The sequence below is a fragment of the Pseudonocardia sp. Ae505_Ps2 genome, assembly GCF_001932425.1.
GTDB lineage: Bacteria > Actinomycetota > Actinomycetes > Mycobacteriales > Pseudonocardiaceae > Pseudonocardia.
Genome location: NZ_MCIP01000001.1, coordinates 2416456 through 2637984 on the forward strand (window position 1 = coordinate 2416456; position 221529 = coordinate 2637984).

A 221529-nucleotide genomic window follows, 5' to 3' on the forward strand; every position below is an offset into this window, starting at 1 on the left:
AGGGCCTGGCCGCGTTCACCGACGACACCCACGCCGCGCTGGGCGACCTCGGCTACGAAGGCGAAGCCGACCGGCTCACCGTGCCCATCAAACTCGCCCCCGGCCGCGGGCAGACGGTCAACCAGCGCACCGTCAACACCCTGCACTCAGCCCTTCGTGCTCTGGCCGAACGCGGAAACGCCCTGCTCAAGACCACCTTCGCCGCGTTGCGGCGAGTCACGCTATGTCCCTGGCGCACCGGCGCGATCACCGCAGCTGCGCTCGTACTACTCCACACCGAGTACGACCGCACGACATGATCAACCCGCTACTGAGAACACCTCAGTGGCAGCGCTCCCGGTATCCTGACGGCTATACGAAACGCGTCGAGGTATCCAACTCTCGGTTTGACCTCGTCGATCGTGGTCGCGCGCGAAAGCCGGACCAGCTCGACAGCCAGCACGGCCGAGACGACGGCCACCGCGACGTAGTCACCGCGCCAGCCCCAGAACTCGGCCGGCCAGACGACCAGCGGAGCGGCGAGAAGTGCGGTGAGCGATGTGGTCGCGGTGACAAGGGTCGCGGCCCGGCCGGCCTCCGCTGCAGTGGTGAAGTGGTCAGCAGCCGCGGCCATGAGCGCTGGGGTCAGTGGCGCGGTCCCGGCACCGGTGAGTAGGCAGAACACGATCAGTGCCTACAGGGTTCCGAGGGTCGCCACCAGGGACGATGCCGCTAGCACTGTCAGTGCGAGCGCGGCCGCGTAGCCACGCGGAACTCGGTCGAGTAGCGGAGCAACGAGGACTCCGACCGTGAGCGCCGCGATGCCTCCGAGTCCTCGTAGTGAGCCAACGACGGCTACATCGCTGGCCACCTGCTCGGCGATGGGGACGAGAAGAGTGCTGAAGATCGTGAACGGGACCAAGCCGACGACCGAGGCCACGAGGGTTGGCCAGATCGTGATCGCCATCCGGAGGTCGCCAGGCATGTCCGCGGCTTCGCTGGGGCCACGCTTCCAGGATCGCTCGATGTTCGGACGTGCTCGTCGCACCAGCCCCCCAGCTCGGAGCGTCAGTATCCACTTGTTGCCACATACTGGCAATAAGTGACGGTTGCGGTGAGGAGCTGCACCCCACCTCGTGAGGCAGCGACTGATTCCGCGGGTCGATCGACCGATGACTCCGCACAGTCCAAGCGGTCGACCCTCTCATGACCACTGCACGCAAGCCGGACCACAGCGGCAAGCTCGTGATCGCCGGCCCGGTCCACATCGACCCACGTCAGCGGCGAGCGTTCGTCGATGCTCACAAGGACCTCATCACCGCGGCCCGAGCCTTCCGCGGATGCCTCGACATCGCCGTCACGCCTGACCCCGTCGACCCCGCCCGGGTGTACCTCTTCGAACTGTGGGAGTCAGACGAGCGACTGCAGGCATGGCGAGCCATGGCGCCCGTGCCGGTCGACGTTCCTCCTGTCGTCCGCGACGAGGTACAGCTGCACCGGATCTCAGCATCCGGGTCGCCGTTCTGAATCCGTGGGCTCGGCCCACTCCCGATGCCGCTCGGAGATCAGCGGAGTGCGACAGAACCGGTGATCTCTTCACCGAGGGGGCGCTCACTGTGTCGCAGGTAAGGGCAGCTTTGGTAGCTCGCTGTCAATCCGGTGCCTGCAGGTCCGCTACGACCCGTTGCACGAAATCGTGCTTGGCCAGGGTGTAAGCCTCGCGATCCTCGCGGTGCTGTGCAGCGGCGCCGGTCTTCAGCCGGGCGTACTCGCGAACGAGATCCTCCGATGCACGGAGTCTGTCTCGGAACACGAGCTGTTGGCACCGCCTGGGCTGATCAACCGTCATGAGATGCAAGTGCGCGAGTCGATGGCTCTCGGACGTGTCGGTACGGACAACGAACCACCGCCAGGGGCGCTGATCCAGCTCTCGTGGAACGACGTGCCAACGCGCCGCCGCAAGAGCGTCCTTGCAGTCGGCGACGGCCTGGGCGGGGTCCACCGAGACGGCCTGCAGATCGATGATCGGCTTCACGGGCAGCCCCGGAACTGCAGTCGACCCCATGTGCTCGATCTGGCCGGCCAGCCGATCGCCCAACAGGCCGTGCAGCTCGTCGATGTACTGCTCAGCCACCACCGGCCAACCCGGGTCCGGCTCGGCGAGATGGACGGGCTCGTTCGCCCACGCTGGTACGGGCTCGTGCTCACCTGTCACCTCTCGACGGTGGCACACGAAGGAGGTCGAGACGAGCACCTGCCGGCGGTTCTGCGCCGGAGGTGTGCCGAAGTTGGAGACCGCCCGACCCGAGCAGGCGATCGGTGCGGGTCCGGCGCGCAGGTCAGAACCGGTCTGGCAGCTCTCTGTAAAACCACCACCCCCTTACGCGCGTGGCACGTACGCGACTCGGTCGCGACCCGGTGGCCTACCGTTGCCCCGTGGAAGAGGTGACCGCCCGTCTCGGTGTTCGTGAAGTCGACCTGACGGACTGGCGGTGGTTGCTGGGAGCGCTGCACGCCCGCTTCGACACTCGTTCGTTCGGCGACGGGGCAGCGTTCATCGATGCGGTTGCGCAGGCCTCCGGTGCGGACGATGACCATCTCAATGTGGACCTGCGTGTCGGACACGTCCGAATCGCGCTGCGCACGACCGACGTGGGCGGGGTCACCCAGCAGGACGTCCTCCTGGCCGAGTCGATCAGTCTCCTCGCCCGTGACCGGGGTCTGGTAGCGCGCCCACAGCGTGTGCAGGTGGTGGAGTTGGCTTTGGACACTCCCGTCGCCGACTCGGTGCGACCGTTCTGGGACGCGGTTCTTTCCGGGCGCGACGGGGGAGGTGACGTTGTCGATCCCGCCCAGGAGTTCCCGTCGTTGTGGTTCCAGGCAACGGACTCGACTGCCCGCGATCGGCAGCGCTTCCATCTCGACGTCACCGTCCCTCCGGAGGTCGCCGAGGAGCGGATCGCTGCGGCGGTGGCGGCGGGTGGACGCGTTGTCGACGACGGTCGTTCTCCGGCCTTCGTCGTGCTCGCAGATCCCGACGACAACGCGGTCTGCATCTGTACCGAACTGGGCCGAGAGTGAGCCTTCCCGCTGGAGCTCCCCGGACCAGGGGGGCTCGGCCCAGCACGGGACGCCGTGCCGAGTACGTACCGGCGTTTCGCCGCTCCCGGGGGATTCCGGGAACGTCGACGATCCCGGTGTCCGCGCGGCAGCGCCGCCGGTGACGGAGGGCACGGGACATTGCGTGTCCGGCCGAACGTCCGGTGCTTCACCCTGCGCTTGCGCGCTACACATCCGGCCCGTTCGCGGCGCCGTGGCTCGGCTATCCGGCCCCGTCCGTGGAGGAGTGCGCTTGCTCCCAGTGTCTGAACGTCGCGTCCTGGCGGACGTGGTCGGCTGTCAAGCCGACCACCACGGCGCCGAGGAGCAAGGACAGGAGCGGAAGGTACGTCGTGAACGCTGCCTGCGAGACGGTCTGGAATCCAGCCAGCCACATCACTCCGGTGTTGCGGAGGACGGTTGTTCGGTTCCGCTGGACGTGTACGCGCGCGAGATCGATCGACCGGCCGTTCAGCGGCTCGCGCCGTCGTAGCGCTCGCACGATGCTCTTCCTATCGTCCTTCGTGCTGGCGGACCGTGCCCGGGGCAGCTCGGTGTCCTTCAGGTACGGCCGCGTGGGCAGCCTCCACGTGAACGCCACCGCAGACAGCCCGAGCAGTACTCCGCCGCAGCACACCAGGATCTGGTAGATCGAAGGTCCCGGTGAAGGGGCCGCGAGAAGCGTGAACAGTGCGGAGGCGACGGTGAGGACAAGGCCGCCGACGCTCCCGGCGCGCCACCGCCGTGTGCGCTTACGTGTCGGGGGTTCGGCGACCGGCCATCGATCCGGCTCCTCGCGGGTGCGATCTGGGATCTCGGACCAGGGAAGAACGGCGGAGAAATCGACATGGTGTTCGGGCTGCTCGGACAGCCGTCGGCGGGGTTCCGGGCGATCGGGATGCCTCCCTGCGGTCACGGCACCGACCCCGGCTGCTTCTGACCGACGAGTTCCGCGTCGCCCCCGACCTCGTTCATCACAGTGGAAGCGATTATGCAGGTGTCCCCTCGGCGGCGAGAGACCATGACCGCGGCCAGCACCGATGGAGACACATGCCAGGAGAGCCTGCCTGCCCCGGTCGCGTGGAACAAGCACGGCTCCGCCCGGACTCGGCACCGCCCGGAAACCCGAGGCAGTGGGGCGGAACCGTCACACGGCCCACGTGATGCTGTGGGGCAGATCGTTGTCGGCGACGTCCCACTGTTCTCGAATCCGGATGACGAGTTCGTCGACTCGGCCCGGCACGATCGTGGACACCCACTGACCGATGCGATCCGTGGTGGCGATGAGTCCGCGCTGCATCTCGGACACCAGCTCAGGCACGGTCGACTTCGAGAACTCGATGTGGGAATCGTCCGGTAGCGGGCCTCGATCATCGGTGTTCATGTCTTCGGTTGCCCACGCGAGGCAGATGTCGTCGCGCAGTGCGACAACGACTTCCGGGGCGTGTCCCATCACCACGGGCCGGCCATGGAGGAGGAGGTCGGTCCAGTCGGCCCAGTCACGGACGTGTGTGCAGCATCCTGGAGCGATGACAGTGCCGGTCGTGTCATCGGTGAGTCGTACGCCTCCCTGGCTCGTCAGATGGCGGGCATCGAGAATGCGGTCCAGGACCGCGCTGGGCTCTGCGAGCTGTGCCACCGTCGGCGGGTGTCGGCGAAGGAGCCTCTGGGCGATCGCCAGTTTGGGAGGCGTGGCCAGCCACGCGATGTTGGCGACGAGAAGCGCGATCTGCTCGTCGGGCTGATTCCCGTCCAAGACGATGTCGGGATAGCTGTCGGTCACCGGCCAAGCCTGGAATCCGTCCGGAACCCCGGCGTAGGCGACGACTTCGGCGCGAACCACGAACGTCCTCCTACGGGCGCGCGACCGGACTCCCGGATGTTGCGGCCTCCGCCGCGTTGCGCGGTGGTCCGCGGAACCGCCAGTTCACCACATACGTGCTGAGTACGCGTCGATGTTTCACCTGCGAGGGATCTACCTCCACGTCGTTCGAGGACAGAGGTGACGTTCAAAGGCGACCACGGTTCCCGTTGGCAGACTCCAGCGTCGGTCCGAGTCCGACTGAGGGCGCACTGCTCCCAGCGACGACGCTCGTCTCGGGCACCAGCGCCGTCGTCGAGCACTCCGGCAGCGAAGGGCCGGTCGTGAGGGGCATGTTCTCCTGCCGTCCGGCAGGCTGGCGCCGTGATCGACCTCAGCCCGTGGCCCGGTCTCAGCGTGACTGCACCACTCGGTGGTGGCCATCGGAACGATGTCTACGAGGTGCGCGGTCGGGACCGCCTGGTCGCGCGGCGCACCAGGCGAACAGCGCCGGCCCTGGATTGGGAACTCGATCTACTGGAGTTCCTGGAACACCACGGGTTCGTCGTGCCGCACACCGTCCCCACAGCGGACGGCCGACGCTCGGCGGGCGGCGTGGTAGTGCAAACCTGGCTGCACGGGCGGGAGCCCCTGGCCAGTGACTGGGCCCTTGTCGCTTCCGAGCTGGAGCGGCTGCACCGACTGACTGCGGGGTGGGCGAACCAGCGCCCCGGCTTCCGGTCGACCCGGGAGCTCCAGCGGGAGTCACGCGGAGGAGACATCGATCTCGAGGCCATGCCCGATCATGTCGCCCACCTTTGCAGGCGGGCCTGGGCCGCCCTCTCGGCCGGCCCGGACTGCGTCGTCCACGGCGACCCCGGCCCGGGCAACGTCCGGGTGAGTGGCGGCTGTGTCGGCTTCCTCGACTGGGACGAATCGCGAGTCGATCACGCCGACCTCGACCTGGCCGAGATCCCCGGAGGGCCACTGCGAGGTCACCGTGCCGCCGTCGCGAGCAACGCGATCGACGCGTGGGAAGCTGCCTGCGGATGGGCCAGTGAACCCGCCTACGCCCGCCGACGCTTCGATCGACTTCGTCAGAAGCTCAGCTAGACCTCCTGGCTCCGTCGCGATCCGACGAATCCGGGACAGAAGCGACGCGACGAGGGCCGGAATCGATCGTCAGCGACCCCGATCCGCTGACGGACATTCCCAGCCCGAACCGGGCTCGACGTTCCGTTGCCATCACCTCGCTGCGATCCGCGGGTTTGGCGGGGGTTGCCAGCTTCTCGAGGCTGGACGGCGACCACTACCGCGAAGCCTGCCGCGCCGCCGACTCGATCCGGCTGACGTACTGCTCCCACCACACACGGTCCCCGGGAGGCAGCGACGACGAACCTTCCTGATGCCCGGTCGCGCCGTCGAAGCCCTCACGGATGACGTCCGCCTGGCCCGCATGGCGGTTGGTCTCTGCGATCATCCGGATGAGGATGTGGTGGAGCGTCACGGTTGCCCGGTCCTCGGGCCAGTGAGGGACACGCCCCGTGTCGTCCAGCGACAGCTCGGTGACGACGTCGTTCGAGTGCGCACAGACGCGGCGGTAGCGCTCGACCACGTCTGCCCGGTTCTCGTCCGCCCGGGCCCACATGTCCTCGTTCTCCCACGGGTCGAACGCGTCGAGGTAGGCGAGATCCCTGGTCGGGCGGTCGAAGGTCTGGGCGAAGTAGGTCAGCTCGCAGCTAGTCAGGTGCTTGACCAGACCGAGGAGATTGGTGCCGGTGTCGGTCGCAGGCCGGCGAGCGGTGTACTCGTCGAGCCCGTCGACCTTCCACACGACGGCATTGCGCGCCTCGTCGAGGTAGCGGACCAGATCGTCCTTCGGGCTGCTCATGCTCGGGATGCTGACAGGGGCCACCGACAGCTTGGCCCGCTGTGCCTCGACCCGGCCAGTTCCGGCCACAGGGTCTCTACCCTCGGACCGTGACCGACGGATTCCGCATCATCTGCGAGATCGAGCCGCCGACCAGGCCCGACCTGACGCACGCCCGCCACCAGATCGGCGTCCTGACTCCGGTGTCGGATGCGTTCCTGATCCCCGACAACCACATCGGTCGGGCCACGGTGTCCAGCATCGCGGTGGCCAACGAGGTCCGGGCGATGGGCGGGGCCGGCATCGCCTGCGTGAACTCCCGTGACCGCAACCTGTTGGGCTTCCGCCGGGATCTCCTGACCGCCGCCGCCTACGGCGTGGACCAGTTCCTGTTCGTCCAGGGGGACAAGCCGTCGGTCGGAGATCGCACCGGCGAGCTGACCGTGCGGACCATGATCGAGGAAGCGCGTGCGGCGACCGGTCAGGATGCGTTCGCGGGGGTCGCGCCCTTCCGGCTCGGTGTGACGGCCGGCCACCGTCGTCGGATGGCGGCCTGGAAGCAGGCGGCCGACTTCGTGTTCGTGCAGGTCGGCTACTCGGTCGAGGCGTTCCTGCAGTGGCGCGAGGCCAACCCGATGGACCTGCCCGTCTATGCCGGTGTGATGGTCCTCGCGAGCGCCGGCATGGCGACCAGGCTGCGGGCGTCGATCCCGGACATCGACATTCCCGACGAGCTCGTCCACCGGGTCTCGGACGACCCGGCCGCGGGGGTCGACGCGGCGTGCGAGCAGATCCGCGCCCTGCGCGACACGGGAGCCTTCGCCGGGGTGCATCTCGTCCCGGTCAGCCGGTTCCGTGAGGTGGCCGCCCGCCTGGAGCGCGAGCGACGGTGACCGGCCGAGCGTGACGATTGCCCCGTCCCGTTCGAGTTCGACGTGCCCGCCGCCCCGTCGTCGCAGCGCGGGCGATGAGTTCCGCCGCCCCCGCCGGTCGACCATCTGAGCCACGTCCACCGAGGAGCCCCCATGTCCCGCACCCGGGTGCACAACCTGTTCGTCTCCCTCGACGGCTACGCCGCCGGCGACCACGTGAGCCTCGACGCCCCGATCGGCGACGCCGGGGCGCTCTTCGCCGGCTTCGACGGGCGGTTCATCCACGGGATCGGCGGTGTGGACGCCCCCGTCACCCCGGACCGCGCCCTGACCAGCACGTGGGCCCAGGGGATCGGCGCCGAGATCATGGGGCGGCGCAAGTTCGGCCCGCAGACCGGCCCCTGGACCGACGACGGCTGGCAGGGCTGGTGGGACGACGAGCCCCCGTTCCGCACCCCGGTGTTCGTCATGACCCACCATCCGCGGCCACCGATCGAGTTCGCGAACGGGACGAGCTTCCACTTCGTCGACGGGTCGGCGCAGGAGGTGCTGACGGTCGCGCGTGCGGCCGCGGGCGAGCTGGACGTCCGGCTCGGCGGGGGACCCTCGACGATCCGCCAGTTCCTCGACGCCGACCTGGTCGACGTCATGCACGTGGTGATCCTGCCGATCGTCCTCGGCCGTGGGGTGTCCCCGTGGGAGGGGCTGACCGGCGTCGAGGACCGGTTCACCGTCGAGTCGGTCGCCTCGCCGAGCGGGCGCATCCACCAGTTCTGGAACCGGAAGGGCTGACACCCATGGGCCTGGTCACCTACGCCATGAGCATGTCCCTCGACGGCTTCGTCGAGGACCCCACGGGCAGCATCGCCTTCGGCGACCCCGACGAGGAGGTGCACCGCCTGTCCAACGACCAGACCCGCGCGACGTCGGTGTTCCTGTTCGGCCGTGGCCTCTACGAGATCATGGAGGACTTCTGGACCGCCCCCGAGCGGGCCGACGGGCATCCGGTGGAGGCGGAGTTCGCCCAGCTCTACACCGCCGTCCCGCGGGTCGTGTTCTCCGACTCGCTGACCTCGGTCGCGCCCGGGTGCCGCCTCGTCCGTCGAGTCGGCGCACTGGACGAGGTGTCCCGGCTGAAGGCGGAGAACGACGGCGAGCTGGCCGTCGGCGGGCCGGGGCTGGCGGCGTCGTTGCTGGAGCTGATCGACGAGTTCCGCCCGCGGGTGGTGCCGGTCGTCCTCGGCGGCGGGAAGCCGTTCCTCCCGCCCGGTGCGGACCTGCGGCTGCGGCTGATCGAGCAGCGTGTGTTCGACGGCGGGACCGTGCACCTGCGCTATGAGCGTGTCCGCTGACCCCGGACCCATCGGTCGCGCAACGCGTCGTCCAGCGCGGTCGTCAGCGCGGCGAACCGGGTCACGACCCGCAGGTCGGCCATGGTGAGGGCGACGTCCCCCGGTCCGATCCGTGCCACCCCGGCACCTTCCCGCAGCGGGCGCGTCTGCGCCAGGACTGCCCTGCGCACCCGGCGGCGGACCGTCGCCGGCGCGTGACCGTTCAGACCGGCCGGTACCGGTAACGCCCCAGGTACACGCAGTACCCGACGATCCCGACGACCAGCAGGACGAGCACCACCCAGACCGGCCCGACCGGCAGCCGCGGCGGGTCGCTGCGGGTGGCGTACACCGCCGTCACCGGGACGACGGTGAGCAGCAGCAGCGTCCCGCCGAAGGTCCGTCCCATGTCCTCGGCGAGCATGTGGCGCAGCCTTCCGACCCGCTGCGGCGCCGTCCAGTAGTCGCGGTGCGGCACCGACACCCGCGCCAGCGACCCGGTCGTGACCAGGCGGTAGAGCCCCGCCCCGATCCCGGCGACGAGCAGCCCGAACAGCGTGCCGAGCGCCAGGAACCCGGCGCGGGTGCCGAACGCGGTCGGCACGCCCGCGGGGTCGAAGTGCAGCGGCACCCCGTCCTCCGGCAGCTCCCCGGCCGCCCACACCAGGGCGAACGCGTAGAACACCGAGCCGGCGAGGAGCGGGAACCAGGGGCGCACCGCTCGGATCATTCCGGGTCGCCGGCCGGTGCGCGCGCCGTGGCGGGGGCCAGCCGGTCGAGCATCGCGGTCAGGGTGCGCCGGGCGCGGTCGACGGGAGCGCCGTGCAGCGCGACCTCCGTGCTGAGCCCCGAGGTCAGGGCGAGCAGCGCGTGCGCGTCGGTGTCCGGATCGGGCGATCCGGCGTCGGCGACGACCCGGACGGCGAGGGCATGGATCTCGTCGTCGCCGTCGGTGAGGATCGCCCGCGCCCGCTCGTCGACCTCGCGGGTGGCGAAGGCGGCGTGGATGCGCAGCGCGTCGCGGGTCCGCGGGTGCTCGCCGAGCAGCTCGTCGAGGATCGTCGCGAGGACGGTCCGATCCCCGCCGCCCACGGCCCGGGCCCTGGCCTCGATCCGTTCCTCCATCTGCCGGTGCGACCGGTCCAGGGCGTGCAACAGCAGCGCGTCCTTGCTGGCGAAGTAGTGCTGCACGCGGCCCATCGAGATCCCGGCCTCGGCCGCGACCGAGCGCAGCGAGACCGCCTCGGTGCCCGACCGCGCGACGAGCGCGAGCACGGCGTCGGCGATCTCGGAGCGTCGGGCGTCGTGGTCGACGGAACGGGGCACCACGCCACTGTAGCAATGCGGTCGCATTGACAAGGCCCGATGGAGCTGTTGCAATGCGACTGCATTGCTACAGGGGGGCATGTGAGGACAGCACAGAACATCGCCGGGATCCTCGGGGTGCTCCTCGGAGCGATCCCGTTGCTGCAGTACCTGATCACCGGCGGGATCGGCCTGTGGACGGTCCCGCTCGGCGACGCACCGGCGCTGCCGTGGGCCTACCCGACGGTCGTGCTCGTGTTCACCGGGGCCGCGGTCGTCGTGCTGGACCGGCGGGAGAAAGCGGGCTGAGCGGATCAGTCCTGCAGCGGCGAGCCGTAGCGCAGCAGGTTGTTGTCCGGGTCGTGGTGCGCGCCCTCGCGCAGCCCGTAGGGGGTGTCGACCGGCGCCACCTCGCGGCCGCCGGCCACGGCCGACCAGCGGGCGTGCAGTGCGTCGGCGTCGTCGACGTGCAGGTAGGCGCAGCCCGCGGTGCGGGCCGGGTCGTGGTCGGGCAGCACCGAGACGTGCAGCTCCACGCCGCCGAGGGCGGCGAAGCCGTAGCCGTCGTCGTAGCGCTCGACGGTGAACCCGAGCGCCCGGTAGTGGTCCAGCCACCGGTCGAGATCGGTGGTGGCGAAGACCGGGGCGACCGAGCGCAGCGTGGACACCGAGGCAGTCTGCCCGCATGCTCGGCATCGTGACCAGTCGCCACGACGAGCTGAACCGGGCACTCGTGCACGGGATGCGTCCGGTCGTCGTCGAGCTCGCCGAGCCCGACCCGGCCTGGCCCGCGGCCTTCGACGCGGCGGCGGCCCGCCTGCGCGCGACGCTGGGGGAGCGTGCGCACCGCATCGAGCACATCGGCTCCACCTCGGTGCCGGGGCTCGCGGCGAAGCCGGTGATCGACGTCGTCGTGGCGCTCGACGACCCCGACGACGAGCCGGCCTACCTGCCCGACCTGCTCGCCGACGGCTACGACCTGCGGGTGCGCGAGCCCGGGCACCGCTGCCTGCGCGGCGCCGTCGGGGACCTGCCCGTGAACCTGCACTGCTACCCGCGGGGCAGCCCGGAGATCACCCGCTACCTGGTGTTCCGCGACCGGCTGCGCACCCACGACGACGAGCGGGCGCGCTACGAGGCGCACAAGCGTGGGCTCGCCGGTCGGGAGTGGGCCGACATGAACCTCTACGCCGACGCCAAGGGCCCGGTCGTCGAGGAGATCATCGGCCGGGCCGGTGGCCCGCCCCGGCCCTGACCCGGTCGGCTCAGCCGCCGGGGCGCTCCGCCCGCTCGGCGAGCATCCGCTCGGTCGCGGCCCGGACCTCGTCGACGCCGATCTCCTCGACGCCGTCGGCGGTCACCGTGATCAGGTTCGGGAAGATCGCGCGGGTGAGGTCGGGACCCGCGGTGGCGGTGTCGTCGTCGGCGGCGTCCCACAGCGCGTTGACCGCGAGCGCGATCGCGCCGGCCCGGTCGACGCCCGGGTCGTGCCGCTTCTTCAGCGACGCCTCGGCGAACTGCGAGCCGGACCCGATGCCGACGTAGCCGGACCGGGCGCGCTTGACGCTGCCGGTCGGGTCGTAGGTGACGATGCGGACCGGGTCGGGGTCGGTCGGGTCGTAGCCGACGAACAGCGGCAGCGCGACGAAGCCCTGCATCGCCGCGCCCAGGTTCTCCCGCACGATGCTCGACAGCCTGCGGATCTTGCCGTCCTGGCTGATCGGGGCGCCCTCGACCTTCTCGTACTGCTCCACCTCGGCCGCGAACATCGTCAGCATCTGCAACGCGTGACCGACCGACCCGGCGAACCCGGCGGCGGAGGTGTCGTCGATGCCGACGACCTTCACCAGGTCCTTCTGCGCGATCAGGTTGCCGGAGGTGGCGCGCCGGTCGCCGGCCAGCAGCACCCCGTCGGCCCAGGTCAGCGCGATGATCGTGGTGCCGTGCGGGACGTCCATGTCGGCGGGGACCCGCTGGGCGGGGTCACGCGGGAGACGTGAGGGCAGCAGCTCGGGGGCGTGCGCACGCAGCTGCTCGAGGAACGAGGGTCCGGTCATGAGGGGGAGCGGGCTCCTTCGCACTGCGGGTCGGGGTCGGGGTCGATCCTTCCTGTCCGCGCCGCCCCGGTCCACCCGCGGTGCAGTGGCACACTCGCGACGGTGAGCGCACGGAGCCGGGCCGAGTCCTTCTGCACACGCCACGGGCTGCGGGTCCCGGTCCTGGAGGCCCCGATGGCCGGGGCCTGCCCGCCGGAGCTGGCGGCCGCGGTGGCCGCGGCGGGCGGTATGGGTGCGGCGGGCGTCGTCAACGACACCCCGGAGGCGATCGCCGACTGGGCTGCCCGCTTCCGCGTCCTCGCCGGGACCGCTCCGTTCCAGCTCAACCTGTGGATCCCCGACTCGCCCACCGACGACGACGTGGGCCTCCAGACCGCCTATCTCGACTCCCTGGGCGGTGCGCCGGCTCCGCCCGGCGGCCCCGGACCGGCGTTCCCCGACCAGCTCGCCGCGGTCCTGGCGGCCCGGCCGGCCGTCGTCTCGACGATCATGGGGCTGTTCACGGCCGAGCAGGTCGCCGCGGTGCACGGTGCGGGCTGCGCCTGGTTCGCGACGGTCACGACCCGCGCCGAGGCCCTCGCTGCGGAGCGGGCGGGGGCCGACGCCGTCGTCGTGCAGGGGATGGAGGCGGGCGGGCACCGTGGCACCACCGACCCCGCCGACGCCGAGACCGTCTCGGTCGGGCTGCTCGCGCTCGTCCTGTGGGTGGCCGACGCCGTCGATGTCCCGGTGGTCGCCGCCGGGGCGATCGGCGACGGCCGGGCCCTGGCCGCCGCGCTCACCCTCGGCGCGAGCGCGGTGCAGGTGGGGACGGCACTGCTGCGCAGTCCCGAGGCCGGGATCGACGACGGCTGGTCCGCCCGGCTCGACGGCCTGGACCCCACCGGTACGACGACCACCCGCGCCTACACCGGCCGGCTGGCCCGCGGCATCGCCACCGACTTCGTCCGGGCCTGGACCGTGCCGGGCGCCCCGGCGCCGGCGCCCTACCCCCACCAGCGACGCCTGGTGGCCCGCTACCGCGCGGGTGAGCCCGGCGCGGTCGACCGGGTGAACCACTGGGCGGGCCAGGCCGCCGGACGCGCGACGACCGACCCCGCGTCCGAGGTGGTCGCCCGGCTGTGGCGCGAGGCGGACCCGCTGCTGCCGTGAGCCCGGCTCAGTCGCGGAAGGGGTCGACCATGTCGTCGAACTCGCCCTTCTTGGCGCCGTCGACGAACGCGGAGATCTCGGCCGGGGTGTAGACGAGGACCGGGCCCTCGGGGTCGCGGGCGTTGCGGACGGCGACCTGGCCGTCGTCGAGGACGGCGAACTCCACGTTCTGCCCCTCGGCGGCCCCGCCGGCCGGGCGACGCCACGTCACCGGGCCGAGATCTGCTGCGCGCGTGCCGTTCGAGTGGGACATGGGGGACCTCCGGATGTGTCCGCGGCGTCCGTTTGACTGCGGAGAGTGTCGAAAGACTGTGGAAGGGATCTTGCATCCGCAAGTGTGATCCGTGACGATGGAACGACTGACACGCTGAGGGGGCCAGAGAAATGCGCCGGTCGACGCACGGATCTGCCGTCGTGTGGGCGTCGTCGTGACCGCCGGACGGACGAACGACGCCGGCTGCCCCGATGTCCTGACGCTGACGTCGGTTCTCGACGGTCGTGCACACAAGGTGACCGACGCGGAACTCTGTGCGCCGCACTCGGTGCGGACCGGCCGCTATGCGGCGCTGTGCGGCCACCTGGTGTCCCCGGCCCCGCTGATCGACGTCGCCGGGGTGCCGTGCGGCCGCTGCGGACAGCTCGACCCGACGCCCCCGGCGGACGAGGCACCGCGGCGGCGCCCCGCCCGCCGGCGCGGCTGGGGTCTGCGCCGGATGCTGCCGGCCTGAGCGTGCGGCGCCGGCGCGGGAGTCGTCAGCGGGCGAGCCGCTCGGGGTCGGTCTGCTCGTGGCGGCGCAGCGGTCCCCGGCTGCGCCGCTCCAGGTAGCGGCGGCCCGAACGGATCAGCTTGGTCAGGGTGTTGGGGCCGCGGCGGCGCTCGACGGCGTCGCCGATCTTGCCCAGGAGCCAGGCCAGCAGCGGTGCACCGACCGCCAGCAGCAGCCACACGCGCAGGTGCCGGGAGAGCAGGGCCCACATATCCGGACCGTCCTTTCACTGGAGGGGCGACGGAGGCGCCGTCGCGAACGCGCCGAGAGTAGTGCGGCCCGCGCGGGTCCGCCCGCTGCGCGGTGACGGCCCGTGACCGACCCGCCACAGGATCGTTGTACGGCGCGAGGGTGGGTCCGGCTGCCCCCGGCCGGGCGCCCGCTTCTGCGAGGAGGTACGCCCGTGCTCGCTCCGGGTTCCAGCGGCGTGGTCGTCGCCGTCGCGTTGGTCGTCGTGGTCGCCGTGCTGGTCAGCCCGGCGGGACGCCGCGCCGCGGTGGCCGCGCTCGGTTCGGTCGGGCGCTGGCCGGCGTTGATCCGCGCCGAGATGCGCGGTGACGCGCCGCTGGTCGACGGGCGTGCCGACTCCGTCGACACCCTCGACTCCCTCGACACCGTGGACGACCGGCACGACGACACCACGCCCGAGATGCCGGCGGTGCGTGCCGAACCGCTGCCGACGACGTCGACGTTCCCGCAGGTGAGACTCCCGGGACGGTGATCACCGCCCGTTGTGGGGGACAGGACTGACGCCGGACCCCCGGACGCGGTAAATTTTCTTTTACCAGCGGGAACCCCCGGCTCTCCCTCGGCGTTGCACACGTGTGAGGGCCTGCCAGAGGTGGGCCCCGCACACGTCCGTCGAGGAGGATCCAGGTGCGCTCCACGAGCAACCCGGCGTTCCGCAACCTGCCTACACAGCAGCAGGGCGGCTACGCCACGTTCGACCGCTCGGGTGGCGGCATGATGGGCGGGGGCGCCGCCATGGCCGGCTCCCAGCCGTCCTACGTCGACCCGACCCAGGCCACGCAGGAGACGGGTCGCCCGATCACGGTCGACGACGTCGTCCAGAAGACCGCGATCAGCGCGGGTCTCGCGCTGGTCGCCGGCATCCTGACCGTGATGTCGGGGCTCTACATCCTGGCCCTGCCGGCGTTCCTCGTCGGCCTGGTCGTCTCGCTGATCGTCATCTTCAAGCAGAAGCCCAGCGCTCCGCTGACGCTGATCTACTCCGGCGCGATGGGTGTCGCCCTCGGCGGCATCACCGGGATGATGCAGCAGAGCCCGGCCCTGCAGGGGATCGGGATCCAGGCCGTCATCGGCACCGCCGGTGTCTTCTTCGGCATGCTGGTCGTCTACAAGACCGGTGCCGTCCGGGTCACGCCGCGCTTCACCAAGTGGATGATGGGCGCCCTGATCGGCGTCGTCGTCCTCATGCTGGCCAACCTGGTCGCGAGCTTCTTCACCGACGGTGGCTTCGGCCTCCGTGACGGCGGCCCGCTGGCCATCCTGTTCAGCATCGTCGTGATCGGTGTGGCGGCGTTCAGCCTGCTGATGGACTTCGACGCCGCGGACAACGCGGTCAAGGCCGGTGTCCCGGCGAAGTACTCCTGGTACCTCGCCTTCGGCCTCATGACCACGATCGTCTGGCTCTACATCGAGATCCTGCGCCTGCTGAGCTACCTGCGCCAGGACTGACCGGTCACCCACGACCCGGCCCGTGAGGGCCGGGTGCGGCCGGAATCGCCCCCTCCGGTCGCGCGCGCCGCGGACACCTCCGGTGTCCGCGGCGTCGTCGTGTCGGGGGTGGCCGGGCGGAGCCGGGAGTCGTAGCGTCGGTGCCGTGCCCGGGAACGACCCGGTCGTCACCGGGATCGCCGTCTTCCTGGCCATCGCCTTCGGCCCCGTGGTGCTGGTGGGGCTGTTGGTGCACCTGTCCCGGCTGGCGCGCCGGGCCGCCGCGCGGCGAGGCCGTCCGACGCCGCGCCCGATCGGGCCGCCACTGGAACGGCTCGTCGCCGACCTGCGCCGGCTCGACCGGCTGCGCCGCGGGCCGCAGCAGGCCACCCGGGTCCGGCGGCTGGCGCTGCTGGCCGCCTACGACGACGTGCTGCTCGACGTCTGCCGGGCCGTCGGCGTCGAGGACCCGCCGCTGCGCGCCCACGTCGAGATGGGTGGTACCCAGGGCGCGCTCGACGCCGACCGGGAGTTCGCCCGGTTGCGTACCGAGGCCGCGATCGAGACCACGGGTGTGCGCATCGACCCGCCCGGCCACGCGGCCTGACCTCGTCGCGCGGACGGGCCGGCCCGCGCGGGTCGGGCCGGCCCGTCCTGAGGACGCCGTGGGATCAGGCGAGGTTCTCGATCACCAGCGCCATGCCCTGGCCGCCGCCGACGCACATCGTCTCCAGCCCGTAGCGGCCGCCGGTGCTGCGCAGACCGTTCATCAGGGTCGTGGTGATCCGGGCGCCGGTCATGCCGAACGGGTGGCCCAGCGCGATCGCGCCGCCGTGCACGTTCAGCTTCGCCTCGTCGATGCCGAGGTCGCGCGCACTGGGCAGGACCTGCGCGGCGAACGCCTCGTTGATCTCGACGAGGTCGATGTCGTCGATCGTGAGGCCCGCGCGACGCAGTGCCTGCTGCGACGCCTCGACCGGGCCGTAGCCCATGATCTCCGGCGAGAGCCCGGTGACGCCGGTGGACACGACCCGTGCGAGCGGAGTGACCCCGAGCCGCTCGGCCTTGGTGTCGGACATGATCACCAGGGCGGCGGCGCCGTCGTTGAGCGGACAGGCGTTGCCCGCGGTGATCCGCCCATCCGGACGGAAGACCGGCTTGAGCTGCGAGATCTTGTCGTAGGTGGTGCCCGGACGCGGGCCGTCGTCGGTGTCGACGACCGTGCCGTCGGGCAGCGTCACCGGGGTGATCTCACGGGCGAAGAAGCCGTCGGCGATGGCCTGCTCGGCGCGGTTCTGCGACTGCACCGCGAAGCGGTCCATGTCCTCGCGCGACACGTCCTTGTACCGGGCCAGGTTCTCCGCCGTCTGCCCCATCGCGATGTAGGCGTCGGGCAGCAGGTTCTGGTCGCGGGGGTCGGTCCAGGTCTCGGCGCCCTTCTCCGCGGTCTCGGCGGTGCGGGCCTCCGCGTCGGCGAACAGCGGGTTGTGCGTGTCCGGCCAGGAGTCCGACGTGCCGCGGGAGAAGCGCGAGACGGTCTCGACGCCGGCGGAGACGAAGACGTCGCCCTCGCCCGCCTTGATCGCGTGCAGCGCCATCCGGGTCGTCTGCAGCGACGACGAGCAGTACCGGGTGATGGTGGTGCCGGGAAGCGAGTCGTAGCCGAGCTGGATCGCGACGATCCGGGCCAGATTGTTGCCCTGCTCCCCGCCGGGCAGGCCGCAGCCGAGCATCAGGTCGTCGATCTCGGCCGGGTCCAGCTGCGGGACCTGGTCGAGGGCGGCGCGGATCATCTGTACGGTCAGGTCGTCCGGGCGCATCCCGGCGAGGGAGCCCTTGTTGGCGCGGCCGATCGGGGACCGGGCCGCGGCGACGATCACGGCTTCGGGCATGGGACGTCCTCCTCCATCGCAGGTACCACTCCCATCGACCCTACTCGCCGGTAACCGATGATCGGGAGACGGCGTGACGAAACCGTCAGGGGTGCGCGGCATGCTCTCGTCCATGACGACGTGGGGAGACTTCCGGCGGGCCGAGCCCGCGTTCGCCGAGCTGTCCGAGCGGATCCTGCGGCGGGGGATCGCGCTCGTGATCGCGACGCTGCGGGCCGACGGGTCACCGCGCGTCTCCGGGATCGAGGTGGTGCTGGACGACGCGGCCGGTGACACCGAGCTCTCCTTCGGATCGATGCCGGGCGCCCGGAAGGGCTCCGACCTGCGGCGGGACCCGCGGTTCGCGCTGCACGCCGCGCCCGCCGACCAGTCCGGCGGAGATCTCGGCGACGGTGACCTGAAGGTGTCGGGCCGGGCGGTGCTGCAGGGCCCGCTCTCCGGGCCGGTCACCGGCGACGCGTTCCGCGTCGACCTGACCGAGGTCGTCTGGACCGGGCTGAACGACGCGCGGAACCGTCTCGTGGTCCGGTGGTGGACCCCGGCAGGCGGGATGCACGAGGTCTCGCGCGAGTGAACGGTGCGAGGATGCATGCATGCGTTACGTCGAGCACGTCGTCGACCTGGTCGGGAACACGCCCCTCGTCCGGCTGGGAGCGACGGCGGAGGGCATCGCCCCGCCGGTCCTGGCCAAGGTCGAGTACCTGAACCCCGGTGGATCGGTGAAGGACCGCATCGCCCTGCGGATGGTCGAGGCCGCCGAGGCCTCCGGTGAGCTGCGTCCCGGCGGCACGATCGTCGAGCCGACCTCGGGCAACACCGGCGTCGGGCTGGCGATGGTCGCCCAGCGCAAGGGCTACCACTGCGTGTTCGTGTGCCCGGACAAGGTCGGGGAGGACAAGCGCAACGTCCTCAAGGCCTACGGCGCCGAGGTCGTGGTGTGCCCGACGGCGGTCGAGCCGGACCACCCGGACTCCTACTACCAGACCTCCGACCGCCTGGTCCGCGAGATCGAGGGCGCCTGGAAGCCCAACCAGTACGCGAACCCGGCCAACCCGGAGTCGCACTACCACTCGACGGGCCCGGAGATCTGGGAGCAGACCGAGGGCCGGATCACGCACTTCGTGGCGGGGATCGGCACCGGTGGCACCATCTCGGGCATCGGGCGGTACCTCAAGGAGAAGTCGAACGGTGCCGTGCGGATCATCGGTGCCGACCCGGAGGGCTCGGTCTACTCCGGCGGGACCGGCCGTCCCTACCTGGTCGAGGGCGTCGGCGAGGACTTCTGGCCGACCACCTACGACCGCGACGTCTGCGACGAGATCGTCGCCGTCTCCGACGGCGACTCCTTCGAGATGACCCGCCGCCTCGCCCGCGAGGAGGCGCTGCTCGTCGGCGGTTCCTGCGGGATGGCGACCGTCGCCGCCCTGCGGGTGGCCGCACCGCTGCCCGCGGACGCGGTGGTCGTCGTGCTGCTGCCCGACGGCGGCCGCGGCTACCTCGGCAAGGTCTTCAACGACCGCTGGATGGCCAGCTACGGCTTCCTCCCCCCGTCGCAGGGCACGACCATCGGCGACGTGCTGCGGCGCAAGGACGGCGCACTGCCCTCGCTGGTGCACGCCCACCCCAACGAGACCGTCGCCGACGCCGCGCTCTACCTGCGCGAGTTCGGCGTCTCCCAGATGCCCGTGGTCAAGGCGGAGCCGCCGGTCATGGCGGCCGAGGTCGCCGGCTCGGTCAGCGAACGCGACCTGCTCGACGCGCTGTTCACCGGGCGGGCCAAGCTCTCGGACCGGCTCGAGGACCACATGTCCCCGCCGCTGCCGACCCTCGGCGCCGGCGAGTCGGTGCAGGACGCGATGGAGGCCTTCGCCAAGGCCGACGCCGCGTTGGTCCTGGAGGACGGCAAGCCCGCGGGCGTCGTCACCCGTTCCGACGTGATCGCCTTCCTCGGCGGCAACGCCTGATCCGGCCCGCACGGGCGCCGGGAGTAGCCTCGGCGCCCATGCAGGGCTTCTCCACGCGCGCGATCCACGCCGGCCAGGTCCCGGACCCGACGACCGGCGCGGTGACGACGTCGATCCACACCAGCTCGACCTACGCCCAGGACGGCGTCGGCGGGACCCGCGGGGGGTACGAGTACTCCCGCAGCGCCAACCCGACCAGGACCGTGCTGCAGGACCAGCTCGCCGCCCTGGAGGGCGGCCGGCACGCGCACGCGTTCGGCTCCGGGATGGGGGCGACGGACACGCTGCTGCGGGTCCTGCTGGGGCCCGGTGACCACCTGGTGATCCCGCACGACGCCTACGGCGGCACCTTCCGCCTGGTCGACAAGGTGCTGTCCGGGTTCGGTGTCGAGCACACCCCGGTCGACCTCGCCGACCACGACGCCCTGCGTGCGGCGCTGCGCCCCACGACGAAGGTCGTGTGGTGCGAGACCCCGACCAACCCGCTGCTCGGCATCGCCGACATCGCGGCGCTGGCCGGGGTGGCGCACGAGGTGGGCGCGCGGCTCGTCGTCGACAACACCTTCGCCTCGCCCTACCTGCAGACGCCGCTGGCGCTGGGCGCCGACGTCGTCGTGCACTCCACGACCAAGTACGTCGGCGGCCACTCCGACGTCGTCGGCGGCGCGCTGGTCACCGACGACGACGCGCTGTCCGAGCAGATCGCGTTCGTCCAGAACTCCACCGGCTCGGTGCCCGGCCCGTTCGACGCCTGGCTGACCCTGCGCGGTGCCAAGACCCTCGCGGTGCGCATGGAGCGCCACTGCGACAACGCCGAGCGCGTCGCCGAGATGCTCTCCGCGCACCCCGCGGTGGCCTCGGTGCTCTACCCGGGCCTGCCCGAGCACCCCGGCCACGAGGTCGCGGCCAAGCAGATGCGCCGGTTCGGCGGGATGGTGTCGTTCCTCGCCGCGGGCGGGCGCGACGCGGCGCTGCGGATCTGCGCGGGCACCCGGCTGTTCACCCTCGCCGAGTCGCTCGGCGGGATCGAGTCGCTGATCGAGCACCCCGGCGAGATGACCCACGCCTCGACCGCGGGGTCGATGCTCGAGGTGCCGGACTCGCTGATCCGGCTCTCGGTCGGCATCGAGGACGCCGACGACCTGCTCGACGACCTGCGGGCCGCACTCGACGCGGTCCGGTAGCGCCGCACGGGCTCAGCTGCGCGACTGCTCCGGCGACGGCGCGGGGGGCTGGACCACCGGCGGCGGCGGGACGACCAGGTCACCCGGGTCCACACAGCCACCGACCAGCGACCACGTGCCGTCGCCGCGGGCCTCGTAGCGGCCCGGGTCGGCGCAGCCCGCGTCGTGCACGGTCGCCACCGCGAGCGCCGCCAGTCCGGCGGCCAGCAGCAGCGGTGCCGTCGTGCGCAGACGCGTCATTCCCGAGTCCCTCCCGACACCGGGCGCGCAGGGGACGTCACGCCCGGTGAGACACCGGCGAGGTTACCCGGGGCGGTGCGAGACTGCCGGTATGGCCGCCCCCGTCATCCCCCCGGTCACCGCCGACGACGTGCTCTCCGCCCGCGAACTGCTCTCCGGTGTCGTGCGCACCACGCCCGTCGCCGGTGCCCGTGCCCTGTCCGACCTGACCGGCTCCCGGGTCGGTCTGAAGTGCGAGAACCTGCAGCGCACCGGGTCGTTCAAGATCCGCGGCGCCTACACGCGCATCGCCCGCCTCTCCGACGACGAGCGCGCGGGCGGTGTCGTCGCGGCGTCGGCCGGCAACCACGCCCAGGGCGTCGCGCTCGCCGCGCGGCTGCTGGGCGTGCGCGCCACCGTGTACATGCCCGAGCGGGCGGCGCTGCCCAAGGTCGACGCGACCCGCGGCTACGGCGCCGAGGTCGTGCTCACCGGCCGCACCGTCGACGAGGCCGTCACGGCCGCCACCGCGGCCGCCGAGCGGTCGGGCGCGGTGTTCGTGCACCCCTTCGACCACCCCGACATCATCGCCGGGCAGGGCACCGTCGGCTGCGAGATCCTCGACCAGGTCCCCGACGTCGGCACGGTGCTGATCTCCGCGGGCGGTGGTGGGCTGCTCGGTGGGACCGCCGCGGTCCTGCGCGCCGCGCGGCCGGACATCCGGATCGTCGGGGTGCAGGCCGCGGGTGCCGCGGCCTGGCCGTCGTCGCTCGCGGCGGGTGCGCCGATGCCGGTCGGCGGGATGCGCACGATGGCCGACGGGATCGCCGTCGGCCGCCCGGGTGACGTCACGTTCGCCCAGGTCAGCGCCCTGATCGACGAGATGGTCACGGTCTCGGAGGACGCGTTGTCCGCGGCGCTGCTGCACTGCCTGGAACGGGCGAAGATGCTCGTCGAGCCTGCCGGGGCCGCGTCCGTCGCCGCCCTGATGGAGCAGCCCGACCGGTGGCCGGGGCCGGTCGTCTGCGTGCTGTCCGGCGGCAACGTCGACCCGCTCGTGCTGCTGCAGGTCATCCGGCACGGCCTGGTCGCCTCGTCCCGCTACCTCACCCTGCACCTGCGGATGCCCGACCGGCCCGGCGCGCTCGCCGAGCTGCTGGCCCGGGTCGGGCGGCTCGGGGCCAACGTCACCGACGTCGCGCACTCGCGGATCAGGGGTGCGCTCGCGGTCGGGGAGGTCGACGTCGAGCTCAGCGTGGAGACGCGTGGGCCCGAGCACCGCGACGCCATCGTCGCCGACCTGCGCGAGGCAGGGCACGCGGTCGCCACGCCGTGACCTGCCCGGACACGCGAACGGGCCCGGCCGACCGGCCGGGCCCGTTCCGCGGGTGGGTGTGGATCAGCCGGTGAAGGCCTCCACCGACACCAGCGTCACCTTCATGGTCCCGCCGTCGGGCAGCTGGTACTCGCGGGTGTCACCCGGCTTCGCACCGAGCAGCGCCGCGCCGAGCGGGGAGTGCGGCGAGATGACCTGCAGGTCGCCGTGGCTGCCCTCCTCGCGGGAGCCGAGCAGGACCCGCTCGGCCTCGTCGTCGTCCTCGTAGCGGATCTCGAGCACGGTGCCGGGGGAGGCCTCGTCGGAGCTGGACGGCGCGGTGCCGACCTGGGCGGTGCGCAGCAGCTCCTGCAGCTGACGGATCCGGGCCTCCTGCTGGCCCTGCTCCTCGCGGGCGGCGTGGTAGCCGCCGTTCTCCTTCAGGTCACCCTCCTCGCGGCGGGCATTGATCTCCGCGGCGATGACGGGCCGGTTCTCGATCAACCCGTCCAGCTCGGCCTTCAGCCGGTCGTAGGCGTCCTGGGTCAGCCAGGTGGCCTGGGTGTCCGTCACCGTCATCAACTCCTCCAGGAAAGCAGGACGTGTCGCCGCCGGGACGCCTGGCGCCCGGCGGGCACACGGGGGTGGCGGCTCCGAGCAGCACGCCCCGAGTAAGGAAAAACACGACCCGCCTGCGGGTCGTGTGGGGCTCACCTTACCACGGAGCGTGCCGCTCGTCGCAGCCTTTCGGTGAACGGGTGCGGGTCCCGGAAAGTTCCCGCGGGAGAAGTATTCGCAGGTAGTGGGGTCGACGACGGCAGGGCAGCCGTACCGTCCCCGCCGGCGGCAACCGCCCGTCGCAGACCGGTCCACCGGCGGGAACAGATGGCGCCGGCGACGGCGTTGCGGATGCCGGTGCCCGTGCTCGGCGCGGTTCCTGTCGGCCCTCTCTGCCAGGATCGTCCCTGAGCACGCCTCGCCGCCCGCCGCCGGCAGACCACCGGCGCGGGACCCGAGTCCGGTGACCGTGGAGGAACCCGCCCCGATGGCTACGCAGTACACCCCGTCCGCCCCGCGCCCGGTCCAGCTGCCGGCGCCCGGCGAGCGTCCCCGGCTGATGACGGTGCACGCCCACCCCGACGACGAGTCCTCGAAGGGCGCGGCGACCACCGCCCGGTACGTCGACGAGGGGCACCAGGTCATGGTCGTGACCTGCACCGGTGGCGAGCGGGGCAGCATCCTGAACCCCGCGATGGAACGGCCGGACGTCCTGGAGAACATGACCGCGGTCCGCAGGGACGAGATGGCCCGCGCCGCCGAGATCCTCGGCGTGCAGCACGTCTGGCTCGGCTTCGTCGACTCCGGCCTGCCCGAGGGCGACCCGAAGCCCCCGCTGCCCGAGGGCTGCTTCGCCCTGGGTGACGTCGAGGAGCAGACCGCGGCACTGGTGAAGGTCATCCGTGAGTTCCGCCCGCACGTCCTCGTCACCTACGACGAGAACGGCGGCTACCCGCACCCGGACCACATCCGCACCCACGTGATCTCGATGGCCGCGTGGGAGGCCGCCGGCGACCCGGCGCGTTTCCCGGAGGCGGGCGCCCCGTGGCAGCCGCTGAAGCTCTACTACGGCCACGGCTTCTCCAAGGCCCGGCTGGAGGCCTTCCACAACGCGATCGTCGAGTCCGGCCAGGAGTCGCCGTACGCGGAGTGGCTGGAGAACTGGACCAGCGACCGGCCCGACCCCGGCACCCGGGTGACCACCAGGGTCCCGTGCTCGGACTGGTTCGGCCGGCGGGACGACGCGTTGCGCGCGCACGCCACCCAGATCGACCCGAACAGCAGGTTCTTCTTCACCCCGCTCGAGGTGCAGGCCCGGGTCTGGCCCACCGAGGACTACGAGCTGGTCCACTCCCTGGTCGACACCGAGATCCCGGAGGACGACCTGTTCGCCGGCATCCCCGTCGAGGTCGGCGGGGAGCGCCGCCGCGCCGGCTGACGGCGCGGGCCCCGCGGGTAGCCTGGCCACCGGACCGTCCCGCAGCTCCGGGACGGTGCCGGTGACCCGGGAACCGGAGTACGGAGGCGCGTGGCGGTGCAGGTCGAGAACGTGACGGCTGTGGTGAACCAGGTCGTGACGGGCCTGCTCGTCCCGATGCAGGACCGTCCCCCGCCGCCCGGGCAGCTGCCGGAGTTCGGCAACGCGGCGCCGGCCGGGCTGGCGATCGTGCTGCTCCTGCTGCTCGCGACGGTCTTCCTCATCCGCAACATGAGCAAGCGCATCACCCGCCTCCCGGAGTCCTTCGACGGCGAGGGGACCGCCGAGGGCGGATCCGACCCGGCCGCGACCGACCGGGGCGAGCCCGGAACGGCCCGCTCCTGAGTCGCCGACCCGCGGGAGCGCGGGTCAGCGCAGCAGGACCAGCCAGATCGCGACGTGGTGGCAGGCCCAGGCCAGGACCGTCGCGGTGTGGAAGAACTCGTGGTAGCCGAACGTCGCGGGCCACGGGTCGGGCCGTCGTAGCGCGTACATGACCGCGCCGACGGTGTAGAGCGCCCCGCCGGCGAGCAGCAGGACGAGTGCGGCGACCCCGCCTCCGGCCAGCAGCCCGGGCAGCACGAACACCGCGACCCACCCGAGCGCGATGTAGATCGGCACTCCCACCCAGGCCGGCGCGGTCGGCCAGGCGAGCTTGAGTGCGACCCCGGCGAGTGCCCCGCCCCAGACGACGGCGAGCACCCAGGTGGCGGTGGCCGCGGGGAGCGCCAGCACCGAGACCGGCGTGTAGGTGCCCGCGATGAACAGGAAGATCATCGAGTGGTCGAGGCGCTTCATCAGCCGTCGCCGGGCCGGGTCGGCCCAGGTGTGCCGGTGGTACAGCGCGTTGATCCCGAACAGGCCGAACGTGGTCAGCGTGTAGACGGCCGTGGCCACGGCCGCGGAGGTCCCGACGAGCGCCCCCGCGACGCTGATCAGTGCGGCGCACGCGAAGACGGAACCGACGAGGCTCCACAGGTGCAACCAGCCCCGCATACGGGGCTTGAGCGGGACGGACGGGGCGATGCTCACGCGCCCCGAGGTTACGGGTCGAGACGGCGGGGGTCCCGTCCGGCGGACGAACGCCACACGCGGGACTAGGCTCCGTGTACGTGGCCCTCCGAGACCTGCTCTACACGGTGTACGAGCGCAGGATCCTGCGTCAGATCGCCGGGACCGAGCGGCCCAGGCACGTGGCGCTCATCCTCGACGGCAACCGCCGCTGGGCGCGGGAGGCCGGCCTGGTCGACCCCGCGGAGGGGCACCGCGCCGGCGCGGCCAAGATCGCGGAGATGCTCGGCTGGTGCTCGGAGGCCGGCGTCGAGGTCGTCACGGTGTTCCTGCTGTCCACCGACAACCTGGACACCCGCTCCCCGGAGGAGCTCAAGGACCTCCTGGAGATCATCGCCGGGGTCGTCGACGACCTCTCCGGTCCGGACACGCCGTGGCGGCTGCGGGTGGTCGGCGCGATGGAGCTGTTGCCGAGCAGCCTGGCCGACCGGCTGACCGCGGCGGTCGCCCGTACCAGCGACCGCGGGGGCATCCAGCTGAACGTCGCCGTCGGCTACGGCGGCCGGCAGGAGATCGCGGACGCCGTCCGCAAGATGCTGCTGACCCAGGCGGAGGCGGGACGGACGATCGAGGAGCTCGCGGAGTCGCTCGACGTCGACCACATCGCGGAGCACCTCTACACCTCCGGTCAGCCTGACCCGGACCTCGTCATCCGGACCAGCGGTGAGCAACGTCTGTCGGGGTTCCTGCTGTGGCAGTCGGCCCATTCGGAGTTCTGGTTCTGCGAGGCCTACTGGCCCGAGTTCCGCCGCGTCGATTTCCTGCGCGCCCTGCGCGACTTCGGCGCGCGACACCGACGTTTCGGCGGATGAACTCGGATCGACCGTGGCTCCCGGTCGACTCACTCGTCATGGCTCTCTCGGAGCCCCCGACGGTCGAGGCCTCGGCCTTGGTGCTGCTGTCGTCGATGTAGGCGTCGCCACCGTGCTCACCCGCGAACGCGAGCGGGCTCAGCGCGCCGTCCTGCTCCGGCTCGGCTGGCTCCACCTGTCGGGCTGCATGATCACCGGTTGTGGAGTCCGACGTTCGCGTTGCGGACGCTCCGCTCCACAACCGGTGATCGTGTCCGGTGTCCGGTGTCCGGTGTCCGGTGTGCGTGGCCCGGTGTCCGGCACCGTCGTGCGCTCTGGAACGTGTCCGGGAGGAGGGCGGCCGGCGAGGCCGCCGGCCCGAGTACGGAGCGTGATCACGTCACTGGTGAATCAGATCGGTATCGGTGGCGTCGACACGACGGGGTGAACACGGCCGCGCGGACGCGGTGAACGGTGACCCGGCGGAATTTCGGTCACTCCGGCGGGTGCCCGGGGTGACACACGAGAATGCCCCGGAGCAGAAGCTCCGGGGCATTCTCAGATCTGCGAGGAGATCAGCCGATCGAGTCGCCGGCGCCGGCCTCCTGGCCGCAGTTGTCGGACTGGTCGGTGACCGAGTCGCCGGACTTCGCCTTGGCGTCGCCCAGGATGCCCAGGGCACCGGTGAGGCCGTTGAGGGCGGAGGCGTCCTCGACCGGGACCTGCACGCCCAGCACGTTGACCGGGATGTTGTTGTTGCAGGCCTGGATCGGCACGTTGAGGTTGTTGCCGTTCAGGCCGGCGATGAGGCCCTTGGCGTCCTTGTCGATGACGTTCTCGGCACCGTGGTGGCCGCCCTTGTGGCCGTGGTCGCCGTCCTTGTCGCCGGCGAAGGCGAGCGGGGACAGGGCGAGCAGGGACGCGGCGGAGGCCGCAACCACGATTCCAGCCTTCTTCAGCACAGTTTTCTCCTGTTGAGTCTCGAGTCCGCCCGAAGCCGGTCTCACGCGTGCCGGCACGCTGACGAGGGGGAGCCCGTACCGACTACCTGAAAAGCTACCGGTGTTATTCCGACGAAACAAATCTCGTGACCCAATCGAGGTACACTTTCACTGACGGTTCCGATACTCCCCAAATAGGTTGTTCTGGCCCCGCGCGTCCGAGCCGTCGCCGTCCGCGGATCGTGCACCCTGCGTGGCCGGATACGTCCGAACGGACGCGTCACCGGCCGCCCTCGCGGTCGTTCGGTTCCGGGCCGCCTACGCTCCGGGGGTGGACCTGCTGCACGCGACGGCGGAGCTCGCGTCGCGGCTGGACCGGCTGCGGCCGGGGGTGCTGGACGGGCCGCCGCCGTACCCGTCGATCGCCCGGCGGGTGGCCGCGGAGCCGCTCCAGGACCCGGCGGCCCTGGTCGTCACGGCCGGACGGCTGCGTGCGGAGGTCGCGGCCGCGGGACTCCCGGCCGACCGTCGCCGGTACCTGGAGGCGCTGCTGGTCGCGCTGCGGTGCCGGGCCCGGCTGCTCGCCGGCGACGACATCGGCTACCTCGAGCAGGTCCGCGACCTGTTCGGGGTGGTCCCGCGTCGTAGCGAGCTGGACGAACTGCACGAGGCGCACCGCAGGCTGGCGGCGGTGCTGCCCGGGCGCGGTCCGCTGGCCGCCCGGATGCGGGACCACCGGGCCGCCGACGTCGTCCCCGCCGACCGGCTGGCCGACGCGGTCGCCGCCGTCGTCGCGGAGCTGCGCGGCCGCACCCGCGACACGCTGGGGCTCCCGGCCGGCGAGCACGCCGACGTCGGCCTCGTCGGCGCGCGTCCCTGGACGGCGTTCACCCGCTACCGCGGCGGGCTGCACAGCCGGGTCTCGGTCGCGACGACCGGCCGGGTGCGCGCCGGGTCGCTGCTGCCGTTGCTCGCCCACGAGGTCTACCCCGGCCACCACCTGCAGTACTGCCGGGTCGAGATCGCGTCGGCGCGGCACCCGGAGCTGGCGCTGCGACTGGTCCACAGCCCGCAGGGGCTCGTCGCGGAGGGTGCGGCGGAGGCCGCCGTCGACGTGGTGCCCGGCCCCGGCTGGGGCCCGGTCGCCGAACGCGTCCTCGCGGGCGTCGGCGTGCGCCTCGACGGCCCGGCCGCCGAGCGGATCGAACGGGAGCTGGACCTGCTCGGCCGGGTCCGGCTCGACGCCGCCCTCATGCGCCACGTCGACGGCGCCGGCCCCGACGCGGTGCTCGCCCACCTGTCCCGATGGCTGCTGGTCGACGACGACCGGGCGCGGCGGATGCTCGACTTCCTCGACCATCCCCAGTGGCGCACCTACCCGGTCACCTACGCCGAGGGCGGCCCGCTCGTGCGCGCCCGGCTCGCCGCGGCCCCGGACGGTCCGGCCGCCGCGCTGGCGGCCCTGCTCGACACCCCGGTCCTGCCGTCGGATCTGGTCACCGACGGTGGCAGCGGACGCGGTCCGGATCGCGGCGGACTACCCTCGGCAGCGGTCGGATTGCTCCGTACGCCGGTCCCTGACTGAGCCGAACGGCTCGCAGCCGAACGAGGTGTCTCTACCCGACTTGACGCCGGACGGTACCGATCACACGATGAACGGCACGTTACGACTGTTCCATCAGGGGTCAACGTCGCGATCCGACGGAGCGTTGCTATTGACCGCACGAGGGTGACCACTAGTAGCGTCCATGTCGACGGGCTGTACCCGATGCGGCCCGTTCGGGAGGCCCTGGAGTGGTGTCACACGCACCCGAGAGGGCCGGCACCCGGCCCTCGCGGGCGTGCCGGCCGGAGGACCGCCATGGTCCCTCCGCGTCGTCGCGGCCCGCACCAGGGCCGGCCGGCCCGACGCAGAGCAGGTGCGGTGCCGCGCCTGCGAGGGAGCACCCGTGACCGATCGTCGTCCCGCCCTCACCGACCCGACCTCCGCACCGCAGGGGTCCGTCGGGGACGCACCGGCAGGTACCACCCGCTGCTACGTGCTTGACACGTCCGTGCTGCTGTCCGACCCGTGGTCGCTGCAGCGCTTCGACGAGCACCAGGTCGTCCTGCCGCTCGTCGTCATCAGTGAGCTGGAGGCCAAGCGTCACCACCCCGAACTGGGCTGGTTCGCCCGGACCGCGCTGCGCCAGCTCGACGAGCTGCGCGTCAGGTACGGCCGTCTCGACGCACCCGTGCCGATCGGCGAGTCCGGCGGCACGCTGCACGTCGAGCTGAACCACTCCGACCCCACGGTCCTGCCGGCCGGGTTCCGCACCGACTCCAACGACTCGCGGATCCTGGCCTGTGCGCTGAACCTGAAGGCGGACCCGTCCGTGCCGCCGGACGTCACGCTGGTCACCAAGGACATGCCGTTGCGGGTCAAGGCCGCCGCGGTCGGTCTGGACGCCGATGAGTACCACGGCCAGGACGTGCTGTTCTCGGGCTGGACCGGCATGACCGACCTGGAGGTGACCGCGGAGGACGTCGACGCGCTGTTCCGCGACGGCGTCATCGATCACGATGAGGCCCGCGACCTGCCCTGCAACACGGGGTTGCGGCTGATCGGGGCGTCGAACGCGCTCGGGCGGGTCACCGCGGACAAGCGGGTCAAGCTGGTGCGCGGGGACCGGGAGGCGTTCGGGCTGCACGGCCGTTCCGCCGAGCAGCGGATCGCGCTGGACCTGCTGCTGGACAACGAGGTCGGGATCGTGTCCCTCGGCGGACGCGCCGGGACGGGCAAGTCGGCGCTCGCGTTGTGCGCGGGCCTGGAGGCGGTGCTGGAGCGACGGCAGCACCGCAAGATCGTGGTCTTCCGGCCGCTCTACGCCGTCGGCGGACAGGATCTCGGCTACCTCCCGGGCAGCGAGGTCGAGAAGATGCAGCCCTGGGCGCAGGCCGTCTTCGACACCCTGGGGGCGATGGTCAGCCAGGACGTGATCGACGAGGTCATCGCCCGCGGCCTGCTGGAGGTCCTGCCGCTGACCCACATCCGCGGCCGGTCGCTGCACGACACGTTCGTGATCGTCGACGAGGCGCAGTCGCTGGAGCGCAACGTGCTGCTCACGGTGCTGTCCCGGCTCGGGACGGCGTCGCGCGTCGTGCTCACCCACGACGTCGCGCAGCGCGACAACCTCCGCGTCGGACGGCACGACGGCGTCAACGCCGTCATCGAGAAGCTGAAGGGCCACCCGCTGTTCGCGCACGTCACGCTGACCCGCAGTGAGCGCTCGCCGATCGCCGCGCTGGTCACCGAGATGCTGGAGGGACCCAACTCCTGACGACGGCACACGGCCCCCGTCGGCAGCCGCCGACGGGGGCCGTGGTGTGTCTCAGTCGAACAGGTCCGGGTCGGTACGCACGACCTCGTCCCACAGCGGCTGGTAGGAGAACCAGCCGGCGTAGGGCGTGCCGGTCTGCTCGGCGGTGAACCGCGCGTTGGCGTGGTCGACGAGCGTCGGCGTCCCCGCGGCCTCGGCCAGCAGCTGGGCCTGGCAGTTGCGCTCGGTCGAGATGAACCACCAGGCGGCCTCGGCGACCGTCTCGCCGACGGAGAAGATCCCGTGGTTCTGGTGGAAGACCATCCGCCGGCCGGTCAGACCGCGGGCCAGGGCCCGGCCCGCCTCCGGGTCGAGCACGACCGCGCCGGCACCCTCGTGGACGACGCCGTGGTTCTCGTAGAGGGCGCAGGCGTCCTGGGTGATGGGGTCCAGCGGCCGGCCCAGCGACGACCACGCCTTGCCGTACACCGAGTGGGCGTGCGCGGCCGCGACGACGTGCGGGTGCGCCTCGTGGACGGCCGAGTGGATGACGAACCCGGCCTGGTTCACCGGGCGGTTCCCGTGCCGGACCGTGCCGTGGTGGTCGACCATGATCAGGTCCGAGACCCGGATGTGCCGGAAGCTCATGCCGAACGGGTTGACCCAGAACATGTCCGGGTCCTCCGGGTCGCGCACGGTGATGTGCCCGGCGACGCCCTCGCCGAAGCCGAAGCGGCCGAAGATCCGGAACGCCCCCGCGAGCTGCTGCTTGCGGTGCAGGCGCTCCTCGGCGGAGGTGGCGAACGTCGGTGGGACCGGCAGACCGCCGGTACCGCCGCCGCCGAGGGCGGCGGTACCGGAGCTGCTGGTGGTGGTGTCCTGCGTGGGGGCGGCCATGACCCGACCGTGCGCCGGATCACGCGCCGGGTCAAGGGGTGGCTCAGAGGCCGTGCGGGGTGCCCTCGGTGAACCCGGCGGTGGTCTGCACCCCGACGACGGAACGCTCGTGCAGCTCGTCGACCGAGCGGGCGCCGGCGTAGGTGCACGCGGAGCGGACGCCCGAGCAGATCTCGTCGAGCACGTCCTCCACACCGGGGCGGTCCGGGTCCAGCCGCTGACGCGAGGACGAGATGCCCTCCTCGAACAGCGCCTTGCGGGCCCGGTCGAACGCGTTGTCGCCCCGGGTGCGTGCGCTGACCGCGCGCTTGGACGCCATCCCGAACGACTCCTTGTACGCGCGGCCGTGCTCGTCGCGCAGCAGGTCTCCGGGGGACTCGTAGGTGCCCGCCAGCCAGGAGCCGATCATCACCGACGCCGCGCCGGCGGCCAGGGCGAGTGCCACGTCGCGCGGGTGGCGCACCCCGCCGTCGGCCCAGATCACGGCGCCGCGCTCGCGGGCCGCGGCGGCGCACTCGGCGACCGCGGAGAACTGTGGGCGCCCCACGCCGGTCATCATCCGGGTCGTGCACATCGCGCCGGGGCCGACTCCGACCTTGACGATGTCGGCGCCCGCCTCGACCAGGTCGGCGACACCCTCGGCGGTGACCACGTTGCCGGCGGCGACCGGGACCGTGGCCCCGGCCTCGTCGACCACACGGCGGACCGCGCCGAGCGCGTCGGCCATCTTCTCCTGGTGGCCGTGCGCGGTGTCGACGACGAGCACGTCCACCCCGGCGTCGAGCAGGGCCTTCGCCTTCACCGCGACGTCGCCGTTGATGCCGATCGCGGCCGCGGTGCGCAGCCGGCCGGCGCCGTCGAGGGCGGGGGAGTAGATCCCGGCGCGGATCGCGCCGAGCGGGGTGTGCAGGCCGGCGAGGCGGCCGTCGCCGTCGAGGCCGAGCGCGACGGCCTTGCGGCGGGTGTCGAGCTGCTCGAACACCTCGCGCGGCTCGGTGCCCAGCGGCAGCGCCAGCGGGTCCGGATCGAGGACGTCGGCGAGGCGGGTGAAGCGGTCCACCCCGGCGCAGTGCGCCTCGGACACGGTGCCGACCGGGCGGCCGCCGTCGTCGACGACCACGACGGCGTCGTGGGCCCGCTTGGGCAGCAGGTTCAGCGCGTCGGCGACCGCGTCGGAGGTGCGCAGCACCAGCGGGGTGTCCCACACCGGGTGCCGGGACTTGATCCAGGACACGATCTCGGCGACGGCATCGGTCGCCACGTCCTGCGGGAGCACGGTCAGCGCGCCGCGCCGGGCGAGCGTCTCGGCCATCCGACGTCCGGCGACGGCGGTCATGTTCGCCGCCACCACGGGCACCGTGGCCCCGGAACGGTCCGGGGCGGTGAGGTCCACGTCGAAGCGGGACGTCACGGTGGAACGGCGTGGGACGAGGAAGACGTCGTCGTAGGTCAGGTCGTGCTCGGGCCGGCGGTCGTCGAGGAAGCGCACGGTATCGAGACTGTACGCCTCCTCGATACACCCGACCGGCTCTCGCGGAGGTTGATCGGTCACTCATAGGGTTCGCCCCGCGCCGGCGGGTGATCGGCGTCCGAGAAAGGCGCGGATGCTCGACCCGAACAATCACCGTGGTTCTTTCGGCGAAGCGTACGTACGCGTGCTTGCCGCCGCCGCCGGGCTCACCGTCTACAAGGACGAGCTCGATCGGGACGGCATCGATCTCGGTGTGCGCATGCCGGCTCCCGGCCCCGGGTTCGCCCGCGCGGTCGAGATGCAGATCAAGACCACGGCGTCGCCGTCGTGGGGGGCCGGTTGCCTGACCTTCAGGGGTCTCGACCGCAAGAGCTTCAACCGGTTGGCCGGGGACCGGTTCCAGGTGGCGCGTTACCTGGTCGTGGTCGTCGTCCCTCGTGACACGGACCGGTTCTCGGACATGTTCACCTCAGGGCTGCTGCTTCGGACGATCGGGTATGTGACGTCGCTCCGCGACCGGACACTCTTCGCCGACGAGCAGGGTAGGGCCGGAACCACGGTCCGGTTGCCGCTGGCCAACGTTCTGACCCCCGATTCGCTCCGTCGACTCGTCGAGCTGGACCCGGTGGTCGCACGGTGACCGACGATCCGAGTGTCGACCAGCTCGCCGACTACCTGCGTGGAACCGGATGGACCGACACCGGGCTGGCATGGAGGGGAGCCGGCATCTGGGCCCTCGATGGTCTGGAAGTGCTGTTGCCAGGGTCCTCCGGGGTCGGGGACTTCCCGCAGCGGGTGTCGGAGCTGCTCCGGACCGTGGCACGGGCCGAGGGGCGCCTTGTCGATGACGTACGACGCGCACTGCGTCATCCCACCGTCGACGAGATCACCGTCCGCCGGAAAAGCACACTGACGATATCCGAGGGCGCATCCGCGCTCCAGGGGCTGCGCAGCTTCGTCCGGGAGTCGGCTCGGGCCGTCTCCGAGGGTCCGCACCTGCGATTCCCGAAGGGGGAGCCCCGACCGGTCCGTGATCTCCTCGATGCGGTCGATCTCGGTCCCGGACCACGGGACCTGCCCGGGTTCTCCTTGTTCTTCGACACTCGGGAACGCCCCGACAGGTCCAGCCATCGGGCCGTGTCGCTGCAGGTGCGTAACGCGGCCCGTGCGCTGGCCGAGACAGTGGGAAACCGCGGCGCCTCGTTCGAGGACGTGGCCCTACAGGGCGTCTCCCTGGAGTGTTGCTCGGCTCTCGCGAGGCTGGCGGGGGAGGACGACGACGCTTTCGAGTTCAGCTTCCGGTGGGCGATACGGACACCGGAGCAGGACCGGCCCGTTGCATCCGCGCGAGTCGAGAAGGTCGGCTTCGCGGCCGGAGCGGGCGAGGGGCTCAGAAAAGGGATGAGACGGCTGTCCAGGTCGGGAGTCAGCGGTCCGGCGACGGCCGCGGGCATGGTGGACGGTCTGCACGACGAGCCGGGATCGGACGACCGGTGGCGAGCGCGACTGTCGGGAGAGGTCGCACCGGCGCACGGTGCCCGGCGGGGCCGCACGATCTGGGTCCGGTTCCCGGACCAGTCCACCTATGAGCGCGTCGTGCGCCGCTACGACCGGTCCCGACCGGTCCAGGTTCGCGGTGAGCTGACCACCAGAGACGGCCGGATCGAGCTGATGGTCGACAACAGCGGGGGCGCGTCGTGACACATTGCGGAATCGGAGGATGTACGTGACCAGGGTGGATTTGAACCAGCGGGAGCGAGCGGTGCTCCTCACGCTGCTCGCCGAGGGGCGGGAGCTGACCAACGCCCAGCTCCAGGAGGCAGGTGGCGTGAGGCTCGACGGTGAACCCCGTCGTCGCCTCAACGAACACGGTCTCGTCGACTCGAGGAAGGTCGGCCGGGGGTTCGTCCACGAGATCAGCGACGCCGGCACCGCCTGGTGCACGCAGGAACTCGGCGCCACGCGCCCGGATCGTGCGGGGTATCTCGGCGGCGCGCTCTACGCGATCCTGCACGGCATCGAGCGGACCGGTATCCCGTTGTCGGAGCTGTTTCCTTACCGACCCGACCCGCAGGCACGCATCCGTGACGCCGTGGCCCGACTCACGGAACCCGGAGGCTGGGTCGGCCTGTCGCGGCTGCGCAAGGAACTCGCCGATCTGTCCCGGGGTGATGTCGACGCCGCGCTCACCGACCTGGCCGTCTCACCCGGCGTCCACCTGCAGTCGGAACCCAACACGAAAGCACTGACCGCGGCGGATCACGAGGCTGCCGTCACCGTCGCCGGAGAACCGCGCCACATGATCATGATCGAGAACGGATGATCGGCGACGACCTCGCCGCCCTCGAAGCAGTGCAGTTCAGCTCTGCGATGACGGCGGAGGACATCTGGAGTCCCGTCGAACAGCACGTCGAGGGCCTGCACGCACCGGCGGCTCGCGCGCTGTGGGCCGCGGTTCCCAAGAGCGCCGCACGACGGGCCAGCCCAGTGGGCATCGTCCTGCAGGGCGAACGTGGTGTCGGGAAGACCCACCTGCTGCGCTGGCTGCGGCAGCGGGTCCAGGAGATCGATGGCTACTTCTTCCTGCTCCGGCTGATGGAGGGGGACGACTTCTGGCGCAACGCTGTCCACGGCATCCTGGACGGGTTCCAGGCGGGATCGGTGGACCAACTGTCACCGCTGCTGCAGCGGCTCGCGACGGCGTGCGGCCTTCCACCCGTCGAGGTGTCGCGAATCGCAGGGACGATTCTCGTGGCACGCGCGGATCTCGACTCCCTGCTCGCCGGCCTGCGCCGGCTCGACGCCCAGGTCTGGAACGACTGCCAGGACACGTTGCGTGCACTCGTCCTCTTCCGGGCCGACCGGCCAGAGGTGCACGAGGTCGGCAACGGTTACCTGAGCAACGACGGGGACGTCGAGGAGGCCGCGCGCGAGGAGTGGGGCTTCCGGCCCGCCCCTGCCCGGTCACGGAAGCTGGTGCTGCGCGACCTGTCCCGGTTACTCGCCCTGACCGGCCCGTCGGTGTTTGCCGTCGACCAGATCGACCCGCTGATCAGCCATTCTGCGTCCACCGCATTCGACGATGCACGAGCTCCGCAGACCACGGCCGCGCAGACGGTGGGCAACGTCGCGGACGGTCTGATGGAGCTGCGGGAACTCACCCGGTGCACCCTGACCGTTGTCGCCTGCCTGCCGACCTCCTGGACGCTGCTCACCGCCGGTGCGGTCGAGTCGGCCAAGGACCGCTTCCGGGTCCTGACCCTGCAGGGCGTCATGCCTGACGACGAGGTGGCCCGTGCAATCGTCGCCGAGCACCTCGGAGGCCTCTACGCCGAGGCAGGCCACGTTCCGCCGTACCCGACCTGGCCGGTGCGACCTGAGGCGTTCGACGGCATCGGTGCCTACACACCACGGCGCCTGCTGCGAACGGTGGAGGAACACGTCCGAGCCTGCCTGGAAGCCGGCCGAGTCAGCGAGCTGTCCGATCTGCAGGATGTCTCCCGCACGGCGTTGCCCGCGGTCGCCGCCGATCCTGAACGGCTGAACGGGCTCGACGCAGAGTTCGAGAAGCTACGGGCGGCTGCCGACGTGTCGGCGCCGTTCGACCCCGAGCAGGAGGACGAGCTGATGCAGCGCCTGCTCGCGGCAGGGCTCCAGGCCTACATCGTCGAGATGGGTGACGGCGGCAACGCCTTCAGCGTCGACACGGTCCGTGCCCGTCGCCCTCCGGTGCATGCCCGGCTCCGGCACACCCTCGACGACAGCACCGAGAACGAGGTGCACTACACCTTTCGGGCCATCGCGCACTCCAATGCGCGCGCGGTCCAGAGCCGGATCACGGCAGCCCGCACGGAAGCCGGAGTTGCCGGCGGGGCGCAGCGACGGGCTCTGGTGCTGCTCCGGAACCGCGACTGGCCACGTGGCCGGATCACGGCGGAGACCGTCGAGCGGCTGGAGGCCCAGGGCGGTGTCGCAGTCCCGCTCGGGGAGGCCGACATCCGGACCCTCACCGCGCTCGAGGCGATGCGTCGCCGTGCCGCTCCCGGGTGGAGAGACTGGCTGCTGACCCGGCGACCGGCGGAGTCCGTCGAGCTCTTCCGTAGATTCCTGCCCGGACCAGGTGCTCCCGCTGTGGAGCCCGGCGGAGTACACGACGCATCGGCCGGGTCCGAAGCCGTCCCCGCCCCACATGCCCAGCAACCGGACGCCGACGAGACCGACCCCCGACCTCGCGCACTCATCGGGACAGGGGCGGACGGGCTGCCGGTCGCGATCCCGGTCGAGGCCCTCCGCAAACACACGGCTGTCTTCGCGGGATCAGGGTCGGGCAAGACCGTGCTGCTGCGGCGCCTGGTCGAAGAATGCGCGCTGCAGGGCGTCTCCTCGATCGTCCTGGACATCAACAACGACCTGTGTCGGCTGGGGGACCCGTGGCCCCGACCGCCGGTCCACTGGTTGCCAGGTGACCAGGAACGGTCGGAGACGTACCTGGACGGGACCGAGGTCGTCATCTGGACTCCGGGACGGAGCCGTGGACGCCCGCTCACACTTCGTCCGCTTCCCGACTTCGCGGCGGTGAGCGATGACGAGGACGAGTTCCGCATGGCCGTCGACTCAGCCGTGTCCAGTCTCGAACCGCATACCGGACTGAGCGGCCGCAAACTCGCCCAGGGCAAAGCCGTGCTGCGCGAAGTGCTGACCTACTTCGTGGAACAGGGAGGGACCTCGCTCGGCGGGCTCGTCGAGCTGTTGGCGGAGCTGCCGGAGGACCTGACCACACTGCGCACCGGCGTCAAGCTGGCCGAGGAGATGTCGGAGGCACTGCGTGCGGCACGGATCAACGACCCGTTGCTCCGTGAGACGGGCGAGCCGCTGGATCCTGGTGTCCTGCTGACCCCGCCGCCGGGGCGCCGGGCTCGGATCTCGGTGATCAGCTTCGTCGGGCTGCCGGTGCCGGAGCAGCGCCAGGCGTTCGTCAACCAACTGCAGATGGCGCTGTTCTCCTGGATCAAGGCGAACCCGGCGGGAGAGCGTCCCCTGGGCGGGTTGCTCGTCATGGACGAAGCCCAGAACTACGCCTCCTCGGGAGCGCACACGGCCTGCACCGCCAGCACCATCGCCCTCGCCTCCCAGGCCCGCAAGTACGGGCTGGGGCTCATCTTCGCGACTCAGGCACCAAAGGGCCTGCACAACCAGGTGTCGGGCAACGCGGCCACCCAGTTCTATGGCTTCCTCAACTCCGCCGCGCAGATCTCCGCCGCCAAGAGCCTGGCCCGCGACAAGGGGGGCACGGTCAACGAGATCTCGCGTCTGGGCACCGGGCAGTTCTACCTCGCCACCGAGGGGCGGCCCTTCGACCTGATGCGCTCACCGCAGTGCCTGAGCCATCACCCTCCCAGCCCGCCGGAGGAGGACGAGGTCGTCCGCCGGGCCGCGGAGGGACGGACGGACTGACGAAGCGGCCGTCATCTGTGTGTGACCCGGCGTCAATGGTGGGGAAACGACGCCGTCCTACCGTCGGGTACATGCCGATGCCGTCGCCGAACCCTCGTGTGCGTGCCGCAGACGTGCGCCGGCTCCGTGACCTCCTGCGCATCGCGGTGGCCGGGGGCGGGCGCCCCGGGGGCCTGCTGCCCGGCGAGGACGAGCTGATGGTGCGCCACGCCGTGCCGCGCGCCGTCGTCCGGGCCGCCCTGGGTCTGCTGGGCGAGGAGGGGCTGCTGCGGCCGGGGCCAACCGGGTACCGGATCGTCGCCCGCCCGCACTACCCCGGACGGGCCGCCGTCACGGGCACGGGCACCCGCCTCCCGCGCTGGCTGGAGCGCACCGGGATCGCCGCGCCCGACGTGCTCGCCGAGTGGCTCGGTGTGCCGGTCGGGGCGCCGTGCCTGCGCACCGAGTGCGTCTCGGCGACGGCCGGCGGCGGCGCGGTGCTGGAGACCCACTACGTGACGACCACGGCCGCGGCGCGGCTGCTCGCAGTGCCCGGGACCGGCCCCTTCGACCAGCAGCTGACCGAGGCAGGGCTGCACCCGGTGTGGGCGGACACCCGCTCCGGCCCGGTGCCCGCCGACCCGGACTCCGCGGCGCTGCTCGGTGTCGCCGCCGGGGCCCCGCTGCTGGGCGCCGAACGCACCCTGACCGGCGGCGACGGTCGGGTCCTCGCCGTCAGTGTGCTGCGTGCCGACCCGACCGGGACGGTGACCGCGGCCCGCGACGGCGCCGGGTCGGCTCAGTCGGACAGCAGCGCCCGCACCGCGTCGAGGGAGTCGGCCTCGGCCGGGGTCTTGTCCGGCCGGTAGCGCAGCACCCGGGCGAAGCGCAGCGCCACACCGCCCGGGTAGCGGGTGCTGCGCTGCGCGCCGTCGAGCGCGATCTCCACGACCAGCTCCGGGCGCAGGTGCACCACCCCCGGCTCCCGGGACGTCTCGTAGTCGGGGAAGGTCGCTGTCTGCCAGGCCAGCAGCTCGTCGGTCATGCCCTTGAACGTCTTGCCGACCATCACCGGCTCCCCGCCGTCCGGGTCGCGGGCGCCGAGATGGATGTTCGACAGCGACCCGGTGCGCCGCCCGTAGCCCCACTCGGCGCCCAGCACCACCAGGTCCAGGGTGTGCACCGGCTTCACCTTCTGCCAGGCCTTGCCGCGCCGACCGGCCGCGTACGGCGCGGCCAGGTCCTTCACGACGACGCCCTCGTGCCCCGCCGTCAGCGCTTCCTCGAGGACCGCGGCCGCCTGCTCCGGCGACGGCCGCCGGACCCCCGGCATCCGCAGCGCGGCGTGGACGTCGGCGGCCAGCAGCCCGGCGAGCGCGTCGAGCCGCACCTCGGTGGGCTCGTCGACGAGATCGCGGCCGTCGAGGTGGAGCAGGTCGAAGAAGAACGGCGACAGCATCACCTCGCCGCCGGACTCCTCGGTCCCGAACCGGCTCATCGTGTCCTGGAACGGGCGGGGGCGGCCGTCGTCGTCGAGGGCGAGGGTCTCGCCGTCGAGCACCGCGGTGTCACACGGCAGCCCACGGACCAGATCCACCATCTCGGGCACGCGAGCGGTGATCTCGCGCAGCGTCCGGGTCCACACCCGCACCTCGTCGCCGTGGCGGTGCACCTGGATGCGGGCGCCGTCGAGCTTGTGCTCGACGGTCACGTCGGCGCCGAGCCCGGCCAGCGCGGCGTCGAGCGAGTCACCGGGGGAGGCGAGCATCGGCCGGACCGGCCTGCCCACCTCCAGCGCCACCCCGGCGAGTGCCTCCTCACCGCCGGTCAGCGCGGTCGCCGCCGTCTCGGGGAGCCGCCCGGACAGCATGAACGCCCGCCGCACCGACGCCGCCGGCACCTCGGCCGCGGCGGCGACGGCGTCGACCATCAGCCCCTCCAGCGCGCCCTGACGCAGCTCGCCGGTGAGGAGGCGGTGCAGGAACCGCTGCTCCTCGGCGGTGGCGGCGCCGTACAGCTCGGTGAGCAGCTCACGGCGCCGGGCCGCCGAGCCCGCCCCCGCGGTGCCGGCCAGCTCGTCGAGGACTGCGTCGACCCGCTCCACCGTCAGCGACGGCCCCGCCGCGGCCGGCACGTCGACGCCCGACAGGGTCCGCCAGCCGGTGCCGATCCGGCCCTGCCGGGGCACTCCGGACAGCCACGCGACGACCGGCACGACCTCGACCGGCGCGGCGGCGCGCAGCAGCCCGGCGAGCGCGGCGGTCTTCTCCTTCCGCGCGCGGGTCGCCCCGACCGCGGCCGAGGTGGTGACGACGTCGGTGAACAGCACCGGGCCAGTGAAGCAGCGACCCCCGACACTCCGCGCGTCGTCGGGTCAGGCGGTGCGCACGACCTGCGGTGCCGGTGCGGGACGCGGGCCGCCCGCGGGCGGCAGGATCGCGCGGCGCCACAGCTCGGCGACCGGGACGACCCCGCGGCAGGTGCCGTCCGGTGCGACGACGACCAGGTCGTCGTAGCCGCGGGCCGGGTCGCCGGCCAGACCGATCTCCATCGCGCGGTGCAGCGGGGTCCGCTCGTCGACGGTCCGCGGCGGGTCCGCCAGCTCGGCCGCCGGCTTCTCGGCCCATAGCGCGTGGCCGAACCTGCCTGCCAGCTGGAGCAGGACGCGGCTGCGGTCGAGGTAGCCGACCGGCCGGTGCGCCCGGTCGACCAGGACGATCCCGGCCGACTCGGGGCGGGCGCGCAGCACCTCGCGGGCGGTGTCGCCGACGGCGTCGTCGGGCAGGGTCACGGCCGGGACGGCGAGCCCGCGCACCGGGGGACCGGCCGGCCGGGGTGTCGCGGGCCGCTCGGGGACCGACGGTGTGATCCCGGGCGGTGTGACCCCGGGCGGCGCGGACCCGGGCGTGAACGGCTGCGGCACCGCGCTCAGCAGGCCGAGCAGCTCCGCACGGGTCGCCGGGTCGGCCTCGGGGACGGCGCGCGCCCCGCCCAGCAGCGGGCCCTGGGCGAGGGCGACGCCGGTCACGAACAACCCGACCAGCCGGCCCGCGTCGTGGACCCCGGTCGCGGCGACCGGCGCCCCGGCCGTGCGGGACACCTCGAGCACCGCGCGGACGGCGGCACCCGTGCCCGCGTCGAGCACCCCGCCGCAGAGGTCGGGCTCCAGCTTCACCACGTCCGGCCGGACGGCGGCCACCACCTCGGGCCCGAACGCGCGCCCGGCCCCGTCGAGCCCGATCCGGAATCCCCACCGCCGCAGCTCGGCCAGTGCCGGGACGAGGTGCTCGGCCGGCGCCGCGGCGGCGATCGGCGGCCCCACCTCCAGCAGCGGGGCCACCGGGTCGGTGGCGTCGCCCAGCATGCCGCGCAGCCGCTCCCGCGCGTGCAGGACGGTGTCCGCGGCGACATCGACCTGGATCGGGACCGTGCCGCCGTGCGCGCGGGCCGACGCGACCGCCGAGACCGCGGTACCCGCGTCGAGCTCGGCGATCCGGCGGGCGTCCCAGCCGCGGTCGCGGGCCACGACGGCCACCGCGTCGTGCTGCCGGCGCGGCACCACCTCGACCCCGGCGACGCGACCGGTGCGCAGATCGTGCACGGGGACGTACGCGAAGCGCTGGTCGGCCATGGTGCGGTCCGTTCGAGTGAAAGTGATCGACTGGTGCTCACACAGTGTCACGTCGATGTGGACCGAACGGGGACCGGAGATGAACAGCGGGTGGACTGACCCGGTGCGCCCGGCCGGTGACCGGGCGCAGCCGGGGTCAGGAGCGCTTTTCGCCGCGGGTCATCGCCAGCACGTCCAGCGCGCGGTCCAGCTCGGCCTCGGTGAGCGTCCCGTTCGCCACGTGCCCGCGCTCGATCACGACCTCGCGGATGGTCCGTCGCTCCTTCAGTGCCTGCTTCGCGATGGCCGCCGCCTCCTCGTAGCCGATCTTCGAGTTCAGCGGGGTGACGATCGACGGCGAGGACTCGGCGTACTCGCGGGTGCGCTCGAGGTCGGCCTCCATCCCGTCGACGACCTTGTCGGCGAGCAGCCGCGCCACGTTCGCGATCAGTCGTGCGGACTCCAGCACGTTGCGCGCCATCACCGGCATCATCACGTTCAGCTCCAGGTTGCCCTGGCTGCCGGAGAAGCCGACGCACGCGTCGTTGCCCATGACCTGGGCGCAGACCATCATCGTGGCCTCGCAGATCACCGGGTTGACCTTGCCCGGCATGATCGAGCTGCCCGGCTGCAGGTCCGGCAGGTGGATCTCGGCCAGCCCGGTCCGCGGTCCGGACGACAGCCAGCGCAGGTCGTTGGCGATCTTGTAGAGCGACACGGCGACGGTGCGCAGCGCGCCGGAGGCCTCGACCAGGCCGTCACGCGAGCCCTGGGCCTCGATGTGGTCGGTGGCCTCGGCGAGCTGCTCCAGACCGGTGGTCTCGCGCAGCTTCGCGACGACGGCGGCGCCGAACCCGTCCGGCGCGTTCAGCCCGGTGCCGACCGCGGTCCCGCCGATCGGCAGGACGGCGAGGCGGGGCAGTGCGTCGCGGACGCGGTCGGCGCCGTAGCCGGCCTGGCTGGCCCAGCCACCCGCCTCCTGGCCGAGGGTGATCGGGACGGCGTCCATCAGGTGGGTGCGGCCGGCCTTCACGACCTCCGACCAGTCCGCGGCGCGGCGGCGCAACGCGGCCTCGAGGTGCTCCAGCGCCGGGACGACCTCGGTCGCCAGCGCCTCGGTGGCGGCGAGGTGGATGGTCGTCGGGAAGACGTCGTTCGACGACTGCGAGGCGTTGACGTGGTCGTTCGGGTGCACGTCCGTACCGGCGCGGGCGGCCAGCGAGGCGATCACCTCGTTGGCGTTCATGTTCGACGACGTGCCGGAGCCCGTCTGGAAGACGTCGACCGGGAAGTGGTCGTCGTGCCCGCCCGCGGCCACCTCGTCGGCGGCCGCGGCGATCGCGCGGGCCCGGTCGTCGTCCAGTACGCCCAGCTCGCCGTTCACCCGGGCCGCGGCCGCCTTGACCAGGCCGAGCGCGCGGATCTGGGCGCGCTCCAGGCCGCGGCCGGAGATCGGGAAGTTCTCCACCGCGCGCTGGGTCTGGGCCCGCCACAGCGCGTCGGCGGGGACCCGGACCTCGCCCATGGTGTCGTGCTCGATGCGGAAGTCCTCGCTCATGGGCGAAGGTCTACTCCTCCGCGACCCGTCCCGCAGTGTTAAGTGAGCCTAACCTCACGGCAGCGGCGGGGCCTCGCCCTCGACGCCGTCGAAGTCGACGGAGGAGAACTCGCGCAGCTTGGTGAGGCGGTGGTAGCCGTCGATCAGCCGCACCGTGCCGGACTTGGACCGCATCACGATCGACTGGGTGGTCGCGCCGCCGCCCCGGTAGTGGACGCCGCGCAGCAGCGGGCCGTCGGTGATGCCGGTGGCGCAGAAGAAGACGTTCTCGCCGCGCACGAGCTCGGCGGTGGTCAGGACCTTGTCGAGGTCGTGGCCCGCGGCGAGGGCCTTCTCCCGCTCGGCGTCGTCGGTGGGCCACAGGCGGCCCTGGATCTCGCCGCCCATGCACTTGAGCGCGGCCGCGGTGATGATCCCCTCCGGGGTGCCGCCGACGCCGTAGAGCATGTCCACGCCCGAGTTGGGACGTGCCGCGGCGATGGCACCGGCGACGTCGCCGTCGGAGATGAAGGAGATCCGGGCGCCGGCCTCGCGGATCTCGGCGACGATCTGCTCGTGCCGCGGACGGTCGAGCACACAGACCGTCACGTCGGCGACGTCGGTCTCCTTGGCCCGCGCGACCCGGCGGATGTTCTCCGCGACCGGCGCGGTGATGTCGATGACGTCGGCCGAGTCCGGGCCGACCGCGATCTTCTCCATGTAGAACACCGCGGACGGGTCGAACATCGCGTCGCGCTCGGCGACGGCGAGCACCGCGAGCGCGTTCGGCATGCCCTTGGCCATCAGCGTGGTGCCGTCGATGGGGTCGACGGCGACGTCGCAGAACGGGCCCTCGCCGTTCCCGACCTCCTCGCCGTTGAACAGCATCGGGGCCTCGTCCTTCTCGCCCTCGCCGATGACGACGACACCGCGCATCGACACCGACGAGATGAGCTGGCGCATGGCGTCGACGGCGGCGCCGTCGCCACCGTTCTTGTCGCCCTTGCCGACCCAGCGGCCCGCGGCCATGGCGGCGGCCTCGGTGACCCGGACCAGCTCCATCGCCAGGTTGCGGTCGGGCGCCTCACGACGGCGGGGGGCGGGGCTGGCGGACTGGCTCACGGATACGTCTCCATTCACGGGCGGCGTGCTCGTCGGCGACGTCCCCTCGCCCGGGTGGTGACCGGCGTACGGGGAGGCGCCCGGCGATCCTCGCACGTGGGGCGCCGGGGGAGCAGTGATGAGCGACCGACGCCATGCCTGGGACGATGGACACGTGAGCGCACGACCTGACCCGGGAACGCCGTCCTCGGAGCGCCCGGAGGCCTCGGGGCCCGGCGGGTCCCCGGCTGCCCCGAACCCGGCGTCCCCTGACCCGGCGTCCCCGGACCCGGCGCCGGGTCCGGTGGCCCCGGACGCGGACGCCGGGCCGGTCCGGGAGCCGGCCGCGGCCGTTTCCCCGGCTGCGGATCCGGCTGCGCACCCCGCTTCGGACCCGGATTCGGCTGCGCCTCCAGCTGCGGCCGCGGACCCGGCTGTGGCCGCGGACCCGGCTGTGGCCGCGGACCCGGCTGCGGCTGCGGGCCCGGCTCCGGCCGCGGACTCGGATCCGGCTCTCGCTGCGGCCCGGGCGGCTCCGGCCGCCGCGCCCGCGGGTGCGGCCCGGGCCGGACGGCCGCAGCCACCGCCGGTGACCCGCCGGATCCCGGAGGCCGGACCGCAGGCGATGCACAAGCCCGGCCGCGGCGACGCGTCGGTGCGCGACCTGATCTGGGCCTGCCTGATCCTCGTCCCGGTCGCGCTGCTGATCTTCTCGGTCGGCGGGTCGTGCTCGTTCTCGCCCGGCGGCCCGGCCGAGGACGCCGCGTCGGGACCCACCGTCGACGCCCCGGCCCGGATCGCCGAGTACGCCCGCGGCTCGACCTTCCCGCTGCGGCTGCCGGACGTGCCGTTCCGGGCCAACTCCACCGATCGGGGCCCGGTCGAGGGCGGCGGCACCGCCGTGCGCATCGGCTTCGTCACCCCCGACGCGGACTTCCTGAGCCTGGTCCAGACCGACGGGTCGGTCGAGGGCGTCCTCGCCACCGAGTCCGGCTCCGCGGGCCGCGGCGACGGACCCCCGACGATGCGCGGCACCGTGCAGGCGGGCGGCCTGACCTGGGAGGTCTACGGCGCCGAGGGCGGCGAGCCCTTCCGGATCGCGACGCTGCCCGGCCGTCCCGAGGTCCGGGTCCTGGTGACCGGCTCGGCGTCGGAGGACCAGTTCCGAACCCTGGCGGAAGCCCTCACCACCGCCCGAGTCTTCCCACCCGGTTCCTGACCCCGGTCTTACACGGGTTCCGGCGTCCCACAGGGGAGCCGATCCCGTGTGCGACGCCGGAATCCCTGTGGGACGTGGTTGTCCACATTGCGGGGAGTTGTCCACAGGGTTCGGTTCGGGGGCGTTGGTGGGGGTGTTGCGGGGCAGGGTCGGGGCATGGACCTTCTGCCTGGTACGACGCCCGTGCGGCGCTCGGAGCTGCTCGCCGCGGGGATGAGCGAGGCCGAGATCCGCCACGCCGTCGGCTCGGGGGCGATCGTGCGGGTCTGCCGCGGGATGTACCGCGGTGCCGTGCCGTCGGGGTCGCCGGTGCTGCGGGGGGACCCCGGTCAACGCTGGGAGGAGCTCGTCGCCGGGCACGAGCGCGCCGTGCGCGGGGTGGTGCGTCGGCTCGAGTCGCCCGCGGTCGTCAGCCACGTCTCCGCCGCGGTCGTGCACGGCACCGAGATCTGGGACGTGCCGCTGGACCGCGTCCACGTCACGCGGTCGGCGCCGACCGGGGCTCGCCGGGGACACGACCTCGTCCTCCACGCGGTGCCCCTCGATCCCGCGGAGACGCTGCGGGTGCGCGGGATCCTGGTGACCGCGCCCGCCCGCACCGTCGCCGACGTGGCCAGGACGGTGCCGTTCGGTCAGGCGGTCGTCGTCGCGGACGGTCTGGCCCGGCGGTACGGGCTCCGGACCGCGGAGCTCCTGACCGCGGCGCGCCCGGAGCGTCGTCGGCGGGGGACGGCGGCCGCGGTGCGCGTCGCGCGGTTCGCCGACGGGCGCGCCGCGAGCCCCGGCGAGTCACGGAGCCGCGTGCTGTTCCACGCGGCCGGGCTCCCGGCCCCCGACCTGCAGCGCGAGGTCCGGGACGCCGGCGGCCGGTGGTGCGCGACCGTCGACTTCTGGTGGGACGGCAGCCCGCCCGTCGTCGGGGAGTTCGACGGCGAGGTGAAGTACGGGCGTCTGCTCCCGCCGGGGAGGACGGCGGGTCAGGTGATCACCGAGGAGAAGATCCGCGAGGACCGGCTCCGTGACCTGGGCCTGCACGTCGTCCGGTGGACCTGGCGCGACCTGGACGCCCCCACCGCCCTCCTGACCCGCCTCCGTACAAGGCTGCAGCCCCGGTGACCTCCCACACCGGATGCGGCGTCCCACACGGGGTCGGAACCCGTGTCGGACGCCGGTTCCCGTGTCGGAGGCTCAGGCGTCGTCGGGGTCGTCGGCGTCGGCGTCGGCCAGCTTCTCCTCGATGCGGGTGCGGGCGCCGGCGAGCTGGGCGTCGCAGCGCTTGGCCAGGGCCTCGCCGCGCTCCCACAGCGCGACGGACTCGTCCAGGCCGAGGCCGCCGACCTCCAGTGCGCGCACGACCTCCATGAGCTCGTCGCGGGCCTGCTCGTAGCCCAGGGTCTCCACTGCCGGTCGGTCGCTCATCGGGTCTCCGGGTCGGGGGTGGTGGTCACGGTGGCGGCGACGGCGCCGTCGGCGACCCGGATCCGCAGGCCGGTGCCGGCGGGCGCGTCGGTGACCGACCGCAGGAGCGGGGGCACGTCGTCGGTGCGGTCGGCGAGCTGCACGATCGCGTAGCCGCGCGCCAGGGTCGCGGTCGGGCCGAGCGCGGCGAGCCGGGCGCCCAGGTGCTCCAGCTCCGACGACGCCCGGTCCAGCCGGCGCAGCACCGCGCGGTGGGCGGCGGCGCGGGCGTCGGCGATCTCGCCCTCCCGGGCGGTGACCATGCGCAGCGGGTCGGTGAGCACCGGCCGCCGTCGTAGGTCGTCGAGGCGGTGCTGCTCGCGGTCGACCCAGCCGTGCAGGGCTCGGCGGGCCCGGTCGCGCAGCCCGGAGATCCGGGCGGTCTCCTCGGCGAGGTCGGGGACCAGGCTGCGTCCGGCCTCGGTCGGGGTGGAGCAGCGCACGTCGGCGACGTGATCGACCAGCGGGGTGTCCGGCTCGTGCCCGATGGCCGAGACGACCGGGGTACGGCAGGCGGCGACGGCACGGCACAGCGTCTCGTCGGAGAAGGGCAGCAGGTCCTCGACGCTGCCGCCGCCGCGGGCGAGCACGATGACCTCGACGTCCGGGTCGCGGTCGAGCGCCCGCAGCGCGCCGACGACCTGCTCCACGGCCAGCCCGCCCTGTACGGCGACGTTCTCGATCCGGAACCGCACCGCGGGCCAGCGCGCGGTGGCGTTGCGGACCACGTCGTGCTCGGCCGCGGAGTCGCGCCCGGTGACCAGACCGATGGTGTGCGGGAGCAGCGGCGGGCGCCGTTTGAGGGACGGGTCGAACAGCCCCTCGGCGGCGAGCAGCCTGCGCAGCCGCTCGATGCGGGCCAGCAGCTCACCGAGACCGACCGCGCGGATCCGGTCGACGCGCAGCGACAGCGTGCCGCGCCCCAGGTAGAACGACGGCTTGCCGTGCACGATCACCCGGCTGCCCTCGGTCACGGCGCCGCCGGCGTCGCGCACCAGCGACGACGGCGCCGTCAGCTGCAGGGAGATGTCGGCGGCCGGGTCACGCAGCGTCAGGAACGTGGTCCCGGAGCGGGCGTTGACCTGGGCGAGCTGGCCCTCGACCCACACCGCGCCGAGCCGGTCGACCCACTCGGCGATCTTGCGGGCGACCGTGCGGACCGGCCACGGGTCCTCCTCGGAGGTCGTGGCGCTCAACGGTTCTCGGACACCGTCGCGATCCGGTTCGTCAGCATCGTGACGTACGGCGGCCGGTTCTCGTGTGCGGTCTCCCAGGCGAGGAGGTCCGTGAGGTCGTCGAGGCTCAGCGTGCGGAGCTTGCCGCGCAGCTGGGGCACGGTCATCGTCGGGTACTCGGGCAGCACGGCCGGCGCGGTCGCGCTCGCCTCGGCCCGGTTCGACGCCGCCGCCGGCCGGGACGACGGGGACCGGTCGATCGGGATGCCGGTGCGGGCGGGTCGCAGCGACGACACGGTGCCGTTGCGGCCGGCCGGGGCGGCGGGCGGCAGCGGCGGGGCGATCGGCTCCGGGTCGGGCAGCGAGATGTCGGCGCCGTCGGCCAGGTCGTCGTCGAAGGTCGCCCAGCTGGGGACGTCGTCGGCGGGACGCAGGGTGCCCAGCGCGCGGTCACCCTTGATGGCCAGCTCGGTGATCCGCTGCTGGACCCGCATGGACACCTGCAACGCCTGGCTGACCGCGGTCACCGGCAGCTCGACGGCGTGCCGCGGCAGCTCTCGGGCCTGCTCGACGGCGGTCACGACGAGGCCGGCGGCGATCCGCACGGGGAACGGCAGCGGAGACATGCACGCCATTGTCCCCTGATCCGCGGTCGCCTGTCGCGCCGGGCGCCCGGTCGGGCCGGTCACGTGCGGCTGCCCGTTCCCGGGGTGGTCCGTACCCTGGGGGCATGTCCGGTTCTGCCAAGCAGGTCCTGCTCGCCAAGCCCCGCGGCTACTGCGCGGGCGTCGACCGTGCCGTCGAGGCGGTGGAGCAGGCACTCGACCAGTACGGCGCCCCCGTGTACGTCCGCAAGGAGATCGTGCACAACAAGCACGTGGTGGAGACGCTGCGCGAGCGCGGCGCGATCTTCGTCGACGAGGCGTCGGAGGTCCCGGAGGGCGCGCACGTCGTGTTCTCCGCGCACGGCGTTTCGCCCGCGGTCCGCGCCGAGGCCTCGGGCCGGAACCTGCAGACCATCGACGCGACCTGCCCGCTGGTGACCAAGGTCCACCAGGAGGCGAAGCGGTTCGCCCGCGAGGACTACGACATCCTGCTCGTCGGGCACGCTGGGCACGAGGAGGTCGAGGGGACCTCTGGTGAGGCGCCCGAGCACATCCAGCTCGTCGAGTCCGCCGCCGACGTCGACTCCGTGACCGTCCGCGACCCGGAGAAGGTCGTGTGGCTCTCGCAGACCACGCTCAGCGTCGACGAGACCATGGACACCGTGCGCGCCCTGCGCGAGCGTTTCCCGAAGCTGCAGAACCCCCCGTCGGACGACATCTGCTACGCCACGCAGAACCGTCAGGTCGCGGTGAAGACGATGGCGCCGCGCTGCGACCTCGTGCTGGTCGTCGGGTCGCGGAACTCGTCGAACTCGGTGCGTCTGGTCGAGGTCGCCCTCGGCGCCGGGGCCGGCGCCTCGTACCTGATCGACTACGCCCGTGAGATCGACGAGTCGTGGCTCGACGGCGTCACGACGGTCGGGATCACCAGCGGCGCGTCGGTGCCGGAGATCCTGGTGCAGGGTGTCGTCGAGTACCTGGCCGAGCGCGGCTTCGGCTCGGTCGAGGAGGTCGACACCGCCGAGGAGACGCTGACCTTCTCGCTGCCCCGTGAGCTGCGCCCGCCGCGTGGCCGGTCGCTGGGCCTGACCCCGGTGAACTGAGCCCGGTGAACTGAGCCCGTCACGCACGACGCAGGCCCCGGACCGACTCGGTCCGGGGCCTGCGTCGTACAGGGGGTGGAGCGGTCAGCCCGCCGCGCGGTCCGCCTGGACCTGCTTCGCCGACACGACCTGCACCTGGTCACCGATCTGCAGGGTGTCGAACCAGAGCTTCGCGTTCTCCGGGGCGAGCCGGACGCAGCCCGCCGACGGGGTGTCGGTGCGGCCCTCGTGGAAGGCGATGCCGCCGTCCTGGAAGAACACCGCCCACGGCATCGGGGCGGGCTCGCCGTTGGTCATCGTGTACTCGCCACTCTTGTGGAGCTGCTCCTTGCGGTACACCCGCAGGGAGTGGCCGATCGGGGTCTCCTTGCCCGGGCCGCCGATGGCGACCGGGACGGGCCCGTGGGTGATCTTCCCGTCGGTGAACAGCCAGGAGCGCTGCGAGTCGAGGTCGACACAGGCGCGGGCCGTGACGGTGCACGGGGTGCCCGCGACGAGCGGCTGGTCCCGGAAGGCCTGGGCGGCCGGGGTCCCGGCGATCGCGGTGCCGACGCCGATCAGCGCGACGGCCGCGGTGACCAGCGCGACGACGATCGCGGGTCGCGTCCTGCGGGGGCTGCGGGTGGTCGACATGGCGCTCCAGTGGTTCCGGCGTGCGTCGGGGGGAGCGGCGGGGTCACGCCGTGCCCCCGATGGGGAAGACGCTCGGGAGGGCAGTGGGTTGCTCCCATTGTCCGGTCCGTCGTCACCCGGGCGGTCTGCGGGGTACGTTCCGGCCGTCCACCTGGGCGGATGCATGCGGAGCGCCGGTTCCGCCGTCAGCGGGTGTCGCGGCGTGTCCGGCCGGTCGCCCCGCGCGTCGACCCGCGGGTGGGCTCGGAGCGGGACGGATCGACACGGGAGGACTCCGCGCGGGAGGAGCCGGAGCGCGCGGACCCGGTGGAGCGTGCCGCCGAACCGGTGCGCGAGATCCCGGTGGAGCGCGCTGCGGAGCCGGTGCGCGAGACCCCGGTGCCGGTGGACCCGGTGCGGGCCGTGTCGCGTCGGGCGGAGCCGGTCGGGGTCGACCCGGTGGCCGACCCGGTGCGGGCAGTGCCGGACGTGCGGGACCGGGCCGCGGTCGCCGTGCCGGGCGTACCCGCACCGCGCGGCGCCCGGGTCCGCCCGCCGGGCCCGTCCGGGTCGTACCCGCCCGGGTCGCGGCCCAGGCGCTGCCGCAGCCGGCCGACCGCGTCGTCCGGGCCGAGCCGCTGGCGCAGCACCCGCAGGCCGGCGACGAGCAGCACGACCAGCGTGGTCACCGCCATCGCCGGGAACGCGTTGATGAGCGGTGCGCCCGCCATGAGCAGGCTCTGCGCCGCGCCGCCACCGGACGGGGCGCCGATGAGCACCGCGACCAGCGGGACGACGACGGCGAGCAGCAGCGGCGGCTGCACGGCCGGCAGGAACAGGCTGCGCCGGCGGACCCAGGACACCGCGAGCACGCAACCGAGCAGGTAGCAGACCTCGAACACCCGGCCGACGGTGCCGATCCGCAGCAGGTCCACCAGGACCCCGAGAGCTGTGGTGCCGACGGCCAGGCCGGTCGCCGCCATCGGCGGGATCCCGAGGACCGGGGGGAGCAGGGACCGCTCGCGCACCGGCCAGCCACCGCGCGCGGGGGCGGACCCCCGGCCGGGCCGGCGGGCCGAAGTCGATCGGGCCGTGGTCACCCGGTCAGCCTAACCCCTCCCGCCACGGTGTCCCGGCCGCCTCGTCGTGTTCCGTGTCGCCGTCGCCGAACGTGCCCGGATGTGCGCCGTCGGGTCGGCCACCGCCGGATCGGGTGCCGTCCGTCCGGTTGTGGTCGGGCCGCCCGAGGTCCTCCAGGGACACCAGCGAGTCCCCGGCGGAGGCGACCAGCTCGGGTGCGGAGACACCGCGCGGGGTCCGGTCGACCGTCGCGGGGGTCTCCAGCTCGGTGTCGGACACCTGCAGCTCGGTGAACTTCCGGGCGCTCACCAGGACCCGGGCCTCCAGCGAGGAGACGGTCCGGTTGTAGCTGTCCACGACCGCGTCGAGGCTGCGGCCGAGCTTCGCGACGTGGGTGCCCATCGTCGCGAGGCGCCCGTGCAGCTCGCGCCCGAGCCGGTGCACCTGGGCGGCGTTGCGGGCCAGCGCCTCCTGCTTCCAGCCGTAGGCGACGGTGCGCAGCAGCGCGACGAGGGTGGTCGGCGTCGAGAGCACGACGTTGCGGCCGAAGGCGTACTCCAGCAGCCCCGGGTCCGAGCGGAGTGCGGCCTCCAGGAACGGGTCGCCGGGCACGAACAGCACCACGAACTCCGGTGTGGGCTCGAACGACTCCCAGTAGGCCTTGGCGGAGAGCTGGTCCACGTGGGTGCGCAGCTGCCGGGCGTGCGCGGCGAGCCGCTCGATGTGCACGTCCGGGTCGGAGGCCTCGACCGCCTGCAGGTAGGCCGCGAACGGCACCTTCGCGTCGACGACGACCTGCTTGCCGCCCGCGAGCCGGACCAGCATGTCCGGGCGGACCCCGCCGTCCTCCCCGGCGGCGGACACCTGGGTGGAGAAGTCGCAGTGCTCGAGCATCCCGGCCATCTCGGCGACCCGCTGCAGCTGCATCTCACCCCACCGGCCCCGCACCTGCGGCGCCCGCAGCGCGTTGACCAGCGCCTTCGTCTCGGTGCCGAGCCTGTCCGAGCTCGCCGCCATCGCCCTGACCTGCTCGCGGAGCCCGGCATAGGCGGACTCGCGTTCCTTCTCCACCGTCCGCAGCTGGCCCTCGACCCGGCCCAGCGCCGCCGAGACCGGGTCGAGCAGCTGCTCGACGGCCTTCGCGCGGGCCGCCTGGTCGCCGTCGGCCCTGGCCGCGAGCGCGGCGGTCGCCTCCTTGATCCGGCTCTCCGCCAGCGCCACGAACGCCTCGTTGTTGCGGGCCAGCGCGTCCTGCGACAGCGCGGCGAAGGAGTCCTTCAGCTCGGCCTCGCGGCGCGTCGTCGCGGCCTCGGCCTGCGCGCGGGCCTCCCGCTCGGCGCGCAGCGCGGCGGTGGCCCCGGCGGCCTCGGACTCGGCGCGCCGGGCCCGGTTCGTCGCGTCGTCGAGCGACTCGTGCAGCTCCTCGACCCGCTCGAGCAGCGCGGTGCGCTCGGCGCGCAGGCCCGCGGCGTCCGCCCGGGTGGTGGCGGCGGTGTTCGCGGCGGCGCGGGCCGCCTCGGCCGCCTCGGCACGGAACCGGGCGGCGGCCACCGACCAGACCACGGCGGCGGCGACCGCCGCACCGAGCATCGATCCGAGGAGCAGGCTGAGGACGTCCACCCCCGCAGCGTGCACCGCACCCCCGACAGTTCCGCGTCGCCGCAGGTCGGCGGCGTGTCCGGAGTCCGGTGTCGCGCACCGGATCGCAGGGGAGGTCTGCGGCCGGACGGGTTGCCCCGGCGAGACGGATGCCACGCGGGGCGAACCGGTTCGCTATGCACACGTCTTCTCCGGTGTCGGACCTTCGGGGGCCGACGGTCCGGGCCGGGGGCCCGGGCGCCGCGAGAGTGAGAGAGGTACCTGTGATGACCACCCGACTCGCCCGCACCATCGGCCGTACGGCCGCCACGACCACCGCCGCCCTGGCTGTCGCCGCCGCGGCAGTGCTCGTCCCGGCCGGGGTCGCCTCGGCCGCACCCGCGACGCCGGCGGGGGACCCGGCGCCCAGCGCCTGCCGGCCGGCGAACCAGCAGGCGACCATCCACCCGGCGCCGGCGAGCGCCGGGCACCGTCACTACTCGGTCGTGCTCAGCGCGGCCCCGGGCACCGCGCCGTGCCTGCTGTCCGGATCGCCGTCGGACCTGGTGTTCAGCCTGAACGGCTCGCCGCGCGCCTCCGAGGTCGCGGTGCCCTACGGCGACCAGACCCGCGCCGTCGAGTTCGGGCCGGGGGAGCCCGTGCAGTTCGACGTGCAGATCCGCAACTCCGCCGGGCCCGCCCCGGCGAACGAGCTGGAGTTCTCGCTGCACGGTCCCGGCGGCGACATCCCGGGCAGCTTCCTGGCCCGGGGACCGATCGGCGTCGACGCCGGGATCCAGGTCGGACCGGTCACCGAGGGCTGACCCGGGGGCACCGGTGCCGGGGCACCCGGCGGCCGCGGTGCGCGATCCGCGGTCGCCGGGGACGGTCTCAGACCGCCTCGTGCTCCAGCAGCCACCGCTTCACGGCCAGGCCGTAGCGGAACCCGCCCAGGGTCCCGTCGCTGCGCAGCACCCGGTGGCACGGGACGAACAGCGCCGCCGCGTTGGACGCGCAGGCGCCGGCCGCGGCACGCACCGCCGCGGGGCGGCCGGTCTTCTCGGCGTAGCCGGTGTAGGTGACCGGTGCCCCCGCGGGCACGGTCCGCAGCACGTCCCACGCCAGCTCCCGGTAGGGGCCGGACCGCTGGCGGACGGGCACGTCGTCGATCGCCGACAGCTCGCCGTCGTGGTAGCGGTCGACCGCCTCGCCGACCGCGCCGAGGTCGCCCTCGACCACGGTCGTCGGGGCCAGTGAGCGGTGCACCAGGGCGAGCAGCTCGTCGACCGAGGCGGTCCAGCCGGAGGCGAGGACGTGGCCGTCGTCGTCGACGACCGCGGTGAACGGCCCGGCCGGGGTGTCCCGTGTGGACCACGTTGCTGTGCTCATGCGCTCCTCCGAGCGGTGGTGGTGGCGGCGGACGTCGCGGCCCGCCAGAGATGGGTGGCGGCGTAGGACCGCCAGGGGGCCCAGGCGCGGGCGCGCGCGGTGAGCGCGGCCCCGTCGCAGGGCAGTCCGAGCGCCTCGGCGCCGCGGCGCACCGCGAGGTCGGAGGCGAGCAGCTCGTCGGGGTCACCCAGGACCCGCATGGCCAGGTAGCCGGCGCTCCAGGGTCCGATCCCGGGCAGCGCGCACAGCTCGGCGCGCAGGTCGTCCGGGTCGCGCCCGGGGTCGAGGGCGAGCGTGCCGTCGGCGAGCGCGGCACACAGCCCGCGCAGCGACGACGCTCGTCGGGCCGGGCCCGCGAGGTCGGCGTCGACGAGGGTTCCCGGCTCGGGGAACAGCAGGTGCGGCCCGCCGTCGTCGCACAGCTCCGCGGGCAGCGGCGTCCCGTGCGTGGCCGCGAGACGGGCCGCGGCGGTGCGGGCGGCGGCGACCGACACCTGCTGGCCCAGCACCGTGCGGACCGCCGTCTCGGCCGGGTCGACGGTGCCCGCCAGCCGGATCCCGGGCGTCGCGGCGACCAGGGGGGCGAGTGCGGCGTCGGCACCCAGCACGGCGTCGACGGCGAGCGGGTCGGCGTCGAGGTCGAGCAATCGGCGCAGCCGGTACACCGCGGGCCCGACGTCCCGCGGGTCGGACGCCCGCAGCGTCGCCACCACGGCGCCGGGCCGCGCGGTCAGGTCCAGTGCGACGGCGGCCGATCCGTGCGGGAGCCACAGCGTGCGGCGGTAGGTGCCGCCGCCGACGGTCTCGACACCGTCGACCGCGCGGGCCGCGAGGTGGTCGAGCAGACCGTGCGGGTCGAACGGGGACCGGTAGGGCAGCCGCAGCACGAGCGCCCCGGGCGGGCCGGGCTCGCGGTTGCGCGTGCGGCGTGCGGCCTCGGCGCGCAGCTGGGAGGGCGGGACGCCGTAGACGGCGCGGACGGTGTCGTTGAACTGCCGGACGCTGCCGAACCCGGCGGCGAACGCGACGTCGGCCAGCCCGAGCGGGGTGGTCTCGACCAGGATGCGGGCGGTGTGCGCGCGCTGCGCGCGGGCCAGGGCCAGCGGCCCGGCACCCACCTCGGAGGTGAGGATCCGGCCGAGCTGGCGGGGCGAGTAGCCCAGCCGCGACGCGAGCCCGGGGACCCCGTCGCGCTCGACGACGCCGTCGGCGATCAGGCGCATGGCCCGCCCCGCGGCGTCGGCACGCAGGTTCCACTCCGGCGAGCCGGGGACGGCGTCGGGCAGGCACCGCCGGCAGGCCCGGTAGCCCGCGGTCTGCGCGGCGGCCGCGGTCCGCAGGAACTCGACGTTGTGCGAGCGCGGAGGCGGTACCGGGCAGGACGGACGGCAGTAGATGCCGGTGGTGCGCACGGCCGTGACGAACTGGCCGTCGAACCGCGCGTCCTTGGCGGCGACGGCGCGGTAGCAGGAGTCGTGGTCGAGCAGCACGGTACCGACGATGCCACTGGGCGGCCGTCGCCACTGGCGGGAATCGGTCACCGGTGTCCGGGGCCGGTCCAGGGCAGGCGCACGACGTCCCCCTCGGTCCCGGTCGTCGGAGCTCGGCCCGGACGGGTGTGGTGCTCGGCCGTCCGGGTGGTGGCAGCCGTTCGACGATGTCCGTGTGTCACCTGTGCGCCGTGCGACGGAGCGTGCCTTACTCCCAACGGAGCTGTATCGACGACCGACGGTGCTCATCCGTGCCGGGTGTCGGCACGAGAGCGCTGCCCACGGTGCGCCCGTCCCGCAGCGGGTACGGGATCATGGTCACCGGCACGGACGAACTGGAGGCGATCATCGCGACCGAGGCCGTCGGGTCCGGCCCCGGGCCCCGCCGCGTCGGTCGGGCGATCGGGGCCCGCACCCGCATCGTCGGGTGGGTCGTGCTGCTGGTGCTGGCCTCGCTGGGCGTCGTCACGCTGCTGACCTGGATGCTGCTGATCGACGAGACCGACCGCCGGATCGACGGGGCGCTGAACTCCGAGATCGCCGAGTTCGCCCGCGTCACCGAGACCGGCATCAACCCGACGACCGGCCGGCCGTACTCCTCGGTCGACGAGATCCTGCGGTCGGTGATCGCCGCGAACGTCGCGCGGCCGAACGAGAAGTTCCTCGGCTATCTCGACGGGCGCTTCCGCTGGGAGTCCCGGCGGACGAGCCCGCGGGTGCTGCTGCGCGAGGACCCGGCGTTCACCGCGCTGGTCGCCGACGTCCGTCGTCCCACCCGCGGGTCCTACGAGAGCTCGGCGGGCGAGGTGCGCTGGTCGGCGTTGCCGGTCGGGCTCGCCGGCGACCCGCAGCGCGGCGTCATCGTGATCGGCTACTTCACCGACCGCGAGCACGACTTCGCCCACGAGGCCGCGCGCTTGATGGGGCTGGTCGGGTTCGGTACGGCGCTGCTGTCCGCGGTCGGGGCGTGGCTGGTGGCCGGGCGCATCCTGCGGCCGCTGCGCGACGTCGCCGCGACCGCGAACACCATCACCGGGCGGGACCTGTCGCGCCGGGTGCCGCAGCGCGCGCAGGCCCGCGACGAGATCGCCGAGCTGGCCATCACGCTGAACGCGATGCTCGACCGGGTGCAGAGCGGTATGGAGTCCCAGCGGCGGTTCGTCGACGACGCCGGCCACGAGCTGCGCACCCCGATCACCATCGTGCGGGGGCACCTCGGGGTGCTCGACCCGCACGACCCCGACGACGTCGTCGAGACCGTCGCCCTGGTCGACGACGAGCTGGAGCGGATGAACCGGCTGGTGTCGGAGATGCTCGCGCTGACCCGGGCCGAGCAGCCGTCGCTGCTCCGGACCGAGCTCGTCGACGTCGGCGCACTGACCCGGGAGCTGTTCGAGAAGCTGACCGGCCTCGCCGACCGGGACTGGCGGCTGGAGGCGGTGGCCGCGGTGCGGTGCCGGATGGACCCGCAGCGGATCACCCAGGCCGTCGTCGCGCTGGCCGACAACGCGACCCGCTTCACCGGCGACGGCGACCGGATCGCGCTCGGCTCGGAGGCGGTCGACGGGCGGGTGCGGATCTGGGTGGCCGACACCGGACCGGGCGTCGCGCCGGAGGACCGGCAGCGGGTGTTCCGGCGCTTCGCGCGCGGCGACGACGCACCCCGCTCCGACGGCGCCGGGCTCGGGCTGTCCATCGTCGAGGCCATCGCGACGACGCACGGCGGTCGCGTGCTGCTCGAGAGCACGCCCGGGCACGGGGCGACCTTCACACTGGACCTGCCGAGGAGCGAGACGTGACCAGCCGGATCCTGGTGGCCGAGGACGAGCCGCGCATCGCGTCCTTGGTGAAGAAGGGCCTGGTCGGGGCCGGGTTCGAGGTCACGGTCGTCGCCGACGGGGCCGGCGTGCACGACCACGCCGTGTCCGGGGGGTTCGACCTGCTGGTGCTCGACATCGGGCTGCCCGGGATGGACGGCTTCGAGGTCCTGCGACGACTGCGGGCGGCCGGCAGCAGCCTCCCGGTGATCATCCTGACCGCGCGCGACAGCGTGCACGACACCGTCGCCGGGCTGACCGGCGGTGCCGACGACTACATGGCCAAACCGTTCCGGTTCGAGGAGCTGGTGGCCCGGATCCGGCTGCGGCTGGAGCGCGCCCGCCCGGTCCCGGACCCGGATCTGCTGACCTTCCACGGACTCGAGCTCGACCCCCGCACCCGGCACGTGAGCGTGCACGGCCGCACCGTCGAGCTGTCCACGCGCGAGTGCGCGCTGGCCGAGACGTTCCTGCGCCACCCGGGCCAGGTGTTGTCCCGCGACCAGCTGCTCCGGCTGGTGTGGGGGCCTGCCGAGTCGGGGGCCTCGTCCAACGTCGTCGACGTCTACGTGCGCTACCTGCGTCGTAAGCTCGGCGCCGGTTGGATCGCGACGGTGCGCGGCGCGGGCTACCGGCTCGAACCGGGCTGAGGAGTCCCGACTACTCTGGTCGTCCGTGTCCCTCACCCTCGGCATCGTCGGCCTGCCCAACGTCGGCAAGTCGACCCTGTTCAACGCGCTGACCCGCAACGACGTGCTCGTCGCGAACTACCCGTTCGCGACGATCGAGCCCAACGTCGGCGTCGTCCCGCTCCCCGACGAGCGCCTGGGGAAGCTGGCCGAGATCTTCTCGTCGGAGAAGATCATCCCGGCGACGGTGTCGTTCGTCGACATCGCCGGCATCGTCAAGGGCGCGTCCGAGGGCGCGGGTCTGGGCAACAAGTTCCTCGCGAACATCCGCGAGTCCGACGCGATCTGCCAGGTCGTCCGCGTCTTCGACGACCCGGACGTGGTGCACGTCGACGGCCGCATCGACGCCGCGAGCGACATCGAGACGATCGCGACCGAGCTGGTCCTGGCCGACCTCCAGACGCTGGAGAAGGCGGTGCCGCGGCTGGAGAAGGAGGCCCGCACGCAGAAGGACCGCAAGCCGGTCCTCGACGCCGCGAACGCCGCCGTCGCGATCCTCAATGAGGGCCGGACGCTGTTCCAGGCCGAGGCCGACACCGAGCTGCTGCGCGAGCTGACGCTGCTCACGACGAAGCCGTTCCTCTACGTCTTCAACGCCGACGAGGCCGTCCTCACCGACGACGCCCGGCGCAAGGAGCTCACCGAGCTGGTCGCCCCCGCCCGGGCCGTGTTCCTCGACGCCAAGGTCGAGGCCGAGCTGCTGGAGCTCGACGACGAGTCCGCTGCCGAGCTCCTGGAGTCGATCGGGCAGGACGAGCCGGGACTGGCCCAGCTGGCCCGCGCCGGGTTCGCCACTCTCGGTCTGCAGACCTACCTGACCGCCGGGCCCAAGGAGTCGCGGGCCTGGACGATCCCGCAGGGGGCCACCGCGCCGCAGGCGGCCGGGGTCATCCACACCGACTTCGAGCGGGGCTTCATCAAGGCCGAGATCGTCTCCTTCGACGACCTGGTCGCCGCGGGGTCGATGAACGCCGCGAAGGCCGCGGGGAAGGTGCGGATGGAGGGGAAGGACTACGTGATGCACGACGGCGACGTGGTCGAGTTCCGCTTCAACGTCTGACCCGGCCCGCCGTCGCCACCGCACTGCGCCCGTGACTCCGCTGCATCCCGACCTCGCCCGAGCCGTACACGCGCGATGGCCCGACCGCGCACCCGCCTGGGTGGAGGCGCTCCCCGTCGAGCTGGCCGAGGTCTGCGCCGCACTCTCGGTCACACCGACCGGCACGACGTTCTCCTCCAGGTCGGCCCACGTGGTGGAGGCGACGACCAGCGCCGGCGCTCGGGTGGTCCTGCGGTCGAGCCCCGACCCGGACGCCGTTCACCAGGCCGCGGTGCTGGAGCAGCTCTCGCGAGCTGGTCTGGCGCCTGCGGTCCATCTCCTGCGGAACACACCCACGAGCACGTGGACCGCACTGGACGCGGTCGAGCCCGGCGCATCGTTCGCCGAGCGGGAGCCGCGGCCGCGGGACCTCGAGGGCGCAGCCACGATGCTGCGCACCCTCGCCGACGAGGACGGCGTGCCCTCGGCGCCGAGCATCGTCCCGTGGCTCCGGGCACGGCTCACCGATCCGGCCGCCGACGTGGTTCTCGACCAGCTCGCCACCGACTCGCCGGCCGGACTGTGCCACGCCGACCTCTCACCGCCCCACGTCCTCCACGGCCGCGGTCGGCCGTGGTTCATCGGCCCGCGCGGGATGAACGGCGAAGCCGCCTACGACGTCGCCGTGCTCGCCCTGAAACTGAGCTACGACGACCTGGAGACGGCACACCTCCTCGGCCGCAGTGTCGCCCGATCCGCCGGTGTCGATGCCGATCGCGCGGCCGCCTGGGTGACGGTGGCCGACGCAGCGGCCGTCTGATCATCCCTTCCAACGTCTGACCCGCCCCGTCTGCGCACCCCCCGCTCATCAGAAGGGGTGACGATCCGGCGCCCACACTGACCGTCGTCGCGCCACCCACGACACTGTGCGCGAGGCCCCGGCGAGCGGGGCCGGTGTGACCGGCTGGGGGAACGACGATGGGCATGGGCCGCTTCGCCGTGGCAGCCGTCGTCGCCGCCGTGTTCGCCACCAGCGCGTGCGCCGCGGCGTCCGGGGCCGAGCCGAGCACCGTCCCGGAACCCGCGGTCGCTCCGGTGTCCGCCCGGTTCGCACCCGCCACCGGTGTGCTGCTCCGCGTCGGTCCGGCGGCGTCCGTGCCGGGCGCGGCGGTGGACGGGGCGCTCACCGAGGCCCGCCGGGCGATGGACCGGGCTGCGGCGGCCGAGGCGCGGGAGGCCGAGCGGAGCAGGGCGACGACCGCCGGTGCCGACTGCGCGGAGCGGGCGATGGCGGCCGGCCGGTTCGACCCGTCGTGCTCCGCCTACCAGGGGTACCTCGACCCGGGTACGTCCGCGGGCCGGGCACCGACCAGCGGCGAGACCCAGATGCAGTACCTGTGCGAGCGGGGCCTGGTGCCCCGGAGCGACTGCTGACCTGCCTTGACCTCCCCGTCGCGGCACGGGCGGCGCCGGTCGCCCGCGGCTACGCTGGCGGAGCGTGAACCTCCTCCAGCGCATGGCCCGGGTCGTCAACACCGTCGTCGCGCCCCTCGCGCGCTCGGGCAGGCTCGGTCCGTTGACGGAGATCAGCTACCACGGACGCCGATCCGGCACGGAGTTCCGGCTCCCCGTGGCCTTCCAGCCCGCCGGCGACGGCGGCGTCATCCGTGTCGAGCTGCCGGACCGGAAGAACTGGTGGCGCAACTTCACCGGCGAGGGCGCACCGCTGCGGGTCCGGGTCGACGGCGAGGAACGGCCGGGCCACGGTGTGGCGGTGCGAGACGGACGACAGGTCCGGGTGGACGTCCGGTTCGACGGGGCCCGGTAGCGACCGATCTTCCGACAGGGCGTCTCATATCGCGACGTCGGAGTGTGTCGTACGCCACTACCGTCGGGACGGCCGTGACGATCACCCGGGATCCGGGTCCGTGACGGTTCCACGCCCGTCTCCGGTGAGGCGGCCCGACCGACACGGGGGAACCACATGGCCGAGCAGGTCCACAGGCTGATCTACCGCAGCCACAGCACCGTGCCTCGCGACCGCCGCGACGAGGTCCTCGCCGAGATCTTCGACGTGGCTCGGTCGAAGAACAAGAAGGCCGGTGTGACCGGTGCGCTGTTGATCTCGGACAACTGGTTCGTCCAGACCCTGGAGGGCGACGAGGCAGTGGTCACCGGGCTGTTCGAGAAGATCGAGGCAGACGACCGGCACACCGACGTGTCGGTCCTCGAGTCGACGACGGTGGACTCCCGGGTGTTCTCCCGCTGGTCGATGGCCCGCATCTCCGCGATCGGGCGCTCGGACATCCCGCTGCACGACGTCGACGGCCGCATCCGGCCCGCGGCGCCGGACCAGCCCGGGCGGGAGCAGCAGGATCTGCTCACCCGGATGCGGAACACCATCGGCGCGGACACGGTCTGACGTCGTTCACTGCAGAGGGATGTCGACCCCCCGCTCGGAGTCGGGGCGCGGGCCGTGGATACGCCGCTCCGCCTCGGTGATCGGGACGTCGTTGATGCTGGCCTCCCGCCGCCGCATGAGCCCCAGCTCGTCGAACTCCCACAGCTCGTTGCCGTAGCTGCGCCACCACTGGCCGTCGGCGTCGCGGGACTCGTACTGGAACCGGACGGCGATGCGGTTGTCGTCGAATGCCCACAGGCTCTTGCGCAGCGCGTAGTCCTGCTCGCGCTGCCACTTCGCGGTCAGCAGCTCGACGATCTCCTGCCGGCCGGTCGCGAAGGTGTCGCGGTTGCGCCACACCGAGTCCGGTGTGTACGCGCCCGCGACGCGCTCCGGGTCGCGGGTGTTCCAGGCGTCCTCGGCGGCCTGCACCTTCTGTCGCGCGGTCTCCGGCGTGAACGGCGGGTAGGGCGGACGGCCTTCGGCCACGGCTGCCTCCTCGGTGGGTCGAGAACCATCGTTCTCGATGCGTTCCGGTAACGTAGGGAACGACCGTTCTCGATGTCAAGGAGGTCATCGGTGCCTGCGGCCATCACCGAGGAACAGGCCCGTCTCGACCGGGACGGCCTGCTGGAGGCGGCGGAGCTGCTGTTCTACGAGCGCGGCATCCGGGCCGTCGGGATGGACCAGGTCAGGTCGGCGTCGGGGCTCCCGCTCAAGCGGATCTACCGGGACTTCGCCACCAAGGAGGACCTCGTCGTCGCGGTGCTCCGTCGGCGCGACGAGCGGTGGCGCGCCGACCTGGCGGCGTACGTGACCCGGGTCGAGGACCCGCGGCAGCGGCTCCTCGCCGCCTTCGACTGGCTGGGGGAGTGGTTCGCCCGGCCGGGGTTCCGCGGCTGCGCCTGGATCAACGCCTACGGCGAGCTCGGCAGTACCTCGGAGCCGGTGCTGCGAGAGGTGCGCAGGCACAAGGAGCTGTTCCACCGGGAACTCGGGGAGTGGGCGTCGGCGGCCGGGGTGGACCCCGTCGAGCCGGTCTGCCTGCTCGCGGAGGGGGCGATGGTGACCGCGGCGATCGGCGGGAGCCCGGAGCCGGCGCGGCAGGCGCGGGCGGCGGTGGCGGCACTGCTGCCCTGACCGACGGTCACTGCGACCAGGCCGCCGTCATCACCGTGGACAGCGGCTCCAGCTCCGCGACCAGCTCGTCGAGCTCCGCGTCGGACAGGACCGCGTACGGCGGTGCGGCGAGCTCGTCGGTCAGCGCCTCCACGCGTGCCTTGACCTCCCGGCCCGGGTCGGTGAGCCACCCGTCGTCGTCGATCAGGCCGCGTCGCCGCAGCCCGGCCATGACCTCGGCCAGCCGGGCCGCCGGCAGGTGGTGCACGCGCCCGAACGTCTCCGGCGGGTGGATGCCCATGTCCAGCGCGGACAGCAGATGGGCCTCGGTGCCCCCGACCCGCTCGGCGAGCAGGGCGGTCACGTGCCCGTCGCCGCGGTGCTCGCGCAGCGTCGTCGCGGACTGCCACAACCGGGTCAGCGGGTCGGCGGGGACCTCCAGGGCGCGCATCCCGGCGTACATCACCCGGCCCTCGACGGGCGCGCCCGTCGAGGCGGTGGTGAGCAGGTCGGCCGCGCGGGCCACGCCGGGGGAGCCGGACATCTCGGCGCCGAGGATCCGGCGCAGCGCCGCGACGCTTCCCCGGCGCCACGCGGCGAAGGACTCCTCCGGCGGGGCCGTCGCCCAGGCGCTCGGGATGTGCCGGGCGGCCTCGCCGTCGGCGAAGCTGTAGAACGCCGCGTGCACGACCTCGGCCGGGACCCGGCCCAGCGGCGCGGCGCGGCTCGCGAAGTAGCCGTCCCAGTAGGTGCGGTGGCCGAGCGCGGCCAGCTCCTCGTTCGGCTCGTCGGCGAGGTAGGTGGCCAGGCAGATCGGCTCGAGCAGCTCGAACATGCGGCGGGCGGTGTGTGCTGCGGACATGACCGGTACGACCGGGCGGGCGTCGGGAACTGAGCGGTCACCCGGGCCCGGGTGGTGAGCACCGGCCGCCGGTGCGGTCGCCCGCGGCGAGGACCGCCCTGCCCGCGTCGCTGCGCGGCCGCCCGGCAGCCCGGCCCCACCGGGCGTGCACGGCGTCGCCCTCGACGGTCACGCCCGCCCCGAGCCCGCGCAGCACCGCGACCGCCGCGCCGTTGTCCGCGGTGGTCTCCGCGACGACCGGTCCGTCGGCGCGTTCCACGAGCATCCGCAGCACGGTGGCACCGACGCCGCGGCCCCGCCACGGCCGGGCCAGCCAGATCCCGGCCTCCTCCCCGCCGTCGACCGGTTCCAGCCGCGCCGCCCCGGCCACCTCCCCGTCGACGACGACCGCCCAGGTCCGTTCGACCGGCCTCGGCGCCGCGACCGACCGCTCCCGGTGGAACGCGACGAACGCCGCGCGCCGCCGCACCGTCCACCCCGGCGGACCGGGCACCGGCGGCATCACCTCGAGCGGGTCCGCCCCGGCGGCCGCCGTGTCACACAACGCCGCCAGCAGGGGCTCGTCGAGGCGCCGCAGTCCGATGTGCACCCGCCCAGGATCGCGGTCGTCCGTCCCGCGCGACACCGGGTTTCCGGCCCGTGACGGCCGGGCGCGGCCGGTCCCCGCCGACCACGACCGTGGCTCCGGCAGCGACGTCGGCTCCCGGAGGACCCGTCCGGGTGTGGATCCACCCCGACAGCGTTACTCCGGACGGACCACGTCGTTGACCATCCTGAGGGCGCTGGCCGCCGCGCGACAGTCTGGTGCGAAGCGCTGTCCAGTCCCGTTCCGGGCCGCCGTTCGGCGATCGATACACACCCGGCAGCCGTTCCCCGCGCGACGAACGGTCGAGTCGCGTCCCGCCGTCCGGCCCATTCCCGCAGGTGGATGCGGTTATCGCGAGGTGTCCACCCGGCGCGGGCGGTGACTCCGGGGGCTAGAGACGCGCGTTCGCCCTCCCCGTTGCGCATCTGTGATTCATGCCACTTCCGAGACGCTTTCCGTAACGATCGGCGAGCTGCTGATTCTGCACGGAGAGTAGCTAAACGACACCTGGTGGATAGCACTCTGTGTAGCTGGTCAGCGGCGAGCGGTCGGTTCGGGCGCAGCGAAACGGACATAACGCTGCCCGAACGAGGGGGTTCTCTCGCTTGAGTGATCAGCCTCCGTACGTTCTGCGGCACCGGTCAGTGACGGAGTGTCAGTACGACGGCCGGATCACATCGCCACAGAAGGAGTGCCATGGACGCCCCCGAGACGACTCCCGCCCGCCGCAACGCCCGGCGGATCGCCGCCGCCGGCGCCCTGTCCGTCCCGCTGGTCCTGGGCTCGGCCGGAATGGCCTTCGCCGGTGACTACGGCGACGGCGGCAAGCACCACGACAAGGGTCGTGACTGCGCGCCGTCCTCGGCGTACCAGAAGGGCGGTCTGCTCGGCCTCGACGCCGCGGTCGACCCGCAGCTGAACGTCGGCGGCATCCTGAACCAGGGTGCGGTCTCCCAGCAGACCACCAAGCTCGACCGGTCCAACTCCGGCATCGTGCAGAGCGGCTGCGGCGCGGGCGACGCCGTGCAGGTCGACGACCTGGTCGGGCTGGGTCTGGACGTCAGCCCGTCGGCCAACATCGGCGGCATCCTGAACTCCGGCCCGGTGGAGCAGTCGACCACCACCGTCGACGACTCCAACAGCGGGATCCTGCAGTCCGGCGGCAAGCACGGCGGTGGCGGGCACGCCTCGCAGCGCGGCGGCCTGATCGACATCGCGGCCACTGTCAACCCGTCGATCAACATCGGCGGCCTGCTGTCCGGCGGTCCGGTGTCGCAGTCGACCACCACGGTCGACCAGAGCAACTCCGGCATCGTGCAGGGCTGAGCGCCGCGGAACACCCGTGAGGCGCGTACCGCCCGGGCCGCTTGACCCGGCCCGGGCGGTACGGCCGACCGGTTCCTCCGAGCGGAGCTCAGAAGTCCCGGCGGACCAGCATCCGCCACGCCCACCCGGCGGCGACCTCGGGTGGGGGCAGCGGATCGCGTTCCAGCCAGCTCGCCGCGACGCCGAGCAGCGTCCAGGTCAGGGCGGCGGCGAACACGTCCAGCGGCATGCCGAACGCGTCCTCGGAGACTCCGAGCCCCACCGTCGTGTCGGCGACGACCGACTGCATCCGCCGGCGCATCCCGGCCGCCGCGTCCGGCGCCGCGGCACCGCCGAGCGCCTGCCGGTACAACGGCGCGTGCTCCGCGAGGTGGTGGAACCAGCGCAGCAGCGCCGCCGGCGGCTCGGGCCCGATGTCGTCGATCGACAGGTCCGACAGATCCGCCCCGGCGTCCGCCGCCCGGTTGGCGAGCGCGTCGGCCAGCAACATCTCCTTGTCGGTGTAGTGCTGGTAGAAGCTGCTGCGGTTCACCGACGCGTGCTCCGCGACGTCCGCGATCGTGATCGACTCGAGGGAACGCTCCCTGGCCAGCGCGAGCAGCGCGTCCTGGAGACGCCGTCGCGTGCGCACCGCCCGGGGATCCACGCTCACCATTCTGCCGAACGGGTGACACCCGGTTGCGGCGACCCGGCATCGCGTCGCCCGCCGGGCGGGATCAGGGACATCCGGCCGCGGTCCAGGCTGCGGAACAGTCCGTGCCGGCGGAGGCGGGCCCGGCGACCACGGTCCCGAACAGGGTGACCACGAGGACGGCCCCGGCCAGCAGCAGGCGGGGCCCGGCGGGACGGGTACGGCGGTGCGGCGCGCTCATGCCGGTCCTCTCGCCGGACAGCGGGTCGATGTTGCGCCGTGCGGACCAGCCTCATCAGGATCGACGATCGCCGGACGGGCGGCGGGAGCGCCCCGGGGCGCTGCTAGGTTCGGCGCCTCCGTCCGTCCGGGAGGCCATGCGTGATCACCGTCCGGGAGCTGGGCCCCCACGACTGGGAGACCTGGCGCGACCTGCGCCTCGCCGCCCTGGCCGAGGCCCCCGACGCGTTCCACAGCCGGCTCACCGACTGGCTCGGCGCGGGCGAGCAGGAATGGCGCGACCGGCTGGCCGCGCCCGGTCGGTACCTGGTGGTCGAGGTCGGCGGCCGACCCGCCGGGCAGGTCGTGGCCGTCCCGCCGGACGACGACGGCGTCGCCGACCTCATCGCCCTGTGGGTCGCCCCGCACGCGCGCGGGGGCGATGCCGCGACCGCGCTCGTCGACGCGGTCCTCGACCGCGCCGCCGGGTGGGGCGCGCGGACGCTGGCGCTGCACGTGGTGGTCGGCAACGACCGCGCCGCGGCGTTCTACCGCCGGCTCGGGTTCGTCGACCGGGGCGTCGTCGAGCGCCCCGACGGCATCAGCGAGACCCGGATGGACCGGCCCGTCGGCCGTCCGGTCCCGCGGTGCTGACCGTCCGGGCCGCGGCGCCCGCCGACGACCCCGAGCTGACCCGGATCGATGCCCTGACCTGGACGGCCGAGGTCAGCCCCGCCCCGCCGCGGCCCGAACCGTTCCTCGACCGGACCCCGGTCGGGGACGTGCTCGTCGCCGACGACGACGGCGCCGTGGTCGGGTACGTGATCGTCGGGCCCGCGCCGCCCGCCGTCCCGGCGCGCGACCACGTCCACTACATCGGGGGGCTGGCGGTGCACCCCGGTCACGCCGGTCGCGGCGTCGGCCGCGCGCTGGTCGCCGCCGCGGTGGCCCGGGCCCGCGACACCGGCGGCCGCAAGGTCACGCTGCGGGTCCTCGGTCCGAACACCCGGGCCCGGGAGCTGTACCGCCGCTGCGGCTTCGTCGAGGAGGGCGTGCTGCGCGCCGAGTTCGTGGTCGACGGGGTCGCCGTCGACGACGTCCTGATGGCCCTGCACCTCGGCCTACCGGACCGCTGAGCTGCGGCGACGCGGAACTGTCGGGGGTCGCTCGTAGCGTCGGAACCATGACCACCGCCCCGCCGTCGCCCCCGGCCTCGCCACCCGTCCCGTCGCGGGTGGTGGCCGCGCTGCGCGCCTCCTGGAGCCACGACACCTGCGACGTCGCGGACGTCAGGGACTGGACGCCGGACCGTCCGTCGCGGGGCCAGTGCGGGGCGACCGCACTGGTCCTGCACGACCTGTTCGGCGGTGACCTGCTGCTCGCCGAGGTGTGGCACGCCGACGGCACGCTGCAGGGCTACCACTGGTGGAACCGGCTGCCCTGCGGCGCCGAGGTGGACCTGACCCGGGACCAGTTCGGCCCGGGCGAGACGGTCCACCCGCCCCGGGTGGTCGTGCGGCCGACAGGCCCGCCGCGGCGTTGCCGCGCGCAGTACGAGCTGCTGCGCCGCCGGGTCCTCGACCGGCTGGACGGCCCGGGGTGAGCGGCCCGGGCTCAGCGGCGGCCGCGGCGCACGGCGTCGGCGAGCGTGCCCAGCAGCTCGTCGGTGGTGGGCCAGGACATGCAGGCGTCGGTCACCGAGCGGCCGCGGATCATGTCCGGGCCCAGCTCCTGGCGTCCCGCCTCCAGGAAGCTCTCCATCATCAGCCCGGTCACGGCGCGCTCGCCGCCCGCGATCCGCTCGGCCAGCTCGGTGACGACGCCGGCCTGCCGCACGTGGTCCTTGCCGCTGTTGCCGTGGCTGGCGTCGACGACGATCCGCTCCGGCAGGCCCGCCGCGCGCAGGGCGTCGGCGGTGGCGGTGACGTCGGAGGCCGAGTAGTTCGGGGTGGCACCGCCGCGGAGGATGACGTGGGTGTCCGGGTTGCCGATGGTGGTGACCAGGCCGGCGAGCCCGTCGGCGTTGACCCCCATGAACACGTGCGACGCCGCGGCCGCCCGCATTCCGTCGATCGCCGCGCGGATGTCGCCGTCGGTGGCGTTCTTGATCCCGACCGGCATCGACAGGCCGCTGACCAGCTGGCGGTGCACCTGGCTCTCCGCGGTGCGGGCACCGATCGAGCCCCAGGTGACCACGTCGGCGATGTACTGCGGGGTGATCGGGTCGAGGAACTCGCAGCCGACCGGCAGCCCGAGCGCGGAGATGTCGAGCAGCAGCGTGCGCGCGGTCCGGAGCCCGCGGTTCACGTCGAAGGTGCCGTCCAGGCCCGGGTCGTTGATCAGGCCCTTCCAGCCGACGGTCGTGCGCGGCTTCTCGAAGTAGGTCCGCATGACCACGCACAGCTCGCCGGACAGCTCCTCGGCACGGGCGGCGAGGCGGTGGGCGTAGTCCAGGGCGGCCTCGGGGTCGTGCACCGAGCACGGCCCGACGACGACGAGCAGCCGGTCGTCGTCGCCGTCGAGGATGTCGGTGACCGCGGCGCGGCCGCGGGTGACGGTCTCGGCGACCCGGGGATCGCAGGGCAGGTCGTGGCGCAGCAGCGCGGGCGAGATCAGCGGGCTGATCCGCTCGATACGGCGGTCGTCGGTCGGGGCGACCTGCAGAGGGGTGGTGCTCGCACTCATCGGAGACGGTGGTCCTTACCCGGCGGACCGCCTCGGATCACCTCGACCGAGCCGGTCTGGAATGCCGGCTCGAGGGGATGGAGGTCAGCGCGCTACGGCACCTGCCAGCCCATCCCGGGCCGGCCGGCGAAACCAGTAGTACGCGTTCAGCACGCCCCGACCGTACCCCACGCGCGGGACCGGCGTGGTACGACCGGCACATGCGGATCGCCCTGGCCCAGATCGTGTCCACCCCGGATCCCGAGGAGAACCTCGCGGAGGTGGAGCGCAACACCCTCGCCGCCGCCGACGCCGGCGCGCAGCTGGTGCTGTTCCCCGAGGCCACCATGTGTTGTTTCGGGGTCCGGCTCGGCCCGGTGGCGCAGCCGCTGGACGGACCGTGGGCGACCCGGGTCCGCGAGCTCGCCGCGGCGGCCGGGACCACCGTCGTCGCGGGGATGTTCACCCCGTCCGGGGACGGCCGGGTCCGCAACACGCTGCTCGCCACCGGCGGCGGTGTCGACACCCACTATGACAAGATCCACATGTTCGACGCGTTCGGCTTCGCCGAGTCCGACACCGTCGAGCCCGGGAACGATCCGGTCGTGGTCGGGGTGGGCGGGGACGATCCGGTCACGGTCGGCCTGTCCACCTGCTACGACGTGCGTTTCCCCGGGCTGTACCAGCGCCTCGCCGACGACGGCGCCACCGTGCTGCTGGTCCCCGCCTCCTGGGGCACTGGCCCGGGCAAGCGTGAGCAGTGGGAGCTGCTCGTGCGGGCCCGTGCGGTGGACACCGGCTCGTTCGTCGTGGCGTGCGATCAGGCCGATCCGACCACGGTCGGCCGCGAACACGGCAAGGCCCCGACCGGGATCGGGTACAGCCTGGTCGCCGGCCCGCGCGGCGAGGTCGTCGACGCGCTCGGCGCCGAGCCCGGGCTGCTCGTGGTCGACGTGGACCCGGCGGAGGCCGCGACCGTCCGCGAGCAGATCCCGGTGTTGGCCAACCGGCGGTTCTGAGCCGCGCCCGGCCGCGTCCGGTGGCTCGGCGGTCGGGCGCCGCGTCGGGGTGCTGCGCCGGGGGGCCTCGCGGTGGGGGAGCGGTGCGTGGCCCGGCCCGGCCGTGGGTGGTTCAGCCGCCGGCGGTGCTGAGACGGTCGGAGATCTGCGCGGCGAGGTCGACGTCCTTCGCGGTCAGTCCGCCCTCGGAGTGCGTCGACAGCCGGAAGGTCAGCGTGGCGTAGCGGATGTCGATGTCGGGGTGGTGGTCGGCGGCCTCGGCGTCCTCGGCGACCCGGTCCACCACCGCGATCGCGGACTCGAAGTCGGGCAGGGTGGCGGTGCGGACGATCGAGTCGCCGTCGCGGTCCCAACCGGGCAGCTTCTGCAGGGCGTCGGCGATCTCGGCGTCGGTCAGCGTCGGGGTGGGCATCGGCCCATCGTGGCGCAGACGGTGCACCCCGTCGCGATGGAGGGTGTCCGGATCGTCCCGGAGCGCTCAGCCGTCGCGGCGGGTCAGGGCGAACACCACGACCCCCGCCCCGGCGACGGCGAAGCCGGCCGCCCGCGCCGTGGTCGCCCACAGCGCCGACGGGTCGGCGGGCACCGCGAGGATCCCGGCCAGGACCTCGTGCCAGTGTCCGGACGGCAGGACCGGCGCGACCGGCTCCCACAGCACGGTCGCCAGCGGAGCGACGGTCAGCGCGGCCAGACCGGTCGCGACGACCCCGGCGGGCCGCCGGACCAGCGCCGACATCGCCAGCAGGAGCATCCCGAGCCCGCACAGCTGCGCGGCGGCCCAGCCGGTGAGCACCACCGCGCGGAGCAGGGTGTCGCCCACCCCGAACGGGCCCGCGCCCAGGGCGAGCCCGCCGCAGACCAGGGCGGAGACGACCGTCGTCGTCGCGGCGAGCAGCGAGGTCACCGCGACCGCGGCGGCCTTGAGCCCGAGCAGCCGTCCCGGGCCGACGGGGGAGAGCCGCAGGGCGTCGAGGGTGCCGCGGGCCCGCTCCGCAGCGAACGCGTCGGCCGCCACGAGCACGACGGGCATCCCGAGCGCGAACGCCGCGGGCTCGGACAGCGCGACCGTCAGGGTCCCGAGCGCGAAGGACAGCCGGCCGTCGTCGGTGGCCAGCGCGATCGTCGCCAGCAGTGGGACGAGCGCCGCCGACGCGAGGACGACCGCCGTGCGCGGACGGAGCAGGGCGAGCTCCAGCTCCGAGCGGAGCAGCCGGCCGAAGGGGGCCGCGGTGGGGCGGCGCGCCGGGCGACCGGTCCTCGGCCCGGAGCGTGGGCGGGGGGAGCCGGCGGACCGCGGCCGTGCCGGTGCCTGCGAGTAGGCCGCCCCGTGGGGGATGACTGCCCTGGCTCCGGTCGTCGCCGGGGAGCCGCCGGTCCGGTCGCGCGGCGCGGGAGCGACCGCCGGGTCGCCCGGGACGGCGCCGGGGGAGCCGTGGGGTGCGGCGGCCCAGTCGTCGCCCGGGCGGGGGTCCGGGGCGCCCCAGGTGTGCTCGGGGCGCACGATCGCGCTCACCGCCCCGCCCCGGACCCGGCGCCCGTCGAGGCCGGTTCCTCGGTGAGCCGGGCGAAGAACTCCTCCAGCCGGGCCGCGGGCCGCGTCACCCCGTGCACGGCGACACCCGCGTGCACCAGCGTCGCGACGACGTCCGGCGTGGCGGGCCCGGCCGGCACGAACACCCGGTCCCGGGTTCCCTGCTCGGCGTCGATGCCCCGGGCCAGCAGGGCCGCGACGGCGCGCTCGCCGTCCGGCGTCGTCACCACCAGCGCCGACGGGCCCGAGTCGACCAGCTCGTCGAGCGGGCCCGCGCACAGCAGCCGCCCGGCCCGGAGCACCGCGACGTGGCTGCAGGTCGCCTCGATCTCCCCGAGCAGGTGCGAGCTGACGATCACCGTCGCGCCCGCGGCGTTCATCTCCGCGATCAGCCGGCGCACCTCCCGGGTGCCGGCCGGGTCGAGCCCGTCGGTCGGCTCGTCGAGGACGACGAGGCGCCGCCGGGTCAGCAGCGGCACGGCCAGCCCGAGGCGGCGGCGCATCCCGGAGGAGTACTCGCCGGCGCGGCGGTCGGCCGCCTCGGCGAGCCCGACCCGGCGCAGCACGGCGTCGACGGCGGCCGGGATCCGCGCCGAGTCCAGCAGCGGTTCGGCGGCCGCGGCCCGCAGCAGGTTCTGCCGACCGGTGCGGTGCGGGTGCAGCGCAGGCGCGTCGACCAGGGCGCCGACGTGCGGCAACACCTCCGACGCGCGGTGCGGCAGTCGCCGTCCGAGCAGCTCGACCTCGCCGTCGCTGGGGGCGAGGAGCCCGAGCAGCATCCGCATCAGCGTCGTCTTGCCCGCGCCGTTGGGGCCGAGCAGCCCGAGGACCGCGCCCATCGGCACATCCAGGTCCACCCCGTCGACCGCGCGCACCGCGCCGAAACCGCGGGACAGACCGATCGCGCGCACCGCCGGTGGGCGCGGCGCCGGGGGCGGCTCGGGAGGGTCGAGGGGAGCGGACGTCGGGTACACGGCACCCAGCGTGACCGCGCGGCGGCGCGAGCGGGCCGTTTTCGCCGAGTTCGGCCACTCCGGCCGGGTGCGGGGCCGGCGATCGGCCGCCCCGGGCGGCTGCGGGACCGGCTGCGAGGATCGACGGCGTGCCGGTGCTGAGCCTGGACCATCACGTGGACGGACCGCCCCGACTCGTCGCGGGGGTGCTGCGCGAGTCGGCCCCGTCGGCCCGCGCGGTCGCGCGGGTGGGAGCCCGGTTCACCGCGCCGTCGGCGCTGCTCGTGGCCGGGGACGAGGTCCGGGTCGCGCTGCCCGGCGGGTTCCTCGCCTGCCGGACACGGATCACCCGCGCCGGCGCCGGTGGGGTGTGGTCGGAGCTGGCGGCGGGTCCCGCCGCGGTGCTGCGGCACTCGACCCGGGTCGTGGCCGCCGCCGGGGGTGGCAGCCATGTCCGCGACGAGCTCACCTGGCAGCCGCCCCTCGGTGTGCTCGGCCGGATCTCCGACCCGGTGCTGCGCCGGTTCGGTGCGCGCCTGCTCCGGGCCCGCCGCGAGGTGCTCGCCGAGCGGGTCGCGGAGCTGGGCCGGGCCGGGGTGGTCGTCGGGGCGGCGATCGTCCGGGACGGCAGGCTGCTCGTCGCCCAGCGTTCCTACCCGGCCGAACTGGCCGGCCGCTGGGAGCTGCCCGGCGGTGGCGTCGAGGACGGCGAGAGCGGGCCCCGGGCCCTGGTCAGGGAGTGCGCCGAGGAGCTGGGTGCGCGGGTGGTGGTCGGGGAGCGGCTGGGCACCGACCTGCCGCTCGGGCGACGTGTGCTGCAGATCCACACCGCCCGGCTGGAGCCCGGCTCCCCGGAGCCGGAGGCCCGCGAGCACCGGGCGCTCCGCTGGGTGGGGCGCCGCGAGGTGGCGACCCTGGGCTGGCTCGACGCCGACCGGGCCGTCGTCGCCGAACTGGTGGAGCTGCTGCGGACCTGATGCGCGGTCCCCGGTGCCGGAACGACGATCACCGCCGGATCCGGTGGAACCGATCCGGGTCGGGCGTCGTCCAAGCCACATGAACCGGAACGCCGCCGCGCCCCTCCCGTCCGTCCTCCCGACCGCTGCGCACCGGGCGGCCCGCCGCTCCCGGGCCGCGCGTGGCGCCGACCCGCTCGCCCGGCTGTTCGCCGCGCAGGACGGCCTGGTCACCCGGGCCCAGGCGCTCGCCCACGGCCTGTCCACCGACCAGGTCGACCGCAGGCTGGCCGCCCGGCGCTGGATCCCCGTGCACCCCCGTGTCTACCGGCACGCCGCCCACCGGCCGAGCGAGCGGTCCCGGGTCCGGGCCGCCGTGCTCTGGGCGGGGGAGGGCGCCGTGCTGACCGGGGCCGCCGCGGCCTGGTGGTGGGGGCTGCTGCCCGGTGCTCCCGCGGTGGTCACGGTCACCGTGCCGCGCCGGCGGGCGCCGCGCTCGCGTGCGGGGGTCCTCGTCCGGCGCCGCGACCTGGACCCGCTCGACGTCACCACCCACGACGGGGTGGTCGTCGCCCGGCCGGCGGCCGCGGTGCTGGACGGTGCGGCCGACCCGGCGGTGCCCGGGGACGCGCTGCTCGACCACGTCCTCGGCACGGGCTCCGTCGGTGTGGCCGAGCTGGTCGAGGCGCACGCGCGCAACCTCGGGGCGCACGGCTCGGGCGTGGTCGGCCGGATGCTGGCCGGGGCGTCGCGCCGGATCGCCGTCCGTGCCCGGCACGGGCTGCGGGCGTTGCTCGCCGCCCGGGGGGTGCGGGCCTGGCGCACCGACGTCACCGTGGCCGGGGTCCTGCTCGACCTCGCGTTCCCCGCGGCCCGGCTGGCCGTCGAGGTGCACGACCCGGTCGACGCCGGAACGGGCGCCGACGGCTGCGGCTCCGCGTGGCGCCGGGCCGTGCTGCGCCGGCACGGGTGGCGGACACTCGTCGTCGAACCGGCGGAACTCCGGTGCCCCGAGGATCTCCTGGCGCGCCTCCACGAGGCCGTCACCGGGCATCCGGCCGGCCCCGGCGGTGCCGCGGGGCGGGCCGCGGGGTGAACGACCGGCGAACCCCACCACACACGGGGTCGTCGGGCCGCCCGGACGACTGTGATTCCGGCCATGTCGGGTCCGGGTGACGGACGCGTCGTCACGGCCCACGGGGTGATCACGAAGGCCGGTCCGGGGTCCGGGCGCACGAAGGCCCGGACCTGTCGGACCACGTCGACCGACCTTCCACCGCGTTACCTCACCGGCGGTGCGCACGCAACCCGGACCGCGACGTCGTCGCAGGTCAGCGGGTCATACGTCCGTTCAGTAGATGCGCGCGATCTTGATCGCGCGCGTGAGTGCCTTGCCGCTCAGATCGTCGGCACCCGCCTTGCGCAACCGCAGCGCGACGACCGGACAGCTCTTGCACCGCTTCGGCTTGGACCGGCAGCACTTCTTCTTGACCTTGCCCATGATGAGGTCAGGCTAACCTGCGCCCGGGGCGTGGTGAAGGACTTGCAGCGGATACCGTTGAGGTGTGACCATCCCTCGTTCCGCCTCGGCCCTCGATGCCCGTTCCTCGATCGAGAGCGACGCCGTCCCCGATCGGGCCGGCCGACCCGAGCTGCGCAACGTCGCGATCGTCGCGCACGTCGACCACGGCAAGACCACGCTCGTGGACGCGATGCTCCGCCAGTCCGGCGCCTTCGCCGAGCGCGCCGAGCTCGTCGACCGGGTCATGGACTCCAACGACCTGGAGCGCGAGAAGGGCATCACCATTCTCGCCAAGCACACGGCGGTGAACTGGCACGGCACGACGATCAACGTCGTCGACACCCCCGGCCACGCGGACTTCGGCGGTGAGGTCGAGCGCGGCCTGTCCATGGTCGACGGCGTGGTGCTGCTCGTCGACGCCTCCGAGGGTCCGCTGCCGCAGACCCGGTTCGTGCTCCGCAAGACCCTGACCGCCGGGCTGCCCGTCATGCTCGTGGTCAACAAGACCGACCGTGGCGACGCACGGATCGCCGAGGTCGTCGACGAGTCCCTCGAGCTGCTGCTGGAGCTGGCCGACGAGCTCGAGCTCGACGAGTCGGTCACCTCGCACCTGCTCGACCTCCCGGTCGTCTACGCCTCCGGCCGCGCGGGCAAGGCCTCCCGGATCCGGCCCGCCGACGGCGAGCTCCCGGACTCCGACGACCTCCAGCCGCTCATCGAGACCCTGCTCGACGTCGTCCCACCGCCCGCCGACGACGTCGACGCCCCGCTGCAGGCCCACGTCACCAACCTCGACGCGTCCAGCTTCCTGGGCCGCATCGCGCTCTGCCGCGTCCGCGCCGGTGTGCTGCGCCGCGGCCAGCAGGTCGCGTGGTGCCGCGAGGACGGCACCACGCCGCGCGTCAAGATCACCGAGCTGCTGCGCACCGAGGCGCTGACCCGCGTCCCCGCCGACGAGGCGCGCGCCGGTGACCTGGTCGCCGTCGCGGGCATCGCCGACGTCACCATCGGCGACACCCTCGCCGACCCGGAGAACCCGGTCGCGCTGCCGCGCATCCACGTCGACGAGCCCGCCATCTCGATGACGATCGGCACCAACACCTCGCCGCTGGCCGGCCGGGACCCGCACCCGGGCAAGAAGCTGACCGCCCGCCTGGTCAAGGGCCGGCTCGACGCCGAGCTGGTCGGCAACGTGTCCATCCGCGTCCTGCCGACGGAGCGCCCCGACGCCTGGGAGGTCCAGGGCCGTGGTGAGCTCGCGCTGGCGATCCTGGTCGAGACCATGCGTCGCGAGGGCTTCGAGCTGACCGTCGGCCGCCCGCAGGTGGTCACCAAGACCATCGACGGCAAGCTCCACGAGCCGTTCGAGCAGCTGTCGGTCGACGTGCCCGAGGACAGCCTCGGCGCCGTCACCCAGCTGCTCGCCGCCCGCAAGGGCGAGATGGGCGACATGGTGCACGGCGACGGCCGGGTCCGGATGGAGTTCCGCGTCCCGTCCCGCGGCCTGATCGGCTTCCGCACCGAGTTCCTGACGATCACCCGCGGCGCGGGCATCGCCAGCCACGTCTTCGACGGCTACGGCCCCTGGGTCGGCGAGATCCGCACCCGGAACAAGGGTTCGCTGATCTCGGACCGTTCCGGGCCCGTCACCCCGTACGCGATCGACCAGCTCGCCGACCGCGGCACGCTGTTCGTCGGCCCGACCACCCTGGTCTACGGCGGCATGGTCGTCGGCGAGTACACCCGCAACGAAGACCTCGAGGTCAACATCACGCGGGAGAAGAAGCTGACCAACATCCGCTCGTCGACCTCCGACGTGCTGGTCAAGCTGATCCCGCCGACGATCCTGAGCCTCGAGCAGTCGCTGGAGTTCTGCGCGACGGACGAGTGCGTCGAGATCACCCCGGAGAACGTCCGGATCCGCAAGATCGAGCTGGACCCGAACCTGCGGGCCCGCGCCCGGTCCCGTGCGAAGGCCGCGGCCAACGCCACGAAGTGACCCGCACGGCTCGTGCGCTGCGGTGTTGCGTATCGGTGAGCAGAGCAAAGCCTCGCCGACACCCGGTACCGCTGCGTATCGGTGAGCAGAGCGCAGGCGCCCGCCGGACCCCGTCCGGCGGGCGCCTCCGCCACGGTGGGGATACTGCGGACGTGAGAGCACGTCGATGCTTCCGGGCGCTCCCGGCGCTCCTGCTGGTCGCCCTGCTGGCGCTGACGGGCTGCGCGGCGGACCCGCAGCCGGCACCTCCGCCGGAGACGAACCGCCCGACCGAGCCGGTCACCGCCCCCACCCGGGTGGTGGTCGGTGTCGACGACCTGGGGCCCGGGTTCAACCCGCACCTGCGGTCGGACCAGTCGCCGGTCACCACGGCGATCGCGTCGATGACCCTGCCGTCGGTGTTCCGGCCCGACGACCGGGGTGTGCCGCAGCTCGACACGACCGTCGCCACGTCCGCGACGGTCACGTCGCAGAGCCCGTTCACCGTCAGCTACGAGCTCAACCGCGATGCCGGGTGGTCCACCGGCGCCCCGATCGCCGCCGAGGACTTCGTCTACCTCTGGCAGCAGATGCGCAGCCAGCCCAACACGATCGGCGCCGCGGGCTACCGCGAGATCACCGACGTGCGCTCGCGCGCCGCGGGCAAGGCCGTCGACGTGGTGTTCCGGGAGCCCTATCCGCACTGGCAGGAGCTGTTCGGCGACCTGCTCCCCGCGCACCTGCTCAAGGACGCGCCGGGCGGCTGGACGGCCCCGTTCGCGGGCGGCGTGCCCGCCTCGGGCGGCCCGTTCCGGCTGATGCAGGTCGACCGTCTCCGCGGTGAGGTGCTGCTCGCCCGCAACGATCCCTACTGGGCGACCGCCGCGGTCGTCGACGAGATCATCCTGCGCCGCATCCCGGCGAACACCCTGCCGACGGCGCTGGAGAGCCAGGGCGTCGACCTCGCCCTGCCCGACGCCCGACCGGAGATCACCCAGGCCATCGAGGTCCTGGCCCGGGGCCCGAAGCCCCCGACGGTGCAGCGCGGGCCGCGACCGGCCGTCGAACAGCTGGAGTTCCGCACCGCCGACGGCCCGCTGGCCGATCCCCGGGTCCGCGAGGGCATCGCGGCGCTGCTGGACCGCGACGCGATCCGGGAGCGCGTCAACCCCGACGCCGTGGCCGTGAACGCCTTCGGCGCCGCCCCGTCGGACCCCGGCTACGTGGCGACCGCGCCGGCCGGTGCACCCGGCAGACCCGACGCTGCCGCGGCTGCGGCCGCGTTCACCGAGGCGGGCTACGTCCGTGGTGAGGACGGCCGGTGGACCCTCGGCGGGCGCCCGCTCAGCGTGGTCATCGGTGCCGGGGCCGAGCGGACCGAGGACGTGAACGTCGCCCGCGTCGTGGCTGAGCAGCTCAAAGCCGGCGGGATCGGCGCCACGATCGTCGCCCCGCCGGCACCGGACCTGCTGACCGACCCGAGCGTCGCTCCGACGACGCCGACCCCCACCAGCACGCCCGCCCCGGGCGCGGGCCCGGTCGGCGGTGGCGCCGCACCGGTCACCACGCCCCCGCCCGCGACGACCACCGTTCCGACGACGTCCGGTGCCCCGGGGTCCGGTGCTCCGGTCGCGGTCGACGTGCTCGTCGCACCCCGGGCCGCCTACGGCGCGATCGGGCCGCGACTGGACTCCGACTACGGCTGCCCCGCGGACGCGGTGTCCGGCGAGCTGCCGGGCGTGGCCTGCTTCCCCGCGCTGCAGCCGTTGCTCGACGAGCTGTTGGTCGCCGACAGCCCGGACCCGGCCGTCGTCGCCGAGGCCGAGCGGGTGCTGTGGCGTCAGCTGCCCGCGCTGCCGCTCTACCAGGCGCAGGGTCTGGTCATCAGCAACCAGCAGACCGACGCGGCCACCCGGGTCACCCCCGGCCCGATCGCGACCGGTCCGATGTCGGGTGCCCGGACCTGGGCCGAGCCGGAGGGCTCGGGCGAGCGCCCGACCGGCGAGGACGACCCGAACTGACACCGTCGGGTGCGCCCGTTCGGGCGCACTCCGCTGCTGCATGGTGACGCCGAGTGGTACGTAAGTACCAACTATGTTTCGGCGTGCATCGAGGGCTGTGCGACGCAACGCTCCGTTGTTACTGTCCGGTTCGGCTGCGAGCCCGTCACGTCGTTCAATGGTCACCGTTTCGCCACGATCGGCGTCGGACCTCGCTGCTGGAGGGCCGCGATTCCTAGCGTGCCTCCCTGACGGGCCCCGGCACACATCCGGTGGTCCGTCGCGTCCCGGACGGGTGCGACAACGGCGTGCACCCACGACATCTCGAGAGGCACGGCAGATGAGGGGAAGAAGGGCGGCCGCTTCGGCCATCGCCCTGACCGCGGTCGTGGGGCTGGTCCTCACGGGTTGCAGCCAGCAGAGCAACACGGGAGGCAGCGGCAACACCGCCGCCGGGTTCGAGGAGACCCCTGACCAGCCGGAGGTGCCCGGCAAGCCGGGCGGCACGTTCCGGCTGGCGATCACCGAGCCGACCGCGATCGACCCGTACAACACCCAGGAGTCCGAGGGCGCCCTCGTGAACCGGGCGCTGTTCACGGGCCTGATCCGGGTCAAGCCGAACGGTGACGTCTACGACGGCGTGGCCTCGAAGTGGACGCCGAACCAGAACTGCACGCAGTGGGTGTTCGACCTCAAGCCGGACCAGAAGTTCTCCAACGGCGAGGCGCTGAACTCCACCTCGTTCAAGCGGGGCTGGGAGCGCACCGCGGCGAAGGCCTCGGCGTCGGAGGTCTCGTACCACCTGGACGAGGTGCAGGGGTACGACCAGATGCAGGCCGGGACCGCCAACGCGCTGTCCGGCGTGGACGCGACCAACCCGAACCAGCTCAAGGTGACGCTGTCCAAGCCCGACTGCGAGTTCGAGCTGCGGACCTACCACCCGGCGCTGAGCCCGGTCCCCTCGACCGCGGGCGCGGCGGACAACAAGACCTACAACGACCTGCCGATCGGCAACGGCCCGTTCAAGATGGACGGCCCCTGGCAGCACGACCGCGGCATCCGGCTGGTCCGCAACGACACCTACACCGCGGGGACCAAGGCGAACCTCGACGCCGTCGAGATCACCATCGTCCCGTCCGGTGAGGGCGGCGGCGTCACCGCCGAGTACAACGGTTTCCAGAACGGCCAGTTCGACTGGGCGCGCATGCCCACCCCCGTCCTGAACCAGGCCAAGTCGACCTACGAGCCCCAGGGCAAGTGGCTGAACAAGAAGACCAACGGCAACAACTACCTGCTGGTCTCGGTCACCACCAAGCCGCTGAACAGTGCGGATGCACGCAAGGCCGTCTCGATGGCGATCGACCGCAACGCGATCGTGCAGGGTGTGCTGCAGAACTCGACCTCGCCGGCCGACGCGCTGATCCCGCCGAACTTCCCGGACGCCTACACCCCCGGTGTCTGCACCGCGTGCACCTACAACCCGGACGAGGCGAAGCGGCTCGCGCAGCAGGCCGGTCTCACCCCCGGCACCGAGGTGAAGCTGCAGTACAACACCGGCGCCGGTCACGAGGAGTGGACCGCGGCGGTCAAGCAGCAGCTCGAGCAGAACCTCGGGTTGAAGGTCACCTACACCGGTGTGCCGTTCCGTGACCTGCTCGACAACGAGCAGCAGCCCGAGGCTTCCGGCCTGTGGCGTGCGGCGTGGAGCGCCGACTACCCGACCCCGGGTAACTATCTGTTCCCGCTGCTCGCCACCCAGTCGATCGGTGCCGCCTCGCCGAGCGAGCCGGCCCAGGGTGACAACCGTGGCCGCTACTCCAACCCGGAGTTCGACAAGCTGCTCGCGCAGGCCGCGCAGACCCAGGACGAGGCCGCCCGCAACGACCTCTACAAGCGGGCCGAGAAGATCGCCATCGGCGACGACCTCGCGCTGATCCCGCTCTGGTTCCGCCAGCAGTCCCGCCTGGTCAACACCGAGAAGTTCGGCAACGTGAACATGGACTTCTCCGAGGACCCGACGTTCGACACGATCACCCTCAAGTGACGTCCCGCTGACGCGGCCCGCGTCCCGGCGACCCCGGGACGCGGGCCGTCGTGCGGCGTTCCCACCACACGAAAGTCCGTGCATCCATGGGCCGATTCATCCTTCGGCGGCTGCTCCAGGGGATCCTGGTCGTCGTCGTCACCGCTTTCCTGATCTTCATCGCGACGTTCTCGCTCGGGGACCCCTTCGCCTCCACCGGGGAGAAGGTCGTCCCGCCGGAGGTCGCCGCGATCAACCGCGCCAAGTTCGGTCTCGACCAGCCGCTGCCGGTCCAGTTCGTGAACTACCTCGGCAACATGGTCACCGGCGACTTCGGCCTCGACTTCGACCAGCGGCGTCCGGTCTCCCAGCTCCTCGCCGAGACCGTCCCCAACACGATCCTGCTCGCCGTCGTCGCGCTGCTGTTCCTCGTCCTGTTCGGGGTGACGGCCGGTGTGATCGCCGCGGTGCGCCGCTACTCGTTCTGGGACGTGTTCGTCACCGTCGTCTCCACCATTGGCATCGGTGTCCCGGTGTTCGTCGTCGCGATCTTCCTGGTCGCGAACGTCTCGGGAGTCGGGCCGTTCCCGCCGGTACCGCGCAGCTTCCTCGAGGAGGTGCCCTGGTACTGGGACGTGATCCTGCCCGCGTTCACCCTCGCGATCATCGAGTCGGCGTTCGTCGCCCGGCTGATGCGGGGGTCGATGTTGGAGGTCCTGCAGGCCGACTACATCCGCACCGCGCGCGCCAAGGGTCTGTCCGAGCGGACGGTCATCGGCAAACACGCCATGCGGACGTCGCTGCTACCCGTCGTCACCTTCGTCGGGCTCACCCTGGGCACCTACATCGGTGGCGCGATCGTCACCGAGACGGTGTTCCAGTACAACGGCGCCGGGTTCCTGCTGGCCCGCGCGATCACGAACAACAACGCGCCGGTCATCATGGCGGTGGTCGTCTACAGCGTGGTGGCCTACGTGCTGCTCTCCATGCTCGTCGACATCCTCTACGCCTACCTCGACCCGCGCATCCGCCTGAGCTGACTGAGTGAGGCGATCCCTCGCATGAACCCACCACCCACCCCCGGCGCGCCGGCCACCGATCCGGCCGCCGCGCTCGGACTGCCCGGCGGCGACCCCGCCGAGGCCGTCACGCCGGTCCCCGACGGCCGCCGCCGTGGACGGTCCAATGGCCAGTTCGCCGAGATCTGGCGGCGCTACCGCCGCAACAAGCTCGCCATGGCCGGGCTGGTCATCGTCGCGTTCGAGATCGTCATGGCGATCATCTCGCCGTTCTCGACGCCCTACGACCCGTTCGAGCAGAACCTGCTCAACACGCTGCAGCCGCCGTCGTCGGCGCACTTCTTCGGCACCGACGTCCTCGGCCGAGACCTGTACTCCGGGATCATCTACGGCGTCCGGCTGGCGATGATCGTCGGTCTGTCCGTGGTCTTCTTCTCCCTCGTCCTCGGGCTGACGCTCGGTGCGCTCGCCGGGTTCAAGGGCGGCGCGTGGGACGCGGTCATCGCCCGGATCATCGACATCTTCCTTGCGTTCCCACCACTGGTGGGTGCCCTGGTGATCGTCCGCGCGGTCGGCGGTGGGACGCTCCCGGTCGTCATCGCACTCGTCGCGCTGGGCTGGATGACGACCGCCCGGCTGATGCGTGGCCAGGTGCTGGCCCTGCGGGAGGCCGAGTACGTCGAGGCGGCCCGCTCGATCGGGGCGGGCACCCGGCGGATCCTGACGCGGCACATCCTGCCCAACGCCGTGGCACCGGTGCTCGTGTACTCGTTCACCTCGATCGGCGTCGTCGTGGTCGCGATGGCGACCCTGTCCTACCTCGGTGTCGGTGTCCCGCCGGACGTCCCGGAGTGGGGCCGGTTGATCTCGCAGGCCTCCCAGTACCTGTCGGTGCCGGGCAAGAGCTTCCTGTGGATCTTCCCGTCCGCCGCCATCGCGATCACCACGCTGGGCTTCGCGTTCGTGGCCGACGGCCTGCGCGACGCCCTCGACCCCAAGCTGCGCGGGAGGAACTGACCCGTGACCGAGAACCGAAGCGAGCACATGCTCGAGGTGCGCGACCTGCGGGTGCACTTCTCCACCGACGCCGGCGTGGTCAAGGCCGTCGACGGCGTCAGCTGGCACGTCGACCGGGGCGAGACCCTGGCGATCGTCGGTGAGTCCGGCTCCGGGAAGTCGGTGTCGGCGATGAGCCTGATGGGCCTCGTCCCGACCCCGCCCGCGACGTTCCCCAGCGGCGAGGTGCTGCTGGAGGGCCGCTCGCTGCTGACGATGTCGGAGTCCGAGCAGCGCAAGCTGCGCGGCAAGGACATCGCGATGATCTTCCAGGATCCGCTGACCGCGCTGAACCCGGTCTACAAGGTGGGCGACCAGATCGCCGAGATGATCCGGGCCCACGACCGGCAGGCGGGCAAGGTGACCGCCCGCCGTCGCGCCGTCGACCTGCTCGGCGAGGTCGGCATCCCGAATCCGGCCACGCGGGCGTCGCAGTACCCGCACGAGTTCTCCGGCGGGATGCGCCAGCGCGCGATGATCGCGATGGCGCTCGCGAACGACCCGAAGGTCCTGCTGGCCGACGAGCCGACCACCGCGCTCGATGTCACCGTGCAGGCCCAGATCATGAACCTGCTCGAGAAGCTCCAGGAGCAGCGTGAGACGGCGATCGTCCTGATCACCCACGACCTGGGCCTGGTTGCGGCGCACGCCGACCGGATCATGGTCATGTACGCGGGCAAGGTCGTCGAGACCGGGACCAACGACGAGATCTTCGCCGAGCCGCGGCACGCCTACACCTACGGGCTGCTGTCGTCGCTGGCGCGGATGGACCAGGCCCGGCCGGAGAAGCTGGAGCCGATCCCCGGGCAGCCGCCGAACCTCGCGCACGTCCCGTCGGGCTGCGCGTTCCACCCGCGCTGCCGGTTCGCCACGTCGTCGTGCGCGGAGAAGACCCCGGAGCTGGTCCAGATCTCCGACCGGCCCGGCCACCTGCACGCCTGCCTGCACCCCGACGAGGTGGGCCAGGCCGCCGCCACGCCGCGGGAGCCGGCCGTCCCGGGATCCGAGGCGCGCGTCGCGGAGACGTCGGACGGCGAGCCGATGCTGCGCACCGCGGGGCTGACCAAGTCCTTCCCGATCCGCTCCGGGGTGCTGTTCCAGCGCACGGTCGGCGTGGTGCAGGCCGTCGACGGCATCGACCTGGAGATCCCCGAGGGGCAGACGCTGTCGCTGGTCGGCGAGTCCGGCTGCGGCAAGTCCACCGCGGCCCGGGCGATCCTGCGGCTGCACGAGCCCACCGCGGGCAGCGTGCACGTCAACGGCCGCGACGTGACCGCGCTCGGACAGGGGGAGCTGCGCTCGGCCCGGGAGGACATGCAGATCGTCTTCCAGGACCCGTACGCGTCGCTGAACCCACGCATGACCGTCCGGTCGATCCTGTCGGAGAAGTACGAGCTCCTCGGCGGTGAGCTCACCGACTCCACGATCCCGGAGCTGCTCGAGACCGTGGGGCTCTCGGCCGAGTACGCCGAGCGCTACCCGCACGAGTTCTCCGGCGGGCAGCGCCAGCGCGTCGGCATCGCCCGAGCGATCGCGCTGAACCCGAAGTTCGTGGTGCTCGACGAGCCGGTCTCGGCCCTGGACGTGTCCATCCAGGCCCAGGTGCTCAACCTCCTCGAGCAGCTGCAGCGCGACTTCGGGCTGACCTACCTGTTCATCGCCCACGACCTGTCGGTGGTACGCCACATCTCCGACCGCGTCGCGGTGATGTACCTGGGCAACGTCGTCGAGGTCGCCGACCGCGACGACCTGTTCGACCGGCCGCAGCACCCCTACACCCAGGCGCTGATCTCGGCGGTTCCCGTCCCGGACCCACAGGTCGAGCGGGTGCGCGAGCGGATCGTGCTGACCGGGGACGTGCCCAACCCGGCCGACCCGCCGTCGGGCTGCCGGTTCCGCACCCGGTGCTGGAAGCACCTGGAGCTGTCCGACACCGACAAGGCGCGTTGCATCGACGAGAAGCCGGTCCTGGAGATCGCGTCCGGGCCGGGGCACCGGGTGGCCTGCCACTTCGCCGAGGAGCGCGCGCTCCTGCGGACCTGACCGAGCGGACCCGCCGGACCAGGGCCCCACGGCCACGACACGCCACCCGGTGCGAAACTGGGTGGCGTGTCGCTGGTTCTGGGGATCGAGACGTCGTGCGACGAGACCGGTGCCGGTCTCGTCCGGGACGGGGTGCTGCTCGGCGAGGGGCTGGCGTCGTCGGCGGACGAGCACGCCCGTTTCGGCGGTGTGGTCCCGGAGGTCGCGGCCCGTGCCCACGTGAGCGCGGTGACCCCGATGGTGCGCGCGGCCGTCGAGGCGGCCGGGGTGTCGCTGTCCGACGTCGACGCCGTCGCCGTCACCGCGGGGCCGGGGCTGTCGCCGGCGCTGCACGTCGGTGTCGCGGCGGCGAAGGCGTACGCGGCGGCCCTGGACGTGCCGCTCTACGGGGTGCACCACCTCGCCGGGCACGCCGCCGTCGACGTCCTGGAGCACGGGCCGCTGCCCGACCGCTGCGTCTGCCTGATCGTGTCCGGCGGGCACACCTCGCTGCTGGCGCTGGGCGACCTGGCCCGCGATCCCGTCGAGCACCTCGGCGACACCGTCGACGACGCCGCGGGGGAGGCCTTCGACAAGGTCGCCCGGCTGCTGGGCCTGCCCTACCCGGGCGGCCCGTCGGTGTCGCGGGCCGCCCTCGACGGCGACCCGGCCGCGATCGCGTTCCCGCGTCCGATGACCGGCCCGCGCGACGCCGCGTTCGGCTTCTCCTTCTCCGGGCTCAAGACCGCCGTGGCCCGGCACGTCGAGGCGGCCCAGGATGCGGGCCGCGCGGTCCCGGTGCCCGACGTCGCCGCGTCGTTCCAGATGGCCGTGGTGGACGTCCTGGTCCGCAAGGCGCTGCGGGCGTGTGCCGAGCGCGGCGCGGACACCCTGCTCATGGTCGGCGGGGTCGCGGCGAACCGGGTGCTGCGCACCGAGATGGAGCGCGCCTGCGCCGCCGCCGGGATCACCCTGCGGGTTCCCGTACCGCGGCTGTGCACCGACAACGGCGCGATGATCGCGGCCCTGGGTGACCTGCTGGTCCGCGACGGCGTCGCGCCCGCGGGGCTGGCCGGGACCGCCGTCCCGACCGTTCCGCTGACCGGCGCGACGATCACGTTTCCCCCGGCGACGGGGGAGGCGGCGGAGTACCCGCTGCCCGTCGTGCCCCACGCCGCGGCGGGGTCGATCATCGCCCCGTAGGCTCCTCGGGTGCCTGCTCGTCGCCTCCTGCTCGTCCACGCCCACCCGGACGACGAGACCCTGACCACCGGCGGGACCATCGCCCGCTACACCGCCGATCCCGACTGCGAGGTCACCGTGGTGACCTGCACCCTCGGTGAGGAGGGCGAGGTGATCGGACCGGAGCTGGCCGAGCTCGCCCCGGACCGCGGTGACCAGCTCGGCGGTTACCGCATCCGCGAGCTCGACGCCGCGCTGGCCGCCCTCGGCGGGCCCCGGCACCGCTGGCTCGGTGGCCCCGGGCGCTGGCGCGACTCCGGCATGGTGCTGGCCGGGCACGGGACCCGCGCGGCGCTGCCGCCGGAGCTGCACCCGCGGGCGTTCGCCGCCCCGGAGCCGTTCGGCACCCAGCTCGCGCAGCTGTTGGAGATCATCGACGAGGTCCGCCCGCAGGTGCTGGTCTCCTACGCCTCCGACGGCAGCTACGGCCACCCCGACCACGTCCGCGCGCACGAGCTGGCCGTCGCCGCCGCCGGGGCGCGCCCGGACGTCGTCGCCAAGCTGTACTTCGCGGTCCGGTCGAGCGCGCTGCTCGACGCCGGGCTCGCCGAGCTGCACTCCGCCCTCGGCGGGGACCCGGACCGCACCGGGCTGCGCTGGCCGGAGCCCGACGAGCACCCCGGCCACGACGTCGGGGCCGTCACGACCCGGGTCGACGTCGACGCCCACGACGACGCACGCGTCGCCGCGATGCGGGCACACGCCACCCAGATCGACGTCCGCAGCGGCGACGGCTGGGTCGCGTTCGCGATGAGCAACGGCATCGTGCAGCCGCTGCTGGGGGTCGAGGAGTACGTGCTCGCCGGTGCGCCGCCCGGCACGATGGAGTCGGACCTGTTCGAGGGGGTCGACGGATGAGCGACGTGACGAGGCTCCCGCTCGCGCTGGTGCTGCTGGTGATCTCGGTGCTGCTGGTGGCCTTCGAGCTGATGTTCCAGATGCTCTACATCGGGCCGGTCCCGGTGCCGCTGGGCACGGTGATCGTGGTCGTCTCGCTGCCGTGGCTGATCCACACCACGGTCACCGAGATCCTCCCGACCCCGGCGGGTGCCGCCGCCCCGCTGGTCGTGTGGTTCGCGGCGGTGCTCGTGCTCGGCTTCTTCGGGCCGGGCGGGGACCTCCTGCTCCCGGTGAACTGGGAGTCGCTGCTGCTGCTCGTCGCCGGCGCCGTGACCGGTGTCGTGTCGTTCCGCAGGGCGCTCGACCGGCTGGCGGACGGCCGCGACCGTAGGGTCAGCTGATGACGATCTCCGACGACGATCTGGTGCGGGTCCTGCGCCCGTTCGTGCGGGCGACCCGGCCGGTGCTCGACGGGCTGCGTGAGTCCGACCCGTTCGGCCTGCGCGCCCGGGTGACGCCCGGCCCGGACCGCGCGGTGGACACGAGCGACGAGGAACGCTCGTTGGCCGACAAGATCCTCGACGCGCTGGCGTCGGTGAAGGTCCCCGGCACCTCGGCCTGGGCGGCGATGGACGTCCCCGCCCGCAGCGACTGGTGGGTCTACCGGGTCGGCCGGTTCACGACGCTGATCGCCGCGATCCCGGGCCTGGGCGGGGCGCTGGCGCGCACCCTGCCGGTGTCCGACGCCGTCGGCGCGGCGGGGGAGGGGTTGCTGCTCGTCGCGATCGCGGGCGAGCACGGGGTGCGCTCGGAGGACCGGCTCGTCGAGCTGCTGGCGTCGGTGCTGTTCCAGCGTGAGCTCGACCTCGCCGCCCGGGAGCTCACCGCGGCCGAGGACGCCGCGGCCGACGCCCGCGCCGAGGAGCTCACCGGTGACCTCGCCGGCGACGGCGGCAAGCGGGCCACGCTCAAGCGTGTGGGCAGCGCCGTCTGGCGCCTCGGACGGGCCCTGTGGGGTGTGGAGGACGAGCTCGACAAGCGTCCGCACGGCCGCTTCTACCACCAGTGGCTCGGGCTGCTGCCGGTCGTCGGCGTCGTCGGGAAGTACCTGGGGGAGTGGTCGGGGCTCAAGCGTGCCGCCAAGCAGGCCCGCGCCTGGCTGCTCGCCCGCGGGTTCGCCTGAGCTCCTGATCCTCCGGTCAGGCAGGCTCCGGGGGAACCAGGTAGTGGTAGCGGTGGTGGTCGGTCCAGCCGGTGCCGCGGTAGAGGGCGAGCGCGGCGGGGTTGTCGTCGGCGACGTCGAGCATCCCGTGCCGCGCACCGTGCGCCGCGCCCCAGGCCAGAGCCTGTCCGGTGAGCCGGGACGCGAGCCCGCCCCGCCGCGCGGCCGGGACAACCCACAGGCGTGACACGTAGACGTGGTCGTCGACGACGGCGGCGCGCACCGACGCGACCGGCGTCCCGTCGGCGTCGGCGAGCGTGCCGAACCCGACCTCGACGGGGTCCGTGCTCGTCCCTTTGCTCTGCTCACCGGGACGCAGCACCTCGGCAGGCGCCCCGGTCAGCACCGCCCACGCGGGCGCGCCGGGCGCGGGTTCCGGCTCGCCCTGCGCGGCCCACCAGTCGGGTCCGGGCGTTGCGGGCCACCGCGGTGCCGGGGCGTCGGACGCGGCGCGGGTGACGAGCACGCTGCAGGTCCCGGGGCCCTCGTCCCGCACCCAGCCCGCTTCGATCACCCGGTTCGACCAGGGCGCCTCCACCGGGGCCTGCACCACCGGGACGATGCCGTGCCGCCCGGCGAACTCCCGCACCCGTTCCAGGGCGCGTTCCACCGGCATCCCCGGGTCCCCGAGTGCGAGCGCGGAGTTCGCCCGCCGGGTCCAGCCGCCAGCCGCGCGCAGCAGCCAGCCGCCCAGCTCCTCGACGACCGGTGCCGGCCAGGCCGTCGCCCGCACGCGTTCCAGCCGGTCCACCGCCGCACGCGACGCCCGCCGGGCCGGGGCGGGCGGCACCTCCCGGACGGCGACGACGGCGTCGCGCCGCACGTGGACCGGCCCCGACCGGGTGTGGACGATGACCGCGTCGGGCCCGTCGGGCTCCAGCTCACCGACCGCGTCGGTCAGTCCGGGGCCCGGCGCGTCCTCCGGCGCGATGCGGTGGCGCAGGGCCACTCGCCGTCCTGCCAGCTCGTCGAGCATGAAGCCGACCACCTCACTCCTGCCCCGCCGGGGGCCGCGGGTTAACCTGCGAGCGTCCCAGTTTGACCGGGCACCCCACCACCACATGATCGCCGGGTGCCCGCTGCTCCGAGTGGAGGACCACCGAAGTGACCTACGTGATCGCCGAACCCTGCGTCGACCTGCTCGACAAGGCGTGTATCGAGGAATGCCCGGTGGACTGCATCTACGAGGGTGGACGGATGCTCTACATCCACCCCGACGAGTGCGTCGACTGCGGTGCGTGCGAGCCGGTCTGCCCGGTCGAGGCCATCTACTACGAGGACGATGTCCCCGACCAGTGGGCCGCCTACACCAAGGCCAATGTGGACTTCTTCGAGGAGCTGGGCTCGCCCGGCGGGGCGTCGAAGCTCGGCAAGGTCGACCGTGACGTGGAGCCGGCCAAGAGCCTGCCCCCGCAGGAACACGACGAGTGAGCAGGCTCGACCTCCCCGACTTCCCGTGGGACTCGCTGACCGGCGCGCGCGAGCGCGCGGCGGCGCACCCCGACGGCATCGTCGACCTGTCGGTCGGCACCCCGGTGGACCCGGTCCCCGGGGTGCTGCGGGAGGCGTTGGCCGGGCCGGCCGCCGCCGAGCCCGGCTACCCGACGACGCACGGCCCGGCGTCGCTGCGTGAGGCGGTCGTCGCCTCGTTGCAGCGGCGCTTCGGCGTGCCCGGGGTCGACCCGGCCGCGGTGGTGCCCACGATCGGCTCGAAGGAGCTGGTCGCCTGGTTGCCGACGCTGCTGGGACTCGGCGCTGGCGACACCGTCGTCATCCCGGAGCTCGCGTACCCGACCTACGAGGTCGGGGCCCGGTTGGCGGGGGCCGAGCACGTCCGTTCCGACGGCCTCACCGCCGCCGGTCCGGCACGGGTCCGGCTGGTCTGGCTGAACTCGCCGTCGAACCCGACCGGCCGGGTCCTGCCGGTCGAGCACCTGCGCAAGGTCGTGACCTGGGCCCGGGAGCGGGGCGCGGTCGTCGCCTCCGACGAGTGCTACCTCGGTCTGCCCGGCGACGCCGAGCCGGCGCCGCGCTCGGTGCTGCACCCCGACGTCTGCGCCGGCGACTCCACCGGCCTGCTGGCGGTTCACTCGCTGTCGAAGGTGTCGAACCTGGCCGGGTACCGCGCCGGGTTCGTCGCCGGGGACCCGGCGCTGGTGTCGGGGCTGCTGGAGGTCCGCAAGCACGCGGGCATGATCGTTCCGCGTCCGGTGCAGGCCGCTCTGGAGGCGGCCGTCTCCGACGACGCGCACGTCGCCGAGCAGGCCGCCCGCTACGACGCCCGTCGCACCCGCCTGCGGGCCGGGCTGGAGAAGGCCGGGCTCACGATCGAGCACTCGCAGGCCGGGCTCTACCTGTGGGCGAGCGCGGACGAGCCGTGCCGCGACACCGTGGACCGGCTCGCCGGTCTGGGGATCCTTGTCGCTCCCGGCGAGTTCTACGGGCCCGCGGGCGCCCGGCACGTCCGGGTGGGGCTGACCGCGCCGGACGAGCGCATCGACGCCGCCGTGGATCGGCTCGGGACCGCCTGAACCCCCGACTGTCGTTGCGATAGGCAAGGACCCGGGAGAGGATCGGCGGATCAGTCACGACGCCGGTGCAGCGATCCGGCAGGCGAAGGAGCCGTCGAATGCAGGCACCGCGTCCCTGCAACCCCGGTGGCGCCGACCCGTCCGCGTCGTCCGGTCCCGGCACGGCCTCCGGGCCGGCCGCGCATCGCGACCCGGGTCCGGGGTCGGGGCGACCGGTCGGGAGGCACCCGGCCGTGCGACCGGCACTGGTCCTGTTCGGGGTGCTCGCCCTCGCGGTGAACCTGCGGGCCGGGCTCGCCGGCTACCCGCCCCTGCTGGAGACCGCCCGCGCCGACCTCGGGATCGGGGCGGGCGCGGCGGGTCTGGTCCAGGCCGGTGCGGTGCTGATGATGTCGGCGGGCTCGTTCGGCGCGGCCGCCGTCGCCACCCGGGTCGGCCGTGAACGGCTACTGGGTGTCGCCGTGGCGACGATCGGGGTCGGCAGCCTGCTGCGGTCGGTGGCGGCACTGCCGGCCCTGGTCGGCGGCTCGGTGCTGGTCGGGCTCGGCATCGGGGTGTCCGGGGTGCTGCTCACCGGGGTCGTGAAGGAGCACCTGGCCGAGCGGGCCGGCGCGGTGACCGGCGCCTACGTCGTCTCGATGATGATCGGCGCGACGGTCGCCTCCGCCGTCGCGGTGCCCCTGGCCGTCGCGCTGGGCGGATGGTCCTTCTCGCTCGCGGTGTGGGCGGTGCCCGCGGTGCTCGCCGTCGCGGTGTGGGCACCGGTGGCGAGCCGGATCGGTCGCGCCCGCCCGGACACCCCGGACGCGCGGGGAACGACCGACGACGGCCCGTCGGTCGCCGAGGAGGTCCGGGTCCGTCACGACCCGTTCGCCCGCCGCATCGCCTGCTACCTGGCGGGCTCGTCGACGATCTTCTACGGCTGGCTGACCTGGCTGTCCCCGTTCTACGAGTCCCAGGGCTGGTCACCGCAGGCAGCGGGGCTCCTTCTCGCGGTGTGGGGCATCGCGCAGATCCCGGCGGCCCTGCTGTTCCCGGCCGCGGCCGAGCGACGACGCCGGTGGCGGTTCTGGGCGGCCCTGACCGTGCTCAGCTCCGCCGCGGGGACGCTCGGGGTGCTGCTCGCCCCCGCGCCGGGTTCACCGTTGCCGTGGCTGTGGGCGGTCCTGATCGGCATCGGGGTCGGCGCGGGGTTCCCGCTGGGCCTGACGGTGATCGCCTGGCGCACGCCGACCCCGGCCCGCAGCGCCGCCGTCAGCGGGTTCGGCCTCGGGATCGGCTACTTCTGCGCCGGGATCGGGCCGCTGGTGATGGGGGTGGTCATCGACGCCGCCGGGTTCCCGCCCGCGATCGGGCTGCTCCTGATCGGTGCCGGGCTGCAGGGCGTCGCGGTGGTCCGGATCGGGGACCGCCCGCGCTGAGCGGTCCGGCTCAGAGGACCTCGGCCTGCTCGGCCAGGTGCTCCCACGCGGCCCACCACTGCTCGCGCAGCGCCTCGGCGCGGGCCCGTTCGCGCTCGACCAGCCGGCCGCCGACGAAGACCTCGTGGGCGTCGGGTCCGGGGCCCAGTTCGTCGAGCAGGGCGCGGATGCGGTGCTCGGCGACGCAGGCGTCCTGGTGGTCTCCCAGGACCTCCTGCAGCCCGGCGGCGGCCTTGAGCATCCGCCGGACCTGGCGGGCGTCCTCGGTGCGGGACCCGTCCTCGTCGCGCATCGCCGGCTCGACGAGCTCACCGGTGTAGCGCAACCGCTTGGTGCGGATCCGCAGGTCGTGCAAGGTCATGTCCGGCGGGTTCGGCCCGGCGCGACGCACCGCCTTCACGAGCTTGCGGGTCTCGGCCCGGACCAGCTCGATCAGCTCGGGGCGGGCGACCTCCGCCGGCGGCTCCGGCAGCGGCGCCGAGACGGCCTCGACCAGCGAGCGACGCAGTGCGGCGTACCGGTCGGAGTCGAGCTCGTCCAGCATCTCGGCGCGGGCACCGACCCGGTCGGCCTCCAGCACCGCGACCAGCCGCTCACCGGCGGCCAGCTCGGCCGGGGGCAGCGTGGACACCTCGCCGCGCAGGCGGTCGATCATCACGTCGAGGTCGCGCACCGGGCCGAGCGCCCGGCCGAGCCGGCCGAGCTCGGCCCGCAGCAGGTCCGCCCAGGTCTGATCGAGCAGGGGGCGGGCGGCCTTGAGCGCCGCCCGCATCCGCCGCACCGAGACCCGCATCTGGTGCAGGTCCTCGATGTCGGACCCGTCGCGTACACCGGGTTCGTGCCGCAGCATCGCGCGCAGCCGCTTGTCCAGGAGCGCACGGACGTGCGCCACCGCCGGGTCCTGCGGCCCGGCGGTCAGCGGCTCACCGAGGTCCGCGGCGCCGTAGAGGTCGTTCCCCGGAGGCTGCGCAGCCCCGTCCGTACCCACCATGTCCCTGCCGTCCTGCTCTTGTGGGTGTTCCGCCGTGAACCGCTGCCGGGCCGTCAGTTGGCGTGCAGCGCGGCGTTGAGGGCGATGCCGTCGCCGGTGCGGGCCAGCACCTCGACGGCGCCGGACACCGAGTTGCGACGCAGCAGCAGCCCGTTGCGGCCGGACAGCTCGCGTGCCGCGGTGGTGCTGCCGTCGGGCAGCGTGACCTTGGTGCCTGCGGTGAGGTAGAGGCCGGCCTCGACCACGCAGTCGTCGCCGAGGGAGATGCCCAGGCCGGCGTTCGCGCCGAGCAGGCAGCGGCGGCCGATCGAGATGACCTCCTTGCCACCCCCGGACAGCGTCCCCATGATCGAGGCACCGCCGCCGACGTCCGAGCCGTCCCCGACGACGACCCCGGCCGAGATCCGGCCCTCGACCATCGACGCGCCGAGGGTGCCGGCGTTGAAGTTGACGAAGCCCTCGTGCATGACGGTCGTGCCCTCGGCCAGGTGCGCGCCGAGCCGGACGCGGTCGGCGTCACCGATCCGCACGCCGGCGGGGATCACGTAGTCGACCATCCGCGGGAACTTGTCGACGTGGGTGACGGTCACCGGACCGCGGCCGCGCAGCTTCGCCCGGGTGAGCTCGAACCCGGGGACCGGGCACGGGCCGTGGTTGGTCCAGACGACGTTGGCGAGCAGCCCGAACTGGCCCTCGAGGTTCACCTGGTGGGGCTGGACGAGGCGGTGGCTGAGCAGGTGCAGTCGGAGGTAGACGTCGGCGGCGTCGGCCGGTGCGTCGGCGAGCGAGCGGATCTCGGTGCGCACGACCTCGGTGCGGACCTCACGCAGCTCGTCGGTCCCGACGAGGGGCTGCAGCTCGGCACCGTTGTCGGACGCGTCCCCGCCCAGCACCGGAGCCGGGTACCAGACGTCGAGGACGGTGCCGTCGGTCGTGACCGTGGCCAGGCCGGTTCCGGAAGCGCCTTCGCGGCGGTACTCGGTGCTCACGGGCCCCGAACCTACCGTCCCGCCGTCGCCCACGGCACGCCGCGGTGGGTGCGCCGGGACACGTCGGCATGATCGGCCGCCCGCACCGCGAGCAGCACCGCGGCGGCCTGCAGGTAGCGGAGCACCGCGGCCGGCGCGAACGGCGGCGGTGGTGGGTCCGGGAGCCGCCCGCACGCCCGGCACCGGGCCTGCAGCACCATCCAGTGCTCGACCGTCGGCGGTGGCGGCGCGGTGCGGAACTGCGCGACCCGCACCTCCCACACGCTGCGCCGCCGCATCGCATCGCGCAGCGCCCGATCCCGGTGGAACGTCTCCGGCGGGCGCGCGCAGCCGTACCGGTCGCCCCACCACTCACCGGGCAGCGGATCGAGGATCACGTCCAGATGCGACGGGAACCGGCGGCCCGCCCCGTCACGCAGGTCACCCGGCGGGTCCTCCATCGGCGGCACTCGCCGGTTTTCCGCGTCCACGACGACCATCCGCAGCCCCGCGACCGCCAGGATCGCCGCCAGCGTGTCCAGCGCCGGCGCGAGCGACCGGCTCTCGATCCGGGCGATGGTCGACGGCGCCAGCCCCGTCCGCTCCGCGAGCTCCCGCTGTGACAGGTCCGCGCTGCGCCGCACCCGCCGGACGAGCCCGGACAGATCGGGCACGACGACGTCGACCGGCGCCGGCGGCGGCTCCTCGGGCAACCGGTCGCCCTCGATGATGTCCATGCACCGACCCTGCGCCCACGAGCCCGGGATGCACCGGTGACCTGCGAACCTGTGGACAACTCGCCCGCTTGTGGACAACCGCCCGTCAGCGGTTCCGGCAACGGGCGACGCAGCGCCCGCGGCCCGGGCGGCCGTCCCGGCGGTGGTCGTCCGTGCCTCGCTTTGCTCTGCTCACCGATACGCAGCGGGCGCCCCGGGGTCGCCCCTGGAGGCGGCCGGAAACCGTTCGCAACGCCGGTCGTGCCCGGCAGCGGCAGGGACGTGCGAGACGCTCGTGGGCCCGTGCTGCGTATCGGTGAGCAGAGCAAAGCGACGACCGAGGAGCCCTCCCCGGCGGCGCGGCGGCGGCCCGGGGCACCGACCCGGCGACGCGCGGGACCGGTCCGGGGCTCCCGGGGGGCGGGCGGGTCGCGGGTGAGGGCTGTCCTGGTGGAGGGCCGTCCTGGTGGGTCGGTAGCGTCGCGCCGGTGACGACGACGCTGCCCGCGCTGGACCTCACGTCCGACCCGGTGACCCTGACCGCTGCGATGGTCGACATCGCCAGTGTGTCCGGGGACGAGCGGCGGCTCGCCGACGCGCTCGAGGTCGCGCTGCGGTCCCAGGCGCCGCATCTGGAGGTGCTGCGGTCCGGTGACGCGGTGCTCGCGCGCACGAACCTGGGGCGTCCGCACCGCGTGCTGCTGGCCGGGCACATCGACACGGTGCCGATCGCGGACAACGTGCCGTCGCGCCGTGCCGACGGGATCGTGCACGGCTGCGGCACCTCGGACATGAAGTCCGGCGACGCGGTGTTCGCGCACCTCGCGGCCACGTTGGCCGCGCCGCGGCACGACCTCACCCTGATCTTCTACGACTGCGAGGAGATCGAGGCGGAGCGCAACGGGCTCGGCCGCATCGAGCGCGAGCACGGGGACTGGCTCGACGCCGACCTCGCGATCCTCGGCGAGCCCACCGACGGTGCGCTCGAGGCCGGTTGCCAGGGCACCCTGCGCGTCGAGCTGCGGACCGCGGGGCGGCGCTCGCACTCGGCGCGCTCGTGGCTGGGGGACAACGCGATCCACCGGGCCGCGGAGATCCTGTCGCGGCTGGCCGCCTACCGGCCGCGGTGGGTGGACATCGACGGCTGCGAGTACCGCGAGGGGCTGCAGGCGGTGCGGATCGGCGGCGGGGTCGCGGGCAACGTCGTCCCCGACGAGTGCGTCGTCACGGTGAACTTCCGGTTCGCCCCGGACCGGTCCGCCGAGCAGGCCGTCGCGCACGTCCGGGAGGTGTTCGACGGGTTCCCGCTCGTAGTGACCGACCTCTCGCCGGGTGCGCTGCCGGGCCTGTCCGCACCGGCGGCCGCGGAGTTCGTCGCCGCGACCGGGGCGGTGCCGCGGGCGAAGTACGGCTGGACCGACGTCTCGCGCTTCGCCGCGCTGGGCATCCCGGCGGTCAACTACGGGCCCGGCGACCCGAACCTCGCCCACACCCGCGAGGAGCACGTCGCCGAGAACGCGATCACCGCCTGCACCGCGGTGCTGCGCCGCTACCTCGCGGGCGACTCCGCCTGATCGGAGCTCGCCTGGTCGGAGCTCGCCTGGTCGGAGACTGTCTGACCGAAGCCCGCCGGACGGCCCGCACCGGGTGACACCGCACCGGGTGACACCGCACCGACGCTGTGCCGACACCGCTGCCGACACTGCTGCCGACACTGCTGGGGTCACCCCGTCGGGCCGCCCGACACCGCCCACGACCCCACCGGCGCGGCCCGGCCGTCGCCGCCCGAATACCGTGATCACCATGGCCGACGAGAACGCCGATCCCCGGACGCTGCACGAGAAGCAGCCCGAGAAGCAGCGAGGCCCGGTGGTGCTGCGCGGCGAACGCAGCATCGAGCCGACCACCACCGACCAGCGGCTGCTCGACTCGCGCGGCCCGGCGGACTGGGTGCACACCGACCCGTGGCGGGTGCTGCGCATTCAGGCCGAGTTCGTCGAGGGGTTCGGGATGCTCGCCGAGCTCCCGCGCGCGGCCACCGTGTTCGGCTCGGCCCGCACGAAGGTCGGCTCCCCGGAGTACGAGCTGGGTCGCGAGCTCGGGGCGCGGCTCGCCGGAGCCGGGTTCGCCGTGATCACCGGGGGCGGTCCGGGCGCGATGGAGGCCGCGAACCGCGGCGCCTCCGAGGCGGGCGGGCTCTCGGTGGGGCTCGGCATCGAGCTGCCGTTCGAGCAGGGCCTGAACCCGTGGGTCGACCTCGGGATCAACTTCCGCTACTTCTTCGCCCGCAAGACGATGTTCGTCAAGTACTCGCAGGCGTTCGTCTGTCTGCCCGGCGGGTTCGGCACGCTCGACGAGCTGTTCGAGGCGCTCGTTCTCGTCCAGACCAAGAAGGTCACCAAGTTCCCGGTCGTACTGCTCGGCAGCGACTACTGGGGCGGCCTCTACGACTGGATCGCCAGGACCGTCCTGGTCGACGGCAAGATCAGCGAGAAGGACCTGGACCTGCTGCACGTCACCGACGACATCGACGACGCCGTCGACGTGGTCAACGAGGCCTACCACGCCTGGGAGGAGACGCACTGATGGCCGGTCCGGAGCCCGGGTTCGCCGTCTGCGTCTACTGCGCCAGCTCCGACGGCGTCGCCCCGCACTACCTCGCCCTCGCCCGCGAGGTCGGCCGTGCCGTCGCCGCCCGCGGCTGGACGCTCGTCTCCGGTGGGGGCCGCAAGTCGATGATGGGCGCGGTCGCGGCCGGCGCCCGGGACGGTGGCGGCCGCACCGTCGGGGTCATCCCGCGGTCCATGGTCGAGCGCGAGTGGGCCGACCACGACAGCGACGAGCTGCTCGTCGTCGAGAGCATGCGCGAGCGCAAGCAGCAGATGGAGGACCGCGCCGACGCGTTCCTCGCACTCCCCGGCGGCATCGGGACCTGCGAGGAGCTGTTCGAGGTCTGGACGGCCGGGACGCTCGGCCTGCACGGCAAACCGGTCGTGCTGCTCGACCCCGACGGCCACTGGGACGGCCTCGTCGAGTGGGTCGCCGGGCTCGTCGACCGCGGGTTCGCCTCGCGGGCCCCGATCGAGCGGCTGCGGCAGGTCCGCGGTGACGACGCCGCCCCGGCCGACCCCGCGGCGCTGGCCGGCGTGGCGCTCGACGAGTGCGCCCGTCCGCTCGTCTGAGCCCATGCCCCTCGCCGCTCGGCTCGCCGCCCGCAAGGACGGCCGTCGCGTCGCCGTCGTCCTGCCCGCCCTGGACGAGGAGGCGACGGTCGGTCCGCTCGTCGCGGGGCTGACCCGGCTGTGCGAGGGCGACCCCCCGCTGGTCGACGACCTCGTCGTCCTCGACTCCGGCAGCACCGACCGCACCGCGGAGCGCGCCGCCGCGGCCGGGGCTCGGGTGCTCGGCCGGGAACGGGCGGTGCCCGGTGTCCCGGTGCTGCCGGGCAAGGGCGAGGCGATGTGGCGTGCCGTGGTCGCTCTGGGGAGCGGGCCACGCCCGGCCGACCTGGTCTGTTTCGTCGACGCCGACCTCGTCGACCCGCACCCCGAGCTCGTCGAACGGCTCCTCGCCCCGCTGCTCACCCGGCCCGGGACCGCGCTGGTCAAGGGCTACCACCGGCGGCCGCTGACCGGCCCCGGCGGCTCCGTAGGCCCCGGCGGCAGCGACGACGCGGGCGGGCACGAGGGCGGCCGTGTCACCGAGCTGCTCGCCCGCCCCCTGCTCGCCGCCCTCCGGCCCGGGCTGCGGCACGTCCGCCAGCCCATCGGCGGTGAGTACGCCGCGACCCGGGAGCTGCTCGACCGGCTCCCGTTCGCGACCGGCTACGGCGTCGACATCGGCCTGCTGCTCGACACCGACTCCGACACCGTCGTCGGCGGGACCGCGGCCATCGCACAGGCCGACCTGGGCGTGCGCCGGCACCGCAACCGTCCGCTGCACGAGCTCGGCCACACCTCCCGGGAGGTCCTCGCCACGGCCCTGTCCCGGTGCGGGGTCGACGACTCCGGTGCCGGCCTTACCGCGTTCCTCCCCGACGACGTCGGCTCCGACGACGCCCGTCCCGGCCACGGCATGGAGACGGGATGGCGCGCCGAAACCCGTCCGCTGCGTCAGGTGGACCGGCCCCCACCAGGGCGGGTGCGCGACGGAGGGTCCGCCGAGCCGGTGGTCGCGCCCGCCGCCCGCGTGGGGTGGGACCCGTCGTCGGACCGGCGTGATGTGATGGCGGCATGGGGACCGCCCTCGCGTACGTGATCGTCCTGGCCGGCGTCGCCGCGCTGGTCTTCGTGTTGGCGGCCGCGGTCTTCGGCCGTGGGGAGGAGCTCGCCCCGCTCGCCCCGGACGCGACGCCCACCCGGCTGCCCGCCCGCGAGGTGTCCGGCGCCGACGTCCGCGACCTGCGTTTCCAGCAGGTGCTGCGCGGATATCGGATGGCCGAGGTGGACTGGGTACTCGACCGGCTGGCCGGCGAGCTGGACCGGGTCCGGTCCGACCGGCACGAGCTCGCCGACCGGGTGGCCCGGTTGGAGGCGACGATCGCGCGGATGCGCGCCGAGGAGGACCCCGGTGACGGGCAACGACAGCAGTGGTGACCGCGGGACCGCAGGCGGGGTCGGCGACCGGGCCCCGGGCGTTCGGCCGGCCGGCGGCGGCCGGGTGGAGCTGACCGTCCCGGTCGACGTCAACGTCCCCGCCGACGTCCTGTGGGAGGTCGTGTCCGACCTCGAGGGCCAGTCGGACTGGATGCTCGGCACCACCGTCGAGATCACCGCGGGCGACGGCCGCTCGGTCGGCACCGAGCTGCGCGCGGTCACCGGGGTCGGGCCGCTCGGCGTCGCCGACACGATGCGGGTCACCGAGTGGACCGAATCGCCCGTGGGGACGACGGGGCAGCGGCGGATCGTCGTGACCCACACCGGCACCGTGATCCGCGGCGACGGCGTGTTCGTCGTCGTCGAGCTCGGCCCGGCCCGGTCGCGGTTCCTGTGGACCGAGCTGCTCGACCTGCCGCTGGGGGCGCTCGGCCGGTTCGGCTGGCCGCTGGTGCGTCCCGCGTTCCGGGCCGGGGTCGCGCACTCGCTGCGGCGGATGGCCGAGGCGACCGAGGACCGCTACCGGGCGGGCCGGTGACCCGATGACGACGCCGGCGATCACGCCTCCCGACGACCGCGGCCGCTGCGACTGGGCGCTCTCGGCTCCCGACTACGTCGCCTACCACGACGACGAGTGGGGCCGGCCCGTCCACGGCACCGCGGCGTGGTTCGAGCGCCTCACCCTGGAGGGCTTCCAGTCCGGCCTGTCCTGGATCGTCGTGCTGCGCAAGCGCCCCGCGTTCCGGGAGGTCTTCGCCGGCTTCGACCCGGAGACCGTCGCCCGCTTCGGCGACGACGACGTGGTCCGCCTGCTCGGCGACGCCCGGATCGTGCGCAACCGGCAGAAGATCGAGGCCACCGTGGCGAACGCGCGCGCCGTGCTCGACATGGCCGACGCCGGCGACGACCTCGGCGCGTTCCTCGCGTCCTACGCACCGGACCCGGCCGCGCACCCGCGTCCGGCGACGCTGTCCGAGGTCCCCGGCTCCACCCGGGAGTCCACGGCGCTGTCGAAGGCACTCAAGAAGCGCGGCTTCCGGTTCGTCGGCCCCACCACCTGTTACGCGCTCATGCAGGCGACCGGTCTGGTCGACGACCACGTCGCGTACTGCTGGCGGGCCGGGGCCCTCCCGGAGGGCCCGCGGGGTACCGGACCGGGGTCGTCGTAGGGTCGCCGGGCCGTTGCGCTGCGTGAACGCCGCGGGTATCGCTCCCGAGCCGTGATCGCCTCGGTTGCACCTCGACGCCGGTGATGAGGGACAATGTGGTCTCACGGGTCGGCGCGCGCCCCGAGCGCGCACCCGGGGAAACGACAGTTGTGGATGTTGACGGAGGACGGACGAATGGCCGCGATGAAGCCCCGCACCGGCGACGGGCCCATGGAAGTCACCAAGGAGGGCCGGGGCATCGTCATGCGCGTCCCGCTCGAGGGTGGCGGGCGTCTCGTCGTCGAGATGACCCCGGACGAGGCCACCGACCTCAGTGAGGCGCTGAAGTCGACCGTCGGCTGACAGTAGACGACACGGACACGACGCGGCGGGGCCGGGAGACCGGCCCCGCCGTCGTCGTCTCCGGGGGTCCCGGCGACGGGCCTCAGGCCACCGACTCGTAGATCTCCAGCGTCCGACGGGCCATCTCGGCCCAGGCGAACTCGGCGACCGCGCGCTCCCGGCCCCGCTCGCCCATCGTCGCGGCCCGCTGCGGGTCCGCGACCAGCGCGTTGACCCCGTCGGCCAGCGCCGCCTCGAACGCGGCGGTGTCGGCCGGGTCGTAGTGCGCGAGCAGGCCGGTCACGCCGTCGTCGACGACCTCCGGGATCCCGCCGACGTCGGAGGCGACCACGGCCGTCCCGCAGGCCATCGCCTCCAGGTTCACGATGCCCAGCGGCTCGTAGACCGAGGGACACGCGAACACCGTCGCCGCCGACAGCAGCTGGCGGACCTCGGTGGTGGCGAGCATCCGCTGGATCCACACGACGCCCTCGCGCGAGGCGGACAGCTCCGCCACCGCCCGCTCGGTCGAGGCCGCGATCTCCTTCGTGTCCGGGGCGCCCGCGCACAGCACGACCTGCGCCGACGGGTCGAACCGGTGCGCCGCCGCGACCAGGTGCCCGAGGCCCTTCTGCCGGGTGATCCGCCCGACGAACACCACCAGCGGCCGGTCCGGGTCGACGCCGTGCGCCAGCAGCGCGTCGCGCGCCGGGTCGGGCGCGTAGAACTGCGTGTCGATGCCGTTGTGCACCACGTGCACCAGCTCCGGGTCGATCGCCGGGTAGGCGTTCAGCACGTCGCGGCGCATGCCGTGCGACACCGCGATGACGGCGTCCGCCGCCTCGTAGGCGGTCCGCTCCACCCACGACGACAGCCGGTACCCGCCGCCGAGCTGCTCGGCCTTCCACGGCCGCAGCGGCTCCAGCGAGTGCGCCGTGACCACGTGCGGGCGCCCGTGCAGCAGGCCGCCGATGTGGCCGGCCATGTTGGCGTACCAGGTGTGGGAGTGCAGCACGTCGCAGCGCTCCAGCTCGGCGGCCATCGACAGGTCCACGCCGAGCGTGGTCAGCGCGGCGTTCGCCCCGTCCGGCAGCGGCGGCGCGGAGTGTGCGCGGGCGTCGGCCGGGGCGTCGCTGCCCGGCTCGGCGAAGCAGTGCACGTCGACGTCGACGAGCTCCCGCAGGGCGGGGACGAGATGTCCCACGTGGACTCCGGCACCGCCGTAGACGGCGGGCGGGTATTCACGGGTGAGAAGGCCGACGCGCACGGGCCGGGACGCTACCGGGGCGCCCGGACGCCGCGCGAGGAGTTCGTGCGCCCGATCCGGTCCGGTCGTGCCCGGGGTCGCGCACGGCGCACACGGCGCGGCCGGACGTATGGCCCCACCACCGAGCGGCCACTAGTGTTCACGCCATGCGACCGACCGCGCCCGGACGTCTTCCCGGCAGGGTTCTCGGCATCGTGCTGGCGGGCGGTGAGGGGAAGCGGCTCTGGCCGCTCACTGCGGACCGCGCCAAACCGGCGGTGCCGTTCGGTGGCAACTACCGGCTCATCGACTTCGTGCTGTCCAACCTCGTGAACTGCGGGATGGACCGGCTGTGCGTGCTGACCCAGTACAAGTCGCACTCGCTTGACCGGCACATCTCGACGACGTGGCGGTTGTCGTCGGTGCTCGACCAGTACATCACCACCGTCCCGGCCCAGCAGCGGCTCGGCCGGCGGTGGTACACCGGCTCGGCGGACGCGATCTTCCAGAGCCTCAACCTGGTCTACGACGACCAGCCCGAGTACATCGCCGTGTTCGGCGCCGACCACGTCTACCGGATGGATCCGGCGCAGATGATCGCCCAGCACGCCGAGTCCGGCGCGGGCGTCACCGTCGCGGGGATCCGGGTGCCGCGGGCCGAGGCGAAGGCCTTCGGCTGCATCGCCTCCGACGAGTCCGGTCGCATCACCGAGTTCCTCGAGAAGCCGTCCGACCCGCCGCACGTGCCCGACGACCCGGACGTCACGTTCGCCTCGATGGGCAACTACGTGTTCACCACCGAGGCCCTGCTCGACGCGCTGAAGGCCGACGCGGCGAACGCCGACTCCGACCACGACATGGGCGGGGACATCATCCCGGCGCTGGTCGCCAAGGGTGAGGCGCACGTCTACGACTTCGCCGACAACGTCGTGCCCGGTGCCACCGAACGGGACGCTGGCTACTGGCGCGACGTCGGGACCATCGACGCCTACTACGACGCGCACACCGACCTCGTCTCGGTGCACCCGATCTTCAACCTCTACAACCAGCGCTGGCCGATCCGCACCGCGGTGCCCGCCCTGCCGCCGGCGAAGTTCGTCGAGGGCGGCATCGCGCAGGACTCGATCGTCGGCGCGGGCACGATCATCTCTGGGGCGATCGTGCGCCGGTCGGTGATCAGCCCGAACGTGTCGGTGTCGGGCGGTGCGGAGGTCTCGGACTCGGTCGTGCTGCCGGGCGCCCGGATCGGCCGGGGCGCGGTGGTGCGGCGGGCGATCCTCGACAAGAACGTCGTCGTCCCCGACGGTGCCCTGATCGGGGTCGACCTGAACCTGGACCGCAGCCGCTACACGGTCTCCAACGGCGGCGTCGTGGTCCTGGGCAAGGGCGTCACCGCCCACTGAGCTACCTGCGGTGTGGATGCCGCGTTCGCTCCGCTCACCTGCGGACCGCGCAGAGCATCCCGTCCGCGACCGGCAGCAGCGCCGACAGCAGGCGCTCATCGTCGCGGACCAGGGCGGCGGTCTCGCGCAGCGCGGCCGTGCCCGGACCGTGCTCGGCGCCGGGCTCGGCGACCCGGCCGCCGTCGAGCACCCCCTCCAGCACGAGCATCCCGCCGGGGCGCAGCAGCCGGATCGCCTCGGCCAGGTAGCCGGGGTACTCGGCCGGGACCGCGTCGGCGACGACGAGGTCGTAGCCGCCGTCGGTCAGCCGCGGCAGCACCTCCAGCGCCATCCCGTTGATCAGCCGGGCCCGCCCCGGCCCGTACCCGGCGGCGAGGAAGGTCCGCCGGGCCGAGCGCTGCAGCTCCGGGTCGACGTCGATGGTCGTCAGCGTCCCGTCACCGGCCATGCCGCGCAGCAGGTACAGCCCGCTCACCCCGGCCCCGGTCCCGATCTCCACCACGGCCCGCGCGGAGATCGTCGCGGCCAGCACCGACAGTGCCGCCCCGCCCGCCGCGGAGATGGGGTGCGCGCCCGCCGCCGTGCCCAGTGCGCGGGCCTCGCCGCACGCGTCGTCCTCGGCGAGGTAGCCATCGGCGTACGCGGCCGCCCCCGCGGGTGTGCTCATGGAACAAGATTATCGCCGGACGATTTCACAGACTTCTCTCAGACGGGTTTCACATCCTCCTCATGGGTGGCAGGCAGGCTGTGCTGCAACGAACGAAGCTTCGCGGCCGATCGACTCCACGACACGGTCGCGACTCACGGAGGTGCCCCGCCCCGATGTCCGCCCCTCGCGCAACCGACGACGCCCCGTTCCGGGACGCCGCCGCCGGTACCCGCCCCGGTGAGGGTGCCGACTGGACCCCGCCCACCTGGGACGAGGTCGTCCGGGAGCACGCCGACCGCGTCTACCGCCTCGCCTACCGCCTGTCCGGCAACCAGCACGACGCCGAGGACCTCACCCAGGAGACGTTCATCCGGGTGTTCCGGTCCCTGGCGTCCTACAAGCCGGGCACCTTCGAGGGCTGGCTGCACCGCATCACCACGAACCTGTTCCTCGACATGGTCCGCCGCCGCGCCCGGCTGCGGATGGAGGGCCTGCCCGAGGACACCGACCGCCTGCCGGGCGGTGGCCCCGAGCCCGAGACCGTCTTCGCGATCAACCACCTCGACCCGCACCTGCAGGCCGCGCTGGACGAGCTGCCCCCGGACTTCCGGGTCGCCGTCGTCCTGTGCGACGTCGAGGGCCTGTCCTACGAGGAGATCGGCGCGACCCTCGGGGTGAAGCTCGGCACCGTCCGCAGCCGCATCCACCGAGGCCGGACCGCGCTGCGGGCGTCGCTGGAGCGGCACCGTGCGGCGGCTGCGGAGGAGCAGCCGGTGGCATCCGACCGTGGTCCGGTGGCAGAGTTGGTGCCGTGACCGAGCGACGGCGTTTCCAGGTCGTCCCCCCGGACTGGGGGGAGACGCATCTGACGCTCGAGGCGGTCGTCGCCTTCGTGGACGACGAGTTGGCCGCCGGTCCGCACGACCGTGCTGCCCGCCACCTCGAGCGCTGCCCCGACTGCGCGGTGGAGGTCGCCGAGCAGCGGCGGGCCCGCACCGCGCTGCGAGCGGCCGACGCCCCCACGCTCCCGCCGTCGCTGATGTCGGCGCTGCGCGCCATCCCGCAGGACACCGAGCTGCCCCCGCCGCCGGCGGGCCTCTCGCTCACCCCGGACGGCCAGCTCGTGTCGGTGCTGCGCCCGGCACCGGTCGAGGGCGACCACGGCCGTCGCGCCAGCCGGTCGCGACGCGTACGCCTGGGCACCGGCGCCGCCGTGTCCGGGCTGGCGCTCGGCGCACTCGCGCTCGGTCTGCCCCCCACCACGACCGGCACCCCGACCGCGCCGACCGTGCCCGGCCCGGGTGCCGCGGCCGTCGCCCGGTTCGCGGCCACCCCGGTGCCCGCCTCGTCGCGGCGGACGGCCGTCCCGGCGGTCAGCACCACGGCGGGCTCGACCGGCGCGTCGCTGTCGCCGACGACCTCGGCCACCCCGACCGGCGACGCCGGCCTCTCCCCGACGCCCTGACCCGTCACCGATACACCGACTTCACCGCCCGCCGGGCAGGCTGTACGGGTGTACTGGGTGGACGCCGTGCCGGCTGATCGATCGTCGGGAGCAGTCTCCCCGGGCTCCGGGGTGACCCGGTGAGCGACGACCGCGGCGCACGCCCGGACGGCGCGGCCGATCCGGACGCGCCCGGCTCCGCCCCGCCGCGACTGCGCCCCCGCCCGCTGGACCGTCCGGCGACCGACCCCGGCGAACGGGCGGCGTTCGGCCGCCCAGACGGCGTCGACAGCTCGTTCGCGCCGCCGTCGTCGCACCTCGGGGCGAACGGGTCGCTGCCGAGCGCGCCCCCGCCGACCGCCGCCGTCGCTCGCGCCTTCGGCCGGCCGGACCGCACATCCGACGGCGAGCCCGCCGGCGGTCTGCAACGCCCGCCCGGTGCGTCGGGCGACGCGCTGCGTGGGGGTGAGCAGAGCGCCGAGCAGGACCCGTTCTGGCCCGGCGGCTCGGCCGGCGACCCGTGGCGCGACCCGGGCACGCCGGTCGTCGCCGCCCCGCCCCCCGGCGACGGCGCCGCCCCCGCGGAGGGCCCTCGCCCCGACGGTCCCCGCCTCAGCGTCCGCGAGGTCCTGTTCGGCAGGCGGGTGCAGCCGCGCGCGCTGGCGCTGCTCGGCGTCCTCGCCCTGCTCGTCGGCGCGGCGGGCGGACTGGTCGGGTACTGGTCCGCGACCGCGGCGGGTGCCCTGACCAGCCCCGGAGCGGTGCTGAGCGCGACCGAGCCGGCTCGTGAACGGCCGCCCGGCTCGGTGTCGGAGGTCGCCTCGCGGGTGCTGCCCGCGGTCGTCTCGTTGGAGGTGACCGTCGGCAACCAGGCGGGCAACGGCTCCGGCGTCGTGATCGACCCCGCGGGCTACGTACTCACCAACGACCACGTCGTCGCGCCCGCCACCGGGCCGGGCCAGGGCACCATCGAGGCCCTGTTCTCCGACGGGTCCCGGGTCCCGGCCACCGTGGTCGGGGCGGACCCGATGACCGACCTCGCGGTGGTCAAGGTGCCCGTCGCGAACCCGACGGTCGCCGCGATCGGCCGCTCCGGCGAGCTCGCCGTCGGCGACGCGGTGATCGCGATCGGGTCGCCGTTCGGCCTGGCCGGCACGGTGACGACCGGGATCGTGTCGGCCGTCGATCGCCCGGTGCGGCTCGACCCGGAGGGCAGCGCGGGCGACGCGGTCATCGACGCGGTGCAGACCGACGCCGCGATCAACCCCGGCAACTCCGGCGGCCCGCTGGTGGACGCGACCGGCGCCGTCGTCGGCATCAACACGGCGATCCGCAGCGCGGACAGCGCCCAGTCCGGCGGGCAGGGCGGCTCGATCGGCCTCGGCTTCGCCATCCCGATCGACGACGCCCGCGCCATCGCCGAGGAGCTCATCCGCACCGGCCGCGTCGCGCACGCCGACCTCGGTGTCAACTCCCGCTCGGTCACCGACGGCGCCACCGACGGCGCCCAGGTGCAGAACGTCGTCGCCGGGGGACCGGCGGCCGCGGCCGGGATCGCCGACGGCGACGTCGTCGTCGACATCGCCGGGCGCCCCATCGCCAGTGCCGACGAGCTGGTCGTCGCCGTCCGCGAGCACTCACCCGGCGAGCAGGTCCCGGTCCGCCTCGTCCGTCAGGGACGACCGCTCACCGTGACCGTGACGCTCGGGCAGCGCTAGTACCCGTACGCTGGCGTCGTGTTCGAGAACATCGGCATGCCGGAGATCCTCGTCCTGGTCGTGGCGGGGCTCTTCATCCTGGGCCCGGAACGGCTGCCCGAGGCGGCGGCCTGGGTCGGTCGCGCGGTCCGGCAGGTCAAGGAGTTCGCGAGCGGCGCCCAGAACCACCTGAAGAAGGAGCTGGGCCCGGAGTTCGACCAGATCCAGCAGCCGCTCAACGACCTGCGCAGCCTGCGCTCGCTCAACCCGCGGACCGCGATCACCCGGAGCCTGTTCTCCGACGACGCCGCCACCCCGCCGGTCAAGCCCAACGGGTTCGCCCCGGGCCCGGGTGCCGGCGCCGCCGGGGCCGCAGCCCTGGGCGGGGCAGCGGCGAGCACCCCGGCCCCGGTCCGTCCGCCGCAGCCACCGCTGGCCGCCGACGAGCGCCCCCCGGTGGACCCGGACGCGACCTGACCCCGGCCCCTCCCTACGACGACGGCGCCGCTCCCCGGCCGGGGTGCGGCGCCGTCGTCGTGGACGGGGTCGGTTCAGCCCAGCAGCGGCGGCCGGCGCAGGTGGTGCGTGGTCGCGCGCTGGTAGGCGTGCGCGGCGGCCAGCACCGTGGCGTCGGCGTGCCGCGGTCCGACGACCTGCAGACCCACCGGCAGACCGGCGGAGGTGAAGCCGCACGGCACCGAGGTCGCGGGCTGCTGGGTCATGTTGAACGGGTAGGTGAACGGCGTCCACGACGTCCAGCGCGGGTCGTGCCAGCCCTCGGGGACCTCCCGGCCGCCCTCGAACGCGGTGATCGGCAGGGTCGGGGTGAGCAGCAGGTCGTACTCGGAGTGGAAGGCGCCCATCAGCGTCCCCAGCTCGTTGCGCACGGCCATCGCGCCCAGGTAGTCCAGCGCCGAGACCCGGGCCCCCTGCTCGGCGATCTCCACCAGCGCCGGGTCCATGGCCTTCCTGGCCTCGGCGCCGATGGGCTCCAGGGACTTCGCGGCGGCGGCGAACCAGAGCGTGTGGAACGGCTCGATCGGGTCGGCGAAACCGGGGTCGGCGTTCTCGACGGTCGCACCGAGCTCACGGGCGAACACCGCGACCGCCTCGGCGACGAGCGCCGCCACCTCCGGGTCGACGTCGACGAACCCGAGAGTGGGGGAGAACGCGATCCGCAGACCCGCCGCGCCGCCGGCGAGCCGCTCGACGGCCGACTCACGGGGCACGTCGAACACCCACGGGTCCCGCGTGTCGGGCTGGGCGACGACGTCGTACAGCAGCGCGGCGTCCTCGACGGTGCGGGTCATCGGGCCGACGTGGGCCAGGGTCCCGAACGCCGAGCCCGGGTAGTGCGCGATGCGGCCGTAGGTGGGCTTGTGCGCGACGGTCCCGGTGAACGCGGCCGGGATGCGGACCGAGCCGCCCGCGTCGGTGCCCAGCGACAGGGGTCCCATCCCCAGCCCGACGGCCGACGCCGAGCCGCCGGACGAGCCGCCGGCCGTCCTCGTCGGGTCCCACGGGTTGGTGGTGACGCCGGTCAGCGGTGAGTCGGTCACGCCCTTCCACGCCAGCTCCGGGGTGGTGTTCTTCCCGATCAGCACCGCACCCGCGGCGCGGACCCTGGCCACCGGCGGGCCGTCGACCTCGAACGGCCCGTCCGGCGACGTCGTCGTCGAGCCGCGGCGGGTCGGCCAGCCGATCGTCAGGAGCATGTCCTTGATCGAGGTGGGCACGCCGTCGAGCGGCCCGACCGGCTCACCGGCCTGCCAGCGCGCCTCGGAGTCCTTGGCCTGCGACAGTGCCGAGTCGGGGTCGACCAGGCAGAACGCGTTCACCGCGCCGTCGTGCGCCTCGATCCGCTCCAGCGCGTCCCGGGTGGCCTGCACCGGCGAGATCTCGCCGCTGCGGTAGCCCGCCAGCAGCTCGGTCGCGCTGAGGTCTGCAGTCGTCACAGCAGTCACACCTTTCCTGCGGATGAGCTCACGTACCCGCGCTCGGGGTCCACCACGTTGCGCAGCTCCCGGCCGTCCCGGAAGCGCGCGAGGTTGTCGGCGAACAGCTCGACGAGCATGTCCTTCCAGCCGACGACGTCACCGGACATGTGCGGGGAGAGCAGCACGTGCTCCATCGCCCACAGCGGCGAGGTCGCGGGCAGCGGCTCGACCTCGAACACGTCCAGCGCCGCGCCGGCGAGCCGCCCGGTCGCGAGCGCGTCGGTCAGGTCGTCCTGCACGACGAGCGCGCCCCGGCCCACATTGACGACCCTGGCCCGCTCGGGCAGCAGGGCGATCGTCCCGGAGTGCAGCATCCCGCGGGTCGCGTCGGTCAGCGGAGCGGCGAGCACCAGGTGGTCGGTGTCGGGCAGCAGGCCGGGCAGCTCGTCGAAGGCGTGCACACCGTCCGCGGCGCGCCGGCCGACCAGCCGCACCCGCATCCCGACCGCACCCAGCAGGTCGGCGACGGCGCGTCCGATCGGCCCGCTCCCGACGACCGTCGCGACCTTCCCGGCGACGGTCTCGGTCTCGCGGTGGCGCCAGGTCCGCTCCCGCTGCAGCGCGAGCGAGCGGGCGGTGTCCTTGGCGAACGCGATCACCGCGCCGAGCACGAACTCGGCGATGGGCCGGTCGAACACGCCGCGGGAGTTCGTCAGCGTCGCGCCCGAGGCGAGCAGGGCGGGGAACGCGACCCGGTCGACGCCGGCGCTGGCGGTGTGGACCCAGCGCAGCGCGGAGGTGTCGGTGGCGTCCCAGACGTCCTTGACGGCGTCGGAGGTGAAGTCCCAGGTGAGCAGCACGTCGCTGCCGGGCAGTGCGGCGGCGAGCCCGTCGGCGTCGGCGGCGAAGCGGAGACGTGCGTCACCGGCGTGGCGCTCGAGGCCGGGCGGGGTCTCCCCGCCGTGCAGCACGGCGACGGTGATCGGGTCCTGACCAGCGGAAACCGGCAACGGGAGATCCTGTCGGTAGGGAGGTCGGGCGGCGTTGACACGCTAAGAAGCGCACCTACGATTGTCAACAATCCGCGTATCGGACAGGGGGATCGGATGACCAAGCTGATCAGGATCGAGCTCGCGAAGCGGGGCGTCGCCTGCACCGCGGCACTGCTGGAGACCGAGGCGCCCCGCACCGCCGCGGCGGTCTGGGAGGCACTGGCCGACGGCCCGCAGGGCGGCGACGCGCAGCACGCCAAGTACGCCCGCAACGAGGTCTACACGATCGTCCCGCGGTTCGGCCCGCGGATCGGGCAGGAGAACCCGACGGTGACCCCCATCCCGGGCGACGTCTGCTACTTCGACTTCCACGGCGGGATGCTCGACAGCGCGTTCAAGGACGACCAGGGCATCGACGCCGCCGAGGGCGGGATCGACCTCGCGATCTTCTACGGGCGCAACAACCTGCTGCTCAACGGCGACGTCGGCTGGGTGCCGGGCAACGTGTTCGCCACCATCGTCGACGGTCTCGACGCGATGGCGACCGCCTGTCACGACGTGTGGCGCGCGGGCAGCGTGGGGGAGCGGCTCGTCTACTCGCGGGCGTCCTGACCCTTGCGGTCACCCCAGCCTCTGTAGGATTGTCGACAACATGAGCACGGTCGGATTCCTCTACCCGGGCTACTCGGCCGAGGACGACTACCCGCGCGCCGAGAAGCTGCTGGCCGATGGCAGCCGGCTCGCCCTCGTCCACACCGAGATGGCCACCGACGCCCACCGCGAGGACGCGCTGCTCGCCATCGGCGGCGACGAGGTCCTCGCCGAGGGGGCACGTCGGGTCGCCGCGGAGGCGGGCCCGCTGGACGCGGTCGTCTGGGCCTGCACCTCGGGGTCGTTCATCTTCGGCCCCGACGGTGCCGCCCGGCAGGTCGCGGCGCTGGAACGGGTGTCGGGCGTGCCGACGTCGAGCACGTCGTTCGCCTTCGTCGACGCCTGTCGACGGCTCGGGATCGGCTCGGTGGCGGTCGGGGCGACCTACCCGCCCGACGTCGCCGGCGCCTTCGTGCACTTCCTGACCCACCACGACATCTCCGTGCACACGCTGTCCGCGCGCGACATCATCACCGCCGCCGAGGTCGGGACGCTGCCGCCGGAGACGGTGCTGGAGTTCGCCGCCGCGGTGGCCTCGGACGCGCCCGGCGCCGACGCGGTGCTGCTGCCCGACACCGCGCTGCACACCGTGGACGTGCTCGACGCGCTGGAGGCGCGGGTGGGCAGGCCGGTGCTGACCGCGAACCAGGTGAGCATCTGGCAGGGCCTGCGCCTGGCCGGGGCCGACATCGACCGTCCCGGCCTGGGGACACTGTTCCGGAGAGGGTGAGTCGTGGGCCTGGACGTCTCGGAGCTCGAGCCGGTGAGCCGGCGCTCCACCGCGGAAATCGTCGCCGACCGGATCCGTGCCGCGATCATGCGCGGCACGTTCGCGCCGGGCACCCAGCTCGGCGAGGTGGACCTCGCGAACCGGCTCGGGGTGAGCCGCGGCCCGCTGCGGGAGGCGATGCAGCGGCTGGTCGCCGAGGGGCTGCTGCGCAGTGAACGCCATCGTGGCCTGTTCGTGCGCGAGCTCGGCCCCGACGACGTCCGCGACGTCTACCTGGCGCGCACCGCCGTCGAGCGGGCCGCGGCGCTGAAGGTGCTGGAGGGCGACCGGGCCGCCGCCGTCGTCGCGCTGGAGATCCCGCTCGGGGTGATGGCCGCCGCGGCCGAGGCGGGTGACGCCGTCGCGCTCGCCGACGCCGACCACGACTTCCACGCCGCGCTCGTCGCCGCCTCGGGGAGCCCGCGGCTGCGCCGGATGACCGAGGGGCTCCTCGTCGAGACGCGGATGTGTCTCGCCGCGTTCCAGCAGACCGCCCCGCCCGCCCGCGCGCTGCTCGCCGAGCACGAACTGCTGCGCGACGCCCTGCGCGACGGCCGCACCGAGCTGCTGCTCGACCGGCTGGCCGCGCACATGGACGACGCCGTCAGCCGGATCCTCGCCGCGATGCCCGGCGCGGCCTGAGTGCACCTGTGAACCGCACCGCCGGACACCCCGGGGACTAGTTCGCATACGTAACATGTCGGGACGTGGTGGGCGTCCTCGAGGGTTTCCTGGTCATCGGCGTCGTCGTGACCGTCGGGTACGTCCTCGGCCGTGGCCGGCTGCTCGGCGACCAGGGCTCGAAGGTCCTCGCCCGCACCGCCTTCTTCGTCGCGACGCCCGCGCTGCTGTTCACGACCCTCAGCCACTCCGACGTCGGTGCCGTGCTGTCCTCGGGACTGGTCGTCACCGCGGTCACCAGCACCGTGGCCTGCCTGCTCTTCGTGCCGGTCGCGCTGCTCCGTCGGCGCCCGGCCGGCGAGGCCGTCGTCGGGTCGATGGCGTCCGGCTACGTCAACGCGGGCAACCTCGGCATCCCGATCGCGACCTACGTGCTCGGCGACTCCGCCGCCGTCGCCCCCGTGCTGCTGTTCCAGCTCGCGATCCTGACCCCGCTGTTCACGACCCTGATGGACGTCCTGCCCGGCGACGGCCGCGGCGAGCGGCCCGGGTGGGTCCGGGTCGCGTTCGCCCCGCTGCGCAACCCGATCGCGATCGCCACCGCCGCCGGGTTGACCGTCTCCGCGACGGGCGTCGTCCTGCCGGAGCCGGTGACCGCCCCGATCGAGCTGCTCGCCGACCTCGCGGTGCCCGCCATGCTGCTCGCGTTCGGCATCTCCCTGTACGGCGCCCGCCGCCCCGGGACGGGGGAGACCGCGGTCTCGGTGTGGATCGCCGTCGCGATCAAGAACGTGGCGCACCCGGTGATCGCCTGGGCCTTCGCCGCGGGGGTGCTCGGCCTGACCGGCCCGGCGCTGCTCGCCGCGGTGGTGCTGGCCGCGCTGCCCACCGCGCAGAACGTCTTCGGCTACGCCGTGCGGTACGACCGCGCCGTCCCGCTGGCCCGCGACGTGGCGCTGGCCTCGACGGTCGTCGCCGTCCCCGTGCTGCTGGTGATCGCCGCCCTGCTGGCCTGACCAGGGCTTTCCTCTTTGCTGCGTCCGAGATGAGGGGTCCTTCGCTCGTCCTTTTGCTCTGCTCACCGATACGCAGCACCGGCCCTGCGCCTGCGCCGGGTGGCGTCACGGCGGGCCGGCCACCCGTGTCGCGCGTGCGCCGAGATGCAGCCCAGCGGGCGGTGGAGATCGACAACTCCCGCTGAGCTGCATCTCGACGCCGCCGACGACGGCTGTCCGCACGCGACGCGGGCCCGTCCGGGACCGCAGCGCCGGGTCGCCCCGGGTGCCTGATGCGTATCGGTGAGCAGAGCAAAGGCGGGCCCGGACGACCCTTGCCCGGACCCACCCACCCGTGTTTCCCTAGGATTGTCGACAACTCGACAACCTGAGACGCACCACCCTCGACGCACCAGGAGCTGCGAACCCATGGCACAGCTGTCCCCGCTGCTCAAGCAGGCCACCCCGGTCCAGGCCGCCCGCGGTGAGGGCGTCTACCTGTACGACACCGACGGGCGCCGCCACCTCGACTTCACCGCCGGAATCGGCGTCACCTCGACCGGGCACTGCCACCCGAGGGTCGTCGCGGCGGCGCAGGAGCAGGTGGCCACGCTGATCCACGGGCAGTACACGACCGTGATGCACCAGCCACTGCTGGCGCTGGTCGAGCGGATGGGCGAGGTGCTCCCCGAGGGCATCGACTCGGTGTTCTTCACCAACTCCGGTTCCGAGGCCGTCGAGGCGTCGGTGCGGCTGGCCCGCCAGGCCACCGGCCGGCAGCTGATCGTCGCGTTCGACGGTGGCTTCCACGGCCGCACCATGGGTGCCGCGGCGCTCACCACCTCCGGGGCGAAGATCCGGGCCGGGATCGGCCCGATGATGGGTGGGGTGGCGTTCGCGCCCTTCCCCTACGCCTACCGCTACGGCTGGTCCGAGGAGCAGGCCGTCGCGTTCGCCCTGTCCGAGCTCGACCGCCAGCTGGCGAGCACCGCGCCGGCGTCCGACGTCGCCGCGTTCATCGTCGAGCCGGTGCTCGGCGAGGGCGGCTACGTCCCGACCCCGCCCGCGTTCCTCCAGGGGCTGCGCGAGCGCGCCGACCGGCACGGCATCCTGCTGATCGCCGACGAGGTCCAGACCGGCTACGGCCGCACCGGGAAGTTCTGGGGGCACCAGCACGCCGAGGGCCTCGTCCCGGACATCATCGTCACCGCCAAGGGGCTCGCGTCCGGCTTCCCGCTCTCGGCCATCGCCGCGCCCAAGGCCCTGATGGAGAAGGCGTGGCCCGGCTCGCAGGGCGGCACCTACGGCGGCAACGCCGTCGCCTGCGCCGCCGCGCTCGCGACCCTCGATGTCGTGCAGGGCGAGGGGCTGGTCGAGAACGCCCGGGTGCAGGGCGAGAAGCTCCTCGCCGGTGTCCGGGACGCCGCGCAGGGGATCGCCGCCATCGGCGACGTCCGCGGCCGCGGACTCATGATCGGCATCGAATTCGTCGACGCCGACGGCAAGCCCGACGGCGCCACCGCCGCGACGGTGCACGCCGCGGCCGCCGCACAGGGCCTGCTGCTGCTGACCTGCGGTGTGTACGGCAACGTCGTCCGGATGATCCCGGCGCTGGTCGTGACCTCCGAGCAGGTCGACGAGGGGCTGGCGCTCTGGACCAAGGCGCTGAACGACGCGCTGTCCTGAGACCCGCCCCGGGGGACGGACGAGGCCCCGCACACCGGTCGGGTGTGCGGGGCCTCGTGGTGTCGGAGGGTGTGCGGGTCAGCGCCCGACGGGGGAGATGTTCAGGCTCATCCCGGCCAGGCCGCGGGCCTTCACGGTCAGCTTCTCCGCGATGGCGTCGAGGGCCTGCGCCGCCGCCGACTCCGGCTTCCCGAGCACGATCGGGGTGCCGGCGTCGCCGCCCTCGCGCAGCGCGACGTCGAGCGGGATCTGACCCAGCAGCGGCACCGTGGTGCCGACCGTGCGGCTCAGCGAGTCCGCGACGGTCTGCCCGCCGCCCGAGCCGAAGATCTCGTTGCGCGAGCCGTCGGGCATCTCCATCCAGGACATGTTCTCCACGACCCCGGCCAGGCGCTGGCGGGTCTGGGTGGAGATCGACCCGGCCCGCTCGGCGACCTCGGCGGCGGCCTGCTGCGGGGTGGTGACGACCAGCAGCTCGGCGTTCGGCACGAGCTGGGCGGTCGAGATGGCGACGTCGCCGGTGCCCGGGGGCAGGTCGAGCAGCAGCACGTCCAGGTCGCCCCAGAACACGTCGGCCAGGAACTGCTGCAGCGCGCGGTGCAGCATCGGACCGCGCCAGACGACGGGGGTGTTGCCGTCGGTGAACATGCCGATCGAGATGACCTTCACGCCGTGCGACTGCGGCGGCATGATCATGTTCTCGATCTTGGTCGGCCGGTCCGCGGCGCCGATCATGCGCGGGATCGAGTGGCCGTAGATGTCGGCGTCGACGACGCCGACCTTCAGCCCGCGCCGTGCCATGGCCGCGGCCAGGTTGACGGTGACCGAGGACTTGCCGACGCCGCCCTTGCCGGACGCCACACAGAAGACGCGGGTCAGCGAGCCGGGCTGGGCGAAGGGGATCACGGGCTCGTCGGCGTCGCCGCGCAGCGAACGACGCAGCTGGGTGCGCTGCTCGTCGCTCATGACGTCGAGCTCGACCTCGACCCGCTCGACGCCGGGGACCTTCGAGACGGCCTCGGTGACGCGGGAGGTGATCGTCTCCCGCATCGGGCAGCCCGCGACGGTCAGGTAGACCCCGACGTGGGCGAGGCCGTCGGCGGAGACGTCGACGCTCTTGACCATCCCCAGCTCGGTGATCGGCTTGTGGATCTCCGGGTCCTCGACGGTGCCGAGGGCGGCGCGCACGGCCTCGACGACGGTGCTGGTGCTGCTGGTGACGGACATGAGCTCCTACGACCTCTTTCCTCTCGCGTCACCCCATGCTACGTGGGCTGTTCCGGGGTATCCGGGTCACCGGCGGTGTCACGCGGCACCTCCGCGCTGACGGGGCGGTCCGGGTGTCTCTAGCATTCTTGCGATGGACGACACGACCGGCACCCCGACGCGCGAGCACCCGGTGCGCCGGCGCGTGGTCCCGACCCCGGCCGAGCTCGCGTCGTGGCGCAGCTTCCTGCGCGCGCACGCCGGCATCACCCGACGGCTCGAGGCCGAGCTGGAGAGCGAGCAGGAGCTCTCCCTGGCCGCCTACGACGTGCTCGTCCAGCTGTCCGAGGCCCCCGACCGCCGGTTGCGGATGACCGAGCTGGCCGACGCCGTGCTGCTCTCGCGTTCCGGGGTGACCCGGCTCGTCGACCGCCTGGAGCGGGTCGGGCTCGTCGCCAGGGCCAAGGTCGCCGACGACGGCCGCGGGGTCACCGCCCGGCTCACCGACACCGGCTACGAGCGCCTGCGCACCGCCGCGGTCACCCACCTGCGCGGAGTCCGCGCGCACTTCGTGGAGCGGCTCGACGCCGAGGACCTCGCCGCGCTCGAGCGCATCATGGGCCGCCTGATCCCCTGAGCGCTCAGCGTTCCTTCTTGCGCATCTTCTTCCGGGCACCCGGCTCGACCGGGGGTTCCTCGCCGCGGCTGCGGGCCACGGCGTCGTCGAGCCGGTCACCCAGCTTCTCCAGCTCACCGCGCAGGTAGTCCCGGCTCGCGGTCTCCCCGACGGCCAGCCGCAGCGCCGCCAGCTCCCGGGCGAGGAACTCGGTGTCGGCCTTCGTCCGCTCGGCACGCCTGCGGTCCTCGTCCAGCGCGATCCGGTCCCGGTCGTCCTGCCGGTTCTGGGCCAGCAGGATCAGCGGTGCGGCGTACGCGGCCTGGGTGGAGAACGCCAGGTTGAGCAGGATGAACGGGTACGGGTCCCACCGGCCCACCCAGGCGAACCCGTTCAGTGCGATCCACACGACGACGATCACCGTCTGGATGGCGAGGAAGCGACCCGTCCCGAGGAACCGGGCGATCCGCTCGGAGAACCGGGCGAACCCGTCCGGGTCCACCTCGAACCGCCGACGCCCGACGCGCGGCTGGTCCAGCCGCCGACCGATCCCCGGCTCAGCCACCGTGCACCTCCCCGTCGCGCGAGCGGCCGTTGCCGCCGTTCGCGGCAGCGGCCAGCGGGCCGCCGTGCACCTCGCCCGGGGCGAGGTCGCGGTCGCGCCAGCCCTGCGGCAGCAGGTGGTCCAGCACGTCGTCGACGGTGACCGCGCCCAGCAGGTGGTCCTCGGCGTCGACGACCGGGCCCGCCACCAGGTTGTAGCTGGCGAAGTAGCGGGTCACCTCGCCGAGCCCCGCGTCGGGGCCCAGCTGCGGCAGGTCGGCGTCGACCATGCCCGCGACCAGCTCGAACGGCGCCGCCCGCAGCAGCTGCTGGGCGTGCACGCAGCCCAGGTAGCGCCCGGTCGGGGTCGCCGTCGGCGGGCGGACGACGAACACCATCGACGCCAGGGCCGGCGGCACCTCCGGGTTGCGCACCCGGGCGAGCGCCTCGGCGACGGTCACGTCCGGCGCCAGGGTGATCGGCTCCGGGGTCATCAGGCCGCCCGCGGTGTCCCACTCATAGCGCATCAGGCGGCGCACGGGTTCGGACTCGTCGGGCTCCATGAGCTCCAGCAGCCGACCGGCCTCGTCGTCGTCGAGCTCGCCGAGCAGGTCCGCCGCGTCGTCCGGGCTCATCGCCTCCAGGACGTCGGCGGCGCGGTCGTCGTCGAGGTAGCCGAGCAGCTCGCGCTGGTCGGACTCGGACAGCTCCTCGAACACGTCGGCGAGCCGCTCGTCGTCCAGGGCGTCGACGACGTGCCGCTGCCGGTCGTCGGGCAGCCGCGACAGCGCCGCGGCGACGTCGGCCGGGCGCATCGAGTCGAACACCGCGAGCAGCCGGTCCGCACCCTGCGCGGCGGCGACGTCCAGCCCGGACACGGCCTCCCAGCCGTACACCTCGACCCGTGGCCTGCGCGCCAGCCGGGTCCGCCGGAACCGCAGCGCGACCTTGGTGATCACCCAGTCCCGGGTCCGGCTCGGCTCGATCGCGACGTCGACCACCGAGCCCTCGGTCCCGTTCTCGCGCACCGTCGCGGGGGAGTTCAGCAGCTGGCCGAGCACCCGGGTCTCGTTGGGGCGCTGGTCGAACGAGCGCAGGCTCACCGAGCCGCTGGCCAGCGTCACCGCGGTCGGGGCGATGTCGGCGACCCGCAGCATCGGCACGAAGATGCTGCGGCGCGCGGACAGGTCCACGACCAGGCCCAGCACCCGCGGCGGATGGCTGTCCACGCGCAGCGACACCACGACGTCGCGGACCTTGCCGATCCGCTCGCCGTCCGGGCCGTAGACGGCCAGGCCGGCCATCCGCGCGACGAACACCCGTACCGAGGCCATGGCGCCGAGACTAGGACCCCCGGCGGTCCCGCGGCCGCCCCGGCCGTGTGACTAGGCTCGCCCGCCGTGAACGACCCGCAGCACGATCCCGGCCGGGACCCCGAACCCCTCCGCTACGACATCGTCGACGTGTTCACCGACCGTCCGTACGCCGGCAACCCGCTGGCCGTCGTCCACGGCGCCGAGGCGCTGTCCACGGCCCGGATGCAGGCCATCGCGCGGGAGTTCAACCTGTCGGAGACCACGTTCCCGCTGGCCCCGACCGGCGACGCCGAGGGCGGCGCGGACTACCGGGTGCGGATCTTCACCCCGCTCGCCGAGCTCCCCTTCGCCGGGCACCCCAGTGTCGGCACCGCCTGGGTGCTGGCCCGCGACGGCGTCATCGGCGAGGGCGACCGCGTGCAGGAGTGCGGCGCCAGGCTGCTGCCGGTGCGGGTCGACGGGACCGGCGCCCGGGTGTGGGGCGGCACGCCGTCGATCGGCGCCGAGCTGGACGCCGTCCGCCTCGCCGCCGCGCTCGGCCTCGGCCCCGACGACGTCGACGGCGCCGCCGTGCCGGGTGTGGCCGGTGCCGGGACCGACTTCGCGATCCTGCTCGTCGTCGCCGGTGCGGTCGCCCGCGCGGTGCCCGACCCCGCGGCGCTGGCCGCCGCGGTCGCCGGCAGCGGCGCGACCGGGGTGCTCGTCGCCGCCGTCGACGCCACCGCCGAGCGGGTGCACGCCCGCATGTTCGGCATCGGGATCGGGGTGCCCGAGGACCCGGCGACGGGCTCGGCCGCCGTCGCGCTCGGGATCTTCCTCGCCGACCGCGGTCTGGTCACCGACGACGGCGAGCACTCCTTCGTCGTGACCCAGGGGGTGGAGATGGGCCGTCCGTCCACGCTCTACGCCGGCGTCCGCACCGAGGGCGGGCGGGCCGTCGGCAGCTGGGTCGGCGGGACCGTCGTCGCGGTGGCCAGGGGCTCCCTGACCCCACCTCCCGAACAGGGGTGACCGACGGGTAACCCCATCTGACCACCGGCGGGTGAGAAACCAATCACCTGCACGGGGCGCCGCGGCCGTCGTCGTGCCAGCATCAGTCCCCAGCCCGAGCGCCCGGGTCGTGACGACGTCGTCGCCGCGACGCGGGCGAGGACGAACTCGACGAGGAGCCCGCCTGTGAGCACCACCCTCCGCGCCCGCCGGTCCTGCCTGGCCGTGCCCGGATCGAGCCAGAAGTTCATCGACAAGGCGCGCACGCTGAACTCCGACCAGGTCTTCCTCGACCTGGAGGACGCCTGTGCCCCGCTGGCCAAGCCCGGTGCGCGGAAGACGATCGTGGAGGCCCTCAACGAGGGCGGCTGGGGCGAGAAGATCCGCGTCGTCCGGGTCAACGACTGGACCACCGAGTGGACCTACCGCGACGTGATCGAGGTCGTCGAGGGCGCGGGCGCGAACCTCGACGCGATCATGCTGCCGAAGGTGCAGACCCCTCAGCAGGTCGTCGCGCTGGACCTGCTGCTCACCCAGATCGAGAAGACGAACGGTCTCGAGGTCGGGAAGATCGGCATCGAGGCGCAGATCGAGAACGCGCTGGGCCTGACGAACGTCAACGCGATCGCCACCGCGTCCCCGCGCGTCGAGACGATCATCTTCGGCCCGGCCGACTTCATGGCCTCGATCAACATGAAGTCCCTGGTCGTCGGCGAGCAGCCCCCCGGCTACGACGTGGGCGACGCCTACCACCACATCCTCATGTCGATCCTGATGGCGGCCCGCGCGCACGACAAGCAGGCCATCGACGGGCCGTACCTGCAGATCAAGGACGTGGACGGATTCCGCCGGGTCGCCGGCCGCTCGGCCGCGCTGGGCTTCGACGGCAAGTGGGTGCTGCACCCCGGCCAGATCGACGCCGCCAACGAGACCTTCTCCCCGGCGCAGAGCGACTACGACCACGCCGAGAACATCCTCGACGCCTACGAGTACTTCACCTCCGAGGCGGGCGGCAAGCGCGGCGCGGCGATGATCGGCGACGAGATGATCGACGAGGCCAGCCGCAAGATGGCGCTGGTCATCTCGGGCAAGGGGCGCGCGGCGGGCATGACCCGCACCGACAAGTGGACCCCGCCGGAGGCGTGAGAGCAGCTTGCGCAACGAACCTCAGCGCTGAGAGCAGCTTGCGCAACGAACCTCAGCGCTGAGGGCCCGACCGCCCGCCGACCGCCGACGCTCACCGAGGAGTAACCAGCATGGCCCGGCTCGCCCAGACCGCCGGTCTGACCGACATCCAGACCGAGATCCTGTCGACCGTCCGCTCGTTCGTGGACAAGGAGATCATCCCGCACGCGACCGCCCTGGAGCACGCGGACACCTACCCGCAGGACATCGTCGACGGGATGAAGGAGATGGGGCTGTTCGGCCTCATGATCCCGGAGGAGTACGGCGGTCTCGGCGAGTCGCTGCTCACCTACGCCCTGGTGGTCGAGGAGATCGCCCGCGGCTGGATGAGCGTCTCCGGTGTGATCAACACCCACTTCATCGTGGCGTACATGCTCCGCCAGCACGGCACGCAGGCGCAGAAGGAGAAGTACCTGCCGAAGATGGCCACGGGGGAGACCCGCGGCTCGTTCTCGATGTCCGAGCCGGACCTGGGCTCCGACGTGGCGGCGATCAAGACCAAGGCCGTGCAGGACGGCGACGAGTACGTCATCGACGGCGCCAAGATGTGGCTGACCAACGGTGGCACGTCGAACCTGACCGCGGTGCTGGTGAGGACCGACGAGGGCGCCGAGCGCCCGCACCAGAACCTCACCACCTTCCTCGTCGAGAAGCCCACCGGCTACGGCGAGGTCGCCCCCGGCCTGGTCGTCCCCGGCAAGATCGACAAGATGGGCTACAAGGGGGTCGACACCACCGAGCTGGTGTTCAAGGGCCACCGGATCTCCGGTGACCAGATCCTCGGCGGGGAGCGCGGCAAGGGCTTCGCGCACATGATGGACGGCGTCGAGGTCGGCCGGGTGAACGTCGCCGCCCGCGCCTGCGGCATCGCGATCCGGGCCTTCGAGCTCGGTGTCTCCTACGCCCAGCAGCGCTCCACCTTCGGCAAGCCGATCGTGGCGCACCAGGCTATCGCGTTCAAGATCGCCGAGATGGCGACCAAGGTCGAGGCCGCGCACCTGATGATGGTCAACGCCGCACGTCTGAAGGACCGCGGTGAGCGCAACGACGTCGAGGCCGGCATGGCCAAGATGCTCGCCTCGGAGTACTGCAAGGAGGTCACCGAGGAGGCGTTCCGCATCCACGGCGGCTACGGCTACTCCAAGGAGTACGAGATCGAGCGCCTCATGCGCGAGGCGCCGTTCCTGCTCATCGGCGAGGGCACCTCGGAGATCCAGAAGACGATCATCTCCCGGGGGCTGCTGCGCGACTACAAGCTGCGCTGACCGCACCCGCGTCCACGGCCCCGTACCCCGTCCCGGGGGTGCGGGGCCGTGTCGTTCGGTCGGTGGGGTGTGACCTGCGGCTCCGCGACTAGTCTTCGGGGCACGTCGCGGTCCGGTCGAACGTTGCACCGACGACGAGACAGGACATCTTCCACGAGGAGCACGCCATGACCAATCCCTTCGGCGGCCAGACTCGTCCGGCTCCGGGCCTGCCGCAGCTGCCCACTCCGCCGACCGGGTGGCCGGTGGGTTCCTACGCCACCTACGAGGAGGCGCAGCGGGCCGTCGACCACCTCGCCGACTCCGACTTCCCGGTCGCCGACGTGACGATCGTCGGCGTCGACCTGATGCTCGTCGAGCGGGTCATCGCCCGCCTGACCTGGGGCCGGGTACTCGCCTCCGGCGCGGCGCAGGGTGCCTGGCTGGGCCTGTTCGTCGGGCTCCTGCTGTTCATGTTCTCCCCGGACGGCAACTTCCTGCCCATCCTCGTCGGCCTGGTGTCCGGCGCGGTGTTCTTCATGGCCTTCGCCGCGGTCAGCTACAGCGCGAGCAAGGGCCGCCGGGACTTCCAGTCCGCCAGCCAGATGGTGGCGGGCCGCTACGACGTCCTGTGCGAGCCGCGCAACGCCGAGCGGGCCCGCGAGATGCTGGCCAAGCTGGCGATGGGCAGCCCCGGCGGGGGTTTCTGACCGGCTCCGGCGCCCGCACGACCCCACGGCCGTCGTCACCCGACCGGGTGGCGACGGCCGTCGTGCGTCGGCGGTCGGACATCTGTTCCCACAGGCCACATTGCCTCCTATAGTTCGCGCGTCGGACATATCGGAGGGGCGCGATGACACAGGTGTCAGGCGGACCGGCGGAGCGCGAGCTCCCGCCGGCGGCGGTGGACGAAGAGGTGCTCCTCGCCGAACAGCGGGCGTGGACCCCGTGGAAGATCGCGGTGTGGGTGGGGATCGCCCTGCTGGGCGGTCTGGCGTGGGTGATGCTCGCGCTGGTCCGCGGGGAGACGGTCAACGCGATCTGGTTCGTGTTCGCCGCGGTGAGCACCTATGCGATCGCGTACCGGTTCTACTCCCGCTACATCGAGAACAGGCTGCTGCGTCCGGACGACCGGCGCGCCACCCCGGCCGAGTACAAGGAGAACGGACAGGACTTCCTGCCGACCGACCGGCGGGTCCTCTACGGCCACCACTTCGCCGCGATCGCCGGTGCCGGTCCGCTCGTCGGCCCGGTCCTGGCCGCGCAGATGGGGTACCTGCCCGGCACGATCTGGATCATCGTCGGGGTCATCGTCGCCGGTGCGGTCCAGGACTACCTGGTGCTGTTCTTCTCGATGCGCCGCGGCGGGCGCTCGCTGGGCCAGATGGCCCGCGAGGAGCTCGGCCGGGTCGGCGGCATCGCCGCGCTGATCGCGACCCTCGCCATCATGATCATCCTGATCGCGGTGCTCACCCTGGTCGTCGTCAACGCCCTCGGCGAGAGCCCCTGGGGCGTCTTCTCGGTCGCGCTGACCATCCCGATCGCCCTGTTCATGGGTGTCTACCTGCGCTTCCTGCGGCCGGGGAAGGTCTCCGAGGTCTCCTGGATCGGCTTCGCGCTGCTGATCGGCGCGATCGTCGCCGGCGGCTGGGTCGCCGAGACCGGCTGGGGCCAGGCACTGTTCACCCTGGACCGCACCACCATCGCCTGGGGCGTGATCATCTACGGCTTCGTGGCCGCGGTGCTCCCGGTCTGGCTGCTGCTCGCCCCGCGCGACTACCTGTCGACGTTCATGAAGATCGGCACGATCGTGCTGCTCGCCGTGGCGATCATCGTCGTCCGCCCGGAGCTGGCCGCGCCCGCGTTCAGCGAGTTCGCCGGCCGCGACGACGGCCCGGTCGTCGCCGGGTCGCTGTTCCCGTTCCTGTTCGTGACGATCGCCTGCGGCGCGCTGTCGGGCTTCCACGCCCTGATCTCCTCGGGGACCAGCCCGAAGCTGATCGAGAAGGAGCGCCAGACCCGCCTGATCGGCTACGGCGGCATGCTCATGGAGTCCTTCGTGGCGATCATGGCGCTGGTCGCGGCGCTGTCGATCGACCGCGGGCTCTACTTCGCGATGAACTCGCCCGCGTCGCTGACGCTCGGGACGGTCGAGGGCGCTGCCGCGTTCGTGAACCAGCTCGGGCTGATGGGCGTCAACATCACCCCCGACCAGCTCGCGACGACCGCGGCCCTGGTCGGCGAGGAGTCCGTCGTCTCGCGCACCGGTGGCGCCCCGACCCTCGCGGTCGGCCTGGCGAACATCATGGCGCAGTTCATCGGCGGGCCGGCGATGATGAGCTTCTGGTACCACTTCGCGATCATGTTCGAGGCGCTGTTCATCCTCACCGCCGTCGACGCGGGCACCCGGGTGGCGCGCTTCATGCTGCAGGACGCCATCGGCACCGTGGTCCCGCGGTTCGCCGACACCTCGTGGAAGCCGGCCGCCTGGATCTGCACCGCGCTGATGGTCGGTGGCTGGGGCGCGATCCTGGTGATGGGGGTGACCGACCCGCTCGGCGGGATCAACACGCTCTTCCCGCTGTTCGGCATCGCGAACCAGCTGCTGGCGGCGATCGCGCTCGCGGTCTGTCTGGCCATCGCGGCGCGGCGCGGGCACGTGCGCTACCTGTGGATCATCGTCGTTCCGCTGGCGTTCGCCGCCGTCGTGACGGTCACGGCGTCGATGTACAAGATCTTCTCCGCGAACCCCAAGATCGGGTACTGGGCACAGCACTTCGCGTTCCGGGAGGCCATCGCGTCCGGGGAGACGAGCTTCGGCACCGCGGGCACCCCGCAGGCGATGGCGGCGGTCGTCCGCAACACCTTCGTGCAGGGCACGCTGTCGATCCTCTTCGTGACGCTCGCGCTCGTCGTGATCGTCGCCGCGGTCCTGGCCGCCTGGAGGTCGATCGCGATGGGCGGCCGCCCGGACAACGAGGACGATCCGGTGCCCTCTCGGCTCTACGCCCCGGCCGGGATCATTGCGACCCCGGCGGAGAAGGAGCTGGAGAAGGAATGGACCGAGGCGGTCGGGACCCCGGCCCGGTCGGGGCACTGACCGTGGCGGCCAGGACGCTCACCCGGCTGCGGGCGCTGCACGACTGGTGGCGTGGAGTGATCGGGGCGGACCTGTACGACCGCTACCTCGACCACCACCGTCGCAGCGGGCACGACCACCCGCCGATGAGCGAGCGGGAGTACTGGCGGGTCCGCACCGCGTACCAGGAGAGCAACCCGCAGGGTCGCTGCTGCTGAGGTGGCGCCGTTCCGACCGGTCCCGTTGCGCCGCACGGGTGGCCGGGCATCCACGTTCGGCCCAGCGCGCCCTCCCGGGTGGGTGTCACACCCCACCGGGGAGGGCGCGTCGGGTTCCGGACTCGGGTCGGTGCGGGCAGGATCAGGCCCCGTGAGCGGCGAGGCGTGGCAGGAGAGCGACCAGATCCGCCCGGCCACGGTGCACCGTGCCTACGGGCGAGGCGCCGCGGGCTACGACGCCTTCGTCGCGACCCTGCCCGGCTACCGCACCCACCTGCGGGTGTCGGCCTCGCGAATGGGGCTGGGCGACGGCCACGGCCTGCGGCTGCTCGACGTCGGCTGCGGTACCGGGGTGTCCACCGAGGCGCTGTTGACCAGCGTCGGGGGTGCCGAGGTGGTCGCGGTCGACGCGTCCGCGGAGATGCTCGCCGTCGCCCGGCGGAAGAACTGGTCGCCCCGGGTGACGTTCGTGCACTCCCGGTTGGAGACCCTCGCCGAGGCCGGTGTCGAGGGCCCGTTCGACGGGATCCTCGCGTCCTTCCTGGTGACCAACCTGCCCGACGCCGAACACGGCCTGCGCCGGCTGCTGAGCCTGCTCGCCCCCGGCGCTCCGCTGGCGGTGCACGACTACGCCGTCAGCGGCCGGAGCCGGATGCGGTGGACGGCGGCGAACTGGACCTGGATGCTCCCGATGGCCTCGCTGCGCTGGGGGGCGGCGGATCTCGCGCGCTACCGGGCCCGGCGGATCGCGACGGCCGGTGGGCCCGAGCAGATGGTGCACCGGATGGAGCGCGCCGGGTTCGACGACGTGCGCGTCCAGACCGTCGGCGGGGTCCAGCAGCACCTCGTGCACACGTTCCTGGGGCGGCGCCCCGACGAGCCCGACGTGGTGGGGGAGCGGAAGGAACGCCGCGCCCGCGGTTCGGCCATCGCCGCGGCCGGGTGGCGGCCGCGGCGGGACGAGCCCGTCCCCGCCCACGGGGACACGACCGGGCCCGTCGACGAGGGCGGCCCCGAGGACCCCGGCTACGCCGAGACGCTCCCGGACCAGGTGCTCGACGGCGACGACGTCGAGCTGGGCGAGGGGGACGCCGCCGTGGTCCCCGTGTCTCCTCCTGGTGCGCCCGCCGGCCCCGCGGGGCGCACCGGCGACGACGACCGGGACGACACCGGCGACGGGCCGGACGACCAGGACCGGGGTGGGTCGGGCGCCCCCGACGGCCCCACCCCCGACGAGGACCCGGACACCCGTCCGCGTGGGCACGGCGTCGCCCGGGCGCTGCGGTACGGGCTGCCGGGATCCCGGCCCGACTCCTCCAGCCCCGGCGCGCGACCCGGCCCCGGCCCCGGCGCGGGACCCGGCCCCGACTCCGCTGGACCCGACTCCGCGGGACCCGACTCCGCGGGACCCGACTCCGCAGGACTCGACTCCGCGGACCCCGGCGCGGCCGGATCCGACCCCGCTGCCGCGGGACCCGGCCCTGGAGAGCCCGACCCCGGTGCCACGGGCCCCCGGCGTCCGACACCCGGTCCTCGTCCGCGCCGCCCGGTCGGGCTCCGCCGCCCCGGCCCCCCGCGGCCGCGCCCCGGCGAGGCGCCCCCGCCCGCCGAGGACGACGAGCCGCCGACCCCGCCGACGGGCACCCGCCGGGTCTGACCGGCGGGCTCCCCGGTCCACGGCCGGCCCGTTCTGCAGCAAGGTCGGCCTGGTCGCACTGCAGGCTGCCGGAGCAGCCGTTGCCGGTGTCGATATCCCAGTCACCGCCGGACTCGCATTGCGCGAGGCGATCCCACGTCGCCGACCGGCGCTCTCCGCCGCGGCGACGTCGTTGGTAGCCGTCTGGGGCTTCTCCGGGCCACGAGGCTGCTCCCCGTCCACCGACCCGGCAGCACCGGTCTCGCTCTGCCCACCGGGGGCAGGCAGAGCGGTCCGGTGTTCCGGAGTCATCCAGCTTCCTGGAACTGCGGTGCAGACGTCGCCGATGTGGCGAATGGTGACGGAGCAGGAGCTGAGTCGGCGTTCTTCTCGTACGCCTCGATGATCTCGACCGGGATACAGCCACGCTCGGCGATCCGGTATCCGTTCTGGCGTGCCCATGAACGGATCGCATTGCTGTGCTGGTGCCGTCCAGTCGATGTCGAGGTTGACACCGTTCGGGCGCGACGCGGCCGGGCAGCGCCACTGGGCGCACGGCGAGCTGCGGGCCGGGCGTCACACCTCGGTGCGCTCGGCGACCGGGCACGCGCCGACGCGACGTACGCCTCGTGCTGCTCGGACGCTGCCGATGACCGTCGCCGCGGTGTTGCCCGCCGGTAGCGTCTGGTGAAACGACGATGCGCCGCCCCAGATTCTGGGGCGGCGCATCACGTACAAAGCCCCGGCGACATGATCACTGAGGTGATCAGGGGCCATCCGGGGCTCTTCGCGGACCACGTTACACGAACGGGCGCCAACGGGAGCAGGGATGAGCGACTGGATCGATGACTGGCTGTCGACGCCCCGGTTCGACGTCTACCTCGCCGACGCCGCCGGCGACCGCGACCTCGCCCTCGCCCGCTACGACTGGAACGCCCGCGCCGCCGCCGCGTTCCACCACGACCTCGGGCACCTCGAAGTCGGACTCCGCAACGCCTACGACCGCGCGCTGCGCGCCGCCGCCCCCGACGGCCCGCACTGGGTGTTCGCCCCGGACCGGCACTTCTCCCCCCTGCTCGAACGCACCAGGCGGGGGAAGGTCTACGACTCCAACGAGACGTCCCGGAAGGTCATCGACGCTGCCGTGCGGTCAGCGCGCCGCGCGACCGGCACGAGCCGCCCCGACCCGGGGAAGGTCATCGCCGAGATCGGCTTCGGGTTCTGGCGGTACCTGTCCGCCCGACGACTGTCCGAGCGGCTGTGGGTGCCGTACCTGCACCACGCGTTCCGACCCGGCACCGGTCGCCCCGCGGTCGACGGCCCGGTCGGTCGGCTCCACGACCTCCGCAACCGGGTCGCGCACAACGAGCCACTGATCCGGCGCAATCTCGACGCCCGCTACGCCGACATCCTCACCGTGGCGGGGTTGTTGTCGGCCGAGCTGCGTGAGCACATCGCCGGTCAGTCCCCGGTCCCAGGGGCGCTCGCGGACCGTCCGTGAAGCCCCCGGGCATGACCTTGGCCAGCGAGCCGGCCCCGCACCATGGAGCCGTCCTGCGACGCGGTCTCGTCACCGCTCGCCGGCTTTCCACCGCCTGATCGCATCACGCATCGCCCACTGCGGGTCCTCGCGCCGCCGCCGCTCCGCAGCCTGGTGTTGATCCATCCGACGTCGACGCTGCTGGCGAAGCTCCGCGAGGTACGCCCGCCCCTCATCGGTCGGCCAGCCGTCTGCATCGACGAGCCCGTACCGGCGCAGCCACCGCAGCGCAGTCCGCGGCTGCGACTCAGGGCCCTGCCCTCCCTCGACGAGGCGGTGCAACGTCGCGTGCTGGAGCGGCGTCAGGTCCACACCCCAGATCCTCGCTCAGCACGTAGCCGCGCTGCTACCGGGGCGCGAACCTCACTGCGATTCCCGCACTCCGGCCCGCCAACGAGGGGACGGCCTCGTCGCCTTCGGCGGGTTAGGGCCGATCGGCGGGGAACAGCGTGGTCTGTTCCGGAACTCCGGCCTCCGGCGTGCCGGTGCGTGACGCGCACTTGCGGCACGTCACGGGATCGCTGGTGGCCAGGAGATCGCCGGCGGCGGCGAAGCCGGACCAGCCCTGGTGGCAGGGGGGCACCGGAAGGGACAGGTCTCCGAGCCAGGTCCGGAACGTGACGGCATGCACGACCCGGGACCGCCCGATGCGCAACTGGTGGTCGGTGAACCGCTCGACCTGCGCGCGGGCGAAGTCCTCAGGATCGACCCGACGCGGGAACAGCTCCAGAGCGATGGTCACCGCGCACCTCCTCCCACCGGCGTCCCGGCCTCACCTCGAAGCCTGACACAGGGGACCGACAGCGACCGTTCAGCACGGGTCGCAGAGTCTGGTCGAGCGGGTTGGGGCGGCTGCTGGCGGTGGCAGGTTGGCCCGCGGTCCCGGCCGGCTCGGCCGCAGGTACGCCGGGTCCCGTGAGAGGGCAGCTACCCGCCAAGAAGATCGGTCGTGCATCGGCGGGCGCGGTCGCAGGATGGGCGTACTCCACTATGGCCGAGCTATGGCCGATAAACGGGCAGAACGGATCAACGTCACGATCTTGCTTGTTCAGTTTCGGAACTTCGCAGGGAGTGCAGCGACCGCACGGTGGCTCCGCGACCGAGTGCGCGCGTGGCCGCCTCCTGAAGCACGGGGCCGTCGAGCATCGGGTCGGTGAGCGGCAGCCCGATCTCCACCGCGTCGGCGCCCGCAGCAGCGCACGCCCGCACATGATCGGTCCACGCCGGGATGACGCCGGTCTACAGCCAGCCGTTGCGGCGGAAGTTGCGGTACAGCAGCCCGCACAGCGTCGCGATGACGAGCAGGACCATCGGGTAACCGAAGTCCCAGTGCAGCTCGGGCATCGAGTCGAAGTTCATGCCGTAGACACCGGCGATCATCGTCGGCACCGAGATCAGGCCCGCGTAGGCGGTGATCTTCCGCATGTCGTTGTTCTGTCGCATGCTGATCTTCGCGAGGACCGCGTCGACCAGGGTGGTCAGCAGCTCGTTGAAGCCCGCCACCTGCTCGGCGACGCCACCGAGGTGGTCGTCGACGTCGCGGAAGTAGGACCGCACGTCGTGCGGGACCAGGGCGCTGTAGCCCTCGGCGAGCTTGCGCATCGGCCCGACCAGCGGCATCACGGCGCGGCGCAGGTCGAGGATCTCGCGCTTCATGACGTAGATCTGCTCGGGGTTCATCGTCGAGCGCGGAGAGAACACCTCGGCCTCGACGGCGTCGATGTCGTCCTCGATCTGCCGGCAGACCTCGATGTAGGAGTCCACGACGTGGTCGGCGATCGCGTGCAGCACCGCGGCCGGGCCGAGGGACAGCTGCTCGGGGTCGTCCTCCAGGCGTCGGCGCACCTCGCGCAGGCCGGTGTGGCGGCCGTGCCGGACGGTCACGACGAAGTCGCGCCCGAGGAACGCCATGACCTCGCCGGTCTCGACGATCTCGTTCGACGTCGTCGGGTCGGCGTGCCCGACGTAGCGGACGGTCTTGAGCACCATGAACAGTGTGTCGTCGTAGCGCTCGAGCTTGGGGCGGTTGTGCGCGTGCACCGCGTCCTCGACGGCGAGCTCGTGCAGCCCGTAGGTCTCGGCGATGCCGGAGATCTGCTCCTCGTCGGGCTCGTGCAGCCCGATCCAGACGAAGCCCTCGCCGCGCTCGCGCACCTCGGCGATGGCCTCGTCGTGTGTCCAGCGGCCGGGGAGCCGGTGGCCGTCGAGGTAGACGCTGCAGTCGACGACGTAGGCGGACAGGGGGACACGCAGCCGGACGGGCGGGCTCGCGGCGGCCCGCGCCGCGGCGCGCTCGGCGCGCCGGGACGGGCGGATGGTGGGGCGCAGCTGGGAGAGCGAGGGCATCACGAGGACCACCTCCGGGCGTGCCGGTGCGGCTCGGGGGACGAGCGGCACCGGATGACGGTGCGACCGCGCAGGGCGGCCGCCGGGCCGGAACTCGCCTCCCGCCGGGATCAGCCCCGGACGTACCTCGGGGCCGTGCGCAGCGGGAGGCGGCACCTACTGCTCGCCGGTGTCTGGGACGCGGACACCGCACTCACCTCCCTGCTGTTCGGCGGACCGTCCTGTGTCTCGTCCGTACGCCGGCCGACGTCACCGTGATGTGACATCCCCGACCGCGCACGTGTGAGCCGGACCGCCCTTCCTCGCGCGGGCCACCGGATAGATTACTCCCGCAACGAATCGACGGCGTGATGGGAGCGTGAACGGTGCAGTTCGGGCGCTACTACGAGGAGTTCGAGGTCGGTGCCGTCTACAAGCACTGGCCCGGCAAGACGGTCACCGAGTACGACGACCACCTGTTCTGCCTCCTCACCATGAACCACCACCCGCTGCACATGGATGCGCACTACGCGGAGGAGACGACCGACTTCGGCAAGAACGTCGTGGTCGGCAACTACATCTACTCGCTGCTGCTGGGCATGTCGGTGCCGGACGTGTCGGGCAAGGCGATCGCGAACCTCGAGGTCGAGTCGCTCAAGCACACGAAGCCGACCTTCCACGGCGACACGATCTACGGCGAGACCGAGGTCCTCGACAAGACCCCGTCGAAGTCCAAGGACGACCGCGGCGTGGTGTACGTCGAGACCCGCGGCTACAAGCAGGACGGCACCGTCGTCTGCACCTTCCGCCGCAAGGTCATGGTGCCGAAGCGGTCCTACGGCGACAGCCGCGGCGGCGAGCAGCCCGGCCGTCCCACGCCGCAGGTCTGACCCGACGGCCGCACCCCGGCGCACCGGCCCCCGACTCCCACCGGAGCGGGGGCCGTCGTGTGTCACCCACACGCATACCGCCGGGGCGGTCGGGCACCCGCCGTGGTGGTCAGGCCCGGGGCAGACAGTCCCAGCCGCCGAGGGTCTCGGTGAGGCCCTCGACGACGGCCAGCGCCGCGTAGCCCGCCCGGTCGACGAACCGGGCGTCGGTGGCGTCGTCGCCGGCCCGCGGCGCACCCGCGTCCGCCGCGAGGGCGCAGACGTAGTCGGCGATCCGGTACGGGCCTCGGAACACCACCCCGGCGAGCCGGCCGGGGACCACCGTCAGACCGGTCTCCTCGGCGAGCTCGCGGACCACCGCGTCGTGCTCGCTCTCGCCGGCCTCGACCCGCCCACCGGGGACCGACCACAGCCCCCGACCAGGCTCGTTGGCCCGGCGGACGAGCAGCAATCGTCCGTCCGGGTCGAACACGATTCCACCCACGCAGGCGACGTGTCGGCTACTGTCGGTCATCCGAAACGACGGTACGCTGCTCGGGTGCCGGTACCGGGGCCAGCCGGCCCTCCGGTACCAATGACATGTCTGTGTGTCCGACACACCGAGAAACGGGTGGGCAGGGAACGTGAAGAAGATCCTGATCCTGGTTGCGGTGGCGCTGGGGATCTTCCTGGTGATCACCAATCCCAATGGTGCAGCCGGTTCGGTCACCAACGTCGGCAACATCCTCTACGACGCCGCGCAGTCCGTCTCGGTGTTCGTCACCAACCTGATCTGAGCCCGTGCTCGCGCCCCGGGAGATCGACGAGTACCTGCTCCCCACGGAGCGGCGCGTCATCCGTGTGCGCCAGCACTGGGCGGTGATGGTCAAGCACATCTGGCAGACCGCGCTGTTCATCATCGTGGTCGTCGGGATCGAGCAGCTGCTCGACCGCCCCGGGACCGACCCGGTCCTGGACGTCGTCGTCGACAACCTGGCGTTCTACCTGGTCGTCGTCGCGGTCCTGCGCTACACGGCGCTGTCGATCCTCTGGTGGATCGAGCGGATCGTGATCACCGACAAGCGGGTGATGATCGCCCAGGGGATCATCGTGCACAACGTCGGCATGATGCCCCTGGGCAAGGTCACCGACCTCACGTTCCAGCGTTCGCTGTCCGGGCGCATGCTCGGCTACGGGACCATGGTCGTCGAGTCCGCGGGGCAGATCCAGGCGCTCAACCGCATCGACTACATGCCGAGGCCCGAGGAGATCTACGAGGCGCTCTCCGAGCTGGTCTTCGGGGAGAAGGGCAAGACCCGCGCGACGGGCATGCTCGCCAAACCACGCTGGCGGCGCTGACCCGCGTGTCCGTCGCGGGATGCGCGCGCGCCGCGCGGCGCTAGTGTCGGTCACGTGTCCGTCATCGACTTGCACGCCCACTCCACCGCGTCCGACGGCACCGACTCCCCGGCCGGGCTGGTCCGGGCGGCCGGCGCCGCGGGGCTCGACGTCGTCGCGATCACCGACCACGACACCACCGGTGGCTGGGCCGACGCGGCAGCGGCGCTCCCGCCGGGGCTCGCGCTGGTGCGCGGCGCGGAGTTCTCCTGCCTGAGCCCGACCGGCCGCACGGGCGAGCCGCGCTGCTCGGTGCACCTGCTGGGCTACCTGTTCGACCCCGAGCACGCCGCGATCGTCGCGGAGCAGGAGCGGCTGCGGGCCGAGCGCGTGCAGCGGCTGGAGACGATGATCGGGCGGATGGCCGCCGACGGGTACCCGGTCGACGTCGAGACCGTGTTCGCGCACCTGCCCGAGGGTGGTAGCGCGGGCCGGCCGCACCTGGCCCGCGCGCTCGTCGCGGCCGGCGTCGTCGGGTCGGTCGACGAGGCCTTCGCCGAGCTGCTGCACAACGACAGCCCCTACTACGTCCCGCGTGCCGACACCCGGGTCGAGACGGCCGTCGAGATGATCGTCGCGGCCGGCGGGGTCGCGGTGTTCGCGCACCCGCTGGCCCGCACGCGTGGTGTGGTCGTGGAGCCGTCGGTGCTCGTCGACCTGATCGGCTGGGGGCTGGGCGGGATCGAGGTCGACCACCCGAACCACGCCTCGGTCGACCGCGAGCTGCTGCGCGGGATCGTCGCCGAGCACGGCCTGCTCGCGACCGGCTCCAGTGACTACCACGGCACCAACAAGACGACCCCGCTCGCGCAGGAGACGACCGACCCGGAGGTCTACGCGGCCCTGACCGAACGGGCCACCGGCGTCCCCGTGCTGCACGGCTGATCCGGCGGCACCGCGTGACGGTGGGTCGCCGGGAGTGAGCGACGGTCGGTGACCGTCCGGGAGTACCGTGGCGCCCATGGCCCGGACCACCGCTCCCGCCACCGGGGCCCCGGACGGTCAGCTCGGCCTGGACCTGCTTGACCCCGGCTTCGGTGCGACCGCACTGCACCGGGTCACCCCGGCCCGGCTCGACACCTGGGACGCCTGCCCGCGCCGCTACCGGATGCTGCACGTCGACCGCCCGGCCCCGTCGCGGGGCGGCGGGTTCGCCCACACCACGCTCGGTGCGGTGGTGCACCTGGCGCTGCGCTCGCTGGCGGCCCTGCCCGTCGATCGGCGCACCCCGGAGCAGGCCGCGGCACTGGTGGACCGGCACTGGACCGGCGAGGGGTTCGCCGACGACGCCCAGGCCGCCCGGTACCGCGAGCGTGCCCGGGACTGGCTGGCCGCCGTCGTCGACGGCCCGGTCGGGCGGGACGAGCCGCTCGCGGTCGAGCGGTGGGTACGGGCCCCCGCCGGGCCGCTGCTGGTCGAGGGCCGGGTCGACCGGATCGACGAGCGCGACGGCGAGGCCGTCGTCGTCGACTTCAAGACCGGGCGCCGGGTGCCGACCGCGGCCGACGCCGCCGCGTCCCGCCAGCTCGCGCTCTACGCCGTCGCCACCGCCTCGGTGTTCCGCCGCCCCTGCCGCACCGTCGAGCTGCACCACGTGCCGACCGGAACCGTCGCCGTGCACACCCACGACCAGGTCTCCCTCGACCGGCACGTCGCCGCGGCCGCAGGGTCCGCCGACGCCGCCGCCGGGGCGACGACCGCGCTGGCCGACGGCGGCGACGCCGACACGCTCTTCCCGGTCCGCACCGGTGCGCACTGCGGGACCTGCGCGGTCCGCCGCCACTGCGCCGCCGGCCGCGCCGCCGTGCCGGAGCCGCGACCGTGGGACCTGCTCGCCCCGTGACCGCCGACCCGCAGTTCCCCGGCCCCCCGCGGCACGGCCGACCCCCGATCCCGCCACGCCCGCCGGGCGCGCCCGCCCCGTACCGTGCCGGGCCGTCGCACGGGCGCCAGCACCCCGGCCCCGACGGCTACGGCCCCCGCCCGCCGGTCCCGCCGTCCGGTCCGCCCCGCAGGCGCGGTGACGTCGGGTCCCCGGCCGGTCCACGCCCCACCGAGGCCCTGCCCGCGTCCCGCCGCGCGCCGCGCCGCGGTCTGTCCTCCGGTCCCGCCGAGCCGCCCCGCGACGACGAGCACCCCGCCGCCCGCGCGCCCGGCCGGCGGGCCGACCGCCGCCGCGCCGAGGAGAACGCACGTCGGGCACGGCGCCGTGCCCCCGGACCCGACGTCGACGGGGCAGGCGCCCGGCTGCTGCGGGGCCTGGCCGGGGTGCTCGCCGGCGGACTCGTGGTGCTCGCGCTCGGGCTGGTCGTCGTGGAGTGGGTGGCCGGGAGCAGCGGGGTCCCCGGCCCCGGGGCCGGTGCGATCGTCGCGCACGCGGGGGCGGCGGCCGTCGCCGTCGTGGGCCAGGTCGTCGCGGACCGGCGGCGCGACCGCACCGGGCTGCTCGCCGCGCTCGGGGTGATCGTGACGGCGTCGCTGGTGCTCGGGCTCGGCTGGTTCCTGTAGGGGAGCGCGGCCGTCCCGACTCAGCCGGCGGGCCCCAGCACGACGATCTCGCTGCCGCGCAGCTCGACCAGCAGCGCGCCCTGGGCGGCGAGCAGCACCGGTCCGGCCACCGGGCCGCGGTCCACCGGCAGGGTCCGGGCGACGACGCCGGTGGCCGGGTCGACGTCGGCGATCCCGCCGGGGACGGGCACGAGCAGCCGGTCGCCGTAGCGGGTGCCCGGGCCGAGGGTGCCCGGCAGGCTCCAGCGCGGCTGGAGGCTGCGGGTGTCCAGCGCGACGGTCGCCCCGCCGGTCCACCAGTAGCGGTTCCGGTCGTCGGCGGTCGTGCGGGCGACGCCGTCGGCCGGGGCGGCGACCGTCGCACCCGCCTCGACCGGGAACTCCCCGATGCCGCGCCCGCCTCCGTCGTAGAGGGCCAGGCGGGGGACGCCCGGCAGCAGGACGGCGACGCGCTCGGACGACGCGGCGATCACCTGCGCGCCGTCGGTCCCGATGACCGACGACGAGTCGAACGCGGGCCGGTCGCCCTCGGTGCGGCTGGGACGCAGCACCGTCAACCGCTCGGACGGCTCACCGGGGCAGCGCTCCAGGATCACGGCGCGGTCCTCGGCGGCGGCGAAGGACCCGAACGTGCACCCCGACCGCGGCTGCGAGCCGGGCTCCTCCAGCGCGCGCACCGTGCCGTACTCGGCGGTGCGGACCAGGTCGGAGCGGAAGGTCTCGACGTAGTCCTGGCCGGTCGCGAGCACCGGGTCCTGGCCGATCAACCGGGTGCCGGGCCGGGCGTCGAGGGTTCTGGCCGGTCCGCGGGCGCCGGAGTCGGGCTGGAGCGTGGAGAGCTCCGAGCAGTACTCGTCGTTGCGGTAGAGCGCGAGCACGCGACCGTCGGCGAACCCGGTGGTGCACAGCGGGAGGTCGCGTTCGTAGCTCCAGCGCTCGGCGCCGGTGCGCGCGTCGCGCCCGGAGACCCGCGACCCCTCGGCGACGGCGACGCCGTCCCCGACCGCCAGCGGCACCGGGGTGTCCGGGCTGGCCGCCCGCCACAGCTCGGTGAACCCGGCCGGGACCGGGCCGACCGGTGGTGGCGGGGCGGGGGCGGTCGCGGCCGTCACCGACTCGGTGTGCGCGGCCGGGCTCTGCACCGCGTAGAGCACCGCGACCCCGGCCAGCAGCAGCACGAGCACCGCGGCGACCAGTCGGTCGCCGCGGTGTCGTCGTTCGGCGGGGATGCCCGGGAGCGGGAGCCGGTCCCGCAGGGGGCGGCCGCGCAGCACGCGTGGTGTCAGCTGGCGGCCGCGTCGGCCCCGTCGGCGGACTCGCCGCCACCGGGTCCGCGCCGCGACCCGCCGCGGCGGCGACGACGGCGCGGCGTGGCCGCCCCGCCCTCGGCCGACGCGCCGGCGTCCGGCCCGTTCTGCGGGGCGCCCTCGGTGGAGCCCGCGGCGGCGGCACCCTCGGCGGTGGTCGAGGCACCCGCCTCGACCGCGACGCCGCCCCGGGTCCGGGAACGGGAGCGGTTGCGCCGCGGGCGGCGACCGCCCTCGTCGCCGTCGCCGTTGCGGCTGGCCTCGCGGCTGCCACCGTCACGGCCACCACCGTCACGGCCGCCACCGTCGCGACGGCTGCCGCGCGGCTTGCGGGCGCCCTGGTGGTCGCCGTCGGAGTCGATGTACTCGGCGTCGAGCCCGGCGCGGGTGCGCGCGGACAGCGGGAGCCGCCCGGACGCCGTCGTCGGGATGTCGAGGTCGGTGAACAGGTGGTCCGAGGTCGAGTAGGTCTCGACCGGCTCGTCGATGCCCAGCGACAGGTCGTCGGAGATCATCTTCCAGCGCGGGGTCTCGTCCCAGTCCACCAGCGTGACCGCGACGCCCTCGCGTCCGGCGCGGCCGGTGCGGCCGATCCGGTGCACGTAGGTCTTGGCGTCCTCGGGGCACTGGTAGTTGATGACGTGCGTGACGCCGCTGACGTCGATGCCACGGGCCGCGACGTCGGTCGCGACCAGCACGTCGACCTTCTCCGCGCGGAACGCGCGCAGTGCCTGCTCGCGAGCGCCCTGGCCGAGGTCACCGTGCACCGCCGCGGCGGCGAAGCCGCGCTCGGCGAGGTCGTCGGCGACGCGCTGGGCGGTCCGCTTGGTCCGGGTGAAGATCATGGTGAGGCCGCGGTCCTTGGCCTGCAGGGCCCGGGTGACCAGCTCGACCTTGTCCATCGCGTGCGCGCGGTAGACCAGCTGCTTGGTCCGCTCGTGGATGGAGCCCTGGTCGGCCTCCTCCGCGCGGATGTGCGTCGGGCGGGTCAGGAACGCCCGCGAGAGCTGCACGATCGGGCCTGGCATGGTCGCCGAGAACAGCATCGTGTGCCGCTCCTCGGGGAGCATGCGCAGGATCCGCTCGACGTCGGGCAGGAAGCCCAGGTCCAGCATCTCGTCGGCCTCGTCCAGGACGAGTGCCTTGACCCGGCCGAGGACCAGGTGGCGCTGCTCGGCGAGGTCGAGCAGCCGGCCCGGGGTGCCGACGATGACGTCGACGCCCTTGCGCAGGGCCTCCAGCTGCGGCTCGTAGGCCCGGCCGCCGTAGATGGCGACGACGCGCACGCCCAGGTTCTTGCCCGCGGCGGCGATGTCCCGGGCGACCTGCACGCACAGCTCGCGGGTCGGGACGACGACGAGCGCCTGCGGGACGTCCTTGGTGCGGTCGGCGGCCTCGCCCTCGGCGGTGGCGGCGGGGCGCTCACCGGGCGGGGTGATCCGCTGCAGCAGCGGGACGCCGAAGCCCAGCGTCTTGCCGGTGCCGGTGCGGGCCTGGCCGATGACGTCCTCGCCGGCGAGTGCCAGCGGGAGGGTGAGCTCCTGGATCGCGAACGTGCGCACGATGTCGTTCTCCGCGAGCGCGGAGACGATCTCGGGCCGTACGCCGAGCTCGGCGAAGGTCGGGGGGAGCTTCTCGCCGCCGGGGTTGGTCACGCCGAGCGGGGTCTCGCTGGGGGTGATGCCGGTGGGCAGGAAGCCCGGGTCGGCCTCGGGGGTGTCGGCGCTGTCGCTTCGGGACAGTGTGATCGCCTCTCTCCGCGCACAGGAGCCGTGGCGTGGCTCGTCGACCGGCCCCGGGCCGTCGGGACGGTCCGGGCGGGAGAGCAGCCGAGGCGCTGCGCGCACCAGTACGGGTGCGGGTCCCGGTGAGACGGGCTCGGCCGGGTCGGCCGCTCGTCCCGTTACCCGGTCCCCGCGCGGTGGGCGCGTCCCCGTGGAGTCCCATGAGCCCGAAATCCGGTGACGCGCTGACCGCATGGTACCCGCCACGGCGCCCGAACACGACGGCGCGGCCGTCGCCGGGTGGGGTGAGTTGCCTCGCGCCGTGGTCGCGACGGCCGTCGCGGGCCGCCCGGCCGGCCGGTAGGGCCCGGTTAGGGTGGCGTCCATGACCACTGGAGGCGACGCGCCGACGGCCGCGACCGTGGAGCTGCTCGGCGTGCTGGCCTACGGCGAGCTGTCGGCGTTCGACCGGCTCGCCGAGGACGCCCGGGCCGCGCCGACGCTGGCCGGCCGCGCGCAGCTGTCGACGATGGCCGCCGCCGAGATCGGCCACTTCCGCCTGATCGAGGACCACCTGGGCCGCAGCGGGATCGCCGTCGCGGACGCGATGGCGCCGTTCGTCGCGCTGATCGACAGCTACCACGCCTCGACCGCCCCGCGGAGCTGGCTGGAGTCGCTGGTCAAGGCCTATCTCGGCGACGGTCTCGGCGCCGACTTCTACCGCGAGGTCGCGGGCTGGGTGGATCCCGGCACCGGCGACCTGGTGCAGCGGGTGCTCGCCGACACCGGGCACTCCGCCTTCGCCGAGCGCGAGGTGCAGGCCGCCTGCGCCGCCAACCCGGCGCAGCGCGACCGGCTGGCCCTGTGGGGCAGGCGGCTGCTCGGCGAGGCCGTCACCCACGCCCAGCGGGTCGTCGCCGAGCGCGACGAGCTGGCCGAGTTCATCGTGCTCGGCTCGGGGGAGAAGGGCGGCGTGGCCGGGCTCATCCGGACGGTGCAGACCGCGCACGGCCGCCGGATGGGCAGGCTCGGACTCTCCTGAGTCCCGGCCCGGTGGTCGGGGTCGCGGCTCGCCGATGCTCCGGCCCGATCTCGACTAGCCTGGCGCGGGCAAGGTGATCAGAAGTGACGGATCGGGAGGACCACCGGTGAAGGTCAAGATCGGCATCGCGGAGACCCCGCGGGAGCTCGTGGTGTCCAGCGACCGCACGCCGGACGAGGTGGCCCAGCTCGTGAGCGGGGCGATGAAGTCCGACGACGGGCTGCTGGACCTCACCGACGACGAGGGCCGTCGCTACGTCGTCCCGGTCGCGCGCATCTCGTACGTGGAGATCGGCCCGTCCGAGGAGCGCCGGGTCGGGTTCGGCCTCAGCGGCTGAGCGCACCCGGGGTCGTCCGGGCCCGGTACCCGTCCGCGGGGCCGGGCCCGACGCGTGTCCGGGGGAGGGGGCCGGTCAGTCGGTCTCCGGCGGGGGCGGCCCGTCCAGGGCGAACGGCGGCCTGCCGGTGCCGGTGATCCGGAACCGGTCCCACACGTCCGGCTCGGACAGCGTGCCGACGGCCGTGTGCCCGGGCGTCCGGACCTCTGCGGTGCCGCCGCGGCTGCCCAGCAGCGCGGTGAGCCGGGGGTGCGCGGCGACCCGGCCCGCCCAGTGCAGCCTGCCGTCGAAGGGCTCGTGCCGGGCGTCGAGGAGCACCTCGACCTCGACCGTCTCCTCGCCCAGCACCAGGGTGGCGGGGCCGCGGTAGCCCTCGTCGCGGTCGTGGTCGTGGTCGGCGCTCACCGGTCCTGCACCGAGCCCTCGTGCACCTGTGGCTCGGGGACCAGCCGCAGGATGTCGGCGGTCGCGGTGGGGGAGTCGAGCCCGGCGACGCCGGCGATCCCGCCCCAGATCAGTGCGGACAGGTAGTTGGTGAGCGCGTCACGGCTCATCGTCCGGCGCTCCAGCCACCACTCGCCCGCGGTCTGGACCATCCCGATGATCCCGTGCGCCCACGCCTCGGCGCCGCCGGAGTCGCGGCCCTGGGCGCGCAGCCGCTCCCCGAACAGCGTGGTCAGCAGGGCGCCGATCTGGCCGCGCACGTCCTGCGCGATCTCGGCGCCCGGCACCGGCTCGGCCGGGTTCGCGACGACGAACCGGTACAGCTGGGGCTCCTCCTCGATCATCCCGAGGTAGGCGTCGATGACGGCGGCGACGTGCTCGATCGGCTCGGCGTCGATCGCCAGCACCGGGTAGATCCGCTGCATCAGCATGTCCGCGGCGTGCTCGCTGACGGCGCGCTGCAGGTCGGCGCGGTCGGCGAAGTGCCGGTAGAGCACCGGCTTGGTGATGCCGGCCGCGCCGGCGATCTGGGCGACCGAGACCCCGGCACCGTGTTCGCGGATCGCGTCGACGGCGGCGGCGACCATCTCGGTCCGCCGTTCCTCCCGTCGGCGGCTGCGCGCATCGGGCTTGACATCCCTCGGGTCCTGGGGCACGTTACCAGTGGTAACTGTTACTGGCGGTAACAGCAAGGGTTCCGGGTGTGGAACCCGCCACCGCAGGCCCCTCGTCAGGAAGGCGCGACCGATGAGCGCTCCCGCCCGGACCGGAAGCAAGGCCCACCTCGCGGACCGCGAGGACACCGCTCGGCGGCTGCTGAAGAGCTCGGTGACGACCTCCTACGACCCCTCGATCGACATCGACTGGGACGCCCCGCTGGTCGAGGGCAGGTACGGCATCGTCCCCGAGCGCGTGTCGCTCTACGGCACGCCGCTGTGGGACGGCCTCACCGAGGAGCAGCGGATCACGCTGTCGGTGCACGAGTTCTGCAGCGTCGCCCGGATCGGGCTGTGGTTCGAGATGATCCTCATGCAGATGCTGCTGCGCTACGCCTACGACCGCGACCCCCGTCGCGCGCACATCCAGTACGCGCTGGTCGAGATCGCCGACGAGTGCCGGCACTCGATGATGTTCGCCAAGGCCACCGAGCGCTATGGCGTGCCGGACTACGCCCCCCGCCGGCTCACCCACGAGCAGGGCCGGCTGATGAAGACCATCGGCACCGGCCTGGCGATGTTCGCCGGCACCCTGTTCGTCGAGGAGATCCTCGACCAGCTCCAGCGCGAGGGGATGCGGGACGAGCGTGTCCAGCCGCTGTCCCGGATGATCAACAAGATCCACGTGACCGAGGAGGCCCGGCACGTCCGCTACGCCCGGGAGGAGCTCCAGCGGATCATGCCGAGGACCAACCGCGCGGAACGTGTCTGGGCCCGCTACCTCACCGCGCGGATCGCGTTCGTCGTCGCCCGCAACCTCATCCATCCCGAGGTCTACCGCAGCATCGGGATCGCCCCGGCGGTCGGGCGGAAGGCGGCGCTGGCCAACCCGTACCACCACGAGATGCTGCGCTGGTCCTCGCGCAAGCTCGTGCCGTTCCTGCGCGAGCAGGGGATCGTCGGCGGCCCGACGGAGACCCTGTGGAAGCGCGCCCACCTGATCTGAGGAGGCATCCCGCGATGAGCACACGGATCGTCACCTGCGACGGGACCGGCCTGTTCGCCAGGGTCTCGGGTCCGGAGTCGGCACCGGTCACGGTGCTGCTCGCCCACGGCTGGACGCTCGACGAGCGTTGCTGGGCCCCGGTCGCCGACGCCCTCGCCGTCGGCGCGCCCGGTGCCGGCCCCGCCCCGCGGGTGATCCGCTACGACCACCGCGCGCACGGCCGCTCCGACGACACCCCCGACGAGCTCAAGACCCTCGACGTCCTCGCCGACGACATGGCCGAGGTGATCACCCGGCTCGCCCCGAGCGGCCCGCTGGTCATCGCGGGGCACTCGATGGGCGGGATGACGGCGATGGCGCTGGCCCAGCGCCACCCCGACCTCGTCGCCTCCCGGGTCGCCGGCGTCGCCCTCGTCGCGACCGCGAGTGGCGGCCTCGGTGCGGCGGCGACGCTGGGGATGACCGGGCGGCCGGCGAAGCTCTTCCTGGCCGGCAAGGACAAGGTGACTGTCAGTCCGCTGTGGACGGAGCGCCGGTCGCTGTCGACCCACCCGACCCTGCTGGGGGCCGGTCTGCAGCCGCTGCTGCTCGGCACCCGGCCGGACCGGCTCGCCGTCCGCGCGACCTGCGAGGCGATCGCCGACTGCCGTCCGACGACGATCTCCGGCTTCACCCCGACCCTCACCACTCACGAGCGCGACGAGGCGCTGGCGGCGTTCTCCTCGCTGCCGGTGGAGATCCTGGTGGGGACCCGGGACCGGCTCACGCCGCCGCGGTTCGCCCGACGGATCCACCGCAGCCTGCCGCGCGCCGAGCTGACCGTGTTCCCCGGTGCCGGGCACATGCTCCCGGTCGAGCGGGTCGGCGGGGTCACCGGCCGGATCGCCGCGCTGGTGCGCCGGGCCGCGGCGGAGCAGGTGGCCTGAGCCGCCCGCCCCGTCGTCGGCGGTGGGGCGTCAGATCTGGTCGAGGCCCTGCTTCGGGAACCCGGCGATGCCGCGCCACGCCAGCGACGCCATGAGCGCCACCGCCTCGTCCCGCGGGACCCGCTGGTCGGAGTCCAGCCAGAACTGGGCGCCGACCTGGCTCAGCCCGACGAGCCCGACGGCGAGCAGCCGCGCGCGGTCCTGGTCCAGCCCGGCGTCGGCGGTGACCGCGCCGGCGACCGCGTCGATGCAGCGGTCCAGCGCGCTCTCCACCAGCGCCGCGGCCTCCGGGTCCCCCCGCAGGTCGGACTCGAACACCAGGCGGTAGGCCTTGCCCTCGCCGGCGACGAAGTCGAAGTACGCGGCGACGGCGGCCTGCACCCGCTCCTTGTTGTGCTCGGTCCGCTCGATCGCGTTGGAGACCCGCTCGACGAGCTCCTCGGCGTAGGTCGTGAGCAGCGCCTGGTACAGCTCCAGCTTCCCGGGGAAGTGCTGGTACAGCACGGGCTTGGAGACACCCGCCCGCTCGGCGATGTCGTCCATCGCGGCGGCGTGGTAGCCCTGGTCGGCGAACACGTCGCGGGCGGCCAGCAGCAGCTGGGCGCGACGCGCGCCGCGGGACAGTCGTGCGCCCCGTGGCGTGGCGGTTCCGGTCATGGGCCCCCTACCTCTCACCGTCGTGGGATAACCCTACTAGCAGGTAACCGCGTTGACGAACGATCCGTGAACGGGTGTCGCCGCAGAAGGGTGACAACCTCTCACGATCGGCGGTGCGGTCTCCGTGCGGCGAGCCCGAGCGCACCCAGGACCGGCACGGCGGCCACCACGACCGCGGGCGTCCCCAGCACGGCGAGGACCACGCCGGCGACGGCGAGCACCACGGCCGCACGGACGTACGAGCGGGCCCGGGCCCGCGCTCGGCGGGCGATCAGCAGGGCGGCGGCCACCTCGGCGGGACCGCCACGGGCGCAGATCCTCTCCGACCCGTGCGCGGGCGCGACGACCGGGTCCGGACGCGCGGCCGGGACGTCGTCCGGGTGCTCCGCGGACCCCGGCCCGGTGCCGGTGCCGTCGGCGGCGGGCCGGCCGTCGGCGGTGGGCCAGGGGACCAGCTCGACCGCCAGGTCGGCGGCGGCCAGCGCGGCCTCGTCGGTGGTCGGGTCGCCCGCCACCGCGACCGTGCGGCCCCGTACCCGCAGCCCGGCGACGGCCGCGGCCCGTGCCGCCGGGTCCAGCCCCGGGCGGACGGCGTCGGGGTCGGCCGGGTCGAGACCGGCCGCCGCGGCGAGGGCACGGGCGGCGCCGTCGTCGTCGGGGGTGAGCAGGACCGGCGTGACCCCGGCCGCCACCAGCTCCGACACCCCCGGCCGGGCCTCGGGGTGCGGCGCCCGGGGCAGCGCGAGCACGGCGCGGGCGCACCCGTCCCAGGCGATGACCAGGACCGCCCGGCCCTCGGCGACCGCCCGCTCCCGCTCCACCGACAACGGCGGGGGCACCCGGATCCCGTGCTCGGCCAGCCAGTCCGGGCTGCCGAGCAGCACCGCGTGCGCGACGACGGTCGCGGTCGTGCCGCCGCCGTCCGGGCCGGGGTCCCGCAGCTCGGCCACCAGGCCGGACACCCCGAGGCCGGGCTGCTCGTCGGCCTCGGCGACGTCGGGCACCGGGCCGTCGACGGCCGCGGCCAGCGCCCGCGCCGCCGCGCGCAGGTCCGACCCGGGCCGCGCACCCGCGGCGACCGACGCGGCCAGCCGCAGCACCAGCGCCGGATCCTCGCCGCGGCCCGCGTGCACGGCGACCGTCCCGGGGGCGGTGCCGGTCAGCACGTCCGGCCCGGACAGCGCGACGGTGTCCACCCGGCCCACGAGCCCCGGGCCGCCGGCGGACCCGGTCCAGCCCACCGGATCGCGACGGCCGGGCCACGGCGCCGGCAGCCGCACCGCGTCGCCGCCCGCCCGGTCCGCGGCTCGCAGCGCCGCCGGCAGCGCGGCCAGCAGCGGCAGCGGGCAGGCCCCGACCAGGACCGCGATCCCGGCCGGGACCGCGGCCGGCCACGGGGTGCCGGTGCCCGCCGCGAAGGCGGTCACCGCGACCGCGATCAGCGCCGCGGGCGGGGTGAGCAGGGCGCTCCACCGGTCGGCGACTGTGCGCAGGCCCGCGCGGACCTCGTCGGCGTCCGCCCGCGTGTCCCCGCCGTGCGGGCCGGGTGGGCGCCCGGTGCGCTGCACCGCCGCCGCGACGACGGTCAGCACCGCGGCGACCCCGGGCAGCAGGACGGGCCCGGCGAGCGGGTCGGTCGGGACCAGGACCGGGCCCGCGGGCGAGACCGCCGCGACGGCCTGCACCGCCGCCGACCACCCCAGCGCGGCGAGCACCGCCGCCGCGACGCCGGTCTCGGCGGTCACCGTGCCCTCCCGCAGGCCGCGGGCGGCGACGCGCAGGCCGGGCCCGCCCGTCGTCGCGACGACGGCGAGGGCGACCAGCAGGGCCACCGCCGCGCAGCGCGGGGCCCACGCCGCGCCGGCCAGGGCGGGACCGGCGAGCGGCAGCAGCAGGGCGAGCAGGGCCGCCACCGCCCGCGCGGCGTACCGCAGGACCGGACGCAACCGCCGTCAGCTCCCCGGCGCGGTCGGGAGCGTGAACTCGCACGACCGCAGCACACCGCCGGAGCGGTAGTCGAGGAACAGCCGGTAACTGCCCGGAGCGGGGACCGACACCGCGAACGCCACCCCGGGCCCGGAGCGGTCGGTGGCGGCCGCGCCGGTGATCTCGGGGCGGACGGGGAACCGGGCCAGGTCGCCCTGGCGGACCGCGGTCATCCGGCCGAACGCACCGCCGTCGACGGGCTCGAGGTCGGTGACCGGGGTGCCGTCGCGCCCCACGGTCGCGAACAGCCGGGACTCCCCGCCGGGGACCAGGGCGCCGTCGAGGCGGACCTGCTGGTCGCTGCCCCCGCAGAGCCCCGCCCGGTTCTCGGCCGGGAAGGTGAAGGCGCCGTAGGTGCCGGGGACGTGCAGGTCGGCCCCGAGGTCGAGGTGCGGGCCGCCGGTCGGGGTGAACCCGGCGTAGAGCCGCCAGACGCCCTGGCCGGGGAACCGCACGGGTGCCCGCCACACGCCGTCGGGGCCCTGGGTGGCGCGCAGCCGCTGGTAGCCGGCGACGTCGCGGCGCAGCACGGCGACGTCCATGACCCCCGAGCCGTCGGAGGGGGTGTCGAACCGGGTCACCGGGGCGTCGTCGGAGCCGGTCACGGTGAAGGCGACCTCGGTCGGCTCGCGCCACGGGTAGACGATCCCGACCGGGGTCAGGGTGTAGCCGGCCGCGGTGGTGAGCACACCCCCCGCGCCGGTCGTCGCGTCGCCGGTGGCCAGGCCGGCGGCGAGGACACCGCCGTCGCCGCGCACGTCACCGGGGTCGGCATCGCCCGGCGCCCCGGCGGTCGGGGTCTCCGGAACGCCGCCCGCCGTGCTGCTCACCGCGCCGCCCGCCGTCCAGGCCGCGGTGAACACCAGCACCGACGCGGCGCCGAACCCGGCGAGCCGGGCCGCGGCCGATCCGCCCCATGCCCACCTCCTCCGTCGCGTCGTCCACGGGGTACAACGTCCGGGGGGCCGTCACGTTGCGCTCCGTGGAGCGCCGGACGCGGACGGTGATCACAGCGAGACGGGCGTCACCCGGCACGGCGAGTGACGTGCGCGACACGTCATGCTGGTCGAATGGTCGCCGCCCGGTCGATGTCCGTTCACTCGCCCGTCACCGTGCCCGCCCCGGTGTCGGCGCCGGGTGTCGAGACGTCCCCGGGTGCCTCGGCGGAACGCCCGCCGTGGCCGGGCCGCGCGGTCACCTCCGGCGGGGTCACCCTGCACGTGCGCGAGACCCCCGGCTCCGCCGACGCCGATGCCGTCTACGTCCACGGTCTCGCCGGGTCGGCCACGAACTGGACCGACCTCGCCGGGCTCCTCGCGCCGCGGGCCGCCGGCCTGTCGGTCGACCTGCCCGGGTTCGGGCTGTCCGAGCCGACCGCCGTCGCCGACTTCGGGCCGGACGGCATGGCGGACGCGCTGCTGTGCTGGCTGGCCGGGCGCGACCGCCCGGTGCACCTGGTCGGCAACTCCCTCGGCGGCGTGATCGCGACGACGGTGGCGGCCCGCCGTCCCGAACTCGTCCGCAGCCTCACCCTGGTCTCGCCCGCGGTACCGGACCGGCGCCCCGACCCGCGACGGCTGTCGGACCCGCGGATGGCGCTGGCCATGGTGCCGCTGCTCGGGCGCCGCGCGCGCCGCGCGCTGGCGCAGGAGCCGCTGCGTGCCAGGGCCGAGCGGATCGTGAAGGTCTGCTTCGCCGACCCGCAGCGTGGCTCCACCCGCCGGCTCGAGGAGCTGATCTCCGAGCACGAGCACCGCGCGACGCTGCCCTGGGCCGGCGCGGCGACCGACGGCGCCACCCGCGGTCTCCTCGGGCTGTGGGCCGGGCGCGAGATCTGGCGCCGGATGGCCCGGGTGCGGGTGCCGTCGCTGGTGGTGTGGGGGGAGCAGGACCGCATCGTGTCCCCGCGGCTGGCCGCGCGGACGGCCGCCACGCTGCCCGGGGCGCGGCTGCTGGTGCTGCCCCGCGCCGGGCACGTCGCGCAGATCGAGCGACCCGCGGCGGTGGCTGACGCCGTCGCCGCGCTGTGGGACGGGGTGCCGGTCGGAGCCGGTGCGGGAAGATGACGCGCACGTGGCGCGTTGAGACGCCCTGAGACCCGCACGCAACCCGCGAGGAGTGGACGAGATGGCGCTACCGCCACTGGTGGAGCCGGCAGCCGAGCTCACCAAGGAGGAGGTGGAGCGGTACAGCCGCCACCTCATCATTCCCGACGTCGGGATGGACGGGCAGAAGCGCCTGAAGAACGCGAAGGTGCTGGTCGTCGGCGCGGGCGGCCTCGGCTCGCCCGCTCTGCTGTACCTGGCCGCCGCCGGTGTCGGGACCCTCGGCATCGTCGAGTTCGATGTCGTCGACGAGTCGAACCTGCAGCGTCAGGTCATCCACGGGCAGTCCGACGTGGGCCGCCCGAAGGCCGAGTCGGCCCGCGACTCGATCCGCGAGGTCAACCCCTTCGTCGACGTCCGCCTGCACAACGAGCGCCTCACCAGCGAGAACGTGCTGGACGTCTTCCGGGACTACGACCTGATCCTGGACGGCACCGACAACTTCGCCACCCGGTACCTGGTGAACGACGCCGCGGTACTGCTCGGCAAGCCCTACGTCTGGGGCTCGATCTTCCGTTTCGAGGGCCAGGCCTCGGTCTTCTGGGAGGACGCTCCGAACGGGCAGGGCCTGAACTACCGCGACCTCTACCCCGAGCCGCCGCCGCCCGGGATGGTCCCGTCCTGCGCCGAGGGCGGTGTGCTGGGCGTGCTCTGCGCCTCGATCGGCTCGATCATGGTCAACGAGGCGATCAAGCTGCTCACCGGCATCGGTGAGCCGCTGCTCGGCCGCCTGGTGATCTACGACGCGCTGGAGACCACCTGGCGTCAGGTGAAGATCCGCAAGGACCCGGAGACACCGAAGATCACCGAGCTGATCGACTACGACGCGTTCTGCGGCACCGTGACGCAGGAGGCCCAGGACGCGGCCGCCGGCAGCACGATCACCGTCGGCGAGCTCAAGCAGATGATCGACGCGGGCAAGGACTTCCAGCTCATCGACGTCCGCGAGCCGCACGAGTACGAGATCGTGCGGATCCCGGGCTCGGTCCTGATCCCGAAGGACCGGATCCTGTCCGGTGCCGCGCTCTCGGAGATCGCCCAGGACAAGCCGGTCGTGCTGCACTGCAAGTCCGGCGTCCGGTCCGCCGAGGCCCTCGCCGCGCTGCACAAGGCCGGGTTCCGCGACGCCGTCCACGTCGGCGGCGGGGTGCTGTCCTGGGTCAAGCAGATCGACCCGTCGCAGCCCACCTGCTGACCACGGTCCGACCCGCTCCGCACTACACCGACGGCCGCCGTCACCGGTACACCCGGGACGGCGGCCGTCGTGGTTCCCGATGTGGCACAGGGTGACCGCTCATCGATCGCACGCGACCGTCCGAGTGAACATGGCCCGTTCGACCCTGCTGTTCGCCCGTTGGGCGAAACATTCCCGCCGATCGCCGCGACATGGGGATGCACGCGATCGCCAGGATCGGGAGGACGCTCGGTGGACCACTCGTTGCTCACATGCGCCCTACAGGGGTGCGACGCACCGTTGGAGCCCACCGGAGACGTGTCCGGAGACCGCCCACAGCGGCGCTACTGCTCGGCCGCCCACCGGCTGGCGGCCCGCCAGGCCCGCCGGGCCGCGGCGCAGGCGGCGGGGGACCAGCAGCTCGCCGAGACGCTGCCGTGGCTGCGCGAGCCCGAGGCCGTCGAGGTCGACGAGCCCGCGGTGCCCGCCCAGCGGACGTCGACCCGGCTCGCCGCGGCGAGCCCGGCCGCGTCGTCGGGCCCGGACCGCCCCGGACCGTTGCGGGTCCCGCGCAGCCCGCTGCGGCACCGGCGCACCCTGGCCCTCATCGGCGCGACGGCCGTGCTCCTCGGCGGATACGCGCTGGCGACCTCGCCGTCGGTGACCGGGACCCCGGTGCCGCAGGACCGCACGGCCGACCAGTGGGCCGGACAGGCCCGGATCGCACTGGCGGCCCTCGACGACAAGCTCGGGACCCTCAACGCGAGCGAACGGACCTGGCAGGCGTCCGCGCACGAGACGGAGCGCACCCCGGTCGCGGTCGCCAAGCTGCAGCAGCAGCGCGACACCCTGCTCCAGCAGCGTGCCGCCCTGCAGTCCCAGCTGCAGGTCTACAGCTCCCGGCAGGACGCCGTGGACGCGCTGGCCGCCGCCGAGCAGCAGCTCGCCGAGATGGACCGGATCGTCGCCGCCCTGCCGCCCGCCACCCGTCGGACCCCCGACCAGATGGCCGCGGCCGCGTCGCTCGAGGAGCAGCGTGACCTGCGTGCCCGCAACCGCGACGCCTGTGCGGAGCGGCTGGCCGCCATCGACGACGGCATCGACCGGGCCCGCACCGCCCCCCTGCCCGGTGACGGCGACGAGACCGAGAAGGTCTCCGACGACGTGCTGGCCCTCGCCCGCGGCGAGGACCCCGCGCCCCCGGAGCCGTCCGGCGTGCGCCGCAACCCCGAGGTCCTGGCCGGTGGCCGGGAGACCGGCGGGGACCGCGAGCGCGCCGACGTCGGTACCGCCGGGCCGCCCGACCCGCGGGGCCCGCTGGACGAGACCCGGCCGCGCGCCGAGGGGCCGGAGGGTGCCTCGGCCCGTGGCCCGGGCAGCGCAGCCGGCCGGGACGCGGGGCCGGGGGAGAAGCTGGGCGGTGCCGTGTCCCGTGCCGCCGACGGCGTCGCCAACCTGGCCGGCGGCGCGCCGAGCCCCGGGGAGGGCGCTGGTTCGGGCGCTGGTTCCGGTGCCGGTTCCGACGCGGGGAAGAAGGCGAACCGGGCCGAGGTCGCACCGGCGTCGTCCGACGGTCCGGTGAAGAAGCTCGGCGACGGCGTCGGCGCCGCCGCACGGGGTGTCGGGGATGCCGCCGAGTCGGTGGGCAAGGGCGTCGACGACGTCGCGAGCGGGCTGACCGGGAAGAAGCCCAGCGGCCCCGGGGCCGGCGCCCGCTCCGGCGGCGACTCCGCTTCCGGTTCCTCCGACGACGCCCCCCGCCCGTCCACCCCTGCTCCGCCGGAGGAACCCGCCGCGCCCGCGGCCGCCTCGCCGGAGACCACCCTGCGCGCGCCCAGCGCGCCCGTGCTCAGCGCGCCCTCGTCGGTCGCGCCGTCGGAGGGGGCCGGCACGGAGCGGTCCGGCTCGGGGGCGCAGGGGGCCGGCGGCAGCGGCGGCTCCGGCGGCTCCGGCGGCATCGTCACCGCCGTGGCCGGGCCCTATGTCGAGTCCGCCCTGGGACCGGAGGCGGCCGCGCCGGTGCTGGCGGAGGCCGACCGGCAGGCGGCCGAGCAGATGGCCGAGCGCACCGGGTCCTCCGGTTCGCGCTCCGGCGGCGGGTCGGAGGGGTCCGGCTCCAGCCAGTCCTCGCGCAGCTCGTCTGACGGCTCCTCGGACGGTTCCGGCTCGCGGTCGTCCGCCTCGCAGTCCTCCGACCGGGGTTCCGACCAGGGGTCGTCGGGCTCGCGGTCGTCCCGGTCGTCGGACTCGGGCTCGTCGGGGCCCGGCTCGTCGGGGTCCCGGTCGTCGGACTCCGGCTCGTCGGACTCCGGGTCCTCGGGGTCGCGGTCGTCCGGCTCCTCCTCGTCCTCGTCGGACTCGAGGTCGTGGGACTCGTCGTCGGATTCGGGTTCGTCGGATTCGGGTTCGTCGCGTGGCGAGTCCTCGCGGAGCAGCGGCTCGGACGACTCCCGCTCCTCCTCGTCGTCCTCCTCGGACTCGGACTCGGGGTCGCGGTCGTCGGGCTCGGACTCGGGATCCAGCTCGGACTCGGACTCCGGGTCGGGTTCCGGCGGCGGCAGCTCCTGGTAGTGGGGTGTCTCCCGTGGCCGGCTCCGCACGGAGCCGGCCACGCTGCTCGTGCGTGCGGGAGCCCCGATCGGCCAGCCGTTCACCCGATCGGTCGTGGCGCGACGCGCGGTTCGGGCGTGGCGTGACGAACGTGAGCCGGTGGCGCGGGTACCGTCCCCGCTGTGACCGCTGCCCGCACGCTCGCCACCGCGCCGGCCGCGAGCGTCCTGCCCGAGCACGTCCGCACCGCCTTCGGGGTGCGTGAGACGTCCCCCCGTCCCGTCGTGTGGGCGGGCCAGCGGGCCTGGCAGTGCGGGGAGGTGCTGCTGCGGCCGGTGTCCGACCACGTCGTCGCCGCCTGGTCGGCGACGGTCCTGGAGAACCTCGAGGTCGACGGTGTCCGCCTCGCCCGCCCCGTCCGCAGCTCGGACGGCCGGTGGGTCGTGGGCGGCTGGGCCGCGTCCCGGCACGTGCCCGGCGTCCCCGAGCCCCGGCACGACGAGGTCGTCGCCGCCTCGCTGCGGCTGCACGCCGCCACCGCGACCGTGCTGCGCCCGCGCCTGCTCGACGACCGCGACGACCTGTTGTCCCGGTCCGCCGCCGCCGCGTTCGGCGAGCGTCGGCTGGATCTGCACCCCGAGACCGGCGGCCGGCTGTTCGCCGAGCTCGCCGCGCACCGCCGCACGATCCGGCTGACCCCGCAGGTCGTGCACGGCGAGCTGTTCGGCGCCATGCTGTTCGACCCGACGGGGCGGCCCGCGGTACTCGACCTCGTGCCGTTCTGGCGGCCCGCGGAGTGGGCGGCGGCGGTCGTCGTCGTCGACGCGGTGGCCTGGGGCGGCGCCGACGAGGAGCTGGTCGAGCGCTGGTCGGAGCTGCCCGAGTGGCCGCAGTCGCTGCTGCGCGCGGTGCTCTACCGGCTGGCCCTGCACGCCCAGCACCCGGACGCGACGGCCGAGTCGCTGGCCGGGATCGAGCGGGTCGCGAGCCTGGTCAGCCGCCGGCTCTGAGGTGTCCGCTCCCGGCACGCTGCTGCTCACCGGAGCCGCGGGGAACATGGGGACGCTGCTGCGTCCCCGGCTGGCCCGCGACGGCCGGACCCTGCGCCTGTTCGACACCGCGGAGCTGCAGGCCGGACCCGGCGAGCAGGTCCGCACCGGCTCGGTGACCGACCGGGACGCGGTCGCGGCCGCGACCGACGGGGCCGACGCCGTCGTCCATCTCGCCGGGATCAGCGGTGAGGCGGGCTGGGACGACATCCTGGCCGTCAACGTCGAGGGGACCCGCGCCGTGCTCGACGCGGCGGTCGCCGCGGGGGTGCGGACCGTCGTGCTCGCCTCCAGCAACCACGCCGTGGGCTTCCGCACCCGCGACGACGGCGTCCCGCTGCCGGCGACCGTCGGGCACGCCCCGGACACCTACTACGGCTGGTCCAAGCACGCGATGGAGGGGCTGGGCAGGCTCTACCACGAGCGGTTCGGCCTGACCGTGGTCTCCGCGCGGATCGGCAGCTGCTTCCCGCGGCCGTCGAACGCCCGGATGCTCGCGACCTGGCTGTCCCCGGACGACGCCGCCCGCCTGGTCGAGGCGGCGGTCGACCCGGGCACCCGAGGGCACCACGTCGTGTGGGGCGTGTCGGCCAACACCCGTCGCTGGTGGTCGATCGAGGAGGGCGCCGCGATCGGCTACCACCCGCGCGACGACGCCGAGGTCCACGCCGCGGACCTGCTCGACGGTCTCCCGCCGGACCCGGCCGACCCGGTGCACCACCGGGTGGGCGGCGCGTTCTGCGACGCCCCGCTCGGCGTCCCGATGCGCTGAGGCGGCTCACAGCCGTCGCGGCTCCCGTGTGAGATAAGCGTTGCGGGGGTGTCACGTGAGGCCACCCGTCGGAAACTGTGGCTCCCTAGCGTCGTCGACGACGTGACCGCCGGCGATCAGGAGACCGATCCGTGACCACCACCTCCACCCCGGGGCGCCGCATCGGCGGCCGTTGGATCGACCACTGGGACCCCGAGGACGAGGGGTTCTGGCAGCGGACCGGCTCGGCCATCGCCCGTCGCAACCTCTGGCAGTCGATCTTCTCCGAGCACATCGGCTTCTCGATCTGGACGATCTGGTCGGTCCTCGTGCTGTTCATGGGGCCGGAGTACGGGTTCACCGCGGCGCAGAAGTTCTTCCTGGTCGCGGTGCCGACGCTGGTCGGGTCGATCCTGCGGCTGCCCTACACCTTCGCCGTCGCCCGCTTCGGCGGCCGCAACTGGACGATCTTCGCGGCGTCGCTGCTGATCGTGCCCACGATCCTGGCGATGGTGGTGCTGGAACCGGGCGTGTCGTACACGACGCTGCTGGTCGTCGCCGCGGTCGCCGGTGTCGGCGGCGGGAACTTCGCGTCCTCGATGGCGAACATCAACGCGTTCTTCCCGGAGAAGGAGAAGGGCTGGGCGCTGGGCCTCAACGCGGGCGGCGGAAACCTCGGCGTGCCGGTCGCGCAGCTGCTCGGCCTGCTCGTCATCGCCACCCTCGGTGCGGGCTACCCGCGGGTGCTGCTCGCGATCTACCTGCCGTTCATCGTCATCTCGGCGTTCCTCGCCTGGAAGCGGATGGACAACATCGCCGCGATGTCCAACGACACCGGCGCCTTCACCGAGGCCTGCCGCGACCGCCAGACCTGGATCATGTCGTTCCTCTACATCGGGACGTTCGGGTCGTTCATCGGCTACTCGTTCGCCTTCGGCCTGGTCCTGCAGAACCAGTTCGACCGGACGCCGCTGCAGGCCGCCGCGGTCACCTTCATCGGCCCGCTCATCGGGTCGCTGATCCGGCCCTACGGCGGAAAGCTCGCCGACCGGTTCGGCGGCGCCGTGGTCACCCTGTGGAACTTCGTCGGCATGGCCGTCGCCACCCTGGTGATCATCTTCGCCTCGGGGATCGAGTCGCTGACGCTGTTCACCATCGGCTTCATCGCCCTGTTCACGCTGTCCGGTGTCGGCAACGGGTCGACCTACAAGATGATCCCGGCGATCTTCACCGGCCGGGCCCGCGTCGCGATCGCCGGGGGCGCGGACCGCGAGACCTCCTTCAACACCGCGCGACGGCTGTCCGGCGCCGTCATCGGCATCGCCGGCGCGGTCGGCGCGCTGGGCGGGCTGTTCATCAACCTCGCCTTCCGCCAGTCGTTCATGACGGTCCAGTCCGGCACGCCCGCGTTCTGGAGCTTCCTGGTCTTCTACGTCCTGTGCATCGGCGTCACCTGGGCCGTCTACCTGCGGCCGCGCCCCGCCCTGGTCGGGAGCACCGACGCCGCCGCGATGGCCCGGGTCTGAACCGTGGGTCCGGACGACCGGACCGCCACCCACTGCCCGTACTGCGCCCTGCAGTGCGGGCAGTGGGTCGGCCCGTCCGGCGAGGTCGACGCCCGTGAGTTCCCGACGAACGCCGGGGGCATGTGCCAGAAGGGCTGGACCTCCGGCGCTCTGCTCACCCATCCGCAACGCCTGACGTCGCCGCTGGTCAGAGCCTCGCGCGACACCGGTTTCGTCGAGACCGGCTGGGACGACGCCCTGGCCGGCGTCGCCGCGAGGCTCGCCGCGCTGCGTGCCGAGCACGGGCCGGACTCGGTCGCGGTCTTCGGCGCGGGTGGGCTGACCAACGAGAAGGCCTACCTGCTCGGCAAGTTCGCCCGGGTCGCGCTGGGCACCAGTCAGATCGACTACAACGGCCGGTTCTGCATGTCCTCGGCCGCCGCCGCGGGCAACCGGGCCTTCGGCGTCGACCGTGGGCTGCCGTTCCCGGTCACCGACCTCGACGACGCCGAGCTGGTCGTCCTCGCCGGGGCGAACGTCGCCGAGACCATGCCGCCGCTGATGTCGCACCTGACCGCGGCGCGACTGGTCGTCGTCGACCCGCGGCGCACCCCGACCGCGGAGCGCGCGCTCGCCTCCGGGGGGCTGCACCTGGCGCCGCGTCCGGGCACCGATCTGGTCCTGGCGCTGGGGATGCTGCACGCCGCCGTCGTCGACGGGCACCTCGATCTGTCCTACATGGACGAACGCACGACCGGCTTCGACGACGTCTGGGTGATCGCCTCGCAGTGGTGGCCCGAGCGCGCGGAGCGGGTCTGCGGGGTCGCCGCCACCGACATGCGCACCGTCGTGCGGTGGCTCGCGGAGTCCACCCGGCGCTACCTGCTCACCGCGCGCGGTGCCGAGCAGCACGCGCACGGCGTCGACACCGTCGCGGCGTGGATCAACCTGTCGCTGGCGCTCGGCCTGCCCGGCCGCCCCGGCTCCGGGTTCGGGACGATCACCGGGCAGGGCAACGGCCAGGGCGGGCGCGAGCACGGCCAGAAGTCCGACCAGCTGCCCGGCTACCGGCACATCACCGACCCGGCCGCCCGCGCGCACGTCGCGCAGGTGTGGGGGGTGCCGGAGACCTCGATCCCCGGGCCCGGCCGCAGCGCCGTCGAGCTCCTCGACGCCCTCGGCCGCCCCGGCGGTCCGCGTGCGCTGCTGGTGTTCGGCTCGAACGTGCTCGTCTCCGCGCCCGACGCCCGCGCCGTCGCCGAGCGGCTCGACGCGCTGGACCTGCTCGTCGTCGCCGACGTGCTGCCCGGTGAGACCGCGATGCGCGCCGACGTCCTGCTCCCGGTCGCCCAGTGGGCCGAGGAGGAGGGGACCATGACGAACCTGGAGGGACGGGTGCTGCGCCGCCGTCGTGCGCTCGCCCCGCCGCCCGGGGTGCGCACCGACCTGGAGGTGATCGCCGGGCTGGCCGCGGCCCTCGACGCGCCGGGGGATTTCCCCGCCGACCCGCGGACCGTGTTCGACGAGCTGCGGCGCGCCTCGGCCGGTGGGATCGCCGACTACGCGGGCGTGTCCTACGACCGGCTCGACGCGGGCGAGGCGCTGCACTGGCCGGTCCCCGCCGACGACCATCCCGGCACCCCGCGGCTGTTCACCGAGCGTTTCGGCCACCCCGACGGACGTGCCCGGATGCTGCCGGTCGACCACGTCGAACCGGACGAGGGTGTCGACGACGGGTTCCCGCTGACCGTGACGACCGGCCGGGTGCTGGTGCACTACCAGTCCGGTGCGCAGACCCGCCGGGTCGCCGAGCTCGCGGAGGTGTCGCCGGAGGTGTTCGTCGAGGTGCACCCGGACACCGCCGCCCGGCACGGTCTCGGCGACGGCGACCTGGCCGACGTCGTGTCCCGCCGCGGGACGACGACGGCGCGCGTCCGCTGCGTCGCCACGCTGCGCCCGGACACGGTGTTCCTGCCCTTCCACTTCGGCGGCGTGGGGGCGGCGAACAACGTCACCAACCCGGCCCTGGACCCGGTGAGCCGGATGCCGGAGTTCAAGGTGGCCGCGGTGCGGCTGGAACCCGCCGGGACCGGGCGGGACACCACCGTCGGAGCCGCCGGAGCCGCTGACACCGCCGGAGTCGCGACCGACGGCCTGGCCCCGGCGCTCACGGTGGGGGCCGGAACGGCCGCCCGAGCGAGCCGGTCCGCGCGCTGATCCGTCGTTCGCGCGCGTCCGGACGCGCGCGGGCCGTGGATCACCGCGCGAACCGTGGATCACCGCGCGGGCCGGGGATCACCCATGGCGGGTGGTCCCCGCGGTGGCCGGACCCCTGGTGGCCGCGGCACCTGGCACGGGCTCCGCCGCACCTCGCACGCCCTCGGCCCGCCTCGTCGGTCCCGGCACGGGCGCCGAGGTGGGCGGAACCCGTGCGGGGTCCCGGCTCACGGTCTGCGCCCGCCGAGAATGAGGACCTCGTAACGCCCGTGCAATGGCGGGCGTTCCCCTCGTAACCCCCCGTTCCTACCGTCGATGGCATGAGCAGGCGCGTGGTGGTGATCGGGCACGGCATGGTGGGTGCCCGTTTCGTGGAGGAGGTCCGCCGGCGCGACCCCGACGGCGAGCGGGTGTCGCTCACCGTCCTCGGCGCGGAGTCCCGCCCTGCGTACAACCGGGTGCTGCTGTCCACCGTGCTCGCCGGCGGGCTGCGACCCGCCATGGTCGCGCTCCCCGTCGTCGACGGCATCGACCTGCACACCGGTGTCGCGGCGACCGGGATCGACCGGGCCGCGCGCGTCGTCCGCGCCGCCGACGGCACCACCCACCCCTACGACGAACTGGTCCTCGCCACCGGCTGCCGGGCCTGGCTCCCGCCGGTCGACGGCCTCGCCGACGCGGTCGACCGTGACGTGCCCACCCGCGGTGTGAGCCTGTTCCGCGATCTCGACGACTGCGAGCGCATCCTCGACGCGGCGGTGCCGGGCGCGCGGATCGCCGTCGTCGGGGGCGGGCTGCTCGGGGTCGAGGCCGCCCGCGGGCTCGCCGGACGCGGCGTCGCCGTCACCCTGGTGCACCCGCGCACCCACCTGATGGAGCGCCAGCTCGACCCGGGCGCCGGAGACGTGCTCGCGACCGCGCTGCGCGGGCTCGGCGTCGACGTCCGCTGCGGGGTCGGGGCCAAGGCCTGGGATCCCGACACCGGCCTGGACTGCGACGACGGCTCCCGGGTCGCCGCGGACCACGTCGTCGTCGCCGCCGGGGTGCGCGCGAACGCCGGGCTGGCCGCCGACGCCGGGCTCGCGGTCGACCGCGGGATCCTCGTCGACGACCGCCTCGCCACCGACGACGGCCGGGTGCACGCCGTCGGCGACTGTGCCCAGCACGCCAGTGCCCCGGGCGGGCTCGTGCAGTCCGGCTGGGAGCAGGCCGCCGTCCTCGCCGACCTGCTGACCGGCACCGACCCGGCAGCGCGCTACCGCGGCACCCGCCCGGTCACCCGGCTCAAGGCCCGCGGCATAGACCTCGCCGCCCTCGGCGACCCCACCGCGGGCGACGAGGAGCTGCGTGTCTCCGACCCACGCCGCGGCCGCTACGGCGTGCTCGCGCTGCGCGACGACCGCGTCGTCGGGGCCGTCCTCATGGGGCTCCCCGACGCCGCGGCCATGATCACCGAGCTGTACGACTCCGGCGCCCCGGCCCCCGAGGACCGGCTCGCGCTGCTGCTCGGCCGGGCCTTGCCGGGGGAGGCGTCCTCCGCCACCGACCCCGTCCGCATGCCGGGCACCGCCGTGGTCTGCCGCTGCAACAGCGTCACCAAGAACACCCTGGTCAGCGCCTGGCGCGCGGGCGCCCACGACGTCGACGCGCTCTCGCGGCGCACCCGGGCCGCCACCGGCTGCGGGAGCTGCCGCGACGTCGTCTGCGGGATCCGGGATTGGCTGGCCGACATCGACCCGCCGCAGGAGAGTGCGGCATGAAGGAGCAGAGCATGAGTCGTCTGGTCGTCGTCGGGAACGGCATGGTCGGCCACCGCCTGGTCGCCGCCGTACGGGACCGTGACACGGCGGGGGACTGGGAGATCACCGTCCTCGGCGAGGAGACCCGCCGCGCCTACGACCGGGTCGCCCTGTCCTCCTACGTGGACGGCAAGTCGGAGGAGGAGCTGCGCCTCGACGACGACGAGCTGCGCAGCGATCCGCTCGTCACCTACCACCTCGGCGACGCCGTGGCCTCGATCGACCGCGACGCCCGCCGCGTCACCACCGCGTCCGGCCGCACCCTGACCTACGACGCGCTGGTGCTCGCCACCGGCTCGTACCCGTTCGTCCCGCCGGTGCCCGGCAAGGATCTGCCCGGCTGCTTCGTCTACCGCACCCTCGACGACCTCGACGCGATCAAGGCGGCCGCCGCGGCGGCAGCCGACGACCCGGCCCGCAAGGGGCGGCCGTCGGCGATCGTCGTCGGCGGCGGGCTGCTCGGCCTGGAGGCGGCCCGCGCGATGCGGCTGCTCGGGCTGTCGCCGCAGGTCGTCGAGATCGCGCCGCGGCTGATGCCGGTCCAGGTCGACGAGGGCGGCGGCGCGCTGCTCAAGCGGCTGGTCACCGCCCAGGGCATCGCCGTGCGGACCGGGGTGTCGCTGTCCGCGGTGTCCGCCGACCGCGGTCGGCTCGTCGGAACGCTCTCCGACGGCGTCGAGCTCGACGCCGACCTCGTCGTCTTCTCCGCGGGCATCCGCGCCTCCGACCAGCTCGCCCGCGACTGCGGCCTGCCGGTCGGCGAACGCGGCGGGGTCTGGGTCGACGACCGCTGCCGCACCTCCGACGACGCCGTGTGGGCGATCGGCGAGTGCGCCGCCCTGGAGGGCCGCACCTACGGCCTGGTCGCGCCCGGCTACGCGATGGCCGAGGTCGTCGCCGACCGGCTGCTCGGCGGGCAGGCCCGGATGACGCCCGAGGAGCTGGACATGTCCACCCAGCTCAAGCTGCTCGGCGTCGACGTCGCGAGCTTCGGCGACGCGCACGCCACGACCGAGGGCGCGCTGGAGATCGTCGTCAACGACCCGGTCGAGGGCACCTACTCCAAGCTGGTCGTGTCCGACGACGCGTCCACGCTGCTCGGCGGGGTCCTGGTCGGCGACGCCTCGCGCTACGGCTCGCTGCGCCCGCTGGTCGGGTCCCGGCTGCCCGACGACCCGGTCACCCTCATCTCGAAGGGCGGGGCCGAGCCCGACGCGTCGGCGCTGCCGGACTCCGCGCAGATCTGCTCGTGCAACGCCGTCACCAAGGGCACGCTGTGTGCGGCGATCGCCGACGGCGCGCACACCGTGCCGGAGCTGAAGGCGTGCACCCGCGCGGGCACCACCTGCGGCTCGTGCGTCCCGGCGCTGGCCCGGATCCTGGAGCAGCAGGGTGTCGAGGTCTCGAAGGCCCTGTGCGAGCACTTCGACCACTCCCGCGCGGAGCTGTTCGAGATCGTCGCCGGGGCCGGCATCCGGTCGTTCTCCGACCTGGTCGCCCGCTTCGGCCGCGGCTCGGGCTGCGACATCTGCAAGCCGGTGGTCGGGTCCATCCTCGCGTCGCTCTACAACGAGCACGTCCTCGACGGTGAGCGCGCGACGCTGCAGGACACCAACGACCACTTCCTCGCCAACATGCAGCGCAACGGCACCTACTCGGTGGTCCCGCGGATCGCCGGTGGCGAGGTGACCCCCGAGGGCCTGATCGTGATCGGCGAGGTCGCCCGCGACTTCGGGCTCTACACCAAGATCACCGGCGGGCAGCGGATCGACATGTTCGGCGCCCGCGTCGAGGACCTCCCCGCGATCTGGCGACGCCTGGTCGACGCCGGGTTCGAGTCCGGACACGCCTACGGCAAGTCGCTGCGCACCGTGAAGTCCTGCGTCGGCACGACGTGGTGCCGCTACGGCGTGCAGGACTCGGTCGGCCTCGCCGTCGAGCTGGAGCTGCGCTACCGCGGGCTGCGCAGCCCGCACAAGCTCAAGTCCGGCGTCTCCGGCTGTGCGCGCGAGCGCGCCGAGGCCCGTTCCAAGGACTTCGGCGTGATCGCCACCGAGCACGGCTGGAACCTCTACGTCGGCGGCAACGGCGGCTTCACCCCGCGTCACGCCGAGCTGCTCGTCTCCGACGTCGACACCGAGACGCTCGTCCGCACCATCGACCGGTTCCTGATGTTCTACGTCCGCACCGCCGAGCGGCTGCAGCGCACCGCGCCGTGGATCGAGGCGATGGAGGGCGGGCTGGACCACCTGCGCGCGGTGATCGTCGACGACTCGCTCGGCATCTGTGCCGAGCTCGACGCCGCGATGGCCCGCCACGTCGACTCCTACGCCGACGAGTGGGCCGGCGTCCTGGCCGACCCGCAGAAGCTGGAGCGGTTCGTGTCCTTCGTCAACGCGCCCGACACCCCCGACCCCACCGTCCGCTTCGTCGAGGAGCGGGGACAGAACGTCCCGGCCCCCGGCCGTCCCGACGAGCCCGTCCTGATCGGCCTCCCGGAGGTGTCCTCCCGATGAGCACCCAGCTCGACGCGTCCACCACCACCAGCACCGCCAGCACCATCGCCACCAGCACCGGAGCGACCACGACCGCCGCGCCCGCCCCGGCCGGGACCGAGCCCACCGGCTGGCTCACGGTCTGCCTGGTGGAGCGGTTGCAGCCCGGCCGGGGTGTCGCCGCACTCGTCGGCGACACCCAGGTCGCGTTGTTCCGTCTCGCCGACGGCTCGGTGTACGCACTGGGCAACATCGACCCGTTCACCGGGGCCGCGGTCGTCTCCCGCGGCATCGTCGGCGACCGCGGCGGCGAGCCGACCGTCGCCTCGCCGCTGTACAAGCAGGTCTTCGCCCTGCGCGACGGCCGCTGCCTGGCGGGTGCCGACGAGGGCGACGCTGTGAGCCTGCCCGCGTTCGTGGTCCGGGTGATGGGCGAGGAGTTGCAGGTCGGGCTACGGTGAACACCCCTTCCCGTACCGTCGTGCCCACCACCACCCGCGACGCTCCCGGCCATCTCCGCGCGTCCTCCGCGCCGGCCGGCCGGGACATCGGAGGAACGGAGAACCGGTGACCCGATCCGCCGCACGAGACGTCGCCGCCGCGCCCGACGCGGCGGCGGTGCCACCGCTGGCCGGGTTCACCGTCGGGATCACCGCGGCCCGGCGCGCCGAGGAGCTGGCCACGATGCTGGAGCGCCGCGGCGCCACCGTCCAGCACGGGCCCGCGCTGCGCATCGTGGCCCTCGCCGACGACGCCGACCTGGAGAACCGCACCCGCGAGCTCGTCGCGGCACCACCGGACATCACCGTCGCGACCACCGGGATCGGCTACCGCGGCTGGATCGAGGCCGCCGACGGCTGGGGGCTGGGCGAGGAGCTGCTCGTCGCGCTCGGCCGGTCGGAGATGCTGGCCCGCGGGCCCAAGGCGCGCGGCGCGATCCGCGCCTCGGGCCTGGTCGACGCCTGGTCCCCGGAGTCGGAGTCCACCGCCGAGGTGCTGGAGCACCTGCTCGACCGCGGCGTCGAGGGGACCCGGATCGCTGTACAGCTGCACGGCGAGCCGCTGCCCGACGTCGTCGACGCGCTGGAGATGGCGGGCGCCGAGGTCGTGACGGTGCCGGTCTACCGGTGGGCACCGCCGCTGGACCTCGCCCCGCTGGACCGGCTGATCGACACCACCCTGACCGGCGGGATCGACGTCCTGGCGTTCACCAGCGCCCCCGCCGCGGCCGGGATCCTCGCCCGTGCCGGGGAGCGGGGTCTGCGCGAGGACCTCCTCACCGCGCTGCGCGGCCCCGTGCTGGCGCTGTGCGTCGGCCCGGTCACCGCGGCACCGCTGGAGGCGCTCGACGTGCCGACCGTGCAGCCGCAGCGCTCCCGGCTCTGCGCGATGGTGCGGACCTGTGAGTCCGTCGCCCCGGCCCGTGCCCGCAGGCTCCCGGTCGGCGGCCACCAGCTGGAGCTGCGCGGATACGCGGTGCTCGTCGACGGCAGGTTCTGCCCGCTCCCGCCGACGCCCATGGCGTTGCTGCGGCTGCTCGCCAGGCGGCCCGGCCGGGTCGTGTCCCGCGCCGAGCTGCTCGCCGCGCAGCCCGGTGGGGCGGGCGACGAGCACGCCGTCGAGAACGCCATCGCCCGGCTCCGCGCCGCACTCGGTGTCCCCGGCCTGGTGCAGACCGTGGTGCGCCGCGGCTACCGGCTCGCACTGGAACCCGAGCACGGCGCGCACTGCGCCGAGGACCCGGAGGTGACCCGGTGACCGGACTCCCGCTGCTGCTCGTCGCGCACGGGTCGCGCTCCGACGCCGCCGACGCGGTGATCCGGTCGCTCGCCGAGGCCGTCGCCGCGCGCGGCCCGCAGGTCGAGATCTGCTACGTCGACGTCCGCGGTCCGAAGGTCGTCGACGCCGTGATCGGGCTGCAGGACCGCGGCCACGACGGCGCCGTCGTCGTCCCCGCGTTCCTCGCCGCCGGCTACCACGTCCGCACCGACCTGCCCGCCCAGCTCGCCGAGGCCGGCGCCGACCCGGCCCGGTTCACGGTGACCCGCTCCATGGGGCCCGACCCGCTGCTCGCCGCCGCGGCCCTGGACCGGTTGCGCACGGCCGGCTACCGCGACGGCGACGCCGTCGTCCTCGCCGCGGCCGGCTCGTCGGACCCGTCCGCGGTCGCCCAGGTGCACGCGAGCGCCGGGATGCTCGCCCGCCGGGTCGGCCGTCCCGTCCCGGTCGGGTTCGCCGCCACCGGCAGCCCGTCGGTGGCCGAGCTGGTCACCCGGCTGCACGACGCCGGGGAACAGCGGGTCGCGGTCGCGTCCTGGCTGCTGGCACCCGGTGTCTTCCAGACACGGCTGCTCGGATCGGGCGCCGACGTCGTCGCCGACCCGCTGGGCGTGCACGACGACGTGGTCGCCGCCGTCCTCAAGCGCTACGCCGCCGGGGCCGCCGCGGTGCTCGCCGCCTGACCGTGCCCCGGCCCGACCCGGACCTGGTCGCCCGGCTGCGGGCGGCGGGCTGCGTGTTCGCCGAGGACGAGGCGGCGCTGCTCGCGACCGCGGCCGACGGCCCGGAGCGGGAGGCACTCGTACGGCGTCGTATCGCCGGTGAACCGCTGGAACACGTCCTGGGCCGGGTGGACTTCGACGGGCTGAGGGTGCGGATCACCCCCGGGGTGTTCGTGCCGCGCCGTCGCAGCGAGGCACTGGTGCACGCGGCCGTCGCCGCGCTGCCGGACCTCGCTCCCGGGCACCGACCGCTGGTGGTCGACCTCTGCTGCGGCTGCGGTGCGCTGGGCCTCGCCGTCGCCCGCCGGGCCGCCGCCGACCGTCACGGCGCCGACCGTCATGTCGCCGACAGTCGCGCCGCCGACTCCCGCGCCGTCGATCTCCACGCGGCCGACGTCGACCCGGTCGCCACCGCCTGTGCCGCGGCGAACCTGGCCGGGATCGGGACGGTGCACACGGGCGACCTGTTCGCCGCGCTCCCCGGCCGGCTGCGGGGCCGGGTCGACGTGCTCGTCGCGAACACCCCCTACGTGCCCAGCGGCGCGATCGCGTCGATGCCCCCGGAGGCCCGCGACCACGAGCCCCGCGCCGCGCTCGACGGCGGCGCCGACGGCCTCGGCCCGGCCCGCCGCGTCGCCGCCGGGGCGGGGGAGTGGCTCGCTCCCGGCGGGACGCTGCTCATCGAGACCGGCACCGCACAGGCGCCGGTGCTGGCGGAGGTGTTCACCGCGCACGGGCTCACCGCCCGGATCGGCACCGACGACGACCGCGGCGCGACCTGGGTGCAGGGCCGCGCTCCCCGCTGACCGGGGCGTCTCGGTCGGCGACGACGGGTCACCCGGTGGTGATCACCAGGCGTCCGGGCCCGTCGGCGGTCCAGGCCCGCTCGACGTCGGCCAGCTCCGCGGTCCGCACCGGCACGTCGAGACCCTCGGTGACGACGGCGTCCAGCAGCCGCGGCAGCTCGGCGAACAGCAGCGCCGGGTCGATGCTCCCGCCGCCGCTGCCGGTGACCTCGATCCGGCGGGCGCGCAGGATCGCCGCGTCCAGCTCGACGGTCCGCCCGGCGAGCGAGCCGATCTGCACGTAGCGCACCGGCCGCCCGCCGTGCTGCAGGCTGTCCGAGCGCAGCGCGTCGAACGCCGCGACCGCGACCGGGCCCCACAGGTAGTCGAGGACGACGTCGGGACCGCCGTCGAGCGCGGCCACGAGCGCGGCCGTCGTCGCGGCGGGGTCCTCGCCGATCCGGATGCCGACGACGCGGTCGTCGGCGCAGACCCGCTCCAGCGCGGCGGGGTCGCGCCCGGCCGCGACCACCCGGCCCGCGCCGTGGTGCAGCGCGATCCGCACCGCCAGCGAGCCGGAGGCGCCGGTCGCACCCAGGACCAGGACCGTCCCGCCGGTCGGGACACCGCGGTCGGCCAGCGGCATCCACGACGACATCGCCGGGTTGACCACGGCCGCGGCGAGCTCGGTCGGCAGCGCGTCCGGGACGGGCACGGCCCAGCCGGCCGGGACCAGTGTGCGTTCGGCGATCGTCCCGTACGGGTCGGGGCAGCCACCGGTGTAGACGCGGCGGCCGTCGAGCTCGGCGATCCCGTCGACGCCGGCGACGAACGGCAGCCGATCCCCCGCGGAGTAGTGGCTGCCCGCGGCGACCGAGCGCACCAGCTGGTGCACCCCGGCGGCGAGCATGCGCACCTCGACCGTCCCGGCGACCGGATCGGGATCCGGGAAGTCGGCGTACGCGGGCGGGGTGGTGAACGACGTGACGACAGCGGCCTTCATGGGGCACCTCCGTTGAACATTGTTCAAATCCAGGTGGCCTACACTCCTCTGAACACTGTTCAACGTCAAGGGGGGCCGGTGGCGCTGCACCGCGAGGCCATCGTCGACGCGGCGTTCGAGCTGCTCGCCGACGGCGGGCTCGACGCGATCACCGCCCGCGCGCTGGCGGCTCGGCTCGGGGTGCGTGCGGGCGCGCTCTACTACCACCTGCCGGACATGGCGGCGCTGCGCGACGAGATGGCGACGCGTGTCGTGCGGCGGGTGCTGCAGCGCGTCGGGGAGGCGGCCGGGTCGGACTGGGCGACACTGTTGCGGACCGCGGCGGCCGGCACCCGGGACACGCTGCTGGGCTACCGGGACGGGGCGATGCTCGTCGCCGGCACCCGCCTGCTCGACGACGAGGCGCTGCGCTCCCTGGAGGTGCCGCTGGCCGCGCTCGTCGCCGCGGGGTTCGCCCCGCTCGACGCCCAGCGCGCGCTGGCCACGGTGAACGCCTACGTCGTCGGGTTCGTGATCGAGGAGCAGGAGCGCCGGGACCCGGTCCGCGGCGCCGCGTACACCGCCGAGCACCGCCGGGCCCGGCTCGACCCGGATGCGCAGCCGCTCAGCCACGCCCTGAGCGACGAGGTCGTCGCACTGCCGGAGGGGGCCTTCACCTGGGGGGTGGAGGCGATCGTCGCCGGGATCGGCGCGCGCCGTGGCGGGTGAGGCCGGTCAGCGCCTGCGGTGCTCACGGGGCAGCCGGCCGTCGACCATCAGGATCCCCTCGGCCCGCAGCCGGGCCGCCTGCTCGGCGGCGAGGTGCGGGGCCGAGCGCCCGTCGGAGCGCAGCACCCGGTGCCACGGCAGGTCGTGGCCGTCCTCGGCGAGGATCCGGCCGACCAGACGCGCCGAGCGGATCCCGGCGAGCTCGGCCACCTCGCCGTAGCTGAGGGTCTGCCCGGGCGGGATCGACCGGACGACCTCGCGCACCCGCTCCAGGATCTCGGAGTCCACGCCTGCAGTCTGACGCTGTCGGTGCCCCGTGGTCTCATCGCCCCATGAGCCGAACAGCCACCGAGCAGGCGTCGCCGCGCCTGGTGCGTGCGGACCCCCGGCCCGCTCCCGCGCGGGAGTGGACCGGTGCCGCCGCGCGGGTGCTCGCGCACGAGCGCGGCGCGCTGCGGGTGCTGGGCGGGCCGGGCACGGGCAAGACGAGCCTGCTGCTCGACGCGGTGGTCCGGCGCATCCGGGCCGGTGAGCCGCCCGGGTCGGTGCTCCTGCTGGTCGGCAGCCGCCGCGCCGCGGAGGAGCTGCGGGGCCGGCTGACGTCGCTGCTCACCGCGGGCGGCGGCGAGCTCGCCGGGGACTTCGGGGTGCGCACCACCCGTGAGCTGCTGGTGCGGACCGTGCACTCCTACGCGTTCGGGGTGCTGCGGCTGCACGCCGCGCGCCACGAGGACCCGCCGCCGCGGCTGCTGGCCTCGGCGGAACAGGACGTGGTGGTCCGCGAGCTGCTCGCCGGGGAGATCGACGGCTGGAACGGCACCGTCCCCGGCTCGGGCTGGCCGGAGCGGCTCGACCCGGCCCTCGGACTGCCCGGGTTCGCCGCGGAGCTGCGGGAGCTGCTGCTGCGGGCGGCCGAGCGCGGGCTGGGTCCGCGGGAGCTGGCCGAGCTGGGGCGTGAGCACGGGCGTGAGGAGTGGGTCGCCGCGGCCCGGTTCTTCCGCACCTACGAGGAGGTCACGTTGCTGCGTGGGTCGGCGGGGCGGGGCGCCCCGCAGGCCACGGCGCCTGCGCTGGACTCGGCCGAGCTCGTCGCCGCGGCGCTGGACACCCTGGCCGCGGACCCGGACCTGCGTGAGCAGGAGCGGCGCCGGGTGCGCCACCTCCTGGTGGACGACGCGCAGGACCTCGACCCGCAGCAGATGGAGCTCGTCGCGGCGCTGGCCGAGCACGCCGGTTCCACGCTGCTCGCGGGCGACCCCGACCAGGCGGTCCTGACCTTCCGCGGCGCGGACCCGCAGGGCCTGACCGTGCTCGACGCGCCCACCGAGGTCCTCACCGTCGACCACCGCCAGCGGCCCGGGGTGCGGGCGGCGGGCCTGCGGGTGGCGGAGAAGCTGCCGGGCGCCGGGGTGGCCCGGACCCGGCGCGGCCCGGAGCAGGACGACGGGGCCCCCGAGGCCCCGGACGGTCCGGACGGCCCGGACGCGGCCGGGGTGGGTGAGGCCCTGCAGGTCCGGGTGTTCGGGTCGCCGTCCGCGGAGGCCGGCTGGATCGCCGACCGGCTGCGGCGCGCGCACCTCGTCGACGGGGTGCCGTGGTCGGACATGGCGGTGCTGTCGCGGTCCGCGCGGCGCACCCTGCCCGCGCTGCGCCGGGCTCTCGCCGCGGCCGGGGTCCCGCTGGCCGCACCACCGGACGAGGTGCCGCTGCCGCGCCAGCCCGCCGTCGTGCCGCTGCTGCTGGTGCTGCGCGCGGCCTGGCGACCGTCCGCGATCGACGCCGACCTCGCGACCGCCCTGCTCACCTCACCGTTGGGCGGCGGTGACCCCATGCGGATGCGACGGCTGCGCCGCGGCCTGCTGCGGATGCACGCCGCCGCGGGGCACGACGTCCGGACCTTCGCCGACGACGACCGCGTCGAGGCGGGTGAGGTCGACCCGGCCGCGGCGAGCAGCGATCCGCTGCTGGTCGAGATGCTGCGCGACGCGGTCGCGGGCCGGCCCGACCCGCTGCCGATGCTCTCGCCCGCCGAGGCGGCACCGATGCGCGACGTGGGCCGCCTGCTCGACACCGCCGCCCGCTCCAGCGGTGCGGGTGACCAGGTCGAGGAGACGCTGTGGAAGGTGTGGCGGCGCACCGGTCTGGCGAAGCGCTGGAGCGAGGCGAGCGCCCGTGGGGGGCCCGGCGGCGCGGCCGCCGACCGGGACCTCGACGCGGTGCTGGCCCTGTTCGACGCGGCCGCCCGCTACACCGACCGGCTGCCCGGTGCCGACGTCGGCGGGTTCCTGGAGTACCTGCTCGACCAGCAGCTGCCGGGGGAGACCCTGGCCCCGCAGGCCCCCCGGGGCGGCGCGGTCGAGCTGCTCACCGCGCACGGCGCCCGGGGCCGGGAGTGGACGGTCGTCGCGGTGCCCGGGGTGCAGGAGGGTCTGTGGCCCGACGTACGGCTGCGCGGCAGCCTGCTCGGCCACGAACGGCTCGTCGACCTCGTCGGCGGGGTCGCCGCCCCCGACGACGCGGTCTCCCGCACGGCGCCACTGCTCGCCGAGGAGCGCCGGCTGTTCTACGTCGCCTGCACCCGTGCCCGGACGACGCTGCTGGTCAGCGCCGTGCAGGGGGAGGACGAGCAGCCCTCCCGGTTCCTCGACGAGCTCGACCCCCGCCCCGCCGACGCCGCCGAGGCCCGCCCGGTGCACCGGCCCGAGCGGTCCCTGGTGCTGGCCGAGCTGGTCGGGGAGCTGCGTCGCGCCGTCACCGAGCCCGACCACGGCGACCCGGGGCGCGCCGCGCGTCGTCGCCGGGCGGCGACCCAGCTGGCCCGGCTCGCCGCGGACGGCGTCCCCGGGGCCCATCCCGACGACTGGTACGGCGTCGCCGAGCTGTCCGACGGCGCCCCGCTGCGCGCCGAGGGCGAGCTCGTCCCGATCTCCCCCTCCGACGTCGAGACGATCGCCGGCTGCCCCCTGCGGTGGGTGCTGTCCCGGCACGGCGGCGACGAGACCGGCGCGCTGTCGGCGGTCACCGGGTCCCTGGTGCACGCACTGGTCCAGGCCCGTGCCGCCGGGGCCGACCCGGCGGAGCTGGAGGAGGCACTGCGGTCGGCGTGGCGGCGACTCGACACCGGGGCCCCGTGGTTCGGGCGTCGCGAGCTGGTCCGGGTGCGCGAGATGCTCGCCGCCTTCGACGACTGGGTGCGCCGCAGCCGTGCCGAGGGGCTGGAGCTGGTGGCCGTCGAGCAACCGGTGCAGCTGGATCTGGACGCCGGGGACGACAGCGAGGGTGACGACCCGGGGGCGCCGGACGGCGGCACCGTCTCCGGTGGCGAGACACCGGACGGCCCCGCGCTGCTGCCGGTCGACACCGACGGCGGTCCGGGGCGCGGCGGCGGTGCCGTGCGGGCGGCGCGCCGGGTCCGGCTGCGCGGTCGGGTCGACCGGCTCGAACGCGACGACCAGGGGCGTCCGGTCGTCGTCGACGTCAAGACGGGGAAGACGGCCACCTCGGCGAAGGCCACCGCCGAGCACCACCAGCTGGCCGTCTACCAGCTCGCGGCCTCGCTCGGCGCGTTCGACGAGCTCGTCGGGGCAGGGGTGGAGCCGGGCGGGGCGCGGCTGCTGTTCCTGGCCGACCGCAAGGCGAGCGGCGAGGCCAAGGAACCGCAGCAGGCGGCGCTGCGCCCGGAGGAGATGGGGCACTGGCGGGACGTGCTGATGACCTGTGCCGAGGACTCGGCAGGGGCGGTGTTCGTCGCCCGCGCCGGGCCGGACTGCGACCGCTGCCCGGTCCGTACGAGCTGCCCCGCGGTCGAGACGGGCCGCACGGTGGTGGACGGGTGAGCGGGCCCGGCCCCACCGAGCGGACGCCCCGTCGGTCAGGGCCGGTGGTCAGGTCACGCGCGCCGGTCGGGCCCGGCGGTCGGCGACGCGGTCGATGACCAGCGCCGCACCCAGCCCGAGCGCGACCGCGGCGCAGAATCCGCCGACGGTGTCGGTGGCGTAGTGCGCCCCGAGTCGCACCATGCCCGCGCCGACGGTGCCTCCGGCCAGCAGCGCCGTCGCGGCCAGGGTGGCGACGGCAGGTCCGGTGCGGGCCACCGGCAGCAGCCCCACCAGCAGCAGGGCGACGACGAGCCCGATCGAGACCGCACCGCCGGTGTGGCCGGAGGGGAACGCGTAGCCGTCCGCGGTGGCGGTGCCGATGGTGCGCCCGATCAGTGGTTTGAGCACCGTCGTCGCGATGCCGGTCAGGCCGGGGCCGACGACGGCCAGCACGGCCAGCCGCGGTCGTCGCAGGTACAGGGCCAGCCCGGCGAGCAGCAGCGCGAACAGCACGACCGTCGGCGGGGAGCCGAAGGTGACCGCGTCCGCGAGCAGCGAGCCCGACCGGTGTCCCAGCGCGTCCACCACGGCGTCGGCGTCGCGGTCGATCCGCCCGGCGGTCGCGTCGCCGCGGTAGGCCCAGGCCAGGACCGCGAAGACGGCGACGGCCGCCGCCACGATCAGTGGCGCCGGCCGTCGCAACGGTCCCAGCAGGGACGGGTCGTCGGGAGTGGGGCGCACCTGGCCCAGGTTAGCCCGCGCTGGCGAGCCCCAGGGCGGTCGCCAGCCGTCGCAGGTCGCCCTCCGGCTCCGCCATCCCGGGCGTGATGAGCTGGGCGCAGACGTGGTCGGCGCCGGCGTCGAGGTGCTCGTCGAGCCGGGCCGCGACCTGCTCCGGGGTGCCGTGCGCGACGAGCGCGTCGATCAGGGCGTCGCTGCCGCCGTCGTCGAGATCGGACTCCGCCCAGCCGAGCCGCTTCAGGTTGTTCCGGTAGTTGACCAGGCTCAGGTAGGGCTTCTCGACGGCCGGGCGACCGAGGGTGCGCGCAGCGGCCGGGTCGTCATCGAGCACGACCTTGTGTTCCGGCGCGATCAGCGCCCCGGCGCCGTAGCGTTCGCGCGTGGAGCGGGTGTGCTCGGGCGTGGTCAGGTACGGGTGGGTCCCGGCGGACCGGTCGCGGGCCAGGTCGAGCATCTTCGGGCCCAGTGCGGCGACCGCGCGGCCGTCGGTGGGGACCTCGAGCTCGTCGAGCCGGTCGAGGTAGGCGACGAGTGCGGCGTACGGCCGGGTGTAGTCGCTGGTGGCCTCCGGGTGCCCGACGCCGATCCCCAGCAGGAAGCGTCCCGGGTGCCGCGCCTCGATGCGGTGGAACGACTCCGCGACCTCGTCGGCGGGGGTGGCCCAGATGTTCACGATGCCGGTCGCCACCGCCAGCGAGGTCGTCGCGTCGAGCAGCGACTCGGCCAGCGCGAGGTCGCCGGGCGGTGAGCCGCCGACCCACACCGCACCGAACCCGAGCTTCTCGATCTCCGCGGCGAGATCGGGGGACAGCCCCGTCTCGTGCCGCCAGACGCCGTACCGGCCGAGGGAAACACTCATGGTGGTGACTACCACCGCGCGGGTCCGATCATTCCCGGTCCTACGATGGCCCCTCCACTACGCGAGAGGCTGGAACAGCAGTGATCGACCTCAAGGCGGCCCGACAGGACCCGGACACCTTCCGCACGGCGCTGTCCCGTCGCGGCGCGTCCGCGGACTTCGACGCCCTGCTGGAGGTCGACGCCCGCTGGCGAGAGGCCACCGACCGCGTCGGCAGCCTGCGCGCCGCGGCCAAGCAGCGGCCCAAGGGCAGGCCCACCCCGGAGCAGGTGGAGCAGTTCAAGCAGGAGAAGGAGGAGCTGCGCGCGGCCGAGGACGCCCTCGCGGTGGCCGACACCGAACGGTCCGAGATCCTCGCCCGCATTCCGAACCTGCCCGACCCGACCGCCGCCGACGGCATGGCGGAGGAGGACGCGGTCACCGTCCGCACCTGGGGCACCCCGCCTGCCTTCGACTTCCCCCCGCGCGACCACCTGGACCTGGCGTCGTCGACGGGCCGGGTCGACATGGCCCGGGGTGCGCGGCTGTCCGGGTCGCGGTTCGCCTACCGCTTCGGCGACGTCGCGCGGCTGGAGATGGCGCTGTTCCGCTACGTCATGGACAAGCTCGCCGGCGAGGGCTTCGTCCCGGTGCTCGGCCCGGTCCTGGCGAACGAGCGGGCGATGTACGGCACCGGCTTCCTGCCGACCGAGGCGTCGAACCTCTACGAGCTGGAGAAGGACGGCCTCTACCTCACCGGCACCTCCGAGGTCGCGCTCGCCGGGATCCACATGGACGAGATCGTCGACCTCGACGCGCTGCCCGCGAGCTACGTCGCGTTCTCGACGAACTTCCGGCGCGAGGCCGGTGCGGCGGGCAAGGACACCAAGGGCATGTTCCGGGTGCACCAGTTCGACAAGGTCGAGATGTTCGTCTACTGCCTGCCGGAGAACTCCCGGGACGTGCACGAGGAGCTGCTCGCCCACGAGGAGTCGATCGTGCAGGAGCTGGGGCTGCCCTACCGCGTGCAGAACATCGCCGTCGGCGACCTCGGCAACCCGGCCGCGAAGAAGTACGACATCGAGGCCTGGTTCCCGGTGCAGGAGCGCTACCGGGAGATCACCTCGTGCTCCAACACCACCGACTACCAGGCGCGACGCCTCAACGTCCGGTTCCGCCGCGAGGCCGGGGCGCCCACCGAGAACGTGCACACGCTCAACGGGACCGGAGCCACCGCCCGCGCGATGCTCGCGATCATGGAGAACTTCCAGGACGCGAACGGGACGGTCACCGTGCCGGAGGTGCTGCGGGCCCACGGCGCCCCCGCGACGGTCGGCACCCCGCCGGCCTGATCGCTCTACCGCAGACGGGGTGACGCGCGCGACCTCCTGACGGAGCAACCGAACGGGGTCCCGTGCGTCCTGCTTGCGTGGAGAAACCGGGGAGTGGTGTGTCGCGGGGCGGGGAACGCCCGGACACCTCGCAGCACACCGCCGTCGGTGGTGGGCGCCCCCTCGGGCCCGACGCCCGTCGGCCGTCCGCCGTGCCGTCTCCCGAGCCGTCCGCTGTGCCGTCTCCCGAGCCGTGGCCGACCGGACGACGGGCCCGGGCGCGCCGCGCGGGCGTGACCTCCGGCGCCGAGATCGCCGAGGCTACCCGCGGGCCGTCCGCCGCCGCCCGGGGCGCCCTACCGGGGCCCGTGTCCCCGGTGCCGCGGGCCCGCGGGCCCGTCCGCGCCGACGGCACCGTCGCGGCCGCGAGCGTCGGGGACGGAGCGGAACGCACCGTGGAGACCCGCGCCGTCGCCGCGCGCCGGTCGACGGGCAGGCACCTCGCCCCGGACGCCGTGCCCGGTCCGCGCCGCGGGCCCCGGCCGCCCACCGCAGCCACGGCGGAGGTCGGTGGCACCGCAGCCAGGCCGGTCCCGCCGCGGACCTCGGCCGAGCCGACCCCCACCGCGCAGATCCCGAGAGCGCAGATCCCCACAGCGCAGATCCCCACAGCGCCGGCGCCGACTCCGCCGGCGTCGACCCCCGTGCTGCGGACCTCGAATGCACGGGTTCCCGCAGCCCCGGGGCCGATCACCACCACGTCCCGCCTCCGCCCCACCGAACGCGGAGCCTGGGCCACGGCCGCCCGGGCCGGCCGCCCGGACCGAGCCGGGCACCCGGACAGAGCCGTACGCCCGGACCGCGCCGTCACCGGCCTGCGCCGCCGGATCGCGCACGGCGCCGGGGCGATGGCGCTGGTGCTCGTCGCCGCCGCCGGGCTGACCTGGACCGTGCTCGTCCCGCCGGACGGCACGGCCGGCGCCGACCCGGCGACGTCCGCGCTGGACAACCAGCTGCCGCCCCCGCCGCCCCCACCTCCGCCACAGCAGTGGCGTCAGGTCGGCGGCGACGAGTTCGACGGCTCCCGCGTCGACCGCTCCACCTGGACCGTCTACAACTCGCCCGGCGGGTTCGGCAATGGCCTGCGCCGCCCGTCCGCCGTCGGCGTCGGCGACGGCCTGCTCACCGTCACCGCTCGCCCCCGGGCCGCGGGCGGGGGTGTCTCCGGCGGCGTCGCGATGCACGACGGACAGCTCTACGGCCGCTGGGAGTTCCGCGCCCGCACCGACGCCGGCACCGGGTACAGCCCCGCGATCCTGCTCTGGCCGGACTCCGAGCGGTTCCCCGACGACGGGGAGCTCGACATGATGGAGATCCCGTTCGGCGACCGGCACGCGGCCACCGCCTTCGTCCACTACGGCGCGCAGAACCACATCCTGTCGACCGCCAGCCCCGGCGACTTCACCCAGTGGCACACCTTCGCGCTGGACTGGCTGCCCGACCGGATCAGCTGGTACGTCGACGGGGTGAAGAAGTGGGAGGTCACCGACCGCCGCGCGATCCCCACCACCCCGATGCACCTGGCCATCCAGCTCGACCAGGGCCCGGCCTCCGGGTGGATCCCCGCTCCGGACGCGTCCACCCCCGACGAGGTGCGGCTGCAGGTCGACTGGGCCCGCGTGTTCGCACCCGTCGACGACGCCGGATAGCGCCCGAGACCGAACCGGGACGACGGCGGGGGCCGGGCACCGCTGTCGGTGGGGCCGGGTAGAACGGTCCCCGTGGACCCCACCCCCGCCGAGCTGGCACGTGCGCTCGGTCTGCACCCGCCGACCGAGGAGCAGGCCGCGGTCATCGCCGCGCCTGCCGGGCCCGCGCTCGTCGTCGCGGGGGCGGGGGCCGGCAAGACCGAGACGATGGCGGCCCGCGTCGTCTGGCTCGTCGCGACCGGCCGGGTGCTGCCCGAGCAGGTCCTCGGGCTGACCTTCACGCGCAAGGCGGCGCAGCAGCTGGGCACCCGCGTCCGGTCCCGGTTGCGCCGCCTCGCCGGGGCCCGGATCCTCGACGACCTGGACCCGTCGGGCGCCCGGCGCGCCGCGCTGCTGGCGGGCGAGCCGACCGTCGCCACCTACCACGCCTACGCCGGGCGCCTGGTCGGCGAGCACGCGCTGCGGCTGCCCGCAGAGCCCGCCGCCCGGCTGCTCGGCCCGACCGCGGCCTGGCAGCTGGCCCACCGCGTCGTCTCCACCTGGGCCGCGGACCTGGAGATCGACCGGGTACCCGCGACCGTCACCGGCTACCTGCTCTCCCTGGCCGGGGAGCTGGGGGAGCACCTCGTCGAGCCGGACCAGGTGCGGCGCCTCGCCGAGCGGATGCTGCCGGTGCTGCAGCACGCCCCGCCCGGCAAGCGGCAGCGCGCCGAACCCTCGGCCGGGTACAAGGCCCGCATCGCCGCGCAGCGGATGCGTTGCGAGCTGCTGCCGCTGGTCGAGGAGTTCGCCCGGCGCAAGCAGGCCGAACAGGCCATGGACTTCGCCGACCAGATGGCCCTCGCGGCCCGCATCGCCGAGGCCGACCCGGAGGTCGGGCGGATCGAGCGTGCCCAGTACCGGGCCGTGCTGCTCGACGAGTACCAGGACACCGGGCACGCCCAGCGGGTGCTGCTCCGCGCGCTGTTCGGCGTGCCGCCGGGGCTCGCCCCGGAGCCCGGCGACGACCCGGAGTACCGCTCGGTCACCGCGGTCGGCGACCCCTGCCAGTCGATCTACGGCTGGCGCGGCGCGAGTGCCGGGAACCTGGCGCGCTTCCGCACCGACTTCCCCGCCGCGGGCGGCGACCCCGCCCCCGTGCACGGCCTGCTCACCAGCTTCCGGAACCCGGCCGAGGTGCTCGTGCTGGCCAACCGGGTCTCCGAGCCGCTGCGGACCGCGCCCGGCGCCGTCCGGGTGGGGGAGCTGCGCCCGCTCGACGGTGCGGGCCCCGGCGACGTGCGGGCCGCCCTGCTGCCCGACGTCGCGGCCGAGGTCGCCTGGACCGCCGACGGCATCGCCGAGCTCTGGCACGCCGGCCACGCCGACGGCACCCCGCCCACCGCCGCGGTGCTGGTCCGGCGCCGCTCCGACATGGACGCGCTCGCTGCCGCGCTGCGCGACCGGCGGGTCCCGGTGGAGGTCGTCGGGCTCGGTGGGCTGCTGTCCACCCCCGAGGTCCGCGACCTCGTCTCCGCGCTGCGGGTGGTGTCCGACCCGCTCGCCGGGCCGGCCGCCGTACGGCTGCTCACCGGGCCCCGGTGGCGGCTCGGGATCGCCGACCTGGCCGCGCTGTGGCAGCGCGCCCGCGAGCTCGTCCCGCACCGCCCGGCGCGCCCCGGGCCGCTGTCGGCCGCCGACCTGGCGCTGGGGGCACTGCCCGGTGAGCAGGCCGAGCAGGCCGGTCTCGTCGACGCACTCGACGACCCGGGCGGCCCGGAGCGCTACTCCTCGGCCGGGTTCGACCGGATCCGGCGCATCGGCCGCGAGCTCGCCCAGCTGCGCGCCCGCACCGCTGCCCCGCTGACCGACCTGGTCGCCGACGTGGAGCGGACCCTGCTCCTCGACGTCGAGACGGCGGCCCGTCCCGGCCCCACCGGCCGCGCGCACCTCGACGCGTTCGCCGACGTCGTCGCCGACTTCGCCGCCGGCGCGGACGTGCCGTCGCTCCCGGGCCTGCTCGACTACCTGGAGACCGCCGAGCAGGCGGAGGAGGGGCTGACCCCCGGCGAGGTGGAGGTCGCCCCGGACCGGGTGCAGATCCTGACCGTGCACGCGGCGAAGGGGCTGGAGTGGGAGGTCGTCGCCGTCCCGCACCTGGTCTCCCAGGTCTTCCCCGGTCGCAAGATGTCCGGGTCCTGGCTGAAGGACCCGGCCGCGCTGCCGGTGCCGCTGCGCGGCGACGCCGACGACCTGCCCGGTCTGCACCTGCCCCCTCCGGGCGCCGACCGCAAGCAGGTCGAGACCGCGCTCGACGACCACGACGACGCCCTCGACGAGCGCCGCCTCGCCGAGGAGCGCCGGCTGTTCTACGTCGCGCTCACCCGGTCCGAACGGGTGCTGCTGGTGTCCGGGCACCGCTGGCCCGCGACGGGGGAGCGGCCGAAGGAGCCGTCGGTGTTCCTGACCGAGCTCGCCGAGATCCTGGAGGGGCCCGGCGGCTCCGAGGTCGGCGTGCTGGAGCACTGGGCGCCCCCGCCCGAGATCGACGCCGGGAACCCGGCGCTCGGCGTCGAACGGACCGCTCAGTGGCCGCCGGACCCGTTCGGCGACCGCGCCGACGACGTGCGCTCCGGGGTCGAGATGGTCCGCGCCGCGCTGCGCGCCCGGCGGCCGAAGCGGCCGCGCCGCGCCGCGCAGACCGACCAGCTCGCACTCGAGCTGCCCCCGGCCCCCGACCCGGAGTCCGGGGCCGGCGTGGTCGACGCGGAGGGGGATCCCGAGGGCTGGGCCGCCGACGTCGACGTCCTGCTCGCGGAGCGGGCCGCGGCCGCCCAGCGGCCCACGGTGTCGCTGCCCGGGCGGCTGTCGGTGAGCCGGCTCGTCGAGCTCGCCGACGACCCGGACGCGCTCGCCGTCCGCCTGCGTCGTCCGGTGCCGATGCCGCCCAACCCGCACGCCCGCCGCGGCACCGCCTTCCACGCCTGGCTGGAGCAGCGCTTCGGTGCGGAACGCCTGCTGGACATCGACGAGCTGCCCGGCGCCGCCGACGAGTCGGTGTCCTCGGAGGCCGACGCGACCGAGCTCGCCGAGCTGCAGGCGGCGTTCGAGGCGTCGGAGTGGGCGGACCGCCGGCCGGTCGAGGTCGAGGTGTCGTTCGAGACGGTGCTGGCCGGGGTCGCCGTGCGGGGCCGGATGGACGCGGTGTTCGCCGACCCCGACGGGGGCTGGACGGTCGTGGACTGGAAGACCGGCGGCCTGCCCGCCGAGGACCGCAGGCAGGCGGTCGGGGTGCAGCTGGCCGCGTACCGGTTGGCGTGGGCGGCGCTGCAGGATGTCGAGCCCGACCGGGTGCGGGCGGCGTTCCACTACGTCCGCGAGGGCATCACCCTGCGCCCGGCGGACCTGCTCGACGCCCGCGCGCTGCACGACCTCGTCGCGGGAGTGCCGACGGTCCCCGCCGAGCCATAGTCATGGTCCCACCGCGGACCGTCGCGGCACCGTCTCGCGGCATCGGCATCGGGGCCGGCATCGGGGCCGGGCGCGGGTGCGGACGCCGGCCCCAGCCCCGGACAGCGGAGAGCCCGCGCCCCCGGTGACGGGGGCTCGGCGCGTGGGGTGGTTCGGGTCGGTGTGGCTGTCGGTGTGGCCTGTCAGTGTGCCTCGGCCTTGGCGATGCCGGCACCGGTCAGGGACCGGACCTCCATCTCGGCGTACTTGCTGCCGTCGTGGCGCTTCTGCCCGATGTAGGTACCGACCACACCGAGCAGGAACGACAGCGGGATCGAGACCAGACCGGGGTTGGCCAGCGGGAACCAGGCGAAGTTCACGTCCGGGAAGATCGAGGTCTCGGACCCCGAGACGACCGGCGAGAACACGATCAGCACCAGGGTGCTGATCAGTCCGCCGTAGATCGAGTACAGGCCGCCGGTCGTGTTGAACCGCTTCCAGAACAGCGAGTAGAGGATCGTCGGCAGGTTCGCCGACGCCGCGACGGCGAAGGCCAGCGCGACGAGGAACGCCACGTTCTGGTCCTTGGCCAGGATGCCGCCGACGATCGCCACGATGCCGATCACGATCGCGGTGCGGCGGGCGACCCGGACCTGGGTGGCCTCGGTGTCCTCGACGTTCCCGCGCTTGATCACGTTGATGTAGACGTCGTGCGCGAACGACGCCGACGCGGTGATCGTCAGACCGGCGACGACCGCCAGGATCGTCGCGAACGCGATCGCGGCGATGATCCCCAGCAGCACCGGGCCGCCCAGCGCGGCGGCCAGCAGCGGCGCCGCCGAGTTCACCTTGCCCGGCGCGTTGTTGATCGCCTCCGGACCGACCAGTGCACCGGCCGCGAAGCCGATGACCAGCGTGAACAGGTAGAACAGGCCGATCAGCCAGATCGCGACCTCGACCGAGCGGCGGGCCTCCTTGGCCGTGGGCACGGTGTAGAAGCGCATCAGCACGTGCGGCAGGCCCGCGGTGCCGAGCACCAGCGCGATGCCGAGCGAGATGAAGTCGATCTTCGAGGTCAGCGACTTGCCGTACTGCTGGCCGGGGGCGAACAGGCCCTCGCCCTTGGGCGAGCCGTCCGCGGCGGCCTGCATGATCGCCGAGAAGTTGAAGCCGAACAGCGCCAGCGCCCAGATCGTCATGACCAGCGCGCCCGTGATCAGCAGCACCGCCTTGATCATCTGCACCCAGGTGGTGCCGCGCATGCCGCCGATGAGCACGTAGGCGATCATCACGACGCCGACGACGGCGATCACGACACCCTGGGCGAAGGCGCCGGAGATGCCGAGCAGCAGCGACACCAGCGCACCGGCGCCGGCCATCTGCGCGAGCAGGTAGAAGAACGACACCGCGAGCGTCGAGGTGGCCGCCGCGGCGCGGATCGGGCGCTGCTTCATCCGGAACGCCAGGACGTCGCCCATGGTGAAGCGGCCGGTGTTGCGCATCAGCTCCGCCACCAGCAGCAGCGCGACCAGCCACGCGACCAGGAACCCGATCGAGTAGAGGAAGCCGTCGTAGCCGTTGATCGCGATGGCACCCGCGATCCCCAGGAACGACGCCGCCGACAGGTAGTCACCGGCGATCGCGAACCCGTTCTGGGTGCCGGAGAAGCCGCCGCCCGCGGTGTAGAAGTCGGCCGCGGTCTTCTTCGCGTGCCGGTTGTTGACGTAGAACACGATCCCCAGCGTCACGACGACGAACGCCAGGAAGATCGAGATGTTGAGGGCGGGGTTGCTGTCCGCCGTCGCCGCCAGGACTGTCGTGCTCATCGGGTCCCCTCGATCTCGCCGCGGAGCTTCGACGACAGTGGGTCGAGCACGCGGTCGGCGTAGCGGATGTAGACCACGGTGATCGCGAAGGTCGACACGAACTGCAGCAGCCCGAGGATCAGCCCCAGGTTGATGTTGCCGAGCACCGGGGTGGCCATGAAGTCCGTCGCGAAGCTCGCGAGCAGCACGTACAGCAGGTACCAGGCCAGGAACCCTGCGGTCACCGGGAACACGAACCCGCGCAGCCGCCTGCGCAGCTCCTGGAAGTCGGGGCTCGCCTGTGCGGCGGCCCAGTCGGGAGCGCCCGGCGTCGGATCGCCGGGCTGCTCGTCGGACTCGGTCGTACTCACGTATGCCTCCTTGCACAAGCCACGCACGGCCACGGGACCGGACCCAGGAAAGGGCCTTCGGGCCGTGTGCGGAACCCCACACGCACGCTCCGGGCGACCCAAGATGCAAGCGGCCGACGACCGGACGATCGAGCGCGGCACCGGACGACGAGCGGTCTTGACGACGATGTCGCCGCTACGCTAAAGCGCTCACTCTCGATCGGCCAGATGGAGCCGTAGCATCGTAGCTTCCGCGTCCGACGGAGCGTGATCGCCCAGTGACACTGCGATCATGACGAGGAACGCGCAGGGCACCGACCACAGCGCCGGCTGGGCGAGCAGCATCCCCGCGGTCCCGCCGAGCCCGAGCGCGGCACCCAGTGCCATCGAGCCGAGCGTCGCGAGGAGCCCGGTGACCATCCCGGCGTAGGCGCCCCGCGCGGTGAGCCCCTTCCACCACAGGCCCAGCACCAGCAGCGGGCAGAACGTCGACGCCGCGACGGTGAACGCCGAGGTCACCGCCGCGCTGACGTCGACGCGCACCATCAGCAGGGCCGCCGGGACCACGGCCGCCGACGCGGCCAGCGCGGTCAGCCGCAGCCGGCGCAGCCCCGAGGGCATGAGGTCGTGTGCGAGCGCGCCGGACAGTGCGAGGAGTAGCCCGAGCGAGGTGGCCAGGAACGCGGCGAAGGCGCCCGCGGTGAGCATCGCGGTCAGTGCCGCCGCGGTGCCGCCGCCGGTGACCCGCCCGGGCAGCGTGACGATCGCGGTGTCGGTGCCCTGCGAGAGGTACAGCTCGGGGGTGAGCACCGTGCCGAGGAGCCCGTAGACGATCGGGAACAGGTAGAACGCGCCGAGCATCGCGACGGTGATCGCCGCGGTCCGCCGGGCCCCGCGCCCGTCCGGGCTGGTGTGGAACCGCACGATGATGTGCGGCAGCCCCATCGTCCCCAGCGCCGTCGCGACCAGTACCGACCAGGTCGTGAGCAGCGGCGAGGTGTCGACGGTGCCGAGCAGCGGCAGCGCCCACTCGGCGCCGCCGGGCACCGGCAGCGACGCGTGGTCGCCGCCCAGCTCGGGCACCGCGGCGCCGTCGGGGAAGACCCAGACGGAGTCGGCGGCGGCGTGGTGCGGGCCGGGGGCGAGCGGGACCGGCGCCCCGTCGACGACCACGACGGTCGGCTCGGTCAGCACCAGCTCGGTGTCGAGCCGGAAGTCGACCGGGGTCGTGGCGGTGAACCGGGTGAACTCCGGCGGTGCGGCCATGTCGGCCCGCAGCGCCGGGCCCGCGAGCAGCAGCAGCCAGATCGCGGGCCCGGCGAACAGCAGCAGCTTGAGCGCGAACTGGAACGCCTGCACGTAGGTGGCCGCGCGCATCCCGCCCAGCGCCAGGGTCAGCCCGACGGCGAGCCCGGACACCACGACCCCGACCCAGTAGTCGACGCCGGACACCAGCGTCAGCAGCTGCCCGGCCGCGACGATCTGCGGCACCAGGTAGAGGACCGCGATCACCACGACGACCACCGCGCAGAACCGGCGCAGCGACCGCGACCCGAGGCGGGCCTCGGCGAACCCGGGCACGGTCAGTGCGCCGGAGCGGCGCATCGGCGCGGCGACCAGCGCGAGCATCAGCAGATAGCCCGCCGCGAACCCGACCGGGTACCAGAGCGCCCCGGTGCCCTCCTTGATCACCAGCCCGGCGACGCCGAGGAACGAGGCCGCCGACAGGTACTCCCCGGAGACCGCGGCCGCGTTGAGCATCGGCGAGGTCCGCCGGGACGCGACGAGGAAGTCCGAGGTGGTCCGCATCGCCGCGACGCCCCGTGCCCCGATCAGCACCGTGACCAGCAGCAGGGCGACGACCGCGGCGGCCGTCACGGGCGTTCCGCGCGTTCAGCCCGGCGCAGGTGCCACCACGCCAGCAGCCCGAGCAGCGGATACGGCAGCCAGGCGACCGCGATCCAGCCCAGCGGGAGCCCGCCGACCCGCCACCGGGCCAGGTCCGGCGCGAGCCGCAGCAGCACCGGCAGCCCGAACAACAGCACCGCGGCGCAGGCCAGGGTGACCACGGCCCGGCGCAGCTGGGCCCGGCGCAGGCCGCGGGCCCGCTCGGCCAGCCCCGGGTCGAGCGCCGCGGTCGGCTGCGGGCGCGGTACGGCCGTGGCCCGCTCGGGTGGTGCGCTGACCGCGACCCGGCGCGGGCGGGAGCTCACGGCCGCCCCCGGCCGCTTCCCTGGCCGCCGTCGCCGTCGGGGCCGCGGTGGCCGTCGAGCGCCCCGGCGGTGGCCGCGGCGAGCAGCTGGTCGCGCAGGTCCCGGGCGTGGCGACGGCTGACCGGCACGTCACCGGCGTCGGTGTGGGCGAGGAGACCGCCGCCGGCGTCACTGCGCAGCTCGCGGACCGCGGGCAGGTGCAGCAGGAAGCTGCGGTGCACCCGCACGAAGCTGTGCGGGTCCCAGTGCTCCTCCAGCCGCGACAGCGGTATCCGCACCAGGTGCGAGCCCTCGGGCAGGTGCAGTCGCACGTAGTCGCCGTGCGCCTCGACGAAGCGGACGTCCTCGCGGCGGACGTAGCGGCTGCGCCCGGCGGCCTCCACCGGCAGCACCGCGAGCTCGTCGACACGGGGCAGCGCGGGCCCCGGCGGCTCCGGAGAGCGCACACCGGGGGCGCCCGGCCGGGCGGCCGAGCGGCCCGCCCGGGCCCGGTGCACCCGGCCGAGCGCGTCGGCGAGCCGGTCCGCACCGACCGGCTTGAGCAGGTAGTCGACGGCGCCGAGTCCGTACGCGGCGACGGCGTGCTCCTCGAACGCCGTCACGAAGACGATCTCCGGCGGGGTGGCCATCGCGGCCAGCACGCCGCCGAGCTCCAGGCCGTCCATCCCGGGCATGGTGATGTCGAGGAAGACGGCGTCGAACCGGCCGGTGGGGATCGCGCGCAGCGCCTCGACCGCGCCACCGGCCCGGGCGACCTCGCCGACGTCGGGCGCGTCGGCCAGCAGCGCGCAGATCTCGTCGAGGGCGGGGGCGACGTCGTCGACGGCCAGCACCCGCAGCGGTGCGGCGGAGGGGGCCACCTCAGATCACCACCCCGGGCTGGAACCGCGGGATCCGCAGCACGATCCGGGTGCCCGCGCCGGGCGCGGTCTCGATGACCAGGCCGTGGTCGGGGCCGTAGACCGCGCGCAGCCTGCGGTCGACGTTCACCAGCGCCAGCCCGGCCCCCTCGGCGGTCCCGGCCAGCACGTCGCGGGCGTGCTCGGGGCTCATGCCCGGACCGTCGTCGTCGACGGTGATGACGCAGACGTCCCCCTCGGCCTCGCCGCTGACCTGCACCAGCCCGCCGTCGGCGGAGCGCTCGACGCCGTGCTGCACCGCGTTCTCCACCAGCGGCTGCAGCGCCAGCACCGGGACCGGCACCGGCAACACCTCGGGCGCCACCCGTACCTGCACCCGCAGCCGCTCGCCCAGCACCGCGCGGGCGAGGGTCAGGTAGGCCTCGACCGACCGGAACTCCCCGGCCAGCGGCACGTAGTCGCCGCGTGCGGCCAGCGAGTGCCGGATGAACTCGGCGAAGGTCTCCAGCAGGTCGCGGGCGCGCGCCGGGTCCGAGCGGACGAACGAGGCGATCGTGGTGAGCGCGTTGTAGACGAAGTGCGGCGAGATCTGGGCCCGCAGCGCGCGCAGCCGGGCGGCCTCGGCCTCGGCCTCGCCGTCGGCGAGGCGGGCGCGTTCGAGGGCGTCGGCGACGAAGGCGGCGGCCCGGCGGGTGGCGGCGGACCCGACCTCACCGGCCAGGACGAGCACCGGCCCGTCGCCGACGGGCAGTGCTGTGCGGCCGGCCTCGGTGAGCCGCCGCCCGCGGGTCCGCCCGGCGAGCGCGAGGCCGTCCGCGCGGCCGGGGCCCCACCAGGAGTCGGGCAGGCCGGGCCGGACCAGGCCCGCGGCGTCGGCACCGCAGAGCCCGGCGAGCCGGCGCAATGCCTCGGTCGCGGCGGGGGACCCGGCCGGTTCGCGCAGGCCCGCGGCCACGGCGACGCCCGTCTCGAGCGTCTCGGTCGGGTCCGGACCCGGTGCGGCAGCACCGCGGAACCGGCGTGCGCTCAGCCGCGGCCGCAGCGACGTGCGCGCGGTCGGCGTCGCACGTTCGTGGTCCCCGTCGGCCGACACCTGGGTGAGGATAGGGCCCGCGCGGTCGGTGCGGCGCGACCTGGGCGCTAGCCTGCGCAGGTGATCGGCTCCACCCGGCTCAGCGCACTCGACCCGCATGTCGAGGGTGCGCTGCGGATGCCGGACACGCGGTCGGGTCCGGTGCGCTCGCTGATGACCCGCCTGGTGATCGCGGTGTTCGCGCTCGGCGCGACGACGTTGATCGTCTTCTTCGGGCGCGACGGCTACCTCGACAACAACGGCGCGGGCGAGATCTCGCTGCTCGACGCCCTCTACTACGCGACGGTGTCGCTGTCGACGACCGGCTACGGCGACATCGTCCCGGTCAGCCCGATGGCCCGCGGCATCAACATCGCGGTGATCACCCCGTTGCGGGTGCTGTTCCTGATCGTCCTCGTCGGCACGACCGTCGAGCTGCTCACCGAGCGGTCGCGGCAGTCGTTCCGGATCCAGCGCTGGAGGTCGCGCGTGCGCGAGCACATCGTCGTCGTCGGCTACGGCACCAAGGGTCGCGCGGCGGTGGAGACGCTGCTGGGCGACGACGTGGACCCCGGGAAGATCGTCGTCGTCGACACCGACCGGGCGCGGCTGGACGTGGCGTCGGGGCTGGGGCTGGTCACCGTGTCCGGCAACGCGACCCGGTCCGCGGTGCTGCGCATCGCCGGGGTGCAGCTGGCGACGACGCTGGTCGTCGCCCTGGACCGCGACGACACCGCGGTGCTGGTCACCCTGACCGCCCGCGAGCTGTCCAAGTCCATCTCGATCGTCGCCGCGGTGCGCGAGGCGGAGAACGTGCACCTGCTCCGCCAGTCCGGTGCCAGCTCGGTCATCGTGTCCGACGAGACGGCCGGCCGGCTGCTGGGCGTCGCGACCCGCTCGCCCGCGGTCGTCGAGGTGGTGGAGGACCTGCTCACCCCGGACGCCGGCTTCGCGATCTCCCAGCGCCAGGTCGAGCCGACCGAGGTCGGCGGCTCGCCGCGGCACCTGCCCGACATCGTGCTCGGCGTGGTGCGCGGCGAGCAGCTCCACCGGGTGGACTCCGCCGCCGTCGACGCGCTCGAGCGAGGCGACCAGCTGCTCTACGTCCGCAAGGCCACCCCGCCGGACGAGGAGTAGACCCCTCGGCCTGAATCGGCCCCTTGACCTGAATCGGACTTCAGGTCGCACGGTGGTGACCATGCGATCACCGACCGGCTACACCGACCTCGCCGGGCTCATGACCCGGTTGACCGGCGACGAGAAGCACGAGGCCGCCGCGACCTCCACCCTCGACGTCCTCTGGGTCCTCTACGACCGCATCCTGCGCGTCGACCCGCAGCACCCGGACGACCCCGACCGCGACCGGCTCCTGATCTCCAAGGGGCACGGCCCGATGGCGCTCTACGCCGTCCTCGCCGCCCGCGGCTTCCTCGACCCCGCGACCTTCGACCGGTTCGCCGCGTTCGACTCGAACCTCGGCCACCACCCCGACCGCACCCTCGTGTCCGGCGTCGAGATCTCCTCCGGCTCGCTCGGGCACGGGCTCGGCCTGGCCGTCGGCACCGCGCTCGGGCTGCGGCTGGCCGGGCGCGACGCACGCACCGTCGTACTGCTCGGCGACGCCGAGTTCGACGAAGGGTCCAACGCCGAGGCCGTCCAGTACGCCGGCCGGGCCGGCCTCGCCGGGCTGACCGCGGTCGTCGTCGACAACAGCTCGGCCTCGCACGGCTGGCCCGGCGGGATCGCCGCGCGCTTCGCGGTCGAGGGGTGGGCGACCGTCGGCGCCGACGGCCGCGACCACGACGCGCTGGAGCGGGCGTTCCGCACCGACCACGCCGACCGGCCGCTCGCGGTCGTCGCCCACGTCGAGCCGAAGGGGAGCGTCCGATGACCGGCTTTGCTCTGCTCACCGATACGCAGCACGCCACCACCTCCGAGCCCGCGACCCCGCCTGACCTGCGGGAACGCTTCTACGGCCTGCTGCCGGAGCTGCTCGCGGCCGACCCGCGGGCCGTCGCGCTGCTGGCCGACATCGGCGCCGGCTACATCGACGCACCGGCCGCCGTCGCCGACCGGGTGATCAACCTCGGCATCCGCGAGCAGCTGCTGGTCTCCGCCGCCGGTGGGCTCGCGCTGGCCGGGATGCGCCCGGTCGTCCACACCTTCGCGCCGTTCCTCGTCGAACGGCCCTACGAGCAGCTCAAGCTCGACCTCGGCCACCAGGGCGTCGGTGCGGTGCTGGTGTCGGCCGGCGGGTCCTACGACATGGCGGGCGCGGGGGAGACCCACTTCGGCCCGCGCGACGTGCCGCTGCTCGACACCCTCGAAGGCTGGACCGTGCACGTGCCCGGGCACGCCGACGAGGCCGAGGCGCAGCTGCGCGCCGCCCTGCCCGGCGACGACCGGGTCTACCTCCGGCTGTCGGGCGCGTCTAACGCGCGGCCGTACGGCACCGGGCCGTCGATGACGGTGCTGCGCCGCGGGGGCCGGGGGACGGTCGTCGCCGTCGGGCCCCTGGCGGACCGGACGCTCGCCGCCGTCGAGGGGCTCGACGTGACCGTGCTCTACGCGCCCACGGTGCGCCCGTTCGACACGGCGACGGTGCGCGCCACCCTGTCCGAGCCGGACGTCGTGCTCGTCGAGCCCTACCTGGCCGGGACCTCGGTGCGGCCGGTGGCCGAGGTGCTGCGCGACGTGCGGCACCGGGTGCTCGGACTCGGGGTCGGCGCGGCCGAGCTGCGCCGCTACGGCAGCCCGGACGACCACGACGCCGCCCACGGCCTGGACGTCGCGGGTATCCGGCGATCGGTGACGCGCTTCCTCTCGTAGGGTCGGGGCCGTGCGTCTGGCCACCTGGAACGTGAACTCCGCGAAGTCCCGGCTGCCCCGGCTGCTGCCGTGGCTCGACGAACGGGAACCCGACGTCGTCTGCCTGCAGGAGACCAAGCTCTCCGACGACGACTTCGCCGCGAGCTTCGACGAGGCACTGGCCGAGCGCGGCTACGCGTGGGCGCACCACGGCCAGGGCCGGTGGAACGGTGTCGCCCTGCTGTCGCGGGTGGGGCTCGACGACGTCGTCCGCGGCCTGCCCGACGAGCCCGTCTTCACCGAGGGCGGGCTCGCCGAGCCGGACGCGCGCGCCGTCACCGCCACCTGCGGCGGACTGCGGGTCACCTCGGTGTACGTGCCGAACGGCCGCAGCCCGGAGGACCCGCACTACGCCTACAAGCTGCGCTGGCTCGCCGCGCTGCGCGAGCAGGTCGCGGCGGGCGACCCGGACTCGACGGTCGTCGCCGGGGACGTCAACATCGCCCCCACCGACGACGACGTCTGGGACCGGTCCCTGTTCGACGGCGCCACCCACGTCACCCCCGCCGAGCGGGCCGCGCTCGCCGCGCTGCTCGGGACCGGGCTGCGCGACGTCCTGCGCGAGCGCTGGCCCGACGAGCGGGTCTTCAGCTACTGGGACTACCGGGCCGGCCGCTTCCACCAGGACCAGGGGATGCGGATCGACCTCGTGCTGGCCGGATCGGGCCCGGCCGACCGGCGCGCCGCGGTGTGGGTGGACCGCAAGGCACGCAAGGGAAAGCTGCCCAGCGACCACGCCCCGGTCGTCCTGGACCTGGACGAGGCCCCCGACGGCGACGTCGGGCCGGTCGTCCCGCCGCCGTCGGCCCCGGCGCCGCTCAGCCGTCGGCGATAGCCACTCGCCGCCCGCCAGGTCCGCCGCGCGGTTGGAGCTGCGCCACATGGGGTAGGGCGATAGCCCATAAGGCCTAGCAGTGACTCCCGGGGGATGACTCGCATGACGCGTAGGACCATGACCAGCCCGCGCCGGATCAGCCGCACCGTCGGTGCCGCCGTCGCCGCGGCCGCGCTCGTCGCACTGACCGCCTGTGGTGGCGAGACTCCGCAGGTGCCGAACCTGCCGGACAACCTGCCGCAGGTCCCGGGCGTCGGTGACCCGCGCCAGGCGTTCGGCGACGCCCACCAGAAGGCCCTCGGGCTCGCCGCGCTCGGCGGCATCGGCCTGGAGCAGGGTGTCGGGAACACGGTCAAGGAGCTCGCGCCGCAGGTGCAGGGCGAGGGCCAGCAGCTCAACGACAAGCTGCGGGGGCTGGCGTCGGCGATCGGCGTCTCGCTGCCCGACCAGGTCTCCCCGGAGATCCAGGCCCAGGTCGACGACCTGAAGGCCCGCACCGGTGAGCAGTTCGACCAGGGCTGGCTGCAGGCCGCGCAGGCCCAGGTCGGAGCGCTCAGCGACCAGACCCAGCAGCTGCTGAACGTGCCCGGCCTGCCGCCGGAGCAGCTCGACCAGGCCCGGGCGCAGCTGACGAACCTGGGTGAGCTGAAGACCAAGCTGGACCAGGCCGCGGCCGAGGCCGGCGCCACGACCCCGGGCTCGGGCTCGGGCAATGCCGACGGGAACGGCTCCGGCGCCGACGGGAACGCCGCCGGAAACGGGACCGCGCCCGGCAACGGCTCCGGCAACGGGGCCGGCGACGGGCCTGCCTCCGGTTCCGGCTCGCCCGCCGTCGACGCCGGTACCGGCGGCCAGGCGGCGTCGGCCTCCGACGTCGCGCTGCCGGTCGCGCTCGGCGGCGCCGGGTTGCTGCTGCTCGTCGCCGGCGCCGTCCGGCTGCGTCGCGCCCGCGCGTGACCCGTCGGCGCCGGCGCCCGGCCGGGGGCGTCCGGGGAGCGGCCGCGCTGCTGCTCCTCGGCGTCGTCCTGCTGGGCTCCGGCGCCGGTCTCGCGCTCGGCGGTGACACCCGCCTGGAGGCGAGCGACCTCGGCGCGGTCCCCGCGGAACCCACCGCCGCGACGCGCGCGGTGCCGGTGGCCCGGGTACTGCCGGTCCTGGCGCCGCCCGACCCGGTCGCGGTCCCCGGGGCCCCGATCGCGCCGCGCGAGCCGTGGACCGTCTCGGCGGTCTTCCCGCGCCCCGCGGCCGAGCCCGGCGCCGCGGCGCCGCCGGTCGTCCCGGCCGTCCTGGAGCTCCCCGCGCGCGGCCTGGCCGCACCCGTCGACGCGGTCGGCACCGCCCCGGACGGCGGGATGGTCGTCCCCGAGCAGGTGCGCACGGTCGGCTGGTGGGCACCCGGCGTCCTGCCGGGCGGCACGACCGGGAGCGCCGTGATCGCCGGCCACGTCGACTCCCGCACCCAGGGCATCGGGTTCCTGTCGGTGCTGCCGCAGCTCGTCGTGGGCGAGCCGGTCGTCGTGCGTGGCGCCGACGGCCGCACCGCCGGCTACCGGGTCGTCGCGCGTCGCGAGTACGGCAAGCACGACCTGCCCCGCGAGGTGTTCCGCCGCGACGGCGACCCGCAGCTCGTCCTGATCACCTGCGGCGGGGTGTTCGACCCGGCCGCACGGAGCTACGAGTCGAACATCGTCGTCTACGCCGTCCCGGAGCCCTGATCCGTCGCCGGCCCTGCTGCGTCACGGTGAGCAGAGCGGCCACACCGGATACCCGGTCGGCCCCTCGCCGGCGACCGCCTACCCTGACCTGCGTGAGCAGCACCGTGACCGCCCCGCAGGAGACGACCGAGGCCCCGGAGTACGCCGCCGTCCGCGAGGCCGCGCAGCGCGCCCGGGCCGCCGCTCCGGCCGTCCGCGCGGCGGGCGAGGGCCGGATCGACGACGCCCTGCGCGCCGCCGCGTCGCTGATCCGGGACCGTGCGCACGAGCTGCTCGAGGTCAACGCCGCCGACGTCGCGGCGGCCGAGCGGAACGGCATGGCCGCGGGTCTGCTCGACCGGCTGCGCCTGGACCCCGAGCGGCTCGCCGGCATCGCCACCCAGCTCGAGGTGCTCGCCGCGACCCCCGAGCCGCCCACCGAGTGGCCGGTCCGCACGCTGGAGACCGGCGAGCGGGTGTTCGAGCGACGCATCCCGGTCGGCGTCATCGGCGCGGTGTTCGAGGCCCGACCGAACGTGACGGTGGACGTCGCCTCGCAGGTCCTCAAGGCCCGCAGCGCCGCCGTCCTGCGCACCGGGTCGGCCGCGCTCGGCAGCGCCACCGCACTCGTCGAGCAGGTGCTGCGCCCCGCACTGGCCGACGCGGGGCTCCCCGAGGCCGCCGTCCAGCTCGTCCCGCTGCCCGGCCACGCCGGCGCCGAGGCACTGGTCGGGCTGCCCGACCTGGTGCCGCTGGTCGTCGTCCGCGGGTCCGGGGACGTCACCCGCAAGCTGTCGGTGCTCGGTGCGACCGCGGGCACCCGGGTGCTCGCCCACGCCGACGGCGGCGGCGTGCTCTACCTCGACGCCAGCGCCACCGAGGCCGACGTCACCCGCCTGGTCACCGACTCGACCGACCGGCTCGGGGTCTGCAACCGGCTGAACCTGCTGCTCATCGACCGGCCCGTCTACGACACCCTGCTGCCGGTCGCGAAGGCCGCCCTCGACGCCCGCGGCGTCGCGCTGTCGCTGCCCCCGCACGACCACCCGCTCGGCCACGAGTGGGCCCTGGACTCCGGGGCGGAGGCGCACGTGACCGTCGCCGTCGTCGACGGGCCGGACGACGCCGCCGACACCGCCGCCCGGGAGACCTCCGGCCTGGCCGCGACGATCTGCGCCGCCGACGAGCAGGTCGCCCGGCGCTTCATCGACCGCTACACCGGCACCGGGGTGTTCTGGAACGCGCCGTCGCGGCTCCTCGACGGCTACAAGCTGCTCGGGCTGCCCGAGACCGGCATCAACGTCGACCACACCCCCGGCCCGCGCGGCCCGGTCACCTACCGCGACCTCGGGCTGCGCCAGTTCGTGATCCTGCCGCCCGAGCACGCCTGACCGGGCAGGTTGTCGGGGGTGGGGGATAGCCTCGCTCCCGTGTCCGTGATCGCCGACCAATCCGCTCTCGAGCTGCACCGGGCCACGCTGGCCAACGGGCTGCGCGTGCTCGTCGTCCCGGACCCGGCCACCCCGGTGGTCGAGGTCTCGGTGCACGTCGACGTGGGCTTCCGTTCCGAGCCGCAGGGCCGCACCGGCTTCGCGCACCTGTTCGAGCACCTGATGTTCCAGGGCAGCGAGAGCCTGGAGAAGCTGGAGCACTTCCGGCAGGTCCAGTCCGCGGGCGGGATCTTCAACGGCTCGACCCACCAGGACTACACCGACTACTTCCAGGTGCTGCCCGGCGCGGCGCTGGAACGGGCGCTGTTCCTGGAGGCCGACCGGCTGCGGGCCCCGAAGCTCACCGTCGAGAACCTGCGCAACCAGGTCGACGTCGTGAAGGAGGAGATCCGGCTCAACGTCCACAACCGCCCCTACGGCGGGTTCCCGTGGATCCTGCTGCCCCCGGTCCTCTACGACACCTTCCCGAACGCGCACAACGGCTACGGCGACTTCTCCGAGCTGGAGCAGGCGAGCCTGGACGACGCGGCCGCGTTCTTCGACACCTTCTACGCGCCGGGCAACGCCCTGGTCACCGTGCACGGCGACCTGTCCGAGCACGGTGTCGACGGCACCCTCGCCCTGGTCGAGCGGCACTTCGGGGACATCCCCGCCCGGCCGGTCCCGCAGCGGCCGTCGTTCGCCGAGCCCGCTCCCGGTGCCGAGCGCCGGCAGGCGGTGGCCGACGCGCACGCCCCGCTGCCCGCACTCGCGCTCGGCTACCGCGTCCCCGACCCGGCCGCCGAGCCCGACGCCTACCTCGCCCACGCCATGCTCGCCACCGTCCTGGCCGACGGCGAGGCCTCACGGCTGCAGCGCCGCCTCGTCCACACCGACGAGCTGGTCACCGACGTCTCCGCGTCGAACGGCCTGATGGGCGGCCCGTTCGACGCCCGCGACCCCGACACCTTCACGATCACCGCGGTGCATCCGGCCGAGGTGTCCGCGGACCGGGTCACCGCCGCCGTCGACCAGGAGCTGGACCGTCTCGCCGAGCAGGGTCCCGGCACCGAGGAACTGGAGCGCCAGACCGCCCGCTGGGTGGCCGCGCTGCACCGTGAGGACGACCGCGTGATGTTCCGGATGCTCGGGCTGGGCGCCCGGGAGCTGCTCTACGGCCGCGCCGAGCTCGCCGTCGAGCTCCCCGGCAGGCTGGCCGCCCTGACCGGGGCCGACGTCGCCGCCGCGGCCGCCCGGCTGCGGTCCTCCGGGCGGGCCGTCCTGCTGGTCGAGCCGGCCGCCGAACCGGCCGGGGACGGCGACGCGTGAGCGCCCCGACCCGTCCCGGCACCGTGAACCACACCGAAGGGGGCCCTGCGTGAGCGCCGCCCGCACCCACCGCAGCGCGGAGGAGATCGGCCGCACCGAGCGCGGCCCCCGCCCGCTGCCCGCGCTCGGCCGGACCAAGGAGGTGCCGCTGCCGGACGTGCTCACCGAGACCCTCCCGAACGGGCTGACCGTCCTGGCCGCCCACCGTCCGGGGGTCCCGCTGGTCGAGACCGTCCTGCGGATCCCGGCCGCCTCTCCGGAGCCGGTCGCCGACGCCGCCCGCACCGCGGGCACCGAGGTGCTCGCCGAGACCATCCTGACCGGCACCGCGGGCCGCGACCGGATCGGCATCGACGACGCACTGGCCTCGGTCGGCGGGGAGCTCGGTGTCGCCGTCGACCCGGAGTACCTGCAGGCGGGCGGCTCCGCGCTGGCCTCCGGGCTGCCGACGGTCCTCGACGTCCTCGCCGACGTCCTCACCGCCGCCACCCACTCCGACGCCGAGGTCGCCCGTGAGCGGTCCCGGCTGGCCGAGCGGATCGCGGTCGCCCGCGCGCAGCCGCGCACCGTCGCGCGCGAGGCGCTGATGCGCCGCCGCTTCGGCGACCACCCGATCGTCTCGGAGATGCCGACCGCCGAGGCCGTCGCCGCGGTGACCCCGGAACAGGTGCGGGAGCTGCACGCCGACGTCGTCGTCCCGGACGGCGCGAGCCTGGTCCTCGTCGGCGACATCGACCCCGAGGCCGCGATCGCGGAGGTCGCGCGCCGGCTGGGCGGGTGGACCGGCGACCACCCCGCGCGCCGGCTGTCCGCCCCGCCGGCGCCGCAGGCGGGTGACCTGGAGCTGGTCCACCGGCCCGGCTCCGTGCAGTCCCAGCTGCGGCTCACCGCGCCCGGCCTGGACCGCACCGACGAGCGCTACACCGCCTTCCAGCTCGCGAACCTCGTGTTCGGCGGCTACTTCTCCTCGCGCTGGATGGAGAACATCCGGGAGGACAAGGGCTACACCTACGGCGCGCACTCCGGCCAGGAGTTCGTGCCCGGCGGCGCGGTGCTCGGCCTCGACGCCGACGTCGCCTCCGACGTCACCGCCGCCGCCCTGCTCGAGACCCGCTACGAGCTCGGCCGCATGGTGGCGGTCCCGCCGGCCGAGCAGGAGGTCACCTCGGCCCGTCGCTACGCGATCGGCTCGCTGCTGATCTCGTTGGACAGCCAGTCCGCGCTGGCCGGCACCCTGTCCGCGCTGCACGCCGCGGGGCTCGACGTCGACTGGCTCCGGGACCGGCCGCGCCGGCTGGAGGAGGTGACCGTCGACGAGGTCGCCGAGGCCGCCACCGCGCTGTTCGCACCGACCCGGTTCACCGGGGTGATCGTCGGGGACGCCGACGTGATCGGGCCACCGCTCGCCGCGCTCGGCGGCGTGGTCCGCGGAGGCGGGCGATGAGCCGCGGGGACTTCTCCCTGACCGAGGAGCCGGTGCTGTCGCGCAACGCGCTGTCCCGCGACGAGAACCGGCGCCTCGACCCCGGCTACGTGCGCGACACCTGGGCGACGGCACGCGTCGTCGTCGTCGACGAGTCGGGCCGCACCCCGGTCGACTGGGAGGTCGAGCCGGGCCGCGAGTTCCGCGAGGTCGACGCCGCCGCCTGGGACGACGCGGCGGGCCGCGGCGGGCACGTCCGGACCCGCGCGGGCACCGACGTCGCCGTGGAGCCGCCGGCCGAGGCCGTGCTGCTCGGCGAACGCGACGGCGTCCCGTACTGGGCGGTGCGTGTCGGGACCGAACGCACCGCCGACAGCGACATCTTCACCGGCGAGGGGGAGTGGGCCGACCTGCGCGCCGCCGGCGCGTTCCTCGACCCGCTCGGATCGGGCCTGCTCACCGGTGCGGTCGCCACGCTGAACTGGCACGACCGCGCCCGGTTCTGCGCGATCGACGGCACCCGCACCCGCCCGCACAACGCGGGCTGGGCCCGGGTCTGCGACAACGGCCACGAGGAGTACCCGCGCACCGACCCGGCGATCATCTGCCTGGTGCACGACGGCGCGGACCGCGTCCTGCTCGCCCGTCAGCCGGTGTGGCCGGCCGGGCGCTACTCGGTGCTCGCCGGGTTCGTGGAGTCCGGCGAGTCGCTGGAGGCGTGCGTGCACCGCGAGATCTCCGAGGAGGTCGGCATCGCGGTGTCCGACGTGCGCTACCTCGGCAGCCAGGCGTGGCCGTTCCCGCGGTCGCTGATGGTCGGCTTCCACGCGATCGGGGACCCGGACGTCCCGCTGACCCCGCAGGACGACGAGATCGCCGACGCCCTGTGGATCACCCGGGACACGCTGCGGGCGGCGCTGGCCCGCGGCGACTGGGGCTCCCGGGACGAGCCCGACCCCGGCGACGGCCCGGTCGTCATGCTGCCGGGCAAGGTCTCGATCGCGCGCACCATGCTCGAGTCCTGGGCGGCCGCCGGGGGCTGACCCGCCGCAGACGAAGCGACGGCCCGCCCCCGGTGAGGTACCGGTGGCGGGCCGTCGCGCTCCGTGGTGGGAGATCAGGGGAGGTGTCAGACCCCGAGTCGGGTCTTCACCTCGGAGAAGCTGGGGTTCGTCGCGACCGACTCGTCCGGGAACACGACGGTCGGCACCGTGCGGTTGCCGCCGTTGGCCTTCTCGACGAACGACGCGGCGTCCGGCTCGCGCTCGATGTCGATCTCACGGTAGCCGATGCCGGCCTGGTCGAGCTGCAGCTTGAGTCGACGGCAGAAGCCGCACCAGCTGGTCGTGTACATCGTCAGGTCCGCCATGTCGGGTACAACCGGTCCGCTCCGCGGATTCTTCCCCGTCGGCTGTGACCTGCCCGGCACCCGGACGGGCGGGACGGGCGACCCGTGACCGTCGGGGGTGGGTGTCAGGATGGGTGGGTGCCGTCCCGATCCGCCGCCCGCCCCGCCCGTGCGACCCGCGCCGTGCCGGACCCGGCGGCCCCGGTCGGCGCGGACGGCCTGGACCCCGAGCAGCGGGCCGCGGTGTACGCACCGCGTGGCCCGGTGTGCGTCCTCGCGGGGGCGGGCACCGGCAAGACCCGCACGATCACCCGGCGGATCGCGCACCTGGTGACCTCGGGCCACGTCGCCGCCGGCCAGGTACTGGCCGTCACCTTCACCGCCCGGGCCGCGGGGGAGCTGCGCACCCGGCTGCGTGCCCTGGACGCGTCCGGGGTGCAGGCCCGGACGTTCCACGCCGCCGCGCTGCGTCAGCTGCGCTACTTCTGGCCGCAGATGGTCGGTGGCAGCCCGTGGCCACTGCTCGACGGCAAGCTGCGGCTCGTCGGCCAGGCCGCCGCCCGCGCCCGGGCCGGCACCGACTCCGACGCGCTGCGCGACCTCGCCTCCGAGATCGAGTGGGCGAAGTCCACGCTGGTCGCCCCGTCGGACTACGCGGCCGAGGCCGCCCGCCGCCGTCGCGACACGCCCGGCCCGGCCGAGCAGGTGGCCGCCGTCTACGCCGCGTACGAGGAGCTGAAGAACGCGAGCGAGCAGCTCGACTTCGACGACCTGCTCCTGCACACGGCGATCGCGCTGGAGGAGCACGGCGGCGTCGCCGAGGAGTTCCGGTCGCGCTACCGGTGCTTCGTCGTCGACGAGTACCAGGACGTGACCCCGCTGCAGCAGCGCCTGCTCGACGCCTGGCTCGGCGACCGCGACGACCTGACCGTCGTCGGCGACGCCAACCAGACGATCTACACCTTCGCCGGTGCCTCACCCCGCTACCTGCTGGAGTTCCCGCGCCGCTTCCCCGACGCCGCCGTCGTGCGCCTGCAGCGCGACTACCGCTCCACCCCGCAGATCGTCGGCTGCGCGAACCAGCTGATCGGCGCGGCCCGCAACCGGCCCGCCGGGTCCCGGCTGCAGCTCGTCGGGCAGCTCCCGCCGGGGCCCGACCCGGACTTCTCCGAGCACGAGGACGAGGCAGGGGAGGCCGCCGCCGTCGCGGGCCGGATCCTGACCCTGATCAACGATGGCACCGAGCCGTCGGAGATCGCGGTGCTCTTCCGGATCAACGCCCAGTCCGAGGCGTTCGAGCAGGCCCTGTCCGACGCCGGGGTGCCCTACCAGATCCGCGGCGGCGAGCGGTTCTTCAACCGGCCCGAGATCCGCCGGGCGATGCTCGCGTTACGCACCGCGGCGCCGGACCAGCGGCCGGGCACCGACCTCGTCGACGTCACCCGCGCGGTGCTGACCGCGCGCGCCGGGCTGACCGACGAGCCGCCGAAGGGTGCCACCCTGCGCGCGCAGTGGGAGTCGCTGCTGGCGCTGGTCGGCGTCGCCGAGGAGCTCGCCGCGGTCGAGCCGCAGGCCGACCTGCACCGGCTGTGCGTGGAGCTGGAGACCCGCGCCGACCACGCGCAGGCGCCGGTCGTCAACGGCGTCACGCTGGCGTCGCTGCACGCGGCGAAGGGCCTGGAGTGGGACGCGGTGTTCCTCGTCGGGCTCGCCGACGGCACCCTCCCCATCGGCCACGCGGGTGACGACGAGGCCGCCGTCGAGGAGGAACGCCGGCTGTTCTACGTCGGAGTCACCCGCGCCCGGCGGGTGCTGTCGATGTCGTGGTCGCTGTCCCGGGCCTCCGGTCGCGGACCGAAGCGACGCCGCTCGCGGTTCCTCTACGGACTGATCCCGGACTCGCATCCCGCGTCCCGGGTGGCCGGCGAGCGCCGCCCCGGGGGCGCCCGGCCCAAGTGCCGCGTCTGCGGGACGCCGCTGTTCGGCACCACCGCCACCAAGCTCCTCCGCTGCGACGACTGCCCGTCCGATGTGGACCTGGAGCTGCTGGACCGCCTGAAGCAGTGGCGGGCGGCGGAGGCGAAGGCGCAGGACGTGCCCGGTTTCGTCGTGCTCACCGACGCCACGCTCACCGCGATCGCAGAGCAGCGGCCGGCCGGCCCGTCGGCCCTGGTCGGCATCCCGGGGATCGGCGCCGCCAAGCTGGACCGCTACGGCGACGAGGTGCTCCGGGTGCTCGCCGAGCACGAGGCGGAGGGGGCGAGACCCCCTCTTCGGTAGGGATCTGCGTGAACTTCCGGCGAGACTTCGAATAATCGGTTGCCGTGCCGTGTGCAGCACTTCTAGTGTCGTCGGCACCAGGTGGAGCGCCACGCTCCCGACACAGACGCGTCGCGCGGGAGACCGCGGGCGGAACCGGAGGAGGTGACGAGATGGGCACGATCAACACGACCGACCTGATCGGCACCGCCCTGTCCGTTCCGGCCCCGGTGTGCGTCCCGGAGCAGACCGTCGTCGCGCACGACGTCGCTCACGCGGGCATCGCGGTCACCGCGGAGTCCGGCGTCCGTCGTCGTCAGCAGGGGGTGGCGCTGCTCGCGCCGTCGACGCCCCGTTCCACGGGTGAGGTGTACCCGCAGGGCGGCATGTCGGTCGCGGTCGCCGGCCCGATCTTCGATGACAAGTGCACAGCTGCGTTCGTTCCCGGGCGCCGAGGGGGTACCTGACCTCCTCAGCACCCAGCGAGTCCCATCGGGGCCGCGGAACCCACGCACACGGGTTCCGCGGCCCCGATTTTTTTGTCCCAGGTTCCGTCCCGAGAGATGACACACCCTGAGCAGACCGGTCCTGACCTGTAGCAGAGAAGTTCGATCGAGGAGGTCGATCGTGTACGTGCGATCCGTTCCGTGTGACGGCGGAATGATCACCGAGCAGTCCGGCGCCGGCGTTGGACCCGACCAGGTGCGGCTCCGGTCGGTGCCGAGCGGGCCGTCCGGCCGCGGCTCGGCCCTGCCCTGCCGCAACGGCGACGCCGACCTGTGGTTCGCCGAGGCCCCGGCCGAGCTGGAGGAGGCCAAGTCCCGCTGCGGCGGCTGCCCGCTCCGGCAGGCCTGCCTGGACGGCGCGCTGGAGCGTGCCGAGCCGTGGGGCGTGTGGGGAGGCGAGATCTTCGACCACGGTCGGGTGATCCCGCGCAAGCGCCCGAGGGGGCGTCCCCGCAAGGCCGACCTGGAGCGCGACCGGGCACTGGCCCTGGCCGCGAGCCGCTGACCACAGCACCACCGGCGCGACCCGCACCGCGGCACCGCCGAACCACCAGACCCGAGGAGACCGACATGAACGACCTGAAGCCGGCACCGGCCGTGCGACCGACGTCCCACACCGACCGTTCGTCCCACCTCGTGAACCAGGAGAACGTGATGACGCTCATCCAGGAAGCGTTGGCGAGATCCCATCAGCAGGAAGCGCAACGGGTGGCGGCCGAGCACCGGCTCGCGCGCCGGATCACCGCGGGCCGCGGCTGGTCCTGGATCGCGGCCTGGGCCGCCTCCCGAGCCGAGCGGGCGCGGCTGCGCGCCGGCTGATCTGCGGCCGACCCCTCGGTGCCCCGTCCGGACTTGCGTCCGGGCGGGGCACCGTCGTGTCCGGGACCTGCCGTGCCGCGGGTGGGAGGGTGCCTGCTCGTCGCTGTGCTCTGCTCACCGATACGCAGCACCGCAGCTCAGGGGGCCTGCGAGCCGGAGAAGGCGTCGGCGAACTCCGGCGACGGGGCGATCTCGGTGATCACGTCGACCAGCACCCCGTCCGGCCCGGCGACGATGAAGTGCCGCTGTCCGAAGGCCTCGTCCCGCACCGGGAGCAGGGCCTCCAGACCGCCGCGGACGACGAGGCGGTCCCATTCGGCGTCGACGTCGTCGACCTCCATGTTCACCAGCATCCCGCCGGCCGACCGGCCGCGGTACGCCGCCGGGATCGTCGGATGGTCCCGGTCGAGCAGGGCGAGCTCGAAGCGCCCGCGCCGGAGGCTGACGTACCAGTCGGCGTCGAAGACGCTCTCGAATCCCATCGGCCCGGTCCAGAACGCGCGGGCGGCCGGGAGGTCGGCCGTCGCGAGGACCGGGTAGCAGCTGTGGAGCACGGTGCACCCTCTTTGCGTACCGTCGGTATGTGAGCGAGTTCAGCATACCATCGGTATGTCAATCGGGTGATGGCGCGGCCGTCCGGTCCGAGCGAACTGGCTGCCGAGTCGTCGGGGTGGCACCTGGTCGACGCGCCGGGAGAACCCGTCGAGCGCGCAGTGGTGGCGGCCCGGCCGGGCCGTGCTCGACCGGGCGTCCCCGCCTCCGCGACGAACCCGGAGACGGCGCTCACCTGCAGTGCTGCGTATCGGTGAGCAGAGCAAAGCGACGACAGCACACCCCTGCCCGGAGGACCGGTGGAGCGAGGGGAGGGGTCAGCCCGTCGGGGCGTCCGGCTCGAACATCTCCGGCTGCCACTCGGCGACGATCTCTCGCAGCCGCACGTGGGAGTCGAGCTGGCACAGGATGCCGACGGTCCCCATCGTCACCCGGTGCACCAGCAGGAACCGCGGGGGCAGGTTCAGCGACCGGCCGATGGCCGCCTCCGGGCTGCGGAGGTCACCGACCCGCTCGGCCTGCTGCTGGATCCACCGGCGGCTGAAGTGGAACTCCTCGGTCCCCAGCGGCTCGGTGAAGGGTGCGAGGTAGCCGAGGATCTGCTCGGACTCGATCCGGGCGCCGTCGCGGACGAACCCGGCCGAGCGCATCAGGGCCATCAGGTCGCCGCTGCGCCTCTCGAGCGCGTACTTGGTCATCGTGACCAGCTCGGGCGGCATGCCGTCGGGCATCCGGGCGACGGCACCGAAGTCGAGGACGAGCAGGCGGCCGTCGTCGAGGATCCCGAAGTTGCCGGGGTGCGGGTCGGCGTGCAGCAGGTGCGCGCGGTCCGGCGCGGAGTAGTGGAAACGGGCCAGCTGGTTGCCCGCGTGGTCGCGCTCCTCGCGGGTGCCGTCACGGATGATCGAGGCCAGCGGACGGCCCTGCACCCACTCGGTGATGACGGCCTTGGGTGCGGACCCGACGACGCGGGGGATCTTCACGTCCGGGTCGTCCTCGTAGAACGCGGCGAACTCGCACTGGTAGGCGGCCTCGTCGCGGTAGTCGAGCTCCTCCTCCATGCGGTCCTTGAGCTCCGCGACCAGCGGCTTGATCTCCATCCCGGGGACCAGCGGCTGCAGGATGCGGCTCATCCGCCCGAGCTGGCGCAGGTCGGAGCGCAGCGCCTCCTCGGCGCCGGGGTACTGCACCTTGACGGCGACGTCGCGACCGTCGCGCTTCCAGACCGCGCGGTGCACCTGGCCGATGCTGGCCGAGGCGGCAGGGGTCTCGTCGAAGTCGGCGAACCGGGACCGCCACGACCGCCCGAACTGCTGGGTGAGCATGTAGTCGACGTCGGCCATGGGCATCGGCGGCGCCGCGGCCTGCAGCTTGGTGAGTGCCTCGCGGTAGGGCTCGGCGTACTCGTCGGGCACGGCCGCCTCGAACACGCTCAGCGCCTGCCCGAACTTCATCGCTCCGCCCTTGAGCTCGCCGAGCACCTCGAACAGCTGCTCGGCGCTCTTGGCCGCGAGCTGGGCGGCGATCTCGTCGCGGTCACCACCGGTGAGACGGCGCCCGAATCCTGCCGCGGCACGTCCGGCGACGCCGAGCGGGAGGCCGGCGAGCTTGGCGGTGCGCGAGACGGTCCGTCGGGGAATGTCGCTCACACCATGATTGTCCACCCGGCCGGGGTGGTCCCGCACGGCGCGGTGGGCCCCGACGCACCGTCCGGTACCGGCCCGGCCGCTGCGCCGCAGGGGCAGCCGGGGCGTCGGAACCCCGGTCGGGTGACGACCGTCGCCGCCTCCGCGCCGACCTCCAGTACCGCTCCCCACGACGCGGGCGGCGCCCCGCCGCGCACCGGCCCGTCGACGGCGGCGAGCACCTGACCGACCGCCACCGCCGCCGTCGCGACCAGCACGTGCGGTGCCGCCGACGACGGCACCCCGGCCGTGCCGGGCGCCCCGGCGCAGTCGGGACACGGCCCGCGGCCGGGCAGGACGAGCGGCCCGACCGCGCCGCAGCCGTCGCGCAGGGCCACGAACAGATGCTCCATCGGCGACTCCGGCGGCAGCGGCCCGTCGCCGACGAGCACCACCAGGTCCGCGGGGACCCGCCGGGGCGGATCGGTGCCGACGCCCGCGTCGCGCAGGAAGGCGCGTAGCTCGACCTCGCGGTCCCGGCCCGGCCCCACCGGCAGCCCGGCCAGGACGTCGTCGGCGCCCGTCACGCCGTGCACCTGCGGGTACAGCTGTCCGATCCCGGCCCGGGCCAGCCCGGCGACGACCGCCACGGCGAGTGCGTCCGCGCCGCGGACCTCGACGAGCGTGCCCTCCCGGCGCCGCCGGACCCGGTCCTCGACATCGGGGTCGGCGAGCAGCCCCGCCCGCCACAGGACGGCGAGCAGCACCGCGACCTCGTCGTCGCCCCGGGTGAGCGCGCCGGTCGCACACGGCCCGTCGACGAGCCGGTCCAGCGCGGCGACGGCGGCGGGGGACAGCTCCTCCAGCAGCCGGGCCCGCGGTGGGCCGGACCCGATCCGGCGGGACCGCGGCCCGGTGGGGAGGACGGCGAGGTGGGCGGCGAGCGCGAGCCGTGGGGGCAGTCCGGTCACCCTGGCCACGGTGCCCGGTCCGCGTGGCGACGGGGCCGGAACGCGTCCGCACCGTTCGCACCCGCGAACCGCGGCGGCCTACCCTGGAGCCATGGCGAGTCCCCCGGTAGAGGTCCGACGCAGCGCCCGCCGGAAGCGCATGGTGAGTGCCCGGCGGGAGGGGGAGCGGCTCGTCGTGTTCATCCCGGGCTGGATGTCCCCCGAGCAGGAACGCGACTGGGTCGCGGAGATGGTGAAGCGGGTCGAGGCGAGCGAGGCACGTCGCCGCTCACCGGGCCGCGACAACGACGAGGCCCTGATGCGCCGCGGCCAGGAGCTGTCGAAGCGCTGGCTGGAGGGGCGGGCGCGGCCGTCGTCGATCCGGTGGGTGCCGGTGATGCGCACGCGCTGGGCATCCTGCACCCCCGACGACGCCACCATCCGGATCAGCGAACGCCTGCGGGACGCACCGGGCTGGGTCGTCGACTACGTGCTGGTGCACGAGCTGGCCCACCTGCTGTCCGCCGCGCACGACGACGTCTTCTGGTCCTGGGTGCGCCGCTACCCGCGCACCGAGCGGGCCATCGGCTACCTGGAGGGCCTCAACGCCGCCGCCGAACTCGGCATCAGCGGTGTCGACGGCGACCCGGCCACCGCCGACGAGACCGACGGGTCCGCCGACACGGACGGAGAGGTCGGCGGGTTCGGCGGGACCGGCCCCGGGGTGGAGCCGGTCCGCGCGACCGGGACCTGAGCCGGGCTCAGGAGCCCGACCGGCCCGACCCGTCCTCGCCGTCGGTGCCGTCGGTGTCCTCCGAGGAGGGCTTCTCCGACGACCCGGACGAGTCCGAGGTGCCCGAGGACGAGGTGTCCGACGAGGTGCCGGACGACTCGGCCTTCTCCGCGTCCTTCTCCGCGTCCTTCTCCGCGTCCTTCTCCGCGTCCTTCTCCGCGTCGGCCGCCATCTGGCGCTCGAGCTCGGCGATCGGGTCGTCCGGGACGGCCCCGCCGGCCGTGCCGCCGCGCACGAAGGCGGCCGGGTCGTCCAGGTCGTCGGCCGACGGGATCAGGTCGGGGTGGGCCCAGACGGCGTCGCGACCCTCGACGCCGCGCTCGGCGCCCAGGAGCTTCCACAGGTCCGCCGCGGCCCGCAGCTTCCGCGGCCGCAGCTCCAGCCCGACGATCGTCGCGAACGCCTGCTCCGCGGGTCCGCCCGAGGCGCGACGGCGACGCATCGTCTCGCGCATCGCTTCGGCCCCGGGCAGGCGCTCGGACAGGGCCTCGGCGACGACGGTGTCCACCCAGCCCTCGATCAGGGCGAGCAGGGTCTCGAGCCGGGCCAGCGCCGCCTTCTGCGCCGGGGTGTCCTCCGGCTCGAACATGCCGGACTGCATGGCCTCCTGGATCGACTCCGGGTTCGACGGGTCGATCCCGCGGGCGAGCTCCTCGATACGTGAGGTGTCCACGGTGATGCCGCGGGCGTACTCCTCGACGGCGCCGAGCAGCCGCTCGCGCAGCCAGTGCACGTGGGTGAACAGCCGCTGGTGGGCGGCCTCGCGCGCGGCGAGGAAGAGCGTGACCTCGCCGGCCGGGCGGTCCAGGCCCTCGGTGAACCGGGCGACGGCCTCGGGCAGCAGGGCCGACGTGCGCTCCGGGCCGACCGGGATGCCGAGGTCGGTGGAGGTCAGCACCTCCTTGCCGAGCTGGGCCAGGCCCTGGCCCAGCTGGCTGCCGAACGCCATCCCGCCCATCTTGCCGAGCATCCCCAGCATCGGGCCGGCCGCGCCGCGGACCTCCTCGGGCAGTCCCTCGACCCAGGCCGAGGACAGCCGCGTCGCCACCGGGTCGCAGAGCCGCTTCCAGGTCGGCATCCCGGCCCGCACCCAGTCCGAGGGCGTCCAGGCCTTCACCTCGCCGCCGGAGGAGGGGAACGACGTCGCCGGGTCGAGCCACAGCTCCGCGAGCTTCACGGCCTCGGCGACCCCGCTGCGCTGGGCGTCGGTGAGCGACGACGTCGACTGCGCGAGCTGCTGGGTGGCGATCTGGGCGGCGAGGTCGTAGTCGACGGGCCCACCGTCGCCGGAGCCGCTGCTGGAGAGCATCTGGCCGAGCTGGGACAGCATCTGGCCGAGCTGGCTCATGTCGAACTGGCCGCCGCCGGGAATGCCCGGCATGCCGGGGAGCCCGCCCATGCCGAACGCCGCGAACGGGTTCTGGCCCGCGCCGCTGGACGGCCCCGAGGGGTCGTCGGACTGCGGGTGCGACCCGAAGCCGAACGGGTCCTTCGGGCCCTCGGGCTCACCCTTCCCACCCGTGCCCGACGCACCCCCGTCCTTGCCGGAGGCGTCGCCGGAACCCGAGTCGGGCTGGTCGCCGGGCTCGCGGTCGGGGTCACGGTCGGCGGGGCCGAAGCCGAAGGGGACGTCGCTCATGGCGTCCACCGTACGCGGGGCCGGGGGGGGGTGGTCGCCGCCCCACGGCCGGTGGATCGGGCCTGGTGGGGCCGTGTTCGCTGCGGGCGGACCGGGGAACTAGGAGCATCCGGCGGGCGTACCGCCGGTGTCGAGGGTGGTCAGCGCGCCGACCGCCTCGTCGAGGGTCCCGACCCGCACCAGCTGCAGCCCGTCGGGTGCGTCCTCGGCGGCCTCGGCGCAGTTCGCGGCCGGCACCAGGAACGTCTGCGCGCCGACCTCGCGGGCCTTCAGCATCTTGAACCGGATGCCGCTGATCGGGCCGACCCGGCCCTCCGCGTCGATGGTGCCGGTGCCGGCGCCGAACCGGCCGCCGGTCAGCGGGCCCGGGGTCAGCTTGTCGACCAGCGCCAGACTGAACATGAGGCCGGCCGAGGGGCCGCCGACGTCGCCCAGGGAGATGGTCAGCTTCTGCCCCTCGGCGGGCGAGGTGGCCGGGGTGATGCCCAGGAAGGCCCGCGCCGGGTCGTCCGGGTGGGCGGCCGGGGTGACGGTGACCCGGCTCGGCGCGGCGTCCCCGCGCCGGATCGTGAGCGTGACCGGCTCCCCGGGGCGTGCGGCGCCCATCGCGTCGAGCAGCCCCTGGACCGAGGTCACCGGGGTCGCGCCGACGGCGCGGATCTCGTCGCCCGGCTCCAGCACCCCCGCCGACGGCGAGCCGGGGGTCAGCGCGCCGACCGTGACCCGGGTCGGCAGGTGGAGGTGGTTCAGCGCCGCGGCCTCGGCGTTCGCGATCGAGCCGTCGAACTCCTGCTGGTTGGCCTGCGTGACCTGCTCGGTGGACTCGCCGGGCGGGTACAGCGACCAGCGCGGCGCGAGCCGGTAGGTGCCCGAGGCCCACATGCCCAGGGCCCGCAGCGTCGAGATCCCGTCGGTGACGCCGACGGTGGTCATGTTCAGGTGCCCGGTCGTCGGGTAGGTCGGCAGCCCCTCCGCCGACACCACGGGCGTGCCGTCCACCTCGCCGAGGGTGTCGAACGTGGGCCCGGGCCCGAGGGCGACGACCGGCGCGGGGACCACCGTCCCGACCGCGGTGAGGGCCAGCAGCACGAGGACCGCGGTCACCCACGTCGAAGATCGAACGCCCACGGGACGGAACCCTACGATCGTGCGACGGCGGGGGTGCGCCCGACCCCGGTCCGTCCTGCGACGATGCGGGTCGGGGTGCCGGTGCCGAGCTGCCCGATGTGTCGTTTTCGTCCCGACACGCCGGGGCCCGACGGCGACTTCACCGAACCTCCGTACAGTTGCCCTCGGAGAACCGTGCCGTCACCCCAGCCGGCCGCGCTCTCCACGTGTCGTACCCGAACTGTGGAGTGTGCCCGTGTCGTCCATGCGGCCCCCTGTGGGAGCGCCGTCGCTGACCCGCCGAACCCGGATCCTGCTGGTCGCCGCGGGCGTCCTCGTAGTGCTTCTGCTCGGTGGCTCGCGGCTGTTGAACTTCTACGTCGACTACCTGTGGTTCGGCGAGGTCGGTTTCCGGAGCGTCCAGCTCACCCGGCTGTTCACCCAGATCGTGCTCTTCGGGGTCGTGGCCCTGGTGGTGGGTGGTCTGGTCGCGCTGACGCTGTGGCTGGCCTACCGGTACCGCCCGGTCTTCGTGCCGGTGTCCGGCCCCGAGGACCCGGTCGCGCGCTACCGGACCACGATCATCCAGCGCCTGCGCCTGTTCGCCGTCGGCGTGCCGGTCGTGATCGGGCTGATCGCCGGTCTCGCGGCGCCGGCGCAGTGGGAGACCGTGCAGATGTTCCTGCACGGCACCCCGTTCGGCCGGGCCGATCCCGAGTTCGGCAACGACATCGGGTTCTACGCCTTCACCCTGCCGTTCCTGCGGATGAGCCTGAACTGGTTGTTCGTCGCCGTCGCGATCTGCTTCGTGCTCGCGCTGGTGACCCACTACATCTTCGGCGGCATCCGGCTGTCGGGCCGCTCCGGCTTCGTCTCCACCGCCGCGCGGGCCCAGCTCGCCGTGCTCGCCGGGGTGTTCGTGCTGCTCAAGGCCGTCGCCTACTGGTTCGACCGCTACGACCTGCTGTGGTCCAACCGGAACGCGCAGACGTTCTACGGCGCCACCTACACCGACCTCAACGCGGTCCTGCCCGCCAAGCTGATCCTGCTGGTCATCGCGGTGATCTGTGCGCTGGCGTTCTTCGTCGCGGCGTTCCGCCAGAACCTGCAGATCCCGGCCGTCGCCGTGGTCATGCTCGTCGTGTCCTCGATCCTGGTCGGAACGGCGTTCCCGCTGGTGCTGCAGCAGTTCGTCGTCGCACCCAACGCGAACGTCAACGAGGCCCCGTCGATCGAACGCAACATCGCGGCGACCCGGGACGCCTTCGGCATCGGGCCGGACAAGGTCGACATCACGCCCTACGCGGGCACGTCGGAGGCCACACCGGCCCAGGTCCGGGCCGACACCGACACCATCCCCAACATCCGGCTGCTCGACCCGGGCAAGCTCAACCGCACGTTCACCCAGCTCCAGCAGCGACGGAACTTCTACGGGTTCTCGCCCAACCTGGACATCGACCGCTACACCGTCGGCGGCCAGACCCGCGACTACATCGTCGCGGCGCGCGAGATGAACGCCAACGGCCTGGTCAACAATCAGCAGGACTGGATCAACCGGCACCTGGTCTACACCCACGGCAACGGGATCGTGGCCGCGCCGGCGAACCAGGTGAACGAGGCGCTGGAGGACGCGGGCGGCTCCGGCGGCCTGCCGAACTTCCAGGTCTCCGACACCCAGCAGCAGGGCTTCGTGCCCGTCCAGCAGCCCCGCATCTACTACGGCGAGCTGCTCGACAACCAGTACTCGATCGTCGGCGCCGAGCCGGGCACCCCGCCGCGGGAGTACGACTCCGACGAGGCGCAGTACACCTACACCGGGGCCGGCGGCGTCCCGATCGGCGGGCTGTTCAACCGCACGGTGTTCGCGCTGGCCTACGGCGAGCGGAACATCCTGTTCAACAACTCGATCAACGCCGACTCGAAGATCATGTACGTCCGGAACCCGCGGGACCGCGTGCAGGCGGTGGCCCCGTGGCTGACGCTGGACAACGACCCGTATCCGGCCGTCGTCGACGGGCGGGTGCAGTGGATCATCGACGGCTACACCACGCTGCAGAACTTCCCCTACGCCGAGCGCGTGCAGCTGGGTGACGCCACGTCGGACTCGCGGCTCGGGCCGAACGGCCAGCAGCTGCCGAACGACACGATCAGCTACCTGCGCAACTCGGTGAAGGCCACCGTCGACGCCTACGACGGCACCGTGAAGCTCTACGCCTTCGACGAGACCGACCCGGTCCTGCAGACCTGGGAGAAGGCGTTCCCGGGCACGGTCGAGCCGCGCTCGGCGATCACCCCGGACCTGCAGGCCCACCTGCGCTACCCGGAGGACCAGTTCAAGGTCCAGCGTGAGCTGCTGACCCGCTACCACGTCGACGACCCGAACGAGTTCTTCTCCACCGTGTCGTTCTGGGACGTCCCGTCCGACCCGACCGTGCAGGGCGGCAACGGCGGCAGCCAGGCCGCGCAGCCCCCGTACTACATCTACGCGGGGCTGCCGGGGCAGGAGGGCGCGTCGTTCCAGCTGACCAGTGCGCTGGTCAGCCTGCGGCGGCAGTTCCTCGCCTCCTACGTCTCGGCCAGCTCGGACCCCGACACCTACGGGAAGCTGACCGTGCTGCAGCTGCCGAACGAGACCCAGACGCTCGGCCCGCAGCAGGTCCAGGCCCGGTTCCTCGGCTCGCCCGAGGTGTCGTCGGAGCTGAACCTGCTACGGCAGAACCAGACCACGATCGACTACGGCAACCTGCTGACGCTGCCGGTGGCCGGTGGTCTGCTCTACGTCGAGCCGGTCTACATCGAGCGTGCGGGCGGGCAGGACAACTCGACCTACCCGCAGCTGGCCCGCGTCCTGGTGTTCTACGGCGACCGGCTCGGCTACGACGCGAGCCTGTCCCGGGCTCTCGACGAGGTGTTCGGCGCCGGCGCCGGTGCCGCCGCCGGCGGAGCCGCCCCGACGACCGGGCAGCCCGGCCGGCCGACGACGCCCACGACCCCGACCACGCCGAACGGTCAGGGCGCCCAGACCCCGGCGGCACCCAATGCGGCGCAGGCGACCGCGGCACAGCAGATCCGCACGGCGTTGAACGACCTCAAGGCGGCCCAGCGGTCCGGTGACTTCGCCAAGCAGGGCGAGGCGCTGGCGGCGCTGGACCGTGCGGTCGCGGCGTTCCAGAGCGCCGGCGGCTGATCGCGGCTGGTCCTCGTCGGGCCGGACCCCCCTGCGGGTGGGGTCCGGCCCGGCGTGTAGGGTTGTGCCTACAACACAGACGGAATGCACGCGGTTCCGTTCGGCGCGGGGTGGAGCAGCTCGGTAGCTCGCTGGGCTCATAACCCAGAGGTCGCAGGTTCGAATCCTGCCCCCGCTACCACTCACGAAGGCCCCCGAGGACACCTCGGGGGCCTTCGTCGTTGCGAGGTCCCCGGACACCGGAACCGACCCCCCCGAGGGGCCGGTGAACGTCCGGTGTACGGTGGGGACACACCACAGAGGTGAGACAACACAGACGGGACCGCACGCGGTCCCGGACGGCGCGGGGTGGAGCAGCTCGGTAGCTCGCTGGGCTCATAACCCAGAGGTCGCAGGTTCGAATCCTGCCCCCGCTACCACTCACGAAGGCCCCCGGGGACACCCCGGGGGCCTTCGTCCTGTCAGGGGGTCCGCGCGTACTCGGCGACGACCACGCCCGAGCGGTACGGCGTCGACCGCACCAGCTCCCAGGACCGCGGGTGGTACCCGCCGGCGTCGTCGAACAGGGACTTGCCCGCCCCGAGGACGACCGGGTTCATCTTGAGCACCAGCCGGTCGATCTCGCCCGCCAGCGCGGTCGCGAGCCGCCCGCCCCCGCAGAGCCAGATGTCGGCGCCGTCGCGGCGTCTCAGCTCGCGGACGAGCTCCACCGGGTCGCGCCCGGTCAGGGTGATCCCGGCGGGCACCGCGTCGGCGGGGCGGCTGCGGGACAGGACGTACTGCTCCAGGTGCGGATACGGGTCGACGGTGACCGACAGGCCTGCGGCATAGGTGTTCCACCCCATCAGCACGGTGTCGAAGCGGGTGTTGTCCGCGGTCAGCCCGAGCATCTCCAGCCCGACGGCCGGGATCGTGTCGGTCCAGTCGCGCAGGATCATGTCGATGTGGTCGCCGGTCTGCGGGAAGGCGTCGAAGGTGTCGTCGGGGGCCGCGATGCGGCCGTCGAGCGACACCGCGACGTAGTAGACGAGCTCACGCACGGGCAGACCTCCGGGGTCGATCAACCACGACTGCTGTCGTGGTTGATCGAAAGTACAACAGGCGTCGTGGTTCGTCTACGGTGCCCGTATGGCACGCAACGACGACCGCAGGCAGCGGCTGGCCGACGCCGGGCTGGCCGTGCTGGCCCGCGAGGGCGCCCGGGGGCTGACCCACCGCGCGCTGGACCGGGAGGCCGGTGTCCCGACCGGCACGGCGTCGAACTACTTCCGGACCCGCGCCGAGCTCGTCCGTGCGCTGGCCGACCGGATCGGGCAGCGGCTGGCGCCGGACCCGGAGACCGTCGCCGGGCTGCGGGCGGGGGAGGCGGGGCCTGCGATGTTCGCCGACCACATCCGCGACGTCGTGCGCCGGCTCGGCGCCGAACCCGAGGTGACGCTGGCGCTGTTCGAGCTGCGCCTGGAGGCCGCCCGGCGGCCGGAGGTCGCCGAGGTCATGGGGGAGTGGCTGCGCGCGGCGTTCGCCGGCGACGTCGCCTACAACCGGGCCGCGGGGCTGCCCGGCGGGCCCGCGGAGATCGCGCTGTTCCACTACGCGGTCGACGGCCTGCTCCTGGACCGGCTGACCCTGTCCATCGACCCGGACACCCCGACCGACGCCGTCGTCGACGCGCTCGTCGACGGTCTGCTCCCGCCCGCTCAGGGCGCCGGTGCGACCTCCAGCACCCGATAGCCGCGCTCGGAGGCGAGCCGGGTCGTCGGGAAGCCCTGCTCGTCGCTCAGCCACCGTTGCAGCGAGTCCGAGCCCAGGTTCTTCGCCACCACCAGGTAGGCCCGTCCGTCGGGGAGGAGCCGCGGGAGCCAGCGCAGCAGCAGCTCGTGCAGCGCGGCCTTGCCCGAGCGGATCGGGGGGTTGGAGTAGATCCCGGCGAAGGTCACGTCGTCGGGAACCTCCTCGGGCCGGCAGGCGGTCACGTTGCCCAGCCCGGCCGCCTCGGCGTTCTCCCGGGTGAGGCCCAGCGCGCGCTCGTTGAGGTCCACCGCCCACACGGGCAGCCGACGGCGCCGGCTGGCCAGCGTGAGCGCGATGGGGCCGTAGCCGCAGCCGACGTCGAGCAGCGGCCCGCGGACCGGCGGCATCGGCGCGGTGTCGAGCAGCACCTTCGTCCCGCGGTCGAGGCGGCTGTGCGAGAACACCCCGGTGTCGGTCACCAGCGACAGATCCACGTCGGAGGTGTGCAGGCGCACCGACCCGCGGTGGCTCGCGACGGACGGCGTGGCGCTGAAGTAGTGGTCACCCACGCCGGGTGATGCTACGGCGGGGACACTGGGTGCATGTCGACACCACAGCCGATCCCCGAGGACGTCCCCATCCGTGAGGAGCCGATCCGGATCGGCCAGTTCCTCAAGCTCGCCGGACTGGCCGAGGACGGCGCGGACGCCCGCGAGATCCTCGATGCGCGCGAGGTCACCGTCAACGGGGCGCCGGAGCACCGTCGTGGCGCCCAGCTCCGCCGTGGCGACGTCGTCTCGGTGGCCGGGCGGAGCCTCCGCCCGGCCTGAGGCTCACCAGCCGAGGTGGTCGAAGGCCGTCGACAGGGTGGGGGCGAGGGTCTCGGCGTAGGTCGCGGTCAGGTGGTTGTCGTCCATGTAGACGAGCACGTTGCCCACCTCGCTGCGGCAGAGCGCCGGGTCGCAGATGCCGTCGGACACGTCGGCGAACACCACGTTCGGCGGGACGCCCGGGACCACCGACCACGGCGGGTACGGCTGGTACAGCGTGTGCCGGTCGACGTCGCAGTCCGGTGCGCCCCGGCCCTGCGTGGCGACGCAGTCGACCACGTTGAAGTCGAACCGCGGGTTGTCGCGGACCGCGACGACCGGGATCCCGGCCGCGTCGAGCCGCTGCCAGGCCTGCACGAACCCCTCGGGGGTCTGCTCGTGCAGCCCGGGACGCACGTCGCGACTGGCGAGGGTCAGGACGGCGTCGGGGTGCATCTCGACCAGCTGGTCGTGCACCGCGGCGTTCCAGTCGGTGCAGCCCTGGTCGTCGGCGACGGTCTCCGAGCGCACCGACATCGGGCAGGCCCCGCGGAACATGCCCACCATCGACCAGTTGCGCTGCTCGGCGATCACCGCGAGCGCGGCGGCGTACTGCTGGGCGTGCGAGTCGCCGACCACGGCGACCGTCCGCTCCGAGGTCTCCGGGTCCGGCGCGGGCACCGTGCAGACCTCCAGCTCCGCGCCGTGCTCGGACGGCCCGCAGTCCCAGCTGGTGCCGTGGTAGCTCCAGTCGTCGGGCGCCTGCACCAGCGACGGGGTCAGCTCGGCGTCGGCCGGGTCGAGCGAGGCGAGGTCGAACTGCGGGGACAGCGCCCCCGCGCCAGGGTGCGACGGCGAGCCCGCCAGCACCGGCGTCGACGCCCGCGCGGTGGCCAGCCCGTACCAGGACCCCGCGGCGACGAGCACCGTCAGCGCCAGCACCCCGCCGGTGCGCAGCGCGCGGCGTACGTCGAGCGCGGCGACCCGCTGCTCGACGAACCGGTGGGTCAGCCAGGCCAGCACGAACGACACCGCGATCACGGCGGCGCCTGCTCCAGGTCCAGTCGGTCCTGCCCGGTGCGCACCAGCGTGAGCGTCAGGATCGGCCAGTGCCACAGGTACAGCGGGAACGAGAGGTCGCCGATCGTGCGCAGCACCCGTCCCGACAGCAGGTGGTCGACGCCGAACCGGTGCCCGGACCGCCCGGCGACCAGCACCATCGCCGCGGCCAGCGTCGGCCAGAGCGCGGCCCAGCCGGGGAACGCGCGGTCCACCTGCAGCAGGATCCCGCAGGAGACCAGCGCGACCACGCCGCCCCAGCCGAGCACGGCGCGGGTGCCGGGGGTCAGCTCCGGCCGGTCCTCGATCCGGGAGATCCACAGCGCCAGCAGCCCGCCGAGCGCGAACTCCCAGATCCGCGTCGCGGAGTGGAAGTAGGCCAGCGGCTGGTTCACCAGCGTCAGGTACCCCGAGTACGCGAACGACGCCCCGCCGACGGCGAGCAGTGTGCCGGTGAGCCGGCGGTGCAGGTCGGCCCCGTCCCGCCGGGTCGCGATCGCGACGCCGGCCACGACCAGCGGCGCGAGCAGGTAGAACTGGCCCTGGATGGACAGCGACCAGAAGTGCTGGACGATGCTCGCCGCGTTGTCGCGGGCCGCGTAGTCGACCGAGTTGTGCGCCAGCTCCCAGTTCTGCAGGAACAGCAGCGACGCGACCGTCTCCCGGACGGTCGGCATCCACCGGTTCTCCGGCAGCAGCCAGAACCCGGCCACCACCCCCGCGGTCAGGACCACCGTCATCGCCGGCAGGAGCCGGGAGAACTGCCGTCGCCAGGTGGCGAGCACGTCGATCCCGCCCCGCGCCGCGGCCCGGTACAGGCCACCGGTGATGAGGAAGCCGGTGATCAGGAAGAACACGTCGACGCCGCCGGAGACCCGGCCGACCCAGACGTGGTAGACGACCACCAGCAGCACCGCCAGGGCGCGCAGGCCCTGCAGCTCCGGACGGAACCGGGAACGCGTGGCACCGCCGGCGGTCGTTCCGGTGCGGGCGGCGGGTGCTCCACCGGGAGACGTCACGAGTGGCAGCTCCTCGTTCGGCACGGTCGGGTAAAGGAAAGTTTACGTCCCGGCCGCTCAACGACGACGGCGGTCACCGGGTTCCCCCGGTGACCGCCGTCATGGGTCAGGGTGTCGCTCAGTATCCGATGTATCCGCCGTGGCTGCCGACCCGGCCACCCGCGTCGAGCGTGTCGATGCCGTAGCGGTCGATCATGTACCGGACGCCCGCGGTGATGTTCGCGATCGGGTCGGTGATCGACCGGTCCGCGAAGTCCGGGTGCACGTAGGCCGCGAACGTCGAGGGGATGACCTGCATGAGGCCCTCGGACGGGTTGCCGGCCGCGGCGTTGGAGTCCCAGTTGTTGATGGCGTTGGGGTTGCCGTTGGACTCCTTGAGGATGATCCGCTTGAGCCCGGCCGCGTAGGACTGGGACAGCCCCATGTGGTCCAGGGCCTCGGCGATCCAGCCGTCCAGCCCGCCCTTGGCGACGATCGCGTCGATCCGGGCCTTCTCGGCTGCGCGCGCCTGCTCGGCCGCGGTGGCCTTGGCGTGCTCGGCGGCGATCTTCGTCGCGATCTCGTGCGCCTTGCCCAGCGACGCGAGGTCGGCGTCGGCGGCGGGGGCCGCGGACTGCAGCGTGCCCGACGCGGCGGACGACTGGACGAAGGAGACCGGGCTGAAGAAGCCGGAGGTCGAGCCGTCGGTGGCCTTCGTGGCGGACGGGATGTTCGCGGAGTACGCGGCCAGCGTCGTCGCGGCGGTGGTGCCGCCCTCCTCGGCGTCGGCCTGCGCGGAGGTCCCGTCCAGAGTGGTCGGGACGATCGCGGCGAACGCGCCGGAGGCGAGCACGCCGAACGCGGCGCCGGTGGCGGCCGTGCGGGTGCCCGCACGCCGTGCGGCGTGCGCGGGGCCACCGTGCCGCGGCGAGCGGAGGGACGGCGCAGCGGCCGTTGCTGCGGGTGTGGTCGCCACGGATCGGGGGAACCCGTGGTGGCCACCGGGGGAGCGGTGTCCGGTCAAGGAAACGCCTTTCAGATCACGGACGGCACCGCGCACGAACGGCCGGGTCGGGGGTCCCGGGTGAGCCGGTCGGGGAGTCCGGCTCCAGCCCGCTCGTGATCGGGCCGTGATGACTGGGGACAACCGTAGAGGCCCCCGCCCCGGGGGTCCAGCACCGGGGTTGTCGGTCGCCGCGCGACAGGCACCGTTCACCGGTTTCGTGATCTTGAGCGTGTGCGCGAGGCAACCCGATGGACGGTGCAACCCGGCCGACGGACGGTGGTCTCCGCAGGTGGCGGGCAGGCGACGAACGGCGCAATACTAGAGTTGGCTCAAGGTTTTCACGGGCCGTCCCCGTGCGCGGAGCGGCGCGCGGGGACGGCCGCGGCGGGGTGGCGGACGGGGGACGGGGATGGACACGGGCGACCTGTTGACCATCGGGGAGATCGTCGAGCGCAGCGGGTTCCCGCACTCGGCGCTGCGCTACTACGAGCGCGAGGGGCTGATCTCCGCGACCCGGACCTCGGGCAACCAGCGCCGCTACCGGCGCAGTGTGCTGCGCAGGCTCGCGTTCGTCCGGGCGGCCCGGTCCATCGGGATCGGGCTGGAGGAGGTCCGTACCGCCCTCGACGCGCTCCCCGCCGACCGCACACCGACCCGGTCGGACTGGGCGCGGCTGTCGCGGTCCTGGCGCGGCAGGCTCGACGAGCAGATCGAGGCGCTGACCGCCCTGCGCGACGGCCTCGACGGCTGCATCGGCTGCGGCTGCCTGTCGATGACGACCTGCCGTCTGGTCAACCCCGACGACGCCGCCGCCGCGTACGGCGACGGCGCCCGGACGCTGCCCGCCGCGCTGCGTCGCCCGCCGGTGCACGGCCGGTGAACCCTGGGTCGCGACCGCTGCCGTGGCGGGCCGGGATGCCTAACCTGGGGTCGTGACCGATCTCGTACCGGACCGTTGGTTGACCGTCGACGGCCTCGCCAACGCCCGTGACGTCGGCGGCCTCCCGCTCGACGGCGGGGGCCGCGTCCGCACCGGCGTCCTGCTGCGCACCGAGTCCCTGGAGGGGCTGGGCCCGGCCGCCGTCGCGTACCTCACCGACGAGCTGGGCGTGGTCCAGGTGCTGGACCTGCGCACCGACCGCGAGCGCACGACCTACGGCCTCGGTGCGCTCGCCGACGCCGGGGTGCCGGTGCACCGGCTCAGCTTCATCCCCGAGACCGGCATCGCGCTGCCGGAGACCGGGGACGCCCACGCGGCGCTCGACCCGATGCTCGGCCACTACCTCGCCTACCTGGAGGGCCGGGGGGAGTACGTCGTCGACGGGGTCCGCCGGATCGCGGCCCTGGACTCCGGCACGACCGTCGTCCACTGTGCCGCGGGCAAGGACCGCACCGGGGTGCTCGTCGCGCTGGTGTGCGCCGCGGTCGGGGTGCCGCGGGAGGAGATCACCGCCGACTACGCGCTGTCCGCGACCCGGATCGACGCCCTGTTCGAGAAGTGGACGACCGCCTCCGGCGAGCCCATGCCGCCCGCCGACGAGCTCGACCGGCACCGCCCGCGGGCCGAGGTCATGGCCGAGTTCCTGCGGCTGCTCGACGAGCGCCACGGCGGCCCGGTCGGCTGGCTGCAGGAGAACGGCCTCACCGACGACGAGCTGGCGCGCCTGCGGGCCCGGCTGCGTGAGGAGAGTGCCTGAGCACCCTCAGGGCAGCTCCTCGATCGGCACCATCGGGTCGAGCTTGCGCAGCGACCCCGGGTCCCCGGTCACCGCGGGCCAGCCCCGGCGCCGGGCGGCGGTGACGACCTGGCCGGTCACGATGTCGTCGAGCCCCTGGGAGGCGAGCAGCAGCCCGGCCTCCTGGGCGCTCTCCGGGGAGAGCTCGTGGATCACGGTGTTCGGCAGGCCCAGTAGGACCTGCAACGCGGCGTGGTGCTCGGCGTCGACCATCGACCAGGCGCGGCCGAGGGCGGCGCTGGGCACCGCGAGCACGATGTTCTCCTCCACCGCGGCCCACACCAGGGCGCGCATGTAGACGGGACGACCGGTCGCGAAGGCCGCCAGAGCCGAGGCATCGAGGACGCGTCCGCCGATCATCGCGGGCTCAGCCGACGGCCACGGGCGGAACCGGGCGCAGCGAACGGCGCGCGGCATCCAGCTCGTCGGCCGGCGGGGGACCGCCGTAGAGTTCCGCGAGGGTGGCCAGGGAACGGTCCCGGTCCTGTCGTGCCTGCACGGCTTCCGCCACGTAGGCGGACAGGCTCGCCGCCGATCCGCGGGACACCGCGTCCCTCGCCTCTGCCACCAGCTCGGCCGGCAGCGTGACCGTCACCCGCTCGCTGCGCATACCGGAATGGTACTCCGCGCATACCGCCACCGGCCACGGGCACGCCGTGGGAAGCAGGTTACCGGCGGGTATGGAAGGCTCCGGGGCGGGACAGTGCCGACCTCACACGCAGAACGGGTGCATCCATGGACCTGACCTTCACCCCCGCCGAGGAGGAGTTCCGCGAGGAACTGCGCTCCTGGCTCCGCGCCCACATCCCCGACGAGTGGACCCGCCCCGGGTTCTGGGAGTCACTGGAGGACTCCGAGAGCTTCCGGCTGCGGCGCGACTGGGAGCGGGACAAGGCCGACGCCGGGTTCGCCGGCATCCAGTGGCCCGTCGAGTACGGCGGTCGCGGCGGCACCCCCGGCATGAAGGCCATCTACGACGAGGAGACCGTCCGCGCCCAGGCGCCGCGCACGGTCAACCCGCTCGGCCTGACCTTCCTCGCGCCGACGGTCATGGCGATCGGCACCGACGCGCAGAAGAAGGAGATCATCGGCCCGCTGCTGCGCAACGAGGTCGTGTGGTGCCAGGGCTTCTCCGAGCCCGGCGCCGGCTCCGACCTCGCCGCGCTGTCCACCAAGGGCGTCCGCGACGGCGACGACTTCCTCGTCAACGGACAGAAGGTCTGGACCACCAACGCCGTGCACGGCGACAAGATCTTCACCCTGGTCCGCACCGAGGCCGGGTCGGAGAAGCACCGCGGCATCTCGATGCTGCTGATCGACATGAACCAGCCCGGCGTCACCGCGCGGCCGCTGCGCCAGATGAGCGGGGCCAGCGAGTTCGGCGAGGTGTTCTTCGCCGACGCCCGCGTCCCGGTCACCGACTGCCTCGGCGAGATCGGCGACGGCTGGCGCACCGCGATGCTGCTGCTGTCCTTCGAGCGCGGCGCGTCCGGCATCTCCCAGTACACCGAGTTCCGTCGTCAGTACGACGAGATCGCCGCCGTCGCGCGGAAGCTGGGCCGTGCCGACGACCCGGTGATCCGCGACGACCTGGCCCGCGTCCTGACCGAGCTGGAGTGCCTGAGGCTGCACTCGATGCACGTGCTCACCCAGGTCGAGCAGGGCCGCGACCTCGGCTTCGAGGCGTCGATGACCAAGCTGCAGTGGTCCGAGGCGTTCCAGGACCTCTGGGAGGTCTACGACCGGATCCTCGGCGAGGACGCCACGCTGGACGCCCTGCCCGACGGCACCGACCTGCGTCCGCTGCACGCCCAGGCCATGTGGTCGCGCTCGGTCACGATCTGGGGCGGCTCGTCCCAGGTGCAGCGCAACGTCACCGCCGAGCGCGTGCTCGGCCTGCCCCGCTGATCCGCAGGAGGAGCCACCGATGTTCTTCGCACTCACCTCCGACCAGCAGGAGTTCGGCGCCGCGGTGCGCGACTACCTGGCGCAGCGGTTCGACCTCGCCGCCGTGCGGACGGTCGTCGAGAACCCGTCCGACGACGGCAACCCGGCGTCGCTGTGGCGCGCGGCCGGCGAGCAGGGTTGGACCGCGGTCACCGTCGACGAGGACCACGACGGCCTCGGTCTCGGCCTGGTCGAGGCCCAGGTGATCGCCCGCGCGCTCGGGGCGGGCGTCGCGCCCGGCCCGTGGCGCGGCACCGTGCTGGCCGCCGACGCGATCCGGCTCGCCGGCTCCGACGAGCAGAAGGCGGCCTGGCTGCCGAAGCTCGCCGCGGGCGAGGCGGTCGGCGCGTTCACCACCCGGGGCAGCGCCGCGACCGGTCTGCCGGTGGTGGAGTACGGCGCCCTGGCCGACGTCGTCGTCGCGCCGGCCGAGGACGGCCTGCCCGGGCTGGCGCTGGTCACCGGCGCCACGGCGTCGCCGGTCGGCAGCTACGACGGCACCACCCGGCTCGCGTCGTGCAGCGGCGGGACCGCCGAGGCGCTGCCCGGCACCACCGTCGAGCTGCAGCGGCTGCTCACCGACCGGGCGACCGTGCTGGTCGCCGCGGACCTGGTGGGCATCGCCCGCGAGGCGCTGACCCGCACCGTCGCCTACGACCGCGAGCGCACCCAGTTCGGTGTGCCCGTCGGGTCGTTCCAGGCGCTCAAGCACGCGCTGGCCGACCTGCACGTCGGGGTCACGATGGCCGAGCACGCGGCGCTCTACGCCGCGCACGCGGTGGACACCGGGCTCGACGACGCCGAGCTCGCCGTCGCCGTCGCCAAGGCCAAGAGCAGCGACGTGGCGCTCCAGACGACCGCGGCGATGATCCAGTTCCACGGTGGCATCGGCTACACCTGGGAGCACGAGGCGCACTTCTTCTACAAGCGCGCCAAGCGGCTCGCCGGCCAGTACGGCGACGTCGCCGTCTCCCGCGAGCGGATCGCCTCCCTGACCGTCGGCGCCTGACCCGTCCACGGGCCGCGCTTCGTCCGGCCCGGCCCGCTCACCGCGGCCGGGCCGGAGGCCGGCGCGAGGCCGGCGCGAGGCCACAGTGCACGCCGTCTGCTCAGGGCGGATGTGCGCTGTGGACTCGCGCGCCCGGCCCGGACGTGGGACCGTCGGACGATGGCACCCGTCACACCGGTCAACGCCACCGCCGCCGCTCTCCTCGGCCTGCTCCACGGAGGGCCGATGACCGGCGGGCAGCTGGTGGCAGCGGCCGGTGAGCGGTTCGGGCTGTTCTTCTCCGTCACCCGCAGCCAGGTCTACCGCGAGCTGCCCGCGTTGACCGAGGAGGCGCTGCTGCGTCTGGGCAAGCAGGGCCCGCGGGCCAGCCAGCAGTACGTGATCACCGCGGCGGGCAAGCGGTCGTTCAAGCACTGGCTCGCCACCGGCGGCGACGCCGACGCCGTCCGCAGCCCGCTGGTGCTGCGGCTGCTGCACGCGGGGACGCTGACGGTCAAGCAGCGCACCGAGCTGGTCGCGGCCGCCCGTGAGGCCTACGCCGAGCGGCTCGCGGTGGCGCGTGCCGCCGCCCGCGCGACCGACGACCCCTACGGCCGCCCGGTCGCGGACTTCGCCGTCGCCCACACCCGGGCGATGATCAAGCTGATCGACGCGATCCCCCAGGACTGAACCGGGGCGCACCCCGCGTACCCTCGACCGTTGTGAACTCCGACGTCCAGGCCGACCTGAAGGACCTCGACACCACGCTGTCCAGCATCGAGGCCGTCGCCGACGTGCCCCGGCTGCGCCAGGAGATCGAGGAACTGTCCGAGCAGGCGGGCCGGCCGGACCTCTGGGACGACGTCGACGCCGCCCAGCAGATCACCAGCCGGCTGGCCTATGCCCAGGGCGACCTGCGCCGGCTGGACGACCTGCGCCGCCGGCTCGACGACCTGCCCGTGCTCTACGAGCTCGCCGAGGACGAGGGCGACGAGTCCGCGGTCGCCGACGCCGACGCCGAGCGCGCGAAGCTCCGCAGCGAGATCTCCTCGCTGGAGGTCCGCACGCTGCTCTCGGGCGAGTACGACGAGCGCGAGGCCCTGGTGACCATCCGCTCGGAGGCGGGCGGGGTCGACGCCGCCGACTTCGCCGAGATGCTGCTGCGCATGTACCTGCGCTGGGCCGAGCGGCACGGCTACGGCACCGACGTCTACGAGACGTCCTACGCCGAGGAGGCCGGCATCAAGTCGGCCACCTTCGCCGTCCACGCCCCGTACGCGTTCGGGACGCTGTCGGTCGAGGCCGGCACCCACCGCCTCGTGCGGATCTCGCCGTTCGACAACCAGGGCCGGCGCCAGACGTCGTTCGCCGGTGTCGAGGTGGCCCCGGTCGTCGAGACCTCCGACCA

The 221529-nt window shown here is 74.0% G+C and carries 228 protein-coding genes, 2 tRNA genes and 1 pseudogene (1 of these 231 only partly in view); 142 read left to right on the plus strand and 89 right to left on the minus strand.

The annotated features are described in order from the left end of the window. Window positions 1-299: transposase family protein (locus Ae505Ps2_RS33340; protein WP_283160301.1), on the plus strand; the 299-nt coding region annotated here is incomplete at its 5' end. Between the two features lie 8 nt (window positions 300-307). On the opposite strand, the gene Ae505Ps2_RS11570 is transcribed toward Ae505Ps2_RS33340, so the two are convergent. Then, window positions 308-664 (minus strand): MFS transporter, encoded by a 357-nt coding sequence (locus Ae505Ps2_RS11570; RefSeq protein WP_075553614.1) that lies wholly within the window; start codon window positions 662-664, stop codon window positions 308-310. Window positions 665-1185: 521 nt separating this feature from the next. Between Ae505Ps2_RS11570 and Ae505Ps2_RS11580 the strand changes: the two genes are divergently transcribed. After that, window positions 1186-1506, plus strand: a complete 321-nt coding sequence (locus Ae505Ps2_RS11580) for an antibiotic biosynthesis monooxygenase family protein (protein WP_075553616.1) — start codon at window positions 1186-1188, stop codon at window positions 1504-1506. Window positions 1507-1630: 124 nt separating this feature from the next. Here the strand turns inward: Ae505Ps2_RS11580 and Ae505Ps2_RS11585 are convergent, their stop codons facing one another. Next, window positions 1631-2194: a GrpB family protein gene (locus Ae505Ps2_RS11585; protein WP_075332986.1), complete on the minus strand. Its 564-nt coding sequence runs from the start codon at window positions 2192-2194 to the stop codon at window positions 1631-1633. A 221-nt stretch (window positions 2195-2415) separates the two neighbouring features. Here Ae505Ps2_RS11585 and Ae505Ps2_RS11590 point away from each other — a divergent pair, with 221 nt between their 5' ends. Beyond that, complete coding sequence (locus Ae505Ps2_RS11590; RefSeq protein ID WP_075332987.1) at window positions 2416-3060, plus strand: VOC family protein; 645 nt, start codon at window positions 2416-2418, stop codon at window positions 3058-3060. A gap of 241 nt (window positions 3061-3301) precedes the next feature. Here Ae505Ps2_RS11590 and Ae505Ps2_RS31155 read toward each other — a convergent pair whose 3' ends face one another. Both Ae505Ps2_RS31155 and Ae505Ps2_RS11600 read right to left on the minus strand, forming a co-directional pair. Continuing rightward, window positions 3302-3994 (minus strand): hypothetical protein, encoded by a 693-nt coding sequence (locus Ae505Ps2_RS31155; protein WP_139320166.1) that lies wholly within the window; start codon window positions 3992-3994, stop codon window positions 3302-3304. A gap of 231 nt (window positions 3995-4225) precedes the next feature. Then, window positions 4226-4921 carry a hypothetical protein gene (locus tag Ae505Ps2_RS11600; RefSeq protein ID WP_075332989.1) on the minus strand — a complete coding sequence of 232 codons (696 nt, stop codon included), beginning with the start codon at window positions 4919-4921 and terminating at the stop codon, window positions 4226-4228. Window positions 4922-5263: 342 nt separating this feature from the next. On the opposite strand from Ae505Ps2_RS11600, the gene Ae505Ps2_RS11605 reads away from it, so the two are divergent. Then, the gene (locus Ae505Ps2_RS11605) at window positions 5264-5992 is read left to right on the plus strand and encodes a phosphotransferase (protein WP_075308296.1); all 729 of its coding nucleotides are present in this window, start codon (window positions 5264-5266) and stop codon (window positions 5990-5992) included. Between the two features lie 196 nt (window positions 5993-6188). Here Ae505Ps2_RS11605 and Ae505Ps2_RS11610 read toward each other — a convergent pair whose 3' ends face one another. Beyond that, on the minus strand, window positions 6189-6770 hold the full coding sequence (locus Ae505Ps2_RS11610; RefSeq protein WP_075312376.1) for a DinB family protein: 582 nt from the start codon (window positions 6768-6770) through the stop codon (window positions 6189-6191). 89 nt (window positions 6771-6859) lie between these two features. Between Ae505Ps2_RS11610 and Ae505Ps2_RS11615 the strand changes: the two genes are divergently transcribed. The 3 genes from Ae505Ps2_RS11615 to Ae505Ps2_RS11625 all read left to right on the plus strand — a co-directional run bounded on the left by Ae505Ps2_RS11615 (window position 6860) and on the right by Ae505Ps2_RS11625 (window position 8973). Then, the gene (locus tag Ae505Ps2_RS11615) at window positions 6860-7642 is read left to right on the plus strand and encodes a methylenetetrahydrofolate reductase (protein ID WP_075332990.1); all 783 of its coding nucleotides are present in this window, start codon (window positions 6860-6862) and stop codon (window positions 7640-7642) included. Window positions 7643-7774: 132 nt separating this feature from the next. Next, window positions 7775-8413 carry a dihydrofolate reductase family protein gene (locus Ae505Ps2_RS11620; RefSeq protein ID WP_075308294.1) on the plus strand — a complete coding sequence of 213 codons (639 nt, stop codon included), beginning with the start codon at window positions 7775-7777 and terminating at the stop codon, window positions 8411-8413. 5 nt (window positions 8414-8418) lie between these two features. Beyond that, the gene (locus Ae505Ps2_RS11625) at window positions 8419-8973 is read left to right on the plus strand and encodes a dihydrofolate reductase family protein (RefSeq protein WP_075308292.1); all 555 of its coding nucleotides are present in this window, start codon (window positions 8419-8421) and stop codon (window positions 8971-8973) included. Here Ae505Ps2_RS11625 and Ae505Ps2_RS31960 read toward each other — a convergent pair. From Ae505Ps2_RS31960 to Ae505Ps2_RS11635, 3 genes are all read right to left on the minus strand, one after another. After that, window positions 8955-9092, minus strand: a complete 138-nt coding sequence (locus Ae505Ps2_RS31960; protein ID WP_158071448.1) for a hypothetical protein — start codon at window positions 9090-9092, stop codon at window positions 8955-8957. The two genes, Ae505Ps2_RS11625 and Ae505Ps2_RS31960, sit on opposite strands and share 19 nt — an antisense overlap. A gap of 83 nt (window positions 9093-9175) precedes the next feature. Next, window positions 9176-9670, minus strand: coding sequence for a hypothetical protein (locus Ae505Ps2_RS11630; protein ID WP_075308290.1), 495 nt, complete (start codon window positions 9668-9670; stop codon window positions 9176-9178). A gap of 8 nt (window positions 9671-9678) precedes the next feature. Further along, complete coding sequence (locus Ae505Ps2_RS11635) at window positions 9679-10278, minus strand: TetR family transcriptional regulator C-terminal domain-containing protein (RefSeq protein WP_233147420.1); 600 nt, start codon at window positions 10276-10278, stop codon at window positions 9679-9681. Between the two features lie 81 nt (window positions 10279-10359). Between Ae505Ps2_RS11635 and Ae505Ps2_RS31160 the strand changes: the two genes are divergently transcribed. After that, window positions 10360-10566, plus strand: coding sequence for a hypothetical protein (locus Ae505Ps2_RS31160; RefSeq protein WP_139318816.1), 207 nt, complete (start codon window positions 10360-10362; stop codon window positions 10564-10566). 5 nt (window positions 10567-10571) lie between these two features. Here Ae505Ps2_RS31160 and Ae505Ps2_RS11640 read toward each other — a convergent pair whose 3' ends face one another. Then, on the minus strand, window positions 10572-10925 hold the full coding sequence (locus Ae505Ps2_RS11640) for a VOC family protein (RefSeq protein WP_075308286.1): 354 nt from the start codon (window positions 10923-10925) through the stop codon (window positions 10572-10574). A gap of 29 nt (window positions 10926-10954) precedes the next feature. On the opposite strand from Ae505Ps2_RS11640, the gene Ae505Ps2_RS11645 reads away from it, so the two are divergent. Beyond that, window positions 10955-11512: a GrpB family protein gene (locus Ae505Ps2_RS11645; RefSeq protein WP_233147421.1), complete on the plus strand. Its 558-nt coding sequence runs from the start codon at window positions 10955-10957 to the stop codon at window positions 11510-11512. A gap of 10 nt (window positions 11513-11522) precedes the next feature. Here Ae505Ps2_RS11645 and prcB read toward each other — a convergent pair whose 3' ends face one another. Further along, window positions 11523-12314 (minus strand): proteasome subunit beta, encoded by a 792-nt coding sequence (gene prcB / locus Ae505Ps2_RS11650; RefSeq protein ID WP_020621946.1) that lies wholly within the window; start codon window positions 12312-12314, stop codon window positions 11523-11525. Window positions 12315-12416: 102 nt separating this feature from the next. On the opposite strand from prcB, the gene Ae505Ps2_RS11655 reads away from it, so the two are divergent. Beyond that, on the plus strand, window positions 12417-13466 hold the full coding sequence (locus tag Ae505Ps2_RS11655) for a nitronate monooxygenase (protein ID WP_075332991.1): 1050 nt from the start codon (window positions 12417-12419) through the stop codon (window positions 13464-13466). A gap of 7 nt (window positions 13467-13473) precedes the next feature. Here the strand turns inward: Ae505Ps2_RS11655 and Ae505Ps2_RS11660 are convergent, their stop codons facing one another. Beyond that, window positions 13474-13719 (minus strand): DUF397 domain-containing protein, encoded by a 246-nt coding sequence (locus Ae505Ps2_RS11660; RefSeq protein ID WP_060713255.1) that lies wholly within the window; start codon window positions 13717-13719, stop codon window positions 13474-13476. A gap of 256 nt (window positions 13720-13975) precedes the next feature. On the opposite strand from Ae505Ps2_RS11660, the gene Ae505Ps2_RS11665 reads away from it, so the two are divergent. Continuing rightward, window positions 13976-14194, plus strand: coding sequence for a hypothetical protein (locus tag Ae505Ps2_RS11665; protein WP_139318815.1), 219 nt, complete (start codon window positions 13976-13978; stop codon window positions 14192-14194). A gap of 25 nt (window positions 14195-14219) precedes the next feature. Here the strand turns inward: Ae505Ps2_RS11665 and Ae505Ps2_RS11670 are convergent, their stop codons facing one another. Then, the gene (locus tag Ae505Ps2_RS11670; protein ID WP_020621950.1) at window positions 14220-14444 is read right to left on the minus strand and encodes a hypothetical protein; all 225 of its coding nucleotides are present in this window, start codon (window positions 14442-14444) and stop codon (window positions 14220-14222) included. 192 nt (window positions 14445-14636) lie between these two features. Here Ae505Ps2_RS11670 and Ae505Ps2_RS11675 point away from each other — a divergent pair, with 192 nt between their 5' ends. From Ae505Ps2_RS11675 to Ae505Ps2_RS11685, 3 genes are all read left to right on the plus strand, one after another. After that, on the plus strand, window positions 14637-14954 hold the full coding sequence (locus Ae505Ps2_RS11675; protein ID WP_139318814.1) for a hypothetical protein: 318 nt from the start codon (window positions 14637-14639) through the stop codon (window positions 14952-14954). Between the two features lie 155 nt (window positions 14955-15109). After that, entirely contained in the window at window positions 15110-15931 is an 822-nt protein-coding gene (locus Ae505Ps2_RS11680; RefSeq protein ID WP_075308279.1) for a Bax inhibitor-1/YccA family protein, read from the plus strand. 145 nt (window positions 15932-16076) lie between these two features. Beyond that, on the plus strand, window positions 16077-16517 hold the full coding sequence (locus tag Ae505Ps2_RS11685; RefSeq protein WP_075308277.1) for a hypothetical protein: 441 nt from the start codon (window positions 16077-16079) through the stop codon (window positions 16515-16517). Window positions 16518-16581: 64 nt separating this feature from the next. On the opposite strand, the gene Ae505Ps2_RS11690 is transcribed toward Ae505Ps2_RS11685, so the two are convergent. Then, complete coding sequence (locus Ae505Ps2_RS11690) at window positions 16582-17802, minus strand: acetyl-CoA C-acetyltransferase (protein WP_020621954.1); 1221 nt, start codon at window positions 17800-17802, stop codon at window positions 16582-16584. 112 nt (window positions 17803-17914) lie between these two features. Between Ae505Ps2_RS11690 and Ae505Ps2_RS11695 the strand changes: the two genes are divergently transcribed. The 3 genes from Ae505Ps2_RS11695 to Ae505Ps2_RS11705 are packed head-to-tail and all read left to right on the plus strand — an operon-like array spanning window position 17915 to window position 20950. Continuing rightward, window positions 17915-18376 carry a pyridoxamine 5'-phosphate oxidase family protein gene (locus Ae505Ps2_RS11695; RefSeq protein WP_043276228.1) on the plus strand — a complete coding sequence of 154 codons (462 nt, stop codon included), beginning with the start codon at window positions 17915-17917 and terminating at the stop codon, window positions 18374-18376. Between the two features lie 19 nt (window positions 18377-18395). Beyond that, complete coding sequence (locus Ae505Ps2_RS11700; RefSeq protein WP_075553617.1) at window positions 18396-19766, plus strand: cystathionine beta-synthase; 1371 nt, start codon at window positions 18396-18398, stop codon at window positions 19764-19766. Window positions 19767-19804: 38 nt separating this feature from the next. Further along, window positions 19805-20950, plus strand: a complete 1146-nt coding sequence (locus Ae505Ps2_RS11705; RefSeq protein ID WP_075308273.1) for a cystathionine gamma-synthase — start codon at window positions 19805-19807, stop codon at window positions 20948-20950. Between the two features lie 12 nt (window positions 20951-20962). Here the strand turns inward: Ae505Ps2_RS11705 and Ae505Ps2_RS11710 are convergent, their stop codons facing one another. After that, window positions 20963-21190 (minus strand): hypothetical protein, encoded by a 228-nt coding sequence (locus Ae505Ps2_RS11710; RefSeq protein WP_020621958.1) that lies wholly within the window; start codon window positions 21188-21190, stop codon window positions 20963-20965. 91 nt (window positions 21191-21281) lie between these two features. Here Ae505Ps2_RS11710 and ilvA point away from each other — a divergent pair, with 91 nt between their 5' ends. Beyond that, on the plus strand, window positions 21282-22505 hold the full coding sequence (gene ilvA, locus Ae505Ps2_RS11715; RefSeq protein WP_075308271.1) for a threonine ammonia-lyase: 1224 nt from the start codon (window positions 21282-21284) through the stop codon (window positions 22503-22505). A gap of 63 nt (window positions 22506-22568) precedes the next feature. Here the strand turns inward: ilvA and greA are convergent, their stop codons facing one another. Continuing rightward, window positions 22569-23057 (minus strand): transcription elongation factor GreA, encoded by a 489-nt coding sequence (greA, locus tag Ae505Ps2_RS11720; protein WP_170917035.1) that lies wholly within the window; start codon window positions 23055-23057, stop codon window positions 22569-22571. A gap of 544 nt (window positions 23058-23601) precedes the next feature. On the opposite strand from greA, the gene mca reads away from it, so the two are divergent. Next, the gene (gene mca / locus Ae505Ps2_RS11725; RefSeq protein ID WP_075312374.1) at window positions 23602-24480 is read left to right on the plus strand and encodes a mycothiol conjugate amidase Mca; all 879 of its coding nucleotides are present in this window, start codon (window positions 23602-23604) and stop codon (window positions 24478-24480) included. 90 nt (window positions 24481-24570) lie between these two features. After that, complete coding sequence (locus Ae505Ps2_RS11730) at window positions 24571-24864, plus strand: hypothetical protein (RefSeq protein WP_139318813.1); 294 nt, start codon at window positions 24571-24573, stop codon at window positions 24862-24864. 24 nt (window positions 24865-24888) lie between these two features. Here Ae505Ps2_RS11730 and Ae505Ps2_RS11735 read toward each other — a convergent pair whose 3' ends face one another. After that, the gene (locus Ae505Ps2_RS11735) at window positions 24889-25515 is read right to left on the minus strand and encodes a hemolysin III family protein (RefSeq protein ID WP_075554216.1); all 627 of its coding nucleotides are present in this window, start codon (window positions 25513-25515) and stop codon (window positions 24889-24891) included. A 116-nt stretch (window positions 25516-25631) separates the two neighbouring features. Between Ae505Ps2_RS11735 and Ae505Ps2_RS11740 the strand changes: the two genes are divergently transcribed. After that, window positions 25632-26402, plus strand: coding sequence for an isoprenyl transferase (locus Ae505Ps2_RS11740; protein ID WP_075312368.1), 771 nt, complete (start codon window positions 25632-25634; stop codon window positions 26400-26402). 554 nt (window positions 26403-26956) lie between these two features. On the opposite strand, the gene Ae505Ps2_RS11745 is transcribed toward Ae505Ps2_RS11740, so the two are convergent. Beyond that, complete coding sequence (locus Ae505Ps2_RS11745) at window positions 26957-27343, minus strand: hypothetical protein (RefSeq protein ID WP_020624483.1); 387 nt, start codon at window positions 27341-27343, stop codon at window positions 26957-26959. 310 nt (window positions 27344-27653) lie between these two features. Between Ae505Ps2_RS11745 and Ae505Ps2_RS11750 the strand changes: the two genes are divergently transcribed. Continuing rightward, window positions 27654-28907: a hypothetical protein gene (locus Ae505Ps2_RS11750; RefSeq protein WP_075312364.1), complete on the plus strand. Its 1254-nt coding sequence runs from the start codon at window positions 27654-27656 to the stop codon at window positions 28905-28907. A gap of 454 nt (window positions 28908-29361) precedes the next feature. After that, a complete protein-coding gene (locus Ae505Ps2_RS11755; protein WP_043278933.1) occupies window positions 29362-30642 on the plus strand; it encodes a PhoH family protein in 1281 nt (426 codons plus the stop codon). Between the two features lie 51 nt (window positions 30643-30693). On the opposite strand, the gene Ae505Ps2_RS11760 is transcribed toward Ae505Ps2_RS11755, so the two are convergent. After that, entirely contained in the window at window positions 30694-31518 is an 825-nt protein-coding gene (locus Ae505Ps2_RS11760; RefSeq protein ID WP_020624480.1) for a class II aldolase/adducin family protein, read from the minus strand. Window positions 31519-31561: 43 nt separating this feature from the next. Next, window positions 31562-33007 (minus strand): GuaB1 family IMP dehydrogenase-related protein, encoded by a 1446-nt coding sequence (locus tag Ae505Ps2_RS11765; RefSeq protein ID WP_075308267.1) that lies wholly within the window; start codon window positions 33005-33007, stop codon window positions 31562-31564. A gap of 115 nt (window positions 33008-33122) precedes the next feature. On the opposite strand from Ae505Ps2_RS11765, the gene Ae505Ps2_RS11770 reads away from it, so the two are divergent. The 5 genes from Ae505Ps2_RS11770 to Ae505Ps2_RS11790 all read left to right on the plus strand — a co-directional run bounded on the left by Ae505Ps2_RS11770 (window position 33123) and on the right by Ae505Ps2_RS11790 (window position 39291). Then, window positions 33123-33629 (plus strand): DUF4365 domain-containing protein, encoded by a 507-nt coding sequence (locus Ae505Ps2_RS11770; protein WP_075308265.1) that lies wholly within the window; start codon window positions 33123-33125, stop codon window positions 33627-33629. Next, entirely contained in the window at window positions 33626-34690 is a 1065-nt protein-coding gene (locus Ae505Ps2_RS11775; RefSeq protein ID WP_075308263.1) for a hypothetical protein, read from the plus strand. The genes Ae505Ps2_RS11770 and Ae505Ps2_RS11775 overlap by 4 nt, the downstream gene beginning before the upstream one ends. Window positions 34691-34715: 25 nt before the next feature. After that, window positions 34716-35312, plus strand: coding sequence for a hypothetical protein (locus Ae505Ps2_RS11780; protein WP_249265257.1), 597 nt, complete (start codon window positions 34716-34718; stop codon window positions 35310-35312). Then, window positions 35309-38443, plus strand: coding sequence for a DUF87 domain-containing protein (locus tag Ae505Ps2_RS11785; protein WP_075553618.1), 3135 nt, complete (start codon window positions 35309-35311; stop codon window positions 38441-38443). The genes Ae505Ps2_RS11780 and Ae505Ps2_RS11785 overlap by 4 nt, the downstream gene beginning before the upstream one ends. Window positions 38444-38514: 71 nt before the next feature. Beyond that, window positions 38515-39291, plus strand: a complete 777-nt coding sequence (locus Ae505Ps2_RS11790) for a UTRA domain-containing protein (protein WP_170917036.1) — start codon at window positions 38515-38517, stop codon at window positions 39289-39291. Here the strand turns inward: Ae505Ps2_RS11790 and Ae505Ps2_RS11795 are convergent. The 4 genes from Ae505Ps2_RS11795 to glpX all read right to left on the minus strand — a co-directional run bounded on the left by Ae505Ps2_RS11795 (window position 39222) and on the right by glpX (window position 44691). Further along, window positions 39222-40751, minus strand: coding sequence for an ATP-dependent DNA ligase (locus tag Ae505Ps2_RS11795; protein WP_075308255.1), 1530 nt, complete (start codon window positions 40749-40751; stop codon window positions 39222-39224). The genes Ae505Ps2_RS11790 and Ae505Ps2_RS11795 overlap by 70 nt on opposite strands. 45 nt (window positions 40752-40796) lie before the next feature. Then, the gene (locus tag Ae505Ps2_RS11800) at window positions 40797-42053 is read right to left on the minus strand and encodes an EAL domain-containing protein (protein WP_075308253.1); all 1257 of its coding nucleotides are present in this window, start codon (window positions 42051-42053) and stop codon (window positions 40797-40799) included. A 136-nt stretch (window positions 42054-42189) separates the two neighbouring features. Continuing rightward, window positions 42190-43590 carry a class II fumarate hydratase gene (locus tag Ae505Ps2_RS11805; RefSeq protein WP_075308251.1) on the minus strand — a complete coding sequence of 467 codons (1401 nt, stop codon included), beginning with the start codon at window positions 43588-43590 and terminating at the stop codon, window positions 42190-42192. 54 nt (window positions 43591-43644) lie between these two features. Further along, window positions 43645-44691 carry a class II fructose-bisphosphatase gene (glpX, locus tag Ae505Ps2_RS11810; RefSeq protein WP_020621918.1) on the minus strand — a complete coding sequence of 349 codons (1047 nt, stop codon included), beginning with the start codon at window positions 44689-44691 and terminating at the stop codon, window positions 43645-43647. A 568-nt stretch (window positions 44692-45259) separates the two neighbouring features. On the opposite strand from glpX, the gene Ae505Ps2_RS11815 reads away from it, so the two are divergent. Together Ae505Ps2_RS11815 and Ae505Ps2_RS11820 are read left to right on the plus strand one after the other, a co-directional pair. Continuing rightward, complete coding sequence (locus tag Ae505Ps2_RS11815) at window positions 45260-45889, plus strand: DUF4245 domain-containing protein (protein ID WP_075308249.1); 630 nt, start codon at window positions 45260-45262, stop codon at window positions 45887-45889. 156 nt (window positions 45890-46045) lie between these two features. After that, the gene (locus tag Ae505Ps2_RS11820) at window positions 46046-47005 is read left to right on the plus strand and encodes a type IV toxin-antitoxin system AbiEi family antitoxin domain-containing protein (protein WP_075308247.1); all 960 of its coding nucleotides are present in this window, start codon (window positions 46046-46048) and stop codon (window positions 47003-47005) included. A gap of 72 nt (window positions 47006-47077) precedes the next feature. Here the strand turns inward: Ae505Ps2_RS11820 and Ae505Ps2_RS11825 are convergent, their stop codons facing one another. Genes Ae505Ps2_RS11825 through Ae505Ps2_RS11835 form a run of 3 tightly spaced genes read right to left on the minus strand, consistent with a single transcriptional unit; the run spans window position 47078 to window position 49148 of the window. Next, the gene (locus Ae505Ps2_RS11825) at window positions 47078-47308 is read right to left on the minus strand and encodes an exodeoxyribonuclease VII small subunit (RefSeq protein ID WP_075553620.1); all 231 of its coding nucleotides are present in this window, start codon (window positions 47306-47308) and stop codon (window positions 47078-47080) included. Further along, the gene (xseA, locus tag Ae505Ps2_RS11830) at window positions 47305-48543 is read right to left on the minus strand and encodes an exodeoxyribonuclease VII large subunit (protein ID WP_075332995.1); all 1239 of its coding nucleotides are present in this window, start codon (window positions 48541-48543) and stop codon (window positions 47305-47307) included. The genes Ae505Ps2_RS11825 and xseA overlap by 4 nt, the downstream gene beginning before the upstream one ends. Beyond that, on the minus strand, window positions 48540-49148 hold the full coding sequence (locus tag Ae505Ps2_RS11835; RefSeq protein ID WP_075308241.1) for a lipid droplet-associated protein: 609 nt from the start codon (window positions 49146-49148) through the stop codon (window positions 48540-48542). The genes xseA and Ae505Ps2_RS11835 overlap by 4 nt, the downstream gene beginning before the upstream one ends. Before the next feature lie 104 nt (window positions 49149-49252). On the opposite strand from Ae505Ps2_RS11835, the gene Ae505Ps2_RS11840 reads away from it, so the two are divergent. After that, window positions 49253-50230 carry a 4-hydroxy-3-methylbut-2-enyl diphosphate reductase gene (locus Ae505Ps2_RS11840; protein WP_020626874.1) on the plus strand — a complete coding sequence of 326 codons (978 nt, stop codon included), beginning with the start codon at window positions 49253-49255 and terminating at the stop codon, window positions 50228-50230. A gap of 84 nt (window positions 50231-50314) precedes the next feature. Here the strand turns inward: Ae505Ps2_RS11840 and Ae505Ps2_RS11845 are convergent, their stop codons facing one another. The 3 genes from Ae505Ps2_RS11845 to Ae505Ps2_RS11855 all read right to left on the minus strand — a co-directional run bounded on the left by Ae505Ps2_RS11845 (window position 50315) and on the right by Ae505Ps2_RS11855 (window position 53542). Further along, entirely contained in the window at window positions 50315-50863 is a 549-nt protein-coding gene (locus Ae505Ps2_RS11845; RefSeq protein ID WP_060713230.1) for a L,D-transpeptidase, read from the minus strand. Between the two features lie 185 nt (window positions 50864-51048). Continuing rightward, entirely contained in the window at window positions 51049-51942 is an 894-nt protein-coding gene (locus tag Ae505Ps2_RS34000) for a DUF6542 domain-containing protein (RefSeq protein ID WP_158071449.1), read from the minus strand. A 4-nt stretch (window positions 51943-51946) separates the two neighbouring features. Beyond that, complete coding sequence (locus tag Ae505Ps2_RS11855) at window positions 51947-53542, minus strand: DNA recombination protein RmuC (RefSeq protein ID WP_075308237.1); 1596 nt, start codon at window positions 53540-53542, stop codon at window positions 51947-51949. A 245-nt stretch (window positions 53543-53787) separates the two neighbouring features. Between Ae505Ps2_RS11855 and Ae505Ps2_RS11860 the strand changes: the two genes are divergently transcribed. Continuing rightward, entirely contained in the window at window positions 53788-54324 is a 537-nt protein-coding gene (locus tag Ae505Ps2_RS11860) for a hypothetical protein (RefSeq protein WP_075308235.1), read from the plus strand. 67 nt (window positions 54325-54391) lie between these two features. Here Ae505Ps2_RS11860 and Ae505Ps2_RS11865 read toward each other — a convergent pair whose 3' ends face one another. Together Ae505Ps2_RS11865 and Ae505Ps2_RS11870 are read right to left on the minus strand one after the other, a co-directional pair. After that, a complete protein-coding gene (locus Ae505Ps2_RS11865; RefSeq protein WP_020623209.1) occupies window positions 54392-54889 on the minus strand; it encodes a methylated-DNA--[protein]-cysteine S-methyltransferase in 498 nt (165 codons plus the stop codon). Continuing rightward, window positions 54886-56379, minus strand: coding sequence for an AlkA N-terminal domain-containing protein (locus Ae505Ps2_RS11870; RefSeq protein WP_170917037.1), 1494 nt, complete (start codon window positions 56377-56379; stop codon window positions 54886-54888). Before Ae505Ps2_RS11870 ends, Ae505Ps2_RS11865 begins: the two co-directional genes overlap by 4 nt. 314 nt (window positions 56380-56693) lie before the next feature. On the opposite strand from Ae505Ps2_RS11870, the gene Ae505Ps2_RS11875 reads away from it, so the two are divergent. The 7 genes from Ae505Ps2_RS11875 (at window position 56694) to Ae505Ps2_RS11905 (ending at window position 62346) form a co-directional block, all read left to right on the plus strand. Beyond that, the gene (locus Ae505Ps2_RS11875) at window positions 56694-58178 is read left to right on the plus strand and encodes a HAMP domain-containing sensor histidine kinase (protein ID WP_139318812.1); all 1485 of its coding nucleotides are present in this window, start codon (window positions 56694-56696) and stop codon (window positions 58176-58178) included. Continuing rightward, a complete protein-coding gene (locus Ae505Ps2_RS11880) occupies window positions 58175-58846 on the plus strand; it encodes a response regulator transcription factor (RefSeq protein ID WP_075332996.1) in 672 nt (223 codons plus the stop codon). The genes Ae505Ps2_RS11875 and Ae505Ps2_RS11880 overlap by 4 nt, the downstream gene beginning before the upstream one ends. Window positions 58847-58871: 25 nt before the next feature. Continuing rightward, window positions 58872-59945, plus strand: a complete 1074-nt coding sequence (gene ychF / locus Ae505Ps2_RS11885) for a redox-regulated ATPase YchF (protein WP_075553621.1) — start codon at window positions 58872-58874, stop codon at window positions 59943-59945. Window positions 59946-59976: 31 nt separating this feature from the next. After that, window positions 59977-60744, plus strand: coding sequence for an aminoglycoside phosphotransferase family protein (locus Ae505Ps2_RS11890; RefSeq protein ID WP_139318811.1), 768 nt, complete (start codon window positions 59977-59979; stop codon window positions 60742-60744). A 164-nt stretch (window positions 60745-60908) separates the two neighbouring features. Then, complete coding sequence (locus Ae505Ps2_RS31965; protein WP_075308227.1) at window positions 60909-61358, plus strand: hypothetical protein; 450 nt, start codon at window positions 60909-60911, stop codon at window positions 61356-61358. Window positions 61359-61422: 64 nt separating this feature from the next. Beyond that, complete coding sequence (locus Ae505Ps2_RS11900) at window positions 61423-61752, plus strand: hypothetical protein (protein ID WP_198932129.1); 330 nt, start codon at window positions 61423-61425, stop codon at window positions 61750-61752. A gap of 156 nt (window positions 61753-61908) precedes the next feature. Further along, the gene (locus tag Ae505Ps2_RS11905) at window positions 61909-62346 is read left to right on the plus strand and encodes a BLUF domain-containing protein (RefSeq protein WP_020623134.1); all 438 of its coding nucleotides are present in this window, start codon (window positions 61909-61911) and stop codon (window positions 62344-62346) included. A gap of 6 nt (window positions 62347-62352) precedes the next feature. On the opposite strand, the gene Ae505Ps2_RS11910 is transcribed toward Ae505Ps2_RS11905, so the two are convergent. Beyond that, window positions 62353-62814, minus strand: coding sequence for a nuclear transport factor 2 family protein (locus Ae505Ps2_RS11910; RefSeq protein ID WP_075308225.1), 462 nt, complete (start codon window positions 62812-62814; stop codon window positions 62353-62355). A gap of 90 nt (window positions 62815-62904) precedes the next feature. Here Ae505Ps2_RS11910 and Ae505Ps2_RS11915 point away from each other — a divergent pair, with 90 nt between their 5' ends. Further along, a complete protein-coding gene (locus Ae505Ps2_RS11915; RefSeq protein ID WP_075308223.1) occupies window positions 62905-63465 on the plus strand; it encodes a TetR/AcrR family transcriptional regulator in 561 nt (186 codons plus the stop codon). 7 nt (window positions 63466-63472) lie between these two features. Here Ae505Ps2_RS11915 and Ae505Ps2_RS11920 read toward each other — a convergent pair whose 3' ends face one another. Both Ae505Ps2_RS11920 and Ae505Ps2_RS11925 read right to left on the minus strand, forming a co-directional pair. Continuing rightward, complete coding sequence (locus tag Ae505Ps2_RS11920; RefSeq protein ID WP_249265258.1) at window positions 63473-64306, minus strand: MarR family transcriptional regulator; 834 nt, start codon at window positions 64304-64306, stop codon at window positions 63473-63475. Window positions 64307-64343: 37 nt separating this feature from the next. Continuing rightward, window positions 64344-64895 carry a GNAT family N-acetyltransferase gene (locus tag Ae505Ps2_RS11925; protein WP_075308222.1) on the minus strand — a complete coding sequence of 184 codons (552 nt, stop codon included), beginning with the start codon at window positions 64893-64895 and terminating at the stop codon, window positions 64344-64346. A 693-nt stretch (window positions 64896-65588) separates the two neighbouring features. Here Ae505Ps2_RS11925 and Ae505Ps2_RS11930 point away from each other — a divergent pair. After that, the gene (locus tag Ae505Ps2_RS11930) at window positions 65589-66218 is read left to right on the plus strand and encodes a hypothetical protein (protein WP_075553622.1); all 630 of its coding nucleotides are present in this window, start codon (window positions 65589-65591) and stop codon (window positions 66216-66218) included. 88 nt (window positions 66219-66306) lie between these two features. On the opposite strand, the gene Ae505Ps2_RS11935 is transcribed toward Ae505Ps2_RS11930, so the two are convergent. Beyond that, entirely contained in the window at window positions 66307-66864 is a 558-nt protein-coding gene (locus Ae505Ps2_RS11935; protein WP_075312352.1) for a TetR/AcrR family transcriptional regulator, read from the minus strand. Between the two features lie 70 nt (window positions 66865-66934). Further along, window positions 66935-67090 (minus strand): hypothetical protein, encoded by a 156-nt coding sequence (locus Ae505Ps2_RS31970; RefSeq protein WP_158071451.1) that lies wholly within the window; start codon window positions 67088-67090, stop codon window positions 66935-66937. Window positions 67091-67230: 140 nt separating this feature from the next. Here Ae505Ps2_RS31970 and Ae505Ps2_RS11940 point away from each other — a divergent pair, with 140 nt between their 5' ends. The 3 genes from Ae505Ps2_RS11940 to Ae505Ps2_RS11950 are packed head-to-tail and all read left to right on the plus strand — an operon-like array spanning window position 67231 to window position 68671. Next, window positions 67231-67722 (plus strand): GNAT family N-acetyltransferase, encoded by a 492-nt coding sequence (locus Ae505Ps2_RS11940; RefSeq protein WP_075308220.1) that lies wholly within the window; start codon window positions 67231-67233, stop codon window positions 67720-67722. Next, window positions 67716-68204, plus strand: coding sequence for a GNAT family N-acetyltransferase (locus Ae505Ps2_RS11945; RefSeq protein WP_075308219.1), 489 nt, complete (start codon window positions 67716-67718; stop codon window positions 68202-68204). The genes Ae505Ps2_RS11940 and Ae505Ps2_RS11945 overlap by 7 nt, the downstream gene beginning before the upstream one ends. A 47-nt stretch (window positions 68205-68251) precedes the next feature. Further along, on the plus strand, window positions 68252-68671 hold the full coding sequence (locus tag Ae505Ps2_RS11950; protein ID WP_020622671.1) for a hypothetical protein: 420 nt from the start codon (window positions 68252-68254) through the stop codon (window positions 68669-68671). An 11-nt stretch (window positions 68672-68682) separates the two neighbouring features. Here the strand turns inward: Ae505Ps2_RS11950 and Ae505Ps2_RS11955 are convergent, their stop codons facing one another. After that, window positions 68683-69753, minus strand: a complete 1071-nt coding sequence (locus Ae505Ps2_RS11955) for a 3-deoxy-7-phosphoheptulonate synthase (RefSeq protein WP_075308218.1) — start codon at window positions 69751-69753, stop codon at window positions 68683-68685. Window positions 69754-69953: 200 nt separating this feature from the next. On the opposite strand from Ae505Ps2_RS11955, the gene Ae505Ps2_RS11960 reads away from it, so the two are divergent. Next, the gene (locus Ae505Ps2_RS11960; protein ID WP_075308217.1) at window positions 69954-70751 is read left to right on the plus strand and encodes a carbon-nitrogen hydrolase family protein; all 798 of its coding nucleotides are present in this window, start codon (window positions 69954-69956) and stop codon (window positions 70749-70751) included. Window positions 70752-70863: 112 nt separating this feature from the next. Here Ae505Ps2_RS11960 and Ae505Ps2_RS11965 read toward each other — a convergent pair whose 3' ends face one another. The 3 genes from Ae505Ps2_RS11965 to Ae505Ps2_RS11975 all read right to left on the minus strand — a co-directional run bounded on the left by Ae505Ps2_RS11965 (window position 70864) and on the right by Ae505Ps2_RS11975 (window position 73256). After that, window positions 70864-71163, minus strand: a complete 300-nt coding sequence (locus Ae505Ps2_RS11965) for a 4a-hydroxytetrahydrobiopterin dehydratase (protein ID WP_060713209.1) — start codon at window positions 71161-71163, stop codon at window positions 70864-70866. 66 nt (window positions 71164-71229) lie between these two features. Next, window positions 71230-72264, minus strand: coding sequence for an ABC transporter permease (locus Ae505Ps2_RS11970; protein ID WP_075332998.1), 1035 nt, complete (start codon window positions 72262-72264; stop codon window positions 71230-71232). Next, complete coding sequence (locus Ae505Ps2_RS11975; RefSeq protein ID WP_075308215.1) at window positions 72261-73256, minus strand: ABC transporter ATP-binding protein; 996 nt, start codon at window positions 73254-73256, stop codon at window positions 72261-72263. The genes Ae505Ps2_RS11970 and Ae505Ps2_RS11975 overlap by 4 nt, the downstream gene beginning before the upstream one ends. Before the next feature lie 128 nt (window positions 73257-73384). On the opposite strand from Ae505Ps2_RS11975, the gene Ae505Ps2_RS34215 reads away from it, so the two are divergent. Then, entirely contained in the window at window positions 73385-74212 is an 828-nt protein-coding gene (locus tag Ae505Ps2_RS34215; protein WP_349289825.1) for an NUDIX domain-containing protein, read from the plus strand. A 79-nt stretch (window positions 74213-74291) separates the two neighbouring features. Beyond that, a complete protein-coding gene (locus tag Ae505Ps2_RS11985; protein ID WP_075308214.1) occupies window positions 74292-75287 on the plus strand; it encodes a type IV toxin-antitoxin system AbiEi family antitoxin domain-containing protein in 996 nt (331 codons plus the stop codon). Between the two features lie 255 nt (window positions 75288-75542). Here the strand turns inward: Ae505Ps2_RS11985 and Ae505Ps2_RS31975 are convergent, their stop codons facing one another. Continuing rightward, window positions 75543-75692, minus strand: coding sequence for a hypothetical protein (locus Ae505Ps2_RS31975; RefSeq protein ID WP_020626377.1), 150 nt, complete (start codon window positions 75690-75692; stop codon window positions 75543-75545). A 109-nt stretch (window positions 75693-75801) separates the two neighbouring features. Between Ae505Ps2_RS31975 and typA the strand changes: the two genes are divergently transcribed. From typA to Ae505Ps2_RS12035, 10 genes are all read left to right on the plus strand, one after another. Beyond that, the gene (gene typA, locus Ae505Ps2_RS11990) at window positions 75802-77712 is read left to right on the plus strand and encodes a translational GTPase TypA (protein ID WP_075312348.1); all 1911 of its coding nucleotides are present in this window, start codon (window positions 75802-75804) and stop codon (window positions 77710-77712) included. Between the two features lie 152 nt (window positions 77713-77864). Then, the gene (locus Ae505Ps2_RS11995) at window positions 77865-79712 is read left to right on the plus strand and encodes an ABC transporter family substrate-binding protein (RefSeq protein ID WP_075332999.1); all 1848 of its coding nucleotides are present in this window, start codon (window positions 77865-77867) and stop codon (window positions 79710-79712) included. 319 nt (window positions 79713-80031) lie between these two features. Further along, a complete protein-coding gene (locus Ae505Ps2_RS12000; RefSeq protein ID WP_075553623.1) occupies window positions 80032-81735 on the plus strand; it encodes an ABC transporter substrate-binding protein in 1704 nt (567 codons plus the stop codon). Between the two features lie 86 nt (window positions 81736-81821). Further along, window positions 81822-82754 (plus strand): ABC transporter permease, encoded by a 933-nt coding sequence (locus Ae505Ps2_RS12005; RefSeq protein WP_020626372.1) that lies wholly within the window; start codon window positions 81822-81824, stop codon window positions 82752-82754. Window positions 82755-82775: 21 nt separating this feature from the next. Next, a complete protein-coding gene (locus Ae505Ps2_RS12010; RefSeq protein ID WP_083695573.1) occupies window positions 82776-83750 on the plus strand; it encodes an ABC transporter permease in 975 nt (324 codons plus the stop codon). A gap of 3 nt (window positions 83751-83753) precedes the next feature. Then, the gene (locus Ae505Ps2_RS34005) at window positions 83754-85832 is read left to right on the plus strand and encodes an ABC transporter ATP-binding protein (RefSeq protein WP_075308209.1); all 2079 of its coding nucleotides are present in this window, start codon (window positions 83754-83756) and stop codon (window positions 85830-85832) included. A 66-nt stretch (window positions 85833-85898) separates the two neighbouring features. Next, window positions 85899-87014, plus strand: coding sequence for a tRNA (adenosine(37)-N6)-threonylcarbamoyltransferase complex transferase subunit TsaD (tsaD, locus tag Ae505Ps2_RS12020; RefSeq protein WP_075553624.1), 1116 nt, complete (start codon window positions 85899-85901; stop codon window positions 87012-87014). Window positions 87015-87023: 9 nt separating this feature from the next. Continuing rightward, on the plus strand, window positions 87024-87911 hold the full coding sequence (gene mshB, locus Ae505Ps2_RS12025; protein WP_075308205.1) for an N-acetyl-1-D-myo-inositol-2-amino-2-deoxy-alpha-D-glucopyranoside deacetylase: 888 nt from the start codon (window positions 87024-87026) through the stop codon (window positions 87909-87911). Further along, window positions 87908-88294 (plus strand): hypothetical protein, encoded by a 387-nt coding sequence (locus tag Ae505Ps2_RS12030; RefSeq protein WP_075308203.1) that lies wholly within the window; start codon window positions 87908-87910, stop codon window positions 88292-88294. Before mshB ends, Ae505Ps2_RS12030 begins: the two co-directional genes overlap by 4 nt. Beyond that, window positions 88294-89076: a hypothetical protein gene (locus tag Ae505Ps2_RS12035; protein ID WP_075308201.1), complete on the plus strand. Its 783-nt coding sequence runs from the start codon at window positions 88294-88296 to the stop codon at window positions 89074-89076. The genes Ae505Ps2_RS12030 and Ae505Ps2_RS12035 overlap by 1 nt, the downstream gene beginning before the upstream one ends. Window positions 89077-89092: 16 nt before the next feature. On the opposite strand, the gene Ae505Ps2_RS12040 is transcribed toward Ae505Ps2_RS12035, so the two are convergent. Then, entirely contained in the window at window positions 89093-90103 is a 1011-nt protein-coding gene (locus Ae505Ps2_RS12040) for a GNAT family N-acetyltransferase (protein ID WP_083695575.1), read from the minus strand. A gap of 116 nt (window positions 90104-90219) precedes the next feature. Between Ae505Ps2_RS12040 and fdxA the strand changes: the two genes are divergently transcribed. The 3 genes from fdxA (at window position 90220) to Ae505Ps2_RS12055 (ending at window position 93067) form a co-directional block, all read left to right on the plus strand. Further along, window positions 90220-90546 carry a ferredoxin gene (gene fdxA / locus Ae505Ps2_RS12045; protein ID WP_075308199.1) on the plus strand — a complete coding sequence of 109 codons (327 nt, stop codon included), beginning with the start codon at window positions 90220-90222 and terminating at the stop codon, window positions 90544-90546. Further along, the gene (gene dapC, locus Ae505Ps2_RS12050) at window positions 90543-91646 is read left to right on the plus strand and encodes a succinyldiaminopimelate transaminase (RefSeq protein ID WP_075553625.1); all 1104 of its coding nucleotides are present in this window, start codon (window positions 90543-90545) and stop codon (window positions 91644-91646) included. The genes fdxA and dapC overlap by 4 nt, the downstream gene beginning before the upstream one ends. Window positions 91647-91879: 233 nt before the next feature. Then, complete coding sequence (locus tag Ae505Ps2_RS12055) at window positions 91880-93067, plus strand: MFS transporter (protein WP_075312342.1); 1188 nt, start codon at window positions 91880-91882, stop codon at window positions 93065-93067. A gap of 10 nt (window positions 93068-93077) precedes the next feature. Here Ae505Ps2_RS12055 and Ae505Ps2_RS12060 read toward each other — a convergent pair whose 3' ends face one another. The 3 genes from Ae505Ps2_RS12060 to Ae505Ps2_RS12070 are packed head-to-tail and all read right to left on the minus strand — an operon-like array spanning window position 93078 to window position 95763. Continuing rightward, window positions 93078-94058, minus strand: coding sequence for a CHAD domain-containing protein (locus tag Ae505Ps2_RS12060; RefSeq protein WP_075308195.1), 981 nt, complete (start codon window positions 94056-94058; stop codon window positions 93078-93080). 53 nt (window positions 94059-94111) lie between these two features. Next, window positions 94112-95047 carry a 2,3,4,5-tetrahydropyridine-2,6-dicarboxylate N-succinyltransferase gene (gene dapD, locus Ae505Ps2_RS12065; protein ID WP_075329826.1) on the minus strand — a complete coding sequence of 312 codons (936 nt, stop codon included), beginning with the start codon at window positions 95045-95047 and terminating at the stop codon, window positions 94112-94114. An 11-nt stretch (window positions 95048-95058) separates the two neighbouring features. Next, on the minus strand, window positions 95059-95763 hold the full coding sequence (locus Ae505Ps2_RS12070) for a helix-turn-helix transcriptional regulator (RefSeq protein WP_075308193.1): 705 nt from the start codon (window positions 95761-95763) through the stop codon (window positions 95059-95061). Window positions 95764-96242: 479 nt separating this feature from the next. Between Ae505Ps2_RS12070 and dapE the strand changes: the two genes are divergently transcribed. The 8 genes from dapE to Ae505Ps2_RS12110 all read left to right on the plus strand — a co-directional run bounded on the left by dapE (window position 96243) and on the right by Ae505Ps2_RS12110 (window position 101848). After that, window positions 96243-97316: a succinyl-diaminopimelate desuccinylase gene (dapE, locus tag Ae505Ps2_RS12075; RefSeq protein ID WP_233147725.1), complete on the plus strand. Its 1074-nt coding sequence runs from the start codon at window positions 96243-96245 to the stop codon at window positions 97314-97316. Window positions 97317-97545: 229 nt separating this feature from the next. Continuing rightward, window positions 97546-98328, plus strand: coding sequence for a TIGR00730 family Rossman fold protein (locus Ae505Ps2_RS12080; RefSeq protein ID WP_043280539.1), 783 nt, complete (start codon window positions 97546-97548; stop codon window positions 98326-98328). Beyond that, window positions 98328-98924 carry a TIGR00730 family Rossman fold protein gene (locus tag Ae505Ps2_RS12085; RefSeq protein ID WP_075333002.1) on the plus strand — a complete coding sequence of 199 codons (597 nt, stop codon included), beginning with the start codon at window positions 98328-98330 and terminating at the stop codon, window positions 98922-98924. Before Ae505Ps2_RS12080 ends, Ae505Ps2_RS12085 begins: the two co-directional genes overlap by 1 nt. Before the next feature lie 4 nt (window positions 98925-98928). Then, the gene (locus tag Ae505Ps2_RS12090; RefSeq protein ID WP_083695578.1) at window positions 98929-99999 is read left to right on the plus strand and encodes a glucosyl-3-phosphoglycerate synthase; all 1071 of its coding nucleotides are present in this window, start codon (window positions 98929-98931) and stop codon (window positions 99997-99999) included. After that, a complete protein-coding gene (locus Ae505Ps2_RS12095; protein ID WP_020626070.1) occupies window positions 99975-100337 on the plus strand; it encodes a DivIVA domain-containing protein in 363 nt (120 codons plus the stop codon). The genes Ae505Ps2_RS12090 and Ae505Ps2_RS12095 overlap by 25 nt, the downstream gene beginning before the upstream one ends. Continuing rightward, complete coding sequence (locus Ae505Ps2_RS12100) at window positions 100312-100875, plus strand: SRPBCC family protein (RefSeq protein WP_337819610.1); 564 nt, start codon at window positions 100312-100314, stop codon at window positions 100873-100875. The genes Ae505Ps2_RS12095 and Ae505Ps2_RS12100 overlap by 26 nt, the downstream gene beginning before the upstream one ends. Before the next feature lie 4 nt (window positions 100876-100879). Next, window positions 100880-101506 carry a DNA-3-methyladenine glycosylase I gene (locus Ae505Ps2_RS12105; RefSeq protein WP_075308187.1) on the plus strand — a complete coding sequence of 209 codons (627 nt, stop codon included), beginning with the start codon at window positions 100880-100882 and terminating at the stop codon, window positions 101504-101506. Window positions 101507-101680: 174 nt separating this feature from the next. Beyond that, window positions 101681-101848 carry a DUF3117 domain-containing protein gene (locus Ae505Ps2_RS12110; protein WP_010241564.1) on the plus strand — a complete coding sequence of 56 codons (168 nt, stop codon included), beginning with the start codon at window positions 101681-101683 and terminating at the stop codon, window positions 101846-101848. 82 nt (window positions 101849-101930) lie between these two features. Here Ae505Ps2_RS12110 and glgA read toward each other — a convergent pair whose 3' ends face one another. Further along, entirely contained in the window at window positions 101931-103094 is a 1164-nt protein-coding gene (gene glgA / locus Ae505Ps2_RS12115) for a glycogen synthase (protein ID WP_075553626.1), read from the minus strand. 146 nt (window positions 103095-103240) lie between these two features. Between glgA and glgC the strand changes: the two genes are divergently transcribed. After that, window positions 103241-104476, plus strand: a complete 1236-nt coding sequence (gene glgC / locus Ae505Ps2_RS12120; RefSeq protein WP_051050304.1) for a glucose-1-phosphate adenylyltransferase — start codon at window positions 103241-103243, stop codon at window positions 104474-104476. Between the two features lie 34 nt (window positions 104477-104510). Here glgC and Ae505Ps2_RS12125 read toward each other — a convergent pair whose 3' ends face one another. Then, the gene (locus Ae505Ps2_RS12125) at window positions 104511-105143 is read right to left on the minus strand and encodes an O-methyltransferase (RefSeq protein WP_075308183.1); all 633 of its coding nucleotides are present in this window, start codon (window positions 105141-105143) and stop codon (window positions 104511-104513) included. A gap of 155 nt (window positions 105144-105298) precedes the next feature. Between Ae505Ps2_RS12125 and sigE the strand changes: the two genes are divergently transcribed. From sigE to tatB, 4 genes are all read left to right on the plus strand, one after another. Then, entirely contained in the window at window positions 105299-105940 is a 642-nt protein-coding gene (gene sigE, locus Ae505Ps2_RS12130) for an RNA polymerase sigma factor SigE (protein ID WP_020626064.1), read from the plus strand. Continuing rightward, window positions 105937-106590 carry a zf-HC2 domain-containing protein gene (locus tag Ae505Ps2_RS12135; RefSeq protein WP_075308181.1) on the plus strand — a complete coding sequence of 218 codons (654 nt, stop codon included), beginning with the start codon at window positions 105937-105939 and terminating at the stop codon, window positions 106588-106590. The genes sigE and Ae505Ps2_RS12135 overlap by 4 nt, the downstream gene beginning before the upstream one ends. A 119-nt stretch (window positions 106591-106709) precedes the next feature. After that, the gene (locus Ae505Ps2_RS12140) at window positions 106710-108287 is read left to right on the plus strand and encodes a trypsin-like peptidase domain-containing protein (RefSeq protein ID WP_075308179.1); all 1578 of its coding nucleotides are present in this window, start codon (window positions 106710-106712) and stop codon (window positions 108285-108287) included. Window positions 108288-108305: 18 nt separating this feature from the next. Further along, a complete protein-coding gene (gene tatB / locus Ae505Ps2_RS12145; RefSeq protein WP_075308177.1) occupies window positions 108306-108743 on the plus strand; it encodes a Sec-independent protein translocase protein TatB in 438 nt (145 codons plus the stop codon). Window positions 108744-108817: 74 nt separating this feature from the next. Here the strand turns inward: tatB and Ae505Ps2_RS12150 are convergent, their stop codons facing one another. Together Ae505Ps2_RS12150 and Ae505Ps2_RS12155 are read right to left on the minus strand one after the other, a co-directional pair. Then, a complete protein-coding gene (locus Ae505Ps2_RS12150; RefSeq protein ID WP_086002320.1) occupies window positions 108818-110230 on the minus strand; it encodes an amidase in 1413 nt (470 codons plus the stop codon). Then, window positions 110227-111213 (minus strand): D-2-hydroxyacid dehydrogenase, encoded by a 987-nt coding sequence (locus tag Ae505Ps2_RS12155; RefSeq protein WP_075308175.1) that lies wholly within the window; start codon window positions 111211-111213, stop codon window positions 110227-110229. Before Ae505Ps2_RS12155 ends, Ae505Ps2_RS12150 begins: the two co-directional genes overlap by 4 nt. 96 nt (window positions 111214-111309) lie before the next feature. Here Ae505Ps2_RS12155 and Ae505Ps2_RS12160 point away from each other — a divergent pair, with 96 nt between their 5' ends. The 5 genes from Ae505Ps2_RS12160 to Ae505Ps2_RS12180 all read left to right on the plus strand — a co-directional run bounded on the left by Ae505Ps2_RS12160 (window position 111310) and on the right by Ae505Ps2_RS12180 (window position 115917). Beyond that, on the plus strand, window positions 111310-111807 hold the full coding sequence (locus tag Ae505Ps2_RS12160; protein ID WP_020624324.1) for a DUF3830 family protein: 498 nt from the start codon (window positions 111310-111312) through the stop codon (window positions 111805-111807). A gap of 40 nt (window positions 111808-111847) precedes the next feature. Continuing rightward, window positions 111848-112576 carry a maleate cis-trans isomerase gene (locus Ae505Ps2_RS12165; protein WP_020624325.1) on the plus strand — a complete coding sequence of 243 codons (729 nt, stop codon included), beginning with the start codon at window positions 111848-111850 and terminating at the stop codon, window positions 112574-112576. 3 nt (window positions 112577-112579) lie between these two features. After that, window positions 112580-113257: a GntR family transcriptional regulator gene (locus Ae505Ps2_RS12170; protein ID WP_020624326.1), complete on the plus strand. Its 678-nt coding sequence runs from the start codon at window positions 112580-112582 to the stop codon at window positions 113255-113257. Window positions 113258-113322: 65 nt separating this feature from the next. After that, a complete protein-coding gene (locus tag Ae505Ps2_RS12175) occupies window positions 113323-114252 on the plus strand; it encodes an AEC family transporter (protein WP_075553627.1) in 930 nt (309 codons plus the stop codon). 408 nt (window positions 114253-114660) lie between these two features. Then, window positions 114661-115917: an aminotransferase class III-fold pyridoxal phosphate-dependent enzyme gene (locus Ae505Ps2_RS12180; protein ID WP_075553628.1), complete on the plus strand. Its 1257-nt coding sequence runs from the start codon at window positions 114661-114663 to the stop codon at window positions 115915-115917. 78 nt (window positions 115918-115995) lie between these two features. Here the strand turns inward: Ae505Ps2_RS12180 and Ae505Ps2_RS12185 are convergent, their stop codons facing one another. Beyond that, on the minus strand, window positions 115996-117144 hold the full coding sequence (locus tag Ae505Ps2_RS12185; RefSeq protein WP_075333005.1) for an Mrp/NBP35 family ATP-binding protein: 1149 nt from the start codon (window positions 117142-117144) through the stop codon (window positions 115996-115998). 133 nt (window positions 117145-117277) lie between these two features. Here Ae505Ps2_RS12185 and Ae505Ps2_RS12190 point away from each other — a divergent pair, with 133 nt between their 5' ends. Further along, window positions 117278-117760: a MarR family transcriptional regulator gene (locus tag Ae505Ps2_RS12190; RefSeq protein ID WP_020624330.1), complete on the plus strand. Its 483-nt coding sequence runs from the start codon at window positions 117278-117280 to the stop codon at window positions 117758-117760. A gap of 4 nt (window positions 117761-117764) precedes the next feature. On the opposite strand, the gene Ae505Ps2_RS12195 is transcribed toward Ae505Ps2_RS12190, so the two are convergent. Both Ae505Ps2_RS12195 and Ae505Ps2_RS12200 read right to left on the minus strand, forming a co-directional pair. Next, window positions 117765-118304 carry a DUF1003 domain-containing protein gene (locus tag Ae505Ps2_RS12195; RefSeq protein ID WP_075308169.1) on the minus strand — a complete coding sequence of 180 codons (540 nt, stop codon included), beginning with the start codon at window positions 118302-118304 and terminating at the stop codon, window positions 117765-117767. Then, window positions 118297-119616, minus strand: a complete 1320-nt coding sequence (locus Ae505Ps2_RS12200) for a CBS domain-containing protein (protein WP_075308167.1) — start codon at window positions 119614-119616, stop codon at window positions 118297-118299. Before Ae505Ps2_RS12200 ends, Ae505Ps2_RS12195 begins: the two co-directional genes overlap by 8 nt. Before the next feature lie 66 nt (window positions 119617-119682). On the opposite strand from Ae505Ps2_RS12200, the gene Ae505Ps2_RS12205 reads away from it, so the two are divergent. From Ae505Ps2_RS12205 to Ae505Ps2_RS32605, 7 genes are all read left to right on the plus strand, one after another. Continuing rightward, window positions 119683-120609: a PhzF family phenazine biosynthesis protein gene (locus Ae505Ps2_RS12205; RefSeq protein WP_075553629.1), complete on the plus strand. Its 927-nt coding sequence runs from the start codon at window positions 119683-119685 to the stop codon at window positions 120607-120609. Between the two features lie 165 nt (window positions 120610-120774). Then, on the plus strand, window positions 120775-121734 hold the full coding sequence (locus Ae505Ps2_RS12210) for a CoA ester lyase (RefSeq protein ID WP_075308163.1): 960 nt from the start codon (window positions 120775-120777) through the stop codon (window positions 121732-121734). Window positions 121735-121844: 110 nt separating this feature from the next. After that, window positions 121845-123038 (plus strand): acyl-CoA dehydrogenase family protein, encoded by a 1194-nt coding sequence (locus Ae505Ps2_RS12215; RefSeq protein ID WP_075308161.1) that lies wholly within the window; start codon window positions 121845-121847, stop codon window positions 123036-123038. 167 nt (window positions 123039-123205) lie between these two features. Next, a complete protein-coding gene (locus Ae505Ps2_RS12220; protein ID WP_020623571.1) occupies window positions 123206-123727 on the plus strand; it encodes a general stress protein in 522 nt (173 codons plus the stop codon). Window positions 123728-123870: 143 nt separating this feature from the next. Beyond that, the gene (locus Ae505Ps2_RS12225) at window positions 123871-126117 is read left to right on the plus strand and encodes a carbon starvation CstA family protein (protein WP_075308159.1); all 2247 of its coding nucleotides are present in this window, start codon (window positions 123871-123873) and stop codon (window positions 126115-126117) included. Next, window positions 126075-126314, plus strand: coding sequence for a YbdD/YjiX family protein (locus tag Ae505Ps2_RS12230; protein ID WP_020623569.1), 240 nt, complete (start codon window positions 126075-126077; stop codon window positions 126312-126314). Before Ae505Ps2_RS12225 ends, Ae505Ps2_RS12230 begins: the two co-directional genes overlap by 43 nt. Window positions 126315-126465: 151 nt before the next feature. After that, window positions 126466-127971, plus strand: coding sequence for a class I SAM-dependent methyltransferase (locus Ae505Ps2_RS32605; RefSeq protein WP_075333007.1), 1506 nt, complete (start codon window positions 126466-126468; stop codon window positions 127969-127971). Window positions 127972-128062: 91 nt separating this feature from the next. On the opposite strand, the pseudogene Ae505Ps2_RS34010 reads toward Ae505Ps2_RS32605, so the two are convergent. Both Ae505Ps2_RS34010 and Ae505Ps2_RS33365 read right to left on the minus strand, forming a co-directional pair. Continuing rightward, window positions 128063-128320, minus strand: a pseudogene (locus Ae505Ps2_RS34010) (hypothetical protein); the annotation flags it as partial. Further along, window positions 128259-128465, minus strand: a complete 207-nt coding sequence (locus Ae505Ps2_RS33365; RefSeq protein ID WP_075308155.1) for a histone-like nucleoid-structuring protein Lsr2 — start codon at window positions 128463-128465, stop codon at window positions 128259-128261. The gene Ae505Ps2_RS33365 and the pseudogene Ae505Ps2_RS34010, both read right to left, overlap by 62 nt. On the opposite strand from Ae505Ps2_RS33365, the gene Ae505Ps2_RS31180 reads away from it, so the two are divergent. Next, window positions 128450-128641, plus strand: coding sequence for a hypothetical protein (locus Ae505Ps2_RS31180; RefSeq protein WP_139320167.1), 192 nt, complete (start codon window positions 128450-128452; stop codon window positions 128639-128641). The genes Ae505Ps2_RS33365 and Ae505Ps2_RS31180 overlap by 16 nt on opposite strands. 138 nt (window positions 128642-128779) lie before the next feature. Beyond that, on the plus strand, window positions 128780-129451 hold the full coding sequence (locus Ae505Ps2_RS12250; protein WP_020623567.1) for a hypothetical protein: 672 nt from the start codon (window positions 128780-128782) through the stop codon (window positions 129449-129451). 69 nt (window positions 129452-129520) lie between these two features. Here the strand turns inward: Ae505Ps2_RS12250 and Ae505Ps2_RS12255 are convergent, their stop codons facing one another. From Ae505Ps2_RS12255 to corA, 4 genes are all read right to left on the minus strand, one after another. After that, window positions 129521-129802, minus strand: a complete 282-nt coding sequence (locus Ae505Ps2_RS12255) for a hypothetical protein (protein WP_020623566.1) — start codon at window positions 129800-129802, stop codon at window positions 129521-129523. 112 nt (window positions 129803-129914) lie between these two features. Continuing rightward, window positions 129915-130232 carry a hypothetical protein gene (locus tag Ae505Ps2_RS12260; protein WP_083695580.1) on the minus strand — a complete coding sequence of 106 codons (318 nt, stop codon included), beginning with the start codon at window positions 130230-130232 and terminating at the stop codon, window positions 129915-129917. A 290-nt stretch (window positions 130233-130522) separates the two neighbouring features. Continuing rightward, window positions 130523-130699, minus strand: coding sequence for a tryptophan synthase subunit alpha (locus Ae505Ps2_RS12265; RefSeq protein ID WP_255407881.1), 177 nt, complete (start codon window positions 130697-130699; stop codon window positions 130523-130525). Between the two features lie 30 nt (window positions 130700-130729). Further along, window positions 130730-131836: a magnesium/cobalt transporter CorA gene (gene corA, locus Ae505Ps2_RS12270; protein ID WP_075312332.1), complete on the minus strand. Its 1107-nt coding sequence runs from the start codon at window positions 131834-131836 to the stop codon at window positions 130730-130732. Between the two features lie 365 nt (window positions 131837-132201). Here corA and Ae505Ps2_RS12275 point away from each other — a divergent pair, with 365 nt between their 5' ends. Further along, window positions 132202-132705 carry a MaoC family dehydratase gene (locus Ae505Ps2_RS12275; RefSeq protein ID WP_020623563.1) on the plus strand — a complete coding sequence of 168 codons (504 nt, stop codon included), beginning with the start codon at window positions 132202-132204 and terminating at the stop codon, window positions 132703-132705. A gap of 109 nt (window positions 132706-132814) precedes the next feature. Here Ae505Ps2_RS12275 and Ae505Ps2_RS12280 read toward each other — a convergent pair whose 3' ends face one another. Continuing rightward, window positions 132815-133219, minus strand: coding sequence for an NUDIX domain-containing protein (locus Ae505Ps2_RS12280; protein ID WP_043277853.1), 405 nt, complete (start codon window positions 133217-133219; stop codon window positions 132815-132817). Between the two features lie 109 nt (window positions 133220-133328). On the opposite strand from Ae505Ps2_RS12280, the gene Ae505Ps2_RS12285 reads away from it, so the two are divergent. The 5 genes from Ae505Ps2_RS12285 to Ae505Ps2_RS12305 all read left to right on the plus strand — a co-directional run bounded on the left by Ae505Ps2_RS12285 (window position 133329) and on the right by Ae505Ps2_RS12305 (window position 136590). Continuing rightward, window positions 133329-133481: a hypothetical protein gene (locus tag Ae505Ps2_RS12285; RefSeq protein ID WP_020623561.1), complete on the plus strand. Its 153-nt coding sequence runs from the start codon at window positions 133329-133331 to the stop codon at window positions 133479-133481. A 4-nt stretch (window positions 133482-133485) separates the two neighbouring features. Then, window positions 133486-134043: a PH domain-containing protein gene (locus Ae505Ps2_RS12290; RefSeq protein WP_020623560.1), complete on the plus strand. Its 558-nt coding sequence runs from the start codon at window positions 133486-133488 to the stop codon at window positions 134041-134043. Between the two features lie 54 nt (window positions 134044-134097). Continuing rightward, complete coding sequence (locus Ae505Ps2_RS12295) at window positions 134098-134967, plus strand: PHP domain-containing protein (RefSeq protein WP_075308151.1); 870 nt, start codon at window positions 134098-134100, stop codon at window positions 134965-134967. 76 nt (window positions 134968-135043) lie between these two features. Then, window positions 135044-135925, plus strand: a complete 882-nt coding sequence (locus Ae505Ps2_RS12300) for a PD-(D/E)XK nuclease family protein (RefSeq protein ID WP_083695583.1) — start codon at window positions 135044-135046, stop codon at window positions 135923-135925. After that, a complete protein-coding gene (locus Ae505Ps2_RS12305; RefSeq protein ID WP_075308149.1) occupies window positions 135922-136590 on the plus strand; it encodes a hypothetical protein in 669 nt (222 codons plus the stop codon). Before Ae505Ps2_RS12300 ends, Ae505Ps2_RS12305 begins: the two co-directional genes overlap by 4 nt. 20 nt (window positions 136591-136610) lie before the next feature. Here the strand turns inward: Ae505Ps2_RS12305 and Ae505Ps2_RS12310 are convergent, their stop codons facing one another. Both Ae505Ps2_RS12310 and Ae505Ps2_RS12315 read right to left on the minus strand, forming a co-directional pair. Further along, a complete protein-coding gene (locus tag Ae505Ps2_RS12310) occupies window positions 136611-137864 on the minus strand; it encodes a hypothetical protein (RefSeq protein ID WP_083695585.1) in 1254 nt (417 codons plus the stop codon). Between the two features lie 8 nt (window positions 137865-137872). Next, entirely contained in the window at window positions 137873-139552 is a 1680-nt protein-coding gene (locus Ae505Ps2_RS12315; RefSeq protein WP_233147726.1) for a DEAD/DEAH box helicase, read from the minus strand. Between the two features lie 454 nt (window positions 139553-140006). Between Ae505Ps2_RS12315 and Ae505Ps2_RS12320 the strand changes: the two genes are divergently transcribed. Then, complete coding sequence (locus Ae505Ps2_RS12320) at window positions 140007-140663, plus strand: ferritin-like fold-containing protein (protein ID WP_020625914.1); 657 nt, start codon at window positions 140007-140009, stop codon at window positions 140661-140663. A gap of 106 nt (window positions 140664-140769) precedes the next feature. After that, window positions 140770-141000 (plus strand): DUF3107 domain-containing protein, encoded by a 231-nt coding sequence (locus Ae505Ps2_RS12325; protein ID WP_020625913.1) that lies wholly within the window; start codon window positions 140770-140772, stop codon window positions 140998-141000. Between the two features lie 75 nt (window positions 141001-141075). Here the strand turns inward: Ae505Ps2_RS12325 and Ae505Ps2_RS12330 are convergent, their stop codons facing one another. Further along, the gene (locus Ae505Ps2_RS12330; protein ID WP_075553630.1) at window positions 141076-141405 is read right to left on the minus strand and encodes a DUF4873 domain-containing protein; all 330 of its coding nucleotides are present in this window, start codon (window positions 141403-141405) and stop codon (window positions 141076-141078) included. Next, window positions 141402-142100 (minus strand): TetR family transcriptional regulator, encoded by a 699-nt coding sequence (locus tag Ae505Ps2_RS12335; RefSeq protein ID WP_043280359.1) that lies wholly within the window; start codon window positions 142098-142100, stop codon window positions 141402-141404. The genes Ae505Ps2_RS12330 and Ae505Ps2_RS12335 overlap by 4 nt, the downstream gene beginning before the upstream one ends. Before the next feature lie 91 nt (window positions 142101-142191). Here Ae505Ps2_RS12335 and Ae505Ps2_RS12340 point away from each other — a divergent pair, with 91 nt between their 5' ends. Then, window positions 142192-143106: a diiron oxygenase gene (locus tag Ae505Ps2_RS12340; RefSeq protein ID WP_075553631.1), complete on the plus strand. Its 915-nt coding sequence runs from the start codon at window positions 142192-142194 to the stop codon at window positions 143104-143106. A gap of 14 nt (window positions 143107-143120) precedes the next feature. Further along, window positions 143121-144032, plus strand: coding sequence for an alpha/beta hydrolase (locus Ae505Ps2_RS12345; protein ID WP_075308141.1), 912 nt, complete (start codon window positions 143121-143123; stop codon window positions 144030-144032). A 30-nt stretch (window positions 144033-144062) separates the two neighbouring features. On the opposite strand, the gene Ae505Ps2_RS12350 is transcribed toward Ae505Ps2_RS12345, so the two are convergent. The 3 genes from Ae505Ps2_RS12350 to Ae505Ps2_RS12360 all read right to left on the minus strand — a co-directional run bounded on the left by Ae505Ps2_RS12350 (window position 144063) and on the right by Ae505Ps2_RS12360 (window position 147544). After that, window positions 144063-144689, minus strand: a complete 627-nt coding sequence (locus tag Ae505Ps2_RS12350; RefSeq protein WP_020625908.1) for a TetR/AcrR family transcriptional regulator — start codon at window positions 144687-144689, stop codon at window positions 144063-144065. A 101-nt stretch (window positions 144690-144790) separates the two neighbouring features. Then, entirely contained in the window at window positions 144791-146635 is a 1845-nt protein-coding gene (locus Ae505Ps2_RS12355) for an HAD family hydrolase (RefSeq protein ID WP_075308139.1), read from the minus strand. 6 nt (window positions 146636-146641) lie between these two features. Continuing rightward, on the minus strand, window positions 146642-147544 hold the full coding sequence (locus tag Ae505Ps2_RS12360; RefSeq protein WP_075553632.1) for a hypothetical protein: 903 nt from the start codon (window positions 147542-147544) through the stop codon (window positions 146642-146644). 201 nt (window positions 147545-147745) lie between these two features. Here Ae505Ps2_RS12360 and Ae505Ps2_RS12365 point away from each other — a divergent pair, with 201 nt between their 5' ends. From Ae505Ps2_RS12365 to Ae505Ps2_RS12425, 13 genes are all read left to right on the plus strand, one after another. Then, complete coding sequence (locus Ae505Ps2_RS12365; protein ID WP_075553633.1) at window positions 147746-148741, plus strand: alpha/beta hydrolase; 996 nt, start codon at window positions 147746-147748, stop codon at window positions 148739-148741. Window positions 148742-148802: 61 nt separating this feature from the next. Continuing rightward, window positions 148803-149975 carry an adenylyltransferase/sulfurtransferase MoeZ gene (moeZ, locus tag Ae505Ps2_RS12370; protein ID WP_075554217.1) on the plus strand — a complete coding sequence of 391 codons (1173 nt, stop codon included), beginning with the start codon at window positions 148803-148805 and terminating at the stop codon, window positions 149973-149975. Window positions 149976-150272: 297 nt separating this feature from the next. Continuing rightward, a complete protein-coding gene (locus Ae505Ps2_RS31980; RefSeq protein ID WP_075308133.1) occupies window positions 150273-152525 on the plus strand; it encodes a hypothetical protein in 2253 nt (750 codons plus the stop codon). Between the two features lie 161 nt (window positions 152526-152686). Beyond that, window positions 152687-153514: a TIGR02569 family protein gene (locus tag Ae505Ps2_RS12380; RefSeq protein WP_020623762.1), complete on the plus strand. Its 828-nt coding sequence runs from the start codon at window positions 152687-152689 to the stop codon at window positions 153512-153514. Between the two features lies 1 nt (window position 153515). Further along, a complete protein-coding gene (locus Ae505Ps2_RS12385) occupies window positions 153516-154325 on the plus strand; it encodes an NAD(P)-dependent oxidoreductase (protein WP_233147427.1) in 810 nt (269 codons plus the stop codon). Between the two features lie 131 nt (window positions 154326-154456). Beyond that, entirely contained in the window at window positions 154457-155830 is a 1374-nt protein-coding gene (locus tag Ae505Ps2_RS12390; protein ID WP_083702251.1) for a nitrate/nitrite transporter, read from the plus strand. 3 nt (window positions 155831-155833) lie between these two features. Then, on the plus strand, window positions 155834-158026 hold the full coding sequence (locus Ae505Ps2_RS12395; protein ID WP_084786255.1) for a molybdopterin oxidoreductase family protein: 2193 nt from the start codon (window positions 155834-155836) through the stop codon (window positions 158024-158026). A gap of 320 nt (window positions 158027-158346) precedes the next feature. Then, window positions 158347-159786: an FAD-dependent oxidoreductase gene (locus Ae505Ps2_RS12400; protein ID WP_075308131.1), complete on the plus strand. Its 1440-nt coding sequence runs from the start codon at window positions 158347-158349 to the stop codon at window positions 159784-159786. 11 nt (window positions 159787-159797) lie between these two features. Then, entirely contained in the window at window positions 159798-162341 is a 2544-nt protein-coding gene (gene nirB, locus Ae505Ps2_RS12405) for a nitrite reductase large subunit NirB (RefSeq protein WP_075554218.1), read from the plus strand. Further along, a complete protein-coding gene (nirD, locus tag Ae505Ps2_RS12410) occupies window positions 162338-162781 on the plus strand; it encodes a nitrite reductase small subunit NirD (RefSeq protein ID WP_084786256.1) in 444 nt (147 codons plus the stop codon). Before nirB ends, nirD begins: the two co-directional genes overlap by 4 nt. Before the next feature lie 106 nt (window positions 162782-162887). Beyond that, window positions 162888-164078, plus strand: coding sequence for a uroporphyrinogen-III synthase (locus tag Ae505Ps2_RS12415; protein ID WP_075553634.1), 1191 nt, complete (start codon window positions 162888-162890; stop codon window positions 164076-164078). Next, complete coding sequence (locus Ae505Ps2_RS12420) at window positions 164075-164782, plus strand: CbiX/SirB N-terminal domain-containing protein (protein ID WP_075553635.1); 708 nt, start codon at window positions 164075-164077, stop codon at window positions 164780-164782. Before Ae505Ps2_RS12415 ends, Ae505Ps2_RS12420 begins: the two co-directional genes overlap by 4 nt. 2 nt (window positions 164783-164784) lie before the next feature. Continuing rightward, complete coding sequence (locus Ae505Ps2_RS12425; RefSeq protein WP_075553636.1) at window positions 164785-165627, plus strand: putative protein N(5)-glutamine methyltransferase; 843 nt, start codon at window positions 164785-164787, stop codon at window positions 165625-165627. 28 nt (window positions 165628-165655) lie between these two features. On the opposite strand, the gene Ae505Ps2_RS12430 is transcribed toward Ae505Ps2_RS12425, so the two are convergent. Further along, complete coding sequence (locus tag Ae505Ps2_RS12430; protein ID WP_075308119.1) at window positions 165656-166609, minus strand: zinc-binding alcohol dehydrogenase family protein; 954 nt, start codon at window positions 166607-166609, stop codon at window positions 165656-165658. Between the two features lie 78 nt (window positions 166610-166687). Here Ae505Ps2_RS12430 and Ae505Ps2_RS12435 point away from each other — a divergent pair, with 78 nt between their 5' ends. Beyond that, a complete protein-coding gene (locus Ae505Ps2_RS12435) occupies window positions 166688-167317 on the plus strand; it encodes a TetR/AcrR family transcriptional regulator C-terminal domain-containing protein (protein ID WP_075308117.1) in 630 nt (209 codons plus the stop codon). 6 nt (window positions 167318-167323) lie between these two features. On the opposite strand, the gene Ae505Ps2_RS12440 is transcribed toward Ae505Ps2_RS12435, so the two are convergent. Beyond that, window positions 167324-167605 carry an MGMT family protein gene (locus Ae505Ps2_RS12440; RefSeq protein WP_020622958.1) on the minus strand — a complete coding sequence of 94 codons (282 nt, stop codon included), beginning with the start codon at window positions 167603-167605 and terminating at the stop codon, window positions 167324-167326. Window positions 167606-167649: 44 nt separating this feature from the next. Here Ae505Ps2_RS12440 and Ae505Ps2_RS12445 point away from each other — a divergent pair, with 44 nt between their 5' ends. Continuing rightward, complete coding sequence (locus Ae505Ps2_RS12445) at window positions 167650-171153, plus strand: ATP-dependent DNA helicase (protein ID WP_084786258.1); 3504 nt, start codon at window positions 167650-167652, stop codon at window positions 171151-171153. A 48-nt stretch (window positions 171154-171201) separates the two neighbouring features. On the opposite strand, the gene Ae505Ps2_RS12450 is transcribed toward Ae505Ps2_RS12445, so the two are convergent. Further along, a complete protein-coding gene (locus tag Ae505Ps2_RS12450) occupies window positions 171202-171876 on the minus strand; it encodes a phosphatase PAP2 family protein (protein WP_139318803.1) in 675 nt (224 codons plus the stop codon). Window positions 171877-171886: 10 nt separating this feature from the next. Next, window positions 171887-172735, minus strand: coding sequence for an LLM class F420-dependent oxidoreductase (locus Ae505Ps2_RS12455; RefSeq protein WP_075308111.1), 849 nt, complete (start codon window positions 172733-172735; stop codon window positions 171887-171889). Window positions 172736-172815: 80 nt separating this feature from the next. Here Ae505Ps2_RS12455 and serS point away from each other — a divergent pair, with 80 nt between their 5' ends. From serS to Ae505Ps2_RS12470, 3 genes are all read left to right on the plus strand, one after another. Further along, a complete protein-coding gene (gene serS / locus Ae505Ps2_RS12460) occupies window positions 172816-174066 on the plus strand; it encodes a serine--tRNA ligase (RefSeq protein WP_075308109.1) in 1251 nt (416 codons plus the stop codon). 215 nt (window positions 174067-174281) lie between these two features. Further along, window positions 174282-175754, plus strand: coding sequence for a glycoside hydrolase family 16 protein (locus Ae505Ps2_RS12465; RefSeq protein WP_139320169.1), 1473 nt, complete (start codon window positions 174282-174284; stop codon window positions 175752-175754). A 72-nt stretch (window positions 175755-175826) separates the two neighbouring features. After that, the gene (locus tag Ae505Ps2_RS12470; protein WP_075308105.1) at window positions 175827-179204 is read left to right on the plus strand and encodes an ATP-dependent DNA helicase; all 3378 of its coding nucleotides are present in this window, start codon (window positions 175827-175829) and stop codon (window positions 179202-179204) included. A gap of 182 nt (window positions 179205-179386) precedes the next feature. Here the strand turns inward: Ae505Ps2_RS12470 and Ae505Ps2_RS12475 are convergent, their stop codons facing one another. The 6 genes from Ae505Ps2_RS12475 to Ae505Ps2_RS12500 all read right to left on the minus strand — a co-directional run bounded on the left by Ae505Ps2_RS12475 (window position 179387) and on the right by Ae505Ps2_RS12500 (window position 185504). After that, window positions 179387-181009, minus strand: coding sequence for a cation acetate symporter (locus tag Ae505Ps2_RS12475; RefSeq protein WP_075308103.1), 1623 nt, complete (start codon window positions 181007-181009; stop codon window positions 179387-179389). Further along, window positions 181006-181359, minus strand: coding sequence for a DUF485 domain-containing protein (locus tag Ae505Ps2_RS12480; protein WP_060713141.1), 354 nt, complete (start codon window positions 181357-181359; stop codon window positions 181006-181008). Before Ae505Ps2_RS12480 ends, Ae505Ps2_RS12475 begins: the two co-directional genes overlap by 4 nt. A 189-nt stretch (window positions 181360-181548) precedes the next feature. After that, window positions 181549-183216 (minus strand): cation acetate symporter, encoded by a 1668-nt coding sequence (locus Ae505Ps2_RS12485; RefSeq protein WP_075308101.1) that lies wholly within the window; start codon window positions 183214-183216, stop codon window positions 181549-181551. Continuing rightward, the gene (locus tag Ae505Ps2_RS12490; protein ID WP_075308099.1) at window positions 183213-183551 is read right to left on the minus strand and encodes a hypothetical protein; all 339 of its coding nucleotides are present in this window, start codon (window positions 183549-183551) and stop codon (window positions 183213-183215) included. Before Ae505Ps2_RS12490 ends, Ae505Ps2_RS12485 begins: the two co-directional genes overlap by 4 nt. Further along, complete coding sequence (locus tag Ae505Ps2_RS12495; RefSeq protein ID WP_075308097.1) at window positions 183548-184411, minus strand: LytTR family DNA-binding domain-containing protein; 864 nt, start codon at window positions 184409-184411, stop codon at window positions 183548-183550. Before Ae505Ps2_RS12495 ends, Ae505Ps2_RS12490 begins: the two co-directional genes overlap by 4 nt. 1 nt (window position 184412) lies before the next feature. Further along, window positions 184413-185504, minus strand: coding sequence for a histidine kinase (locus Ae505Ps2_RS12500; protein WP_233147428.1), 1092 nt, complete (start codon window positions 185502-185504; stop codon window positions 184413-184415). A 117-nt stretch (window positions 185505-185621) separates the two neighbouring features. On the opposite strand from Ae505Ps2_RS12500, the gene Ae505Ps2_RS12505 reads away from it, so the two are divergent. The 10 genes from Ae505Ps2_RS12505 (at window position 185622) to nudC (ending at window position 196105) form a co-directional block, all read left to right on the plus strand. After that, the gene (locus Ae505Ps2_RS12505) at window positions 185622-186620 is read left to right on the plus strand and encodes a potassium channel family protein (RefSeq protein ID WP_226363087.1); all 999 of its coding nucleotides are present in this window, start codon (window positions 185622-185624) and stop codon (window positions 186618-186620) included. A gap of 61 nt (window positions 186621-186681) precedes the next feature. Continuing rightward, window positions 186682-187374 carry a transketolase gene (locus Ae505Ps2_RS12510; protein ID WP_075554221.1) on the plus strand — a complete coding sequence of 231 codons (693 nt, stop codon included), beginning with the start codon at window positions 186682-186684 and terminating at the stop codon, window positions 187372-187374. Continuing rightward, the gene (locus Ae505Ps2_RS12515; protein WP_083695597.1) at window positions 187371-188312 is read left to right on the plus strand and encodes a transketolase; all 942 of its coding nucleotides are present in this window, start codon (window positions 187371-187373) and stop codon (window positions 188310-188312) included. The genes Ae505Ps2_RS12510 and Ae505Ps2_RS12515 overlap by 4 nt, the downstream gene beginning before the upstream one ends. Window positions 188313-188322: 10 nt before the next feature. Then, on the plus strand, window positions 188323-189186 hold the full coding sequence (locus Ae505Ps2_RS12520; protein WP_075308095.1) for an exodeoxyribonuclease III: 864 nt from the start codon (window positions 188323-188325) through the stop codon (window positions 189184-189186). A gap of 102 nt (window positions 189187-189288) precedes the next feature. After that, a complete protein-coding gene (locus tag Ae505Ps2_RS12525; RefSeq protein ID WP_158071452.1) occupies window positions 189289-190143 on the plus strand; it encodes a DUF4142 domain-containing protein in 855 nt (284 codons plus the stop codon). Further along, complete coding sequence (locus tag Ae505Ps2_RS12530; protein ID WP_075308090.1) at window positions 190140-190901, plus strand: class F sortase; 762 nt, start codon at window positions 190140-190142, stop codon at window positions 190899-190901. The genes Ae505Ps2_RS12525 and Ae505Ps2_RS12530 overlap by 4 nt, the downstream gene beginning before the upstream one ends. 92 nt (window positions 190902-190993) lie before the next feature. Continuing rightward, window positions 190994-192271, plus strand: coding sequence for an aldehyde dehydrogenase family protein (locus Ae505Ps2_RS12535; RefSeq protein WP_083695600.1), 1278 nt, complete (start codon window positions 190994-190996; stop codon window positions 192269-192271). A gap of 39 nt (window positions 192272-192310) precedes the next feature. After that, the gene (locus Ae505Ps2_RS12540) at window positions 192311-193639 is read left to right on the plus strand and encodes a pitrilysin family protein (protein ID WP_084786259.1); all 1329 of its coding nucleotides are present in this window, start codon (window positions 192311-192313) and stop codon (window positions 193637-193639) included. 49 nt (window positions 193640-193688) lie between these two features. Then, window positions 193689-195083 (plus strand): pitrilysin family protein, encoded by a 1395-nt coding sequence (locus tag Ae505Ps2_RS12545; protein ID WP_075308088.1) that lies wholly within the window; start codon window positions 193689-193691, stop codon window positions 195081-195083. Continuing rightward, window positions 195080-196105, plus strand: coding sequence for an NAD(+) diphosphatase (gene nudC / locus Ae505Ps2_RS12550; protein ID WP_075308086.1), 1026 nt, complete (start codon window positions 195080-195082; stop codon window positions 196103-196105). Before Ae505Ps2_RS12545 ends, nudC begins: the two co-directional genes overlap by 4 nt. 86 nt (window positions 196106-196191) lie before the next feature. On the opposite strand, the gene Ae505Ps2_RS12555 is transcribed toward nudC, so the two are convergent. Continuing rightward, a complete protein-coding gene (locus Ae505Ps2_RS12555) occupies window positions 196192-196431 on the minus strand; it encodes a mycoredoxin (RefSeq protein ID WP_020621757.1) in 240 nt (79 codons plus the stop codon). Between the two features lie 162 nt (window positions 196432-196593). Here Ae505Ps2_RS12555 and Ae505Ps2_RS12560 point away from each other — a divergent pair, with 162 nt between their 5' ends. From Ae505Ps2_RS12560 to Ae505Ps2_RS12575, 4 genes are all read left to right on the plus strand, one after another. After that, window positions 196594-198690, plus strand: a complete 2097-nt coding sequence (locus tag Ae505Ps2_RS12560) for an ATP-dependent DNA helicase UvrD2 (protein ID WP_075312306.1) — start codon at window positions 196594-196596, stop codon at window positions 198688-198690. A 152-nt stretch (window positions 198691-198842) separates the two neighbouring features. Then, entirely contained in the window at window positions 198843-199136 is a 294-nt protein-coding gene (locus tag Ae505Ps2_RS12565; RefSeq protein ID WP_020621759.1) for a hypothetical protein, read from the plus strand. Window positions 199137-199329: 193 nt separating this feature from the next. Then, window positions 199330-199680: a WhiB family transcriptional regulator gene (locus Ae505Ps2_RS12570; protein ID WP_020621760.1), complete on the plus strand. Its 351-nt coding sequence runs from the start codon at window positions 199330-199332 to the stop codon at window positions 199678-199680. Window positions 199681-199745: 65 nt separating this feature from the next. Further along, window positions 199746-199994: a hypothetical protein gene (locus tag Ae505Ps2_RS12575; RefSeq protein WP_020621761.1), complete on the plus strand. Its 249-nt coding sequence runs from the start codon at window positions 199746-199748 to the stop codon at window positions 199992-199994. Between the two features lie 137 nt (window positions 199995-200131). Here the strand turns inward: Ae505Ps2_RS12575 and Ae505Ps2_RS12580 are convergent, their stop codons facing one another. The 3 genes from Ae505Ps2_RS12580 to Ae505Ps2_RS12590 all read right to left on the minus strand — a co-directional run bounded on the left by Ae505Ps2_RS12580 (window position 200132) and on the right by Ae505Ps2_RS12590 (window position 203142). Further along, complete coding sequence (locus tag Ae505Ps2_RS12580) at window positions 200132-200548, minus strand: VOC family protein (RefSeq protein WP_075308084.1); 417 nt, start codon at window positions 200546-200548, stop codon at window positions 200132-200134. A gap of 315 nt (window positions 200549-200863) precedes the next feature. Beyond that, a complete protein-coding gene (locus Ae505Ps2_RS12585; RefSeq protein ID WP_075553638.1) occupies window positions 200864-202195 on the minus strand; it encodes an AarF/UbiB family protein in 1332 nt (443 codons plus the stop codon). Continuing rightward, entirely contained in the window at window positions 202192-203142 is a 951-nt protein-coding gene (locus Ae505Ps2_RS12590; RefSeq protein WP_075308082.1) for a hypothetical protein, read from the minus strand. The genes Ae505Ps2_RS12585 and Ae505Ps2_RS12590 overlap by 4 nt, the downstream gene beginning before the upstream one ends. Before the next feature lie 91 nt (window positions 203143-203233). Here Ae505Ps2_RS12590 and Ae505Ps2_RS12595 point away from each other — a divergent pair, with 91 nt between their 5' ends. Next, window positions 203234-203875 carry a YgjP-like metallopeptidase domain-containing protein gene (locus tag Ae505Ps2_RS12595; RefSeq protein ID WP_083695603.1) on the plus strand — a complete coding sequence of 214 codons (642 nt, stop codon included), beginning with the start codon at window positions 203234-203236 and terminating at the stop codon, window positions 203873-203875. A gap of 7 nt (window positions 203876-203882) precedes the next feature. Here the strand turns inward: Ae505Ps2_RS12595 and Ae505Ps2_RS12600 are convergent, their stop codons facing one another. Together Ae505Ps2_RS12600 and Ae505Ps2_RS12605 are read right to left on the minus strand one after the other, a co-directional pair. Next, complete coding sequence (locus Ae505Ps2_RS12600) at window positions 203883-205553, minus strand: zinc-dependent metalloprotease (RefSeq protein ID WP_075553639.1); 1671 nt, start codon at window positions 205551-205553, stop codon at window positions 203883-203885. Between the two features lie 99 nt (window positions 205554-205652). Beyond that, window positions 205653-206657, minus strand: a complete 1005-nt coding sequence (locus Ae505Ps2_RS12605; protein ID WP_084786260.1) for a PDZ domain-containing protein — start codon at window positions 206655-206657, stop codon at window positions 205653-205655. Window positions 206658-206925: 268 nt separating this feature from the next. Here Ae505Ps2_RS12605 and Ae505Ps2_RS12610 point away from each other — a divergent pair, with 268 nt between their 5' ends. From Ae505Ps2_RS12610 to Ae505Ps2_RS12620, 3 genes are all read left to right on the plus strand, one after another. Then, complete coding sequence (locus Ae505Ps2_RS12610) at window positions 206926-209847, plus strand: UPF0182 family protein (protein WP_075554223.1); 2922 nt, start codon at window positions 206926-206928, stop codon at window positions 209845-209847. A 104-nt stretch (window positions 209848-209951) separates the two neighbouring features. Continuing rightward, window positions 209952-210028 (plus strand) — tRNA-Met (locus Ae505Ps2_RS12615). Window positions 210029-210189: 161 nt separating this feature from the next. Continuing rightward, window positions 210190-210266, plus strand: a tRNA-Met gene (locus Ae505Ps2_RS12620). A 42-nt stretch (window positions 210267-210308) separates the two neighbouring features. Here Ae505Ps2_RS12620 and Ae505Ps2_RS12625 read toward each other — a convergent pair. Then, complete coding sequence (locus Ae505Ps2_RS12625; protein ID WP_075308074.1) at window positions 210309-210887, minus strand: dihydrofolate reductase family protein; 579 nt, start codon at window positions 210885-210887, stop codon at window positions 210309-210311. 88 nt (window positions 210888-210975) lie between these two features. Between Ae505Ps2_RS12625 and Ae505Ps2_RS12630 the strand changes: the two genes are divergently transcribed. Beyond that, complete coding sequence (locus tag Ae505Ps2_RS12630) at window positions 210976-211578, plus strand: TetR family transcriptional regulator (protein WP_075308072.1); 603 nt, start codon at window positions 210976-210978, stop codon at window positions 211576-211578. Here the strand turns inward: Ae505Ps2_RS12630 and Ae505Ps2_RS12635 are convergent. Continuing rightward, a complete protein-coding gene (locus tag Ae505Ps2_RS12635) occupies window positions 211545-212147 on the minus strand; it encodes a methyltransferase (protein ID WP_020621771.1) in 603 nt (200 codons plus the stop codon). The genes Ae505Ps2_RS12630 and Ae505Ps2_RS12635 overlap by 34 nt on opposite strands. A gap of 33 nt (window positions 212148-212180) precedes the next feature. Between Ae505Ps2_RS12635 and Ae505Ps2_RS12640 the strand changes: the two genes are divergently transcribed. Continuing rightward, on the plus strand, window positions 212181-212408 hold the full coding sequence (locus tag Ae505Ps2_RS12640; RefSeq protein WP_075553641.1) for an RNA-binding S4 domain-containing protein: 228 nt from the start codon (window positions 212181-212183) through the stop codon (window positions 212406-212408). A gap of 3 nt (window positions 212409-212411) precedes the next feature. Here the strand turns inward: Ae505Ps2_RS12640 and Ae505Ps2_RS33370 are convergent, their stop codons facing one another. The 3 genes from Ae505Ps2_RS33370 to Ae505Ps2_RS33380 form a co-directional block, all read right to left on the minus strand. Next, window positions 212412-213428, minus strand: a complete 1017-nt coding sequence (locus tag Ae505Ps2_RS33370; RefSeq protein WP_233147429.1) for an SGNH hydrolase domain-containing protein — start codon at window positions 213426-213428, stop codon at window positions 212412-212414. Then, a complete protein-coding gene (locus tag Ae505Ps2_RS33375) occupies window positions 213425-214465 on the minus strand; it encodes an acyltransferase (protein ID WP_233147430.1) in 1041 nt (346 codons plus the stop codon). The genes Ae505Ps2_RS33370 and Ae505Ps2_RS33375 overlap by 4 nt, the downstream gene beginning before the upstream one ends. A 118-nt stretch (window positions 214466-214583) precedes the next feature. Then, a complete protein-coding gene (locus Ae505Ps2_RS33380; RefSeq protein ID WP_084786261.1) occupies window positions 214584-215420 on the minus strand; it encodes a transglycosylase SLT domain-containing protein in 837 nt (278 codons plus the stop codon). Between the two features lie 439 nt (window positions 215421-215859). On the opposite strand from Ae505Ps2_RS33380, the gene soxR reads away from it, so the two are divergent. Further along, complete coding sequence (gene soxR, locus Ae505Ps2_RS12655) at window positions 215860-216330, plus strand: redox-sensitive transcriptional activator SoxR (RefSeq protein ID WP_020621777.1); 471 nt, start codon at window positions 215860-215862, stop codon at window positions 216328-216330. A 52-nt stretch (window positions 216331-216382) separates the two neighbouring features. Next, a complete protein-coding gene (locus tag Ae505Ps2_RS12660; RefSeq protein ID WP_060713116.1) occupies window positions 216383-217147 on the plus strand; it encodes a tyrosine-protein phosphatase in 765 nt (254 codons plus the stop codon). A 6-nt stretch (window positions 217148-217153) separates the two neighbouring features. On the opposite strand, the gene Ae505Ps2_RS12665 is transcribed toward Ae505Ps2_RS12660, so the two are convergent. Together Ae505Ps2_RS12665 and Ae505Ps2_RS12670 are read right to left on the minus strand one after the other, a co-directional pair. Continuing rightward, window positions 217154-217546, minus strand: coding sequence for a hypothetical protein (locus Ae505Ps2_RS12665; protein ID WP_020621779.1), 393 nt, complete (start codon window positions 217544-217546; stop codon window positions 217154-217156). 7 nt (window positions 217547-217553) lie between these two features. Then, on the minus strand, window positions 217554-217796 hold the full coding sequence (locus Ae505Ps2_RS12670; RefSeq protein ID WP_075308066.1) for a hypothetical protein: 243 nt from the start codon (window positions 217794-217796) through the stop codon (window positions 217554-217556). A 125-nt stretch (window positions 217797-217921) separates the two neighbouring features. Here Ae505Ps2_RS12670 and Ae505Ps2_RS12675 point away from each other — a divergent pair, with 125 nt between their 5' ends. The 4 genes from Ae505Ps2_RS12675 to prfB form a co-directional block, all read left to right on the plus strand. Next, window positions 217922-219094, plus strand: a complete 1173-nt coding sequence (locus Ae505Ps2_RS12675; RefSeq protein WP_075553642.1) for an acyl-CoA dehydrogenase family protein — start codon at window positions 217922-217924, stop codon at window positions 219092-219094. 19 nt (window positions 219095-219113) lie between these two features. Further along, window positions 219114-220142, plus strand: coding sequence for an acyl-CoA dehydrogenase family protein (locus Ae505Ps2_RS12680; protein ID WP_075333016.1), 1029 nt, complete (start codon window positions 219114-219116; stop codon window positions 220140-220142). Between the two features lie 159 nt (window positions 220143-220301). After that, complete coding sequence (locus Ae505Ps2_RS12685; RefSeq protein ID WP_020621783.1) at window positions 220302-220811, plus strand: helix-turn-helix transcriptional regulator; 510 nt, start codon at window positions 220302-220304, stop codon at window positions 220809-220811. A 32-nt stretch (window positions 220812-220843) separates the two neighbouring features. Further along, window positions 220844-221529, plus strand: the 5' portion of a protein-coding gene (prfB, locus tag Ae505Ps2_RS12690; protein WP_060713113.1) for a peptide chain release factor 2. Its footprint extends 421 nt past the window's final position; 686 of the gene's 1107 nt are visible here — the first part of the coding sequence; it begins with the start codon at window positions 220844-220846; its stop codon lies off the right edge, out of view.

Excerpts from the sequence above, each read along its gene's own strand:
- Ae505Ps2_RS12225 (WP_075308159.1), top strand. The coding sequence starts at position 123,871 with ATGACACAGGTGTCAGGCGGACCGGCGGAGCGCGAGCTCCCGCCGGCG.
- Ae505Ps2_RS12180 (WP_075553628.1), top strand. The coding sequence starts at position 114,661 with ATGGCACAGCTGTCCCCGCTGCTCAAGCAGGCCACCCCGGTCCAGGCC.
- Ae505Ps2_RS12165 (WP_020624325.1), top strand. The coding sequence starts at position 111,848 with ATGAGCACGGTCGGATTCCTCTACCCGGGCTACTCGGCCGAGGACGAC.
- nirB (WP_075554218.1), top strand. The coding sequence starts at position 159,798 with ATGAGTCGTCTGGTCGTCGTCGGGAACGGCATGGTCGGCCACCGCCTG.
- Ae505Ps2_RS11845 (WP_060713230.1), bottom strand. The coding sequence starts at position 50,863 with ATGTCGACCACCCGCAGCCCCCGCAGGACGCGACCCGCGATCGTCGTC.
- Ae505Ps2_RS31180 (WP_139320167.1), top strand. The coding sequence starts at position 128,450 with ATGTCGAGGTTGACACCGTTCGGGCGCGACGCGGCCGGGCAGCGCCAC.
- Ae505Ps2_RS11735 (WP_075554216.1), bottom strand. The coding sequence starts at position 25,515 with ATGCGGGGCTGGTTGCACCTGTGGAGCCTCGTCGGTTCCGTCTTCGCG.
- Ae505Ps2_RS12340 (WP_075553631.1), top strand. The coding sequence starts at position 142,192 with ATGAGCGCTCCCGCCCGGACCGGAAGCAAGGCCCACCTCGCGGACCGC.
- Ae505Ps2_RS12095 (WP_020626070.1), top strand. The coding sequence starts at position 99,975 with ATGGGGACCGCCCTCGCGTACGTGATCGTCCTGGCCGGCGTCGCCGCG.
- Ae505Ps2_RS11705 (WP_075308273.1), top strand. The coding sequence starts at position 19,805 with ATGCAGGGCTTCTCCACGCGCGCGATCCACGCCGGCCAGGTCCCGGAC.
- Ae505Ps2_RS12200 (WP_075308167.1), bottom strand. The coding sequence starts at position 119,616 with ATGGCCTCGGTACGGGTGTTCGTCGCGCGGATGGCCGGCCTGGCCGTC.
- Ae505Ps2_RS12070 (WP_075308193.1), bottom strand. The coding sequence starts at position 95,763 with ATGGACATCATCGAGGGCGACCGGTTGCCCGAGGAGCCGCCGCCGGCG.
- Ae505Ps2_RS12670 (WP_075308066.1), bottom strand. The coding sequence starts at position 217,796 with ATGCGCAGCGAGCGGGTGACGGTCACGCTGCCGGCCGAGCTGGTGGCA.
- Ae505Ps2_RS12555 (WP_020621757.1), bottom strand. The coding sequence starts at position 196,431 with ATGGCGGACCTGACGATGTACACGACCAGCTGGTGCGGCTTCTGCCGT.
- Ae505Ps2_RS12215 (WP_075308161.1), top strand. The coding sequence starts at position 121,845 with ATGGCCCGGCTCGCCCAGACCGCCGGTCTGACCGACATCCAGACCGAG.
- Ae505Ps2_RS12665 (WP_020621779.1), bottom strand. The coding sequence starts at position 217,546 with ATGATCGGCGGACGCGTCCTCGATGCCTCGGCTCTGGCGGCCTTCGCG.
- Ae505Ps2_RS12510 (WP_075554221.1), top strand. The coding sequence starts at position 186,682 with ATGCGATCACCGACCGGCTACACCGACCTCGCCGGGCTCATGACCCGG.
- Ae505Ps2_RS12575 (WP_020621761.1), top strand. The coding sequence starts at position 199,746 with ATGAACGACCTGAAGCCGGCACCGGCCGTGCGACCGACGTCCCACACC.
- Ae505Ps2_RS11785 (WP_075553618.1), top strand. The coding sequence starts at position 35,309 with ATGATCGGCGACGACCTCGCCGCCCTCGAAGCAGTGCAGTTCAGCTCT.
- Ae505Ps2_RS31975 (WP_020626377.1), bottom strand. The coding sequence starts at position 75,692 with ATGGGCAAGGTCAAGAAGAAGTGCTGCCGGTCCAAGCCGAAGCGGTGC.
- Ae505Ps2_RS11960 (WP_075308217.1), top strand. The coding sequence starts at position 69,954 with ATGCGGATCGCCCTGGCCCAGATCGTGTCCACCCCGGATCCCGAGGAG.
- Ae505Ps2_RS12085 (WP_075333002.1), top strand. The coding sequence starts at position 98,328 with ATGGCCGGTCCGGAGCCCGGGTTCGCCGTCTGCGTCTACTGCGCCAGC.
- prcB (WP_020621946.1), bottom strand. The coding sequence starts at position 12,314 with ATGACCGGACCCTCGTTCCTCGAGCAGCTGCGTGCGCACGCCCCCGAG.
- Ae505Ps2_RS12595 (WP_083695603.1), top strand. The coding sequence starts at position 203,234 with ATGGCGAGTCCCCCGGTAGAGGTCCGACGCAGCGCCCGCCGGAAGCGC.
- soxR (WP_020621777.1), top strand. The coding sequence starts at position 215,860 with ATGGACACGGGCGACCTGTTGACCATCGGGGAGATCGTCGAGCGCAGC.
- Ae505Ps2_RS11825 (WP_075553620.1), bottom strand. The coding sequence starts at position 47,308 with ATGAGCGACCGACCGGCAGTGGAGACCCTGGGCTACGAGCAGGCCCGC.
- Ae505Ps2_RS12630 (WP_075308072.1), top strand. The coding sequence starts at position 210,976 with ATGGCACGCAACGACGACCGCAGGCAGCGGCTGGCCGACGCCGGGCTG.
- Ae505Ps2_RS11625 (WP_075308292.1), top strand. The coding sequence starts at position 8,419 with ATGGGCCTGGTCACCTACGCCATGAGCATGTCCCTCGACGGCTTCGTC.
- Ae505Ps2_RS11580 (WP_075553616.1), top strand. The coding sequence starts at position 1,186 with ATGACCACTGCACGCAAGCCGGACCACAGCGGCAAGCTCGTGATCGCC.
- Ae505Ps2_RS12570 (WP_020621760.1), top strand. The coding sequence starts at position 199,330 with ATGATCACCGAGCAGTCCGGCGCCGGCGTTGGACCCGACCAGGTGCGG.
- Ae505Ps2_RS11905 (WP_020623134.1), top strand. The coding sequence starts at position 61,909 with ATGGCCGAGCAGGTCCACAGGCTGATCTACCGCAGCCACAGCACCGTG.
- Ae505Ps2_RS12610 (WP_075554223.1), top strand. The coding sequence starts at position 206,926 with ATGCGGCCCCCTGTGGGAGCGCCGTCGCTGACCCGCCGAACCCGGATC.
- Ae505Ps2_RS12505 (WP_226363087.1), top strand. The coding sequence starts at position 185,622 with ATGCCGGACACGCGGTCGGGTCCGGTGCGCTCGCTGATGACCCGCCTG.
- Ae505Ps2_RS11710 (WP_020621958.1), bottom strand. The coding sequence starts at position 21,190 with ATGACGCGTCTGCGCACGACGGCACCGCTGCTGCTGGCCGCCGGACTG.
- moeZ (WP_075554217.1), top strand. The coding sequence starts at position 148,803 with ATGGCGCTACCGCCACTGGTGGAGCCGGCAGCCGAGCTCACCAAGGAG.
- Ae505Ps2_RS11985 (WP_075308214.1), top strand. The coding sequence starts at position 74,292 with ATGAACCGGAACGCCGCCGCGCCCCTCCCGTCCGTCCTCCCGACCGCT.
- Ae505Ps2_RS11800 (WP_075308253.1), bottom strand. The coding sequence starts at position 42,053 with ATGGCCGACCAGCGCTTCGCGTACGTCCCCGTGCACGATCTGCGCACC.
- Ae505Ps2_RS12060 (WP_075308195.1), bottom strand. The coding sequence starts at position 94,058 with ATGGTGGGTACGGACGGGGCTGCGCAGCCTCCGGGGAACGACCTCTAC.
- Ae505Ps2_RS12455 (WP_075308111.1), bottom strand. The coding sequence starts at position 172,735 with ATGAGTGTTTCCCTCGGCCGGTACGGCGTCTGGCGGCACGAGACGGGG.
- Ae505Ps2_RS11965 (WP_060713209.1), bottom strand. The coding sequence starts at position 71,163 with ATGCCCACCCCGACGCTGACCGACGCCGAGATCGCCGACGCCCTGCAG.
- mca (WP_075312374.1), top strand. The coding sequence starts at position 23,602 with ATGACGGTGCACGCCCACCCCGACGACGAGTCCTCGAAGGGCGCGGCG.
- sigE (WP_020626064.1), top strand. The coding sequence starts at position 105,299 with ATGTCCGCCCCTCGCGCAACCGACGACGCCCCGTTCCGGGACGCCGCC.
- Ae505Ps2_RS12365 (WP_075553633.1), top strand. The coding sequence starts at position 147,746 with ATGGTCGCCGCCCGGTCGATGTCCGTTCACTCGCCCGTCACCGTGCCC.
- nirD (WP_084786256.1), top strand. The coding sequence starts at position 162,338 with ATGAGCACCCAGCTCGACGCGTCCACCACCACCAGCACCGCCAGCACC.
- Ae505Ps2_RS11865 (WP_020623209.1), bottom strand. The coding sequence starts at position 54,889 with ATGAGCACAGCAACGTGGTCCACACGGGACACCCCGGCCGGGCCGTTC.
- Ae505Ps2_RS12515 (WP_083695597.1), top strand. The coding sequence starts at position 187,371 with ATGACCGGCTTTGCTCTGCTCACCGATACGCAGCACGCCACCACCTCC.
- Ae505Ps2_RS11695 (WP_043276228.1), top strand. The coding sequence starts at position 17,915 with ATGACGACGTGGGGAGACTTCCGGCGGGCCGAGCCCGCGTTCGCCGAG.
- Ae505Ps2_RS12250 (WP_020623567.1), top strand. The coding sequence starts at position 128,780 with ATGAGCGACTGGATCGATGACTGGCTGTCGACGCCCCGGTTCGACGTC.
- Ae505Ps2_RS11950 (WP_020622671.1), top strand. The coding sequence starts at position 68,252 with ATGACCACCGCCCCGCCGTCGCCCCCGGCCTCGCCACCCGTCCCGTCG.
- Ae505Ps2_RS12080 (WP_043280539.1), top strand. The coding sequence starts at position 97,546 with ATGGCCGACGAGAACGCCGATCCCCGGACGCTGCACGAGAAGCAGCCC.
- Ae505Ps2_RS31970 (WP_158071451.1), bottom strand. The coding sequence starts at position 67,090 with ATGAGCGCGCCGCACCGCCGTACCCGTCCCGCCGGGCCCCGCCTGCTG.
- Ae505Ps2_RS11760 (WP_020624480.1), bottom strand. The coding sequence starts at position 31,518 with ATGGCCGCCCCCACGCAGGACACCACCACCAGCAGCTCCGGTACCGCC.
- Ae505Ps2_RS12400 (WP_075308131.1), top strand. The coding sequence starts at position 158,347 with ATGAGCAGGCGCGTGGTGGTGATCGGGCACGGCATGGTGGGTGCCCGT.
- Ae505Ps2_RS12300 (WP_083695583.1), top strand. The coding sequence starts at position 135,044 with ATGGCCCGGACCACCGCTCCCGCCACCGGGGCCCCGGACGGTCAGCTC.
- Ae505Ps2_RS12185 (WP_075333005.1), bottom strand. The coding sequence starts at position 117,144 with ATGTCCGTCACCAGCAGCACCAGCACCGTCGTCGAGGCCGTGCGCGCC.
- Ae505Ps2_RS11690 (WP_020621954.1), bottom strand. The coding sequence starts at position 17,802 with ATGCCCGAAGCCGTGATCGTCGCCGCGGCCCGGTCCCCGATCGGCCGC.
- Ae505Ps2_RS11700 (WP_075553617.1), top strand. The coding sequence starts at position 18,396 with ATGCGTTACGTCGAGCACGTCGTCGACCTGGTCGGGAACACGCCCCTC.
- Ae505Ps2_RS12280 (WP_043277853.1), bottom strand. The coding sequence starts at position 133,219 with ATGACCGACAGTAGCCGACACGTCGCCTGCGTGGGTGGAATCGTGTTC.
- Ae505Ps2_RS12445 (WP_084786258.1), top strand. The coding sequence starts at position 167,650 with ATGAGCCGAACAGCCACCGAGCAGGCGTCGCCGCGCCTGGTGCGTGCG.
- Ae505Ps2_RS12525 (WP_158071452.1), top strand. The coding sequence starts at position 189,289 with ATGACGCGTAGGACCATGACCAGCCCGCGCCGGATCAGCCGCACCGTC.
- Ae505Ps2_RS12160 (WP_020624324.1), top strand. The coding sequence starts at position 111,310 with ATGACCAAGCTGATCAGGATCGAGCTCGCGAAGCGGGGCGTCGCCTGC.
- Ae505Ps2_RS12010 (WP_083695573.1), top strand. The coding sequence starts at position 82,776 with ATGAACCCACCACCCACCCCCGGCGCGCCGGCCACCGATCCGGCCGCC.
- ilvA (WP_075308271.1), top strand. The coding sequence starts at position 21,282 with ATGGCCGCCCCCGTCATCCCCCCGGTCACCGCCGACGACGTGCTCTCC.
- Ae505Ps2_RS12105 (WP_075308187.1), top strand. The coding sequence starts at position 100,880 with ATGACGACGCCGGCGATCACGCCTCCCGACGACCGCGGCCGCTGCGAC.
- Ae505Ps2_RS11770 (WP_075308265.1), top strand. The coding sequence starts at position 33,123 with ATGCTCGACCCGAACAATCACCGTGGTTCTTTCGGCGAAGCGTACGTA.
- Ae505Ps2_RS12345 (WP_075308141.1), top strand. The coding sequence starts at position 143,121 with ATGAGCACACGGATCGTCACCTGCGACGGGACCGGCCTGTTCGCCAGG.
- Ae505Ps2_RS12090 (WP_083695578.1), top strand. The coding sequence starts at position 98,929 with ATGCCCCTCGCCGCTCGGCTCGCCGCCCGCAAGGACGGCCGTCGCGTC.
- Ae505Ps2_RS12680 (WP_075333016.1), top strand. The coding sequence starts at position 219,114 with ATGTTCTTCGCACTCACCTCCGACCAGCAGGAGTTCGGCGCCGCGGTG.
- Ae505Ps2_RS12685 (WP_020621783.1), top strand. The coding sequence starts at position 220,302 with ATGGCACCCGTCACACCGGTCAACGCCACCGCCGCCGCTCTCCTCGGC.
- Ae505Ps2_RS11805 (WP_075308251.1), bottom strand. The coding sequence starts at position 43,590 with ATGAGCGAGGACTTCCGCATCGAGCACGACACCATGGGCGAGGTCCGG.
- Ae505Ps2_RS11835 (WP_075308241.1), bottom strand. The coding sequence starts at position 49,148 with ATGTCTCCGCTGCCGTTCCCCGTGCGGATCGCCGCCGGCCTCGTCGTG.
- Ae505Ps2_RS12005 (WP_020626372.1), top strand. The coding sequence starts at position 81,822 with ATGGGCCGATTCATCCTTCGGCGGCTGCTCCAGGGGATCCTGGTCGTC.
- Ae505Ps2_RS31965 (WP_075308227.1), top strand. The coding sequence starts at position 60,909 with ATGGGCCGCTTCGCCGTGGCAGCCGTCGTCGCCGCCGTGTTCGCCACC.
- Ae505Ps2_RS12000 (WP_075553623.1), top strand. The coding sequence starts at position 80,032 with ATGAGGGGAAGAAGGGCGGCCGCTTCGGCCATCGCCCTGACCGCGGTC.
- Ae505Ps2_RS12675 (WP_075553642.1), top strand. The coding sequence starts at position 217,922 with ATGGACCTGACCTTCACCCCCGCCGAGGAGGAGTTCCGCGAGGAACTG.
- Ae505Ps2_RS12350 (WP_020625908.1), bottom strand. The coding sequence starts at position 144,689 with ATGACCGGAACCGCCACGCCACGGGGCGCACGACTGTCCCGCGGCGCG.
- Ae505Ps2_RS11790 (WP_170917036.1), top strand. The coding sequence starts at position 38,515 with ATGCCGATGCCGTCGCCGAACCCTCGTGTGCGTGCCGCAGACGTGCGC.
- Ae505Ps2_RS12600 (WP_075553639.1), bottom strand. The coding sequence starts at position 205,553 with ATGAGCGACGTCCCCTTCGGCTTCGGCCCCGCCGACCGTGACCCCGAC.
- Ae505Ps2_RS12430 (WP_075308119.1), bottom strand. The coding sequence starts at position 166,609 with ATGAAGGCCGCTGTCGTCACGTCGTTCACCACCCCGCCCGCGTACGCC.
- Ae505Ps2_RS12035 (WP_075308201.1), top strand. The coding sequence starts at position 88,294 with ATGACGATCTCCGACGACGATCTGGTGCGGGTCCTGCGCCCGTTCGTG.
- Ae505Ps2_RS11955 (WP_075308218.1), bottom strand. The coding sequence starts at position 69,753 with ATGAGTGCGAGCACCACCCCTCTGCAGGTCGCCCCGACCGACGACCGC.
- Ae505Ps2_RS12030 (WP_075308203.1), top strand. The coding sequence starts at position 87,908 with ATGAGCGACGTGACGAGGCTCCCGCTCGCGCTGGTGCTGCTGGTGATC.
- Ae505Ps2_RS12125 (WP_075308183.1), bottom strand. The coding sequence starts at position 105,143 with ATGAGCACACCCGCGGGGGCGGCCGCGTACGCCGATGGCTACCTCGCC.
- Ae505Ps2_RS11610 (WP_075312376.1), bottom strand. The coding sequence starts at position 6,770 with ATGAGCAGCCCGAAGGACGATCTGGTCCGCTACCTCGACGAGGCGCGC.
- corA (WP_075312332.1), bottom strand. The coding sequence starts at position 131,836 with ATGCCCTCGCTCTCCCAGCTGCGCCCCACCATCCGCCCGTCCCGGCGC.
- Ae505Ps2_RS12640 (WP_075553641.1), top strand. The coding sequence starts at position 212,181 with ATGTCGACACCACAGCCGATCCCCGAGGACGTCCCCATCCGTGAGGAG.
- Ae505Ps2_RS11920 (WP_249265258.1), bottom strand. The coding sequence starts at position 64,306 with ATGTCCGCAGCACACACCGCCCGCCGCATGTTCGAGCTGCTCGAGCCG.
- Ae505Ps2_RS12320 (WP_020625914.1), top strand. The coding sequence starts at position 140,007 with ATGACCACTGGAGGCGACGCGCCGACGGCCGCGACCGTGGAGCTGCTC.
- glgC (WP_051050304.1), top strand. The coding sequence starts at position 103,241 with ATGCGACCGACCGCGCCCGGACGTCTTCCCGGCAGGGTTCTCGGCATC.
- Ae505Ps2_RS12230 (WP_020623569.1), top strand. The coding sequence starts at position 126,075 with ATGGACCGAGGCGGTCGGGACCCCGGCCCGGTCGGGGCACTGACCGTG.
- Ae505Ps2_RS11840 (WP_020626874.1), top strand. The coding sequence starts at position 49,253 with ATGTCCGGTTCTGCCAAGCAGGTCCTGCTCGCCAAGCCCCGCGGCTAC.
- Ae505Ps2_RS11660 (WP_060713255.1), bottom strand. The coding sequence starts at position 13,719 with ATGTCCCACTCGAACGGCACGCGCGCAGCAGATCTCGGCCCGGTGACG.
- Ae505Ps2_RS11930 (WP_075553622.1), top strand. The coding sequence starts at position 65,589 with ATGGACGCCCCCGAGACGACTCCCGCCCGCCGCAACGCCCGGCGGATC.
- Ae505Ps2_RS11620 (WP_075308294.1), top strand. The coding sequence starts at position 7,775 with ATGTCCCGCACCCGGGTGCACAACCTGTTCGTCTCCCTCGACGGCTAC.
- nudC (WP_075308086.1), top strand. The coding sequence starts at position 195,080 with ATGAGCCGCGGGGACTTCTCCCTGACCGAGGAGCCGGTGCTGTCGCGC.
- Ae505Ps2_RS11670 (WP_020621950.1), bottom strand. The coding sequence starts at position 14,444 with ATGTGGGCCCTGCTCTCCCGGCACCTGCGCGTGTGGCTGCTGCTGGCG.
- Ae505Ps2_RS12220 (WP_020623571.1), top strand. The coding sequence starts at position 123,206 with ATGACCAATCCCTTCGGCGGCCAGACTCGTCCGGCTCCGGGCCTGCCG.
- Ae505Ps2_RS12110 (WP_010241564.1), top strand. The coding sequence starts at position 101,681 with ATGGCCGCGATGAAGCCCCGCACCGGCGACGGGCCCATGGAAGTCACC.
- Ae505Ps2_RS11875 (WP_139318812.1), top strand. The coding sequence starts at position 56,694 with ATGGTCACCGGCACGGACGAACTGGAGGCGATCATCGCGACCGAGGCC.
- Ae505Ps2_RS12475 (WP_075308103.1), bottom strand. The coding sequence starts at position 181,009 with ATGAGCACGACAGTCCTGGCGGCGACGGCGGACAGCAACCCCGCCCTC.
- Ae505Ps2_RS11820 (WP_075308247.1), top strand. The coding sequence starts at position 46,046 with ATGGACCTTCTGCCTGGTACGACGCCCGTGCGGCGCTCGGAGCTGCTC.
- Ae505Ps2_RS12190 (WP_020624330.1), top strand. The coding sequence starts at position 117,278 with ATGGACGACACGACCGGCACCCCGACGCGCGAGCACCCGGTGCGCCGG.
- Ae505Ps2_RS12565 (WP_020621759.1), top strand. The coding sequence starts at position 198,843 with ATGGGCACGATCAACACGACCGACCTGATCGGCACCGCCCTGTCCGTT.
- Ae505Ps2_RS11860 (WP_075308235.1), top strand. The coding sequence starts at position 53,788 with ATGACCACCCGACTCGCCCGCACCATCGGCCGTACGGCCGCCACGACC.